Here is a 228,240-nt window from a genome sequence, read left to right as displayed (position 1 = left end):
GCGAAGCAGGCGCGGGCGGCGGCGTGCAGCTCCGGGTCGGTGAGCCCGTACCGCGCGGCGCGCCGCCACAGCGGGTTGCGCGGCGCGGGCGACGGCCCCGCCATGTCCCCCAGGGGCTTCAGCGTGCGGTAGACGCTCTCGGCGGCGGCCGGATCGTCGAACAGCGCCGTGGCCACCGCCGTCGGCACGATCCAGCCGTCGTCACCGGGCTGGGCGTCGATCATCCGCAGTTCCAGGTGCCCGCGCGGCCGCACGGGAGGGAACAGCGTCGTCAGGTGGTAGTCGAGATCCTCCACGGTGGGCGGCCGCGGACCGGCTCCGCGCAGCCAGGCGCGGAACGAGTAGCCGCAGTCCGGCGGGAGCTCCCACGGTTCGTCCGGTTCCGCCGCCCGGACGCACAGCACGGGGGCGTCCAGCGCGTAGGCGGTCCAGGCGGCGCGCGGGTCGCGGCCGGGCGCGGGGGCGAGGGTGCGGCCGTTGTCGATCGCCGCCCACACGGCCTGCCGGGTCGACCGCCAGCCGGTGCGCCGCCCCCGGTGCAGCGGAGAGTTGGCGAACGCGGCGACCAGAACGGCGCCCAGCAGGTGCGCCAGCAGCCAGCGGCGGGCGTAGCCGAGCGGTCCGGGCTCCTCCGTGCCCGCGTCCACGCACACCTGCACGGACGCCGAACTGCACATCATGGCCCGCCCGGCCGGTCCGGAGCGGTCGAAGTACGCCTCCATCGCGCGGTAGCGCGGTAGGTCCAGCAGGCGCCGGGACGGACGGTACGGATCGAGTCCGTGACCGACGAGGGCGAGGCCGTGCTCGCCCAGCCGCGCGCGTACGGCGGCCAGGTCCGTGTGGAGGGACCGGAGGCAGGAGGTGAGGGAGCCCGCGGGCAGCGAGCTGAGCTCGATCTGGCCGCCGGGCTCGACGGTGAGCGCGGAGCGCAGCGGCGTGGCGCGGAGAGCGGCGTAGGCGGCCTCGAACCGGGCCGGGTCGAGGGCGGTGCGGTCGAGCGGTGGGCGGTCGCCCTGCCGGCCGAGGGGCGGGCGGTCGAGCGGTGGGCGGGTGGGGGTCGTGGCGGCGCGCGGGTGCGGGCGTCGGGAGCCGGTGCGCCCCGGCGGAGGGGCGTGCAGGTCGTGCACCAGCCATTCGAGCTCCACGCCGAGACGGCGGGGCGGGCCGGTCTTGAAGCAGATGCCCCGGATGTGGGCCGCGGCCTCGTACTCGGTGAGCGGGCCTCCGCTCGGGACGGGATGCGCACGGGCCACGGAGGCTCCCCTCGCAGGTGAACGGTTCGCGGTGGCGTACGGCGTTCGTGGTGCGGGTCGCGGACGGTCACCGGCCGGCGCCCGTCCTCGGTCATCGTATGGCGGTTCCCCCTCGCCCGCGACGGCACACTTCCCGCCGCGCGGGACCACCGATTCCGGCCCCTCCCGGCCGCCCGCCCGCGCGTCCGGCGGGCCGGTCGGGCGGCGCGTTCCGCGGCGTGGACCGGGCCGGGCACGTCGGCCGGGAACCGGCGCTCCGCCTCGTTGCCGGGGCGGGGGACCGCGTGCGCGGGAGCGGGGAAGGGGAGGCATCCGTCCTTACACAGGGCAGCGCTCCGCTGTGGGGCACGGGACGCTCCGGGACGGCTCCTACCGCCCGGCGGCGTCAGCTCCGGGTGGCGGCCAGGCGGGTGACGGCCTCGGAGAGGATCTCCGGGGTCGTCCCGAAGTTGAGGCGGACGTGTCCGGCGCCCGAGGAGCCGAAGACGTGGCCCGGCACCACGGCGACCCGGCCCCGTCCCAGGAACGCCGCGGCCGGGTCGTCGCCGAGACCCAGTGCCGCGCAGTCCAGCCAGGCCAGGAACGTGCCTTCCGGCTCCCGCCACCGCACGTCCGGCAGTCGCTCTGCCAGCAGGTCCGCGAGCAGGGTGCGGTTCGCCGCCAGGCCGTCGAGCAGGGAGTCCAGCCAGGCTCCGCCGTCCCGCAGCGCGGCCACGTGCGCGAGCACGCCGAAGTGCGAGGCGCCGTTCTGCACCTCGGCGGGCATCCGGGCCAGGTCGTCGGCCGCCGCCTCGCCGGCCACAGCGACGGCGGCTTTGAGACCGGCCAGGTTCCACGCCTTGGACGCCGAGAACAGCGCGTAGCCGCGTTCCGCGCCCGGCACGGTCAGATAGGGGGTGAACGTCGCGCCCGCCGGGACCAGCGGGGCGTGGATCTCGTCCGCGATCACCCGCACTCCGTGCGTCTCGGCGAGCCGCGCCACGGCGGCCAGCTCGTCGGCCGTGTGCACCGTGCCGGTCGGGTTGTGCGGGCTGGACAGGAGGTACGCTGCGCGGCCCCCGCCCGTGACGGCCGTGCGGAACGCCGCATCCAGCACGTCGAGATCCAGCCGCCCGTCCGCGCCCAGCGGGGCCTCGACCAGCCGGCGCCCGAGCCGGGCCACGGTCTGGAAGAACGGCGTGTACACCGGCGGACTCAGGACCACCGCATCGCCCGGACGGGTGACCAGCCGCAGCAGCTCGGCCGCGCCCTGCATCACGTCCGGCACCAGCCGGATCCGGTCGGCCGGCACGCGCCATCCCCAGCGCTTCGCGGCGAAGCCGTCCAGAGCCGCCGCATAGGGGCCTGGTCCCTCCGCGTACCCGGTGTCGCCCAGGTCCACGGCCTCGCGCAACGCCTGCGCGATCGGCTCGGCGAGCGGCACGTCCATCTCGGCCACCCACAGGGGCAGCACGTCCGCGGGATGGGTGCGCCACTTCGTGCTCGTGCGGCGGCGCAGCTCCGTCAGGGAGCACTGCACCAGCGGGTCGGTCCGTATCGCCTCGGTGTCCGTCACGGGCCTCACGGTAAATCGGTTGGCCGCGTCGGGACAGACGGCCAGAATCGGCCGGATGGGACACGTCGAGGCGGCACATGTGGAGTACTTCCTTCCGGACGGGAGGATGCTGCTCGCCGACGCCTCGTTCCGCGTCGGCGAGGGCGCGTCGGTCGCGCTGGTCGGGGCGAACGGCGCCGGCAAGACGACCCTGCTGCGCCTGATCTCCGGCGAGCTGACTCCGCACGGCGGCACGGTCACCGTCTCCGGCGGACTCGGCGTGATGCCGCAGTTCGTCGGGTCGGTCAGGGACGACCGGACCGTGCGCGACCTGCTGGTCTCCGTCTCCCCGCCCCGCATCCGCACCGCCGCCCGCGCCGTGGACGAGGCGGAGCACGCGATCATGACCGTGGACGACGAGGCCGCCCAGATGGCGTACGCGCAGGCGCTCGCCGACTGGGCCGAGGCGCAGGGCTACGAGGCCGAGACGTTGTGGGACGTGTGCACCACCGCCGCCCTGGGCGTGCCGTACGAGAAGGCGCAGTGGCGCAAGGTGACCACGCTCTCCGGCGGAGAGCAGAAGCGCCTCGTCCTGGAGCTGCTGCTGCGCGGCACCGAGGAGGTGCTGCTGCTCGACGAGCCGGACAACTACCTCGACGTCCCCGGCAAGCGCTGGCTGGAGGAGCAGCTCCGGGAGACCCGCAAGACGGTGCTCTTCATCTCCCACGACCGGGAGCTGCTGGCCCGCGCCGCGGACAAGATCGTCAGCGTGGAGCCCAGCCCGGCCGGGAGTGACGTGTGGGTGCACGGCGGCGGCTTCGGCACGTATCACCAGGCGCGGCGCGAGCGGTTCGCCCGCTTCGAGGAGTTGCGCCGCCGCTGGGACGAGCAGCACGCCCAGCTCAAGCGGCTCGTGAACATGTACAAGCAGAAGGCGGCCTTCAACTCCGACATGGCCTCCCGTCTCCAGGCCGCCCGCACCCGGCTGCGGAAGTTCGAGGAGGCCGGCCCGCCGCAGGAGCCCCCGCGCGAGCAGGACATCCGAATGCGGCTGCGCGGCGGCCGCACCGGCGTACGCGCGGTCACCTGCGAGCAGCTGGAGCTGACCGGGCTGATGCAGCCGTTCGACCTGGAGGTCTTCTACGGCGAGCGGGTCGCCGTGCTCGGGTCGAACGGCTCCGGCAAGTCGCATTTCCTGCGGTTGCTCGCGGGGGACCCCGAGCACCCGGTCTCCCACACGGGGCGCTGGCGGCTGGGCGCCCGCGTCGTCCCGGGGCACTTCGCGCAGACTCACGCGCACCCGGAACTGGAGGGCCGCCGACTGCGGGACATCCTGTGGGAGGAGTACGCCCGCGACCGGGGCACGGCGATGAACGCGCTGCGCCGGTACGAGCTGACGGCGCAGGCCGAGCAACCCTTCGACAAGCTGTCCGGCGGGCAGCAGGCCCGCTTCCAGATCCTGCTGCTGGAGCTGGCGGGCACGACGGCGCTGCTGCTGGACGAGCCGACCGACAACCTGGACCTGGAGAGCGCGGAGGCCCTGCAGGAAGGGCTGGAACGCTACGAGGGAACGGTGCTGGCCGTCACGCACGACCGCTGGTTCGCCCGCTCCTTCGACCGCTTCCTGGTCTTCGGCTCCGACGGTCGCCTGCGGGAGGCGCCGGAGCCCGTCTGGGACGAGGGACGCGTCGCGCGGGTGCGGTAGGTCCGAGCCGCGAGGGCCGACGGGCGGCGTCGCAGCCCCTTCCGCACGCCGCCGCACGCCGAGAACCTGTCGTCGGCCGCGGCGGCCCCCGGCGGAAGCTCGGTGAACGAAGGGCGGAGGGGCGTGACGGCACGCGCGTGCGCCCGTGCGACGGGACCCGCCGTGGGCGGCAGCGCGGCGTACGCCGTCACCGTGTTTTGACCGGCGTTCGGCGGCCCGGTATTCTGCCAGTTCGTTGTGTGTATTGGCTTGCTCATTCTCACGTGAGGGGCCCTTACACCGGCCACACCGCCGGTCACCGGCGACCGCACTCCCGGACTGCGTCATCCGCGTGCGGTCGATGCTGTCGTGACCTGCACAGGTGGCCCTGTCAGGACCCGTCCCCACGGCCTAGCGGCCGGGGGAGACCACAGTTCACTGAAGAAGCGAAGGCCAATACCGTGCGTACGTACAGCCCCAAGCCCGGCGACGTTCAGCGCCAGTGGCACGTCATCGACGCCCAGGACGTCGTCCTGGGCCGGCTCGCCACTCAGGCCGCCACCCTTCTGAGGGGTAAGCACAAGCCGGTTTACGCGCCCCACGTCGACACTGGTGACTTCGTCATCGTCATCAACGCCGACAAGGTGCACCTGTCCGGCAACAAGCGGACCCAGAAGATGGCCTACCGCCACTCCGGCTACCCGGGCGGTCTGCGGTCCGTCCGCTACGACGAGCTGCTGGAGAAGAGCCCCGAGAAGGCCGTCGAGAAGGCCGTCAAGGGCATGCTCCCGAAGAACACCCTGGGCCGCCAGATGCTCTCGAAGCTGAAGGTCTACGCGGGTGACCAGCACCCGCACGCGGCCCAGCAGCCCGTTCCGTTCGAGATCAGCCAGGTCGCGCAGTAAGTCCGGCCACCCCTTACGACGAAGAGAATCTGAGGAGAATCGTGGCCGAGACCACCCCTGAGGCCCCTGTCGAGGACGTGCAGGAGTACACCACCGAGACCCCCGAGGCCCCGGCGGAGTACACCTCCGAATCCCTGGCGTCCAGCTTCGGCGAGCCGCAGCCGGCCGCCGGCACCGGTCGCCGCAAGAACGCCATCGCCCGCGTCCGGATCATCCCGGGCAGCGGCAAGTGGAAGATCAACGGTCGCACCCTCGAGGGCTACTTCCCCAACAAGGTGCACCAGCAGGAAGTCAACGAGCCCTTCAAGGTGCTCGAGCTCGACGACCGCTACGACGTCGTGGCCCGCATCGCGGGCGGCGGCATCTCCGGTCAGGCCGGTGCGCTGCGCCTCGGCGTGGCCCGTGCCCTCAACGAGGCGGACGTGGACAACAACCGCGGCCCGCTCAAGAAGGCCGGCTTCCTGACCCGTGACGCCCGCGCCGTCGAGCGCAAGAAGGCCGGTCTGAAGAAGGCCCGCAAGGGCACGCAGTACAGCAAGCGCTGACGCCCGCGCTGGCTGGAGCCGCCCTGCAGACGCCCCGTCGGCACCTCGGTGCCGACGGGGCGTCCGTCGTACGGGCGTACGGCCGGGGCGTGGGACGGAGGCGTACGGGGCGGACATCGGACATCGGTGGCGGAGCGGCGAGTCTCCGGCACCGCGAACGCGGAGGAACACACGTGGGACGACTCTTCGGTACGGACGGGGTGCGCGGCGTCGCCAACGAGGACCTGACGGCCGAGATGGCACTCGGCCTGTCGGTCGCGGCGGCGCACGTGCTCGCCGAGGCGGGGACGTTCGAGGGGCACCGCCCGGTGGCGGTGGTCGGACGGGACCCGCGCGCGTCCGGGGAGTTCCTGGAGGCCGCCGTGGTGGCCGGGCTGGCCAGCGCCGGCGTCGACGTGCTGCGGGTCGGCGTGCTGCCGACGCCCGCGGTCGCCTACCTCACCGGCTCGCTCGGCGCGGACCTCGGCGTGATGCTCTCCGCCAGCCACAATCCGATGCCGGACAACGGCGTCAAGTTCTTCGCGCGTGGCGGTCACAAGCTCGCGGACGAGCTCGAGGACCGTATCGAGACCAAGTACCGCGAGCACGCCTCCGGCGAGCCGTGGGACCGCCCCACCGGGGCCGGCGTCGGCCGCGTCCGCGACTACGACGAGGGCTTCGACAACTACGTCGCCCACCTCGTCGGCGTGCTCCCCAACCGCCTCGACGGCCTCAAGGTCGTCATCGACGGCGCGCACGGCGCGGCCGCCCGTGTCTCTCCCGAGGCGTTCGCCCGCGCCGGCGCGGAGGTCGTCGTCACGCTCGGCACCGAGCCCGACGGCCTCAACATCAACGACGAGTGCGGCTCCACGCACCTGGACGGCCTGCGCGCCGCGGTCGCCGCGCACGGCGCGGATCTGGGCGTCGCCCACGACGGCGACGCCGACCGCTGCCTGGCCGTCGACGCCGACGGCAACGAGATCGACGGCGACCAGATCCTCGCCGTCCTCGGCCTCGCCATGAAGGAGGCCGGCACGCTCCGCGGCGGGACCGTCGTCGCGACCGTCATGTCCAACCTCGGCTTCAAGCTGGCGATGAAGCGGGAGGGCGTCGAACTCGTCCAGACCGCCGTCGGCGACCGCTACGTGCTGGAGGAGATGAAGCGGAACGGCTTTACCCTCGGCGGCGAGCAGTCCGGCCACGTCATCGTCCTGGACCACGCCACCACCGGCGACGGTACGCTGACCGGCCTGTTGCTGGCCGCCCGCGTCGCGGCCACCGGTCGTACGCTGACCGACCTCGCGTCCGTCATGGAACGGCTCCCGCAGGTGCTGGTCAACGTGCGGGACGTGGACAAGGCCCGCGTCGGCACGTCGGCAGAGCTCGCGACGGCTGTCCAGGAGGCCGAGCGCGAGCTCGGCGAAACCGGGCGCGTGCTGCTGCGGTCCTCCGGCACGGAGCCGCTGGTGCGCGTCATGGTCGAGGCTCCCGAGCTGGACGTCGCCCGCGACGTCGCCGACCGTCTCGCCGACGCCGTCAAGCGCTCCCTCGGCTGACGTGTCCGGCTGACGCCTCCGCCTGGCGCCGGGCCCGCCGACGCCCCACGCGCGGAGCGCGGCGCATCGTCCCTCCGACACCCCCTTCCCGCTCGGCGGGACGGGGGTGTCGGTCGTGCTACGGGACGTCGGCGGGCCCTGCGCAAAGGTCGGGCAAATCCGGCTTCGATGAGAAATGTCAGTCGCAGGAGTCACAGTTGTGGAGAGTGGGTGCCACCCGGGCGCCCACGGACCACAAGGGACCACGCCATGAGTTACGCGATCCAGGCCGAGGGCCTGGCCAAGCGGTTCAAGGAGACGGAGGCGCTCGCCGGGGTGGACCTGGCGGCCCGCACCGGGACGGTGCTCGGCCTGCTGGGCCCCAACGGCGCCGGAAAGACGACCGCCGTCCGCATCTTCGCGACGCTGCTCCGCCCCGACGCCGGCCGGGCCACGGTCGCCGGCCACGACGTGGTGCGCGAGGCCGGCCTCGTCCGCTCGCTCGTCGGCCTCACCGGCCAGTACGCCGCGGTCGACGAGAACCTCACGGGCACGGAGAACCTCCTCCTCATCGGCCGCCTCCTCGGCATATCGCGGCGTGAGGCGAAGGCGCGGGCCGCCGAGCTGCTGGAGCGGTTCCAGTTGAGCGACGCGGCCGGCCGCGCCGTGAAGACGTTCTCCGGCGGCATGCGCAGGCGCCTCGACCTGGCGGCCAGCCTCGTCGGAAGGCCGCGGGTCCTCTTCCTCGACGAGCCGACCACCGGCCTCGACCCGCACAGCCGCGGAGAGCTGTGGGACATGCTGCGCGGCCTGGTGGCCGAGGGCGTCACCGCGCTGCTCACCACCCAGTACCTGGAGGAGGCCGACCGGCTCGCCGACGAGATCGTGGTCATCGACAAGGGCCGGGTCATCGCCGACGGCACGCCCGACGAGCTGAAGTCGGCCGTCGGCGGGCAGGTGCTCCAGTTGCGGCCGGTGCAGGCCTCCGACCTCGCCACCGCCGCCGCCCTGGTCGCCGAGGCGGCCGGTCCGCAGACCCAGATCGAGGGCGAGTTCATCACCGCGCCGGTGATGGAGCCGGAGCTGATGCCGGCCGTGGTCCGGCGGCTGGACCAGGAGGGGATCGCCGTCGGAGAGCTGGCGCTGCGCCGCTCCTCCCTGGACGAGGTGTTCCTGGCGCTCACCGGCCACCGGGCCGAGCCGGAAACGCAGAAGGACGAGGAAGCCGCCGCCGAGGAGTCCCTTGCCGAGCCCGTGGAGAGTGCGTCATGACCGCTGCGACGATCACCGCGCCGCTGACCAAGACCGGCCGGGTGCGTCCGGTGGCCGCGGTGCGGCAGACCGGCACCATGGCCTGGCGCAGCCTGGTCTCGGTGAAGCACAACCCGCTCGAACTGGTCGACTACAGCATCACGCCGATCATGTTCGTGTTCCTGTTCACCTACGTGTTCGGCGGCCAGATGGCCGGTTCGCCGGAGGAGTACCTCCAGTACGCGCTGCCCGGCATCATCGTGCAGAACACCTTGTTCATGTCGATGTACACGGCCATGTCCCTGAACAGCGACCTCACCAAGGGCGTCTTCGACCGGCTGCGCAGCCTGCCCATCGCGCGGTCCGCGCCGCTGTTCGGGCGGATCACCGCCGACCTGGCGAAGCAGCTGTGGGCGATGGTGCTGATGATCGGGCTCGGCGCGGCGCTCGGCTTCCGGATCACCACGGGTGTGGGCGGCTTCCTCGGCGCGGCACTGCTGCTGATGGTGTTCGCGGCCGCCGTGTCCTGGAGCGCGGTGCTGATCGGCATGCTCGCGGGCGACCCGGAGAAAGTACAGGTCTTCGCGTTCACGCTGATCTTCCCGATCACCTTCACCTCCAGCGCGTTCGTGCGGGTGGAGACCATGCCGGGCTGGCTCCAGGCATGGGTGGACATCAACCCGGTGACGCATCTCTCCGACGCGTTCCGCGGGTTGCTGGTCGGCGGTGAGGTCGGCCAGCCGGTGATGTGGTCGCTGGTGTGGGCGGCGGCGATCGCCGCGGTCTTCCTCCCCCTCGCCATGCGCGCCTACCGTTCGCAGGCGTGACGCGCCGACCGCGTGACGCTTCCCTCATTCACGCACGGGCGTGGGGAAAGGGTGTACGCACGCGCGGACTTCCACTACGTTTCCCTCACCCGCGACGCTCCCGGGGGGAGACATGCTCCACGTGCCCATCCCGCGCATGCGGCTGCGCCGCGGCCGTACGGACGTCGCCGGTCCGCCGCCCGGCCCGCACGGCCCCAGCGCGGTCTACGACGAGATCGCCGCCGAACTCCCCGACGAGGACCTGTCGGAGGATCTCGCCGACACCCTCGACCTCTACCGCAGCGGCAGCAAGCCACGCTGCGAGGAGGCCGAGTACCAGTACCTCATACAGGACGCCGTCGACCGGATGTCGCGCGAGGGGTGACCGGCGGGCGGTCCGCCGCAACGTAGGCTGCTGCGCATGTGCGGAATCGTCGGTTACGTGGGAGGGCAGTCCGCCCTCGATGTGGTCATCGCCGGCCTGCGCCGGCTGGAGTACCGGGGCTACGACTCGGCCGGAGTGGCGGTGCTCGCCGACGGCGGGATGGCTGCGGCGAAGAAGGCGGGCAAGCTCGCCAACCTGGAGAAGGAGCTGAGCGACCGGCCGCTGCCGAGCGGCCCTGCGGGCGTCGGTCATACGCGGTGGGCCACCCACGGCGGCCCCACCGACACCAACGCCCATCCGCACCTGGACAACGCCGGGCGCGTCGCCGTCGTGCACAACGGCATCATCGAGAACTTCGCCCTGCTCCGGGAGGAGCTGGCCGAGCGCGGCCACGAGCTGCTGTCCGAGACCGACACCGAGGTCGTCTCGCACCTGCTCGCCGAGTGCTTCTCCGCCAGTGGCGACCTCGCCGAAGCCATGCGGCAGGTGTGCCGTCGCCTGGAGGGGGCGTTCACGCTCGTCGCCGTCTCCGCCGACGACCCGGATGTCGTGGTCGGCGCCCGGCGCAACTCGCCGCTGGTCGTCGGCGTCGGCGACGGCGAGAACTTCCTCGCCTCCGACGTCGCCGCGTTCATCGCCCACACCCGCGAAGCCATCGAGCTGGGTCAGGACCAGGTCGTGGAGCTGCGCCGGGAGGGTGTGACGGTCACCGACTTCGACGGCGCCACCGCGGACGTGCGCCGCTACCACGTCGACTGGGACGCCTCCGCCGCCGAGAAGGGCGGCTACGACTACTTCATGCTGAAGGAGATCGCCGAGCAGCCCAAGGCGGTCGCCGACACCTTGCTCGGCCGCATCGACGCGGCTGGCGAACTGCGGCTGGACGAGGTCCGCATTCCCGACCCGGTGCTGCGCGAGATCGAGAAGGTCGTCATCGTCGCCTGTGGCACCGCGTTCCACGCCGGAATGATCGCCAAGTACGCGATCGAGCACTGGACCCGCATCCCCTGCGAGACCGAGCTGGCCAGCGAGTTCCGCTACCGAGACCCGATCATGGACTCGCGGACGCTGGTGATCGCCATCAGCCAGTCCGGTGAGACCATGGACACCCTGATGGCCCTGCGGCACGCCCGCGAGCAGGGCGCGAAGGTCCTCGCCATCTGCAACACCAACGGCTCGACCATCCCGCGCGAGTCCGACGCCGTGCTCTACACGCACGCCGGCCCCGAGGTAGCGGTCGCCTCCACCAAGGCCTTCCTCACCCAGCTCGTCGCCTGCTATCTGGTGGCCCTCTACCTGGGCCAGGTGCGCGGCACCAAGTGGGGCGACGAGGTCCTCGCCGTCATCAAGGAACTCTCCGCCATGGGCACCCATGTCGAGGAGGTCCTCACCACCATGGAGCCCGTGCGGGAGCTGGCGCGCGGCCTGGCCGACAAGAACACCGTGCTGTTCCTCGGCCGTCACGTCGGCTACCCCGTTGCCATGGAGGGCGCGCTCAAGCTCAAGGAGCTCGCCTACATGCATGCCGAGGGATTCGCCGCCGGCGAGCTGAAGCACGGGCCGATCGCCCTGATCGAGGAGGACCTGCCGGTCGTCGTGGTGGTCCCGTCTCCGCGCGGCCGTTCCGTCCTGCACGACAAGATCGTGTCCAACATCCAGGAGATCCGCGCCCGCGGCGCCCGCACGATCGTCATCGCCGAGGAGGGCGACGCGACGGTCCGCCCGTACGCCGACCACCTCATCGAGATCCCGCAGACGCCGACCCTGCTCCAGCCGCTGGTCGCCACCGTGCCGCTGCAGGTCTTTGCCTGCGAACTGGCCACCGCCCGCGGCAACGAGGTGGATCAGCCGCGCAATCTGGCGAAGTCCGTGACGGTGGAGTGACGGTCGGCGGGCAGGCATGATCATCGGGGTGGGCATCGACGTTGCGGAGATCGACCGGTTCGCGGCCGCGCTGAAACGCACGCCGCAGCTCGCGGACCGGCTCTTCGTCGACGCCGAACGGACGTTGCCGGACGGCGACCCGCGCGGCGTCGCCTCGCTGGCCGCGCGCTTCGCTGCCAAGGAGGCCCTGGCGAAGGCCCTCGGCGCACCGCGGGGTCTGCGCTGGACGGACGCGGAGGTCGTCGTCGCCGATTCCGGGCAGCCCTCCCTCGCGGTCCGCGGCACCGTCGCCGCCCGCGCCGCCGAACTCGGCGTCCGGCACTGGCACGTGTCCCTCAGCCACGATGCGGGCGTCGCCTCCGCCGTCGTCGTCGCCGAGGGCTGAGCCGGTCCCCGTCACGTCCCCCCGCCGGGCGGGTGGCTTCGAGGGTGCGTGCCGACGCGTCCCAGCGGTCACACTTGGACGCATGAGGACTGCGTACGACGTGGAGAGTGTGCGGGCGGCCGAGCGGGAGTTGATGGCTCAGCTGCCGGAGGGGGCGCTGATGCGGCGCGCGGCGGCCGGGCTGGCGGCGGCCTGCGCGGGCCTGCTGCACCGGACCTACGGTGCGCGCGTGGTGCTGCTCGTCGGCAGCGGTGACAACGGCGGCGACGCGTTGTACGCCGGCGCGCGGCTGGCGCGGCGCGGCGCCGGGGTGACGGCCGTACTCCTCGCACCGGACCGGGCGCACCCCGGCGGACTCGCCGCCCTCCGGGGCGCGGGCGGCCGTACGACGGGCCCGGACGCGGCCGGAACGGCCGTCGCGCGAGCCGACCTGGTCGTGGACGGCATCGTGGGCATCGGCGGCACGGGCGGCCTCCGTCCCGACGCGGAGGCGCTGGTGCGGCGCGTCGAGGAGGCCGGGGTGCCGGTGGTGGCGGTGGACCTGCCCAGCGGGGTGGACGCCGACAGTGGGGAGGTGTGCGGCGCGGCCGTACGGGCGGCTGCCACCGTGACGTTCGGCGCGTACAAGCCGGGCCTGCTGGTCGACCCGGCCGCCGGGCACGCGGGCGCGCTGCGGCTGGTGGACATCGGCCTCGGCCCGCACCTGCCGGAACGTCCCGAACTGGAGGCGCTCCAGCACCCCGACGTGGCCGCGTTGCTGCCGCGGCCGTCCGCGGAGAGCGACAAGTACCGGCGTGGCGTCGTCGGCCTGGTCGCAGGCTCCGCCCGTTACCCGGGGGCGGCGGTGCTGGCCGTCGCGGGCGCCCTGCACGGCGGCGCCGGTGCGGTGCGGTACGTCGGTCCGGCCGCCGACGACGTGGTCCGGCGGTTTCCGGAGGCGCTGGTGTCGGACGCGGCGCCCTCCAAGGCGGGCCGGGTGCAGGCGTGGGTGATCGGACCGGGCCTCGGCGACGGCTCGGGACCGCAGGGCGCGCTGGAGGACGTGCTGGAGTCGCCCGTCCCGGTCCTCGTGGACGCGGACGGGCTGCGACTGCTCGACCCCGCCGCGGTGCGGCGCCGCGAGGCGCCCACCCTGCTGCCCCCGCACGCCGGCGAGGCGGCGGCCCTGCTGGGCGAGACCCGCGAGGAGGTCGAGGCCGGGCGTCTGAAGGCCGTGCGCGCACTGGCGTCCCGGTTCGGCGTGACGGCCCTGCTGAAGGGCTCGACGACCCTGGTCGCCACACCGGACGGCGCCGACCCGGTGCGCGTCAACCCCACCGGCACGCCGCGACTCGCCACGGCGGGGACGGGCGACGTGCTGTCCGGTCTGATCGGCTCGCTGCTGGCGGCGGGCCTCGCTCCGCGTGACGCCGCGGCCTGCGGCGCCTATCTCCACGGACTCGCCGGCCGCCTCGCCCCCACCCCGCCGTCCGCCGGCGACGTCGCCGCCGCCCTCCCCCGGGCCTGGTCCGACGTCTCCTGACCCGCCCCGTGCCGCCCGCCGCGGTTGCTCCCGGCGGGGGAAAGGCGGGCCGCAGCGGGGTGAACGCGGGGAACTCCGTGCACGGCGGACGCGGGGTGCGGGAGGGGTGGGGCGTGCACTCGACGAACCCACGCAAGCGCCCACGTCTCCGCGCGGCCCTGCTGGCCGCCCTGACCGCCCTGCCCCTGGTCCTCGCCGGCGGCGCCGCGACCGCCGCACCCGGCGACGGCCCGATGCCCCGCGGCCACGTGCCCGAGGCCGACCTCGTTCCCGGCTACCCCCTGCCGGAGAAGCAGCCGTACCAGCGGGGCACGCCCGACCAGGGATCCTTCCCGCCGAGCACCGCCGGGGACGGTCCCGGCTCGGCCGCCCCGGAGGGCTCCACGCGGGCCCGTCCCACGCCCCGCACGCCGGGCGCCGAGTACGCCGTGCGGAGTTCGCTGATCGAGTACGTGCCGCCGGGTGAGCAGATCCGCGCGGACGAGCCGAAGCCGAAGCTGCCGCCGTGCACCGCGTCGACGGGCCCGTACCAGCTCTTCGTGGAGCGCTACCTGGGGCTGGAGGAGGACGGTGTGCAGTCGAAGGCCGACTGCAGGGCGATCCAGGAGTGGCAGACGAAGGTCGGCATCTACCCCAACAGCGGTTTCGCGGGGCCGGTGACCTGGAAGGTGATGACGCTCCGCTGGGCGCGCGCCCACCCCGAGAAGCTGCGCGGCTGTCCGCGCCGCGACGGCGTCGTGGCCTGCCTGGACCTGAGCCGGCAGATCATGTGGGTGCGGGACGGGGACCGGATGATCTACGACCCGGTCCCGATCCGCAGCGGCAAGCCGGGCTACGAGACCCGCACCGGCTGGCACGACGTCTACCTGCGGGTGCGCCACGAGCACTCGACGCTGTACGACTCGCCGATGCCGTTCAGCCAGTACTTCGACGGCGGGCAGGCGCTGCACGGCGTGTACGACGACCTCTACACCGGCCCCGGCTCGCACGGCTGCGTCAACCTCCGTTACGAGGACGCGGAGCGGCTGTGGCAGGTGCTGGGCAAGGGCGACCGGATCTACGTGTGGGGCGCCAAGCCCGAGCGCTGACGTCGCCGGGAGCCGTCGGGTGCGGCTCCTGAGAGACTGGGCGCGTGAACGACACGGACCTCACGCCGCTCCCGGCACCGTCCCCGCCGCCGGCGGGCACCAGGCGCGCCCGCGCCGAGATCGACCTCGGCGCGGTGCGCGCCAACGTGCGTGCGCTGCGCGGGTACGCGGCGGGCGGCGCCGGCCTGATGGCCGTGCTGAAGTCCGACGGGTACGGGCACGGCGCCGTGCCGTGTGCCCGGGCCGCACGGCAGGCGGGCGCGTCCTGGCTGGGCACGGCCACCCCCGAGGAGGCGCTGGCGCTGCGCGCGGCGGGTGACACTGGCCGCATCCTGTGCTGGCTGTGGACACCGGGCGGCCCGTGGCGGGAGGCGATCGAGGCCGACCTGGACGTGTCGGCGAGCGGCCGCTGGGCGCTGGAGGAGATCCGCGCCGCCGCCCGCGCCTCCGGCGTCACGGCGCGCGTGCAGCTCAAGGCCGACACCGGGCTGGGCCGCAACGGCTGCCAGCCCGCCGACTGGCCGGACCTGGTGTCCGCCGCCCGTGCCGCCGAGGTCGAGGGCACGGTGCGGGTCACCGGCGTCTGGTCGCACTTCGCCTGCGCCGACGAGCCCGGCCACCCCTCCATCGCTCTGCAACTCGCCGCCTTCCGGGAGGCGCTGGCGACCGCCGCCCGGGCCGGGCTGGACCCGGAGGTGCGGCACCTGGCCAATTCGCCGGCCACGCTGACGCTGCCCGCGTCGCACTTCGACCTCGTACGGTCCGGGGTCTCGGTGTACGGCCTGTCGCCGTCGCCGGAGGTGGGCGTCGCCGCGGACCTCGGGCTGCGCCCGGCGATGACGTTCAGCGCGTCGCTGGCGAACGTCAAGCGGGTGCCGGGCGGGCACGGCGTCTCGTACGGGCACACGTACACCACTCCGGGCGCCACGACGCTCGCGCTGGTCCCGGCCGGCTACGCCGACGGCGTGCCCCGGCACGCGTCGGGCACCGGTCCGGTGCTGGTCGCCGGGAAGCTGCGGACGGTGGCCGGGCGGGTGGCCATGGACCAGTTCGTCGTCGACCTCGGCGGGGACAGCGCGCAGGCGGGGGACGAGGCGGTGCTCTTCGGGCCCGGCGACCGGGGCGAGCCGACCGCCGAGGACTGGGCCCGTGCGGTGGGCACCATCGGGTACGAGATCGTCACCCGCATCGGCACCCGCGTGCCCCGCGTGCACGTGCACGCCCAGGCGCCGGAAGCCGGCGAGCCAGGCGCGACCGAGCCGGTCGGGGGCTGAGGGGGATGGCCGAGGGGGCGGGGGGCGCCGTCGTGCGCCCGGCGGGCTGGGCGCGCCGGGCCGGCATCGCGGGCGCGGTGGTCGGCGTGGTCGCCGCCGGGTTCGCGGCGGAGCGGCTGACGGTCAACCGGGCCGTACGCCGCCGCGCGCGGCTCGCCCTGGACGCCTCCGGTCCGTACGGCACGCTGCGGGGCACCCCCGGCACGGCGTGGACGGACGACGGCGTGGAGCTCCACTACGAGACCGACGAGCCGGACTCGCCGGTCCCGGGCGCCCCCACGGTGGTCTTCACCCATGGCTACTGCCTGGACCAGGACTCCTGGCACTTCCAGCGCGCCGCGCTCCGCGCCGCCGGCACGCACCGGTGCGTCTACTGGGACCAGCGCGGACACGGCCGGTCCGGCCGCGGCGCGGAAGGCCGCCCGGTGAGCATCGACCGGCTCGGCCACGACCTGCGGGCCGTCCTGGACGCGGCCGTTCCGGAAGGGCCCGTGGTGCTGGTCGGCCACTCCATGGGCGGCATGTCGGTCATGGCGCTGGCCGAGCACCACGCGGAATACGTCGCCGAGCGGGTGGCCGGCGTGGCGCTGCTCAGCACCTCGGCGGGCGAACTGGGCGAGGTCACCTACGGGCTGCCGGCCGCCGGGGTGCGCGCTGCGCGGCGGCTGGCGCCGGGGGTGCTGCGGGCGATGGCGGCGCAGAGCGCCCTGGTGGAACGCGGCCGGCAGGCGGCCTCCGACGTCTTCGCGTCCCTGGTGCGCCGCTACTCCTTCGGCAGTCCGGCGGACGCGGACCCGGCGGTGGCCCGGTTCGTGGAACGGATGATCGAGTCGGTGCCGGTCGATGTGGTCGCCGAGTTCTATCCCGCCTTCGCCGCTCACGAGAAGACGACGGCGCTTGCGGCCTTCGGGAACGTCCCGGCGCTGGTGCTGGCGGGCGACCGGGACGAGCTCACGCCGTTCCCGCACAGCGAGCGCATCGCCGCCGCGCTGCCCGCCGGGACGGCGGAGCTGGTGGCCGTCGAGGAGGCCGGGCACCTGGTTCCGCTGGAGCGGCCCGAGGTGGTCGACGCGCACCTCGCCGCGCTGCTGGCGCGTACCATCCGGAGCCATGGAAGCACCGCAGCACAGCGCCCCCCAGCCGCACGCCGTCCGGGCCGCGCACGCCGTCGAGATCGAGACCGCTGACCGGATGCGGGAGCTGGGCCGGCGGCTGGCGAAGCTGCTGCGGGCCGGCGATCTGGTGCTGCTGACCGGCGAACTGGGGGCGGGCAAGACCACGCTGGCGCGCGGCCTCGGCGAAGGACTGGGGGTACGCGGCGCGGTGACCTCGCCGACGTTCGTGATCGCTCGTGTCCACCCCTCGCTGTCCGACGGGCCGCCGCTGGTGCACGTGGACGCGTACCGGCTGGGCGGCGGCCTGGAGGAGATGGAGGACCTCGACCTGGACGTCTCGCTGCCGGAGTCGGTGGTGGTCGTGGAGTGGGGCGAGGGCAAGGTCGAGGAGCTGGCCGACGACCGGTTGCACGTCGTCATCGCACGCACGCTGGGCGCCGAGGCGGCCGAGGCGGCCGAGGCGGACGCCGGGGTGGACGACGTGCGCCGGGTCGTCGTCACCGCGGTGGGCGGGCGTTGGTCGGGGGAGGACCTGACCCTCCTTGGCTGAACGGGCGACGCGCACCCGGTGAAGGTTTCCGACAGCGCGTCGGAAAAAGGTTGCGCAGGTGGGCGCGCCCGTGGTCCCATGGAGGCCCAGAGCTGGTTAGGTCAGCCTAACTTCGGAGGTGTCCATGTCGGCAGAGGAGCGGGTCCGCCCCCGTGCGTGGCACCAGTCGCCGACCATGAGCGAGCTGCTCGCGTCGTGCGTCGCCGCCGACGCGGTCTCCCGGCCGCCGCGCACGCCGGACGCCCCTGCGGCGGAAGCCGAGCAGGAGGCGGGCACCGAGCGTCCTGCCGTGCCGCAGGTGCGTCGCGACGCGGCCTGAGCGTCGCCCGTACGGGTGGTTTCCGGCTGTCCCCGCGCACGTGCTCCCGGCGCCTGCGGTGCCGTGCCGCCGCCCGCGCCCGACCGTCAGGGGACGACGACCACCGGGGTGCCCGGGGTGGCGAATCGCCACATGGCCTCGCCGTCCGCGGTGCGTTCCCGGATGCCGCCGGTCTTCTTCGCCGGGTCCAGCTCCGGACGGGAGCCGTCCGCCGCGGCGCTGAAGCCCACGACCGTCCCGTCCGCGTACCCGAAGATCACCACGTTCTCGATCGGCACGCCGTCGGTGCCGGTGACCTGCGCCGTGCGCGAGGTCACCTCGTACGCGTCAGGCTCCGGGTCCACCGTGCCCGGCCAGACCTCGTACGTGCGGGAGACCCGTTCGTTGGCGCCCACCAGCCACACGCGGTCGCGCCGCAGCGAGTAGACGACGCGTTCCCCGGTGCCGGAGTCGGCGGGCAGGACGCGTTCGGACTCCTTGCGGTCCAGGGCGGACGCGCTGGGGGTGGGGGAGCCGTTCGCCCCGGTGCCCGCGCCGTTCGGGGCCGTGTGCCCGTCGTCCTGGGCGGCGGCCGCCTGGAAGGCGAGGAAGGACACCACGGCGAAGGCCAGCGCGGTGAGAACCGCGACGAAAGTCCCCGCGCTGCGGCCGCTTTTGCCTGTCACCGGCTGCCACCCTCCGTCTGCCTGCGTTCGCCAGCGGCCCGACGTTAGCAGTGCCCGGGGGCGGCGCGCCCCCGGGCGTGGCCGAGAGCCCGGGCCCCGGGGCGGGAGGGCTCCGTCCGGGCGCACTACCCGGCGCCGTTCGGGCCCGGTACGGCGGGACCCGCGCGCCGCCGAACCGGACCGGCCGCCTCCCGTGCCACAGTGGCGCGTCCCGTTCCGGTCGTCGCCCCGGGAGGGCGTGTCAGAGCCGGTGGGGGCAGGTGAGGGCCCGGCGGGGCCGGGGCGAGGAGGCGCAGCGTATGGCAGCCGGGTCCGGCACCCCTTCTCCGTCGCCCGGCCCCCGCCCGGGTTCCGGCGCCGCGACGGGAGCGGTCGGCGATCCTCTCGCCCTGGTGCGCAGCCGCCGCTACGCGGTGCTGCTGGTGGCGTCGGCCCTGCTCGGAGTGCCGGTCTGTGCGGCGGCGTTCGGGTTCCTCGCGCTGACGGAGAGCCTCCAGCACGTGTTGTGGAAGGACCTGCCGGAAGCCCTGGGCCTGGCCGCCACCCCGCTGTGGTGGCCGTTGCCGCTGCTCGCGGTCGGCGGCCTGTGCGCGGGTCTGGCCATCCGCTACCTGCCGGGGAACGGCGGTCACGAGCCCTCTGCCGGCTTCGCGCCCGGTGCCCCGCCGCGTGCCGTCGAGCTGCCGGGCATCGTGCTGGCCGCGCTGGCGTCGCTCTCCTTCGGCGCGGTGCTCGGGCCGGAGGCGCCACTGCTCGCCCTGGGCGCCGGACTGGCCGCGAACGCCGTACGCCTGGCCCGCCGCGATCCGGCGCCGCAAGCGAGCACCGTGCTCGGCGCGGCGGGGAGCTTCGCGGCCGTCAGCTCCCTGCTCGGCTCGCCGCTGCTGGGCGCGTTCCTGCTGATGGAGGCCTCCGGGCTGGCCGGGGCGATGCTGGGGCCGGTGCTGGTGCCCGGCCTCCTCGCGGCCGGAGTCGGATCGCTGCTCTTCGTCGGCCTCGGGTCCTGGACCGGGCTGGGCACCTACGCGCTGGAACTGACCGACGTGCCCCCGGCCCAGGACCCGACCGTTCCCGAGTTCGGCTACGCGGTCCTGACCGGGCTCGTCGCCGCCCTGGCCTGCGCGCTCGTCCGCAGGGGCGCCGTCCGGGTGCGCCGGTGGGTCGAGCCCCGGCGGGTTACCGGCACGGTCTGCCTCGGCCTGGCCGTCGGCGCCGTCGCGGTCGGCTATGCGGCGGGTACGGACCGGGAGGCGAGCGAGGTGCTCTACTCCGGGCAGTCCGCGCTCAGCCCGCTGCTGGCGGACGCCGCCGGCTACTCGGCGGCCACCCTGGCGCTGCTGCTGGTGTGCAAGACGGTCATGTACGCGCTGTGCCTCGCCGGTTTCCGGGGCGGCCCGGTGTTCCCCGCGATGTTCGTGGGAGCCACCGGTGGGCTGCTCCTCGCCCACCTGCCCGGGCTGTCCCCGCTGTCCGGCTTCGCCATCGGCATCGGCGCCATGGGAACCGCCATGCTCCGGTTGCCCCTGACCTCGGTCCTCCTGGCGACCCTGCTGCTCGGGAAGGCCGGGCTGACGGTGATGCCGCTGGTGATCGTCGCGGTGGTCACGGCCTACGTCGGCACCGCCGTGCTCAGCCCTCCCGGGACGGCGGGGGACACCGCGGACCGCTGAGTGCGCGACGGCGGCGCGTCGGCCTCCGACGGCGCACATCCGGTGCCGCGCGCCTTGCGGGGCGCCGTACGCAACGGTCCGGGTCAGCGCACGACCTCCCGTCCGGGCGCCGGACGCCTCGGCCCGCACGCGGCCCCGGAGGCCTGCACGCGCCTCGGCCCGCGCGCCGACGGGCCGGGCCCGAACGGGGGCGGGGCGGCGGCGCCTCCCCTGCGTCCGCCCCGTGCAGAGCCGACCGGTCCGCCCGCCGCGTCCACGGCCGTCGGCCGAGGTCGTTCGCGGGTGATCCACCACCATGCCTCCGTCCGGTTCCGGGTCTCGCTCCCGGAGCCCCGCACGTCGGGGGACGGACCGCCGGTGAGACGGACGTGCCGCCCCCGTGAGGCCGTCCCTCGCGGCGTTCCGCGGAGCCCTGACGGCGCACGTGCGCCGCGGAGACGTGGTTCGGGAGGCCGACCGATCGGCCGTAGGCTGGCACCGTGCTGCTGCTCGCTCTGGACACCGCCACGCCCGCCGTCACCGTCGCCGTGCACGACGGTGCGCAGGTACTCGCCCGCGCCGACCAGGTCGACGCCCGCCGCCACGGGGAGCTGCTGCTCCCCTCCGTGGACCGGGTGCTCCGTGAGGCGGAGCGCACCCTCGCCGACGTCACGCACGTCGTGGCCGGCGTCGGGCCCGGCCCGTACACCGGCCTCCGCGTCGGACTGGCCACCGCCGAGGCGTTCGGCGCGGCCCTCGGCGTGCCCCTGCACGGTCTGTGCACGCTGGACGGCATCGCCTACGCCACCGGTCTGGACACCCCGTTCGTGGTGGCGACCGACGCTCGCCGCAAAGAGGTGTACTGGGCGCACTACGCCGACTCCCGTACCCGGCGGGGTGAACCGTCCGTGGACCGCCCGGCGGACATCGCGGACGCCGTGGCGGGCGTGCCCGCCGCCGGAGCGGGCGCCCGCCTGTACGCCGACACCTTCACCGCCGTACGCGAGGACCTGCCCGAACACGTGTCGGCCGCGGCGCTGGCCGAACTGGCGGCGGAACTCCTGACCGCCGACCCCGGCGGCGGCACCGGGTTCCTGCCGACGCGCCCGCTGTACCTGCGGCGGCCGGACGCGCAGGTGCCCCGGAACTACAAGGTGGTCACTCCCCGGTGAGCATCCGGAACGCACGCCCCGCCGAGACCCGGAAGCCCCCGGGCGACGCCCCGACGTCCGGCACCGGCACCGGAACGACGCGGGGGCAGACGCCGGCGGAGACGGTCGCCCTGCGCGAGATGCGGTGGTGGGACATCGAGGCCGTGCTCGGGCTGGAACGGGCGCTCTTCCCGCAGGACGCCTGGTCGGCGGGCATGTTCTGGTCAGAGCTGGCGCACGCCCGCGGCCCGCACGCCACCCGCCGCTACCTGGTCGCCGCCGCACCCGGTGGCGGTCTCGTCGGCTACGGCGGGCTCGCCGCGGTCGACGGGGTCGGCGACATCCAGACCATCGGCGTGCTTCCCGCCCACGAGGGCACCGGGCTCGGCTCCCGGCTGCTCGCCGCACTGCTGGACGCCGCCGAGGGCGCGTTCGGCTGCCGCAGCGTCATGCTGGAGGTGCGCGTCGACAACCCGCGCGCCCAGCGCCTCTACGAGCGCTTCGGCTTCGAGACCATCGGCGTCCGCCGCGGCTACTACCAGCCCGGCAACGTCGACGCCTACGTGATGCGGCGCCACCGCGATCCCGCGCCGCGCGACGCGCACGACGAGACCCAAGGAAGCCGCCATGGCTGACGAGCCCCTAGTCCTCGGTATCGAGACCTCCTGCGACGAGACCGGTGTCGGCGTCGTCCGCGGGCACACGCTGCTCGCGGACGCCATCGCCTCCAGCGTGGACGAACACGCACGGTTCGGCGGCGTGGTGCCCGAGGTCGCCAGCCGCGCCCACCTGGAGGCGATGGTGCCGACCGTCGAGCGGGCGCTGAAGGAGGCCGGCGTGTCCGCCCGCGACCTCGACGGCGTCGCCGTCACCGCCGGTCCGGGCCTCGCCGGGGCCCTGCTCGTCGGCGTCTCGGCCGCCAAGGCGTACGCCTACGCGCTCGGCAAGCCGCTGTACGGGGTGAACCACCTTGCCTCGCACATCTGCGTCGACCAGCTGGAGCACGGCGCGCTGCCGGAGCCGACGATGGCGCTGCTGGTCTCCGGCGGCCACTCCTCGCTGCTGCTCGCCCCAGACATCACCTCCGACGTGCGGCCGCTGGGCTCGACCATCGACGACGCGGCCGGCGAGGCGTTCGACAAGATCGCTCGCATCCTGCACCTCGGCTTCCCCGGCGGGCCGATCATCGACCGGTACGCGCGCGAGGGCGACCCGCGGGCGATCGCGTTCCCGCGCGGGCTCACCGGCCCGCGCGACGCGCCGTACGACTTCTCCTTCTCGGGCCTGAAGACGGCCGTCGCCCGCTGGATCGAGGCGAAGCGCAACGCGGGCGAGGACGTGCCCGTCGCGGACGTGGCCGCGTCCTTCCAGGAGGCGGTCACCGACGTACTGACCCGCAAGGCGATCCGCGCCTGCAAGGACGAGGGCGTCGACCATCTGATGATCGGCGGCGGCGTCGCGGCCAACACCCGGCTGCGGGCGATGGCCGAGGAGCGCTGCGCGGACGCCGGCATCACGCTCCGCGTGCCACGGCCCAAGCTGTGCACGGACAACGGAGCGATGGTCGCCGCGCTCGGTGCGGAGATGGTCGCCCGGAACCGGGCGGCGTCCGACTGGGATCTGCCCGCCGACTCGTCCCTGCCGGTCACGGAACCGCACGTTCCGGGCCGGGAAGGGCAGGAGGACGGCCATGACCATGCTCTCGGTCACCGCCACGACCACGACCACGTGCACGAACTGAGCAGGAAGAACCTGTACGCATGACCGTCGCACTGATGTGGGAGGCCAAGGCCGTCGAGGGCCGCGGCGACGAGCTGCTCTCCTGGGCCCGTCACCAGGTGCTCTCTCCGGCGCCGCTGCGCCGCGAGACCTACCGCGCGCCCGGCGACCGGGTGCTCGTCATCGCCTGGTGGCACGCGGGCTACGACGCGGACCTCCCCGAAGTACCCGAACCGCCGGCCGAGCTGATCGCCCGCCCGGTGCACCGCTGGCGCTTCGAGCAGGTCCAGCCCGCCTGACGGCCCACCACCTCGGGGGTGGTGCGTCAGGCGGACCGCAGGACCGCTCTCGGCACCTGGTCGCTGACGTAGACCGGGTCGTCGGCCAACTGCCGTGCGAGGTAGGCGGATCGGGAGACCTGCCCTTGGCCTTCCCCGGCCAGGGCCGGGGCGGGGCCGGCGAGCACCAGGACGAGCGTGAGCAGGATCAGGCGTACGGCTCGTCTCACGGTGCCCCCCGGTGTCGCGTGTGGGCACCATCCCTGCCGGGCGACGCGCGCCCTGCGAACCCCCGGGGGGCCGAAGCGGCCTACGCGCTCGCCGGGCGGCCGAGCAGCATGGTGGGGGCGCCCGCGACGCGGGTGAGGAACACGGTGGCCGAGCCCGGGCCCCGGGGCTTCACCTTCCTCCGCAGCTCCTCGGGTTCGACGGCGGAGCCGCGCTTCTTCACCGTCAGCGTGCCGATCCGCCGCTCGCGGACCAGAGCGCGCAGTCGTTTGAGGTGGAACGGCAGCACGTCGGTGATCTCGTACGCGGTCGCGAACGGCGTGGGGGTGAGCGCGTCGGCGGTGACGTACGCGATCGTCGGGTCGATCAGCCGGCCGCCGACGGCCGCCGCTGCCTCCGCGACGAGATGGGCGCGGATCACCGCGCCGTCCGGCTCGTAGAGGTAGCGGCCGACGGGGCCCGGCTCCGGGTCGGGCAGCCCGGCGCCGTGCAGGGTCGCGCCCTGCGGCAGCAGCGTGGCCCGCACGCGCGGACCGTCTCCGCCCGCGGGCCCGCCGAACCAGAGCACGGCCTCCTTCACGTCCCCGGCGCAGGAGATCCACTCCGCCTCGGCCTCCTCCGGCACCACGTCGTGCGGGATCCCGGGCGCCACCTTGAGGGCGGCGTGCTGCGCGGCGCGTGCGGTGTCGATCGCCCAGCTCAGCGGCGGGGAGTACGCCTCCGGGTCGAAGATGCGGCCGCCCCGGCGCCCGCCGCGCCGGGCGGGGTCGACGAACACGGCGTCGCAGCCGGTGAGGTCCGCCGCGGCGACGTCGCCGCAGCGCACCTCGATCAGGCCGTCCAGCCCGAGTACCGCCGCGTTGGCGCGGGCGACGGCGCAGGTCAGCGGGTCGCGGTCGACCGCCCGGACGGACAGGCCGGCACGGGCCAGGGCGAGTGCGTCGCCTCCGACGCCGCAGCCCAGGTCGGCGACGCGGCCTGCCCCGCGCGCGGCGAACCGGGCGGCGCGGTGCTCCGCGACCGCCGTACGGGTGGCCTGCTCCAGCCCGTTCGGCGTGAAGTACATCCGGGCCGCGTCCGCCGCGCCGAACTTGGCGACGGCTCGCTGCCGCAGCCGGGCCTGCGCGACGGCCGCGGTCACCAGCGACGGCGGATGCGTCCGCCGCAGCCGGGTCACCACGGCCAGCTCGTCCGCGGGGTCGTGGTCGCGCAGCGCGTGCAGCAGCGTCGCGCCCTCGGGCGTCAGCAGCGCGGCGAACGCGGCGACGTCCTCGGGCACGTCGTCCGGTAGGGAGTCGGGTACGGCGCCCGGTGCGTCGTCCGGCGGGTCGGGGGGACCTGGCGTGTCGGGGGTGTCGGATACGGCCACACGGCTCATTCTCCCCGCCGCGCCGGAACGTCTGCGGGGTGTCCCCGGGAGCGGGTGGCACGATCCGGCGTCATGCGAGTAATGCGACAAAAGGTAAATATGACCGGACGAACGACCCGTCCCGTCCTGGCTTTCTCCGCCCTCGCGCTACTCGCCGCCCTCGCCCCCGGTGCGGGAACGGCCGACGAGCCGCCGCCCGCCTCGGCCGCCGGCGACCCGGTGCAGGCGGACGGGCCCGCCGCAGGGCGGGCGGGCCCCGGGGCCGCCACGGCGACCGACGCCGGAACCGCCAGACCCCGCGAGCACCGGGCGGCACCCGGGGAGCGGGAGGACACCTCGCAACAGGACGGCCGGACCGGGGCACGGCCCGCGACGCGTCACCGGGACGACGGCCGGCCCCCCGGCCACGGGGGCGGGGAACCGGCCGCCCGCCCGCGCGCCGCGGACCGCGTCGCCGCACCGGCACGCCGCCCGCTCGCGCTCTCCGTCGCGGTGGGCCCCGCCGCGCGCGCCCGGGCACTGACCACCGCCGACACCCTCGCCGCGCACGCCGCACGCATCCAGCGGCGGGTCGCCGCGTACCACCGCTGGGGGCTTCAGCCGCCGCCACCGCGCCCCGCGCCGCCCGTCGTCAAGCCACGCGTCCGAGGCGCCACGGTGGTGCGCCGGGTGCCCACGGACGACCGGGTCGTCTTCCTCACCATCGACGACGGCGCGCGGAAGAGCCCCGAGTTCCTGCGCATGGTGGACGACCTCGACATCCCCGTGACGTCCTTCCTCGCCGACGACGAGGCGGTGCTCCGCCCGGGATACGGGTACTTCCGCCGCCTGGAGGTCCTCGGCGGGACCGTCCAGAACCACACGCTCACCCACCCCTACCTGCCGGCACTCTCCTACCGGGAGCAGCGCCGCGAGATCTGCGGGCAACAGGACCGCATCCAGGAGGAGATGGGCGGTCCCCAGCCGCGCCTGTTCCGTCCGCCGTACGGCGCCTACGACCGGGACACCCTGCGCGCGGCCCGCGCCTGCGGCCTGGACGCCGTCGTGCTGTGGGGCATGGAGGCATGGGCGGACCGCATCGACTTCCAGGAGCCCGGCGCGGACCTCTACCCGGGCGCCGTGATCCTCACCCACTACCGCGGCCCGGCCTCCTGGGGCGACGGCGGCACCATGGCCGACATGCTGCGCGGAGTGCTGGAGGCCGCCGCCGAGCAGGGCTACGCCGTCGGCCGGCTGGAGGACTACCTGTGAGCGGCCCGTCGGCTCACCGCCCGTACAGCGTGGTGAGGTCGATCTCCATGGGGAACGGGACGACGACCGAGAGCGTGTCCCGGTGGATGCCGGTGGCCACGTAGGCGCCCGTGGTGTCGTCCCGTTCGTAGGCGTGCACGACCGTCCGGTCGTCCTCCTCCTCGACGCGCCAGAAGTGCCGGATGCCGGCGTGGGCGTACTTCAGCGGCTTCGTCTCGCGGTCCCGTGCGACGGACTCCGGCGAGACGATCTCGACGACGAGGACGACTTCGCCGGGCAAGTAGGAGGTGCGCTGCTTCTTCGGAGGCGCGTCCACGACCAGAATGTCCGGCTCCGGGCGCTGACGTTCACCCAGACGGATGGTCATCTCCACCTCGGTCAGCAGGTCGTGCGGGGCCGCGAGCTCTATGGCGTTGGCCAGCCGCCGCATCACCCGGCTGTGAAAAGAGGTCTGCGGCGACATCATGATGAGAGCTCCGTCGATCAGCTCCGTGCGCGGGGCGGACGGCGGAAGCCTGTCCAGGTCGTCGGCCGTCCAGCCGTCCGGGGGTGCCGGCCACAACCAGTCCGGCAGGGATTCCGCACTCACAGTCGGCACTCCTTCGCAGGGCGGGCACCTCGACGCGTCGATGCCGCTCAGCGTACCGCCGAGGCCCCGGGACACTCCGGTCGTTGGCACTCTGGTTGACGGAGTGCTAACCGCGGCATAATCTCGGTTCTGGCACTCTCCACCGGTGAGTGCCAAAGCGCGACGGGCAGATCCGGCACCCGCGACGACGGGTCTTCCAGGTCGCCACCCCAGACATTCATGACCCCGCTGAGAACTCCGAAGGGGGAGGTCGGATCGTGACGACCGCCACCAGCTCCAAGGTTGCCATCAAGCCGCTCGAGGACCGCATCGTGGTCCAGCCGCTCGACGCCGAGCAGACCACGGCCTCGGGCCTGGTCATCCCGGACACGGCGAAGGAGAAGCCCCAGGAGGGCACCGTCCTGGCCGTCGGCCCGGGCCGCTTCGAGGACGGCAACCGCCTGCCGCTCGACGTGTCCGTCGGCGACGTCGTGCTGTACAGCAAGTACGGCGGCACCGAGGTGAAGTACAACGGCGAGGAGTACCTCGTCCTCTCGGCTCGCGACGTCCTCGCGATCGTCGAGAAGTAAGCACCTCCAGCAAGCCGAGAAAGCCGAAGAGAAGCTTTCGATCCGCGCCCCGGTACCCGCCGTGCATGAGCTTCCGGGACCGGGGCGCGGTTCATTCGAGAGGACCCATAGCTCCCATGGCCAAGATCCTGAAGTTCGACGAGGACGCCCGTCGTGCCCTCGAGCGCGGCGTCAACAAGCTCGCCGACACCGTCAAGGTGACCATCGGCCCCAAGGGCCGCAACGTCGTCATCGACAAGAAGTTCGGCGCCCCGACCATCACCAACGACGGTGTCACCATCGCCCGCGAGGTCGAGGCCGAGGACCCCTACGAGAACCTCGGCGCCCAGCTGGTGAAGGAGGTGGCGACCAAGACCAACGACATCGCGGGCGACGGCACCACCACCGCCACCGTGCTGGCGCAGGCGCTGGTCCGCGAGGGCCTGCGCAACGTCGCCGCCGGCGCCTCCCCCGCCGCCCTGAAGAAGGGCATCGACGCCGCGGTCAAGGCCGTCTCCGACGACCTGGTCGGCACCGCCCGCCCGATCGACTCCAAGGAGGACATCGCCGCGGTCGCCGCGCTGTCCGCCCAGGACAAGCAGGTCGGCGAGCTGATCGCCGAGGCGATGGACAAGGTCGGCAAGGACGGTGTCATCACCGTCGAGGAGTCGCAGACCTTCGGCCTGGAGCTGGACTTCACCGAGGGCATGGCCTTCGACAAGGGCTACCTGTCGCCCTACATGGTCACTGACCAGGAGCGCATGGAGGCTGTCCTCGACGACCCGTACATCCTGATCCACCAGGGCAAGATCAGCTCCATTCAGGACCTGCTGCCGCTGCTCGAGAAGATCATGCAGGCCGGCAACAGCTCCAAGCCGCTGCTGATCATCGCCGAGGACGTCGAGGGCGAGGCGCTGTCCACCCTCGTCGTCAACAAGATCCGCGGCACCTTCAACGCCGTCGCCGTCAAGGCGCCCGGCTTCGGCGACCGCCGCAAGGCGATGCTCGGCGACATGGCCACCCTGACCGGCGGCACCGTCATCGCCGAGGAGGTCGGCCTCAAGCTCGACCAGGCCGGTCTGGACGTGCTGGGCACCGCCCGCCGCGTGACCGTCACCAAGGACGACACCACCATCGTCGACGGCGGCGGCAAGGCCGAGGACGTGCAGGGCCGCGTCGCCCAGATCAAGTCCGAGATTGAGACCACCGACTCCGACTGGGACCGCGAGAAGCTCCAGGAGCGCCTGGCCAAGCTGGCCGGCGGCGTCTGCGTGATCCGCGTGGGCGCGGCCACCGAGGTCGAGCTCAAGGAGAAGAAGCACCGCCTGGAGGACGCCATCTCCGCGACCCGCGCCGCGGTCGAGGAGGGCATCGTCTCCGGTGGCGGTTCCGCACTGGTGCACGCCGCCAAGGTGCTCGAGGGCTCGCTCGACAAGAAGGACGACGAGGCCACCGGTGTCGCCGTGGTCCGCCGCGCGCTCGTCGAGCCGCTGCGCTGGATCGCCGAGAACGCCGGCCTGGAGGGCTACGTCATCACCTCCAAGGTCGCCGAGCTCGACAAGGGCCAGGGCTTCAACGCCGCCACCGGCGAGTACGGCGACCTGGTGAAGGCCGGTGTCCTCGACCCGGTCAAGGTCACCCGTTCCGCGCTGGAGAACGCCGCGTCCATCGCGTCGCTGCTCCTCACGACCGAGACCCTGGTCGTCGAGAAGCCGGCCGAGGAGGACGAGGCCGCCGGCGGCGGTCACGGCCACGGCCACGCGCACTGAGCCTGCCCGCTCCGCGAGCCGGTGACGAGGCCCGGTGCACCCCGTGAGGGGTGCACCGGGCCTCGTCCGTTCCCGGAACCCGTTCCGTGAGGGGTGCCCGGGCGCCGTCAGGCGGATGCCTCGGCGCCGAGTTCGCGCATCAGCCGCGGGATGTCGTAGTGCCACCAGCTCTCGTGGATCTTCCCGTCCTGGAACCGGCACACGGTCGTGCCGGTCATGGTGCACTCCCGGCCGGTGGGCGCGATGCCCATGAAGTCGCCGCGGTGCCGGCCCCGCCACGTCCAGAGCGTCACCACGGTGTCCCCCTCGGCCACCTGCCGGTCGAGGGTGAAGTCGAAGTCGAACGCCTCCCGCCAGCGCGTGATGTCGGCCTTCAGCACGTCCCTGCCGACGGTCGTGTTCGCCTCCTTGGCCACGTCGTGGTCGATGTGGTCCGGGATGTACAGCTCGTCGATGACGTCGATGTTGCCGCCGACGGCGACCTCCTCGTAGAAGCGGCGCATGGTCTCCGCGTTGAAGGTCTCGTCCCGCACCACGTCGAGGTCGGTGAAGGTGGGCATGCCGTCGCAGAGCGCCACCATCTCCCGGAACACCCGGTCGGTCTCCGGGAGCTCGGAGTTGCGCATCGCCTCCTCGTACGACGGGAACTCGACGATCTCGACGAAGTGCGCGCCGTCCGAACGGTCCCGGCCCACCACCTCGTGCGTCGCCGTCCGCTTGCCCCGGGTCTGCTCGGCCCAGGTGTCCATGAGCCGGTTCATCTCCTCGAACCTGTCGGTCCGGCAGTCGATGAGCTGGAGGAAAGTCATGGCGCCTCCCGCGCTGGCGGAGGTCCCGTCAGCAGGCGGGGCCTCGCTGGTCGGAGGTCGTCCCGGTGCCGGGGAGGGGACCGACGGACGCCGGCGGCGGCCCTTTCCCTTCCAGCTTAGGCCGGTTCGCGGCAGGTCTCATGCGGTCACCTCGGTCCGTACTTCCGGCCCGTTCCGGTGCTCGCGCGGGCCAGCACGCCGCGTGGGGCGAGCCGCATGAGTCCCGCCAGCGCCTTGTACCGGGGGTCCGGGACGGACAGGGCGCGGCCCCGTGCCAGGTCGGCGAGCGCGGCGTCCACGACGCGCCCCGCGTCCAGCCACATCCATCCCGGCACGTTCCCGGCGTCCATGCCCGCCCGCTGGTGGAACTCGGTGCGCACGAAACCCGGGCACAGCGCCATCAGCCGTACCCCGGAACCCGCCAGGTCGGCCGCGACGCCCTGGGTGAACTGCGTGATCCAGGCCTTGGACGCGCCGTAGGTGCCGCGCGGCAGGAACGCGGCGACCGAGGCGACGTTGACCACGCCGCCGCGCCCGCGCTCCCGCATGGCCTCCGCGGCCGCCGCCGTGGAGCGCAGCACCGCCTCGCAGTGCACCCGCAGCATCGTCAGCTCGTCGGCCATCGGCACGTCGAGGAAGCGCCCCTTGTTGCCGAAGCCCGCGTTGTTCACCAGCAGGTCCACCGGGCGGTCGCGGTCGCCGACGCGCTCCTCCAGCGCGACGATGCCCTTCTCGGTGGCGAGGTCGGCCGTGAGGACGGAGACCTCGACGCCGTGCCGGTCGTGCAGGTCGGTGGCCCGCTCGTGCAGCCGTTCGGTGTCGCGGGCGAGCAGCACCAGGTGGTGCCCGTCCCGGGCGAGCCGTTCGGCGAACGCGGCGCCGAGGCCCGCGGTGGCCCCGGTGATCAGTGCAGTCGTCATGCGGGCACGGTATCGGCCGTCAGGAAGGCGCCGTCAGGAGGACGCCGTCCGGCGCATCGCCTTGCTCCGCGCCTCGGGGTGCAGGGCGTCGCCCGCGTCGAGCAGTTTCGGCAGCAGGTCGGGCTCGGTGGTGACCGCCCGGAACAGCTGGGAGACGGTGACGTCGTGGCCGGGCCGGTGCACGAGGTCGATCGGGTCCCCGGCGCGGATCTCGCCCGGTTCGATCACCCGCAGGTAGGCGCCTGGGACGGCGCGCTGCGTGAAGGTCTTCACCCAGCCCTTCTCCCCGAGCCAGCCGGCGAACGTGCGGCACGGGATGCGGGCGCTGCTGACCTCCAGCAGCAGGTCGGCGCCGATCCGCCAGCGTTCGCCGATCCGTGCGCCGTTCACGTCGACGCCCGAGGTGGTGAGGTTCTCGCCGAAGACGCCGCCGGTCAACTCGCGGCCCAGCTCGCGCGCCCAGACGTCGAGGTCCTCGCGCGCGTAGGCGTACACGGCCTGGTGGTCCCCGCCGTGGTGGCGCAGGTCGCCGATGGTGTCGCCGGTCAGCCCGCTGCCGCCGACCCCTTTGGCTCCCGGTGCCGTGACGGAGACGGGGCCGTCGGCCGGGCGCTTGTCGATACCGGTGACGTGGGAGGGCGAATCGGTGTAGTCCGCGGTGCGCGGCCGGGCGAGGTTCACGGACAGCAGCTGCATCATGGACGCACGCTAGCCCCGGGGCCGTCGCCGGGGCGACCGCACAGGTCCTGTTCCGCGCGAGGCGGGTCACCCCGGCCGCGCGGATGATGAATCGTTTCTGCTCAGCCGCCCGAGCCGGACGACGTCGCGATCAGGCGGTGGCGTGCCCGGCCCATCAGTTCCTCGCGCTCGTCCTCGGTCAGGCCGCCCCACACGCCGTACGGTTCGCGGACCGTGAGCGCGTGCGCCGCACACTCGGAGCGGACGGGGCAGCGCATGCAGACCTCTTTCGCGGATGCCTCACGCGCACTTCGGGCCGCTCCGCGCTCACCCTCGGGGTGAAAGAACAGGGAACTGTCGACGCCCCGGCAGGCGGCCAGCAGCTGCCAGTCCCACAGATCGGCGTTCGGGCCCGGGAGGCGGGAGAAATCTGCCATTGCGTGTCCCCTCAGTGGCGTAGTGCGACTGATGTGTCACTCATCGGTAAATATGATCCCTTGCCGAATCTAGCTATTACCCAACCGAAACGGAAGGAATCCCGACCAAACAGGGCATTCGTGAACGAGCAGCGCGGCTGCGTGATCTCACCCGACCGTGTCCGTACACTCACGTAGAGTGTCGGAGGCGGCCGCGGCAGCCCGTAACTCTTTTGGGTGACCGTCGTTGAGAGTGCGGAGGTGGTCGACGAGAACCGTCGGGAACCGCGGGTTCCCGGAGTCGTCGGCCGCACACAGGTGACGTTCTGCAACAGCCTGGAGGCTCAAGGTGATGCGCATCAGTGGTGGAGGGTGGTCATGACGTCCGTCCTCGTCTGCGACGACTCCCCGCTTGCCCGAGAGGCGCTCCGCCGCGCGGTCGCGACCGTGCCCGGCGTCGAGCGAGTGACGACGGCCGCCAACGGTGAGGAAGTCCTCCGCCGCTGGGGTGCCGACCGCTCCGACCTCATCCTCATGGATGTCCGGATGCCCGGCCTGGGAGGTGTGGAGACCGTCCGGCGGCTGCTGTCCGCCGACCCCGGCGCCCGCATCATCATGCTGACGGTGGCCGAGGACCTGGACGGCGTCGCCCTCGCGGTGGCCGCCGGTGCCCGCGGCTACCTGCACAAGGACGCCTCACGCGCCGAACTGCGGGCCACTGTCACGCAGGCCCTGGCCGACCCGACCTGGCGGCTCGCCCCGCGGCGGCTGCGGTCGGCGGAGATGGGCGCGGCTCCCACCCTCACCGCCCGGGAGATCCAGGTGCTGGAGGGCATGAGTCACGGCCGTTCGAACGCCGAGATCGGCCGCGAGCTGTTCCTCTCCGAGGACACGGTCAAGACCCACGCACGTCGGCTGTTCAAGAAGCTCGGCGCCTCCGACCGCGCGCACGCCGTCGCCCTCGGCTTCCGCTGGGGCCTCGTCCGCTAGGACACCACGCGCCCCAGCCCGGCAACTTCTCGCAGGTCGCGTACGTCGCCCGGTCTCCCCGACGGGTGCGGGAAGCCCTCCCGCACCCGTCGGCCCGGGGGCCGACCGGCGCCGGGCCGGGCCGGAACACTCGCGCGTGCCGCATGCTTGAGGTATGGAGTTCCTCGGAACCGGCCGGACAGGCGTGAGGGGAGGGCACGGGAAGTGACCGCGAGTGCGACCGCTCACAGTGCGCATAACGCTTCTGTGCAGAACCAGGGCCGCGATGCGGCGAAACGCAGGGGCCCGGTGCACCATGGACCGATGCGCGACGACGAGAACTCGCCGATCGGCGCCCTCGTCCAGCGCGCCGTCGAGGGGGACGACCAGGCCACGCACGACCTTCTCGCCCACGTGCACCCTCTCGCTCTGCGCTACTGCCGCACCCGGCTGACCCGGCTGCCCGGCGACGCCCGCCACTTCGTGGACGACCTGGCGCAGGAGGTGTGCCTGGCGGTGCTCTGCGCGCTGCCCCGCTACCGCGACACCGGCAAGCCCTTCGACGCCTTTGTGGTCGCCATCGCCCAGCACAAGGTCGCCGACCTTCAGCGGGCCGCCATGCGCCACCCCGGCAGCACGGCCTTCCCCTCCGACGAGATGCCCGAGCGGCCCGACGACTCGCTCGGCCCGGAGGAGCGCGCCCTGCTGAGCAGCGACGCCGAGTGGGCGAAGAAACTCCTCGCCAACCTCCCGGAGCACCAGCGCGAACTGGTGCTGCTCCGGGTCGCGGTGGGGCTCTCGGCCGAGGAGACCGGCCAGATGCTCGGCATGTCCCCGGGGGCCGTGCGCGTCGCCCAGCACCGGGCGCTCAGCAGACTGCGTGCGCTGGCCGAGCAGTAGGCTCGTCGCCGCCGTCGGCCCCGTGCCGGGTCCGGTGAGGATCACCCGTCCGGCCCGCTAGCATGGACGTCCGCGCCGCGCAAGCATTGGGAAGGTGTCATGACAGGCAACATCGACGGAGTGCCCGCCAAGTTCGCCATGCTCGGGCTGACCTACGACGATGTGCTCCTGCTGCCGGGCGAGTCGGACATGGCCCCGCAGGACATCGACACCTCCTCGCAGGTCTCCCGCAACGTCCGGGTCAACGTGCCGCTGCTGTCCGCCGCGATGGACAAGGTCACCGAGGACCGCATGGCCATCGCCATGGCCCGTCAGGGCGGCGTCGGCGTGCTGCACCGCAACCTGTCGATCGAGGACCAGGCCGCCCAGGTCGACCGGGTCAAGCGGTCGGAGTCGGGCATGGTCACCGACCCGATCACCATCGGGCCCGACGCGGACCTGCGGGAGGCGGACGCGCTGTGCGGCCGCTTCCGGATCAGCGGTGTGCCGGTGACCGACGGCACGGGCAAGCTGCTCGGCATCGTGACCAACCGCGACATGGCCTTCGAGCTGGACCGCAGCCGTCAGGTCCGTGAGGTCATGACGCCGATGCCGCTGGTCACCGGCAAGGTCGGCATCTCCCGCGGCGACGCCATGGAGCTGCTGCGCCGGCACAAGATCGAGAAGCTGCCGCTGGTCGACGGCGAGGGCGTGCTCAAGGGCCTCATCACCGTCAAGGACTTCGTCAAGGCGGAGAAGTACCCGGACGCCGCCAAGGACGCCGAGGGCCGTCTGCTCGTCGGCGCGGCGGTCGGCGTCGCCGGCGACGCGTACGACCGCGCGCAGGCCCTGATCGAGGCGGGCGTCGACTTCGTCGTCGTGGACACCGCGCACGGCCACTCCCGGCTGGTCGGCGACATGGTCGCCAAGATCAAGGCCGACTCGTCGGTCGACGTGGTCGGCGGCAACGTCGCCACCCGCGAGGGCGCGCAGGCCCTGATCGACGCGGGCGTCGACGGCATCAAGGTCGGCGTCGGGCCCGGCTCCATCTGCACCACCCGCGTGGTCGCCGGCATCGGCGTCCCGCAGGTCACCGCGATCTACGAGGCCTCGCTCGCCGCCAAGGAGGCCGGTGTCCCGGTCATCGGTGACGGCGGCCTGCAGTACAGCGGCGACATCGCCAAGGCGCTGGTCGCCGGCGCCGACACGGTGATGCTCGGCAGCCTGCTTGCCGGCTGCGAGGAGTCCCCGGGCGAACTGCTCTTCATCAACGGCAAGCAGTTCAAGTCCTACCGCGGCATGGGCTCGCTCGGCGCCATGCAGACCCGCGGCGACCAGCGTTCCTTCTCCAAGGACCGCTACTTCCAGGAGGATGTCGGCGCCGACGACAAGCTGATCCCCGAGGGCGTCGAGGGACAGGTGCCCTACCGCGGCCCGCTGGGCGCCGTCGTCCACCAGCTCGTCGGTGGCCTGAAGCAGTCCATGTTCTACGTCGGCGGCCGGACCGTGCCGGACATGAAGGAGCACGGTCGCTTCGTCCGCATCACCGCGGCGGGGCTCAAGGAGAGCCACCCGCACGACATCCAGATGACTACCGAGGCGCCGAACTACTCGCGGCGCTGAGCCGCCCGTACCGGCTCGTCCCAGCCCGCGGCCGTCCGGCCGCGGGCTGCGGCGCGTCGGGGATACTGGCACCGCACTCGCAGACGGAAGGGCCCACACGTGACTGAGATCGAGATCGGACGCGGGAAGCGCGGCCGCAAGGCGTACGCGTTCGACGACATCGCCGTCGTCCCGAGCCGGCGCACGCGCGACCCGAAGGAGGTCTCGATCGCCTGGCAGATCGACGCCTACCGCTTTGAGCTGCCCTTCCTGGCGGCCCCCATGGACTCCGTCGTCTCCCCGCGGGCCGCCATCCGCATCGGCGAACTCGGCGGCCTCGGCGTGCTCAACCTCGAGGGCCTGTGGACCCGTTACGAGGACCCCGAGCCGCTCCTCGCGGACATCGCGGAACTGGACGAGGCCGAAGCCAACCGCCGCATGCAGGAGATCTACGCCGAGCCGATCAAGGAGGAGCTGATCGGCCGCCGCATCAAGGAGGTGCGCGACGCGGGCGTCGTCACCGCCGCCGCGCTGTCGCCGCAGCGCACCGCGCAGTTCTCCAAGGCCGTGGTGGACGCCGGCGTCGACCTCTTCGTCATCCGCGGCACCACCGTCTCCGCCGAGCACGTGTCGGGCCGGGCCGAGCCGCTGAACCTCAAGCAGTTCATCTACGAGCTGGACGTCCCGGTGATCGTCGGCGGCTGCGCCACCTACACCGCGGCGCTGCACCTGATGCGGACCGGCGCGGCGGGCGTGCTCGTCGGCTTCGGCGGCGGTGCCGCGCACACCACGCGGAACGTGCTGGGCATCCAGGTGCCGATGGCCACGGCCGTCGCCGATGTCGCTGCCGCACGGCGCGACTACCTCGACGAGTCCGGCGGCCGGTACGTGCACGTGATCGCCGACGGGGGCGTCGGCTGGTCCGGCGACCTCCCGAAGGCGGTCGCCTGCGGCGCGGACGCGGTGATGATGGGCTCCCCGCTCGCGCGCGCCACGGACGCGCCCGGCCGCGGCCACCACTGGGGCATGGAGGCCGTCCACGAGGACGTGCCGCGCGGCAAGCGGATGGACCTGGGCACCGTCGGCACGACGGAGGAGATCCTCCTCGGGCCCTCCCACACGCCGGACGGGTCGATGAACTTCTTCGGAGCCCTGCGGCGTGCGATGGCGACGACCGGCTACTCCGACCTCAAGGAGTTCCAGCGCGTCGAGGTCACGGTCGCGCGCTCGCGCTGATCCTGGTGCCGTCGTCGCGGCTCAGAGCCGGTGCGCCGCGCCCGTCGGGCTGACGCCGCGGGTGTCCAGCAGGAGCTGGGACTTGGCCGCCAGACCCTGGAGGTCGTAGACGCGGTGGTTCTGCAGCAGCACCGTCAGGTCGGCCGCCCCCGCGGCCTCGTACAGCGAGTCGGCGCGGGGGACGGCGACCCCTCCCGCCTCCCAGCGCTGCACGTACGGGTCGTGGAAGCCGACCTCCGCGCCCAGGTCGCGCAGCCGGCTCGCGATCTCCTCGGCGGGCGAGCCGGCCCGGTCCGCCAGGTCGGCCTTGTAGGTGACGCCCAGCAGCAGCACTCGCGCGCCGCGCGCGGACTTGCCGTGTTCGTTGAGGAGCGCGGCGGCGCGCTGCGTCACGTAGCGCGGCATGCGGGCGTTCACCTCCTGTGCCAGTTCCACCATCCGCAGCGGGTAGCCGAGCGAACGGCTCGGGTATGACAGGTGGTTGGGGTCGATGGGCACGCTGTGGCCGCCCACTCCGGGCCCCGGCCGGAAGGCATGGAAGCCGAACGGCTTGGTCTCCGCGCAGCGGATCACGTCCCACAGGTCGACACCGATGTCGTGGCAGAAGACGGCCATCTCGTTGATCAGCGCGATGTTGATCTGCCGGTAGTTGGTCTCCAGCAGCGCGGCCGTCTCCGCCTCGCGCGGCCCGCGCGCGCGGACGACCTTCTCGGTGAGCCGGCCGTAGAAGGCCGCGGCGGCCTCCGTGCAGGCGGGGGTGAGGCCGCCGATCACCTGGGGGATGCGGGCGAGGTCGGCCCCCGCCCCGTCCCCCGGGTCGAGACGGTCGGGGGCGTAGGCGAGGTGGAAGTCGCGACCGGCGCCGAGCCCGGAGCCGTCCTCCAGCACGGTGCGCAGGAACTCCTCCGTGCTGCCGGGGTAGACGGTGGACTGGAGCACCACGGTGGTGCGCGGCCGCAGTACCGGTGCCAGCGTGCGGGCGGCCTCCCGGACCGGGCGCAGGTCGAGCGTGCGGTCGGCGCCGAGCGGGGTGTCGACGCAGATCACGACGGTGCGGACGCGGCCGAGGACGGCCGGGTCGCCGGTGGTGCGGAAGCCCTGGGAGAGCATCCGACGCAGTGCGGGCGCGGTGAGCGAGCCGTCGGCGGGCGCCCGGCCGGCGGCCAGGTCGGCGACGGTGCGCGGGTCCGGGTCGCAGCCGATGGTGCCGATACCTGCGGCGGTCGCGGCCCGGGCCAGCGGGAGACCCGAATGGCCCAGACCGAGTACGGCGAGATCTGCGCGCATGGTTGCGGGCATCCCCTTCCCCGGTGATCGGTGGCGACGCGTGCGGACCGGCGCTGACCGGCCCGGCGCGGAGCCGAGTGGCGAAGACAGCTCTGTCAGGTTAAGGGCCTATATGACAGATATGTGGTATTGCTCCGCGTGGCAGTCCCGGTGAACAGCCGAAGTGGCGCGAATGGGGGACCATCGACAGTGACGGGGAAGGGATACGACAGCGTCACCCGATGTGACGCGGGTAGCGACACCGAGACACCGCAACGACAGCGGCCGAGGACGACCGGACCGAACCCCGAGGAGGACGCGGTGAGGACAGCGACACTGGGACCGGAGCAGCGCACCGAGGCGCTGGCGAGGATGGCCGAGCGCGAGCTGGACGTGCTCGTCGTCGGCGCGGGCGTGGTCGGCGCGGGCACCGTTCTGGACGCGGCGACCCGCGGCCTGTCCACCGGCATCGTGGAGGCGCGGGACTGGGCCTCCGGTACGTCCAGCCGTTCCAGCAAGCTGATCCACGGCGGTCTGCGCTACCTGGAGATGCTGGACTTCGCGCTGGTCCGGGAGGCACTGAAGGAACGCGGGCTGCTGCTGGAGCGGATCGCGCCGCACCTGGTGAAGCCGGTGCCGTTTCTCTACCCGCTGCAGCACAAGGGCTGGGAGCGGTTCTACGCCGGTTCGGGCGTGGCGCTCTACGACGCGATGTCGCTGTCCTCCGGGCACGGACGCGGGCTGCCGATGCACCGTCACCTCTCCCGTCGGCGCGCGCTGCGCGTGGCCCCCTGCTTGAAGAAGGACGCTCTCGTCGGCGCTCTGCAGTACTACGACGCGCAGATGGACGACGCCCGTTACGTCGCCACGCTCGTCCGTACGGCCGCCCGCTACGGCGCGCACGCCGCCAACCGGGCCCGGGTGACCGGCTTCCTGCGCGAGGGTGAACGCGTCGTCGGCGCCCGCGTGCAGGACCTGGAGCAGGGCGGCGAGTACGAGGTCCGCGCCAAGCAGGTCGTCAACGCGACCGGCGTGTGGACGGACGACACGCAGGCGCTGATCGCCGAGCGCGGCAAGTTCCACGTCCGCGCGTCCAAGGGCATCCACCTGGTGGTGCCCAAGGACCGCATCAACTCCACCACCGGCCTGATCCTGCGGACCGAGAAGAGCGTCCTCTTCGTCATCCCGTGGGGCCGGCACTGGGTCGTCGGCACCACGGACACGGACTGGGACCTGGACAAGGCGCACCCCGCCGCATCGAGCGCGGACATCGACTACCTGCTCGAACACGTCAATTCGGTGCTCGCCACTCCGCTGACGCGGGACGACGTGGAGGGCGTGTACGCGGGCCTGCGGCCGCTGCTGGCCGGCGAGTCGGAGGCCACCAGCAAGCTCTCCCGGGAGCACACCGTCGCCCACCCCGTGCCGGGGATGGTCGTGGTCGCGGGCGGCAAGTACACGACGTACCGGGTGATGGCCAAGGACGCGGTGGACGAGGCGGTGCACGGGCTGGACCACCGGGTCGCGGACTGCTGCACTGAGGACGTGCGGCTGGTCGGCGCCGAGGGGTACCGCGCGATGTTCAACGCCCGCGCCCGCATCGCCGCCCGCACCGGCCTGCACGTGGCCCGGGTCGAGCACCTGCTGGGGCGTTACGGCTCGCTCACCGAGGAGGTGCTGGAGCTGATCGCCGGGGATCCGAAGCTGGGCGAACCGCTGCCCGCGGCCGACGACTATCTCAAGGCGGAGATCGTCTACGCCTGCACCCACGAGGGCGCCCGCCACCTGGACGACGTACTCACCCGTCGTACGCGGATCTCCATCGAGACCTTCGACCGCGGGACGCGCAGCGCCCACGAGTGCGCGGAGCTGATGGCTCCGGTGCTCGGCTGGGACGCCGAGCAGATCGACCGCGAGGTCCAGCACTACCGGAAGCGGGTGGAGGCCGAACGGGAGTCGCAGCGCCAGCCCGACGACCTCACCGCCGACGCCGCCCGCCTGGGCGCGCCGGACATCGTGCCGCTCTGACGCCGCCGCCCGGGCCCGCCGGCCCTCGGGTCCCGGGCCGCGTGCGGCCGGCCGGAGCGGCCGGCCGGGCGCACGCGGCCGCCGGTCAGTGCCCCTCGTGCTGCTTCGCCAGCGACGGGCCGTAGTTGGGGATGTTGGCACCCACGCCGACCGTCACGCTGCCGTTGTACGCGGTGCCCTGGTACGGGGCACCGCCGGCTGCGAACTGCCAGCCGCCGATCACGGCGCCGTGCACGTTGATGTAGCTGTCGCCGCTCAGCAGCGAGAAGTGCACGTGCGGGCCGCTGGACGCGCCGCCGCAGGAGACGTCGTTGCCGATGTGGCCGAGGGCGGTGCCGGCGCCCACCGAGGCGCCCTGCGGCGTGATGTTGTTGACCAGGTGGTAGTAGTCCGTGGACAGGCCGTTGTCGTGGTAGATCCGGATCCAGCCGCGGTAGCCGCCGGAGGCGCACATCGCGTACGCCACGCCCCCGCGGGCCGCGCGGGCGATGCCGTCGCCGCCGGAGAAGTCCAGGGAGCTCCACGCGCCGCCCGCCCCGACGCCGAACGGGTGCGGCCCGCCGGTCCAGGTCCAGGTCTGGCCCACCGCCCACGGCAGCGTCAGCCCGGTGTTGGCGAACCCGGCGGCGCCCTGCGGCTCACGGGTGCCGACCTTGCCGAGGACCGACCGTTCCTGCGCGGAGAGCAGCGTGCCGGGCGCGCGCTCGACCAGCGTGCGGAACTCCGCACTGCCCTCAAGCGCGACGTCCCACGCGCCGCCTTCGGCCCGCGCGACGTACAACCAGCCCTCCGGCGAGGCGTGCTTGTCCGGCGGCGCGGTCAGGACGGTCGAGCCGAAGGCCCACCGGCCGTCGCCGGCCCGCCGTTCGACGGCGACCTGGCTCTCGCGGGAGTCGGCTGCCAGCCGTGCCGTGGTGGCGTCGGCGCGGCCGAGCGTCGCCTCGGCGACGGAGCTGCGCAGTGTGCCCGAGGGCGGGGCCTCGGCGGGCTCCGCCCCGGCGGGGGCGGCGGTGCCGACGAGGACGGAGAGGGCCGCCGCCAGTGCGGCGACGCCGGCGCGGAGGCGGAACCGCCGTGCGCCGTCGCGCGGGGCGCGTCTCGGGCGGGGGGAAGGGGACGGTGCCATGTGGGGCTCGCTTTCACGAGAGTGTGGGGGGCGCGGTGCCGCATTGGGGTGATGTGGACATGCCACTTGTACACGTCGTGCGCCCCGAGCAGAAGGACGCGGGCGGAAGACGGCACGCGCCTCCCGCCCGCCCTGGTGCGGCAGCCGTCCCGCCCTTCAGGACGCCGCGCCGCACTCCCGTCACCGCGCCGGAGGCGCGGTCGGCGGTGTCCGTGCGCCTCGTCCAGCAGCGGCTCGAGGTGCTCGCCCACCCCGCGAGGATGCGGCTCGCCCGCTTCCTCGCCCGCGCGCCGTACACGACGGGGGAGTTGGCCGAGTCGATGGGCATCAGCGCGCCGGAGGTGTTTCGGCATCTGACGCAGATGCGCAAGGTGGGTCTGCTGACCACGCGCCGCCGCGGCCGGTACGTGCTGCACCAGCTCGACCTGCGGGTCGTGGTGCGCCTGGGCGCGGACTACCTGGAGGGCGTGCTGCGGTAGCCGCCCCGGTGCCCGCCGGGGGAGGGGACGACGGGACGGTCCTGTGCCCGCCGTGCGGGGGCCCGTTGGGCACCTGCCCGCGTGCACGCGGTCCCTTGAGGTAGGCCACAATGGGTATCCGCCGAGGAGTCGGCCGCTTGAGGGGAAGCAAGGGGTTTCATGGGCCAGGACGTTGAGGAGGGCCGCCTCGTCGGCGGCCGTTACCGGCTCGAGGGTGTGCTGGGCCGCGGCGGCATGGGAACGGTGTGGCGCGGCACGGACGAAACCCTGGGCCGCACGGTCGCGGTGAAGGAACTGCGGTTCCCGTCGAGCGTGGACGAGGACGAGAAGCAGCGCCTCATCACCCGCACCCGGCGCGAGGCGAAGGCCATCGCCCGCATCCGCAGCGGCAGCGCCGTCACCGTGTTCGACGTCGTGGACGAGGACGACCGCCCGTGGATCGTCATGGAGCTGGTCGAGGGCGGCTCGCTGGCCGACCGCATCCGCACGGAGGGCCCGCTGACGCCGCGCCGGGCCGCCGAGGTGGGTCTCGCGGTCCTCGACGTGCTGCGCGCCGCACACCGCGAGGGCATCCTGCACCGCGACGTGAAGCCGTCCAACGTGCTGATGGAGGAGGGCACCGACCGCGTCGTGCTCACCGACTTCGGCATCGCCAAGGTCGAGGGAGACCCCTCTATCACCTCGACCGGCATGCTCGTCGGCGCCCCCTCCTACATCTCGCCCGAACGCGCCCGCGGCAAGCCGCCGGGTCCGCCCGCCGACCTGTGGTCCCTGGGCGGACTGCTGTACGCGGCCGTCGAGGGGCGCCCGCCCTACGACAAGGGCTCTGCGCTCTCCACGCTGACCGCGGTGATGACCGAGCCGGTGCCGCCGCCGACGAAGGCCGGCGAACTCACCGACGTGCTCTACGGGTTGCTGGAGAAGGACCCCGAGAAGCGGCTGGACGTCGACGGCGCGTACACCCTGCTGGACGCCGTGGCGTCCGGCGCCGCCGCCGTGCCCGAGGTGCCCGACGCCACGCGCACGGTCATGCTGCCGCCCGCTCCCGAGGACGGGGACGCCGGCGACGGGAAGTCCGGTGAGGACGCGAAGGGCTCCGCCGCGTCGCCCTGGTCGCGCGGCACCACCAGCGGGCGCAACGCGACCCGCGGCGGCAGTACGCGTTCCGGCGAGCGGCTGCGCGGCGCCCTGAAGTCCGCACGCGCCGCCGCTGCGGCCGACGCGGCCTCGGGCTCCGCCTCGACGGGAGCGGCGGACGAGGGGGCGACCCCGGAGAAGAAGGACGGCGCGGAGGAGAAGTCCGGCGAAGGCGTCGTCGCGGCCCACGCCTCCGGCCCGGGCGACGCCCCCGGACCAGTCGCGAGCCAGGCCGGCGGCCCCGCTCCCGCACGCTCCGGGGGCGACCTGCTCGCCACGCTCAAGAGCCCCGGCGGCAAGCGGGCCCTGATCGTGGCCGGAGTCCTCGTGACCGTGCTGGTGATCATCGGCGCGGTGATCGCCAACGGTGACGACGACGGCGGCAGCGGCAGCGGTTCGGGCACCGGCGACGGCGGCAACAGCGCCGGCAAGGACCCCGGCAAGAAGGACGAGAACGCCGACAACGGCACCTCCGGCACGGGCGAGGGCGGCGAGAAGCCGGCGCCGGACCCCACACCGAGCAGTGACGACGAGCAGGACGACGGCGAGGGCGGCGACGACGGCGCGGGCCAGGACGGCGCCCGCCTCCCCGAGGGATACACCACGGTGGAGAACTCCCGCTTCCACTTCTCGCTGGCGATGCCCGAGGGCTTCGAGATGTACGGCGAGGCGGGTCGCGGTTCGGGCGCCAAGTACCGGCCGGCAGACGGCGGTTACCCGCGCATACAGGTCGACTACACGGGCCGCCCCGGTGACGACGCACTGGCGGCCTGGGAAGGGCTCGAGGGGGCGACCCGCAGTCAGAGCACCGACTACAAGCGCGTGAGCATGGAAGAGGCCGAGTGGCGCGACTACCCGACCGTCGCCGACTGGGTCTTCGAACGCACCGAGGACGGCCAACGGGTACGGGTGATCAACCGCGGCTTCAAGGTGGACGACGGCCAGGGCCACGCCATCCTGGTGACCTGCAAGGCCGACGCGTGGGACGGCGAGGCCTGCACCACTCTGCGCGAGACCGCCTTCGAGACCTTCCGGCCGCGCTGAGGTCCGTCCGGTCCGGGACAGACGTCACGATCCGTGCGCGGGCGGCGGCGTGACGCCGCGACAGCACGTATCGTGAGAGTTCGTGGACCGTACGCATCCGCAACATGACGGAAGCCGAACGGTTTCGACAGGCTCTGCTCGGCACGGTGGGGAGGCGCTGTGGACGACGACGTGGAGTACGCGGGACGGCTCCTCGCCGGACGCTACCGACTGCCGCACGTGGCCGACGACTTCGCCGAACCGGCCAGCACTCCGGCGTACGACACGGCCAGCGGCCAGGAGGTGCTGGCCCGCCGGGTCCTGCTGCCCGAAGTCGTCGAGGCCGAGTTCCTGGACGACGGGCCTCCCGGCCGGGCGGGTGCCAACGGGGGGAGCGCCGGGGCGACCCGGCAGCCCTCCGACCCGGCGGTGCGCCGCGCCGTCGAGGCGGCCCTCGCCGCGTCCCGCATACCCGACCATCCACGGCTGGACCAGGTCTTCGACGCCTTCGTGGAGGGCGACGCGCTGTGGGTGATCAGTGAACTCCTGCCCGCGCGGCCGCTGTCCGAGCTGATCGCCGCCCGTCCGCTCGCCGCTCACCGGGCGGCGGAGATCGCCGCCGACGTGCTGGCCGCGCTGCGCACGGTGCACGCCCACGGATGGGTGCACCGCAACGTCACCGCCCGCACGGTGCTGGTCTGCGACGACGGGCGTGCCGTCCTCACCGGCCTGGCCGCCGGGGCGGCGGAGGAGGCGCTGTGCGGCCACGACCCGCTCCCCGACCCTTCGCGCTCCACCGCCGAACCGCGCGGCGGGATACCGCCCGCCGCCCAGCCGGGCCGCCCGGCGCCGGCGGACACCGCCGCGCTCGCCCGCGCCGTGCCGGGTCTTCCCAGCGCGGCGCAGAGTCCCCTGCCCGCGGGCTTCCACCGCGACGCGCCGCACGCCCTCGCCGCGCGCCAGCACCAGCACCAGGACCAGGACCAGCACCGGGAGCAGCACCGGGAGCAGGACCGCGACCGGGACCAGCGAGGGCCGCTGCCCGCGACGTTCGCCGGCCCGGATGCGCCGGGCACGGCGGAGTTCGGCGACGGGACTGCGGACGCCGTGCCCGTGCCCGGCCGGGAGGGAATCTTCGGGTTCGAGGGCGCCGACTCCGGCGGCGGACCCGCCGCCCGTGCCGCCCGGCGCGGAGCCATCGCGGCCTACCGGGCCGGCGCGCAGGCGGCCACAGCCCGGGTCGCCGCCGAGGCGCAGCAGCGTCGGGGCGCCGACTGGTGGACCAAGGATTCCGGCCCCTCGGCGGACGATCCCGGCAGCGGACCGCATGACCCGTATGCCCCGTACGGACCGCACGGCAGCCCGTACGCCCCGGCAGACCGGGGCCCGGAGGCGCACGGTACGGACCCGCACGGTCCGGCCGCGCTGCCCGGCCCGCGCCGGGCCCCCGGCCGTTCCGTGCCGACACCGTGGGCGCCCGAGCAGCGGGACTCCGTGCCGGACGTCCCGGGCGACGAGGAGGCAGCCGCAGGGACGGAGCACGCCGAACGCCACCGCGGCCCCACCACCTCGCTCGCCGCCGAACGGGCCCGCCAGGCGCGGATGACGATGGTCGGTGCGACGACCGAACGCTGGGCGCCCGAACAGGCCGGACCGGTCCACGAAAACTGGCGCCTTGCGCCGCCCGTCGGCCCGTCGGCCGACCTGTGGGCCCTCGGCGTCCTCCTCTTCCGCGCCGTCCAGGGCCACGCGCCCTACCCGGAGGACGACGTCGCCGAACTGGTGCAGATGGTGTGCGCCGAACCGCCCGCGTTCGCCGAGGAGTGCGGCCCGCTGCGTCCGGTCGTTGAGTCCCTGATGCGCCAGGACCCCACCGAGCGGCCCGACTTCGAGGTGCTGCGCGGCTGGCTGCGGTCGCTGATCCGCTCCGCACCGGAGCCGGACGTCGGCCGCTACACGCTCACCGCGCCGCCGTCCCTGGAGGCCGGCCGCCCCGCCGACCCGCGCCGGCTGCCCGTCAAGCGCCGCCGCGGCGAACTGGTCCGCAGGAGGCGTACCGGCCGCGGACCGCGCGGCGGCGCGCGGCGTACGCAGCGCCACGCGCCGGCCGCCCCGCGCCCCGCTGCCCGGCGGGAACGCGCGGCGCGTCCCGAACCCGCGCCGCGGCAGCCGCAGGAGTCACGCCCGCCGCGCCCCGTCCGGGCGCCGAGGGCAGGCGGTACCGGCCGCAGCCCGAAGAGCCTGGGCCGGCTCCTCCTCGGGGGCGTGCTGCTGTTGCTCACTGCGGCCGTGCTGTACGCGATGTGGTTCATGCCGAAGCAGGACACCGTGGACGACGGCAGCCGCCGCAGCTCGCTGGAACAGCCCGAGGCGCCGCCCGCGTCCGGCGGGCCGGCGCCCGGGGAGACGGCGGGGCAGCCGGACGACGAGCGGGAGCCGTCGGGGGAGACCGCGCCGCAGACCTCCGAACCGGCCGCCCCCGCAGACGGCTTCCGCCTGCACGAGGATCCGACGGGCTTCCGCATCGCGGTGCCTGAGGGATGGGACCGCAATGCCCCGAACGGGCGCGGCCAGGTGCGGTTCGACAGCGGTGAGTTCGAGATGGTGGTCGTCAAGGGTCGTGATTCGACGGAGAAGTTCGGCAGCGACCCGATGGCGTACCAGAGCGACGGCGAGCGCGAGCTGGAGCCGTTCCGCACCTCTGACTGGTCGTCGGCCTCCGGGCTGCGGCGCATCGACGTGGGCGACACGGCGATGGCCGAGGGCACCTACACCTGGCAGGACGCCAGCGGGCGCGACGTCTACGTGCGGAACCGGGCGATGATCCTCGACGGCCGGTACCACCTGGTGCTGGTCATCGGCCCGGACGACGAGCGTGACGCGGTCGACCGCTGGTTCGAGGGCGCCGCCGACACCTACCGCGTCCTGCGGTAGCCCCTCCGGACCGCCGGGGTCGCGAGTCAGGGTCGCCCGTTCTTCCAGTCGGCTGTCCTCGTCCCGCGTCCGCCACTCCCGGTTTCCGTCGCCACGGCGTGCGGCCGGCCCGTCGGCGTCCGGGCCCGGGGCGGGGCGGCGCCCCCACTCTCCGGCCGCTCTCCGTCGCGGCGGGGAGACCGTGCCAGTGTCCACTGGCGTGATGGTAAAGCTCCGGTGAAGACGGTTACCGACGGGTATACACGTGGCACCCGCGACCGTACTCTGCGCGCATGACGGACTCGCAGGACACGGTCAGCCCGCCCCCCGCCGCCGACACCGCCCCGGCCGAACCGGACCGCGGTAATCCGGTCGCGGAGGCGCCGGACGGGGGCGCTGGCGGGCGGACTGCCGCCGACGTCGTCACGCCCGACGTCGTCGCACGCCTCACCCGCGCCGTCGTCGGCTCCCAGCGCACCGTGAACCACTGCCCGCTCACCGGCGAGGTGCTCGCTCGGCTGCCGGAGTCCACACCCGGCGACGTGCTCACCGCCTTCGAGCGGGCGCGTGCCGGCCAGACGGCGTGGGCGGCCCGTAGCGTACGGGAGCGCGCGGCCGTCCTGCTGCGCTTCCACGATCTCCTCCTCGCCCGCCAGGACGAGGTGCTGGACCTGATCCAGCTGGAGACCGGCAAGGTGCGGCTGCACGCGCACGAGGAGGTGCTCGCCGTCGCCGTAGCGGCCCGCCACTACGGCCGCAAGGCTCCGGCGTACCTGCGGTCGAAGGGCCACACCGGCGCCATCCCGGTGCTCACCAAGGTCACCGAGCACCGTCACCCGCGCGGCGTCGTCGGCCAGATCGCGCCGTGGAACTACCCGCTGGAACTGTCCGTCGGCGACGCCCTCCCGGCCCTCGTCTCCGGCAACGCGCTCGTCATGAAGCCGGACACCGAGACCGCGCTGACCGCCCTGTGGGCGCGGGAGCTGCTGGTCGAGGCGGGGCTGCCGCCCGAGGTGTGGCAGATGGTGATCGGTGACGGCCCGGTCGTCGGTCCGGTCGTCGTCGCGCAGGCCGACTACGTGTCGTTCACCGGCTCTACCCGCACCGGCCGCGAGGTCGCACAGAACGCGGCCGCCCGTCTGATCGGCTGCTCCCTCGAACTCGGCGGCAAGAACGCCATGCTGGTGCTGGAGGACGCCGACCTCGACAAGGCCGCGGAGGGCGCCGTCCGTGCCGCGTTCTCCTCCGCGGGCCAGCTGTGCATCTCCGTCGAACGGCTCTATGTCCACGAGTCCGTCGCGGACGCCTTCCTGGAGAAGTTCGTCGCCCGCACGAAGGCCGTACGGCTCGGCCGGCACCTCGCGTTCGGCGCCGAGATGGGCTCGCTGGTCTCACAGCGGCAGTTCGAGCTGGTCACCGAGCACGTCGGGGAGGCCGTCGCCAAGGGCGCCACCGTGCTGACCGGCGGCCGCGCCCGGCCCGACGTCGGCCCGCTCTTCTTCGAACCGACCGTCCTCGACGGGGTGGAGCCGTCGATGACGCTGTGCACCCAGGAGACCTTCGGCCCGGTGGTCTCCGTCTACCGCGTCTTTGACGAGGACGAGGCCGTCCGCCGCGCCAACGCCACCCCGTACGGCCTGAACTCCAGCGTGTGGAGCCGTGACGGGCGCCGCGCCCGCCGCGTGGCCGCCCGGCTGCGCACCGGCACCGTGAATGTCAACGAGGGCTACGCGCCCGCGTACGGCAGCGTGCAGGCGCCCATGGGCGGCATGGGGGAATCCGGCATCGGGCGGCGCCACGGCTCCGAGGGCATCCTCAAGTACACCGAGCCGCAGACCGTCGCCCACCAGCGCGTGCTGCCGATGGCGCCGTCGATGGGGATGAGCGACGCCTCGTACGCCGCGTTCATGAACGTGTCCCTGAAGGCCCTCAAACTGCTCCGCTTCCGCTGACCCGAAGGAGACGTGCTCAGTGTCAGCCCCCCAGCCAGCCCCCCAGCATGCGTACGACTACGACGTCCTCGTCGTCGGCTCCGGCTTCGGCGGTTCGGTCTCCGCGCTCCGGCTCACCGAGAAGGGCTACGCGGTGGGCGTCCTGGAGGCGGGCCGCCGCTTCACCCGGGAGAGCCTGCCAAAGAACTCCTGGGACGTGAAGAACTACCTGTGGGCCCCGGCCCTCGGCCTGTACGGGATCCAGCGCATCCACCTGATGGACAACGTCATGATCCTGGCCGGCGCCGGGGTCGGCGGCGGCTCCCTCAACTACGCCAACACCCTCTACGTGCCGCCGCCCGCGTTCTTCCAGGACCGCCAGTGGGGCGCGATCACCGACTGGCAGGAGGAGCTGAAGCCGCACTACGACCAGGCGCAGCGCATGCTCGGCGTCCGCCTCAACCCGACGATGACGCCGTCCGACGTCCACCTGAAGGCGGCGGCCGAGAAGATGGGCTGCGGCGACAGCTTCCACCTGGCGCCGGTCGGGGTCTTCTTCGGCGACGGCGAGGACGCCGACGGCTCCGTGCGTGCGGACGCCGGAACCGTGGTCTCGGACCCGTACTTCGGCGGCGCCGGACCCGACCGCCGCGCATGCAACGAGTGCGGCGAGTGCATGACTGGCTGCCGGCACGGCGCCAAGAACACCCTCAACGAGAACTACCTGCACCTCGCCGAGAAGGCCGGGGCCGTCATCCACCCGATGACCACCGTCACCGAACTGCGGGAGGACGGGAACGGCGGCTTCGAGGTGGGCACCGTGCCCACGGACCGGCGGAAGGCGAAGCCCACCGTGCTGCGCGCCCGCCGGGTGGTGGTCGCGGCCGGCACCTACGGCACGCAGACGCTGCTGCACCGCATGCGCGACACCGGAGCCCTGCCCCACCTGTCGCAGCGGCTCGGCGAGTTGACCCGCACCAACTCCGAAGCCCTCGTCGGCGCGCAGACCGCCGGCCGCCGCTACCGGAAGAAGTACGGCAAGGAGGCGAAGCTCGACTTCACCCGTGGCGTCGCCATCACCTCCTCCGTCCACCCGAACGAGAACACCCACATCGAGCCGGTCCGCTACGGCAAGGGCTCCAACGCGATGGGCGCCCTCACCACCCTCCAGGTGCGGCACGGCACCCGCCTGCCGCGCGCCCTCGCGCACGTGGTCACCCACCTGCGGCACCCGGTGCAGACGCTGCGCCTGCTGTCCAAGTGGAAGTGGTCCGAGCGCATCATCATCGGCCTGGTCATGCAGACCCTGGACAACTCGCTGACCACGTACCGGAAGACGAAGGGCCCGGGCAAGGGTCTGCTCACCGCCCGGCAGGGACACGGCGCGCCCAACCCGCTCTACATCCCGGAGGGCGCGGAGGCCGCCCGGCGGCTGGCCGACGAGATCAACGGCTTCCCCGGCAGCAACATCGGCGAGGTCATGGGAACCCCGCTCACCGCGCACTTCCTCGGCGGCTGCCCCATCGGCGCGGACGCCGACAGCGGCGTCATCGACCCGTACCACCGCCTGTACGGCCACCCCGGCATCTCCGTCGTCGACGGTGCCGCCGTCTCCGCGAACCTGGGCGTCAACCCGTCGCTGACCATCACGGCGCAGGCCGAGCGCGCCATGTCGCTCTGGCCGAACAACGGCGACGCCGACCCCCGCCCCGAACAGGGCACGGAGTACGTGCGGCTGGCGCCGGTGCAGCCGTCCGCCCCCGCCGTGCCCGAGGACGCCTTCGGCGCGCTGCGGCTGCCGCTGCTCCCGGTCCCCTCCGTTCCGCCGAAGTCCGCCCCCGCAGAAGGAACCTGACCGCTCGTCGGCCCTCAGGGCCGGCGGCGGGCGGCGAGACGGAGGGCGGCTGCCCCGAGGGCGACGGCCGTCAGGCTCGCCAGGGCGACCAGCGGGAGACCGGGTCCGGAGCCGGTCTCCGCCAGCGCGCCGTCCGGCAGGGCGGCCTCCGTGCCCGCGTCCGTACGGGTCGCCGGGCGCAGCACGGCCGGGGCACGGCCGCCCTGTGGACGTACGTCCGGGGCGGTGGCGGCCGCGTACGTGGAGGTGATCTCGAAGCGGTACCACTCGTCGTCCTGCCGGCAGAGCGGGCTGCCGGGTGGACCGTCCGCGACCCAGCGGGTGCTGAACGCCAGGGCGCCGGCCGCACCGGGAGGAGTGTCCGGCGCGAGCAGGAGGCGCAGCCGCATCTCGTAGGTGCGGCCGGCCTCGACGTCCGTGTACGCGTACACGCCGCCTCCGGACGAGGCGTCCTGCCAGGTGTCGGCGCCCCAGTCGAAGTACTGCACGACGACGTGGCGTTGGGCGGCGAGCCAGTCGCTCGCGTACAGACCGTCGCGGAAGGCGACGGCCAGGCCGAACTGCACCCGGGTCGCGTCGGCGCCCTCGGTGTTGTCGAGGGTCACCGTGAACGGCTCGGTGGTGGCGCCCGCGCGTACGACGGCGGGGAGCCCGGACACGCTCACGTCGAAGTCCGCCACGTCGCAGACCTCGCCGGGCAGGTCCTCGTCGGCGTCCGCGCCGGGGCTCCGGCTCGGTTCTCGGCTTCCGCTCGGCGAGGGGCTTCCGCTCGGCGAGGGGCTTCCGCTCGGGGTGGGGCTGCTGGGCGGAGGGCTCGAACTCGGGGGTGTGGGCGGCACGCTGGGCGTCGTCGTCGCGTCGGGGGAGGCCGGGGGCGTCGCCGTCGGGGTATCCGGCTCCGGCGCCGTGGTGCTAGGCGACGGAGTGGGTGTCGGGGATGTCGTGCGCGTGCCGGGCGGCCCGGCCGTGGCGGACCGGGTGGGCGAACCGTCCACCGTGGGTGTGGCGTCGGCCGTCGCGGACCCGGCCGGTGCTGTCACGGAGAGGCACGCGAGAACGCCGGTTGCGGCGGCGGACAGGAGCGCGCGGCGCAACTGCATGATGTTCTCGTCCCGTTCGTGGAAGGGAGTTGGGCGCGGCGCGAGGCGGCGCCCGGCTTGTCCCGGTGCGCAGTACGGTAAGGGCCACTGACGTCCCTGTCAGCCCGCGTGACGCACCCGGTCCGTCCTGCGCGTGAGCGGGCACCCGGCATTACGGGCGACTCGGGGCGGTTGCTCTCGATCCCGCCCATTCCCCTGTGATTCATGCCACGTCGCCGTCGTTCCCTTCGACGGGATGCGCCCCCACGTCGGCGCGTCGGCCGCCGGGTCCGGAGCTGCCAGGGCCCCGCGGCGGCGGCCGGGGGGTGGGGTGGCCGTGTCGCGGGGCCCTGGGGTGTGCGTCGGCGTCAGGGCGGCGCCGACGCCGGAGGCGGCGCCGGGGAGGGGGAGGCGCCGCCGGCTTGTCGGACCGGCGTGTGCGGAGCGTCGTCCGCGGAGCGGTCGGTCCAGGGCGTCCCCGGGACCGACCGCTGTACCCCTGCCGCAGCAGGGGATCGCGACCGGGCTGCTGTCCCCTGCTGTCCGGTCACGTCACCGGAGCGAGGTCCCACGACGCGCGTTCCCCTGCAGGGGTGCACGGGCGTCTCATCGCTCCGATGGCACCGCCCCTCTGCCGCCGGGCCCAGTCGGCACAAGGACACCCGGCCCAACGAAGCCCGCGCGGGCCGGTCACGCACCGTACGGGTGAGTCGCGGGGCGCGGTGTGTACGCCGGGCCGGGAGCGGATGGCGCGATCAGGCGCGTCCGCGGCTGAGTTCGAGCAGGGTCATCGCCATGGTCGTGCCGGGCCTGCCCAGTTCGTCGCGGTAGCGGGCGAGGATCTCCATCTCGCGGGCGAGGTGGACGCGGCGACCGCCGGAGGCGATGCGCGCGCGCTGGATGCCGGCCGAGACCGTCATCCGTTCGCGTACCAGGGCGATGATCTGTTCGTCCAGGGCGTCGATGCGGCCCCGGCCGTCGTCGATCTGCCCGGCGGGCGGCTCGGTTCCGTGCGCGGTGCCGGTCGCCCTGGTAGTGGTCGCCGTCGTGGCGGCGGTCGTGCTCATCCGAGATGGCTCCTCGCTCCGGGCCTGCGCCCGGATCGGTCGGGGGAGGAGCCCCGTCCCGCCACGCCCCGGGACGGGAAACGCGAGGCGCCCCGGGCCGTGGCCGGCCCGGGGCGCCTATAGGTTCGCGTATCAGCTCACGCGGCGACCATGGCAGCCGGACGGGCCGGTGCCATAGGTAAACCAGAAGGTCGTGTGCGTGTGCATGCGCCCCAGTGTGCCACCGCCCCGCGTCGTGTCCACCGGACGTCTCACCCTGCGGGACGCCCGGGCGGCGCCGGCAGGGTGCGTGCGAGCGGCGCCGGGGCCCGCACCGGGGCGGCCGGAGGCGTGTCCCCACCCCGCTAGACTGGGCCGCACACCCCCGCTCCACCGCCGAAAGGCCACCCGTGCGCGACACCGCCCAGACCGCCGCCCCGGAAACCGTGCTGGTCGTCGACTTCGGCGCGCAGTACGCCCAGCTCATCGCCCGCCGGGTGCGCGAGGCCCGGGTCTACAGCGAGGTCGTCCCGTCCACCATGCCGGTGGCGGAGATGCTCGCCAAGGACCCGAAGGCGATCATCCTCTCCGGCGGCCCCTCCTCCGTCTACGCCGAGGGCGCACCCTCCCTCGACCGCGCGCTCTTCGAGGCGGGCGTCCCCGTCTTCGGCATGTGCTACGGCTTCCAGCTGATGGCGCAGGCGCTCGGCGGCACCGTCGACAACACCGGCAGTCGCGAGTACGGGCGCACCGACCTGCACGTCTCCCGGTCCGGCTCGACCCTCTTCGAGGGCACCCCGGACGAGCAGCAGGTGTGGATGTCGCACGGCGACGCCTGCTCCGCCGCACCGGAGGGCTTCGCGGTCACCGCGTCCACCGACATGGTGCCGGTGGCCGCGTTCGAGAACGACGAGCGGCAGCTCTACGGCGTGCAGTACCACCCCGAGGTGATGCACTCCACGCACGGCCAGCAGGTGCTGGAGCACTTCCTCTACCGGGGCGCGGGCCTCACCCCGTCCTGGACGACCAGCAGCATCGTCGACGAGCAGGTCGAGGCCATCCGGACGCAGGTCGGCAGCAAGCGCGCCCTCTGCGGACTTTCCGGCGGCGTCGACTCCGCCGTCGCCGCGGCGCTCGTGCAGAAGGCCATCGGCTCCCAGCTCACCTGCGTCTACGTCGACCACGGCCTGATGCGTCAGGGTGAGACCGAGCAGGTGGAGAAGGACTTCGTCGCGGCCACCGGCGTCCAGCTCAAGGTCGTCGACGCCGCCGACCGCTTCCTCGGCGCGCTCGCCGGGGTCTCCGACCCGGAGCAGAAGCGGAAGATCATCGGCCGCGAGTTCATCCGCGTCTTCGAGCAGGCCCAGGCCGAGCTCGTCGCAGAGGCCGGCGCGCAGGGCGGGGCCGCGGGGGAGTACGCGTTCCTCGTCCAGGGCACGCTCTACCCGGACGTCGTCGAGTCCGGCGGCGGCACCGGCACGGCGAACATCAAGTCCCACCACAACGTGGGCGGGCTCCCCGAGGACCTGGAGTTCGAGCTGGTCGAGCCGCTGCGGAAGCTGTTCAAGGACGAGGTCCGGATGGTCGGCCAGGAGCTCGGGCTGCCGGAGGAGATCGTCCAGCGCCAGCCGTTCCCCGGCCCCGGCCTGGGCATCCGCATCGTCGGCGAGGTCACCCGCGAGCGCCTGGACGTCCTGCGCGCCGCCGACGCCATCGCCCGCGAGGAGCTGACCGCCGCCGGACTGGACCGCGAGATCTGGCAGTGCCCGGTCGTGCTGCTCGCCGACGTCCGCTCCGTCGGCGTCCAGGGCGACGGCCGCACCTACGGCCACCCGGTCGTGCTGCGGCCCGTCTCCTCCGAGGACGCGATGACCGCCGACTGGTCCCGCCTCCCGTACGACGTGCTGGGCCGCATCTCCACCCGCATCACGAACGAGGTCCGCGACGTCAACCGCGTCGTCCTCGACGTCACCAGCAAGCCCCCGGGCACCATCGAGTGGGAGTGACCGGGCCGCCGCCCACCCTCTCCCCGGTCAAACGCCCCCGCCACCGCTCACTCGTTCGAGCGGTGGCGCGGGCGTTTCCGCCGCTACTCTGAGGCGTACGGCCGAGAATCCCGTCCATGGGAGGAACCATGACCGCCGAACCGCTGCCTTCGTGGGCCTACCCGCCCCCTGGGGGGTTCACCGCGGACGACCTCGACCGAATCCCCGACCTCCCGCCGCACACCGAGCTGATCGACGGGAGCCTCGTCTTCGTGAGCCCGCAGAAGTACTTCCACACGCTCGCGATGTACCTGTTCGAGTCGGGCCTGCGCCGGACGGCCCCACCGGAACTCGCCTTCTGCCGCGAGATGTCCGTCGTGCTGGGCAGGCGCAACCGCCCGGAACCCGACATCACGGTCGTCCGCGCCGAGGCGGTCACCGCAGCGGCCGAGGAGACGGGACACGTGCCGGAGGACGTGGTGCTGGCGGTGGAGATCGTCTCTCCGGACTCCGAGGAGCGGGACCGCAAGCGGAAGCCGCAGTTGTACGCCGAGGCGGGCATCCCCCACTTCTGGCGGGTGGAGAAGGGCGAGGGGCGTCGCCCGGTGGTCTACGTCTACGAGCTGGATCCGGCGACCCGCGCGTATGTGCCGACCGGCATCCACCACGACCAGCTCAAGCTGTCGGTGCCGTTCACGATCGACATCGACCTCACGGAGATCGACCGCCTCTAGCCCTCCCCGGTCGGGCCGGCGTAGGCGCCTGCGCGGGCGGCCGCCGCGGCGGCTTCGGCGGCGCGGACGGCGGCGGCCTTCTCCACCGCGTCCCCGGGGGCGAGCATCCGGTAGCCGGATGGTCGCCGGAACCGGAGCACGCGGTGCTCCTCGGACGCGGCGAGCGAGAAGGAGGCGCCGTACCCGTACTTCCCCTACCGGCGGCAGGAGGCTTCGCCCGGCTCGACCCGCCGCTGGTGTCGGGGCCGGGGCGGTGCTCTAGGCGTGGCGCTCTAGACGTGTTCGGAGATGAGGACCGCGGTCGTGTCGGGTTCCAGGGCCTCGAAGAGGTGGGGGACGTCGCCCGGGTAGGCGGTGTAGTCGCCGGGTGCGAGTTCGTGGGGTTCGTCGGCGATGCCGACGAGGGCGCGTCCGGTGCTGAGGACGACGTGCTCGACCGTGCCGGGCATGTGCGGGTCGGAGGCGCGCGGCGCGCCGGGCTGGTGGCAGATCCGGTAGACGTCGCGGCGGGCGTGCGGGGGGCAGGAGGACAGCAGCGTGGCGACGTAGTCGGCCTGCTCGGAGGAGAGTGCGGGCCCCTCGCCGGCGCGGATGAGCTGGACGTTCGGGCGCGGCGGGTCGACCAGGCGGGCGAACGGCACGTTCAGGGTGACGCTCAGCGCCCACAGCGTCTCGATGCTGGGATTGCCGGTGGCGGACTCCAGCTGGGAGAGCGTGGACTTGGCGATACCGGCGCGGCGGGCGGTCTCGGCGAGGGAGAGCCCGGCGCGGCGGCGTTCCCGCTGCAGGGAGCCGGCGATGACGGCGAGCGGCGCGCCGCCGGTGGGCTGCTGGTCGTTCCGGGACATGGGTCGTTCGCTCCAGAGGTCGATCGTTCGGTTTGACGTACCGCCGTTCGTGTGTTCATTCTAGACGTCGTGCGTTCGATATGGCGGAACTCCCTGTCCGGTCTCGACCGGCAGCTGGCGCGCGACATCGGGTTGATCTGTGTCGCCGACGGCTTCGTCGGCCTGTCCTTCGGTGCCATCACGGTGAGCGCGGGGCTTCCCGTGTGGCTGCCGATGCTGCTGTCCCTGGTGGTGTTCGCGGGCGCGGCCCAGTTCCTGTTCGTAGGGCTGGTGGCCTCGGGCGGCAATCCGGTCGCCGCTGTGGTCGCCGGACTGCTGGTCAACGCCCGTCACGTGCCGTTCGGCTTCGCGATCGGCGACGTGCTGGGCGACGGGTGGCTGCGGCGCCTGGTCGGCAGCCACCTGATGATCGACGAGACGGTGGCGTTCGCGCTGGGGCAGAGGGAGCCCGAGCGGCGGCGGGCCGCGTACTGGACGTGTGGCGTAGGCCTGTTCGTCTCCTGGAACGTGGGCGTGCTGGGCGGGGCGTTCGGCGGCACGGTGGTCACGGACACCGACACCTTCGGGCTCGACGCCGCGTTCCCCGCGGTGCTGCTCGCGCTGGTGCTGCCCTCGCTGAAGGACCGGTCGACCCTGCGCGCGGTCCTGGTCGGTGTGGCGATCGCGCTGGCCACGGCGCCGTTCCTGCAGGCCGGACTGCCGGTGCTGCTGGCGCTGCTCGGGGTGCTCGTGTCCCTGCGCGGCGGCGCTCGGGGCGGCGGCGGCCCGAGTGACGAGGCCGACGAGGACGACGACGCGGCCGGGACGGCCCGGACCTCGAAGGAGACGGTGCGATGAGCGACACGTCCGTGACCCTGGTGGTCGCCGCTTTCGTACTCGGCGCGGGCACGTTCGCGTTCCGCCTCGCCGGGCCCGTGCTGCGCGCGCGGGTCGAGCTCTCGCCGCGGGTGGAGCGGCTCATGGGCACCTCGGCGGTGGTGCTGCTGGCCGCGCTGGTCGCGACGGCGGCCCTGCTGGAGGGACACGAGTTCGCGGGGTGGGCGCGGCCCGCGGGGGTGGCCGTCGGCGGCGTGCTGGCCTGGCGTCGGGCGCCGTTCCTGGTCGTGGTCCTCGCGGCCGCGGCCACGGCTGCGGGCCTGCGCCTGCTCGGCGTCCCCTGAACGCCGCCTGCCCGCCCGCCGCCTGCGGCGGCGCGCGGGCAGGATGCCGTGCGGGGTGCTACGCGGCGCGGCTGAGTATCACGGATAATCACCTTCCGTCGGGCCGTGGGTGGCGGCCGCCCTTCCCCGGCTCGCAGCCGGCGGGTCCCTCACGACGTCCCACCGGGCCGTGGAAGGGCGACCTGTGCCCCTCATTCGCCGCCGTCCCGGGGGCGGATTGGTCCTCGTTCGCGAACATCCCGCCGCCGCAGTTCACAGGGGCGAGAAGGGCGACGACCCGTGCCCGGTCCCGGACTCCCGGCCGGCCCCCGGGTTTCGGCTCCCCGCTTCCGGCCGCGGGCGTCAGCGGCGGTGCGGCCTGCGGGCGCCGTGGTCGAACGAGGCGGAGTCCGCGCCGCGCAACGGCGCGGCCTGGCGGCGGAGTTCGTGCAGCGACCGGTCCAGGTCGCCGGCCAGCAGGTCCGCCAGGTCGTGCGTCATGCCGTTCCGGATGACGAACCGCAGCGCCTGGATGTCCTCGCGGTTCTCCGGGAACGTGTACGCCGGCACCAGCCAGCCGCGTTCCCGCAGGTGGGCGGCGACGTCGAAGACCGAGTAGCCGGTGACTTCCGGCCGCAGCGTGCAGGCGAAGACGGGCAGTTGGTCGCCGCGCGTGATCAGTTCGAAGGGCCCCAGCGCGGCGATCCGGTCGGCCAGCCCCCGGGCGACCTCGCGGCAGTAGCCCTGGACCCGCCGGTAACCGTCGAAGCCCAACCGCAGGAACGTGTAGTACTGCGCGGCGACCTGGGCCCCCGGCCGGGAGAAGTTGAGCGCGAACGTCGGCATGTCGCCGCCCAGGTAGTTCACCCGGAACACCAGGTCCTCGGGGAGTCCGTCCCGGTCCCGCCAGACGACCCAGCCCACGCCCGGATAGACCAGCCCGTACTTGTGGCCGGAGGTGTTGACGGACGCGACGCGCGGCAGCCGGAAGTCCCACCGCAGGTCCGGGTCGCAGAACGGCGCGATCATCGCGCCAGAGGCGCCGTCCACGTGTACGGGGATGTCGAGCCCGTCCCGGTCCCGGAGCGCGTCCAGCGCGGCGCAGATGTCCGCGACGGGCTCGTACGAGCCGTCGTACGTCGAACCGAGCACGGCCACCACGCCGATGGTGTTCTCGTCGCACCGCTCCACGGCCCGGTCGGGCGTGAGGTGGTGGACGTCGCCCTCCATCGGCACCAGCCGCGCCTCCACGTCCCAGTAGGCCGCGAACTTCTCCCAGCACACCTGGACGTTCGAGCCCATCACCAGGTTGGGGCGGTCCGCGGGCAGCCCGGCCGCGCGACGGGCCTGCTGCCAGCGGCGCTTCAGCGCGAGCCCGGCCAGCATGCACGCCTCGCTCGACCCGGTCGTCGAACAGCCGGGCGCGTCCCCCGGCTCCGGCGCGTGCCACAGTTCGGCGAGCATCCGCACGCACCGCTGCTCCAGGGCGGCGGTGCGCGGGTACTCGTCCTTGTCGATCATGTTCTTGTCGAAGCAGTCCGCCATCAGCCGGTCGGCCTGCGGCTCCATCCACGTCGTCACGAACGTGGCGAGGTTGAGCCGCGCGTTCCCGTCCAGCATCAGCTCGTCCCGCACGATCCGGTACGCCAGCTCCGGGTCCATCTCCCCGGCCGGCATCGTCTCGCGCGGCACCTCGGGCGGCTCGGCGGCGAACATCGGGCTCACCGCGAGCACGTCCCGCCGGCCCTCCCGCGCAGACTCCCGTGACCCGCTCACCCCTCCACGCTAGGCGGGGCCGGCGAATCCGGCGCGTCGGGAGGGCCGCCACCCTGCGTGTGTCCATGGTGATCGACCGCCACACACTGTGAGGGTGATGTTGTTCTGGGTTGCCTCACTGCGCCTATAGTTCGGACGGGGGACGCGTGGACCGCGTGCTGGAACGCGTAGGCCTGAATGACGCTGGCGAGCGCCGAGTGAAGGGCTACTCCCAGGGCATGCGCCAGCGCCTCGCCCTCGCCACGGCACTCATGAAGCAGCCGGACCTGCTCGTCCTCGACGAACCGACGAACCGACGAACGGCCTCGACCCACAGGGCGTCCGACTCGTGCGCGCCGTCGTCGCCGAAGAGGCAGCTCGGGGTGTCGGCGTTCTCATCTCCAGCCACATGCTCGATGAGATCGCTCGGGTCCGCGACGAACTGGTGATGGTGTCCTCCGGCAAGGTTGTGGCGCGGGGGACGCTACAGGAGCTGGGTATCTCCAGTGACTCGGGCGTGGACCTCGAAGAGTGGTTCTTCTCTCTTCAGGAAGGGAAGGCGGAAGCCTCGGCGGGAGAGCACTCGTGACGGCCTTTGCGACACTGCTTCGGGCGGAGGCCATGCGCGTCCTTCGCAGTCCGCTGTCTCTCATGCTGATGGCGCTGCTGGCCGCCGGAGGCGTCTTCGGGGCATACGCCGAACAGGAGACCGCCGACAGCAATCTCGCGAACGTCCGGCACGGGCTGGCACGCCTGACGACGGGAGGGTGCAGGGAGGACGCCGAGAACGCTCCGTCCACAGTGGACCGTTCGACCTTCTTCGAGCAGTGTGTGGCGAGCTACCCCTGTACCGGGAGCGCTACCGCGAGACGGAGAAGCGCTTCGTCGCGGACGCCGAGTTCGCGGCGCTCGGCCAGCACCCACTGGGCGCGGTCGTCTGGGGCGTCGGGATGGTGGCCAGTGCTCCCGGGCTCATGGCACTCCTTCTTCGCCTGTGCTCCAACGGCTCACACGTCTGCTCGCCGCACGCGCGATCGCCCTGTTGTGCTGGGCGAGCGGCGCACTGGCGGTTGTCTCGCTCGCAGTCGGCATGCTCGGGCTGGTGTACACACGTGAGACCTACCCGCTCGACGGACAGGTTCCCGTGCGCGAGGTCGCGGCGATCGTCGGGAATCGCCTGGGGTCGGGAGTGGTGATCATCGCAGTGTTGATCGCACTGGTGATTGTGCTTGCTGCCCTCGTACGCCAACCGCTGCGCACCGTGCTGTGGGGAACGGTGGCTCTGGCTCTCTGCGCGTGGAGTGTGCTGCGGCGTCGGAGGTCTGGCCGTATCTGGTCGCGGTGGTGTCTGCGCTCTCGTGATCGGCAGCGTCCTACTTCGATCGGAACGCAGGTTGACGCCCGCCGAATAAGGCCGCGTCCGCGGAGCTCGCGAGACGGGCCGTCAGACCAGGCGGCGGGCGGTCGCCCAGCGGGTGAGTTCGTGGCGGTTGGAGAGCTGCAGCTTGCGCAGCACCGCGGAGACGTGCGACTCGACGGTCTTGACGGAGATGAAGAGCTGCTTGGCGATCTCCTTGTACGCGTAGCCGCGCGCGATCAGCCGCAGCACCTCGCGCTCGCGCTGGGTGAGCCGGTCCAGGTCCTCGTCGACCGGCGGCGCGTCGGTGGAGGCGAAGGCGTCCAGCACGAAGCCCGCCAGGCGCGGGGAGAAGACGGCGTCGCCGTCGGCGACCCGGAACACCGCGTCGACCAGGTCGGCGCCGGTGATGGTCTTGGTGACGTAGCCGCGTGCGCCGCCGCGGATGACGCCGATGACGTCCTCGGCGGCGTCGGAGACGGACAGCGCGAGGAACCGCACGGGCTGCTCGGCCGCGCCCATCAGCGAGGTGCTGCGCCGCAGCACCTCCACGCCGCCGCCGCCCGGCAGGTGCACATCCAGCAGGACGACGTCCGGCCGGGTGGCCTGGATGACCGTCATCGCCTGGTCGACGTCGCCGGCTTCGCCGACGACCTCCACCCCGGTCGCCTCGGTGCGGCCGATCTCCGCCTGCACGCCCGCCCGGAACATCCGGTGGTCGTCGACGAGCACGACGCGCGCGCGACGGCCCTCCGTCGTGGGTGCCGTGGTCTGGTGCTCGCTCATGCTTCCGCCCTCTCCATCTCCAGCTCCACCTCCGTGCCGCCGCCCGCGGCGGGGCGGATGCGGGCCGTGCCGCCGTTGCGCTCCATCCGGCCGATGATCGACTCGCGGACGCCCATCCGGTCGGCCGGCACCGCGTCCAGGTCGAAGCCCGGGCCGCGGTCGCGTACGGACACGAAGACCGTACGGCCCTCGACCTCCGCGAAGACCTGGACCGTGCCGCCCTCGCCACCGTACTTGGCGGCGTTGACCATCGCCTCGCGCGCCGCCTGGACCTGGGCGCCGAGCCGTTCGTCCAGTGCGCAGTCGCCGACGCAGACCACCTCGACCGGCACCCCGTGGTCGTCCTCGACCTCGGCGGCCGTGGCCTTCACCGCCTCGGCGACGGTGCCGGGCTCGTCGGACTCGTCCTTGCCGTTGCCCTGCGGCTTGTAGAGCCACACCCGCAACTCGCGCTCCTGCGCCCGCGCCAGGCGTGCGACCTCGCGCGGGTCGTCGGCGTTCCGCTGGATGAGGGTGAGGGTGTGCAGCACCGAGTCGTGGACGTGCGCGGCGACTTCGGCCCGTTCCTGGGCGCGGATGCGCATCAGCCGCTCCTCGGAGAGGTCCTGCATCATCCGCACCAGGTACGGGCCGGCGAGCAGTGCGATGCCCACCACCACGGCCAGCGACGCCTGGAGAACCTGGCCCAGATGCTCGACCGAGCCCTGGATCACGACGATGCCGGTGACGCCCGCCAGCACCAGCAGCACCCCGGCGGCGCTGCGCGCGAACGGCATCAGGCGGGTACGGCGGCTGACCTCCGCCCAGTGGGAGCGGCGGGCGTTGTCCGCCTGCCGCCACACCACCACCACGCCGACCGTGATGAGGATCAGCGGCCACAGATAGGCGTTGACCGGGCCGAACGGCAGCGGGTCGCCCACCACGACCACGGCGGCGAGCAGCACGCACAGTGCGAGGACGGGACCCTTGTCGATCTTCCGGACCAGGCGCGGGCGGGCCGCCTTGCGGGACGCCGCCTGGACGCCGCCCGTCCCCAGCGGCACCACCACCCAGAACGCCGCGTAGAGCACGACGCCCAGGCCGTTCACCGAACAGAGCACGACGAACGCGATGCGGACCCACGACACCGGCAGGGCCAGGTGGCCGGCCAGGCCGCGCGCGACGCCGCCCAGCATCCGTCCCTCCGCGGACCGGTAGAGCTTCCGCAGCGGCGGCTCGTCGTCGTCGCCGGGGGTGGGACGCGGCGGCGCCGGGGCGGAGGGGGCGGCGGAGGTCATGCCTCGATGGTCACACGCGGGGGCCGCCCGGACATCAGGGTCGGCCCTGAGGCGACCCGGAGGTCCGGGCCCTGCCCCGGCCGCCCGGCCGCCCGGGCCGGACCTCGGGGCCCCGGCCGATCTCAGGGTCGCCTCCGGGTCGGGCCCCGATGCCGCAGGGCGCGGCGGCGGGGGAGCATGGGGCGCATGAACGACGATCCGCAGCCGTCCTCCCCGCCGGGCCCGAGCCTGCGCAAGGAGGCGCCGGCGACGGACGGCACGGCGGCTCCGGACCGACTGGACGCTCCGCGGCGGCCGGACCGGCCCGATGCCCCCGACCGGCCGGGGCGGCTGCTGCGCAGCAGCCGCCACAAGGTGGTCGGCGGTGTCTGCGGCGGCCTCGGCCGGTACTTCGACCTCGACCCGGTCGTCTTCCGGGTGCCGGTCGCCGTACTGTCGCTGATCGGCGGCCTCGGTCTGGTCTTCTACGGCTTCGCCTGGCTCATCGTGCCCGCCGAGGGGGAGCGGGAGAACGAGCTGCGCCGCCTGCTGTCCGCCCGGGTGGACGGGGCGTCGCTGTCGGCGATCCTGGTCGCCCTGGTGGGCTGCGGCCTGTTCCTGGCCTCCCTGCGGACCGGCTACACCTCGTTCTCCCTGTTGGTGGCTGGCGCGGTGGGTGGCGCCGCGTACTGGTCGCAGCGGCGGCGCCGGGCGGAGGCGGCCGGCGCGGAGGGTGCGCCCGTGGATCCGGCCACGGCGCATGCCGTGGCGGACGCGCCCCCGGAGACGCAGGCCCCCCCGGTGCCGTCGACGCCCTCGTGGTGGCGCGAGCCGCTCACGAAGGACGGCACCCCCGCAAGGGAGAGCGGCTACCTGTGGGGCCCGGACACCGAGAGCCCGTACACCGCCGCCGACAAGGAGGCCTTCCGGCGACGGCAGCGGGAACGCCGGTCGTCCGGCGGGCCGGTCTTCGCCCTGGCCTCGGTCGTCGGCCTGACGGCCTTCGGCGTCGCCCTGGGCAGCGGCTGGCTCCTCGCGGACAGCCTGGTCATCGGCCTCTCCTGCGCGCTTCTGGTGTACGGCGTCGCGCTGGCCGTCACCGCCTTCACCGGGCGCGTCGGCGGCGGCACGCTCTTCATGGTCCTGGTCACCGGGCTCGCCCTCGCGGCGGCCTCCCTGCTGCCGCAGGACATCGCCGCCGATTGGGAGGACCGCCGCTGGGCGCCCGTCTCGGCGGCCGCCGTCGCCCCCTTCTATGAGCAGAGCACCGGTCGCGCGACGCTCGACCTGAGCCGGGTGCGTCCCGGCGAGGGCGAAGGCCTGTGGACGCGGGCCCGGCTCGGCGCGGGCGAACTGCGGGTGCTGGTGCCCGACGACGTCGTGGTTCGGGCGGACATCGAGGTCGGGGTCGGCGGCTACCGGCTGGAGCCGGCGTCCGCCGCCCCCGACCCGCCCGTCCCCGATCCCGGCGACCCGGACGGCGCGCCGCAGCCCGGCCGCCCCGGTGGGCCGGCCGACGCGACGGGCGGCGGCCTCGGCGTGACCGCCACACGTACGCTGCCGCCACCGGACGGCGCGGAGCCGCAGGGCACGCTGACACTCGACCTGGACGTCGGCGTCGGCGAGGTCGTCGTCGAGCGGACGGAGCGACCACGGACTGGGGAGGAGGGCGCGCGATGACCCGGCACCGTTTCGAGCCGGCACGGCTTGCCATGGGGCTCCTGCTGTGCGGAGCGGCCGTCGTGTACCTGCTGGACGGGCTCGGCGTGATCGACGTTCACCCCGCACCGCTCGCCCTCATGGTGCCCGCCACGCTGATGCTCGGCGCCGTGGTGGCGGTGACCACCGTCCTTCTCCGCCACGCCCGGACCCGCCGTGCCCGGACCCGCCGTCGCCGTGCCGGGGCGCCCGCCCCCGACTGATCACGCCCGTCGGGCGCGCACCGCGGGGCGTGGAGCCCGGCCGACGAGGCGGGCGTCAGCCGTAGAGGGCGCGGCCCCGGCGCCGGCGCCGGCCGGAGAGCGCGGAGTCCAGGGACAGCCGCCCCGCGCCCGCCAGCAGCAGTGGCGTCCAGGCCATCAGGTACGCCAGGTCGTTGCCGTAGTAGTACGGCTCCGTCGACCAGGTCACGGTCAGCCAGAAGGAGAGGGAGATCAGCGCGCCGCCGAGCGCCGCGAGGCGGGTGAGGAGGCCGACCAGGGCTCCGGCGCCCACGGCGATCTCGCCGAAGGCGATCGCGTAGCCGAAGCCCTCCGGGCTCTTCAGCGCGAGGTCGACCATCCACTGCGCCCCGGCCGTCTCCCGGACGCCCTCGAGCATGGCGGTCAGCGAGCCGGGTCCGGTGCCGGTGAGGAAGCCGGGGTCGGTGAGCTTGTCGAGGCCGGCGTAGACGAACGTGCCGCCGAGGAAGAGGCGCAGCGGCAGCAGTGCGGAGCGCGCGAGGGCGCCGCGTATACCGGTCGGGCCCTCGGCCCTTTCCAGGTCCGTCGTCATGGGCATCGCCATCCCGCCTTCCCGCCGCGCCGTGTTCCGGCCGGTGCCGGATACGGCTGTTGTGGTCATGCCCGCTGCTGCCGTCGGACTACCACCGCGGAGTACGTGAGGGGAAGGGGAGGCGTTCAGACGCGGGTGCCGGACCCAGGGCCGCCCGGGCGCCGCCCGTGCCCTCGACAGGGCGCCGACTGCGCCCCGACGGGGCGTCGTTAGGCTCCGGGGCCATGGAAACCCTGATCAACATATTCGTCGGGCTGCACATTCTGGGGATCGCCGCGCTGCTCGGCGGGTTCCTCGTCCAGATGAAGGCGATGGGCGCGGGCGAGGCCCGGGTGGTGCCCGCCATGCTGCACGGCGCCCTGCTGATGCTGGTCACCGGCATGGTGATGATCGGCCTCAGGCAGTGGGACGACATGACCGTCAACCATCCGAAGATCGCCCTCAAGCTGGCGCTGCTGGTGGTGATCCTCGGGCTCGTCTACGTCAAGCGGGACGAGGAGCGGCTCCCGGCACCGCTCTTCGGCGCCATCGGCGCCCTGACCACGGCGAACGTGTTCATCGCCGTGCTCTGGACGTAGCAGGCCGCGCGCCGCCCCGGGCCGTGGGAGCCGGGCTCCGGGACGTACTCCCGTTCAGACCGGGCGGACCGCGCTGTGGAAGGGCATGTAGTCGATCGACTCGTACTTGATGACGTCGCCCGGCTTCGGGGCGTGGATCATCTGGCCGTTCCCCACGTAGATGCCGACGTGGGTCACGTCCGCGTAGAAGAAGACGAGGTCGCCGGGCTGCATCTGCGACCGGGGCACGGTCGTGCCGACCTCGACCTGGTCGTAGGTGGTGCGCGGCAGGCTCACCCCGGCGGCAGCCCAGGCGTCCTGGGTGAGTCCGGAGCAGTCGTACGAGTTGGGCCCGGTGGCACCCCACACGTAGGGCTTGCCGAGCTGGGCCTTGGCGAAGGCGATCACCTTCGCCGTACCCGTCGCAGGGGTGTCGGCGCCGCCCGGGTCCCCGGCCTCCTCCTCGCGTTCCCGCTGCTCCTCGCGGCGCCGCTCCGCCTCCTCGGCCTTGCGGCGCGCCTCGGCCTCCCGCCGCCGTTCGGCGGCGGCGAGCCGTGCCTTCTCCTCGGCGGTCAGTTCCGACAGCAGGTCGCGCGCGTCGGAGAGCTTGCCCTGGACGTCCTTCTTGCTCTCCCGCAACCTGTCCTGCGACGTGGTGAGCGTGGAGAGTTCCCGCTGCGCCTCGCCGCGCTTGCGCGCGGCCTCCTGCTTGCGCTCCTCGAAGGTCTTCACGGCCTGCTGCTGCCGCGCGGTCATCCGCTTCATCACGTGCCTCTGCGTGAAGTACCCCTGGGGGTCCTCGGAGAGCAGCAGCGTCGCGGTCCCCGAGAGGCCGCCGGTGCGGTACTGCGCGGCCGCGTACTGCCCGAGCGCGCGACGGGCGTCGTTGACCTCGCCGGCCCGGCGGGCGACCTGGTCGAGGAGGCCGTCGACCTTGTCGCGCTGCGCGTCCGCCTTCTCCTTGGCCGCGTTGTAGCGCTGCGTCTCCGCGCCCGCCTGCTGATAGAGGGTGTCGACGCGCTGCCGCACCTCCTCCAGCGTCGGTTCGTCGTCCCGGGGGTCGGCGACGGCGCTCTGTGTGGAGAGCAGCGTGACGGAGGCCAGGGCCGCCGTGGTGACGGAGACCGCGCCGTTGCGCGACGCGGCGGTCTGGAGGATGCGGGTGCGCGGCTTGCGGTGGGACGCCAAGGCCACGGCTCCTTCCGGTCACCGGCGGAGGGGCCCGTCCGGCGGGGTGGGGGTGCCTGCTTGGCACGGCACGGTAGCGAAGTTGTGGGACCGGTGTGAAGGCGGTGACCGAAACGTCCGATATCTTTTCGTGACATCACAGAGGCGGATCCGACGTGTCGGTGGGGCGCTCTAGACTCCGTAGACGATGAGCAGCCTCTTCGACGACAGCTTCCTGGCCGACCTCGAGCCGACGGACCCGGCGGCCGGAGCGCCGGACGACGCGCCGCCGCCCCCGCCCGAGTCCGGTGGGCCCGCAGAGCCCGAGGAGGTCCCCGAGGGCCTCTTCACCGGGTCGTTCCAGGGGCGCGGCGGCGACGCGTACTTCCGGGACGGCGCGCACCGTCCGGTGATCGACCCGGAGCAGCTGCTGGAGGGGATGAACGAGCAGCAGCGCGCCGCTGTGCTGCACCACGGTTCGCCGCTGCTCATCGTCGCCGGGGCCGGCTCCGGCAAGACCCGGGTGCTGACGCACCGGATAGCGCACCTGCTGGCCGCGCGGCACGTGCACCCGGGGCAGATCCTCGCCATCACCTTCACCAACAAGGCGGCGGGCGAGATGAAGGAGCGCGTCGAGCAGTTGGTCGGGCCGCGCGCCGAGCGGATGTGGGTGTCCACCTTCCACAGCGCGTGCGTGCGCATCCTGCGCCGGGAGAGCAAGAAGCTCGGCTTCACCTCCAGCTTCTCCATCTACGACGCGGCCGACTCCAAGCGGCTGATGGCGCTGTGCTGCAAGGACCTCGACCTCGACCCGAAGCGGTACCCGCCGAAGGCGTTCAGCGCCAAGGTCTCGAACCTGAAGAACGAACTGGTCGACGAGGAGGACTTCGCGGCCAGGGCGAGCGAGGGCTATGAGAAGACCCTCGCCGAGGCGTACACGATGTACCAGGCCCGGCTTCGCGAGGCCAACGCCCTGGACTTCGACGACATCATCATGACCACCGTGCACCTGCTGCAGGCGTTCGGGGACGTCGCCGAGCACTACCGCCGCCGCTTCCGGCACGTGCTGGTCGACGAGTACCAGGACACCAACCACGCGCAGTACACGCTGGTGCGCGAGCTGGTCGGCACGGACCCGGAGCGGGGCCACGAGACCGACGACGGTGCGCACCCGAAGGCCGAGCTGTGCGTCGTCGGCGACGCAGACCAGTCCATCTACGCCTTCCGGGGCGCGACGATCCGCAACATCCTCCAGTTCGAGGAGGACTACCCGGACGCGACCACCGTCCTGCTCGAGCAGAACTACCGCTCGACGCAGACCATCCTGTCCGCGGCCAACGCCGTCATCGAGCGGAACGAGAACCGCCGCCCGAAGAACCTGTGGACGCAGGCAGGCAGCGGCACCCCCATCACCGGGTACGTCGCCGACACCGAGCACGACGAGGCGCAGTTCGTCGCCGAGGAGATCGACCGGCTGACCGACGCCGGGAAGGCGAAGGCGGGCGAGGTCGCGGTCTTCTACCGCACCAACGCCCAGTCCCGCGTCTTCGAGGAGATCTTCATCCGCGTCGGCCTGCCGTACAAGGTCGTCGGCGGTGTGCGGTTCTACGAGCGCCGGGAGGTCCGGGACATCCTCGCTTACCTGCGCGTGCTCGCGAACCCGGAGGACGCCGTCCCGCTGCGCCGCATCATGAACGTGCCCAAGCGGGGGATCGGCGACCGTGCGGAGGCGATGCTGGACGCGCTCGCCGCCCGCGAGAAGATCACCTTCCCGCAGGCCATGGCCCGGGTCGACGAGGCGTACGGCATGGCGGCGCGGTCGGCCAACGCGGTGCGCCGGTTCAACGCGCTGATGGAGGAGCTGCGCACGGTCGCCGAGTCCGGCGCGGGCCCGGCCACCGTCCTGGAGGCCGTGCTGGAACAGACCGGCTACCTCGCCGAGCTCCAGGCCTCCACGGACCCGCAGGACGAGACGCGGATCGAGAACCTCCAGGAGCTCGCGGCGGTGGCGCTGGAGTTCGAGCAGGAGCGGGACGAGGACGACCCGGGGACGCTGGCGGAATTCCTGGAGCAGGTCGCGCTGGTCGCCGACTCCGACCAGATCCCCGACGCGGAGGAGGGCGAGGACGCCCCTGGCGTCATCACCCTGATGACGCTGCACACCGCCAAGGGCCTGGAGTTCCCCACCGTCTTCCTCACCGGCATGGAGGACGGCGTCTTCCCGCACATGCGGGCACTCGGCCAGACCAAGGAGCTGGAGGAGGAGCGACGCCTGGCGTACGTGGGGATCACGCGCGCTCGTGAACGGCTCTACCTCACGCGGGCCACCCTGCGCAGCGCCTGGGGCCAGCCGCAGTACAACCCGCCGTCGCGCTTCCTGGAGGAGATCCCGCCGGCGTTCGTCGAGTGGCAGCGCACCGGACCCGCTGCGGCGCCCGGCAGCGGCTACGGCTCGAGCGGTGCCGGTGCCGGTGCCGGTGCGGGCGGCGGGCGCATGTCGCCGACGTCCGGCATCACCTCGGCCCTCGGGGCGGCCCGCCGTGCGGCGCCGACCGGGTTCGCGACGCGCAGGGCGAAGGAACGGCAGGTGGTGGCGCTGTCCGTGGGCGACCGCGTCACCCACGACACGTTCGGGCTGGGCACCGTCACGGCCGTGCGCGGCGGCGGGGACAACGCGGAGGCCACCATCGACTTCGGCGACGAGAAGCCGAAGCGGCTGCTGCTGCGGTACGCGCCGGTCGAGAAGCTCTGAGGCGCCGGCGGGGCGTCAGGGCCGCGGTGGCATCGGAACGATGCGTGGGGGCGCGCGGGTTCATCCCGCGCGCCCCCACGCCGTCGGCGTGGGGGCGTGTGCGCCGGTGTCCGCGCGTCAGTTGGGCTCGAGGCCGTGCGAGCGGAACCAGGAGAGCGGGTCGACGGCGGAACCCCCGCCCGGCCGCACCTCGAAGTGCAGGTGCGGGCCGGTGGAGTTGCCGGAGTTGCCCGTGTAGCCGATGACGTCCCCGGCCTGCACCGTTCCGGACCGGATGCGGGTGCTGCTGAGGTGGCAGTACCAGGTCTCGGTGCCGTCGGCGGCCGTGACGATCATCATGTTGCCGTAGGCCGGGTTCCACTGGGTGCTGACCGTGCCGTCGGTCGCCGCCTTGACCGGCGTGCCGTAGGAGGCGGGGAAGTCCAGGCCGGTGTGCACGGACATCCAGTTGATGCCCGCCTGGCCGAAGTAGGCGCTGACGCCGAACCCCTCCACAGGGAGGGCGAATTTGGGCCGCAGCGCCTCGCGCCGTGCGGCCTCGGCGGCCTTCCGCTTGCGCTCCGCCTCCTGGCGCTTCTTGAGGTCGATGCGCTCCTGGGTACGGCTCGCGCGGTCGGCGAAGTCGTCGCCGGCCTCGCGGAGTCCGGCGAGCTGCGTGTCGAGCTTGGTGTTCGCCGGTGAGACCTTCACCTCGGTGGTGTCCGGGGCGGCCTGCGCCGTCTCCTCGTCACCGGCGGGAATCACGGAGGCCGCCGCGATGCCCGCCACGCCGAGCACCGCGACCGACGGGGCGGCGACGGTGAGCAGCGCGGAGCGGCGCGGCTTGGGGGAACGGCGGCGGCCGCGGCCCTGGGGTCCGGCGATCACCGCCCCGGGTTCGGGCTCCGCCTCCGAGCCGACGGTGACGACGGGCTCGCCGTACGGGTCGGCCGGGTCGTACGGGGCCACGGGGTGGTACCCGTCCCCCGGGCCGTGGGCGTGCTCAGCGCCGGCCGGACCCGGGTGACCGGCCGGGGCCTCCTCGCCCTGCTGGTACGCGTCGAAGGCGGCGGTGGGCTGCTCGTGAAAGTCCACCACCGTGGCGGCCTGCGCGTCGGCGCCTTCCGCCGCGTGAGGTCCGGTCTCCTCACCCTGGTGGCCTGCGACGGTGGTGCCGTAGGCCGCGCCGTCGGTCCACCCGACGGAGTCGTAGGCACCGGTGCCGTAGGCGGTCCGGTCGTTCGCGGTCGGGGCGTACGCGGCCTGGGCGTTCTGGTCGTACGCGCCGGGGTGGCCGTGTTGGTCGTATCCGGCCAGGTCGTAGCCGGCCTCGAACCCCGAGCCGTCGGTGGCCTGGTGGCCGTAGGTGCTGCCGTCCCAGCCGGTGGCGGCGCCGTAGGCGGTGGGGTCCAGCACGGCGTTGTCGAGCCCGGTGGTGGCCGGAGCGGTCGACTCGAACGCGCTGACGTCCCACTGGACCGAGCCCTCGGTAGGGACCGACCAGCCGTATTCGGCCTGGTCCGGCCCCGGCTGGTGCGGGATGAAACCCGCGCCGGAGTGGTCCGTTCCGGAGCCGTCGGTCCAGGCGGTCGTGTCGTACGCGCCGGTGGCGTGACCGTGGCCGGCGGTGCCGTAGGCGTCGTACGCGGTGCCGTAGCCGTCCGTGCCGTGGAGTTCGTTGCCGGTCCCGTCGTAGGACGGGGCCGGACAGCCGCTCGCGTGGGGGGTGTCCGTGCCGGGGACGGGCCCGTAGAGGGGATCCCCGTAGTAACCCGCGTCCGGCGCGTAGCCGGTGCCGTGGGTGTCGTACGCGCCGGTGGACCAGGCGTCGTGCTGGGCGGCGGTGGCGTAGGCCGCGGTCCCGTAGGTGCCGTATGCCGACTGCTCGTAGTGCGCGGAGTCGTAGCCCGCGGACGAGTAATCGGCACCGGGGTCGGCCGGGAAGGAATCTCCGGCCGGGTGACGGTCGTTCACCACCAACTTCTCTTTCGCCTCGACAGCAAGGGGCGGAGCAAGTGCGGTGACTGTACCCGGCGGTATGCGGCGGCGACAATCTTCCACAGGTTTTGGGCGGGCGTGAAACGGGCATTCGCTCGCCTTTCGCCGCGCTGGGAGTCCGTACTCGGCGGGGCGTTCGAGAAGCGTACGGCCAGCGTACGGAGGGGTTCCGGGGCGTTGTGCGCCACCCCTGCCGCGAATCTCGCAAGTTCAGGGGATCGCCCGGCGGATCAGGCGTGCCGAAGTGCGGCGACCGGCCGTTCGTCACGGTGTGTGCGCGACGTCCCGCGGGTCCGGGGTCAGGCGGCCCCGGCGGCGGGCGTGTCGAGGTGCGTGGTGCCCGGTTCGGTGGAGCCCGGTTCGGCGGTGCTGGCCGGGGCGCCGCCCCCCTGGGTGGTGTCCGCCTCCGGGCCGTGGCCGTCGGCGAGTTCGTCCCGGATCCAGGCGGTGACTGTGCGGTCCACCGGGAGCATGAGGTGTCCGACGCCCCGTACCCGCACGTTGGTCACCGCGAGATCGGGGTGCTCCAGCCTGCCGCTTCGCGCCGGCACCACGAACAGGTCGTGGTCGCCCCACACACTCACGAAACGAGTGCGACTGCCGCCCGGCACCGGTGCGGCCAGCTCCTCCAGCAGCCCCGAACCCGGTACCATCTGGCGCGCCACCGGGTGCGGGGTGAGCGCCGCCGCGGTGTAGGTGCCCGCGTGCGGCGTGCCGAGGGTGACCAGGGTGCGGACGTGGGCGTCGCCGCCGTGCAGTTGCGCGTAGCAGCGGCCGATGAGGCCGCCCAGGCTGTGGCCCACGACGTCCACGCGCTCATGACCGGTGCGGCTGCAGATCTCCTTCACCCGTGTGTCCAGGGTCTCGACGGCCTCGTGGATGTCCCAGGTGAGCGGGGAGTGGTTCAGGCAGTACACGTGCGGCCAGCCGTTCCCCAGGAGCGACCGGCGAAGCATCACGAACGTGGAACGGTTGTCGCAGAAGCCGTGCAGCAGCAGCACGGGCGGGGCGGACACGCCCCGCGTGGAGAGGGTCGCGGTGGGTTGTGCTTCCTCGAGGTCGGGGTCCCGCTCGGGGCATATGCCGGTCGGGTAGAGGAGCAGGTGCCCGGTCAGTGCCAGCGCCTCGCGTGTCGCCGCGCGCAGGAACGGCATTCCCGCCATGGCCAACCACCTCCCGATCCGCGCCCTCGGGTTCGGCGCCGTATGGAGACGGCGAGTGCCCCGGATACGCGATCTTGTGCGGTCCTTGGTGTGATTTCCCCCTCCCTCAGTGCCGCGAAACTGCCAGGATGGGTGAGAGGGGCGATAACGTTCGTTCACCTGGGTGGGCCGGATGCCGTCCCGGGGCGCGTCGCGAGTATGGAGGCAGTGATGGGTGTGTCGGGTCCGATCCGCGTGGTGGTCGCCAAGCCGGGTCTCGACGGCCATGACCGGGGCGCGAAGGTCATCGCGCGAGCGCTGCGCGACGCGGGCATGGAGGTCATCTACACGGGCCTGCACCAGACGCCCGAGCAGATCGTCGACACGGCGATCCAGGAGGACGCCGACGCGATCGGTCTCTCCATCCTCTCCGGCGCGCACAACACGCTCTTCGCCAAGGTCCTTGAGCTGCTGCGGGAGCGCGACGCGCTGGACATCAAGGTGTTCGGCGGCGGGATCATCCCCGAGGACGACATCGCGCCGCTGAAGGAGCAGGGCGTCGCGGAGATCTTCACGCCCGGCGCCCCCACGGGTGACGTCGTCGCCTGGGTCCGCGGCAACGTCCGCGACCTCGCGGCGTAGCGCTTTCCCGAAGCCGGGCGCCCCTTCCGGCCGCACCGCTCGCCACGCGGAGACGAGCACCGCCCCCTGCTCGCCGACGTTCGCCCCGGGACGCCGGCCCACAGGTCGCTCGCGCCACCGGTGGCGCTTACCCCTCGGCCGCGCCGCGTCGGATCGCCGTCGGCCGGCGGCGATCCGGACCGCCGGAGTCCGGGACGCGTGGCGTGAGGGGCCCCGATCAGCGCGCGGGGCGGGCTTCCACCGGGCTGAGTTCGGCGAGCATCGTCGCGCGCATCCGCAGGGTCGCCACCAGCCGCTGGAACGCCTCCGCCCAGTAGCCGCCGGCGCCCGGGGAGCCGTCCCGCGGTTCGTCCGGTATCGCCGCGAGCGGAGCCAGCCGCTCCGCGTCGGCCGGGTCCAGGCACCGCTCCGCCAGCCCCAGCACACCGCTGAAGCTCCACGGGTAGCTGCCCGCGTCGCGCGCGATCTCCAGGGCGTCCATCACCGCTCTGCCCAGACCGCCCGACCACGGCACCGCGCACACGCCGAGTACCCGGAAGGCGTCGGAAAGTCCGTGCGCCGCGATGAAGCCGGCCGCCCAGGCCGCCCGCTCGTCGGCCGGCAGCACGGTGAGCAGCTTCGCCGGATCGCCCGGCCCCTGTGCGGGCGGCGCCGCGGGCGCCCCGACGAGGGCCCTGGCCCACGCGACGTCCCGCTGCCGCACCGCCGCACGGCACCAGGCGGCGTGCAGGTCCTCACGCCAGCCGTCGGCCACCGGCAGGGCGACGATCTCCGTCGCCGTGCGGCCGCCGAAGCGGTCCGTCCAGGTGCCCAGCGGGGTGGCCTCCACGACCTGACCGAGCCACCAGGCCCGCTCGCCCCGTCCGGACGGCGGTCTCGGCACGACACCGTCCCGCTGCATCGCCGCGTCGCATTCGTGCGGCGCCTCGACGGCGATCGTGCCGCCGACCGCCGCCGACCGGCCGTCCGCGTCCCGCGCCCGCGTGCGGTCGGGGGTGACGCACGAGCGGGCTCGCTCGGCCATCCGGGTGGCGAGCGCGGAGCCGGGCAGCCCGGAGAGCAGTTCCGCCGCCGTCGCCCGCACCGTCCGGCTCCGGTCGGTGAGGGCACGTTCGAGAAACGGTTCGTCCGCGGGCGACAGGCCGTCCCGGAGCGTGTCGAGGAACATCAGCCGGTCCTCGGCCCGCTCCGTCGTCCACGTGCTCTCCAGCAGCGCGAGCCCGGCCGCGGCGTCACGGCGGCGCAGGGAGCCGAGCAGGGCGACGCGCTCCGCGAAGAGGCCTTCCTCCCACAGCCGTCGGTCGGGCTGGGCGTCCTCCGCGACGCCGCCCGCGTTGCGGTGGGCGAACTTCCAGTCCTGGTTCAGCCTCGCCAGCCAGCGCGCCCGCGGGCCGCCGAAGGCGAGGGTCTGGGCGCGCAGGTCCGTGCGGGCGCGGGCGGCGTCCAGCAGCGCGGGCAGCAGGGCGTACGGCGCGCGGTAACCGTGCCGGTTGGCCACGGCCAGCCACTGCGGCAGCAGTTCGGCGACGTCGGGTGCGGTGCCGCGACGACCACCGCCCGGCCCGGCGACGCGGTGGGCGAGCAGCAGGGTCAGCCGGTCGGCCGCCGCCGCGGGGAGCGCGGGCCGCCCGTCCGGCGGCGCGGGGTCGAGGCGCTGCCCAGCCTGCGCGGGCCGCGCTCCGGCGCGGCGCCGGACGGTCGCCACAGCGGCGGCGTCCAGCAGCGCGACGGTGCTGCCGCCCGGTGGGGGCCTCCGCTCGGCGCCGAGCAGGGCGGCGCTCAGCAGTTCGCTCCAGGGGGTCGTCGGTGCGTCCATGCTCTCGTCCCTCCGTCCGGTGGCTTTCGGCTGCGGCGCCCGCGCCTGGCGGGCGGGCGCGGTCACAGCAGCACCGCCGTGGTCTCGCCGGAGCCGGGCGCCCATGCCGTGTGCGGGGCGAAGCCGCGGTGCCCGCACTCCCCGAACACCGTGACGGGACCGCCGCCGGAGAGGGCGACGAGCCGCCACAGCCGGGACTCCGGAACTGCGGGCGCGACCGGGAGCGCCGTGTCGCCCTCCGCGTCCGCCAGCTGCCACCCGCCGCGCTCCGCCGGGCGTACCGGCACCACGTCCCGCAGCACGACCGGCCACCCGTCGAGCCATGGGTCCTCGGCCAGCGCGGCGCCGTAGGCGGAGAGGGCGTCTTCCGTGCTGCCGCCGGGCGGGACGAAGCCCGCGGACGGCGCCGCCCACCGTTCGCCCAGGGCGGCCCGCAGCCGTGCGGCGCCCGGGTAGTAGGCCAGATCGGCGTCGAGCACGGTGCCGACGGGCAGCGTGATCTGCGGTGCGCGTCCGGCGGCCCCGAAGGCGAGCAGCAGGGCGGGCCGTCCCGAGGCGCGCCCGTGGAGCCATATCCGGCGGGCGGTCAGCCTGCCCTCCTCGGTGTCCCGTTGGGCGAGGACGAGCCACGCGTCGCGCCGCAGGTTCCCGCCTTCGCCTGCCGCGTCGGCGAGGACCGTGGCCGCGTCGACGTTCAGGCCCGCACGGGCCCGTACCGTCGCGGCGAGCGGCTCGGGCAGCCCACCGTCGTGCGCCGCGCGCCAGCCCCGGGCGAGCAGGTGCAGCAGCGCGCACTCCGCGAGCAGCCGGTCCGGCCAGCCGGGCCCGGAGGCGGCGACGGCGCCCAACTCCCGCACGCGCCCCGCCAGGCCGGGGGCCTGGGCGTCGACCATGCGGGCGGCCGTCTGCTCCCACTCGCCGTAGCCCGCGCCGTCCGCTCCCGCCAGGCCGCGGCTCAGCAGGTCCCCCAGGCGTTGCTCCAATTCCGTCGCCCCGGCGGTGATCGCGGCGGTGCGCCGTTCGGCGCGTCGCCGGGCGGCCTGTGGATCTCCTGCCCCTCGCCCGGCCGCGGCCCCGTCGCCGTCGGGCGAGCCGTTCCCACCGGTCGCGCCCGCGCCGGCGGCACGGGCGGAGGCCCGCGCGCGCCGCCCGCTGAGCCACTCCGCCGCCCACGGGGGCGGCTCGGCGCTCTCTCCCACGCACGGCTCCGCGCCCGCCCACAGCAGGAGCAGGCCCAGCGCGTGCTTGCAGGGGAACTTGCGGCTGGGGCAACTGCACCGGTATCCCGGTCCGTCGCCGCCCGCGAGGTCCACGACCGCCTGGTACGGCGTCCTGCCGCTGCCCTTGCACAGCCCCCACACCGCGTCGTCCCCGCTGCCGGCCTCCGACCACGGGCCGGGCGCCGCGAGCCGGCTGCCGCTCTTCCGCGACGACGCGTCGGGTGCCAGCGCGAGCACCTGTTCCGCTGTCCAGCGGACCCCCTGACCACTCATGTCACCGACGGTAGGACCCGCCACTGACAATCCGTCGGGACCACTCTCCGACCTGCGGTGACGCTCTGTCAGACGACCACTGTCAGTGCTGCCGGGCAAGGTGGGGACCACATCGATCCGTTGCACGCCGAGGGGGAGTTGTGACCGAGACGCATGCCCTGCGACCGCACGCCGAGGACGCCTTCGCCGACGAGCTGAAGGCGCTCGCGGCCGCCGACGACCGGCCGCGCCCCGAGCGCTGGCGGCTTTCACCGTGGGCCGTGGCGACCTACCTGCTCGGCGGCACCCTGGCCGACGGCACGGTCATCACCCCCAAGTACGTGGGCCCGCGCCGCATCGTCGAGGTCGCCGTCACCACCCTGGCCACCGACCGGGCGCTGCTGCTCCTCGGTGTGCCGGGCACCGCGAAGACCTGGGTGTCCGAGCACCTGGCCGCCGCCGTCAGCGGCGACTCCACCCTGCTGGTGCAGGGCACGGCCGGCACCCCGGAGGAGGCCGTCCGGTACGGGTGGAACTACGCCCAGCTCCTCGCGCACGGGCCGAGCCGGGACGCCCTGGTGCCCAGCCCGGTGATGCGGGCGATGGCGGACGGCATGACCGCCCGCGTCGAGGAGTTGACCCGCATGCCGGCCGACGTGCAGGACACGTTGATCACCATCCTGTCGGAGAAGACCCTCCCGATACCGGAACTCGGCGAGGAGGTGCAGGCGGTGCGCGGCTTCAACCTCATCGCCACGGCCAACGACCGCGACCGCGGCGTCAACGAGCTGTCCAGCGCCCTGCGCCGGCGGTTCAACACCGTGGTGCTGCCGCTCCCGGCCACCGCCGAGGCGGAGGTGGACATCGTCTCCCGCCGCGTCGACCAGCTCGGCCGGTCCCTGGATCTGCCGGCGCTGCCCGACGGCGTCGACGAGATCCGCCGCGTCGTCACCGTCTTCCGCGAACTGCGGGACGGCGTCACCGCCGACGGTCGCACGAAGGTCAAGTCGCCGTCCGGCACGCTCTCGACGGCCGAGGCGATCTCGGTGGTCACCGGAGGGCTCGCGCTGGCCGCGCACTTCGGCGACGGCGTGCTGCGCGCCGGCGACGTCGCGGCCGGCATCCTCGGTGCGGTCGTCCGCGACCCGGCGTCCGACCGTGTGGTGTGGCAGGAGTACCTGGAGGCCGTGGTGCGCGAGCGGGAGGGGTGGAAGGACTTCTACCGTGCCTGCCGCGAGGTGTCCGAGTGAACGGGCCGCTGCTGCTGGGCGTCCGCCACCACGGGCCGGGCTCCGCCCGCGCGGTACGGGCGGCCCTTGATGCCCGGGCGCCGAAGATCCTCCTCGTCGAAGGGCCGCCGGAGGCGGACGACGTCCTGCCGCTCGCCGCAGACCCGGGCATGCGGCCGCCGGTCGCGCTGCTGGCGCACGTCCCGGCCGAGCCGGGCCGGGCGGCGTTCTGGCCGCTGGCCGACTTCTCGCCGGAGTGGGTCGCCGTCCGGTGGGCGCTGGCCCGCGGGGTCCCGGTGAGGTTCATCGACCTGCCCGCCGCCCACACCCTCGCCCTCGGCGGCGGCGACGATCCGGACCCGGACCGGGACGCGGACCCGGAGGCAGAGCCGGAGCCCGCACAACCGGGCGACGAGGAGGACGCGACACCCCGCGCGCCCGGAGCCGCATCCGGTGCCCCCCGTCTCGACCCGGTCGCGGTCCTCGCCGCGACGGCCGGCTACGACGACCCGGAGCGGTGGTGGGAGGACGTCGTCGAGCACCGCGGCCGGTCCCGCGGCGACGGGACCGGAGGCCCGGATCCCTTCACGCCCTTCGCGGCGCTCGGCGAGGCGATGGCCGTGCTCCGCGCGGAGCACGGCGAGGACGGACACGAGAGGGATCTCGTCCGCGAGGCGCACATGCGTCTGCGGCTGCGCGAGGCCCGCCGCGCCTACGGGGACGAGCACGTCGCCGTCGTCTGCGGCGCCTGGCACGTCCCGGCGCTGGCCCGGTCCGTGAAGGTCGCGGATGACCGGGCGCTGCTGCGCGGACTCCCCAAGGCGCGCGTCGAGGTGACGTGGGTGCCCTGGACCCACCGCCGCCTCGCCCGGCAGAGCGGCTACGGCGCCGGCATCGACTCGCCGGGCTGGTACGGCCACCTCTTCACCGCGCCCGACCGGCCCGTGGAGCGCTGGATGACCCGGATCGCCCGGCTGCTGCGCGACGAGGACCTGCTCGTCTCCTCGGCCCACGTGATCGAGGCCGTCCGCCTCGCAGACACCCTCGCGGCGCTCCGCGGCCGCCCGCTGGCCGGACTGACCGAGACGATGGACGCGGCGCGCGCCGTGCTGTGCGAGGGCTCCGAGGTCCCGCTGCACCTCGTCCGCGACCGGCTGGTCGTCGGCGACGTACTCGGCGAGGTGCCCGACGACGCCCCGGCGGTCCCGCTGCACCGCGACCTGGCGCGGCAGCAGAAGTCGCTGCGCCTGCGGCCCGAGGCGTCCGACCGCGAACTCGACCTCGACCTGCGGAAGGACACCGACGTCGCACGCAGCCGCCTGCTGCACCGCCTGCGGCTGCTCGGCGTGCACTGGGGCAGCCCCGCGGTCTCGCGCTCCGCCCACACCGGCACCTTCCGGGAGAGCTGGCGGCTGCGCTGGGAGCCCGAACTCGCCGTCCGCACGGCAGAGGCAGGAGTCTGGGGTACGACCGTCCTGGCCGCGGCGACGGCCAAGGCCCGCTCGGCGGCCGTCGCAGCGCCTGCCCTGGCCGACGTCACCACCCTCGCGGAACGGTGCCTGCTGGCGGATCTGCCGGACGCGCTGCCGGTCGTGATGCGGACCCTCGCCGACCGGGCGGCGCTGGACGCCGACATCGGCCATCTGGTGCAGGCGCTGCCCGCATTGGTGCGGACCGTCCGGTACGGGGACGTGCGCGGTGCGGACGCCGTGGCCCCCGCGCAGGTCGCCGTGGGCCTCGCCGAACGGGTCGGCGTCGGCCTGCCGCCAGCCTGCGCAGGACTCGACGCGGACGGGGCCGCGCAGATGAGGGAGCACCTCGACACCGCGCACCACGCGATCACACTGCTCGCACAGCAGGAGGGGGTGCCCGGCGCCGGGGAACTCCCGGACCGCTGGCGGCGCGTGCTCCGCACCCTGGCCGACCGGGAGCGCGTCCCGGGGCTGCTGCGCGGCCGGTGCGTGCGGCTGCTCCTCGACGACGGGAGGCTCGCCGACGGCGAGGCGGCCCGGCTGCTGGGGCTGGCCCTCTCTCCGGGGACGCCCCCGCTGGAGGCGGCGGCGTGGATCGAGGGCTTCCTCGCCGGGGGCGGCATGCTCCTCGCACACGACGAACGGCTGCTCGGTCTCGTGGACCGCTGGCTGATCTCAGTCGCCCCGGACGCCTTCACGGAGGTGTTGCCGCTGCTGCGCCGGACGTTCGCGGAGTACGAGGCGGGCGTACGGCGGACGTTGGGGGAGTTGCTGCGCCGCGGTCCCGCGGCGGCGGGCGGCGCCCGGGGAGCGGGGTCCGGGGCCCTCCCCGGGTTCGGCCCCGGTGCCGACGCGGAGCGCGCGGATGCGGTACTGCCCACGTTGCGGCTGCTGCTGGCCGCGCCGTGAAGGGGCCGACAGGGAGGCGGGCTGCTGCCCCGGGCGGGTCGCCCGCAGCGCCGCCGGCGACGGGACACCGGGGCGGCGCGGAGTGAGCGGCAGGGTTCGGGACGAGGGGAGAGAGCGATGACGCGGACAGGGAGCGGGGCAGTGGGGGAGGACGTGGCAGAGGAGCAGTTCCGCGCCGGGGGCGAGGAACGGATGCGGCGGTGGCGGCTGGTGCTGGGGGGTGGCGACGGCTCGGACACCGACGGGACCGGTTACGCGCTCGGCGGCGCGGACGCCGCGATGGACCGCACCCTCGCGGCCCTCTACGGCGCCGCCGCCGACGGCCCCGGGCAGGGGAGCCGCCCCACCGACCGGCCCGGCGGCCTGGGGGCCTCGGCTCCGCGCGTGGCGCGCTGGCTCGGTGACATCCGAACGTACTTTCCGGCCTCGGTCGTCCAGGTGATGCAGCGGGACGCCGTCGACCGGCTGGGCCTGTCCTCGCTGCTCCTCGAGCCGGAGATGCTGGAGGCCGTGGAGCCGGACGTGCACCTGGTCGGCACATTGCTCTCCCTGAACAGGGCGATGCCCGAATCGAGCCGCGAGACGGCCCGTGCCGTGGTCCGCGCCGTGGTGGAGCAGCTGGAGCGGAAGCTGGCGACCCGTACCCGTGCGACGCTCACCGGGGCTCTGGACCGGTCCGCGCGCGTCGCGCGCCCGCGTCACCGGGACATCGACTGGGATCGCACTATCCGCGCGAACCTGAAGAACTACCTGCCGTCCCACGGCACCGTCGTCCCCGAACGGCTGGTCGGCTACGCGCGCGCCGCGCAGGCGGTCAAGAAGGACGTTGTGCTGTGCATCGACCAGTCGGGGTCGATGGCGTCGTCCGTCGTGTACGCGTCCGTTTTCGGCGCGGTGCTGGCGTCCATGCGGTCACTCGACACCCGTCTGGTCGTCTTCGACACCAACGTCGTCGACCTGACCGACGAGCTGGACGACCCGGTGGACGTGCTGTTCGGCACCCAGCTCGGCGGCGGTACGGACATCAACCGGGCGCTCGCCTACTGCCAGTCACGGATCACCCGCCCCGCCGAGACCGTGGTGGTGCTGATCAGCGACCTGTACGAGGGCGGCATACGGGACGAGATGCTCAAACGGGTCGCCGCGATGAAGGCCGCGGGAGTCCAGTTCGTCACACTGCTCGCGCTGTCCGACGAGGGCGCACCAGCGTACGACCGGGCGCACGCGGCCGCGCTGGCAGCCCTGGGGGCGCCCGCCTTCGCCTGCACCCCGGACCTGTTCCCCGAGGTCATGGCCGCCGCGATCGAGAAGCGGCCGCTGCCCGTGCCGCACGACGACTGAGGTCCGGGCCCCGCGGGAGGCGGCGGGCGGGCCGGAGGGGGCGCGCTCGAGCTGTGACAGGTGTCACCGCGCCGGTGTGAGCTGGAATTTATGGAGCACTCACCGACAGAGCTACCCTGCAAGGCGGACATGCCGCGCGCCATCGGTGACGCCGCGGCCACGCGGCACGCCCACGCTGACAACGACCGCGATACCACTGATTAAGGGGACGTACGCGCGTGGACCTGTTCGAGTACCAGGCGAGGGACATCTTCGCCAAGCATGACGTACCGGTGCTGGCCGGTGAAGTCATCGACACGCCCGAAGCGGCGCGCGAGGTGACTGAGCGACTCGGCGGTCGCGCGGTCGTCAAGGCGCAGGTGAAGACCGGCGGCCGCGGCAAGGCGGGCGGCGTGAAGCTGGCCTCCGACGCCGACGACGCTGTAGAGAAGGCCCGGGCCATCCTGGGGATGGACATCAAGGGCCACACGGTCCACAAGGTGATGCTGGCGCAGACCGCCGACATCGCCGAGGAGTACTACGTCTCCTTCCTCCTCGACCGCACCAACCGCACCTTCCTGGCCATGGCCTCCGTCGAGGGCGGTGTCGAGATCGAGGAGGTCGCGGCGACCAAGCCCGAGGCCCTCGCCAAGATCCCGGTGGACGCGATCGAGGGCGTGACCGAGGCCAAGGCCCGCGAGATCGTCGAGGCCGCGAAGTTCCCGGTCGAGCTGCACGACCAGGTGGTGAACGTCCTGCGGAAGCTGTGGGACGTCTTCATCAAGGAGGACGCCCTCCTGGTCGAGGTGAACCCGCTGGTCAAGACCGGTGACGGCAAGGTCATCGCGCTGGACGGCAAGGTGTCGCTGGACGAGAACGCCGAGTTCCGGCAGCCCGACCACGCCGCGCTCGAGGACAAGGCCGCGGCCAACCCGCTCGAGGCCGCCGCCAAGGCCAAGGGCCTGAACTACGTCAAGCTCGAGGGCCAGGTCGGCATCATCGGCAACGGCGCGGGCCTGGTCATGTCCACCCTCGACGTCGTCGCGTACGCGGGCGAGGCCCACGGCAACGTGAAGCCGGCCAACTTCCTGGACATCGGCGGCGGCGCCTCCGCCGAGGTGATGGCGAACGGCCTGGAGATCATCCTCGGCGACCCGGACGTCCGGTCCGTGTTCGTCAACGTCTTCGGCGGCATCACCGCCTGCGACGCGGTCGCCAACGGCATCGTTCAGGCCCTGGAACTCCTCAAGTCCAAGGGCGAGGACGTGAACAAGCCGCTGGTCGTGCGTCTGGACGGCAACAACGCCGAGCTGGGCCGCAAGATCCTGACCGATGCCGCCCACCCGCTGGTGCAGCAGGTCGACACGATGGACGGAGCGGCCGACAAGGCCGCCGAGCTGGCCGCCAAGTAAGGGACGAGGACGCACAAGAACATGGCTATCTTCCTCACCAAGGAAAGCAAGGTCATCGTCCAGGGGATGACCGGCTCCGAAGGCCAGAAGCACACCAAGCGCATGCTGGCGTCGGGCACCCACATCGTCGGCGGCGTCAACCCGCGCAAGGCGGGCACCACCGTCGACTTCGACGGCACCGAGGTCCCGGTGTTCGGTGGCGTCAAGGAGGCCATGGAGGCCACCGGCGCGGACGTCACCGTCATCTTCGTGCCGGAGAAGTTCACCAAGAGCGCGGTCGTCGAGGCCATCGACGCCGAGATCCCGCTCGCCGTGGTGATCACCGAGGGCATCGCGGTGCACGACTCCGCGAGCTTCTGGGCCTACGCGACGCAGAAGGGCAACAAGACCCGCATCGTGGGTCCGAACTGCCCGGGTCTGATCACTCCCGGGCAGTCGAACGCCGGCATCATCCCGGCCGACATCACCAAGCCGGGCCGCATCGGGCTGGTCTCGAAGTCCGGCACGCTGACGTACCAGATGATGTACGAGCTGCGGGACATCGGCTTCTCCACCTGCGTCGGCATCGGTGGCGACCCGGTCATCGGCACCACCCACATCGACGCCCTGCAGGCGTTCGAGGCCGACGCCGACACCGACCTGATCGTCATGATCGGTGAGATCGGCGGCGACGCCGAGGAGCGCGCGGCGGACTTCATCAAGGAGAACGTCTCCAAGCCGGTCGTCGGCTACGTCGCGGGCTTCACCGCTCCCGAGGGCAAGACGATGGGCCACGCCGGTGCGATCGTGTCCGGTTCCTCCGGCACCGCGCAGGCGAAGAAGGAGGCCCTGGAGGCCGCGGGCGTGAAGGTCGGCAAGACCCCGTCCGAGACCGCGCGCCTGGCGCGCGAGCTGCTGAACGGCTGACCACCGGCCGTCGCACGCGTGAACGGGCCCGCACCCTCGGGGTGCGGGCCCGTCAGCTTTTCGCCGGACCGGCCTTCTTCGCCGGGCCGGTGGGACTCGCCTGCGGCTGGACGGTCGCCCACCCGTCCCGCTCGACCAGGTGCACCCGGTAGTTCCCCGACCGCACCTCCGGCAGATACGCCGCCCCGGGCACGACGCCCGGCGCGGGTCCCGGGGCCGACATGGTGGGGGAGGGCGACGCCGTGGGCGCGACCCCGCCGTTGCGGGCGTCCTCCGTCGGCCCCGGCTCGGCGCCTCCCTGCTCCGGCGCGGCCAGCGCCACCGTCACGGCGGCGGCCACCACGGCGATCAGCCCCCATGCTGCTCCCGTGCGCTGCCGGCTGGTCCGCTCACAGTCTTCGCGCACGTGAGCGGCAGGGAGCGGAGTGCGGACGTGCGGGGCGGCCAGCAGCAGCCCCAGCCGGTGGGCGAGCAGAGGCACGCGGCGCTCGGCGCGGGCGTCACCCAGTTCCGGCACGCGCGCCGCGAGCATCTCCCGCGCATGGGCGAGGCGCCCACGGGTCGCCGCGGTGCTCGCCTCCGTCTCGGCGGCGGTGGCGGCCAGGTCCAGCCCCAGACCGTCGTGCAGCAGCAGGCATCGCCGGTACGGGCGGGGCAGAGCGAGGAGCCCGGCCAGCAGGGCGCGGTCCGCGGGCGGGCCGGGATGCGCCGGGAGGGTGCGGCGTCCGGGTACGAGCCCGTGCCACGGCGACAGCGCGTAGTCGTAGGCCACGAGCCGCACCCAACCGGCCGGGTCGCGGTCCCCGGCGACCTCCGGCCAGTGTTCCCAGGCGGTGCGGAAGGCGTGGGTGACGGCGCGTTCTGCGATCCCGGGATGGCCGCACAGCAGGTAGGCCTGGCGGGTGAACGGCGTGGCGTGGCGCAGGTGGAGCAGGTCGAAGGCGGCCTGTGCCTGCCCGGCGGGGCGCGCGCGGCAGGGGCGCCTCCGGTCGGTCCCCCACGCCTGTCGCACCGTCATAGGTACCTCTTCACACAGCGGTTGGTCGCTCTCGGGTCCCACCTCCGGGATCATCAGACATACTGTGTGAAAAGAGTTCTCTCCGCATGAGATGCGACACCACGACGAAGCATGCCATCCGTCGTGAAAACGGCACGTCTTGGCAGCATGGCGCCGTGAGTCACCAGATCCAGCGGCCCTCCCCGCCCCACCCGGACGGACCAGCCGACGGCACAGCCCCTCAAGCGGCACCCCGCGCGCGTGCGCCGCGCCGGGCGGCCCCTCCCGAGGGCTCGCGGCGGGGCTGGCGGCCGCATGCCGCACGGCTGCTGGGCGGGCTGATCGCCGCCGCGCTGGGCCTCGGGCTGCTGGCCGTCGTCGTCCTGCTGCTCTGGATCGCCTCTCCCGCACCGCAGGGCGGGCCGGAGGCTGCTCTGCACGTCGCCGCCGGGCTGTGGCTGGCCGCTCACGGCGCCGGCCTCGTCCGGACCAGCACCGTCACCGGCGAAGCCGTCCCGGTGGACCTGACACCGCTGCTGGCGGCTGCGCTGCCGCTCTGGCTGATCAGCCGTGCCGTGCGCAACGCCCTCGCGGACGCCTTCCCCGCCCGCGCGGACGCGTCCTTCGACCGGACCAACACGTCCCCCGACCGGGCCGGGGCCGTACGGATCGCCGCCACGGTGGTCGCCGGCTACCTGCTCGCCGGGACCGCCGTCGCCCTCTACGCCCACGACGGACCGCTCCGGGCCGATCCGCTCGGCGCGGTGGTGTGGTCGGCGGGCACCGCGTCCGCCGTCGCGACGGTCGTGGTCTGGGTGTTTCTGGGCCGCCCCGGACCGGCCCTCCGCGGCGCGACGGAGGCCTGCGCCGGTCCGGCCCTGCGCGCGGCCGGACTGAGCGTCGCGCTGCTCCTCGGCGGCGGCCTGGTGCTGACGCTGCTGGTCCTCGGCCTGCACGGCGAGGAGGTATGGGCGGCCGTGGAACGCCTCAGCGGGAACGGGCCGGGCCGGACGGCGGTGGTGCTGCTGGCCCTCGCCCTGCTGCCGAACGCCGTGATCTGGGCCGCGTCGTACGGGCTCGGTCCCGGGTTCGCGCTCGGCGCGGCGGGCATGGTGGGCCCGTTCGCGACGTCAGCCGACGGCGGTGCGCTGCCGGTGTCCTTCCCGCTGTTCGCGGCGCTGCCGACGGGCATCCCTGGCACGCCGCTGACCTGGGCCGCCGTGGCGCTTCCGGTGGCCGCCGGGCTCGCGGCCGGGGTGTGCGCGGGCCGGGACGCCGCCCCGGTGGCCGCCCCGCTGCCCCGGGGATACGGGGTCGAGGACACCCTCGACGCGCGCGAGACGGCGCTCACGGTGTGCGCCGCCGCAGTGCTCTGCGGGGCGGTGCTGGCGGCGCTGGCCGCGCTCGCCTCGGGTGCTCTCGGCAAGGGGGCGCTGGCGCACGTCGGGCCGACCTGGTGGGCGACCGGTGCCGCGGCAGCGGCGTGGACGGCGGTGTTCGGCGTGCCGACGGCGCTGGGCCTGCGGGCGTGGCGCCTGCGCGCACGCGGCGCGTTCGCCGAGAACGTTCGCCGGCGGATGCGGATGCGGATGCGGATGCGGCTGCGCCGCGGCGACGTGCCCGGGGTCGACGATCCGGCCTGGCACGACACGGGCGCGCGCCGGTCCCGGTGGGCGGCGCTGAAAGCCGCGTCCGGCGGCCTGATGAACGACTTCTCGCCCCGTGGACGGGACGGAGACCGGGAACGGGGCGACTGACCCGCCCCGGGCGCTACTGCCCGGAGGGCTGCTCGCCCAGCCAGAACGGCACCTGGTCGTCCGGCAGGTCCTCGCACTGCTCACGCGCCGCCTGCGTCAGCGCGTCCTGCCGGCAGGTGTAGTACTCCTCGTACACCATCCGCTGGGTGAAGCCGCCGACGACGCTCAGCAGCGCCAGCCCGCCCGCGACCAGGCCGCTGATCGCAGCCGCCCGCCGGGCCTTCGCGGCCTGCGCAGGGGTGACGGTGAGCTCCGTGCCCGCCGGGCGGGAAGCACCGCCCCCGCCACCCGTGCGGTCCGTGCCCGCCACATCCTCCGCGGTGGCGTGAGCCGACGCTGCGGACCGCACGCTCGACGGGCCGCGCAGCGCGCTCACGCCCCAGTACACCGACAGGGCACCGAGCAGCAGTCCGATCTCGAACTGGCCGAGCACTGCGAAGAACAGGCCCCAGATGCCGCCGTGCAGGGCATAGCGCGCGTGCCGCTGCTTGGGGTCGGTGGGGTCCCAGCGCATGCCGGGAGTCTTCCGGCCGCCGTCGCCGCCCTGGTCCGGGCGGCGCGGCCCGCCGAAGCCGCCGTCCTGGCGACCGGGCTGCTGCGTGCTCCAGCGCCCGCCCCACGGCGACCCCTGAGAACCCTGCGACCCGTGCGGCCCCGAAGACCCCGGCCCTTCGCCGGGCCCGGCGCCGGTGTCCCCGCCCGGCCCGCCGTCTCCCCGGCCTTCCCGGTCGTCGTCGCCCTTGGGCCGGCGCGGCTGCCAGGGCCGGTCGGGACGGCCCTCGGGCGGAGCGGCGAAGGGGTTGTCCTCGCGCGAGGGGTCGGTGTCGGCGTGGGCCGTGCGGCGGCGTCGGTCGGTCATGTGGTGTGTGTCTTCCCCTGCTTCTCTCCGTGCCGGGCGGGCCCTACCCGCCCGACGCTACCTGCCCCACGCGCCCCCGTCCCGCGAGGGTCCGGAAGGGTGCCGGTATCGTTGCCGACGGTCGACCGGTTCGTAGAGTTCCCCGGAAACCGGTGCCCCATGTACTTGTGGGTCCCTACGAAGCGTCTCGCCGACTCGAACCTCCTTTTCCGCCTCGCCAGAAAGTGCACCGCCGTGGCAGCGCACCGGAACCGTCCCGCCCGTCTCGTCGTGCTCGTCTCCGGTTCCGGCACCAATCTCCAGGCGCTGCTGGACGAGGTCGCGGCGCACGGCGTCGACGCGTACGGCGCCGAGGTGGTGGCCGTGGGAGCCGACCGGGGCGGGATCGCCGCACTGGACCGCGCCGAGCGTGCCGGCCTGCCAACCTTCGTCTGCCGCGTCCGCGACCACGCCGACCGCGACGCCTGGGACCGGGCGCTGGCCGAGGCGACCGCCGCCCACGAGCCGGACCTGGTGGTATCGGCGGGCTTCATGAAGATCGTGGGACCGGCCTTCCTGGCGCGGTTCGGCGGTCGGTTCGTCAACACGCACCCCGCACTGCTCCCCAGCTTCCCCGGTGCGCACGGCGTGCGCGACGCCCTGGAGTACGGCGTCAAGGTCACCGGCTGCACCGTCCACTTCGTCGACGACGGCGTCGACACGGGCCCGATCATCGCCCAGGGCGTGGTCGAGGTCACCGAGGAGGACCACGCCGACGGGGGAGCCGCGCTGCACGAACGGATCAAGGAAGTCGAGCGACGGCTGCTCGTCGAGGTCGTCGGGCGTCTGGCCCGTGACGGCTACCGCATCCAGGGACGAAAGGTACTGATCCCGTGACCGCCACCGCCACCGCCACTGACAACGCCTCCGGTGCCGCCGACGACAGCACCCGGCGCCCGATCCGCCGCGCGCTGGTCAGCGTCTACGACAAGACCGGACTGGAGGAGCTGGCCCGCGGCCTGCACGGGGCCGGCGTCCAGATCGTCTCCACCGGCTCCACCGCCCGCCGCATCGCCGACGCGGGGGTGCCGGTCACCGGCGTCGAGGAGCTGACCGGCTTCCCCGAGTGCCTGGCCGGCCGCGTCAAGACGCTGCACCCCCGCGTCCACGCCGGCATCCTGGCCGACCAGCGCCTGGAGGAGCACCGCAGCCAGCTCGCCGAGCTGGGCGTGGAGCCGTTCGAGCTGGTCGTCGTGAACCTCTACCCGTTCCGCGAGACGGTCGCCTCCGGCGCCACCCCGGACGAGTGCGTCGAGCAGATCGACATCGGCGGCCCGTCGATGGTCCGCGCCGCCGCCAAGAACCACCCGTCGGTGTCCGTGGTCGTCAACCCGGGCCGCTACGGGGCCGTGCTCGCGGCCGTGGGGGACGGCGGCTTCACCCTGCACCAGCGCAAGCGGCTGGCCGCCGAGGCGTTCCAGCACACGGCTGCGTACGACGTGGCCGTCGCCACCTGGTTCGCCGCCGGCTACGCGGCGGGCGGCTCCAGCGAGAACGAGCCCGGCGAACCGACCGCGTTCCCCGAGTTCTTCGGCGCCACCTACGAGCGCACCTCCGTGCTCCGTTACGGCGAGAACCCGCACCAGCCGGCGGCGCTCTACGCCACCGGCAACGGTGGTCTGGCACAGGCCGAGCAGCTGCACGGCAAGGAGATGTCCTACAACAACTACGTGGACACCGAGGCCGCCCGCCGTGCCGCCCACGACCACGCCGAGCCGTGCGTCGCGATCATCAAGCACGCCAATCCCTGCGGCATCGCGACCGGGTCGGACGTCGCCGAGGCGCACCGCAAGGCCCACGCCTGCGACCCGCTGTCCGCGTACGGCGGGGTCATCGCCGTCAACCGGCCCGTGTCGAAGGAGATGGCGGAGCAGGTCGCCGGGATCTTCACCGAGGTCGTCGTCGCGCCCGGCTACGCGGAGGGCGCGGTCGAGGCGCTGACGCGGAAGAAGAACATCCGGGTGCTGCGCTGTGCGGAGGCCCCCTCCGACCCGGTCGAGATGAAGCCGATCGACGGCGGCGTGCTGCTCCAGGCCGCGGACCGGCTCCAGGCGTCCGGCGACGACCCGGCGCGGTGGACGCTGGCCACCGGCGAGGCGCTGCCGGAGGACGAGCTGGCCGAACTCGCCTTCGCCTGGCGGGCCTGCCGTGCGGTGAAGTCCAACGCCATCCTGCTCGCCAAGGACCGCGCCACGGTCGGCGTCGGCATGGGGCAGGTCAACCGTGTCGACTCGGCGAAGCTCGCCGTGCAGCGGGCGGGGGAGGAGCGGGCCACCGGCGCGTACGCGGCGTCCGACGCGTTCTTCCCGTTCCCGGACGGCCTTCAGGTGCTGACGGCGGCCGGTGTCCGCGCCGTCGTGCAGCCCGGCGGTTCGGTCCGCGACGACGCGGTGATCGAGGCCGCGCAGGCGGCCGGCGTCACCATGTACTTCACGGGCACCCGCCACTTCTTCCACTGACGGCCGCCGCCGTCGGCCGCCGCGTGCCGCGACGGTGCCGCACGTGAAGAGGCCGCCCCGGACCGTACGGTCCGGGGCGGCCTCTTCACGCGGCCACGCGCGGGTCAGTACCGGGGGCGGTTGAACCAGGCCCCGGTCGGACCCATGGCCAGGAAGATCACGGTCACCACGGCGGTGGCCGTCCAGAGGATGGAGATGACCACGCCCGCGGCGTTGCCGTCCGACGCCCCGCCCAGCAATGCGAGCAGCGCGACGATGGAGTTCAGCGACGACGCGATGATGCCGGTGACCCGCGCGCCCGTGCCGCCCTTGCCGAACATCGAGGCCGGCACGATGTGCAGCGCCGCCAGACCGCCGAACAGCAGGAAGAGCAGCAGGCCGACGCCGACCGCCTCACCGCTGTCGGCGACGTCCATCTCCTCCAGCATCGACTGCGCGGCGAGCGAGCCGATCAGCATCAGCAGACCCATCAGCGCCCACAGCGATCCCGCGACGAAGAGCAGCACACGGGCGGTGACCGCTTGCGCGGGCATGCCCTGCTGGGGACCCCCGCCCGGCATGCCGGGCGCCGCCGGGTACGGCTGCTGCTGGGGGTAGCCGTAGCCCGGTGCCGTCGGCTGCTGCGGGTAGCCGTAGCCCGGTGCCGGCTGCTGCTTCTGACCGTAATAGTCGCCCGAAGGGGCGGCCCCGTACGGGTTGTTGGGATCGGGCGGATAGCTCATGGCCGAGACTTTACCTCCGTGGGACGCCCGCCATGGGCGTCGAATGGGCTCAGTGGCGCGGGCGGTCGAACCAGGCCTTGCCGTCGGCCTTCGAGACGAACACGATGACCAGGATCGCCATGACCACGAAGACCAGGCTGACGATGGAGGCGATGTTCAGGAGCCCGACCAGGGCCACCAGCGCGCTGTAGACGATGGCGCCGATGCGCACGCCGTTGCCGCCCTTGGCGAACTTCGCGGCCAGCAGGATGCCCGCGACGGCGAAGGCGAGGTAGAGGACGCCCATTCCGGCGAGCAGGCCGGTGCCCAGGTCGTTGAGCATCTCGAGGTTGGCGTCGCCCTGCAGCTCCGGGTCGTCGGCGATGCTGCCGATGGCCGCTGCGGCGATGAACATCAGGACCGCGCCGACGACGCTGAGGCCGCCCGTCACGTACAGCATGATCCGGGAGGTCTTCACCGGGCTGGGCATCGTCGTGGGGACGCCGACGGCACCGTAGGCCGGGTCCGCGCCACCGCCGTACGAGGGCAGGCCGACGTCCTGCTGGGGGGAGCCGTAGCCGGGCTGGCCCTGGGGCTGCTGGGCGTACGGGTTGTTCGGGTCCTGGCCCGGCTGGGAGGGGTAACTCATGGTGGCAGTTCCTTTTTTGAGGGGATTCCAGGTCGTCCCGGCGGTCAGTACCGGGGCCGGTCGTACCAGGCCTTCGCTTCGGCCTTGCACATGAAGACGATGATGAGGATGCCCAGTGCGATGTTCACCACACCGGTCAGCAGGCTGAAGACTCCGCCGAGGATGGAGGGGGAGCCCAGCACGATGGTGGCGATGCGCCAACCGGGGCCGCCCGTCTTGGCCAGGGCGGCCTGTCGGCGTACGGCGGCCCGGCCGAGGTCGGGTCCTGACCCGGCTGGGGTGGGTAGCTCACGAGCGGTGTCCTCCGAAGGTGCAGACGGCGCGGCGGTGCCGAGGGCTCCGGGGAGCCACCGGCACGCGTCCCGCCCCGCAGCGGACTGCGTGAGGCGTGAGCGGTGCGAGTGGTGCGCGCTGCGCACGACGATCTCCCCCGATACGACCGGCGCCTGACCGTGGGGACGGCGGCGCCGATCCTCCATCGTGGTGGGCGCGCAAGAGGCTGTCCAGTCAAGATCGGCAAATGTGGCGAATCTGAGACGCGGCCCGCCTGCGTTGTCCCCTTTCGGGTGCACCCGGCGCGCCGGGTGCACCCGAGGCGCGGCGCGAGTGGAGCCGACGGTCGCCGATCCGGGAGAATGGACGTCATGAGCGCCCAGATTCTCGATGGCAAGGCCACCGCGTCCGCGATCAAGTCCGAACTCGCCACCCGGGTCGACACCCTCAGGTCCCGCGGCGTGACGCCCGGTCTGGGCACGCTGCTCGTCGGGGAGGACGTCGGCAGCCAGAAGTACGTCGCGGGCAAGCACCGCGACTGCGGGCAGGTCGGCATCGCCTCCATCCAGCGCACCCTGCCCGCCACCGCCACCCAGCAGGAGATCGAGGCGGTGGTGCGCGAGCTGAACGAGGACCCGGCCTGCACCGGGTACATCGTGCAGCTGCCGCTCCCCCGTGGCATCGACGTGAACCGCGTCCTGGCGCTCATGGACCCGGCCAAGGACGCCGACGGCCTGCACCCCACCAACCTCGGCCGCTTGGTGCTGAACGAGCCGGCGCCGCTGCCCTGCACACCCAACGGCATCCTGTCGCTGCTGCGGAGGCACGAGGTGCAGGTCGACGGCGCCGACGTGGTCGTCGTCGGCCGCGGCATCACCGTCGGCCGTTCGCTGCCGCTGCTGCTCACCCGCCGCTCGGAGAACGCGACGGTGACGCAGTGCCACACCGGCACCCGCGACATGCCCGCGCAGCTCCGCCGCGCCGACATCGTGGTGGCCGCTGCCGGCGTGCCGCACCTGATCAAGCCCGAGGACGTCAAGCCGGGCGCGGCCGTGCTGGACGTCGGTGTGAGCCGGGACGAGAACGGCAAGATCGTCGGAGACGTGCACCCCGGGGTGGCCGAGGTCGCGGGCTGGCTGTCGCCGAACCCCGGCGGCGTCGGCCCGATGACGCGGGCGCTGCTGCTCCAGAACGTCGTCGAGGCCGCGGAGCGGCAGGCCGCCGTCGCGGCCTGAGCACTCCCTGCGGCGCGAGAGGAACGAGGAGAAGAGGTGACGAGGCACATGGGGACCGACGACAGGACGTCCGCGTCGGAGTCGGCCGGCGAGGCGCCCTCCGCGACGGGGCCGGAGCCGCAGCGGTCGCGCCGGTTCCCGGTCTTCACCCGGGACACCGCGCGCCCCGAGGGCGGCGGGCGCGCAGCGCCGGGCGACGCCCCGGCGCCGGCCCGGCAGTGGCCGATGCTGGCCGTCGCGACGGGCGTGCTGGTCGGTCTGCTGGTCTCCCTCGGCTCGTTCCGCGGGGGCGCCCTCACGATCGGCCTGACCGTGCTCGGCGCGGGGCTGCTTCGCTGGTGGCTGCCGTCGGTCGGCATGCTGGCGGTGCGGTCCCGGTTCACCGACGTGGCCACGTACGGCGTGCTGGGCGTCGGCATCACGCTGCTGGCGATGATGGCTCAGCCCGACCCGTGGCTGAACATCCCGATCCTGGACGACATCGTCCACTTCGTCATCGACTGAGGTGCGCCCGTCGTCGTACGGGCCCCGACGCACCCGGAAGTGACGTTCGTCACCCTGTGCGACGTTTCCGCGAAGTCGCACGCATGGTCCCCCGGAGTCCGGGCAGGCGAACATGCAACCCCCCACGGGTGTGCCACACCCGGCAGCCGCCCGCCGCTCCCCCTCCTGAGCGGGCGGCTGCCTCGTGTGCAGGGAGGGCGTCGGATAGCCTGACGCCGGGTCTCTCTACGTCGAGAGACCCGCCAGTAAGGGCAGGGAGCCTCCTCCAAGTGCTGCGCTGAAGGGGAGACCCGACGCCACCATCAGTACTACGGAGACCGCCACATGACCCGCACTCCCGTCAATGTCACCGTCACCGGCGCTGCCGGGCAGATCGGTTACGCGCTGCTCTTCCGCATCGCCTCCGGCCACCTGCTCGGCCCCAACGTGCCGGTCAGGCTGCGCCTCCTGGAGATCCCGCCGGCCGTGAAGGCCGCCGAGGGCACCGCGATGGAGCTGGACGACTGCGCCTTCCCGCTGCTGGACGGCATCGACATCACCGACGACGCGAACGTCGCCTTCGACGGCGCGAACGTGGCTCTGCTCGTCGGCGCCCGCCCGCGTACGAAGGGCATGGAGCGCGGCGACCTGCTGGAGGCCAACGGCGGCATCTTCAAGCCGCAGGGCAAGGCCATCAACGATCACGCGGCGGACGACGTCAAGGTGCTCGTCGTGGGCAACCCGGCCAACACCAACGCGCTCATCGCCCAGGCCGCCGCGCCGGACGTGCCGGCCGAGCGTTTCACCGCCATGACGCGCCTGGACCACAACCGCGCCCTCTCGCAGCTGGCGAAGAAGACCGGCGCGCCGGTCTCGGAGATCCGGAAGCTCACCATCTGGGGCAACCACTCCGCGACCCAGTACCCGGACATCTTCCACGCCGAGGTCGCGGGCAAGAACGCCGCCGAGGCCGTGGGCGACGAGAAGTGGCTGGCCGACGACTTCATCCCGACGGTCGCCAAGCGCGGCGCAGCCATCATCGACGCCCGCGGCGCCTCCTCCGCCGCCTCGGCCGCCAACGCGGCCATCGACCACGTCCACACCTGGGTCAACGGCACCCCGGACGGCGACTGGACCTCCATGGGCATCCCGTCCGACGGCTCCTACGGGGTGCCCGAGGGGCTCATCTCGTCCTTCCCGGTCACCTGCTCCGGCGGGACCTACGAGATCGTGCAGGGCCTGGAGGTCAACGACTTCTCGCGGGCCCGGATCGACGCCTCCGTCCAGGAGCTGGCGGACGAGCGCGAGGCCGTCCGCGGCCTCGGCCTGCTCTGAGCCCCGCCTGTTCTGAGCCCGGCCTGTTCTGCCTCACGGCCCCCGGCATCCCGCCGGGGGCCGTCGGCGTACCCGCCGAGACCCGGCCACAGGGCCACGTGCACCCGTAACCTCCGGTTACGGGTGAGGAACCCCACTTCTCGCACGCCCGCAGACATGAGAACGGAGGAACGGGGCAGGGTTCGAGGTTGGCCGCACGCCCCCGGCGCACGCCTCCCTGCGCGTGCACGTCCGGCGGGCGGCCAGGCACATCTCGCACAGGGGAAGGCAGTACACACGGTGTCCGTAACCGACAGCATCCATGTCGACGGCGAGTGGCGCAGCGCCGCAGCCGGAGGCACGAGGGAGATCCTCGACCCCGCGGACGCCACCGTCCTCGCCGTCGTCGCCGACGGTGACGCAGCCGACACGGACGCCGCAGTCGCGGCCGCCCGCCGCGCCTTCGACGCCGGCCCCTGGCCGCACTCCCCGGTCGCCGAGCGGGCGGCGCTGCTGCGCCGGGTCGCCGAGCTGCTCCAGCGCGACCGGGAGGAGATCGCCCTTCTGGAGTCCCGCGACGCGGGCAAGACCCTGGAGGAGGGCCGGGTCGACGTCGACGACGTCACCTCCGCCTTCCGTTACTTCGCGGACCTGGTGTCGAACTCTGCCGGCCGGGTGGTCGACGCGGGCAGCCCCGACGTGCACAGCGTCGTCGTGCACGAACCGGTCGGCGTCTGCGCCATGATCACCCCCTGGAACTTCCCGCTGCTCCAGGCGAGCTGGAAGATCGCCCCTGCGCTGGCCGCGGGCAACACCTTCGTGCTCAAACCCAGCGAGATCACCCCCCTGAGCACCCTCCACATGGTGAAGCTGCTCGTCGAGGCCGGGCTGCCGTCCGGCGTCGCCAACCTCGTGACCGGCCCCGGAGACCCGGTCGGCGCCCGGCTCTCCGCACACCCCGACGTCGACCTGGTGTCCTTCACCGGGGGGCTGGTCTCCGGAGTCAAGGTCGCCCAGGCCGCCGCCCCCACCGTGAAGAAGGTCGCGCTCGAACTCGGCGGCAAGAACCCGAACGTGGTCTTCGCCGACGCCTGCGCCACCGAGCAGGGCTTCGACACGGCCGTCGACCAGGCCCTGAACGCCGCGTTCATCCACAGCGGCCAGGTCTGCTCGGCCGGTGCCCGGCTGATCGTCGAGGAGTCCGTCCGCGACCGTTTCGTCGCCGAACTCGCCGCCCGCGCACAGAGGATCCGACTCGGCCGCGGGACCGAGAAGGGTGTCGAGTGCGGCCCGCTGGTCTCCGCCCAGCAGCTCGCCAAGACCGAGGCGTACGTGGCCTCCGCGCTGGACGAGGGCGCTGTGCTGCGCTGCGGCGGCGAACGGCCCGAGCCGTCCGGCGTCCGTCCCGCCGACGGGTACTTCTACGCCCCGACGGTGCTGGACCACTGCCACCGCGGCATGAAGGTCGTCCGCGAGGAGACCTTCGGCCCGATCCTCACCGTGGAGACCTTCGCCGACGAGGACGAGGCCGTGGCGCTCGCCAACGACACCGAGTACGGCCTGGCCGGCGCGGTGTTCTCGGCCGACACCGCCCGCGCCCGCCGGGTCGCCTCCCGGCTGCGGCACGGCACCGTCTGGATCAACGACTTCCACCCCTACCTCCCACAGGCGGAATGGGGCGGCTTCGGCAGGTCCGGGACGGGCCGCGAACTCGGCCCGCACGGACTCGCCGAGTACCAGGAGACCAAGCACGTCTACGAGAACCTGCGGCCGGAACCGGTGCGCTGGTTCGCGGGCTGACCCCGGGCCCGTGACCCGTCAGGCCCGAGCACAGGACTCACCCCCGAGGAGCACAACCCCACATGCCCACCTATGACTACGTCATAGTCGGCGGCGGTACGGCCGGTTCCGTGATCGCCTCCCGGCTCACCGAGGACCCGGCGGTCCGGGTCGCCGTGATCGAGGGCGGACCGTCCGACATCGACCGGCCGGAGGTGCTCACCCTGCGCCGCTGGCTCGGTCTGCTCGGCGGTGAACTCGACTACGACTACCCGACGACCGAGCAGCCGCGCGGCAACTCGCACATCCGGCACAGCCGCGCCCGCGTCCTCGGCGGCTGCTCCTCCCACAACACGCTGATCTCCTTCAAGCCGCTGCCTTCCGACTGGGACGAGTGGGAGCAGGCCGGCGCGGCCGGCTGGAACGCCGCAGCGATGGACCCGTACTTCGGGAAGCTGAAGAACAACATCGTCGCCGTCGACGAGCGGGACCGGAACGCCATCGCCCGGGACTTCGTCGAGTCGGCCACCGCCGCGCTGGACGTGCCGCGCGTCGAGGGCTTCAACAAGGGCCCCTTCCACGAGGGCGCCGGTTTCTTCGACCTGGCCTACCACCCGGAGGACAACAAGCGCTCCTCCGCCTCCGTGGCCTACCTCCACCCGCACATCCGGTCCGGCGACCGCCCCAACCTGGACATCCTGTTGGAGACCTGGGCGTACCGGCTGGAACTCGACGGTGACCGCGTCACCGGCGTGCACGTTCGCGGCCGGGACGGCGTGGAGCAGTTCGTGAGCGCTGCCCGCGAGGTGCTGGTGTGCGCCGGCGCCGTGGACACGCCGCGACTGCTGCTGCACTCGGGCATCGGGCCCGCGAAGGACCTCAAGGCGCTGGGCATCGCGGCCCGGCACGATCTGCCGGGCGTCGGGGAGAACCTGCTGGACCATCCGGAGTCGGTGGTCGTCTGGGAGACCGACGGACCCATCCCGGAGAACTCCGCGATGGACTCGGACGCGGGTCTGTTCGTCAGACGTGACCCGGAATCCACCGGCCCGGACCTGATGTTCCACTTCTACCAGATCCCGTTCACCGACAATCCCGAGCGCATCGGCTACGCCAAGCCGGAGCACGGGGTGTCGATGACCCCGAACATCCCCAAGCCGCGCAGTCGCGGCCGGCTCTACCTGACCTCCGCCGACCCCGAGGCCAAACCGGCCCTGGATTTCCGCTACTTCACCGACGAGGACGACTACGACGCCCGCACCCTCGTCGACGGCGTCAAGCTGGCCCGCGAGGTGGCGAAGACCGCGCCGCTGGCGAACTGGCTCACGCGCGAGGTGTGCCCCGGCCCCGAGGTCGTCTCGGACGAGGAGATCAGCGCGTACGCCCGCAGCGTCGCGCACACCGTCTACCACCCGGCCGGCACCTGTCGCATGGGCGCGGCCGGCGACTCCCTGGCAGTCGTCGACCCCGAACTGCGCGTCCGCGGGCTGCACGGCGTCCGCATCGCCGACGCCTCGGTCTTCCCGACCATGCCGGCGGTCAACCCGATGATCGGCGTCCTCATGGTCGGCGAGAAGGCCGCCGACCTGATCCGAGCCGCGCACGAAACCGCGACCGACAACGCACCGGGAGGTGTTGCGTGATGTCCGAAACCGCTGAGGCCACGACCAAGACCGGCCCGGTCTTCTCCGTACGCAACCTGTGGAAGGTCTTCGGCCCACGGGCCGGCAAGATCCCCGGCAACACGGACCTGGCTGGCCTGAGCGCCGGCGAACTGCGTGTCCGCACCGGCTGCACCGCCGCCGTCCGCGACGTCTCCTTCGACGTCCAGCAGGGCGAGGTCTTCGTCGTCATGGGACTGTCCGGCTCGGGCAAGTCCACCCTGGTGCGCTGCCTGACCCGGCTGATCGAGCCGACCGCCGGTGAACTCGTCATGGACGGCGAGGACGTCCGCGCCATGGACCGCACCCGGTTGCGCGAACTGCGCCGGCACCGCGCCTCCATGGTCTTCCAGCACTTCGGCCTGCTCCCGCACCGCAGCGTGATCGACAACGTCGCCTACGGCCTGGAGATCCAGGGCATGGGCAAGGCCGAACGCCGCGCCAAGGCGGCCGAGATGGTGTCCAAGGTCGGCCTGGACGGTTTGGGGGAGCGCCGCCCCGGCCAGCTCTCCGGCGGTCAGCAGCAGCGCGTCGGCCTGGCCCGCGCCCTGGCCGTCGACCCCGAGGTGCTGCTGTTCGACGAGCCGTTCAGCGCGCTGGACCCGCTGATCCGCCGCGACATGCAGGAGGAGGTCGTCCGGCTGCACCGCGAGGAGGGCCGCACGATGGTCTTCATCACCCACGACCTCTCCGAGGCGCTGCGCCTGGGAGACCGCATCGCCCTGATGCGGGACGGCGAGATCGTGCAGCTCGGCACCCCGGAGGAGATCGTCACCCGGCCCGCCGACGCCTACGTACGCGACTTCGTCCGCGACGTGCCGCGCGAGCAGGTCGTCACCGTGCGCAGCGCGATGCGTCCCGCAGGCGGCGCGGACTCCGCCGGCTCCGGCGCGGCCGTCGGCCCCGACACCCTTGTCTCCGACGCCATCGAGGCCGTCGCCCGCACCGGCGAACCGGTCCGGGTGATGCACGGCACGAAGCTGCTCGGCGTCGTCGGCCACGAGGAACTGCTTTCCGTCGTCGCCCGGCTGGACGACGCCGGGGAGGGCCGGAACGACGCCCGGGAGGTGGCCCCGGCATGAGCGCCCCCGCCGTGGAGCGGCCGGACCCCCCGAAGACCGCTCCCACACCGAAGCCGCCGACCGGCCGCGACGAGAACGGCAGCCCGCCGGGCGGTGCCGCGAGGCTCCTCGGCAACCCACGGTTCACCGCCGTCGCCGCCGCCCTGCTGGTGGCCGTCCTCAGCGCGCTGGTTCTCGGCGAGGGCACCTGGCCGAAGGCGTGGACGTTCGACGTCGAGGCGCCGCTGCGGGACGTCGACAGCTGGCTCGTCGACAAGCGCGACTCGCACTGGGTCTTCGTCTACTTCCTGCTGCACATCAGCAACAACGCCACCGCCGCGGTCGATGCGATCGAGTCGCTGCTGCTCTCCCTCGGCTGGATCGGGGTCACCGGTGTCGGCACCCTGGCCGCCTGGGCCGCAGGCGGGGCGGACCTCGGCCGCCGGTCCCTGAAGACCGCGGGCACCGCCCTCGGTGCGTTCGCGGTCTGCGGCGTGCTGGACATGTGGGAACCCACCATGGAGACGCTGGCCCTGATGACGGTCTGCGTCTTCGCCGCCGCCGTCCTCGGCGTGTTCCTCGGCCTCGCGGCAGGCCTCTCCGATCGCTGCGAGCGGATGCTGCGCCCGGTGTTCGACACCATGCAGGTGATGCCGGCGTTCGCCTACCTGATCCCGTTCCTGCTGATCTTCGGCATCGGCGTGCCGTCCGCCGCCGTCGCCACCGTGATCTACGCGGCCCCGCCGATGGCCCGGCTGACGTCCCTCGGCCTGCGCGGCGCCGACCCCGCGGCGATGGAGGCCTCCGCCTCGCTCGGTGCGAGCCCCTGGCAGCGACTGCGCACCGCGCGGCTGCCGCTCGCGCGCAAGGAGATGATGCTGGGGCTGAACCAGGCGATCATGATGTGCCTGTCGATGGTCGTGCTGGCCTCGCTCATCGGGTCCGGCGGGCTCGGCAACGAGATCTACCAGGCGCTGGCGAGCCTGGCCATGGGTGACGCGCTCGTCGCCGGCATCGCCGTCGTCCTGCTGGCCGTCCTGCTGGACCGCACCACCGCGGCGGCCGGTGAGCGGATCGACGAGGACGCCGCCCCCGGCTCCGGCTGGGCGGACCGGCTGCGCGGCGGCCCGCTGTGGGCCGCGCTCGCCGTCCTCACCGCCGTGCTGGCCACGGTCGGCGCCCGGCTCTGGGAGCGCGAGTGGCCGCAGGCGTGGACGGTCGACATCGCCGATCCGCTGCAGACGGCGACCGAGTGGTTCACCGCGCACGCCGGTTCCGGCGTTCCCCTCATCGGCGGCACCCTCACCTGGTCCGACGCCTTCACCAACGTCGTGCTCAACCCGCTGCGCGACGGGCTCCTGGCCACCCCGTGGTGGGCCGTGCTGCTGCTCGCGGCCGCCCTCGGCTGGGCGGTCGCCTCCTGGCGCGCCGCGCTCAGCGGCGTCCTCGCGCTCGGTCTCATCGGGGTGATGGGGCTGTGGAACCGCTCCCTGGACACGCTGTCGCAGGTGCTCGCCGGCCTGGCCATCACGCTGCTGTTCGGTTTCCTGCTCGGCGTCCTCACCGCGCGTGTGGGCCGGGTGGAACGCATGCTGCGACCTGTCCTCGACACCATGCAGACCATGCCGCAGTTCGTCTACCTCATCCCGGTTCTCGCCCTCTTCGGTCTCGGCCGCACGGCCGGCATCGCGGCGGCCGTGGTCTACGCGCTCCCCGCCGTCGTCCGCATCACCGCGCAGGGCGTCGCGAAGGTCGACCCCGCCGCCCTGGAGGCTGCCCGTTCGCTGGGTGCGACCGGACGGCAGCAGCTCTTCGGCGTCCAGCTCCCGCTGGCGCGCCGGGCGTTGCTCGTCGCCACCAACCAGGGCGTGGTGCTGGTGCTGTCGATGGTCGTCATCGGCGGCATGGTCGGCGGCGGTGCGCTGGGCATCGACGTCGTCACCGGTCTCGCGAAGAGCAACCTGGCGCTCGGCATGTCGGCCGGCATCGCCATCGTCTGCCTGGGCGTCCTGCTGGACCGCGTCACCCAGCCCGTCGAGCGCGCCCGCGGGCGGCGCTAGGCCCCGGATTGTTTCCCGTACACAACAGAGAAGAAGGAATTCCATGAAAAACAGCAAGCGGATACGCACCACCGTCCTGGCCGGCACCGCAGTGGTGGGCATGCTCGGCATGAGCGCCTGCGCGGCGAAGACCGACACGAGCGGAGGCGGCGGCGAAAGCGTCACACTCGCACAGCCCTCCTGGGTCGGCGCGCAGGCCAACGTCGCCGTCGCGGCCAAGCTGCTCGAGGACGAGATGGGCTACGACGTCGAGGTCAAGCAGCTCGACGAGCCGGCCGCGTTCGACGCGCTGCACAGCGGCAACGTCGACGCCCTCCTGGAGGACTGGGGCGGCGTTCCGAAGAAGGAGAAGCTGTACGTCGAGGAGAAGAAGACCGTCGTCAACGGCGGCGACCTCGGCGTCGAGGGACACATCGGCTGGTTCGTGCCCAAGTACTACGCGGACAAGCACCCTGAGGTGAAGAACTGGAAGGGCCTGAAGAAGCTCTGGCAGGACTTCAAGACCTCCGAGAGCGGCGGCAAGGGCCAGTTCCTGGGCGCCGCCCCGTCGTACACCACGCACGACAAGGAACTGATCAACAGCCTCGACCTCAACTTCAAGATCGTTCCGACTGGCAGCGAGGCCGCCGAACTCAAGGAGATCAAGCGGCTCTACGACGCCAAGAAGCCGTTCGTCGGCTACTGGTGGCAGCCGCAGTGGATGAACGCCGAGATCGAGATGGTCGAGGTCGAGCTTCCGCCGTACGAGGACGGCTGCCTCGAGGCGAAGCCGATCAAGTGCGGCTACGACACCCTCATGCTGCAGAAGTACTTCAACGCCGACTTCGAGAAGGACGGCGGCGAGGCCGCGCAGTTCCTCAAGAACTTCGCGTGGGAGACCGAGGACCAGAACAAGGTCGCCCAGATGATCGCCGGTGAGGGCATGGACCAGGAGGACGCGGCAGCCGAGTGGATCAAGAGCAACAAGTCCACCTGGGAGCAGTGGATCCCCAAGAAGTGACACACCGCGCGCGGCCCTGAGGGGCCGTCGCCGTTGAGCCCCGCCGACCGGACCCGGTCGGCGGGGCTCAACGGCGTCCGGGACGCGACGCACGCCGGGGAGCGGCACGGCCGGGAGGTGTCGTGCGTAGGGCATGTATGGGTGGTCGGCCGATCGGCCCGTTCGGTGAGCGCCTGCGAGTAGGCTTCGTCGATCTCCCGACATTGCCCTTTTCGGCCGGAATTCTCTGTGTGTCATCCGGGACTCGGCCGCTTGACACGAGGATGTGACGATGGCTGAGCTGGTGGAGCTGGGGGACGGCGCTCTGAAGGTCTACACGCAGAGCGCTGTCGAAATGGAGTACATCTACAACGAGATATTCCGGCAGGAATGCTACGGCGGCCTGGACCTGCCGGAGCACCCCTTCGTGCTCGACGCCGGCGGAAACGTCGGCATGTTCGTCCTGTATCTCAAGTCGCACCATCCGGACGCCGAAGTGGTTTCCTTCGAGCCGATGCCGGCATCGCGGGAACTCTTCGAGAAGAACATGGCACTGCACGGCATCGACGGCGTGACACTGCACCCGTGCGCGCTCGGGAGCACGACGGAGCGGGACGTGACGTTCTCCTTCTATCCGCTTCTCCCGGCGAATTCCACCCGGCACCCGGAGATCAAGGAACTGCCCAAGGACCAGATGGCGGAGAAGGTGGACCGCGAAACGGTCGAGCACTACTACCACGCCGAGGAGGTCACCGCGGACGTCGAACGTCTCGCCGCGTTCATTCCCGAGGACCGCATCGTCGATCTTCTCAAGATCGACGTGGAGGGTGCCGAGGCGGACGTCCTGCGCGGCGTCGACGAGAGTCAGTGGCCGAGGGTGAAGCGGGTCGTCGCCGAGGTCGTCGACATGGACGGCCGCCTGGACGCCATCTGCGGGATTCTGCGGGAGGCGGGCTTCGAGGTCGACGCGCAGCAGGCGCCGATGACTGAGGCGGAGGACCGGTACTCCATGGTGCGCGCCGTGCGTGCCTGACACGCGCGCCGACGCGGCGCACGCGCCCGACGCGGTCGCCGTGCGCCGCCCCGGCGATCCGCGGGTCGCCGGGGCGGGCGGGGTTCAGCCCGCGAGGACCGAGCGGAGCTGGTCCAGGCCCCAGTCCAGGTCCTCCTTGGTGATGACCAGCGGCGGCGCGATCCGGATGGTCGAGCCGTGGGTGTCCTTCACCAGCACGCCCTGAGCCATCAGCTGCTCGGAGATCTGCCGTCCGGTGCCGTGCGCCGGGTCGATGTCCACACCGGCCCACAGGCCGCGTCCGCGCACCTCGCGCACCGCGCCGTCGCCGGCCAGCACGCCCAGTTCGTGGTGCAGGTGCTCGCCCAGCTCCTTCGCGCGCTGCTGGTACTCGCCGGTCTCCAGCATCCGTACGACCTCCAGGCCCACCGCGCAGGCCAGCGGGTTGCCGCCGAACGTCGAGCCGTGCTCGCCGGGCTTGAACACGCCCAGCACGTCGCGGTTCGCGACCACCGCGGAGACCGGAACCACGCCGCCGCCGAGCGCCTTGCCCAGCAGGTACGCGTCCGGCACCACGCCCTCGTGCTCGCACGCGAAGGTGGCTCCCGTCCGTCCGAGGCCGGACTGGATCTCGTCCGCGATGAACAGCACGTTCCGCGCACGGGTCAGCTCGCGCACCCCCGGCAGGTAGCCCGCCGGCGGCACCAGCACGCCCGCCTCGCCCTGGATCGGCTCCAGCATCACGGCGACGGTGTTCTCGTCGACCGCGGCCTCCAGTGCCGCGAGGTCGCCGTACGGCACCACCTCGAAGCCCGGCGTGTAGGGCCCGTAGTCGGCCCGCGCCTCCTCGTCGGTGGAGAAGGACACGATGGTCGTCGTACGGCCGTGGAAGTTGTTCTCCGCGACGACGATCTTGGCCTTGCCCTGCGGGACGCCCTTGACCTGGTAGCCCCACTTGCGGGCGGTCTTCACCGCGGTCTCGACCGCCTCGGCGCCGGTGTTCATCGGCAGCACCGCGTCCTTGCCGCACAGCCGGGCCAGCTCCTGGCAGAACTCGGCGAACCGGTCGTGGTGGAAGGCGCGGGAGGTCAGCGTGACGCGGTCGAGCTGGGCCTTGGCGGCGTCGATCAGGCGGCGGTGGCCGTGACCGAAGTTCAGCGCGGAGTACCCGGCGAGCATGTCCAGGTAGCGCCGCCCCTCGACATCCGTCATCCACGCGCCGTCGGCGGAGGCGACGACGACGGGGAGCGGGTGGTAGTTGTGCGCGCTGTACGCGTCCGAGGCGGCGATCAGCTCGGAAGAAGCGACCATGGGTGGGTCCTCTCGAATTTCGTCTTCGTACCTGGGTAGGGCAGGTGGCCGGCTGCGCCGGGTGTGGCACCGGCCCTCTCTATCGTCGGTCCCCGGAGCCGCTCCGTGAACCCGCGGAGGTGATCCTTGGCAGGTCGTCACCCTGCGAAACCGCGCCGCCACCGGACCGACTCCCGGGCCCGCACCGCCGGACGGCGTACCGGGGGTGTGATTCCCGTCCGAGTCGCGCCCCGTGGGCCCGCCGGGGCCGCCCGCTCTGAGAGAATGCCGGTATGGCCAATGATCGTCGTCCTCGCGTGCTGTCCGGCATCCAGCCCACCTCGGGCTCGTTCCACCTCGGTAACTACCTCGGTGCCGTGCGTCAGTGGGTGGACCTCCAGGAGGGCCACGACGCGTTCTACATGGTCGTCGATCTGCACGCCATCACCGTCCCGCAGGACCCGGCCGAACTGCGCAAGAGCACCCGCCTCGCGGCCGCCCAGCTGCTCGCCGCCGGGCTGGACCCGCAGCGCTGCACGCTCTTCGTGCAGAGCCACGTCCCCGAGCACGCGCAGCTCGCGTGGGTCATGAACTGCCTGACCGGCTTCGGTGAGGCGTCGCGCATGACCCAGTTCAAGGACAAGTCCGCCAAGCAGGGCGCCGAGGGCACCACGGTCGGTCTGTTCACCTACCCGATCCTCCAGATCGCCGACATCCTGCTGTACCAGGCCGACCGCGTCCCGGTCGGCGAGGACCAGCGGCAGCACGTCGAGATCACCCGGGACGTCGCCGAGCGCTTCAACAGCCGCTACGGCCGGACTTTCACCATCCCGCAGCCGTACATCCTCAAGGAGACGGCGAAGATCTACGACCTCCAGGAACCGTCGATCAAGATGAGCAAGTCGGCCTCGTCGCCGAAGGGCATCATCAACCTGCTCGACGAGCCGAAGGTCTCCGCGAAGAAGATCAAGAGCGCGGTCACCGACACCGAAACGGAGATCCGTTTCGACGTGGTCGACAAGCCGGGTGTGAGCAACCTGCTCACCATTCTCTCCACTCTTACTGGTGCCTCCGTGCCGGAACTGGAGAACCGGTACGCCGGAAAGGGCTACGGTGCGCTCAAGACGGACCTCGCCGAGGTCGTCGCGGGATGGGCAGAGCCGTTCCGCGCCCGCACCCGGGAGTACATGGAGGACCCGGAGACGCTGGACTCCCTCCTCGCCGAAGGGGCGGACAAGGCGCGTTCCGTCGCCGCGGAGACCCTGGCGGAGGCGTACGACAAGGTGGGTTTCGTCCCCGCCAAGCACTGACACCGGCCGAACCGGCCCGGGAGACCGGCCGCAGCACCGCAGGAGTGAGAAGGGAGAGCGACGTGGGGACCGTCACGCTGGGCGTATCGATCGCCGTCCCGGAGCCGTACGGCAGCCTGCTGCAGGACTGCCGTACGGGCTTCGGCGACACCGCCGCACACGGCATCCCCACGCACGTGACCCTGCTCCCGCCGACGCAGGTCGACGCGGACGCCCGCCCCGCCATCGAGGAGCACCTGGCCTCGGTGGCGACGTCAGGCCGGGCCTTCCCGATGCGGCTGTCCGGCACTGACACCTTCCGCCCGCTGTCGCCGGTGGTGTTCGTGCAGGTCGTTGAGGGCGGCTCCGCCTGCGGCTGGCTCCAGGAACGGGTGCGGGACGCGGACGGCCCGCTCGGCGCCCGCGAGCTGACCTTCCCGTACCACCCGCACGTCACCGTCGCGCACGGTATCGATGAGGAGGCGATGGACCGGGCGTACGAGGAGCTCGCGGACTTCGAGGCGTCCTGGACGGTCACCGGTTTCGCCCTCTACGAGCAGGGCGAGGACGGTGTCTGGCGGCTCCAGCGCCACTTCCTCTTCACCGACCAGCGCCCCCGCACGCCGCTGCCGCAGCAGGGCCACGAGCACGCCCCGGCCGCGCCCGCGCCGCTGCCGCCGACCGTCTCGGCGCTCGACACGCCGCCGGTGGCCGGGCTGACCGGCTCCCCGGCCGTCGGCGTGCCGGGCCGGCCGCTGGCTGCGCCCCCGCTCGGTCCCGGCACGCCGCCGGCCGCCGGTGCGCTGCGCCACGGCTGACCGCACCCACGGTGTGTGACGCGCGCTCGCCCGGGGCAGACGCGACAGGGCGGGAGGAGGCGCACGCGTCGCGCACCCCGCGGTGCGTTCCGTAGCGAACAGGCGGTGATCATGGACTGGCTGACCCGACTCCCCGTGGTCGGACCGGCGGCCGCCTGGCTGTTCCGCACCCGCCTCTGGCACACCTACGAGCACCTGGACGCCCGGCACTGGACGCGCCTGGCGGCCGCCGTCACCGTCACCAGCTTCCTGGCGCTGTTCCCGATGCTGGCGGTGGCCGCCGCCGTCGGCGCCGCGTTCCTCTCACCCGACCGGATGAGCGCTCTCCAGGACTGGATGGCCGCGCAGATCCCCGGCATCGCCGATCAGCTCGACCTCCACACCCTGGTCGACAACGCGGGCACCGTCGGCGTCGTCGGCGGCGCGCTGCTGCTGGTCACCGGCGTCGGCTGGGCGAGCACCCTGCGGGAGACGCTGCGGGCGGTGTGGGACCTGGAGGAGGACCCGGGCAACCCGGTGCTCCTCAAGGTCAAGGACCTCGGGGTGCTGGCCGGCCTCGGTCTGGTCGGACTGCTGTCGGTCGCCGGCTCGGCGTTCGCGGTGGCCGCGGTGGGCTGGGTCGCCGAACGCGCCGGTCTCGTCGAGGGCGGAGTCGGCACCGTGCTGCTCCGGGCGTGCGGCTACGGGGCGGCGATCGCCACGGACTTCCTGCTGCTCTGGTACGTGCTGAAGTGGCTGCCGCGCGTCGAGCCGCCGCGCGGCTCCCTGATCGCCGCCTGCCTGATGGGCGCGGTGGGTTTCGAGCTGCTCAAGGCACTGCTCGGCGGCTACCTCCAGGGTGTGGCGGCGAAGAGCATGTACGGCGCCTTCGGCGTGCCCATCGCCCTGCTGCTGTGGATCAGCCTGATGGCGAAGCTGCTGTTCCTCTGCGCCGGCTGGACGGCCACCGCGTCCCGCCCGATCCGCGGCAAGGAGGGCGCCGACACCGTGCCGGCGGACGCGGACGCAGACGGGTCGGGCGCCGACGACGACGAGGCGCCCGCCCCGGGCGGGGCGGACGCCTCGAAGGAGCGCGGGAGGCCCGGCGGGAGGATCAGCCCTCCCGCTCCGATTTCCCCGGACCGCGCCGCAGCCGGGACACGTCGGGAAGCGCCATCGGCCAGCGGCGGTGCACCACGTACGCGATCAGAGCCAGAAGCACCAGGCTCCCGCCCGTGAGGCCCAGGGCGATCTTCATGCCCCCGCCGGAGCCCGCCTGCTCGTCGTCGGCTTCGACCAGGGACGCCTCGTCCGGGTCCTGACTGCCCCCCGGGCTGCCCTCGTTGCCGCCGGCCTCGCCGTCCGCGCCGGGCTTGGCGTCCGTCTCGGGGGTCGCCGGCGGCGCCAGTTCTCCGACCGGCCGCACCGCGTCCGCGGCGGCGAAGCCCCAGTCGAACAGCTTGGTGGTCTCCTCGTAGACCTTCAGGTGGCCGTCCTCCGGGTGCATCACGGTGACCAGCAGCACGCGGCCGTCCTGCTCCGCGACGGCGGTGAGCGTGTTGCCGGCGTTCGAGGTGTAGCCGTTCTTCACCCCGGCGATGCCGGGGTAGGCCTCGATGCCGTTGCCGGTCAGCAGCCGGTTGGTGTTCTGGATCTCGAAGTGCTTCCGCTTCTTCTCCCCGTCCTTGCCTTTCTTCTTCTTCCACTCACCGGGGAACTGGGCGCGGACCGTGGAGACGTACTCGCGGAAATCGGCCTTCTGCATGCCCGACCGCGCGATGAGGGTGAGGTCGTAGGCGGAGGAGACCTGCCCGGGCATGTCGTAGCCGTCCGGGCTGACCGCGTGGGTGTCCAGCGCGCGCAGCTCCTTCGCGTGCGCGTTCATCTGCTTCACGGTCCGGCCGATCCCGCCGTTCATGGCCGAGAGCACGTGCACCGCGTCGTTGCCCGAGCGCAGGAACACGCCGAGCCACAAATCCTCCACCGTGTAGGTGTGGTCCTCCTTGACCCCGACCAGGCTGCTGCCCTCGCCGACGTCGGCGAGGTCGGCGGGGGTGACCTCGTACTCCATCTCCTTGGGGAACTTCGGCAGCAGCGTGTCGGCGAAGAGCATCTTCAGGGTGCTGGCCGGTGCGAGTTTCCAGTGCGCGTTGTGTGCGCCGAGCACGTGCCCGGTCTCGGCGTCGGCCACGATCCAGGAGCGGGCCGTCAGCTTCTTCGGCACCTTGGGGGCGTCGGCCCCCGGCCGGGGATCGACCTGGGTTCCCGGCTCGCCGAGCCGTGCCCCGCCGATGGTCGACATCTGAGCCGGGGGCTTCTTTTTGTCCCTTTCCTCCCCGGTGGGGGCCGCATATGCTGTCGGGACGGGCAAACTGGCCGTCAGGAGCGTGGCAGCGGCGAGCGCGAGGAGGCGCGCGCGGCGGAGACCGCGCGGGCGCGAAGCAGTTGAGGTCGTCGGCACACACATGAACGTACAGGCACATTCATCCCCTGGGGACCTTGCGGGGCCCGTTACCCGGCACTGTCGCCCCGAACGGCGACGGTATTAGGCCGATAGCCATACTTGACCCATGTGCCAGCCCCGCGTCATGACCCGCCGCGTCTCCTGGTTCCTGCTCGCCTTCGGCGTCTGGTCCTGGTTCATCTGGATCACCTTCGTCCGCAATCTCGTGCAGGACGCGAGCGGCCTGGCATTCGAGGACGGCGACCCGACGGCGTACTTCTGGGTGCACCTGACGCTCGCCGTCGCCTCCTTCCTGCTGGGCACGGCGATCGGCGTACTCGGACTGCGGGGGCTGCTCGGCCTGCGAGGGCCGCGCGGACGGCGGGAGCCGGACGCGGGCACCGGCACCGGAGCGGAGCGCTGACATGGCCCTCGCTCTGCTGATCGGCGTCTCCGTCCTCACCGTCCTGGTCGCCGTCCACTGGTACCTGTGGAGACGGCTGGTCAAGGACGTCTCCCGCAAGGGCGGCCCGTGGCGCCGCACCGGCACCGTGCTGGTGTGGCTGCTCCCCGCCACCACCGTCGCCACGCTGACCGTCGGCCGTTCAGGGGCGCCGTTCGCGGTCGAACGCGTCCTCGCGTGGCCCGGCTACCTGTGGCTCGCCCTCCTCCTCTACCTCACCCTCGCCCTGCTCCTCGGCGAACTCGTCCGTCCCCTGCTCCTCCGCGCCCTGGCCCGCCGACCGACTCCCGTCGAAGCCCCTGCGCTCCAGGGCGCCGAGCGACGCCCGGTCCGTGGCACCGGGGGCGAAGCCCCCGACGGCGCACCGGAGGCTTCGGGGGCCGCCGCCCCCGAAGCGGCCCGGACGGACCGGTCCCAGGACGCCTCCCGCCGCCTGTTCGTCGCCCGCTCCGTCGCGATCGGCGCCGCCACTCTCGCCGCCGGCACCGTCACCGCCGGCACCGTCGGCGTCCTCAACGGCCCGACCACCAAGCGCGTCACCGTAACCCTGCCCAGGCTGCCGCGCCGCGCCCACGGCTATCGCATCGCCGTCGTCAGCGACGTGCACCTCGGCCCGATCCTGGGACGCGCCCACACCCGGCGCATCGTGGAGGCGATCAACGCTACCCAGCCGGACCTGGTCGCCATCGTCGGCGACCTGGTCGACGGCACCGTGGCGGACCTCGGCCCGGCGGCGGAACCGCTGACGCAGCTCCGCTCCCGGCACGGCTCCTTCTTCGTCACCGGCAACCACGAGTACTTCGGCGACGCCCGGTCCTGGATCGACCACCTGCGCGACCTCGGCATCCACCCACTGGAGAACCAGCGGCGCGAGCTGCCCGGCTTCGACCTCGCCGGGGTCAACGACGTCGAGGGGGAGCGGGCCGGCGAAGGGCCCGACTTCCGGGCCGCCCTCGGCGACCGGGACCCGGCCCGCGCCTCCGTGCTGCTGGCGCACCAGCCGGTGCAGATCCACGACGCTGTCGAGTGGGACGTCGGCCTCCAGCTCTCCGGCCACACCCACGGCGGCCAGCTCTGGCCGGGCCCATATCTGGCCGAACTGCCCAACCCCACGGTCGCCGGGCTGGAGCGCTACGGCGACACGCAGCTGTACGTCACCCGCGGCGCGGGTACGTGGGGCCCGCCGGTCCGAGTCGGGGCCGAGTCCGACATCACCGTCGTCACCCTCTCCTCACCCGACGCCTGAACCCCGCCGCCTCTCCGCCGTACTGTCATCACTCCCGCACCAGCTTCAGCACCTCGGGCCAGGCGTCCGCCTTCGCCGCCGCATTCGCGGCACGCGTGCCGCCGTACCGCCATCCGGGCTTCGCCTCCGGCAGGTACGGCGGCCCGGACACGAAGTGTCCCGCCTTCTCGTAGGTCAGCAGCCGGTGCCTCTTCGCGAGAGGTTCGGAGAGATAAGTCCGTGTCCTATGTGGTGAGGCGTCGTCGAGCTGGGCATGGGGCGGGCTAGGTGGAGATGGATTGTTCCGGACGGGCTGTGGGAGATCGCGAAGCCGCTGATCCCTCCCTCGCGGGTCCGGCCGCAGGGCGGCGGGGCGCAGGACACGCCTGATGAGACGGTGTTCGCCGCCATCATCTACGTCCTGGTCAGCGGATGTGCCTGGCGGACACTGCCGCCCTGCTTCGGCATATCGAAGTCCACCGCCCACCGGCGGTTCCTCATCTGGTCGCGGGCCGGAGTATGGGGCCGACCATGGGCTCAGTGTGCCGGGGGACACGGCGCTCCGCGAGATCACGGGCTGGTGGTGAGGGTCCGGCCTCCCGTGGAGGCCGGACCACCGCCGCCGGGGGAGGTCAGCTCGCCTGGGCGGTCTCGTAGAGGTTCTCCGCGTCGGCTCCGAAGTACGGGCCGAACATGTAGTTCGGCAGGAAGGTGTACTTGAAGCTGTTCACGGACGACTGCAGGCCGGTCCCCGTCGCCTCGTCGAACTGTGTGAACCAGGGGCCGCCACTGGAGCCGCCGGTCATGTCGCAGTTCATGCCGTGGTCGCTGGAGAGCAGGAAGTCCCGGATCGTCGTCCCGCTGCAGTGGACGAACGTCTCGCCGTCGTACGGGTCGGCGGCCGGGAAGCCGAAGGCGTACATGTCGAGGTCGTAGCCGGTGTTGAACGCCAGGCCCTGGCCGCCGACGACGTCGGTGAGCAGCTGCCCGCCCAGCGGCTCCACGACCGCCGCGCCGATGTCGTAGTTGATGTCCTCGCTGGCCACCCACTGCGGCGTGGCCAGCAGTTCGGACGCGGACCAGCGGCCGTACGGCGACTGCCCGTCGTGGTAGGCCGGGACGAACACCCAGTCGGTGTGCCAGGCGCCCTCGAGTTTCACGCAGTGGCCGGCCGTCATCACGGTGGACTTGTTGTCGCTGGTGACGGCGTTGCCGGAGCAGGAGGCGGTGCGGCCGCCGTAGGTGAAGAACACCCGGCCGGCGGTGGTGACGACGTCGCCGCCACCGGTCCACGGGCCGCCGCCCTCGGGGAACGCCCGGGTCCCGATCGGCCCGCCGTCCGGGGCGGGCGTCGGAGCGACGGTGCGCTTCTCGCCGCGCGTCACGGCCTCGCCGGACACGTCGCCGGGCGCGACGTCGAGCAGGTCGAGCGGTTGTGCGTTCCGCATCCTTTCGGCGGTCCAGAAGCCCTCGGCGCTGTGCCGGGCGTCGTGCACGGTGGCCGGCGGCCCGTCCGCGGGCGCGGCCGTGGCGGTGAAGGCGGTGGTGAGGAGGGCGGCTGCGGCGAGCAGGGCTCCGGCCGTGCCGCGCAGGCTGGTTCGGGTGCGTCTCACGCGTACTCCTTCTGCGATGGGGGGAGTTCGGAGGCGGTCGGGCCTCCGGGCAGACGAGTGGTGCGACTGGACGTCCACGTACTTCGAAGTAGCGTGCCACTGATCATGACAAACGTCATGGGCGCGACAACGACCTGGGCCGAAGTTGGCCGGAAAACGCCCGCTGCCCGCCCCTCGCGAGGGGCGGGCAGCGGGCGTGCAGCAAGGTCGGCTCGGCGGAGCCGGAGAGGGTCAGAAGCGGCGCGTGATGAGCGCCCGCTTCACCTCCTGGATCGCCTTGGTGACCTGGATGCCACGCGGACAGGCGTCCGTGCAGTTGAACGTGGTGCGGCAACGCCACACGCCGTCCTTGTCGTTGAGGATCTCCAGGCGCTGCTCGCCCGCCTCGTCACGGCTGTCGAAGATGAACCGGTGCGCGTTGACGATCGCCGCCGGGCCGAAGTACTGGCCGTCGTTCCAGAACACCGGGCACGAGGACGTGCACGCGGCGCACAGGATGCACTTGGTGGTGTCGTCGAACCGCTCGCGGTCCTCCGCCGTCTGCAAACGCTCGCGCGTCGGCTCGTTCCCCTCGGTCACCAGGAACGGCATGACGTCCCGGTAGGCCTGGAAGAACGGCTCCATGTCGACCACCAGGTCCTTGAGGACGGTGAGGCCCTTTATCGCCTCGACGGTGATCGGCTTGGCCGGGTTGAGGTCCTTGATCAGAGTCTTGCACGCCAGCCGGTTGCGGCCGTTGATCCGCATCGCGTCGGATCCGCAGATGCCGTGCGCGCAGGAACGGCGGAACGTCAGGGTCCCGTCCATCTCCCACTTGATCTTGTGGAGGGCGTCCAGGACGCGCTCCTTGGGGTCGATCTCGACGGTGAAGTCCTCCCACACCGCCTCGGCCGACACCTCGGGGTTGAACCGTCGGATGCGGAAGGTCGCCGTGATCAGGTGTGAGGCGGTCGCCTCTTCGCCCTCCGTCTTCTCCATCACGGGAGTGCTCATCAGTACTTACGCTCCATCGGCTGGTAGCGGGTCTGGACGACCGGCTTGTAGTCCAGCCGGATCGACTCGGTGCCGTCGTCGCCCACCTCGCGGTACGCCATCGTGTGGCGCATGAAGTTGACGTCGTCGCGGTTCGGGTAGTCCTCGCGGTAATGGCCGCCGCGGGACTCCTTGCGGGCCAGCGCGGAGACCGCCGTGACCTCGGCCAGGTCGAGCAGGTTGCCCAGCTCGATGGCCTCCAGCAGGTCGGTGTTGAACCGCTTGCCCTTGTCCTGGACGCTGACGTGCCGGTAGCGCTCGCGCAGCGCGCCGATCGTCTCGACGGCCTCCTTGAGCGTCTGCTCGGTGCGGAACACCATGACGTTGCGGTCCATGGTGTCCTGGAGCGCCTTGCGGATCTCGGTGACCCGTTCGGTGCCGGCCGAGTCGCGCAGCTCCTCGACCATGCCGACGACCTTGGCCTCCGGTGCCTCCGGCAGCTCGACGAAGTCGGCCGTGGAGGCGTACTCCGCCGCGGCGATGCCGGCACGGCGGCCGAACACGTTGATGTCCAGCAGCGAGTTGGTGCCCAGCCGGTTCGCACCGTGCACGGACACGCAGGCGACCTCGCCGGCCGCGTACAGACCCGGGACCGGGGTGTCGTTGTCGGCGAGCACCTGGCCGCGGACGTTCGTCGGGATGCCGCCCATCGCGTAGTGCGCGGTCGGCTGGATCGGGATCGGGTCGGTGTACGGCTCGATGCCCAGATAGGTCCGCGCGAACTCGGTGATGTCCGGCAGCTTGGCGTCCAGCTGCTCCGGCGGCAGGTGGGTGAGGTCCAGGAAGACGTGGTCCTTGTCGGCGCCGCAGCCGCGGCCCTCGCGGATCTCGGTGTAGATCGCGCGGGAGACGACGTCGCGGGAGGCCAGGTCCTTCATGACGGGCGCGTACTTCTCCATGAAGCGCTCGCCGCCGGAGTTACGCAGGATGCCGCCCTCGCCGCGGGCGCCCTCCGTCAGCAGGATGCCCATCTTCCAGATGCCGGTCGGGTGGAACTGGAAGAACTCCATGTCCTCCAGCGGCAGACCGCGCCGGTACGCGGCCGCCTGGCCGTCGCCGGTGAGGGTGTGGGCGTTGGAGGAGACCTTGAAGAACTTGCCGTTGCCGCCGGAGGCGAAGACGACGGCCTTCGCCTGGAAGACGTGGATCTCGCCGGTGGCCAGCTCGTACGCCACGACGCCGGCGGTCCGCTTCACGCCGTCGGTCTCGCGCAGCAGCAGGTCCAGGACGTAGAACTCGTTGAAGAACTCCACGCCCTCCTTGACGCAGTTCTGGTACAGCGTCTGGAGGATCATGTGACCGGTGCGGTCCGCCGCGTAGCAGGACCGGCGGACCGGCGCCTCGCCGTGGTTGCGGCTGTGGCCGCCGAAGCGGCGCTGGTCGATGGTGCCGTTCGGGGTGCGGTTGAACGGCAGGCCCATCTTCTCCAGGTCGAGGACGGAGTCGATGGCCTCCTTCGCCAGGATCTCGGCGGCGTCCTGGTCGACCAGGTAGTCGCCGCCCTTGATCGTGTCGAAGGTGTGCCACTCCCAGTTGTCCTCCTCGACGTTCGCGAGGGCGGCGGCCATGCCGCCCTGGGCGGCGCCGGTGTGGGAGCGGGTCGGGTACAGCTTGGTGAGCACCGCGGTGCGGCTGCGCTTCGTCGACTCGATGGCGGCGCGCATGCCCGCGCCGCCGGCGCCGACGATGACGGTGTCGTACTTGTGGATCTTCATGGCGATACCTGTTACCTCAGCCTCAGCCCGGTCTTCAGCGGATGTTCGGGTCGAAGGTGAAGATCACCAGCGTGCCCAGCAGGACGGTGAACACCGTCGCGGTGTACAGCAGCATCTTCAGCCAGAACCGGGTGTTCTCCCGCTCGGCGTAGTCGTTGATCACCGTGCGCAGGCCGTTGCCGCCGTGCAGCATCGCCAGCCACAGCATGATCAGGTCCCATGCCTGCCAGAACGGGGAGGCCCAGCGGCCGGCGACGAAGGCGAAGCTGATGCGCGACACGCCGCCGTCCACCACCAGCTGGATGACCAGGTGGCCGAGCACCAGGACGGTGAGGAGGATGCCGGACAGCCGCATGAAGATCCAGCCGTACAGCTCGAAGTTCGTGCGGGTCGACTTCGGGGTGCGCGCGGTGCGGGCGCGCGGCGCCTCGATCACGGGCGCGGGGTTGTCCGGGCCGTAGGGCTCGCCGGAGCCGGCGGCGCTGCTGCCGGTCATCTCGATGTCAGTGGCCATGGACGATCAGCTCCCGAACAGCTCGCGCAGCGTGTGCTCCAGTACCGGGTAGAAGGCCCCGGCCATCACCACGGCCCAGACCACCATCACGGTCCACAGCATCTGCTTCTGGTACTTCGCGCCCTTGGACCAGAAGTCCACGGCGATGACCCGCAGACCGTTCAGCGCGTGGAAGAGGACGGCGGCGACGAGGCCGTACTCCATCACGTTGACGATCGGGTTCTTGTACAGCTCGATCGTCGAGTCGTACGCCTCGGGGGAGACGCGCACGAGCGCGGTGTCCAGGACGTGCACGAACAGGAAGAAGAAAATGAGGACACCGGTGACTCGGTGAGCCACCCACGACCACATTCCTTCCCGGCCGCGGTACAGCGTTCCAGCCGGCACGGAAATTTACCCTCCGGGAGCGGGATCGGGGCCTGCCGGCCTTGTGTGTCGGTCGGGCCCGGCCGGATACGGTCCACCCGGCCATCGGCCATCGTAGCGACGGTTGGTTTCTACACCGGTACGGGGGCTGCCGGGTGTGCGGTATCCAACACCCCGGTGAGACGTGGCTCACCTGCCGCAACGTACCCGGGTGGGCCGGTCAGGGGCGGGCGGCGCCGGCCCGCGGGGCGGTCAGGAGGCGGGCCAGCCGGGCCCGCGCGAGCCGCCGCAACTCCTCCCCGGCGACCGCCCGCTCCTCGTCGGCGTCGTTCGCCAGACGTGTCCGGATGCCGGCGAGTGCCTGGTCAAGACGCTCTTCCGGCCCGAAGTCGTCGAGGTGGACGATGAACGCGTGGCCGAAACGGTCCGCGTAGGCGGCGTGCCCGGCGCGCAGCGCGGTGGTCGCCGCCGGCGCGCCGGGGCCGTCGGTCGGCGGGTGGTAGGCGGACTCGGCCCTCAGTGCTTCGGTCAGGTCGGCGTGAGTCATGTCATAGCCCGCCTCGTCGGCGGCGGCCAGCAGCGCGTCAATGTCCGGGTACGGCCGGTGGACGGCCAGCCGGTGCGCCCACCGGCGGCTGCCGCAGCAGGCGAGCAGCATGCTCAACGCGGCCGCCGGGGCGGCCGCGTTGAAGCGGTGCAACGGCGACGAGGCGCCTCGCGCCGGACCGGGATGCGGCGTAGCGGGGCGGCCGTGGTCGGCGCCGCTGCGGGGGAAGGGGAGGCGCATGACTCCTCGGTGGGCGGGGGATATGGGCAGGGACGGCAGACGTGCGACAGCGGGGACGGTGCGGTCGCACGCAGTCGTGCGGTGCAGACCGGGCACCGGGCGCAGCCCGGTGGTGGACGCCCTCACCGTAACGGTGGGTGAGCGCTGTCTTCCGACGCGTGCGCGAATTTCACCCGTACGGGAGAGGTCGCGTTCGTACAGCTGACGCGATTCGATGGGAAAGGGTCAATACCGTAGGCGTATGGGACGTACGTGGCCGAAAATCCTGCTGATCTGCGCCGTGGCGCTCGGCGCGTGCGCCGTCGCAGCCCTCATCATCCTGGCCGTGACCGGCGACGACGGGGGTGACGGCTCCGAGGAGACCCGCCCCGCCACGCGGCAACCGACCACCGCGCCGCCGGACCGGCTGGGGCCCGCGCCCGCGTCCGTCCCCTCCGTGCGGGAATGGGACCCCGTGCGCGGCCCCGGATGGCAGCCGACCGACGACAGCCGCGTCGTCGCCCCCGAGAACTCCCCGCTGGCCGATGAGGCACGGCTGCTCGCCCGCGAACTGGACCTCGCCTACGCCTCCGGCACCGCCGGCCCCTCCGACGTCCTCCTCGCCCTCGACCCGGACGGCGGCATCCCCCGCGAGGGCTACGAGCTGCGCAGCCGCGACGGTCTCGTGCGCATCACGGGTTCCACGGACGCCGGCGTCTTCTACGGCACCCGCACCCTGCTCCAGACGGTCCGCGACGAGGGCCGCATGGCCGACGGCACGATCCGCGACGAGCCCGCCCGCGCCCAGCGGGGCTTCATGCTCGACATCGCCCGCAAGCACTACAGCGCGGAGTGGATCAAGGACCGCGTCCGGGAGATGGGCGATCTCAAACTCAACCAGCTCCAATTGCACCTCTCCGACGACCAGGCGTTCCGTATCGAGTCCGACCGGCACCCGGAGATCGTCTCCGACCCGCATCTGACCAAGGCCCAGGTACGCGAGATCATCGACCTGGCCGCGTCCCGCCACATCACCGTCATCCCGGAGATCGACTCGCCCGGCCACCTGGGCGCGGTGCTGGAGGCGGAGCCGGGGTTCCAGCTCCGCGACGCCGCCGGTGAGCCCGTCCCGGGTGCGATCGACATCTCCGACCGTGCCGCCGGCCGGTACGTCGACGACCTCCTCGACGAGTACGCCGACCTCTTCCCCGGGCCCTGGTTCCACCTGGGCGGCGACGAGTACGCGGCCCTCTTCGAGGCGGACCCGGAAGCCGCCTTCCCCGGACTCGCCTCCGCGGCTCGCTCCCGCTTCGGCCCCGGCGCCGACGTGGAGGACCTGGCCACTGCCTGGCTCAACGCGCGCGCCAAGACCGTCCGCGCCCACGACAAGACCGCGCAGGTGTGGAACGACGGCATGCACGAGGGCGGCGCCGTCCAGCCGTCCCGCCCGCGCGAGGTCACGTACTGGACGGGCAAGGAGATCGGTGCCCGCCCGCCGGCGGACTACCTGCGCGAGGACTGGGAGGTCGTCAACATGAACGACGAGTACCTCTACTACGTCCTCGGCGAACCCAACGAGTTCACCTACCCGACCGGCGAGCGCATCTACGAGGAGTGGACGCCGGCCGTGGTGCGCGGCACGGACCCGCTGCCGGACGCCCTCTCCGGGCCGGACCGCATCCTCGGCGGCCGTTTCGCGGTCTGGGGCGACATCGCGGACGCACAGACCACCGCCCAGGTCGCGGACGGCATCCGCCTCCCCCTCGCCGCCACCGCCCAGAAGCTCTGGAACCCCACCCGCCCCGACCTCACCTGGCAGCAGTTCACCTCCCTCGTCGACCGCGTCGACGCCCGCCCCTGACCTGCTGACCTCCCGGCCCCCTGGCCGGACTCGACGTGGCCGGCTCCTGCATAGCGCCCGTGTCCTCACCCCCTGCGCCCGCGTCCTTAGAAGCGTCGGCCGCCGAATCCCTCGCCCTGCTCGGCGAGGCGGGTGGCCCGCTACACCGGCGCACCCGTTCCGCCGCGCCCCGAGAATCGGGAGGAGGCTCTGCACCTCCTCTTCGACCTCGCGGCGGACCGCCCCCTGCCCGTGGTCCTCGACGAGTCCCCCTACCTCGTCCGGAACGCCCCCGCCCTGCCGTCGCAGCTCCAGGCCGCCATCGGAGTCCGCGGCGGCCGGCACCTCACACGTCACCCGCGCATCCTGCTCTGCGGCAGCGCATGTCCTTCGTGGGCGGGCTGCTGACGGGCACCTCGCCGCTCTACGGGCGGGCGAGTCTCGACCTGGTCGTGCACTCCCTCGGGTACCGGGAGGCCGCCGAGTTCTGGAGCATCGAGGACCCTCGTCTGGCCGTCCTCATGCACGCGATCGTGGGCGGAACTCCTGCCTACCGGCGCGAGTTCGTGGACGACGACGCCCCCGACGGCCCTGACGACTTCGACGCGTGGGTGTGCCGAGCGGTCCTCAACCCCGCCCGTCCGGTACACAGCGAGGCGCCGTTCCTGCTCGCCTCCGAACCGGATCTACGGGACCGTTCCCGCTATCACTCCGTTCTCGCGGCCGTCGCGGCTGGGAACCACACCAGCGGCGGCATCGCAAGCGCCGTCGGCCGCAAGGCGACCGACCTCCCGCGGTCGCTGACGGCACTGCGGAACTGCGGTTTGTTGACCGCCGAACCGGACGCGTTCCGCCGAAACCGCACCGCCTACCGGATCGCCGAGCCGCTGATCACCTTTCACCACGCCGTCGTCCGACCGCACTTCGAACGCCCGTGCCCGCGAGTGGGTCGAGTGGCACGCCGAGCCCGCGACCTTCGGTGGCATGCCGATCCAGGTCGCGACCGGTACGGTCGCGGACCCGGAGGCGCGTACGCGTCACGAACTGGACGTCTTCGTGCACGGTGCCATCGGCCAGGACCAGGGAATCCTGCTGTCCGTAGGCGAGGCCAAGTGGCAGAAACGGGTGGGTGTGGAGCACCTCGCACGCCTGCGGCGCGTGCTCCGACTGCGCGAAGCCAGAGGAATCGACACCGCCCGGGCGCGTACCGCCTGCTGCAGCGGCGCCGCGTTCACCTCCGACCTCCACGTCGCCGAGGCCCGCGGGAAGGTCGTTCTCGTCGACCTGGAACGGCTCTACACATGCTCGTGACGCGGGGTCAGGTCTCGCTCGCCGCAGGCCCACTCCCGACCCGGGGTCGCTTCTGACGGGGTGCCGCCCGGTTGCGATCCCGCAACGGCGGCCGGCGGCGGGGCCGGGTCGCTTGACTTCACGGGGTGAGTGGTGGTCATCATGCGGCGCTGGCGTGAAGGAAACGTGAAGTGCCCAGGTGGTCGCGTGCAGCCGGGAGCGGGAGGAGCGGGTGATGGCGGTACAGGGGGACGGCGGGAAGGTGCAGCCGGGGCAGTCGCAGCCGTATCCGGCCCAGCGGCTCCCCGGACATCCGGGCGGGCGGACGGCACAGCACGGGCCGTGGGCGGTTCCGCCCGCCGTTCCGCCGGCGCCGCCCCATCCGGTCACGGGGCTGGGCAACTGGACCGCCGGGCTACTGGCCGGAGCCGCCGGCCTGCACGTGGTCGGCGGCCTGCTGATGTTGCTGGACGCCGGGCCGGCCGCGGTCGTCGTGCTCGGTCTGACGTCGCTGTGGCTGGTGCCCTGCGCCGTGCTGGTCATCGTGTGGCTGTACCGGGTACGTGCCAACGTCGATCACCTGGACCCGTACCGGTGGGCCGGTCCCCGGCGGCTGGCGAAGGGGTGGGCGATCGGGTCGTGGTTCGTCCCCGTCGGCTTTCTGTGGCTGCCGCTCCAGGTCGTCCTGGACGTGTGGTGGGGCACGGCCGAGCCGCGCCGTGAGCGGCGCGGGCGTACGCCGGTGCTGATCGTCGCCTGGTGGGCCTGCTGGCTGCTCTCCTGGTTCACCGGCTTCCGTCTCACCCACACGGTCAAGGAGTTCGGCGGCAATACGTTCGAGTCGCACTCGGTGAACGTGTTCCCCGGAAACTCCCTGCTCAGCGCCCCGTTCGCCGCGGCTGCCGCCGTCCTCCTCCTGCTCCTCGTCAGGCGGGTGACCACCCGTCAGGCCACCCGCCTGGTGGGCTGATCCCGCAGGGCCCGCGGCGTCAGGCGCCGACGTAGTCGGCGAGGTGTTGGCCGGTGAGGGTGGAGCGGGCGGCGACCAGGTCGGTGGGGGTGCCCTCGAAGACGACCCGGCCGCCGTCGTGCCCGGCGCCGGGACCGAGGTCGATGATCCAGTCGGCGTGCGCCATGACCGCCTGGTGGTGCTCGACCACGATCACCGACTTGCCGGAGTCGACCAACCGGTCCAGGAGCCCGAGGAGCTGCTCGACGTCCGCGAGGTGCAGGCCGGCCGTCGGCTCGTCGAGGACGTACACGCCGCCCTTGTCGCCCATGTGGGTCGCCAGCTTTAGGCGCTGCCGTTCCCCGCCGGAGAGGGTGGTGAGCGGCTGGCCGAGCGTGAGGTAGCCGAGTCCGACGTCGGAGAGCCGGGTCAGTACGCGGTGCGCGGCGGGGGTGCGGGCCTCGCCGTCGCCGAAGAACTCCGCGGCCCGGTCCACCGACATCTCCAGCACCTCACTGATGTCACGGCCGCCCAGGTGGTGGTCCAGCACCGACGAGGCGAACCGCCGGCCGTCGCACTCCTCGCAGGTGGTGGCGACGCCGGCCATCATTGCCAGGTCGGTGAAGATGACGCCCGCGCCGTTGCAGTTCGGGCAGGCGCCTTCGGAGTTGGCGCTGAACAGGCCCGGCTTTACCCCGTTGGCCTTGGCGAACGCCTTGCGGATCGGGTCGAGGAGCCCGGTGTACGTCGCCGGGTTGCTGCGGCGGGAGCCCTTGATGGGGCTCTGGTCGACGGAGACGACGCCTTCGCCTGCCGGGATCGAGCCGTGGACGAGGGAGCTCTTGCCGGAGCCGGCTACGCCGGTGACGACGGTGAGCACGCCGAGTGGGATGTCCACGTCGACCTTGCGCAGGTTGTGCGCGTCGGCGCCGCGGATCTCCAGTACGCCGGAGGGCTCGCGCACCGTCTCCTTGAGCGAGGTGCGGTCCGCGAGGTGGCGGCCGGTGACGGTGTCGCCCGCGCGCAGCCCGTCGACCGTGCCCTCGAAGCAGACCGTGCCGCCCGCCGTACCGGCGCCCGGGCCGAGGTCGACGACGTGGTCGGCGATCGCGATGGTGCTGGGCTTGTGCTCGACGACGAGGACGGTGTTGCCCTTGTCCCGCAGCCGCAGCAGCAGGTCGTTCATCCGCTGGATGTCGTGCGGGTGCAGGCCGATGGTGGGCTCGTCGAACACGTAGGTGACGTCCGTGAGCGAGGAGCCGAGATGGCGGATCATCTTGACGCGCTGCGCCTCGCCGCCGGAGAGCGTGCCGGAGGGGCGTTCCAGCGAGAGGTAGCCCAGCCCGATCTCCACGAACGAGTCGAGGGTGTGCTGCAGCGCGGTGAGCAGCGGGGCCACGGAGGGCTCCCTCAGTCCGCGCACCCACGCGGCGAGGTCGTTGATCTGCATCGCGCAGGCGTCGGCGATGCTCACCTTGCCGATCTTCGACGACCGGGCCGCCTCGCTGAGCCGGGTGCCGCCGCACTCGGGGCAGTCGGTGAAGGTCACCGCCCGGTCCACGAACGCCCGGATGTGCGGCTGCATCGACTCGCGGTCCTTGGACAGGAACGACTTCTGGATCTTGGGAATCAGGCCCTCGTAGGTGAGGTTGACGCCCTCGACCTTGACCTTGGTCGGCTCGTGGTACAGGAAGTCCTGCATCTCCTTCTTGGTGAAGCGGCGGATCGGCTTGTGCGGGTCGAGGAAGCCGGATTCGGCGTAGATCCGCACCGTCCACCAGCTGTCCGACTTCCAGCCGGGGATGGTGAACGCGCCCTCCGCGATCGACTTGGAGTCGTCGTAGAGCTGGGCGAGGTCGATGTCGGAGACCGAGCCCCGGCCCTCGCAGCGCGGGCACATGCCGCCGGTGATGCTGAAGTCGCGCCGCTCCTTCACCTTCTTCCCGCCGCGCTCGAAGGTGACGGCGCCCGCGCCGCTGAGGGAGGCGACGTTGAACGAGAACGCCTGCGGCGAGCCGATGTGGGGCTTGCCGAGCCGACTGAAGAGGATGCGCAGCATGGCGTTCGCGTCGGTGGCGGTGCCGACCGTGGAGCGGGGGTCGGAGCCCATCCGCTGCTGGTCGACGGTGATCGCGGTCGTCAGCCCGTCGAGCACGTCGACCTCGGGCCGCGCGAGCGTTGGCATGAAGCCCTGCACGAACGCGCTGTAGGTCTCGTTGATCAGCCGCTGCGACTCGGCGGCGATGGTGTCGAAGACCAGGGAGCTCTTGCCCGAGCCGGAGACGCCGGTGAACACCGTGAGGCGGCGCTTCGGGATCTCGATGCTGACGTCCTTGAGGTTGTTCCCGCGCGCTCCGTGGACGCGGATCATGCCGTGGCTGTCGGCGACGTGCGGCACGGACGACTGCGACCGCTGCGTGGTGGCCTTGCTCATCGTGTCTCCCTCGATCCAGCCTGCTTCGAGCAGTATGTCCGGGTCGAGCTGCCTGCGGCAGCCCGGCGTGCAGAGGGCTTTCGCCGTGCCCGGTCAGGCTAGGCGCGGCCGTTTCGTCGCCGCTTCTCGATTCCTGACCGGTCTCTGCCGGGCCGCCGGCGGTCCGGCGGCCGCCTCGGGGCGGCTCCCGGGGCGGACAGGGGCACTGTGGGACACTGAGCAGGTGAAACGGCTGGGCCTCGACGACCTCGTCCGGTTGCGCCGGGTCCGCGACCGGATGGACCGCGACTACGCGGAGCCGCTCGACGTCCCGTCGCTCGCGCGGGACGCCCTGATGTCCCCCGGCCACTTCTCGCGCTGTTTCCGCGCGGCCTTCGGCGAGACGCCGTACAGCTACCTGATGACCCGCCGCATCGAGCGGGCCAAGGCGCTGCTGCGGCGCGGCGACCTCTCGGTGACGGAGGTCTGCTTCGAGGTCGGCTGTACGTCGCTGGGATCGTTCAGCACGCGCTTCACCGAGTTGGTGGGGGAGAGCCCGAGCGCCTACCGGGCCCGGAGCCACGACGACGGCTCCGTTATCCCGGCGTGCATGGCGAAGATCCACACGCGACCGGTCAGGAACGGAGAAGCGCGCCGCTCCGCCCAGCCGTAGCGTGAACGGCATGGACATCAAGCTTTCGCAGTGCTTCATCGCCGTCGACGACCACGACGCGGCGATCGCCTTCTACCGCGACGTGCTCGGACTCGAAGTGCGCAACGACGTGGGCTTCGAGGGGATGCGCTGGGTGACCGTCGGGTCGCCCTCGCAGCCGGACGTGAACATCGTCCTGGAGCCGCCCGTCGCCCACCCGAACGCGTCCGAGACCGACAAGCTGGCCATGGCGGAGCTGATGGCCAAGGGTCTGCTGCACGGCGTCATCTTCTCGACGGACGATGTGGACGCCACCTTCGAGCGCGTCAGCGCGGCGGGGGCGGACGTACTCCAGGAGCCGATGGACCAGCCGTACGGCGTCCGCGACTGCGGGTTCCGGGACCCGGCCGGCAACCTGCTGCGCTTCACCCAGCCTTTGAAGCGGTGACTCCCGGGCTGCGCTCCCGGCGGCCGGGGCGCGGCACGGTCACTGCTCGGACTCGCGCTTGCCCCAGATGAGCGCGTTGCCGACGGCGATCGCGACGGCGACGGTGATGCTGTCGGCCCAGACCTGACGGGTGAGACCGTCGCCCTCGGCGAACGCGGCGAGGAGCAGCGGGGTGACGAGGGGGAGGACAAGCAAGAACCAGAGCACTCTGCTGCGCGTCATGGCCTCTCCTGCCGTGTGGGGGTCCGGGGGTCGGAAGAGCGCTTCTGCCCAGCCTCGCCGGACGTAAACCCGTTGTTTTCAGACCGGCCCGCCCCATCCGAACACGGGGAAGGCGGCGATGTCTTGGGGTACGGCGGAACGCGCACGCACCGTCAGCATGCGTGTGCTGCCGGTGGCGCATCCGGGTGAGCAGACGGGACGATACGCGGAGAAAGCTCAGGTGGACCTGTGAAAGGGGACCGGGGATGACGGGTGGGACGGGAGGCGGGGCCGCTGAGCCCGTGGGGAACGGCGAGCCTGGCGGGGTCGGACAGCCTGCGGGCGTTCGGCGAGGTAAGCACGGCTTGAGCGGTGAGGCCGTCTGGGCGCAGGACCTGGCCCGCATCGCCGCGCTGCTGGTGTGGAACGCGCTGCTGCTCGTCGCCGCGCGCCGCGTCTTCACGTGGGAGCCCCGGACATGACGGGGGCGACCGCGTGGGAGCGCCCCGAGGGCGCGCTGCTCGTGTACGACGGCGACTGCGGCTTCTGCACCACGGCGGTCGGCTTCGTGCAGCGGCGGCTGCGTCCCCGCTGCACGGCCGTTCCCTGGCAGTTCTCCGACCTCGACGCGCTCGGCGTCACGGAGGAACGTGTCCAGCACGAGGTGCTGTGGGTGACCCCCGTAGGCACGGTGTGGGGCGGCGCGGAGGCCGTGGGCAAGATCCTGCTCAACGCGCGCGGTGCGTGGCCCGTGGTCGGCGGCGTGCTGATGCTCCCGCCGCTGCGCCGTGCCCTCAGCGGTCTCTACCGTCTTGTCGCCGCCAACCGCCACCGGCTCCCCGGCGGCACCCCCGCGTGTGCGATCCGTCCGCCAGCCGGGGACGGCCCTGCTCCCGACGGCCCCGCCACGGGGCCGGGTCGGCCGCCGGGATAGGTCACACGTATCGACCAGCAGGTAGAGCGGGATGCCCGTGGCCGGATAGTCGTGCATCTTCTCCACGTAGTTCGTGGGGTGGTTCGACGGGGAGACGATCTCGCCGACGAGCAGGAGGTCGCGCGGGTGGAACGGAGCCATTGCCGCCTCGGGGAAGACCACGTCCGGCACCACGATCAGGTCGGGGCGTCGGAGCCTGCCGAGCGACGGGTCCTCCACCTCGCCGCCCGTGCGGGCGACGGGGCCGGCCGGCAGCTGCCGGCCGAGCTGCTGACGCACCCGCAGAGCGGCGTACTCGTACGGGCGTGGCGGATACCTCCTCATGACGATCTCGTCCCCGCTGATCTCGTAGTCGCGAGACGCGTCCGGCGCGTGCCGCGCCCATTCGGCGGCGTAGGCGCGGATCCGTTCGTAGTCCACGATGGCCGCTTACCAGGCTTCGCCTTTTCGCGCCGGACCAGCCTAGCGAGGAGGCCCGGCGGGGGTGGACAACCGGCGCCTCGTCGTGGTCCGGTCACGGAGGTCCCTGCCCTCGGCGTGCGGCTGAGGGGGCCGCGGAGTGAGGGAGTGCGATGGGCATCGACGTGGCAGCGGTCCGGGAGGACTTTCCCGCGCTGGCGGACGGGACGGCGTTCTTCGACGGGCCGGGCGGTACGCAGACGCCGCGGCAGGTCGCCGGGGCCGTCGCCGACGCGATGTGCTCCGGCGTCTCCAACCGGGGCACCGTCACCGCCGCCGAGCACCGCGCGGAGGCGGCGGTGCGGGACGGGCGGCAGGCCATGGCGGACCTGCTGGGCTGCGACCCGCGCGGCGTGGTCTTCGCCCGGTCCGCGACCCAGGCCACCTACGACGTGTCGCGTGCGCTGGCCAAGGAGTGGGCGCCGGGGGACGAGGTCGTCGTGACGCGGCTCGACCACGACTCCAACATCCGCCCGTGGGTCCAGGCCGCGGAGGCCGCAGGGGCCGCCGTGCGGTGGGCCGGCTTCGACCCGGAGAGCGGCGAGCTGACCGTCGACCACGTCCGCGCCGCGCTGGGCCCCCGTACCCGGCTGGTCGCCGTGACCGGCGCCTCGAACGTCCTCGGCACCCGCCCCGACCTGCCCGCGCTCGCCGAAGCCGTGCATGAGGCCGGCGCACTGCTGTACGTGGACGGCGTGCACCTCACCCCGCACGCGCCGGTCGATCTCGCCGCGCTGGGCGCCGACTTCTTCATGTGCTCGCCGTACAAGTTCCTCGGTCCGCACCACGGCGTGCTCGCCGCCTCGCCCGCGCTGCTGGAACCGCTGAGCCCGGACAAGCTGCTGCCGTCCGCCGACGAGGTGCCCGAGCGGTTCGAACTGGGCACGCTGCCGTACGAGTTGCTCGCCGGCACCACGGCCGCCGTGGACTACCTGGCGTCCCTGGCCTCCATCGCACCGGACCGCCGCACGCGGGTCCTGGAGTCGATGCGGGCGCTGGAGCGGCACGAGGCCGCACTCTTCGCCCGGCTGCTGGACGGCCTCGCCCGCATCGAGGGCCTGCGCCTGTACGGCGCCCCCGAGCGGCGCACTCCGACGGCGTACTTCACCGTCGGCGGGGTGCCGGGGCGTGCGGTGCACGAACAGCTCGCCCGCCGAGGGGTGAACGCTCCCGCGAGCCACTTCTACGCGCTGGAGGCGTCCCGCCACCTCGGCCTCGGAGACGCGGGAGCCGTCCGTGCGGGGCTGGCGCCGTACACGAACGCCGACGACGTGGACCGGCTGCTCGACGGCCTCGCCGAAATCGCGGCGGCTGCCCAGCGCTGAGGCGTGCCGCGGGCCCCGGCGGACGTCAGCCCGGGCGGCCGAGCCGGGCCTCGATGCCATCCAGGGCGCGCTGGAGGCCGTAGGCGAAGTCTTCTTCCTCGGCGGCCGGTTCGACGTCGGTGGAGGCGGCGAACACCCCGGCCTCGATCGCCGTCCGGAGGGCGGGGAGGCGGCCGTCGCCGGTGACGCGGCGCAGGAAGGACTCGTACGCGGCCCACCGTCGTCCGCTGGCGGGGTCGTCGCGGAGGGAGGCTTCCACGGTGGCCTGGCTGCGGACCAGGCCGCTGATCATCAGTGAGGTGCCGACCTTCTCGCCCTCTGTGAGTCCGGTCCCGTCGAGCACAGCCAACGACTGGTCGAGCCAGGCGAGTTGGTGAGGAGTGGCGGGTGGCCCGAGAGCGGTCACCACCCGCAGCGTCCAGGGGTGGGCCAGCAGCGCGTCCCGCACGTGCGCCGTCCGTGCCGGGCCTGCACCGCGTGGGCGTCGGCCGTCACCAGCGCGATGCGGCGCAGCCCGTACGGCTCCAGGTGCCCCGTACGGCGGCCACCAGCGCCGAACCGATGCCCCGCCCCCGCGCGGCGCGGTCCACGTAGACGTCGCACAGCCAGGCGAACGTCGCGCCGTCGGTGATCAGGCGGGCGTAGCTGATCTGCCCGGGACGTCGCCGGAAGCGGAACCGGTGGAGTAGGCGCCGAAGTTGCTCATCCCGGCAGCATCCCATGCCCCTCCGCGCCCACCGGGCAGACGGGAACCGGTCGTTCTTCCCCGACGGAACCCGCAGACATGAAGGCGGCCGGGGTCGCCACCGCGAGAGCACGCTGCTGCGCCTCTGACCACACTCCCTCACGGAACGTGAACAGACCCGTTGGATCTGGTGGTCGGGCACTGCCGTCATGACGCGCTGACCGTGTTGGGCGTCTGTCGGGCCCGCGAGGGTACTCGCGAACCTTGCAAACCCGCGAGCAGGAGGGACGGCGATCATGAAGGCTGCGGTGTGGCACGGGAAGCGTGATGTGCGAGTCGAAGAGGTCCCGGACCCGACGATCAAGGAAGCCACCGACGCGGTCATCCGCGTCACCTCCACCGGCCTGTGCGGCTCCGACCTGCATCTCTACGAGGTGCTGGGTCCCTTGATGGAGCCCGGGGACATCCTCGGGCACGAGCCGATGGGCGTGGTGGAGGAGGTCGGGTCCGGCGTGCCGGGTTTGGCGCCTGGTGACCGTGTCGTCGTGCCGTTCCAGATCGCGTGCGGCGCGTGCTGGATGTGCGAGCGGGGGCTGATGACGCAGTGCGAGACCACCCAGGTGCGCGAGCAGGGCATGGGTGCAGCGCTGTTCGGCTACACCAAGCTGTACGGCCAGGTGCCGGGCGGGCAGGCAGAGTACCTGCGCGTCCCGCAGGCTCACTTCGGGCCGGTCAAGGTCGAGAGCGAAGCGGCGGACGACCGGTTCCTGTTCCTCTCGGACGTGCTGCCGACCGCGTGGCAGGCGGTCTCCTACGCGGACATCCCACCGGGCGGGTCGGTTGTCGTGCTGGGGCTGGGCCCGATCGGCGACATGGCCTGCCGCATCGCCCTGCACCGGGGCGCGGGCACCGTGATCGGGGTGGATCTGGTGCCCGAGAGGCTGGAGCGGGTACGCGCGCGCGGGGCAGAGGTGCTCGACCTGCGCGAGCACGACGACCTGGCCGCTGCGGTGAAGGAGCGCACCGGCGGGCGTGGAGCGGATTCCGTCATCGACGCGGTCGGCGCCGAGGCGCACGGCAGTCCCGTGAACAAGATGCTGCAGACGGTAGCGGGTCTGCTGCCGGGCAAGCTGGCCGAACGAGCGATGCAGACGGCCGGCGTGGATCGGCTCGCCGCTCTGTACACCGCGATCGACGTGGTACGCCGCGGGGGCACGATCTCCCTGTCCGGTGTCTACGGCGGGGCCGCCGACCCGATGCCCATGCTGACACTCTTCGACAAGCAGGTCACTCTGCGCATGGGCCAAGCCAACGTGCGCCGCTGGGTGCCCGACATTCTGCCGCTGCTGAGCGACCAGGATCCGCTCGGCGTCGACGACTTCGCCACCCACCACGTGTCGTTGGCCGAGGCGCCGGAAGCGTATGCCATGTTCCAGGCCAAGCGGGACGGTGCGGTGAAGGTCGTCTTCCGGCCCTGAAGTCGCCGTTCGCACGCCGACATCTCCACGACCGATGAACATGGGCGGCCACTGCTGGGAGGGCGGGCCGGGATCGTGGCTGTCGTCGGCAACGAGGACGGCGCGCACAAGGTCGTCGCTGACGTGGTGCAAGGGCTGAACGACTGCGGGTTCTCCTTCGCACCGCAGGCCGCGACCTTCTGGGTCGGTGAGGCCATGAGCGGAACCGACTACAAGGATTCTCGAGAACACCCCTGACAACGTCGCCTCGACCACCCGGGCGCTTGCGGTGAGCACCGCTCACCTCGCCCGCGTCCTCCGCGAACCGCCCTACCCTGCCCTCTGATCCGCTGAACGAGGACCGGCTCCCAGGCGGCACTACGGGCGCGGCACGCAGATCGGCCGCAACGTACTGCCGCCGCCCGCAGACCCCGGCCGTGAGGGCCCTGAGCGCAGCGTGAAGCCGTGCCGGGCCGATTGGCCGCCCGGCACGGGGGAACTCCGCGCCCGTTCACGTCTCCCTGGTGGACACGGTGCTCGACCGGTCCGTGGTCCTCGGCTACGGAAAGCCCGGCCTGTACGTCGCCGCAGCCCCGGCTACGAGGCGAGCATCCGGCTCGGCGAAGCGGTGGCTGGCGGCTTGCAGTACCGGGCTCGGCGCGCGGCCGGCGAGGTCACTGAGCTCTGCCTGCTGCCGTTGGCACCGGTGCGCGGGGTGGTGATGGGTCGCGGACCGGAGGGCCGACACCGCCGAGGCGGAACAGCGGGCGTCGGCCGCCGTCCACATGCGCGTCCGAGTCCTGAACGACATACTGGAGGCGGGCGAGATCAGCCTGCACGAGTTCGAGCAGGAAGAGGAACGGCTACTCGATCTCCTCGAACCGCCGGCTCCTCCGGCTCCAGCCGGGCGGGCCGACGCCACCCCTCTGCCGGGGAGGCACGGATGACACAGAACAGCAAGCTGCTCGCGGCGAGCCTGGTGGGCGGCTACCTCCTGGGCCGCACCAGGAAGGCCAAGCTGGCGCTCGCCCTCGCCTCCTGGGTGCTGGGGCGGCGCAAGGGCCTCAACCCGCAACGGCTGCTCACCGAGGGTCTGAAACGGCTGACCGGGTCACCCGAATTCTCCCAGCTGAACGACCAGTTGCGCGGCGAACTGATGGCCGCGGGCCGTTCCCTGGTGACGGCGGCCGCCAACCGCCGGCTGGACTCCCTCTCCGACGCACTGCGTGACCGTACGGACTCCCTCTCCGGTCTCGGCGGTGCAGCCGGAGGCGTGGCGGGCCGGGAGCAGGCCGAGGACTCCGAGGAGGGTGAGGAACCCGAGGAGACGGCAGAGAAGCGTCCGGCCCGTGAGGCGTCGGCGAAGAAGGCCGCCCCGCCGAAGAAGACGGCCGCAAAGAAGGCCCCGGCGAAGAAGACCGGAGCGGCCGCGAAGAAGACGACGGGGAAGAAGACGGCCGTGAAAAAGACCGCTGCTCGGAAGGCGGCTTCTCCCTCCACCCGACGGCCCCGAGGGAGGTAGTCGTCATGTCATCCACCGACAAGGCCGGAGACACGGCTGACACCGGCCTCGACCGGCTGCGTGAGGAGATCACCGCGTATCTGACGGCGCAGGCGGGGCATCTGGCCGACTCGCTCGGCAACCGCATGTCGAGCCTCACCGACGACCTGAACAACGCGGCCGTGAACGGTGGCACTCTCGGGTCGGTCGCCTCCCGTGTGATGGGCGGCGGGGACTCGCCGGTCAAGGCGCTCGTCGCGGAGAAGGCGAAGGACGCGAAGGACAAGACGGTGGGCAAAGTGAAGGACCTGGTCGGCGCGGGTGGCGGCGAGGGCGGGAGCAAGAGCGACACCAAGGTCACGAACATCGTCGAGGTGCTCGACATCGGTGTGCCCCTGCGCACCGCGTACGACAACTGGTGCGAGTTCGAGGAGTTCGGCACCTACATGAAGGGTGTACGTAACGTCTCCCGCAAGGAGGACACCACCTCCGACTGGAAGGTGAAGGTCGGCCCGTCGACACGCGGCTGGGAGGCCACCGTCGAGGAGCAGATACCCGACGACCGCATCGTCTGGTCCTCGCAGGGCTCCAAAGGCAGCACCCGTGGCGCGGTCTCCTTCCACGAGCTGGGCCCGACGCTGACCCGCATCGTGGTGGTGGTCGAGTACACGCCTTCGGGCTTCTTCGAGAAGACCGGCAACCTCTGGCGCGCACAGGGCCGCCGCCTGCGCCTGGACCTCAAGCACTTCCAGCGGTACGTGACACTCAACGCCGACGAGGACGTCGAGGGCTGGCGCGGCGAGATCCGTGACAGCGAGGTGGTCCTCAGCCACGAGGACGCCCTGGAGCAGGAGGAACAGGAGTCCGGAGACGAAGGCGAAGAGGACGAGTACGACGAGGAAGACGCCTACGACGAGGACGAGGAAGAAGAGGAAGAGGAAGAGGAGGACTGACCGGCATGCGGCTCCCGGTCACCCGGCCCGACACCACGACCCCCTGCGGCTACGGTCCCGCCCCGCCAACCTCCCCGACAACTGCGCGAGCAGCACGGCATCGCTCCGGAGGACTGAACCCCGCCCTCGGGCTGCTGGGAGCGCTCCTCCCTCGCGAGTGAACCGATGCCGCCTCAGGCGGACGACCGACGCCCGTCACGACGCCTGTTGAGCGGCGGAGGCACGCATGAAGGCGGCCGGGGGCCGCTACGTCTGGCCGGATTGAGCGTGCTGGGCGCTTGACCTGGAGGTATGCCTCATCTGTGACCCTCCCAGGTCCCCAGAGCCACCCCTCACGTCCGAAGGCTCCGGGGAAGGCCCGGGAACGGTAACCCCGGATGCGCGTTTAGGCCGTGCCGTGCCCGGAACCCGGGCGAGGCTGTCCGTACGTTCCGCATCTGAGGAGTTCCCATGGCCCTGGTCGCCGACTTCGTCGTCGAACGCCTGCGGGAGTGGGGTGTCAACCGCGCGTACGGCTACCCGGGGGATGGCATCAACGCCCTGGTCGGGGCGTTCGACCGTGCTGACGACGATCCGAAGTTCGTCCAGGCACGGCACGAGGAGATGGCTGCCTTCATGGCCGGCGGGCACGCGAAGTTCACCGGGGAGGTGGGCTGCTGCGTGGCCACCTCGGGCCCGGGCGCGGTGCACCTGCTGAACGGCCTGTACGACGCCAAGATGGACCACCAGCCCGTTGTCGCGGTGGTCGGTCAGCAGAAGACACTGTGCCTGGGTTCGCACTACCAGCAGGAGATCGCGCTGGAGAACCTGTTCGCAGACGTCTCCGAGTTCTGTCAGATGATCGTGAACCCGGCACAGGCCCGGCACGTGATCGACCGCGCGTTCAAGACCGCGCTCACTACCCGCAGCGTCGCGACGATCATCCTGCCCGAAGACGTCTCCCAGTCGGAGGCCGTCCCCTCGCCGCCCAGGTCGCACGGCGCGGTCTACTCCAGCGTGGGCTGGTCCCAGCCACGCGTGCTCCCCGACGAGAACGAACTGCGGAAAGCCGCCAGGATCCTCAACGAAGGAGAGAAGGTGGCGATCCTTGTTGGCCAGGGCGCCGCGAACGCCGAGGACGAGGTGGTGGAGACCGCCGAACTGCTCGGCGCGGGTGTGGCGAAGGCCCTTCTGGGCCGGGAGGCGCTGCCGGACGACCTGCCGTTCGTCACCGGCCCGATCGGCCTGCTGGGTTCGAAACCCAGCGACCAGATGATCAAGGGCTGCGACACCCTTTTCATGATCGGCTCCAGCTTCCCGTACGCGGAGTGGCTGCCCGCCGAGGGAACGGTCAAGGGGGTGGAGATCGACATCGACGGGCGGATGATCGGCATCCGCTACCCGATGGACGCCCACGTGGTCGGCGACGCCAAGGAGACCCTGACCGCACTCCTGCCGCTGCTGCGGCGCAAAGAGGACCGCAGCTGGCGCGAGAAGATCGAGAAGAGCGTCCGCGAGTGGAACACGGTGCTCGGCAAGCGTGCCGCGCAGCACTTCGACGGAAAGATCAATCCGCAGTCCGTCGCCCAGGAGCTGTCCGAACGGCTGCCGGACCGGGCGCTGGTGACCGCCGACTCCGGTTCCGGTACCAACTGGTGGGCCCGTCACCTGAAGCTGCGCCGCGGCATGCAGGCCTCGCTGTCCGGCACGCTGGCGACGATGGGACCGGGCGTCCCGTACGCGATCGCCGCGCGCTTCGCCCATCCGGACCGGCCGGTGGTCGCCTTCGTCGGTGACGGCGCGTTCCAGATGAACGGCATGAACGAGATGATCACTGTCAAACGGTACGCGCAGGAGCTGGCAGGCGAGGCGCCGTTCGTCTTCTGCGTCTTCAACAACCAGGATCTGAACCAGGTCACCTGGGAGCAACGAGCGATGGCGGGTGATCCGAAGTTCGAGGGCTCGCAGCACCTCCCCGACTTCCCCTATGCGAAGTACGCGGAGCTGGTCGGCCTCAGGGGCATCTACTGCGACGACCCGAAGAAGGTCGGCGAGGCGTGGGAGGAGGCGCTGGCGAGCGACCGGCCGGTGGTGCTGGAGTTCGTGGTCGACCCGGACATCGCTCCGATCCCCCCGCACATCAAGGCGGAGCAGGGCAAGAAGGCAGCGAAGGCGATGGTCAGCGACCCGGACAACCTGGGCATTGCCAAGCGTGGAGTGCGGCAGAAGCTCAGCGAATACGCAGAGCACCTGCCGGGCCGGGGGCGGTGAACCCTCGGGCCTTGGGCAGGGGAGCGAACGCCGCGTCGAGGTGCCGGTGCCGGTGCCGTGGCCCGCGGCACCGGCACCTGCCACGGCAGCGGCGTCCCGTCGGCCATCTGTGCGGGGCCTCGGCCGGCCCCTGTCGTAACGCCTGTTGAGTGGGGGAGGCAACACGAAGACGGCCGAGGTCGCCACCCCCCACAGGAGAGACCCCGGCCGTCGTCGTGTTCACGGACGCACCTACCAGCAGCGGCCCGCACTCCACTCAGCGCCGCCCCGCCGGAATGTGTTACGCCCCACTCTTCCGCTCACTCCTGCGGACTACTCCCGGGTCCGGCATGGACGCGGGCACTGACTTGGCCGTAGCGTGCATCCATCGCGTCGGCCCAGGTCGGTGCGGAGTGCGTGAGAACCGGTACGACGGCGCCCGGCCAGGGGTGTCGGGCAGACGCATCGCGACGTCGCGGAGTGGACGAGGACTTAGGGCGTGCAGGGGGACGACGCAGAGCTGACGGCTGCGGTGCGCGCGGCGCAGGAGGGCGACGAATGCGCCTTCCGCACGGTGTACCGGACAGTCCAGCCACGCCTGCTCGGGTACGTGCGCACCCTGGTTCCGGACGCCGACGCCGAGGACATCGCTTCGGAGGCGTGGCTGCAAATCGCCCGTGACATCAGCAACTTCTCCGGTGATGCCGACCGATTCCGGGGCTGGACGGCACGGATCGCCCGCAACCGGGCACTCGACCACATCCGGATGCGCGGCCGGCGCCCGGCCGTCGGCGGCGACGAGAGCGAACTCGTCGCGATGGCCGGCGGCGCCGACACCGCCGACGAGGCGATGGAGTCGCTGGGCACCGGACACACCATGCGGATCATCTCCCGGCTGCCGCGGGACCAGGCCGAGGCGGTGGTTCTACGCGTGGTGATGGGTCTGGACGCCAAGAGCGCCGCGGAGGTGCTCGGTAAGCGTCCGGGAGCCGTGCGCACCGCCGCCCACCGCGGGCTGCGCCGGCTCGCCGAACTCCTGGAGGCCGACGGTATGAACGGCGCGACGCCCGCCGGCGGGCCCGGAGACGAGGGCGGCCCGGGCGGTGCCGGGGATGAGCCGAACGGGCGGGGCGTACCACCTGCTCCCCGCCGTCCGCCGGAGCGCGAGACGGCACGCGGTGTGACGCCCGAGGCCGCGCGAACGCTGAGGGAAACGTGATGCCCGACGACCGGTACCAGTGGCTGGACGAGGAGGCCGCGGAGCGACTGCTGCGCGGTCTGCCGGCCGACGGGCGCGACGGAACGCCCGGTTCCGCGGCGGGTGAAGCGCGCGCGGAGAACGGTGAGACCACCGCGACCGAGCTCGCCGACGCCCTGAGGGCACTGAGTGCCGAGTCGGCCGGAGCAGCCGCCCGCACCGCCCCCGGTGAGTCGCTGAGCGGCGAGGACGCCGCCGTGGCGGCCTTCCGCGCCGCCCAGACCGGCGTGCTGCGCAGCGGCTCCGTCGGCGGAAGCGCCGCCGGACGCGGCGGCCGGGTGCGCACCTTCCTGTCCGCTGTGACCGGGCGCCCGGTCAGTGCCGGACTCGCCGCCGTGCTCGCCGCCTGCGCGCTCGGCGGAGTGGCCGTCGCGGCGGGTACGGGCGTCCTGCCCACGCCGTTCGGTGCGGGCGGCGGCGGCTCGCCGTCACCTTCAGTGAGCACCTCGCCCACCGGCACCGCCGGAGAAGGCCACGGCGGTGCCACCGGAGGCCACGGTTCGCGGAGCCCTGGCCCCGGGCCGTCCGGTGACGCCTCGCCGAGCGGTCCGGGCGGAACCGGCGGCCGGGACGGCGACGGCGGCCCGTCCGCCACCGGAGGCCCCACCGACCTGGACGGGATGTTCGGGGACGGCGGACTCACCGGCGCGGAGAAGAAGACGATCGCGCTTGCACTGTGCGATCTCTACGAGCGGGGAGCCCTCGACGCCGCAGACCGGCGGACGCTGGAGGAGGCGGCGGGCGGCGCCCAGCAGGTGCGCGCCCTGTGCGACAGCCTCGGCGGCGGAGCGACGGACGACGGCGTCGTCGGTGAAGGCGGCGACGGCGACGGGGTCGTGGGCGGCGTCGGCGACGGTGGCACCGAGGGCGGCGACGGCGGCGAGGGCGGCGAGGGCGGCGAGGGCGAGCCCGGCAGCGGTGGCACGCCCGGCACGGGAGACCCCGGAGACATTGGTGGCACCGACGGCGGCGACGGCGGTGAAGGCGGCGACGGTGGTGAAGGCGGCGACGGCGGTGAAGGCGGTGACGGTGGCGACGGTGGTGAAGGTGGCGACGGCGGTGAAGGCGGCGAGGTCACCGGTGGCGCTGGCTCACCCACGCCCAGCCCCTCGCTCGACCCCACGCCCCCGGCCGTCTCCACGCCCTCGGCCGCTTCGTAGCGACCGCTCGCCTCTCGGCCTCACGACTCCACGACCGTCGCGGTCGGCCCCCGGACACACCGCCGCGTGCGCGCGGTCCACGCGCCCGCTCGTGCGCCGGTGCAGGACCCCTCGGACGTGCGTCGACACGAACTTTCACGCCCCCGGCGAGGGGGTGTGACACTTTTCCGGGCCGCGGCGCAGTAGGGAGTGAGCCGACTGGTCATCGGCGGCGCGTCACCCCGAGGTTCCCCCCGTACCTCCGGGATCGCGCATCGGCGCGGGTGGGGCACGTTCCCCCGGCCCCACCCGCGCCCTCTCTTTTCGGGCGGTCGCCCGGGATCACCTCCCGGGCGACCGCCCCTCTCTTCGGCCCCGACCCCATCCGCCCGCTCGCCGCGAACGGCGTTCAGCGGGCATGCTGTGAGAAAGCCCCGGCCCCTGGTTCCCTCACCGTCGGCGCGACCGCCGCTACAGTCCGTGTCCTCGCTCTTTCCTGGCGCGACGTACTCCGGAGGCAGTCCATGGCACGCCACTCTGAGTCCGGCCGGCCCATCGAAACGGTGTACGGCCCGGATGCGCTGCGGGACTGGGGCGCCGCCGAGAAGCTGGGGGAGCCCGGCGCGTACCCGTTCACCCGAGGCGTCTACCCGTCGATGTACACGGGGCGTCCGTGGACGATGCGGCAGTACGCCGGGTTCGGCACCGCGACCGAGTCGAACGCGCGCTACAAGCAGCTCATCGAGCACGGCACGACGGGCCTGTCCGTGGCCTTCGACCTGCCGACGCAGATGGGCCACGACTCCGACGCGCCGATCGCCCACGGCGAGGTCGGCAAGGTCGGCGTGGCCATCGACTCGGTCGACGACATGCGCGTCCTCTTCGACGGCATCCCGCTGGGCGAGGTGTCCACGTCGATGACCATCAACGCCCCGGCCGCCCTCCTGCTGCTGCTCTACCAGCTGGTCGCGGAGGAGCAGGGCGTCGATCCCGCCCGGCTGACCGGCACCATCCAGAACGACGTGCTCAAGGAGTACATCGCCCGCGGCACGTACATCTTCCCGCCGAAGCCGAGCCTCCGGCTGATCGCGGACATCTTCCGCTACTGCAGGGCCGAGCTCCCGCGGTGGAACACCATCTCGATCTCCGGCTACCACATGGCGGAGGCCGGCGCGACGCCCGCGCAGGAGATCGCGTTCACGCTCGCCGACGGCATCCAGTACGTGCGCACCGCCGTCGCCGCCGGGATGGACGTGGACGACTTCGCGCCGCGCCTGTCGTTCTTCTTCGTCGCGCGGACGACGATCCTCGAGGAGGTCGCCAAGTTCCGCGCCGCGCGCCGGATCTGGGCGCGGGTGATGAAGGAGGAGTTCGGCGCCAGGAACCCGAAGTCGCTGATGCTCCGCTTCCACACCCAGACCGCGGGCGTGCAGCTCACCGCGCAGCAGCCGGAGGTGAACCTCGCGCGGGTCACCGTGCAGGGTCTGGCAGCGGTGCTCGGCGGCACCCAGTCGCTGCACACCAACGCCTTCGACGAGGCCATCGCGCTGCCCACCGACAAGTCCGCCCGGCTGGCGCTGCGCACCCAGCAGGTGCTCGCCTACGAGACGGACGTGACCGCCACCGTCGACCCGTTCGCCGGCTCCTACGCCGTGGAGTCGATGACCGACGACGTGGAGGCCGCGGCGCTGGAGCTGATGGAGCAGGTCGAGCAGCGCGGCGGCGCGGTCGAGGCCATCGAGCAGGGCTTCCAGAAGAACCAGATCGAGCGCAGCGCGTACGCCGTGGCGCAGGAGCAGGAGTCCGGCGCGCGCGTCGTCGTCGGCGTCAACCGCTTCGCCGGTGCTCAGGAGGAGCCGTACGAGCCTCTGCGGGTGGACCCGGCGATCGAGCGGCAGCAGGCGGACCGGTTGTCCAGGCTGCGCGCCGAACGCGACCAGCGCGGCGTCGACGCGGCGCTCGACGGGCTGCGGAAGGCCGCCGAGGGCGGCGACAACGTGCTGTACCCGATGAAGGACGCCCTGCGCGCGCGGGCCACCGTCGGCGAGGTCTGCAACCTGCTGCGCGAGGTGTGGGGCGCCTACGTGCCCAGCGACGTCTTCTGATCACGGGAGGCACTTCGCGGGGTGGGGCGATGCTGTGGCGGGGGCGGCCGGAGCGGTCCCCTCCTGATCCGTTCCGGCCGTCCCCGGCGCTGTGGCGGCCCGAGCGGGAGCTCGCAGGACATCCCGCTCGGACCGCCGTCGTGACGGTCGGTCAGGTGATGGTGGGGATGGCCGCCGTGCGCCGCGGCTCACCACCTGACCGGCCGGGCATCAATCCGCGACCGGCCCGTCCCGTTCGTCCCCGGCGGTCGCGTGGTTGTGCTCGCGTCCCATGCCGGGGAGCTTGACGTGTGCGCGATCATCCGGTCAACGACGTGGACACTCTGTTAAATAAGAACCTGTGTGAACGGCGCATGACACCGCGAGAGGCGCGGTGGGCGAGGATGTCAGGTCCTAAACTGTTCACGGGACGAGGCGGGCCGCAGGTCCCGGGCGCACCCGGCGGTAACATGCGGGCCACCCCCCACACGCCTCACGTCCGATGGAGGCAACGCAGTGCTCCCCACCGACGAGACCGCGAAACCCGGGGCACCCGGTGCCTCCGGACCGGGGCGACCGGGCCGGACGGAGCCCCCCGGACAGCAGGGTGGGTCGGGGCAGCCCGGCCGCCCGAACGGCGCCCTGCACGCCGCGCTGCGTGACGGGCCCTTCGAGAGCGCTCTGGACACCGCCATCCGCGCCAGCGGACTGAGTATGGAACGCATCCAGCGCCGTCTTGCCGACCGCGGTGTCGAGGTCAGCATCACCGCCCTCAGCTACTGGCGGCGCGGCCGCAGCCGCCCCGAGCGTCCGCAGTCCCGGCGGGCCGTCCGACTCCTGGAGGAACTCCTCGCGCTCCCGACCGACTCCCTGGTCGCCCTCCTCGGCCCGCAGCGTCCCCGAGGCCGCTGGACGGGCCGCGCGGACACCAGCCTCGCCCCCACGCGGCTGTGGCAGGGGTACCAGTCGCTGTCCGGCCTGCTGCACGACGTGGGCAACACCGACGACGGGCTCTCCCGCGTCGCCGTGCACGAGCGCTTCGAGATCGACGCTCAGGGCGCCGAGTCCCGCTGGACGGCCTGTCTGGTGCTGCGTGCGGAACGGGACGACGTGGACCGCTGCGTCGTGATCAGCCGCGGAGACGAGCCGGGCCGCCCGCTCCCCGACCTGGTGGACGTGCGCAACGCCCGCCCCGGCCGGGTGCGGAGCGACCCGGACGTGCCGATCACCGTCACCGAGTTGCTCCTCGACCGCGTGCTGTCCAAGGGGGAGACCGCAGTCGTCGAGTACACCACGGCGTACCCGACCAGCGGGCGCGCCACCGACGAGTGCGGGCGCGGCTTCCGCACCCCCGCGGCGCTCTACACCCTCGAGGTCACCTTCCACCCGGACCGGGTGCCGGTCCGCTGCTACCGCTGTGCCGGGACCGCCGCCACCGGTTCGCTTCCGGTCGTCGGCCCGGTCTGGATCAGTCCCCGCGGCCGGGCCCACATGGTCGTCCAGGACGCGGCGCCCGGCTTCCACTCGCTGCGCTGGGAGTGGGACTGACACTGGGCCCGCGCCGCGGCTGGCGTGCCCCCGGAGCTCTTTCGTATGACTTTTCTTCGCGACCCCTTGAATAAGTAGTACCTAGCGCGTAACTTCCCGTTCCGGTCTTCGCCAGGGAGTTCGAAGTACGGAGTTTCGTCATGGAAGCAATCGAGCCGGTCTACGGCACGGCGACGCTGCTGCTCATCGCGGCGGGCGCGGTCGCTCTGCTGCTGTTCCTGATCATGAAGGTGAAGCTGCACGCCTTCGTCGCCCTCGTCGGCGTCAGCGTCGTCACCGCCCTCGCCGTCGGCTTCCCGATGGCCGACATCCCCGACGTGCTGATGTTCGGCTTCGCCGACACCATCGGCTCGGTGGCGATCCTCGTCGCCTTCGGCGTGATGCTCGGACGGCTGCTCGAGGTCACCGGCGGCGCCCAAGTGCTCGCCGACACCCTCATCAACCGCTTCGGGGAGAAGCGCGCGCCGCTCGCACTGGGTGTCGCCGCGCTGCTGTTCGGCTTCCCGATCTTCTTCGACGCCGGACTGGTCGTGTTCCTGCCGATCATCCTCACCGTCGCGCGCCGCTTCGGCGGCTCGCTGCTGTTCTACGCGCTCCCCGCCGCCGGCGCCTTCGCCGCGATGCACGCCATCGTGCCGCCGCACCCCGGCCCGGTTGCCGCGACCGAGCAGCTGCGCGGCGACATCGGCGTCACGCTGCTCGTCGGCATCCCGGTCGCCGTCGTCGCCTGGTACGTGGGCGTCTACCTGGTCTCCCGCTGGCTCGGCAAGCGCGTCTACGTCTCCGTCTCCGACGTGGTCTTCGGCCAGGCCCGCGACGCGCACGGCCGTACCGCCGAACAGCGCGCGGAAGCCGGTGAGAACGAGGGCAAGGGCGCGGGCGCGGGCACGTCCAAGAGCGACGGCGCCGACGCCCCGGCGCTCGGCCACCGGCCGCCGGCCTTCGGCACCGTGCTGCTCCTGCTGCTCATCCCGCTGGTGCTGATCTCCTTCGACACCGTGCTGGACACCCTGGGCGCGGCAGGCGTGCTGGACGCGGACTCCGGCCTCCCGGCGTTCCTCAGCCTGCTCGGCAACACCACGGTCGCGCTGCTGATCACCGTGGTCGCCGCGATCCTCATGCTCGGCCGCCCCCGCACCTCGATGGCCGGTGTGCGCGGCATTGTCGACGAGGCGCTCGGCCCGATCTGCGCGATCATCCTGATCACCGGCGCGGGCGGCATGTTCGGAGGCGTCCTGGAACTCAGCGGCATCGGCGACGCGCTCAGCAACTCGCTGTCGGACCTGGGCATCTCCCTGATCCTCCAGGCGTTCATCATCGCCACACTGCTGCGCGTCGCACAGGGCTCGGCCACCGTCGCCCTCACCACCACCGGCGGCCTCATCGCGAGCGCGGTGAACGACGCCAACCTGGGCGACTTCCAGATCGCGCTGCTCGTCGTCGCGATCGCGGCCGGCGCAACCGTCCTCTCACACGTCAACGACTCCGGCTTCTGGCTGGTCAGCCGCTTCTTCGGGATGGACGAGAAGACCACCCTGAAGACGTGGACGGTCATGGAGACGACGCTCGGTCTGTCGGCGTTCGTCATCGCGCTCGGCCTGTGGGCCGTGTTCTGACGGCACCGCCCCGCCAGGCACCCGGGCCGACCCGACCCCTCCCGGGACGGCCCGGGTCCCGCCGTTTCCGCGGTGGGACCTCCGGAGCGGCCTACGGCGCGAGCACGTCCAGCTCGGCCATCGCGCCGACGGTGATCTCCTTGGTGAGCTGCTCCGCACGCTCCGGATCCCGGGTCCGCACCGCCTCCGCGACCTGCACGTGCAGCGTGACGGCCGCCGGGTCCGGATCGGTGAACATGACGTCGTGCTCGGTCCGGCCGGTCAGCACCGCCGCCACCACGTCGCCCAGCCGGGCGAACATCTCGTTCCGCGACGCCCGCAGCACCACCCGGTGGAAGGCGATGTCGTGCACCAGATACCCGTCGAGCTGCTGGCCTCGGGAGGTGGCGACCATTCCCATCGCCTGCTCGGTCAGCTCCGCGCACTCCTCCGGCGTCGCGTACTGCGCCGCGAGCCGCGCGGCGGCCGGTTCCACGGCACAGCGCAGGATGGTCAGCGAACGTAGCTGCCGCCCCCGGTCCGCGCCCTGGAGACGCCAGGTGATCACCTGCGGGTCGAACACGTCCCAGGACTCGGTGGGGAGTACGGTGACGCCGACCCTGCGGCGCGACTGCACCAGATGCATGGACTCCAGGACCCGTATCGCCTCGCGCATCACCGTCCGGGAGACCTCGAACCGCTGCTCCAGCTCGTCGGTGCGCAGCACGCTGCCGGGCGGGTAGTCACCTCCGGTGATGGCCGGCCCCAAGCTGGCCAACACCTTTGCATGCAGACCCTGCCGCTGATTCTCCATGCCCCTCAGGTTACGGTGCCCGCTTCCGAAATATGTATGACTTTTAAGCCGCATGGCCTTGAATACGTAGCACTTTTCGACTTGGCTGTACGCGGTACCGAGAAGAGCGAGGTTGTACAGATGTCCGCACCCCGGGTCGTGGTCGTCATGGGCGTGTCCGGCACCGGCAAGTCCACCGTCGGCGCCCTGCTCGCCCAGGAGATCGGCGTCCCGTACGCCGAGGCCGACGACTTCCACCCGCCGGCGAACATCCAGAAGATGTCGGCCGGAACCCCCCTCGACGACGCCGACCGGGCGCCCTGGCTCGACGCCATCGGCGCCTGGGCGCGCACCCGCACCGGTCACGGCCCGGGCCTGCAGGGCGTCGTCAGCTGCTCGGCCCTCAAACGCAACTACCGCGACCGGCTGCGCGCCGCCGCCGACGGCCTCTACTTCCTCCACCTCGACGGCGACCGCGAACTGATCGCCGGCCGTCTCTCCGGCCGTCACGGCCACTTCATGCCCGGCGCCCTGCTGGACTCCCAGTACGCCGCCCTGGAACCGCTGGAACCGGCCGAGGACGGCATCCGCCTCGACGTCACGGCCACGCCGGAGGAACTGGTCGCCGCGACCGTGCGGGCGCTGCGCGCCACCCAGGCCGAGACCGGCTGAACCCTGCCCCGGCCCCCTGCCCCGCCGGCTCCGCCCGCCGCGCATCGCGCCGGCGGCGCGCGTCAGCCGAGGCGCCGCCGCACGCGCCGGGCGACCCGCCGCACCGCGGCGTTCCGCGGGAGGAACGCCAGGGGTGCCGGGACCGCCCCCGGCAGGGCGAGCGACGTCAGCCGCCGCCGCTTGAAGTACCGCCACGTCCCCGCGTCCAGCCGCGTCGCCAGATAGCGCTCCGCCTCCGGCCGCAGCGCAGGGTGGATCTGCGCCTGCATGCAGAACCCCACAGCCCGGACCAGCGCCGCGACCGCCTCGCCCTCACCGGGGCCCGGTGCACGCCAGGCGCGCACCGCCTCCGCGTCGGCCAGGTCCGGCAGCAGCGCGTCCACCAGCGTCACCGGCACCCGGTTGCTGTTCTGGTACGGCGCCAGCCGGTCCAGCAGCACGTCGGTACCCGTCCGGGCCACCGGCAGCCCGTACACGGTCGCCGCCGTCAGCAGCGCCGTGGAGAAGCAGCCGACGACGAGCGCCGGACGCAGCCGCTCGTACAGCACCTCCGCGAGCACCGGCTCGTCCCGTACGCGCAGCTGCACGCCCAGCTCCCCGGCCTCCTTCTCCAGCGTGCGCGAGTAGCGGGCGGGTGCGACCGGGTGCGGCTTGAACACCACGCTGCGGTGACCGAGCCCGGCCGCGCCGCGCAGCATCCGCACGTGCAGCCGCTCCTCCTCCTCGTCGGTGAGGATGCCCAGCGCCGCCAGGTACTGGCCGAGCAGCAGCGCCGGGGCGCCCTCCGGCGGCTCCCCTGGGGCCGGGTCGTCGTCCGGCAGCTCCCGCAGCACCGACCGGAACGCGTCCGTCGGCACGACCTCCGGCTCCACCCCGAACTCCGTGAGCAGCAGCGGCCGCAGCCCCGGCACCAGATCCAGATGCAGCAGCCGCCGCACCCGCGAACCGACCAGCGGGTCGAGCTTGTTGCGGGTGGGGCCGTAGCTCATCAGGCCGTCGGCGTAGACGTCGATCGGCGCGTCCGGGAAGAGCTGCGCCACGGCCAGCGCCGGATGCACCTGGATCGACTCCAGCACGAGTTCCACGGCGTCCTGCCGCTGGTCCTCGCCCAACCCCCACAGCATGCGCAGATGCCGCTCCCACAGCGGCGCGTCGTCCGGGCGGGGCGTCCAGCCGCCGGGGTGGAACGGGCGGATCGCGTCGTTCCACGACACCACGCGGTCGAACCGGCCGCGCAGCCGCGCGAAGCCCGTCATCCGGTCAGGCGACGGCGCCGTCTCCGGATTCGGCGCGTTGTTGCTGACCAGCAGCAGCCGCCGGTCCGCCGGCCCGAAGCACCCCGCGTCCAGCGCGGCGGCCAGCGTCGCCGCGCCGTACAGCGTCGAGACGAAGAAGATCTGTGTACGCGTGGGGGCCGTCATCGGGCCGCCACCTCCCGGGAGTCGACCGGCCTGCGCCGGAGCCTGCGCAGGCGCGTCGCGCGCTGCACGTCCATCGAGTCCAGCGCCTCGTCCAGCACGTCGGCGGGCATCCGGCGCAGCGCGGCCGCGCTCTTCCGCCGCAGCGTGCGGGCGACGTGCGGCTCGAACCGTCCGCTGGTCAGGTGGTGGGAGATGATCGCGCAGTACGTGCGCACCGCCTTGGGCAGCAGCACGTCCGCGTCCCGGTCCCGCGCGGTCTCCTCGACGACCTGGTCGAAGGCGCGCAGGAAGTCCAGCTGCCGCACGTCGCCGATCTGCGTCAGCGACGAGGCGACACCGCGCCGGTAGAAGACGCCCAGCAGCCCCACCACCGCGAACGAGGCCGCCTCCCGATGCAGCCGCCAGATCCACGGGCGGTCCTCGGCCGTCCGTAGCCCGTCGGTGAAGTGCAGCAGCCCGTCGTCCAGCAGCCGGCGGTGGTAGATCCCCGCCCAGGCGTACGCGTAGTCGACGGACGTGGAACGTTCGGCCGGCAGTATCGCCGCGCGCGGGTCGGTCACCACGCCGCGACGGCCGTGCGGCACACGCGCGAGCGTACGGGCGCGCGCCGTGCACTGCACGTGGTCGGTCCGCAGGAAGTCGCAGCCCAGCGTGCTGATCGCGTCGACCAGCTCGCGGTAGTAGCCGGGCGCCAGCCAGTCGTCGCCGTCCAGGAACGTGACGTAGCGGCCCGTGGCCGCGTCCAGGCCGGTGTTGCGCGCGGTCGCCAGGCCGCCGTTCTTCTCGTGCCGGATCAGGACGGTGCCGGGAATTTCTCTTTCCGCGCGTTCCAGAATCTCCGGAGTGGCGTCGGTGGAACAGTCGTCGACCAGAATGAACTCGTAATCAGCCCGCGCGTTGTCGCGCAGACTTCTCAGAGTGTCCGGGGCGTACGACTGCACGTTGAAGAACGGCACGATGACGGAAAGCTCAACCACTCTCGAGACGCTATGCGGCCACCCCGGCATTCGTCGTGACCTGCACCGTACGTCAAGGTGAACTCCGGGCGGCGGAATGGTGAACCACGGGCCCGGGCGCGCCGGTTGGCCATTCGGCGGCCCGCTGTTCACCGGGTGTTGGCCATGCGTTGGGCCGTGAATCGAAACGGCTTCCTAGCGTCGTTCACGTGCCATCCCGAATTCCTTCCCACCCGCTGTCGGCCGGGCGCGTCGCCGTACTCGCCGATTCGGACACCCGCTGGAAATGGGGCGCGCTGACCGCGCGGCGCCTCGCCCCGGACGCCCGGATCGACGGTCTGCTGCTGCGCGGCCGCGCGACCCCGACCCCGCGTCAGCTCGCGGAGGTCGGCGTCGCGACCGACACGCTCCGCGAGGTGACCGGCGCGCAGTTCGTACGCGCCGCCCTGCGCGGGGACGAGCCGTACGACGTGGTGGTCCTCGCCTGCGTGGGTGGAGCCGTGCAGGCGATGCTGCACGGGCTGGCGCGCGCCGCCGCCGAACCGGTCGGGTCTCCGGCCGCGCGCCGGCCCGTGCTGGTCACGGGATACGTCGGCATCGTCTACGAGAAGCTCGCCGACGGCCTGCTGCTCCGCCACGGCGCCGACCTGGTGCTGGCCAACTCCCGCCACGACGCAGAACGGTTCCGTGACGTCTACCGGGGCGTCGGCGCCGACGCGGGCGGCGTCGTCGAGTGCGCGCTCCCCTTCCTCGCGGGCACGCCCGGCGACAGCGCCACCTCCGACACGGCGGGCGCCACCGGCCCGCCCGCCGGAGGCCGACCCTTCACCGTCACCTTCGCCGTGCAGCCGTCCGTGCCCGACAACCGGGCCGACCGCGCGTACCTGCTGCGCCGGGCCGCCGAACACGCCCGCGCCCACCCCGCACGCGAGGTCCTGATCAAGCTCCGCAGCAGGCCCGGCGAGCACACCACGCACATCGAGGAGCAGCCGTACCAGAAGCTCGCCGCCCGCGTGCCCGGCGGCCTGCCCGCCAACTGCCGCCTCGTCTACGGCCACATGGGCGACGTGCTGGACCGTACGGACCTCCTCGTCACCGTCAGCTCCACGGCCGCGCTGGAGTCCCTGCACCGCTGTGTCCCCACCGCGGTCCTCACCGACCTCGGCGTGCGTGAAGCCCTCGGCAACCACCACTTCCTCGGCTCCGGCTGCCTCGCCTCCTGGGACGAACTCGACGCCGGCCACCTGCCCGAGTCCGATCCGGAGTGGACCGCCCGCCAGGGCGTCCGCCCCGACGGCGGCTACGACGCCGCGTTCGACGCCGCCCGCGCCCGCGTCGCCGAACTCGCCTCCGCACCCGAACTCCCGCTGCCCGCGCCGTACTACACGCCCGTCACCGCGCCCGGCTACCTGCCGCGCATCCTCGCCCGCTACGGCTTCCGTCCCGACGGCACTCCGCGCCCCGGCGCCGACCTCGGCGCCTCCGGCGCCGCGAACGGCCTCCGCGCCGCGCTGCGCACCGCCGTCCGCGAGGCCGCCCGCGGCGCGTACCGGCACGGCGTGCAGCGCGTCGCCCCCGTCATCCGCCGCATGGGGGACCTGTGACCGGCACCCACGCCACCACCCCGCACGTCCGGACCGCCGGGCACGTCCAGGCCCCACCGCACGACCAGGCCGCACCGGCCGCGAAGGGAACCACCACCATGGCCGTACCGCAGCCGCACGGCGGCGCCGCCACCGCACCGCGCGTGCTCGCCGTCATCCCCGCCCGCGGCGGCTCCAAGGGCGTGCCCGCGAAGAACCTCGCCGAGGTCGGCGGCCTGCCGCTCGTCGCTCGCGCCGTCCGCGCCTGCCTCGACGCCCCGCTGGTCACCGACGTGGCCGTCTCCACCGACGACCCCGGCATCGCCGCCGCCGCGTCCGCCGCCGGCGCCGAGATCGTCGAGCGCCCCGCCGACCTCGCCGGCGACCTCGCCACCAGCGAAGCCGCCGTCCTGCACGCCCTGGACACCCACGAGGCCCGCAACGGCCGCGCCGTCGACGTCGTGCTCCTCGTCCAGTGCACCAGCCCCTTCGTCACCGCCGACGACGTCCACGGCGTCGCCGCCGCCGTCACCGAGCGCGGCGCCGACAGCGCCCTCACCGTCGCCGCCTTCCACGGCTTCGTCTGGCGCGAGACCGTTGCCGACGACGTGGCGGCGGCCGACGGCCAGGGCGTCAACCACGACAAGGCGCACCGCCCCCGGCGCCAGGACCGCCCCCAGGACCACCTGGAGACCGGCGCCGCCTACGCCATGGACGTGGCCGGCTTCCGCAAGGCAGGCCACCGCTTCTTCGGCCGCACCGCGCTCGTGCACACCGACCCGGCCCGCGTGCTGGAGATCGACGACCCGCACGACCTCGCCCGCGCCCGCGCCCTCGCCCCGCTCCTCGACGGCGAGGCCGTTGCCGCGACGGGCGCGCCGGCCCCCACCGCGCAAGCCGTACCGCGTCGCGACGACGTCGACGCGGTCGTACTGGACTTCGACGGCACCCAGACCGACGACAGGGTGCTCGTCGACTCCGACGGACGGGAGTTCGTCGCCGTGCACCGCGGCGACGGCCTCGGCATCGCCGCGCTCCGCCGCGACGCGCTGAAGCTCCTCATCCTGTCCACGGAGGAGAACCCGGTCGTCGCCGCACGCGCCCGCAAGCTGCGGGTCCCCGTGCTGCACGGAATCGACCGGAAGGACCTCGCCCTCAAGCAGTGGTGCGAGGAACAGGGCGTCGCGCCGGAGCGCGTGCTCTACGTCGGAAACGACGTCAACGACCTGGGCTGCTTCGGCCTCGTCGGCTGGCCCGTCGCGGTCGGCAGCGCCCACGACGTCGTACGCGGTGCCGCCCGGGCGGTCACCACCGCGCCGGGAGGCGCGGGCGCGATCCGCGAGATCGCCTCGTGGATCCTCGGCCCCTCCCTGAACAACTGATCCCTTCCTCAACAGAAAGACCTCTGCCATGACTTCGCAGAACCGCCTCCGGACCCTCGGCGACAAGACCGTCGGCCCGGGCCGCCCCGTCTACGTCACCGGCGAGATCGGGATCAACCACAACGGCGACCTCGAGAACGCCTTCGCCCTCATCGACGCCGCCGTCGAAGCCGGCTGCGACGCGGTGAAGTTCCAGAAGCGCACCCCGGAGATCTGCACCCCGCGCGACCAGTGGGACATCGAGCGCGACACCCCGTGGGGCCGGATGACGTACATCGACTACCGGCACCGCGTCGAGTTCGACGAGGACGGCTACCGCGCCATCGACGCGTACTGCACCCAGCGCGGCATCCACTGGTTCGCCTCCCCGTGGGACACCGAGGCCGTCGCCTTCCTCGAGAAGTTCGACGTCCCCGCCCACAAGGTGGCGTCCGCCTCCCTCACCGACGACGAGCTGCTGCGCGCCCTGCGCGCCACCGGCCGCACCGTCATCCTCTCCACCGGCATGTCCACCCCGAAGCAGATCCGGCACGCCGTCGAGGTGCTCGGCAGCGACAACATCGTGCTCTGCCACGCCACCTCCACCTACCCGGCCAAGGCCGACGAGCTCAACCTGCGGATGATCCACACTCTGCAGGCCGAGTTCCCCAACGTCCCCATCGGCTACAGCGGCCACGAGACCGGCCTCCAGACCACCCTCGCCGCCGTCGCCCTCGGCGCCGACTTCGTCGAACGGCACATCACCCTCGACCGCGCGATGTGGGGCAGCGACCAGGCCGCCTCCGTCGAACCCGGTGGCCTCCAGCGCCTGGTGCGCGACATCCGCACCATCGAGGACTCCCTCGGCGACGGCGTCAAGAAGGTCTACGACAGCGAACTCGCCCCGATGAAGAAGCTCCGCCGCGTCAAGGGCGTCGTCGCCGAGGCCGAGGAGCAGAACGCGGACCGCGAGCCCGCCTCCGTCTGAACGGCCCCTCCCGACGTGAGAGAACGCACCGAACCCCCCGAGCCGGACCCGGCGCACGCCGTCGGGCCGGCCGGGGGGCCCGCCCCCCGGACCGATGGCACCCTCGCCTTCGTCGAGAGCCCGGTCCAGCTCCTCAACGTCCTCGAATGGGACCACGCCCACGCCCACGCCTCCCGTACGACCGGCCCCCACGCGCACACCCGTACGGCTCCCGCCGGCCCCGAACCGCTCCGCATCGTGGTCCTCCCGCCCCACGACCCCATGACCCGCGGCCAGCTCCGCCGCATGGCCGAACTCGCCCGCGACGAGGGCCACCGGGTGGACTGGACCGAGGCCCGCGGCGGCACCGGCCCGCTCAAGACCGTCGCCGCCCTCTCCCGCCCGCTGCGCCGCGCCTCCCGCGTCGTGCTCGGCGACCCCTTCTCCCGCTACGTGCAGCTCCTGCTCGCACTCACCACCGCGCCGCGCATCGTCGTGGTCGACGACGGCACCGCCACCATGGAGTTCGTTGCCCAGCTCGCCCGCGGCGACCGGCTCACCCGCTGGCACCGCACCGGGGGCGGCGGCCCGGCGGCCACCCTCTTCGCCCCGGTCTCCCGACGCGCCCGCACGCGCCTGGTGCCGTCCGCCGCCCGCCGCGTGGACCTCTTCACCGCCATGCCCGTCTCCGACGCCGCGGCCACCCTCGGCATCACCGTCCTGACGCACGACTTCGCCTGGACCCGCGCCCGCTTCGGCCCGCCCCGCCTCACCAGGGGCACCGACCTGATCGGGACCTCACTCGTCGAGACCGGCGTCGTCGACCTCGACCGCTACCTTGCCGCCGTCCGCGACCTCGCCCGCGCCCACGGCGCCACCCGCTACTTCGCCCACCGTCGCGAGAGCGCCGACAAGCTGCACCGCGTCACCGCCGAGACCGGCCTGGAGATCGTCCGCCCCGACCTCCCCCTCGAACTCGTGGCCCGCCGCGGCCCCGTCGGCCGTACCGTCCTCAGCTTCCCCTCCACCGTCGTCCACACCCTCCCCCTCGCCCTCGCCGGCACCGACGTCCGCGTCACCACCTGCGACATCGACCCCGCCTGGCTCACCCCCGGCGCCTCCCCCCGCGCCCACACCTTCCTCACCACCATCACCACCACCGCCCCCACCCCCCGCCTCCCCACCGGCCCGTGAGCGCGGGGGAGACAGCGCGAGGAGTAACAGGCGGACCCCGAGCCGTGCGCCGGGCACGTCCCCTTACTCGGTTCGGGCCATTGATCAGGCAGAACGTCAGCTTCGACTGGTGAAGACGACGTCCACCACAGTTTCGAAGGATCAAAACGCGGCGGGGAAGGAACAGGCAGCCTGGGAGCATGCACAGGCCAGTGGCGTCAGCCGCCGCCACTACGTCAGAGACCAGCGGATTCTCCTCGTCGATGACGTGTGCACCACCGGGTTTCAGCTCAACTACGTCGCCTCGCAGTTGCGCAGACAGGGCGCCGCTGACGTGCAGGGATTAGTCTTGGGTCGCTTCGCATGGGACACCCCGTAGCGCACCTGTTCCGGTGGGGTTGCATCGCCATCCTGCTCTCCGCAAGCCGCACGCTTTCGCCGCCAACCTGAGCCCGGACCAGAATGGTCCCATACCCGCGGGAGCGGAGAGCAGATCGCCTGCGTGGCCTTGGCGCCGCCTCCGCCGGGACCATCCCCACACGTGCGGGGAGCAGTCTTCGAAGGAGCCGCGCATCTTCTCGGTGATGAGGCCATCCCCGCGGGTGCCGGGGCAGACTGAGCGTTTGCCAACCTCAGTTGAGCGGGTCAAGTGCAGGGTGAGGACGGCCCGAACGAGTCTGGTGATGCGGGTGGTTGAGCATCGGAGCTTGCGCAGGAGGCGCCAGGTCTTGAGGGTGGCTATGGCCTGCTCGACGAGGGCGCGGATCTTCGCGTGCGAGTGGTTGATGGCCTTCTGACCTGCGGACAGCGCCTCCCGGCGCCCCCAGTAGGGCACCCGGATGGTGCTGCCCGAGCCCCGGTATGCCTTGTCTGCCCAGAACCCCACGCCGGCTTCGTCCAGGGCATCGATGATGCCGTGGGTTCGCGCGGCCTGGATGTCGTGGACTGCTCCGGGCAGCGCGGGCGAGGCCCACAGCAGCCGCCCCGCCGGATCGGCGATGACCGCATGAAGTTCCCCCGCTGAGCTGGACAGCCTGATACTGGGACCGATGGTCTCGGAGGAAGCAGTGCCAGGCAGTGAGCAAGAGCAACATGAGTAAGCGGTACTCCGCTGAGTTCAAGCGGGACGCGGTCGCGCTGGTCCGCTCCTCGGGCCGGAACGTGACCGTGGTGGCCCGGGAGCTCGGTGTGAGCCCGGGTGATGGAGGCTCGATTCCCTGAGAGGATCGAGTCATGACCCGTCCGTCCCCCTACCCTCCCGAGTCGTGAGCGTGCGGTCCGCATGGTCGCGGAGGTCCGCCCGAACTACCCGACCGAGTAGGCCGCGATGAGCGGTCGCCGCAAAGCTCGGAATCGGTGCGGCGGAGACCGTGCGGACCTGGGTCCGGAAAGCCCAGGTCGACGCCGGCCAGCGGCCGGGGGTCACTTCTGAAGAATCCGCCGAGATCAAGCGCCTCAAGGCCGAGAACGCCGAGCTGAAGAGGGCGAACGAGATTCTCAACATCCCGCCCGCCGAATGCGAAGCCACCTACTACGCTCAGCACCAGCCGAAAACGGCGGCTGGAGTCAGTCTATAGAGCCTCAACCCACCCCGGAACGGTTCACTCCGGGTGCAGGAGCACGAGCGCCAGCAGCTCCCCCTGCAGGCGGGAACGCAGCTGTGGCAGCAGTGACGGCGAAATCTTCAGTGGGCGCATCTTATCCTGCGCCCACTGAAGACGACATTCAGTCATGCTCTTCTGTGGAGGGTGACCGTCGGCGTGGTGGCGCGGGAGGCCGACCAGGGTCGAGCGCGGTACCACTACTGAGGGGCCGTGTGCGGGGTACTCGGGGAAAAACGAGAGGTATACCCAACCCAGAGTGGCCGTAACCGCCTCGCAGCGTAGTTTTCGGTCGCTGGCGGGGATGAAATTTTGGTGATCAACTGTCAGTCGCCCCATGGATGGGCCTACGCTCCGGACATGAACCAACTCCTGTCCCCGGAGCCGGCGGCAGCGGCCGTCGGCATGTCCGCACTGCCCGGAACGCTGCCGGAGTCCCTCCGTGAGGAGCTCGTCGCCTTCCGCCGCGACCTTCACATGCACCCCGAGCTCGGGCATCAGGAGTTCCGCACGACCGCCGCGATCAAGGCGCGGCTGGAGGAGGCGGGGCTGGAGCCCCGGACGCTGTCCATCGGTACGGGGCTGATCTGCGACATCGGGGGAGAGGTCGGCGGGGACGCCCTCGCGATCCGGGCGGACATCGACGCGCTGCCCATCCCGGACACCAAGGACGTGCCGTACCGGTCCACGATCGCCGACCGGGCGCACGCCTGCGGCCACGACGTGCACACCACCGTCGTGCTCGGCGCCGGGCTGGTGCTGGCGGAGCTGGCGAAGCGGGACCTGCTGCCGCGGCCCGTGCGGCTGATCTTCCAGCCGGCCGAGGAGGTGCTGCCGGGCGGCGCCACGGACGCCATGGAGTGCGGCGTGCTGGACGGCGTCGGCCGGATCATCGCCGTGCACTGCGACCCCCGTGTGGACGCCGGGAAGATCGGCCTGCGCACCGGCCCGATCACCTCCGCCTGCGACCGCCTGGAGGTGTCGCTGACCGGTCCGGGCGGCCACACCGCCAGACCGCACCTGACGACGGACCTGGTCACCGCCGCCGCGAAGCTGGTCACCGAGGTGCCCGCGCTGCTGGGCCGCCGGGTCGACGCGCGCTCCGGACTGTCCCTGACCTGGGGGCGCATCGAGTCCGGGCACGCCTGCAACGTCATCCCGCAGCGGGCGGAGCTCTCGGCGACCGTGCGCTGCCTGGACCTGCCCGCCTGGCGCGAGGCGCCCGACCTGGTGCACGCGGCGATCGACGAGGTCGCGACGCTGCACCGGGCCAAGTCGACGGTCGACTACGTGCGCGGCGTCCCGCCCGTCGTCAACGAGGTCAGGAGCACCGAGCTGCTGCGTGACGCGATGGTCGCGCGCGGCGGCGAGTACGCGGTCGAGACGACGGAGCAGAGCCTCGGCGGCGAGGACTTCTCCTGGTACCTGGAGCAGGTGCCGGGCGCCATGGCGCGGCTCGGGGTGCGGACCCCGGGGGACCGGGCCAGGCGGGACCTGCACCAGGGCGACTTCGACGCCGACGAGAAGGCGATCACCGTGGGTGTGGAGCTGTTCACCGCTGCGGCGCTGCTCAGTGCCGGACGCCTGCCGTAGCCACTCTGACCTGCACGGACGCAGAGCCCCGCCGGGGCCGTGGGAGGGGTGTCCGACCAGCGGCGCACACCCGCTAGACACCGATCCGATAACGGCCGTCGGACGGGGCTTTACCCCAGTTCTACGCGCGTTAATCTGACCCGGAACAGCCAGCGCCGGGAAGAGGCGCTTCCGAGAGACGAAGGGAACGTCCTCTTGCGTCGGGTATCCAAGCTTGCAGCCGCGGTCAGCGCCACCGCGGTCCTCGCGCTGACCGCCACCGCGTGTGGCGAGAGCTCCACCGAGTCGGGCAACGGCGAGAAGGACAAGGGCATCGGCCTGGCCTTCGACGTCGGCGGTGCCGACGACCACTCCTTCAACCAGTCCGCCAACCGCGGTGCGGAGAAGGCCTCGAAGGAGTTCGACATCCCTCTCGAGACCGTCACGGCCGGCAACAACGAGACCGAGTCGCAGCGCGAGCAGCGCCTCACCCAGCTGGCCTCGGCCGGCTACAACCCGGTCATCGGCGTCGGCTTCGCCTACGGCAAGTCGATCGAGAAGGTCTCCAAGGAATTCCCGAAGACCACCTTCGGCGTCGTCGACTCCGTGGTCGAGGGCGAGGAGAAGAACGTCGACAGCATGGTGTTCTCCGAGCACGAGGGCTCCTACCTCGCCGGTGTCGCCGCCGCGCTGAAGACCAAGACCGACAAGGTCGGCTTCATCGGCGGCGTGGACAACGCGCTGATCCAGAAGTTCGAGGCGGGCTTCGCGCAGGGCGTGAAGGACACGGGCAAGGACGTCCAGGTCGTCACCGAGTACCTGTACCCGAACAACCCGAAGGGCTTCAACGACCCCGCCGCCGCCAAGGAGAAGGCGAAGGGGATGCTCTCCCGGGACATCGACGTCGTCTACAGCGCCGCGGGCCAGTCCGGCGCGGGCTCGATCGAGGCCATCCACGACGAGGGCGACGGCGCCTGGGCGATCGGTGTCGACTCCGACCAGTACCAGCAGCCGGGCCTGGCGGAGTACAAGGACGTCATCCTCACCTCCGTGGTGAAGAACGTCGACGTCGCGGTCTACGACCTGATCAAGAGCGTGCACGAGGGCGACCCGATCACCGGTGTGAACTCGTACACCCTCAAGGAGGACGGCGTCTCGCTCGCCACCTCCGGCGGCTTCATCGACGACATCATGCCGAAGATCGAAGAGGCCAAGACGAAGATCACCAGCGGCGAGGTCAAGGTCAGCGACACCCCCGAGAAGTGACGGGTCCGCTCGACCGGGTCACCTGACCCGCGCGGCGTGGGCCCGGTGCGGAGGGCGCAGCACCGCCCTCCGCACCGGGCCCGCTTTCTCGGCGGAACGCTACGCGCGTAGCGTGCCTCACACGCCACCACGCGCGATACCGTCACTCCCGCCCCACACGACACGCGTCACCCGCCCAGCCCACACACCTCACTCCTTCGCCCGGTCCCTCCGAGGAGAGTGCGTCATCAAAGCGTCCAGCAGCAGCCCCACGGCAGCCGGCCCACCGGCAGACAGCGCACCTGCCGTCGAGCTCCACGGCATCACCAAGCGGTTCCCCGGCGTCGTGGCCAACCACGACATCGACATCACCGTCCGGCGCGGCACCGTGCACGCCCTCGTCGGGGAGAACGGCGCAGGCAAGTCGACCCTGATGAAGATCCTCTACGGCATGCAGGCGCCGGACGAGGGCACCATCACGGTCGCCGGCGAGAAGGTCTCCTTCCGTACGCCCGCCGACGCCATCGCCCGCGGCATCGGCATGGTGCACCAGCACTTCATGCTCGCCGACAACCTCACGGTGCAGGAGAACGTCGTCCTCGGCGCCGAGAAGCTGCACGGCATCGGCTCCGGCGCGCGCCGGAAGATCAAGGAACTGTCCGACGCGTACGGCCTGGCGATCCGCCCGGACGTGCTCGTCGAGGAGCTCGGCGTCGCCGACCGGCAGCGCGTGGAGATCCTCAAGGTCCTCTACCGCGGCGCCCGCACGCTCATCCTCGACGAGCCCACGGCCGTGCTCGTGCCGCAGGAGGTCGACGCACTGTTCGACAACCTGCGCGAGCTCAAGGCCGAGGGCCTCACCGTCATCTTCATCTCGCACAAACTGGGCGAGGTGCTGACCGTCGCGGACGACATCACCGTCATCCGGCGCGGCACCACGGTCGCCTCCCTGCACCCGTCCGAGACCACCCCCAAGCAGCTCGCCGAGCTGATGGTCGGCAGCGAACTCCCGTCCCCGGAGACCCGCGAGTCGACCGTCACCGACGTCGAGATGCTGAAGGTCGACGGGCTGCACCTGTCCGCCACCGACCCGGACGGCAGCGTCCGCGCGGTCCTGGACGGCATCACCTTCACCATCCGCAAGGGCGAGGTGCTCGGCGTCGCCGGCGTCGAGGGCAACGGACAGGCCGAACTGGTCGAGGCCGTCATGGGTCTGCGCGACCCCGACGGCGGCAGCGTCACCCTCGACGGCCAGGACATCTCCCACCGCCCCACCCGCACCCGCCGCGAGGCGGGCATCGGCTACATCCCCGAGGACCGGCACCGGCACGGCCTGCTGCTGGAGGCCCCGCTGTGGGAGAACCGCATGCTGGGCCACGTCACCGAGGCGCCCAACAGCCGCGGCGCACTCCTCGACATCAAGGCCGCCCGCACCGACACCGCGCGCATCGTCACCGACTACGACGTCCGTACGCCCGGCATCGAGGTCACCGCGGCCAGCCTCTCCGGCGGCAACCAGCAGAAGCTGATCGTCGGCCGCGAGATGAGCCACCACCCCAAGCTGCTGATCGCCGCCCACCCCACCCGCGGCGTGGACGTCGGCGCGCAGGCGCAGATCTGGGACCAGATCCGCGAGGCGCGCCGCGAAGGACTGGCGGTCCTGCTGATCTCCGCCGACCTGGACGAGCTGATCGGGCTCTCCGACACCCTGCGGGTGATGTACCGCGGCCGCCTGGTCGCGGACGCCGACCCCGCCACCATCACCCCTGAGGAGTTGGGCTCCGCCATGACCGGCGCCGCCAGCGGCCACCTCGAAGCGTCCGAGAGCGGCTCCGCCGCAGGCGTCGAGGACGAGACGGGCGAGGGAGGGAAGCGGCTGTGAAGTCGTTCAAGCTCGACAAGAACCGCCTGATCCTCGGCCTTGCCGCCCCCCTGCTGGCCCTCGTGGCCGCCGTCGTCATCACCTCGATCGTCCTGCTGGCCACCGGCAAGGACCCGCTCTACGCCTACTCGGTGATGCTCGACTACGGCTCCAAGAGCGACAGCCAGGTCTGGATCATCAACAAGGCGATCCCGTACTACCTGTCCGCGCTGGCCGTCGCCATCGGCTTCCGGATGAACCTCTTCAACATCGGCGTGGACGGCCAGTACCGCATCGCCGCGTTCTTCGCGGCCGTCGTCGGCGGCGCGCTGACGCTCCCCGGACTGGTGCAGATCCCGCTGATCATCCTGGTCGCGGTCGTCGTCGGCGCGATCTGGTCCGGCATCGCGGGCTTCCTGAAGGTGACCCGCGGCGTCAGCGAGGTCATCACCACGATCATGCTGAACTTCATCGCCGCCTCCTTCATCGGCTACTTCCTCCAGGAAGGCCGACTGGCGGTCAAGGACGGCAACCTGTTCCACACGCCGAACATCCCCGAGTCCAGCCACTTCTTCTTCCTGCCGACCAGCCCCGACCCGATCAACGGCTTCGTGTTCCTCGCCGCCGCCGTCGGCCTCGGCTACTGGTTCATGCTCAACCGCACCCGCTTCGGCTTCGACCTGCGGTCCGTGGGCCGCTCCGAGTCGGCCGCCCAGGCCAGCGGCGTCAGCGTGAAGAAGATGGTCGTCACCTCGATGGTGCTCTCGGGCGCGGCCGCCGGCCTGGTCGGCATGCCGATCCTGCTCGGCGAGGTCCACAACTACGGCAACGACTTCCCCGCCGGCATCGGCTTCACCGGCATCGCGCTCGCGCTGCTGGGCCGCAACAACGCGGTCGGCATGGCGTTCGCCGCCCTGCTGTGGGGCTTCCTCGACCGCACCGGCGGCCGGCTGGAGATCGAGGACTACGCGTCGGAGACCGTCGAGGTCATGAAGGGCGTCATCGTCCTCTGCGTGGTCATCGCCTATGAACTCGTCCGCCGCTACGGCCTCCGCCGCCAGCAGCGCACGGTCGGCGAGCAGCTCGCCAAGCAGGCCCGGAAGAACGACAAGGCGGAGGTGTCCGCGTGAGCACGAACCTCTCCGCCAAGGTCTCGGAGTCCCTCTCCTCGAAGGGGAAGGACAGCAAGCCGCGCCGCAGGCTGTCCTGGCCGTGGATCCTGCTCATCATCGCCGGCGCGCTGCTGCTGCTGTCCACACTCCGCGAGATCACCGGCGTCGGCGGCCTCACCGGCTTCGGCACCTACTCCACCGCACTGAGCTGGTCGGTCCCCATCGGCCTGGCCGGCCTCGGCGGGCTCTGGTCCGAACGCGCCGGCGTCATCAACATCGGCCTCGAAGGCATGATGATCATCGGCACGTTCACCGCCGGCTGGATCGGCTGGCAGTACGGGCCGTGGGCCGCGGTCGTCGCCGGCATGGCCGGCGGCGCGCTCGGCGGCCTCGTGCACGCCATGGCCACCGTCACCTTCGGCGTCGACCACATCGTCTCCGGTGTGGCCGTGAACATCCTGGCGCTCGGCTCCACCCAGTTCCTCGCCAAGCAGTTCTTCGGCACCCCCGGCAGCGAAGCGGCCATGGCCGGCGGCAACGACCGGCAGTCCCCGCCCATCGAGGACATGTCGGAGTTCTCCGTACCCCTGCTGGCCGACTGGCTCGCCTCACTGGAGGAACAGGGCTGGTTCTTCGTCTCCGACACCGCCGGCATCGCCCGCGCCGCAGTCGACAGCGTCTCCTGGGTGACGCTGCTCGCCGCCGGACTCTTCGTGATGACCTTCTTCGTGCTGTGGCGCTCGTCCTTCGGCCTCCGGCTCCGCTCCTGCGGCGAGAACCCGGTCGCCGCCGAGTCGCTGGGCGTCAACGTCTACAAGTACAAGTACGCGGCCATCACCATGTCCGGCGCGCTCGCCGGCCTCGGCGGCGCGTTCCTGGCCCTCTACGTGCACCACTACCAGGAGGACCAGACCGGCGGCCGCGGCTACATCGGCCTCGCCACCATGATCTTCGGCAACTGGCGTCCCGGCGGCGTCGCCATGGGCGCCGGTATCTTCGGCTTCATGGACGGCACCCAGCTCCGCGGCGGCGGCACCACCATCCACGCGCTGCTGCTCGTCTTCGCGGTGCTGCTCGTCGGCTACGGCCTGTGGAAGCTGTACAAGGGCTCGCGGACCGGCGGCATGGTCGCCGTCGCGTCCGGCATCCTCGTCGCACTCTGGTACGCCGCCACCGACACCGTGCCGCGCGAGATCGTCGAGGCGAGCCCGTACATCACCACCCTGCTCGTGCTGTGTCTGGCGACCCAGCGGCTACGGGTGCCGAAGACCATCGGCAAGCCGTACCGGAAGGGCCAGGGCACGTGAGCGTGCACGCTCCGGACACCGACTGGGAGGCCCTGCGGGAGCAGGCCCGGGATGCCATGTCCCGGGCCTACGCCCCCTACTCGGGCTTCCCGGTCGGCGCCGCCGCCCTCGTCGACGACGGCCGCACGGTCTCCGGCTGCAACGTGGAGAACGCGGCGTACGGCGTCGCGCTGTGCGCCGAGTGCGGCCTCGTCTCCGAGCTGGTGGCGACCGGCGGCGGCCGGCTCACCGCCTTCACCTGCTGCGACCGCAACGGCGCCCGCCTCATGCCGTGCGGGCGCTGCCGCCAGCTGCTGTGGGAGCACGGCGGCCCCGAACTGCTGCTGGACACCGCGCGCGGCGTGCGTCCGCTGTCCGAGCTGCTGCCGGACGCGTTCGGGCCCGACGACCTCGCCCGCTGACCGCCCGCCTCCACGAACCCTCCCCGGCTTAAGGAACTCATGGACGCCATCTCCGTCATCCGCGCCAAGCGCGACGGGCACCCGCTGAGCGACGAGCAGATCGACTGGGTCATCGACGCGTACACCCGCGGCGCCGTCGCCGACGAGCAGATGTCCGCCCTCGCCATGGCGATCCTCCTCAACGGCATGACGCGGGCGGAGATCGCTCGCTGGACGGCCGCGATGATCGCCTCCGGCGAGCGGATGGACTTCTCCTCCCTCGCCCGCCCCACCGCCGACAAGCACTCCACCGGCGGCGTCGGCGACAAGATCACCCTGCCGCTCGCCCCGCTCGTCGCCGCCTGCGGCGCGGCCGTCCCGCAGCTCTCCGGCCGCGGCCTCGGCCACACCGGCGGCACCCTCGACAAGCTGGAGTCGATTCCCGGCTGGCGGGCCTCGCTGAGCAACGCCGAGATGCTGGGCATCCTCGACTCCGCCGGCGCGGTGGTCTGCGCGGCCGGAGACGGCCTCGCGCCCGCCGACAAGAAGCTCTACGCGCTGCGCGACGTGACCGGCACGGTCGAGGCCATCCCGCTGATCGCCAGCTCCATCATGAGCAAGAAGATCGCCGAGGGCACCGGTTCGCTGGTGCTGGACGTGAAGGTCGGCTCCGGCGCCTTCATGAAGACCGTCGAGGACGCGCGCGAACTGGCCTCCACCATGGTCGGTCTCGGCACCGACCACGGGGTGCGGACCGTCGCCCTGCTCACCGACATGTCCACGCCGCTCGGCCGCACCGCCGGCAACGCCCTCGAGGTGCGCGAGTCGGTCGAGGTCCTGGCGGGCGGGGGACCGGCGGACGTGGTCGAGCTGACCCTCGCGCTGGCGCGCGAGATGCTCGCCGCGGCCGGACTGCCGGACGCCGACCCCGCGAAGGCGCTCGCCGACGGCTCCGCGATGGACGTGTGGCGCCGCATGATCGCCGCCCAGGGCGGCGACCCCGACGCGGACCTGCCCGTCGCCCGCGAGCAGCACGTGGTCACCGCCCCGACGAGCGGCGTTCTCACCTCGCTGGACGCGTACGCCGTCGGCGTCGCCGCCTGGCGCCTCGGCGCGGGCCGCGCCCGCAAGGAGGACCCGGTCCAGGCCGGTGCGGGCGTCGAGCTGCACGCCAAGCAGGGGGAGCGGGTGGAGGCGGGCGCCCCGCTGATGACGCTGCACACCGACACCCCGGAGAAGTTCGACTACGCGCTCGCCGCGCTCGACGACGCCTTCGCCCTCGGCGACACGGCGGTCGACGTCCCGGCGTCCGTGGTGTTGGAACGTATCGCCTGACCTGTGACGCTCTCGTTCGGGTGAACGGGCCGGTGGACCCCACCGGCCCGTTCGGCATGATGGCATCGGTGACGCATCGATAGGGGAGACCGCCATGTCCGCACTCCCCGTCGACCACCAGGGGTGAAGATCATCGAGGGGATCACCGAGGCACCACCGCCAGCCAACGCGTACAACGTCACCGCCGAACTCGTTCAGCGCCTGCTCTACTCAAACCGCGTACCGGCGGAGGCTGCGCAGCTCGTCGTGGAGATCTTCGCGGGGCAACGCGAACCACGACTGGATCACGGGCCCGACGGACACGACGACGGGCGTACCGCTCAGGCCGCGAGCAACGCCGTGCGGCGGGCGCGGCGCGTGGCGTAGAGGGTGACGCCGGCCGCCCCGACCAGCGCGAGGAGCGAGAACGCGACCGTCGCCGGCCAGCCCCCGCCGTGGTACGCCAGCGCGCCGACCGTGCCGCCGACGGAACTGCCCAGGTAGTACGCCATCTGGTAGAGCGCCGACGCCTGCGCCCGCCCCTCGGTGGCCGTGCGGCTCACCGAGCCGGACGCCACGGCGTGCCCCGCGAAGAAGCCCGCCGTGATGAGCACCAGGCCGCCCGCGACGGCGAGCAGGCTGTCTGCGAGGGACAGCAGCAGCCCGGTCGTCGTCGTCATGATCGCTACGTACAGCGCGCCGCGCCGGCCCAGACGTCCGTGCAGGCGGCCCGACGTCGCGGACGACACCGTGCCCACCAGGTAGATGGCGAAGATCGAGCCCGCCAGCCCCTGCGACAGCCCGAACGGCTCGCCGACCAGGCGGTAGCCGATCACGGTGTAGACCGCACCGAAGACGGTCATGAACAGCAGCCCGATGACGTACAGCCGGACCAGCAGCGGGTTCGCCAGGTGCGTGCGCACGGTCCGCGCCAGCGCGCGCGGGCTCACCCGCGACGGGGTGAAGTGGCGTGCCCTCGGGGCCAGCACGGCGTACGCCACGGCGCACAGTAGCGTCGCCACGCCCAGCGCGGCCAGCGCGGCGCGCCAGCCCCACATCTGGGTGACCCAGCCGGTGAGGATGCGTCCGGACATGCCGCCGATGCTGTTGCCCGCGACGAACAGGCCGACCGCGCCGACCAGCGCCCGGGCCCGCACCTCCTCGGAGAGGAACGCCATGGCCGACGCGGGAACTCCCGCGATCGCGACGCCCTGGGCCACGCGCAGCGCGGTCAGCGCATCAAGCGACGGAGCCAGCGGCATCACCAGCGCGAGCGCCACCGCCACCGCCAGCGAGACGGTCATCGTCCGGCGGCGACCGAACCGTTCGGACAGGGCGCTCAGCGGCAGCACGGCGACGGCCAGGCCGATCGTCGCGCCGGACACCGTCCAGCTCGCCCGGCCCGCGGTGACGCCGAGGTCCGCCGAGATCGCCGGCAGCAGCGCCTGCGTGGAGTAGAGAAGGCCGAACGCGACCAGGCCGGCGGCGAAGAGCGCCAGGCTCAGCCGACGGTATCCGGGGTCGCCCGGCCGGTACTTGGTGGACTCGGGGTCGTCGGACCGGGCACCGGCGCGCGGGGGTACGGCGCCCACTCCCCCGGTGGACGCCCTGGTATCAGCAGAAGGCATGCCCCGAACGTACGACCGTCCCCGCTCATGCGTCCAATGCACGAAACTGCGAGAATCGTTCCACCAGCGCATCAATCGAGGTGAGGGCCACCCGTGTCACCGACCCGAAACGACGAAGACATTTCCGTGACATCCCCGACATCGGACACCGGGCACGACTGGGGACTGGAGCTGACGCCCCGGCTCGCCCACTTCGCCGCCGTCGCGCGCCACGAGCACGTCACCCGCGCCGCCCAGGAGCTGGGTGTCCCGCAGTCCACGCTCAGCCGGGCGCTGGCCCGGCTGGAGGACGACCTGGGCGTCGCCCTCTTCGCCCGCCGCGGCCGGACGGTCTCCCTCACCCCCGCCGGACACACCTTCCGCGTCGCCGCCGAACGGGCGCTCGCCGCCGTGGAGCAGGCCGCCGAGTCCGTGCGCTCCGACGCCGATCCCGCGACGGGCAAGGTCGCGTTCGGCTTCCTGCACACCCTTGGCTGGGAGACGGTGCCCGGCCTGATCCGCGCCTTCCGCGCCGAGCACCCCGGTGTGCGGTTCGCGCTGGTGCAGAACTACGGCGAGGCCATGCTGGAACGGCTCGCCGCCGGGGGCCTGGACCTGTGCCTCACCTCGCCCATCCCGGACACCGCCGAACTCGCCGCGCGCGGGCTGGTGGCACGGCGGTTGGACGAACAGCGGCTGCGGCTCGTCGTGCCCGACGACCACCGGCTTGCCGCCCGCAAACGCGTCCGGCTCGCGGAGGCCGCCGAGGAGCCGTTCGTCACCCTGGAACCGGGCTACGGGATGCGGCGCATCCTGGAGGCGCTGTGCGCGCAGGCCGGGTTCCAGCCGCGCATCGCCTTCGAGGGCGAGGAGGCGGAGACCATCCGCGGGCTCGTGGCGGCAGGGCTGGGCGTCGCCCTGCTGCCCCCGCCGGCGGTACCCCGGCCGGGGGTGCGGGAACTGGCGGTGACCGCGCCGCGGGCGGTGCGGGAGATCGGGCTCGCGTGGATCGACGGCCGTGACCCCGAGCCCCCGCCGGTCGCGGCGTTCCGCCGCTTCCTGCTCGCCCGCCGCGGCACGCTGCTGGGCTGACGCCCGGCCTGCTTGCCCGCTCCCGTCCCCCTCGCCGTCGCCGAAGGCGCGGGGAATTCCGGCGGGAACACGCCGCCGGTGCAGGCTCCCCGGACCAAGCCGGGACCGCCCTGCAGCGTCGGAGCCATGGGCCCTCACGGGCCCGCCAGGGCCGTGGGGAGCATGGCGAGGCGGACGGACGCCCCCCGTACCCGTTCGCCCCCGGATACGCGACGACCGCGCCCACCCCTCCGGCAGGGAGGTACCCCGGCCCGACTGGCTGCGGGGGAGGGGCGCCGTAGCGTGCGCGGCGGGGCTCGGGCGATCCGCCGGGGCGGTCCCCAGCTAGCGGCGCAGCGAGCGGCCGAAGCCCGTGGCCAGCGGCATCCGCAGGCCCAGCGGCGGCGGAGCCGCCATCGCGTCCGTGAGCGGCCGGCAGAAGTCACGTTCGCACAAGGTGCCCAGCACGAAGTCCTCGGCCAGCGCCGCGACTTCCTGCCGGTGCTGGAACAGTGCATGCCCGTCGGTGTGCACCTCGAACCGGCACACGTCCGCGTTCACCTTCTTCGCCCGCGCGGCCAGCCGGAACGACGTCTCCGGGTGGCTGTGCGCGTCGTCGGTGCCGTGCACCATCAGCACGTTGCGGCCCGCGAGTTGCCTCACCGGCTCCTCCTCCCGGCCGTCGGGCAGCCAGGGCGCCAGGGCGAGGACGGAGGCGACCGCCGGGTGCCCGGCGGCGCGCAGCGCGGCCCGCGCGCCGACGTCGGTGCCGGCCAGGCACACCGGCACGTCGCCGTAGCGGCGCACCACCTCGTCGACCGCCCACTCCGCGTCGCCCGCCGTGTGCGCCTCGGCGCCGTTCCAGCCCCGGTACCGATAGCGCACGACGTGCACCGCCAGGTCCGCCTCCCGTCCGGTGCGGGCGAACCTCCGGGCCAGCGGCAGCATCGCCGCGGTGGCGCGCGCCGAGGGACGCCGCACGCTGTGCGCAGTGCCGCCCGGCAGCAGCAGGACCACGCCGCACACCGCACGGTCGCCGCCCCGGGGTCTGCCCAACCTCGCTTCCCTGACCGGCACTCGGTCCGGCAACGCCTGCTGAGTCATGGGCGCCACGATGGCAGACGCCGCGCCGCTGCGGGACGCCCCGTACAGCACCTTCACGACCCGTCGGGGCCCGCGCAGGCGACCGTGGCGGTCTACGCGCGTAGGCGCTACAGTACGAAAATGACGAGCGAGACACCCCTCACCATTCCGACACCGGAGCAGATTCGTCGCGCCCCTAAGGTGCTGCTGCACGACCACCTCGACGGCGGGCTGCGCCCGGCCACCATCATCGAACTGGCCCGCGAGGTGGGCTACGAGGGGCTGCCGGAGTCCGAGGACGCCGAGCGGCTCGACTCCTGGTTCCGGGAGTCCGCGGACTCCGGCTCCCTGGAGCGGTACCTGGAGACGTTCTCGCACACCTGCGCCGTGATGCAGACGCGCGACGCGCTGGTTCGGGTCGCCGCCGAGTGCGCCGAGGACCTCGCCGCCGACGGCGTGGTCTACGCCGAGGTGCGCTACGCCCCCGAGCAGCACCTGGAGGCGGGTCTCACCCTGGAGCAGGTCGTGGAGGCGGTCAACGAGGGCTTCCGCGAGGGCGAGCGCCGGGCGCGCGAGGCGGGCCGCCGCATCCGCGTCGGCGCGCTGCTCACCGCGATGCGGCACGCGGCCCGGGCGCTGGAGATCGCCGAGCTGGCGAATCGTTACCGCGACCTCGGCGTCGTCGGCTTCGACATCGCGGGCGCCGAGGCCGGCCACCCGCCCACCCGCCACCTCGACGCGTTCGAGTACCTCAAGCGGGAGAACAACCACTTCACCATCCACGCCGGTGAGGCGTTCGGCCTCCCGTCGATCTGGCAGGCGCTCCAGTGGTGCGGCGCCGACCGGCTCGGACACGGCGTCCGCATCATCGACGACATCCAGGTCGCCGACGACGGGCAGGTCAAGCTGGGCCGGCTGGCGTCGTACGTGCGGGACAAGCGGGTGCCACTGGAGCTGTGCCCGTCGTCGAACCTCCAGACCGGTGCGGCCGCCTCGTACGCGGAACACCCCATCGGGCTGCTGCGCCGGCTCCACTTCCGCGCCACGGTCAACACCGACAACCGGCTGATGAGCGGCACCAGCATGAGCGGCGAGTTCCAGCACCTGGTGGACACCTTCCGCTACACGCTGGACGACATGCAGTGGTTCACCGTCAACGCGATGAAGTCCGCGTTCATCCCTTTCGATGAACGTCTCGCCATGATCAACGAGGTCGTCAAGCCGGGCTACGCCAAGCTGAAGTCCGAGTGGCTGTTCCACGACCCGGTCCCGGGCGCGGCTCCGACCAGCGGTTCCGCGGACTCGGCAGGCTGATCCGGACCTGTGGGCGAGGCGGTCGGGGAGCACGGCGACACGCCCCTCCCCGGCCGCCTCCACCTGTTTGCGGGTGATCCACGGGCCTGGCTACGTTCGCCGGAACCGCCCGAAGATCCCCCACGACAGGACGTGTCACCCATGAAGCACGGAACGATCAAGGCCCTCGGCGTCACCGCGCTCGGCGCCGCCTTCGCGGCCTCCGGTGCCGGCGCCGCCTCCGCCGCCGACCTCGGCGAGACGGTGGAGACCACGGGCCGCCAGCTGGTGTCCGCCCCGCCGGTGCAGGACGCGATGGCCGGTGGCGACTCCGTCGCCCGGATGCCCACCGCCTCCGACGACGTGGTCGCCTCCACCCTGCCGGCCGACGTGGCGAAGGCCGAGGGCGGCGAGGGCACGGAGGGCGGCGAAGGCGGTCCGGGCAAGATGCTCGGTGGCCTGCCCCTCGCCGGTCAGCTCGCCGGCAACAGCGGCCCCACCGAGACGGTCACCGACACCCTCGGCGGCGGTCTGCCCACGGACGGCCTGCCGCTCACCAGCGGCTCCCTCGGCGGTGGCGGTCTGCCGCTGGGCTGACCGTCCGGCGCGGTGATCTCCCGCCGGTCCCGGTCCTCACCCGGTCGGCTGCCGCTGGGCGTTGGGCAGGAAGATCCACAGTGCCAGGTAGATCAGGAACTGCGGCCCGGGAAGCAGGCACGAGACGAGGAAGATCACGCGCATCGTTCCCGGCTTCATGCCGAACCGGCGGGCGAGTCCCGCGCACACCCCGGCGATCATCCGGTTGTCGTGCGGGCGTACGAGTGCGGCCATGACGGCGGCTCCCATCTGTGTGCTTTCGAAGCGTTGCACCGGTCCCGGCGGTTCCCGGACCGTGTGATCCACCGTAGGGGGGCAACAGGGCGGAGAGCGTCCCGCTACGGGGCGATCCCGACCCTGGAACCTCTCGGGGTACGTCCCCGAGTACCCTCCTCCGCGAGGCCGACCCGGGGCCGGTCGTCCCGGTCCCGGGTGAACGGGCCCGCGGGAAGGCGCAGCAGCCGCTGGCGCAGCGACGGGTACAGCAGCAGGTGCGCGAGGGCCACGCCGGCGGCGTTGAGCATCATCGCGTCCACCGTCACCGGGCGGCTGGGTGCGCCGCTGCGCAGCACGGCCACGCCCAGCGCGAGGAACACCCCCATCAGCACCGTGCGCAGGGCCGTCGCCACCCGGGGCCCGTACAGCCGCCCGGCGGCGAGCGGGAGCAGTACGCCCACGGGGGTCAGGAGCAGGAGTTCACCGCCGATACCGATCAGCGCCGCCTGCGGCCCGGCCGCCAGGTCGGCCTGGATGGTCACGAAGGGCTGGAGGTTCGACGGCGGCACCCACGGGACGGTGCGGGGGCGCAGCATGAGCCAGCCGACCGTCAGGAGGTGGGCGCCGAGCAGGAGGGCGGCCGCCACCCGGATACGGGACGATGTGGCGCGCCCGGGGACATGACCGTGCACAACGAGGGAGACGCGGGCTTCCTCGCCCGCGGTTCCGGGCACCGCCCCCACGCTTCCGGGCACCCCCACAACCGGCCCTCGCGACCGGCCCCCGCCTCGCGATCGCATGTCGGCTCACGACCCGACTGGCGTGCCGGCCCTGTCCGCCGCGTCGGGGCTGTTGCGCAGTTCGGTGGTGCAGGCGATGCGCCGTGGCGGCTCCGGCACGGGGGCGTCCGCCGGCCCTGCCAGGACCACGGTGCCCTCCTGCGGCGCCCCGGCCTCCGTCTCGGCGAAGGTGCACACGATCTGCGCGAGGGCGAAAGGCGGCAGTCCGGACGGGGCGGTGCTGAGCCGCAGGGTGCCCGGCGGATCGGTCCGTGTGCCAGGCCCCACCTCCAGCTCAGGCGGTACCTGGCTGGCGAACCCGGCCGCACGCTCCCGGGGCCCGGGCTCGTCGGACAGCGTCTCCAGCAGCGCCCCGGCGACGTCCGCCCGTCCTGCGGGCAGTCGCACGGACCGCTGCACCGGGCTCACACGCGAGCCGCACACCAGGTAGACCCGTACCACGGTGTGCCGCGGCGCGGGGGTCCTCGGTCCGTCGTCGGGCAGCACACAGGCCACCCGCGAGGGCGCGGCCCCCGCGTCCACCGGTACCGAAGTCGGCTGGATACCGCAGCCGGCGACCGCCAGCAGCGGGAGCGCCGCGAGGGTCCCGGCGAGCGCGGCGCGCGAACGCCGCGGAGCGGCCGGAGCCGCGGGACGCGGTGGTGCGGTCCGGATCATGCCTCGTTCTCCCTGCCGGCGTCGTCGTCCCAGGGCGCGTCCCCGTGTCCCTCACCGTCCGCGTCCCGTCCGCCGTCGCGGCCGCGGTCCGGGTGCCGCCCGCGCGGCCGACGCCCGGCCGCGGCGTCCCCTTCCGGCTCGGCCAGCTCGCTCGCATCCCGCGGCAGGAGGAGGGTGAACACCGCGCCCTCGTCGGGCGTCTCGCCGTTCCGTGCGCGGATGGTGCCGCCGTGGATGTGCGCGTTCTCCATGGCGATGGACAGCCCGAGGCCGCTGCCCTCCGACCGCGGCCGGGACGCGCTCGCCTTGTAGAACCGGTCGAAGACGTGCGGCAGCACGTCCTCCGGGATGCCCGGCCCGTGGTCCGTCACCGCGATCACCAGCGCGTCGTCCCCCGACGGCGCCGCGCCCGGACGGACCCGCACCGACACCCGTACCGGAGAGCCGCCGTGCTTCAGCGCGTTGCCGATCAGGTTCGCCAGGATCACGTCCAGCCGCCGCGGGTCGAGTCGGGCCGTGATGCCGCGGTCCGCGTCGAGTTCCACCGCGTCCAGCCAGGCGCGGGCGTCGATGCACGCCGTCACCATGTCCGCCACGTCCACGTCGTCCAGCACCAGGCGTGCGGTGCCGGCGTCGAAGCGGGTGACCTCCATGAGGTTCTCCACCAGGTCGGCCAGCCGCCGCGTCTCGCTGACCACCAGGCCCACGGCCGGGGCGATCATCGGATCGAGGTTGTCCTGCTCCTCCTCCAGCACCTCCGTCACCGCGGAGATCGCGGTGAGCGGCGTCCGCAGTTCGTGCGACATGTCGGCGACGAACCTGCGCGAGGACGCCTCCCGGGCGCTCAACTCCGCCACCCGCTTCTCCAGCGAGGCGGCCGTGGCGTTGAACGTCCGGGACAGCTGCGCCAGTTCGTCCGTGCCGGAGACCTTCAGCCGGGTGTCGAGTTTCCCCTCGCCGAGCCGCCGGGCCGCGTCGCCCAGCCGCCGCACCGGCCGCAGCACGGTCGTCGCCGCCGCCTGCGCCAGCAGCATCGCGCCGATCAGGGCGAGCGCCGTCGCGATGCCGAGCGACCACGCCAGCGACGACAGGTCGTCCCGCTCGGCCGCCAGCGACTTCAGCATGTAGCCGCTGGGAGAGGGTTGCCGGCCGATCAGTTTCGCTCCGCCCACCAGGTAGGGGTCCTCCTCGCGGACCACGCGCTGCCAGTAGAGGTGGTAAGGGAAACGGTTCGCGTCGTCGACCTCGCGGCGCCGGTCGACGGCGCTCCGCAGGCTCTCCGGCACATCCGAGGACGTGAAGAAGCCCGGCGCCGAGGCGGCCCGGCAGGCGCTGCCGTTCCGGTCCTCGCCGAGCAGCACCACTTCGTACCCCTGGGTGCTGTTCGCCATCCGGCCCGCCGCGTCGCGCAGTTGTGCGCAGTCGTACTGCCGGGGCAGTTGGCCGACGTGGTCCTCCATCGCCTTGCGGAAGTCCTTCAGCGCCGCGTCCTGCGCGCGGGTCAGCACCGCGTCCCGGTTGAGCCAGTAGGCGATCCCGGACGCCGACACCGCGGCCGCCAGCGCCACCAGGGCGAACACCACCACCAGCCGCAGCCGCAACGTCGGCAGCAGGCCCGCCAGCCGGCTCCGAAAGCGCGTCAGAGCACCTCTCACGACGCCGCGTCCCTCCCCGGAACCGGCCGGACCGGCGCGGCGGCGGCCGTCACTGCGGGGCGTCCAGCCGGTACCCGACCCCGCGCACGGTGCGGATCAGCGTGGGGGAGGACGGCACGTCCTCCACCTTGGCGCGCAGCCGCTGCACACACGCGTCGACCAGGCGCGAGTCGCCCAGGTAGTCGTGTTCCCACACCAGCCGCAGCAGTTGCTGCCGGGAGAGCGCCTGACCCGGACGGCGGCTCAGCTCCAGCAGCAACCGCAGCTCGGTCGGCGTCAGTTGCAGATCCTCGCCGTTCTTGGTGACGGTCATCGCGGCCCGGTCGATCACCAGCGAGCCGAACGTCGCCGAGTCGCTGGCCTCCCGCTCGCCGCGCCGCATCACCGCGCGGATGCGCGCGTCCAGCACCCGCCCCTGCACCGGCTTGACGACGTAGTCGTCGGCGCCCGACTCCAGGCCCACCACCACATCGATGTCGTCGCTGCGTGCGGTCAGCAGGATGATCGGCAGCTGATCGGTCCGGCGGATGCGGCGGCACACCTCGAAACCGTCGATGCCCGGCAGCATCACGTCCAGCACGATCAGGTCCGGACGCTGCTCGCGCAGCATCTTCAGTCCGTCCTCGCCCGACGCCGCCGTCACCACTCGGTGACCCTGCCGCGACAGGCTCATCTCCAGGGCCGTACGGACCGCGTCGTCGTCCTCGATCAGCAACAGGAAAGCCACACGCGCCATTCTGTCCCATGCGCCCCGCACACTTCGACCGCACGGCGCTCCCGGCATCCCTTCGGACGACCCGGTCACGGTCCCGCGGCGCCTTGTGACAGGCCTGTGACAGTCGGGGGACCCCCTGATGAAACTGGCGCGGCAGTGTAGTCATCAGCAAGCAGGCGAACGGGCCGGCACCGGAAGAGGGAGGCGCGGGATGAGCACTCTGCACAGCACGAGGAGCAATGCAGCAGTCATCCAGACGCGTCTGCACACCACGACGGTTCCGCAGGCCCGCGTCGCGGAGAAGCCCGGCACGGTGAGCGGGCGGGGGTGCGCTCGCCGTGCCGGTCACAGCCGTCCGCCGCACATCGCAGCGGTGGAGGGCACCCGGGGGAACGCCGGCACCGGGGAGGTCGCGCGGGAGCCGCGCAGCGCCTCCTCGGAGGTTGAGTTCACGGATTACGTCCGCGAGCGCCGCGCCTCCCTCTACGCCACGGCCTACCATCTCACCGGCGACCGGTTCGAGGCCGAGGACCTGCTTCAGAGCGCGCTGTTCTCGACCTACCGGGCCTGGGACCGGATCACCGACAAGGCGGCCGTCGGCGGCTATCTGCGGCGCACCATGACGAACCTTCACATCAGCGCCTGGCGCCGCCGCAAGCTCAACGAGTACCCGACGGAGGAGCTGCCCGAGTCGCCCTCCGCCGACCACGACGCGATGCGCGGCACCGAACTGCGCGCCGTGCTCTGGCAGGCGCTCGCCCGGCTGCCCGAGACGCAGCGCACCATGCTGGTGCTCCGCTACTACGAGGGCCGCACAGACCTCGAGATCGCCGACATCCTGGACATCAGCGTGGGCACGGTGAAGAGCAGCATCTGGCGCTCGCTGCGCCGGCTGCGCGACGACGAGGTGCTGAGCCTCGGCCGGGACCAGGAGGAATGCTTCGGAGAGCTGGTCGCCTGACGCGACGGGCCCCGAGGGGGGAACGGGGGACACGGGGGACGACGGGTGCGGCCGGACGGGGGGTCCGGCCGCACCCGCCTTCGTTCGTCCGCCGAACGCCGCGCCCGCGCCGAACGCCGCGCCCGCGCAGGGGTCTTTCCTCCTACGCGTGGACCGAGCCGCGCTCCGTCACCCGGAGACCGGAGATCCTGCGGAACGCCTCGTCCCGCGCGCACGCGTGGGCACCCAGCCCGCGGTGCCGCGCCACGATCGCGCCCTCGGCCCGCATCAGGGCCCAGCCCCGGCGCACCAGGAACGGAACGGACTTGCGTCCCTCCCGCACGTCGCGCAGGAGCCTGCGGCGGAAGGTGGTGAAAGGCCGTCCGCGCAGGCAGATCGCGTCCGCGAGCACGTCCGCGGCAGCGCAACGGGCGGCGATGTCCGCCGCGAAGATGCCCTCGGCGACGAACAGCGGGGCGCCGTGCAGCGCGAACTGAGCCGCGCCGGTACGGGAACTCGTCGCGATGTCGTACACCGGCACGGTCGTACGGCCGTGCGCGCACAGGTCCGTCAACGCGGCGAACGCGGCGTCCGCGTCCCAGGAGCCGGGTGCGTCCCAGTCGGTGGCACCGTCGGGCAGCCGGGGCAGTGAAGGGTCGCCGGTCTCCTTGTAGAAGTCGTCGAGGCGCAGCACCGGGAGTCCGGTACGGGCGGCGAGTCGTGACTTCCCGGCCCCCGAGGGGCCGGTCAGCAGAATCACGCGGGCGGGGACGTCGTTCGCGGGGCGGGCGCTGGAGGTCACGAGACACCATTGTCGCTCATCCGTGCGGCATCGACGCCCCCGCGTCCGGAGATTCCCGTCCGGGTGAATCACGGGCGGAACCGCGGGTTCGCCCACCCCTGCGTACTACGCTGTGTGCTGATCTCGTCACACGTACGTCAGGCAGGTGGATCGTGACTTCTCGCCCGCGGCACGCTCGGAGGAAGGAATCGCGGCGCGCGCAGGCAGTCCTGCGCGTCGGGCTGACCGTGACAGCGGCCGGAGCCGCCCTCGCCGGAGCCGGAGGGCTGGCGCACGCGGCGGAGCCCAGCACCGTCGAGACGCCGGTCGGCGAGCTCGACACCTCGGTGGTGCACGAGCCGCAGGAGACGCTGCAGTACGCGCTGGAGCACAGCGCCGGCGGCGCGCTGCGGCCGGTGGCCGACCTGCCGATCAACCCGATGGCCGGCACGGGCTCCGACCCGCTGGACAACGGCATCGGCACCCAGGTCGCCGACTTCAAACCCATCGGCACCGAGACGGTGACGGGTCCGCTGGCCGACGGCGCCTCGCTGGACGAACTCCCCGTCGTGCAGGCCCTCGGCGGCATGCTGCGCGACTGAACGCCCGCCCACGTACACGCACGGCGCGTGTCCCGGCCGCCTCCGCAGCCCGGGCACGCGCCGTGCGACGTGCGACGTGCGACGTGCTCAGACACCCATCGGGTGCCACACCGTCTTCGTCTCCAGGAAGGCGGTCATCCGCTCGGTGCCGGGCTCGGCGAACCAGTCGGTTCCCGTCCCCGGCCGCAGCACCCGCTTGACCGTGTCCGCCGCCGCGACCTCCAGGTCCTTCGCCAGACCGGCGTCCGCGCCCGCGAGGTCCACAGCGTTGACATCCTGGTGCGCGGCCAGCGAGGGGGCGATCTCCGCGGCGTTGCCGGTCAGCACGTTCACCACGCCACCCGGCACGTCCGACGTCGCCAGCACCTCGGCCAGCGACAGCGCGGGCAGCGGCGCGTCCTCCGCGGCGACCAGCACGGCCGTGTTCCCGCTGACGATCACCGGAGCCAGCACCGACACCAGGCCCAGCAGCGACGACTTCCGCGGAGCCACCACGGCGACCACGCCCGTCGGTTCGGGGGAGGACAGGTTGAAGTACGGCCCCGCGACCGGGTTCGCGCCGCCCACGACCTGGGCGATCTTGTCCGACCAGCCCGCGTACCAGACCCAGCGGTCGATCGCCGCGTCCACCTGCGCCGCGGCCTTGGTCTTCGACAGCCCGTCCGCCGCGCCCACCTCGGCGGCGAACTGGTCGCGCCGGCCCTCCAGCATCTCGGCGACCCGGTAGAGCACCTGCCCCCGGTTGTACGCCGTCGCTCCGGACCAGCCGCCGAACGCCTTCCGCGCCGCGGCGACCGCGTCGCGGGCGTCCTTCCGCGACGCCTGCGGGGCGTTGGCCAGCCACTGGCCCTTGGAGTCGGTCACCTCGTACACCCGTCCGCTCTCCGAGCGGGGGAACTTCCCTCCGACGAAGAGCTTGTACGTCTTGAGAACACCCAGCCGTGCGTCAGACATCGAGGTAGGCCTCCAGACCGTGGCGGCCGCCCTCGCGGCCGAACCCCGACTCCTTGTAGCCGCCGAACGGCGAGGTCGGGTCGAACTTGTTGAACGTGTTGGACCAGACGACGCCCGCGCGCAGCTTCGACGCCATCTTCAGGATGCGCGAGCCCTTCTCCGTCCAGATGCCCGCCGACAGGCCGTACGGCGTGTTGTTCGCCTTGGCCACCGCCTCGTCCGGGGTGCGGAAGGTCAGCACGGACAGCACCGGGCCGAAGATCTCCTCCCTCGCGATCCGGTGGGCCTGCGACACGCCGGTGAACAGCGTCGGGGCGAACCAGTAGCCCGAGGAGGGCAGTTCGCACGCCGGGGACCAGCGGTCCGCGCCCTCCGCCTCGCCGGCCTCGGCGAGCGCGGTGATCCGGGCCAGCTGCTCGGCGGAGTTGATCGCGCCGATGTCGGTGTTCTTGTCCAGCGGGTCGCCCACGCGCAGCGTGCCGAGGCGGCGCTTGAGCGACTCCAGCAGCTCGTCGGCCACCGACTCCTGCACGAGCAGCCGGGACCCGGCGCAGCACACCTGGCCCTGGTTGAAGAAGATGCCGTTGACGACGCCCTCGACGGTCTGGTCGATCGGCGCGTCGTCGAAGACGATGTTGGCGCCCTTGCCGCCCAGCTCCAGTGTCAGCTTCTTGCGCGTGCCCGCGACTGTGCGGGCGATCTCCTTGCCCACGGCCGTCGAGCCGGTGAAGGCGACCTTGTTCACGTCCTCGTGGGCCACCAGTTCGGCGCCGACCGGGCCGTCGCCGGTGATGATGTTGACGACGCCCCGGGGCAGCCCGGCCTGGCGGCAGATGTCGGCGAAGAACAGCGCCGACAGTGGCGTGGTCTCGGCCGGCTTGAGTACTACCGTGTTGCCGGTGGCCAGCGCCGGGGCGATCTTCCAGGCCAGCATCAGCAGCGGGAAGTTCCACGGGATGACCTGTGCGGCCACGCCCAGCGGCTTCGGGTCCGGCCCGTACCCGGCGTGGCCGAGCTTGTCCGCCCACCCCGCGTAGTAGAAGAAGTGCGCGGCGACCAGCGGCAGGTCGGCGTCCCGGGTCTCCCGGATCGGCTTGCCGTTGTCCAGCGTCTCCAGCACGGCCAGCTCGCGCGACCGCTCCTGGATGATCCGCGCGATGCGGAACAGGTACTTGGCGCGCTCGGCGCCCGGCAGCGCCGACCACTTCTCGAACGCACGCCGTGCGGCCTTCACTGCCGCCTGCACGTCCTCGGAGCCCGCCTGCGCGACCTCCGACAGCACCTCCTCGGTCGAGGGGGACACCGTCTTGAAGACCTTGCCGTCGGCGGACTCGCGGAACTCGCCGTCGATGAACAGCCCGTAGCTCGGGGCAATGTCCACCACCGAGGCGGACTGGGGAGCGGGTGCGTACTCGAATGCAGACATCAGTCCACCGTCACGTAGTCGGGACCGGAGTAGCGGCCGGTGCTGAGCTTCTGACGCTGCATCAGCAGGTCGTTGAGCAGGCTGGAGGCGCCGAAGCGGAACCAGTCGGGGTGCAGCCAGTCCTCGCCGGCCGTCTCGTTCACCGTCACCAGGTACTTGATGGCGTCCTTGCTGGTGCGGATGCCGCCGGCCGGCTTCACGCCCACCTGCGTGCCGGTCGCCGCGCGGAAGTCGCGCACCGCCTCCAGCATCAGCAGCGTGTTCGGCAGCGTCGCGTTCACCGCGACCTTGCCCGTCGAGGTCTTGATGAAGTCCGCGCCGGCGAGCATGGCCAGCCAGGAGGCACGGCGGATGTTGTCGTACGTCGACAGCTCGCCGTTCTCGAAGATCACCTTCAGGTGCGCGGTGCCGCACGCCTCCTTCACGGCAAGGATCTCCTCGAAGACCTTGCCGTACCGGCCGGCGAGGAAGGCACCCCGGTCGATGACCATGTCGATCTCGTCGGCTCCCGCGGCGACCGCGTCGCGGGTGTCCGCGAGCTTCACGTCCAGTGCCGCGCGGCCCGCCGGGAAGGCGGTCGCGACCGACGCGACGTGGATGCCCGACCCGGCCAGCGCCTCCTTGGCGGTGGTCACCATGTCCGGGTAGACGCAGATCGCGGCGACCTTGGGCGTCGTACGGTCCGACGGGTCCGGGTTGGCGCCCTTGGCGCACAGCGACCGCACCTTGCCGGGGGTGTCGGCACCCTCCAGCGTGGTCAGGTCGATCATGGAGATCGCCAGGTCGATGGCGTGGGCCTTGGAGGCGTTCTTGATGGAGCGCGTGCCGAGCATCGCGGCACGCGCCTCCAGCCCCACGGCGTCGACGCCGGGGAGGCCGTGCAGATACCGGCGCAGCGAGGTCTCGGACGCGGTCACGTCCGCCAGGGGGCTTCCCCCTGGAGGGGCACCGGGGGCGGTAGCGGTGGGCGCAGAAGACATGGTCACCACACGAGCATATCTACACGCGTAGCGTCCCACGACGGGGCGCCCCCGGATCGATGCCGGACCGCAATATCCGCCATGCGGACGGTCGGGCACAATCACACCCATGACTTCGCAGAACCCGCCGGTGGCCGACCGCTGCTACCGGTCGCCGACCGCACTCGCCGCAGGCGTGGCGCTCCTGGCCATCGCTCTCTGGCTCGGATCCGACGCGCTGATCCGCGGCTCCGGACGCCAGCAGATCACCGTCGGCGCCGGCCTCCTGTGCTTCGTCCCGCTGGTCGTCGCCTTCACCCTGCGCCCCGCCGTCTTCGCCGGTCGCGAGCGCCTCCGGGTCCGCAACCCGTTCCGCACGATCAGCATCTCCTGGCAGTCGGTGGACTCCCTGCGCTCCGGCTACACCAGCGAAGTCGTCGCCGACGGCACCACCTACCAGCTGTGGTCCGTCCCCGTCTCCCTCCGCGCCCGGAAGGCGGCCATCCGGCACAACGCCCGCGTCGACGCCGGCCACAAGCCGTCCCGCGGCCTCTTCGGAGTGGGCCTCAGCGAATCCGTCACCGGCGAGGGCGAGGGCGGTGGCCGGAAGCAGGCCACGTCCGACAGCGTCATCCACGAACTGCGGGACCTCGCCGCGAAGCACGGCGAGGACGGACCGGCCCCGGCCCCGGCCCGTCCGGTCACCGTGCGCTGGGCGTACGAGGTCCTGGCCCCGCTCCTGGTCGGCGCCGTCGGCCTCGCCTACGTCCTGGCGACCTGACCCCGCGTCCGGCCCCTCACAGGCCGGCGGCCTCGGAGAGATCGGCGGCGAGCCCGTCCAGCACCTCGCGGGCCCGCTGACGCGCCCGCTCCAGCCCGGAGGCGTCCGCCACCGGCACGACCGCCTCCAGGTAGCACTTCAGTTTCGGCTCGGTGCCGCTCGGACGGACCACCACACGGGCCTCGCCGTCGCCCAGCCGGTACCGCAGGCCGTCCGTCGGCGGCAGCCCGCCCACGCCCTCACGCAAATCCTCCGCCGCCGTCACCCGCAGCCCGGCGAGCCGCTTCGGCGGCGCCGCCCGCAGCCGGCCCATCACCTCGTCGATCAGCGACAGGTCCTCCACCCGCACGGAGAGCTGGTCCGTCGCATGCAGGCCGTACTCCACGGCGATGTCGTCCAGCAGGTCCGCCGGCGTGCGGTCCTGCGCCTTCAGCTCCGCGGCCAGCTCCGCCATCAGCAGCGCGGCCGTGATGCCGTCCTTGTCGCGCACCCCGTCCGGGTCGACGCAGTAGCCCAGCGCCTCCTCGTACCCGAAGCGCAGCCCCGGCACCCGGGACAGCCACTTGAAGCCCGTCAGCGTCTCCTCGTACGCCAGACCCGCGCGCTCCGCGATACGGCCCAGCAGCGACGACGACACGATGGTCGTCGCGAACGTGCCGCGGGCTCCCTTGCGCACCAGGTGGGTGGCGAGCAGCGCGCCCACCTCGTCGCCGCGGAGCATCCGCCAGCCGTCGGGCGCCTCCTCGTCCGGCACCGCGACCGCGCACCGGTCGGCGTCCGGGTCGTTGGCGATCACCAGATCCGGTCGCACGGCACGCGCCGCGCCGAACGCCAGGTCCATCGCGCCCGGCTCCTCCGGGTTCGGGAAGGCGACCGTGGGGAAGTCCGGGTCCGGCTCGGCCTGCTCGGCGACCGCGACCGGTGGGGTGAAGCCGGCCCGGACGAACGCCTCCCGCAGCGTGTCGGCACCGACGCCGTGCAGCGCCGTGTGCACCACCTTGAGCGGCCCGGGGCCGCTCGACCCGGCGGCCCCGTCGCCCCCGGCGGTGGGCAGTGCGGCGCCGCCGTTCAGCACGGTCGCGCTGCGGTCCAGATACGCCTCGACGACCTCCTCGTCGAGCACCTGCCAGCCCGTCTCCGGCAGCGGCACGTCGGCGAGCGCGCCGACCGCGTCGATCGCGGCGGCGATCTCCGCGTCCGCGGGCGGCACGATCTGGGAGCCGTCTCCCAGGTAGACCTTGTAGCCGTTGTCCCGCGGCGGGTTGTGGCTCGCGGTCACGGTCACGCCCGCGACGGCGCCCAGATGACGCACGGCGAACGCCAGCACGGGGGTCGGCAGGGGCCGGGGGAGGAGCGCCGCGCGCAGGCCGGCGCCCGTGACGACGGCAGCGGTGTCGCGGGCGAACTGCGCGCTCTTGTGGCGTGCGTCGTAGCCGATCACGACCAGCCCCGGCTCGCGCCTTCCGGCTGCGCCGGGTGCGTGTCCGACCGCGTCTTCGGTGGTGGCGGTTGTGCCGAGTGCCTCCGCCTCGCCGGTGTGGCCCTGCGCGCGCAGGTACGCGGCGAGCCCCGCGGCGGCGCGGATCACGACGGCCCGGTTCATCCGCATCGGGCCCGCGCCCAGCTCGCCGCGGAGGCCGGCGGTGCCGAACTGGAGAGTCCCGGCGAAGCGGGCGGTGAGCGCGTCGACGTCCTCCGCCTCGAGCAGTTTGGCCAGCTCCTCGCGGGTCTCCGGGTCCGGGTCCTCGGCGAGCCAGGCTTGCGCCTGGGCGATGACGTTCTCCACGACGGTTCCTGTCTGTCGACGGTGCGCCGCTTCGCGGCGGGGTGGGCGGTGGGCTCGGTGTGGGCGCGATGCGGTTGCCGGGTGCGGGTCGGGGGCGTGGGCTCCGCTCCGGGCCGAAGACCCGGACACCCATGATTTACGGGCCGCGTTCTCGGCGACGGTAGAGGTTGGATCTCTACTTCGCGGCCCACACATCACGGGCAAGTGCTTCCGGGCGCATCGACCCGGCCCTCCGCCCACGCCCCCTCACGTCCCGGTCCCCTCGGCCCACCCCCGTGCCTTGAGGGAGGGTGGGCCATTCGGAGCGGGACCGGCGAACTCGGGCGGCTCGAAGGTCCGACGGCGCGCTGCACCCATGGACATGGCGCCCTGATCAGACGGTCAGACGCGCTGGAGGACCTGGGCGAGGAGGGAGCCCATGTGGCTGGCGGAGTCGCGACCCGCCTGGAGGACTTCCTCGTGGTTGAGCGGCTCACCGGTGATGCCCGCGGCCAGGTTGGTGACCAGCGAGATACCCAGCACCTCGGCGCCCGCCTCGCGGGCGGCGATCGCCTCCAGCACCGTGGACATGCCGACCAGGTCGCCACCGAGCACCCGGACCATGCTGATCTCGGCCGGCGTCTCGTAGTGCGGCCCGGGGAACTGCACGTACACGCCCTCTTCGAGGGTGGCGTCGATCTCCTGGCACATCGCGCGAAGGCGCGGCGAGTACAGGTCGGTGAGGTCGGTGAAGTTCGCGCCGACGATGGGAGAGGCGGCCGTGAGGTTGATGTGGTCGCTGATCAGCACCGGCTGACCGACCCGCATCCCGTCGCGCAGCCCGCCACAGCCGTTGGTGAGCACGATCGTCTTGCAGCCGGCGGCGACTGCCGTACGGATGCCGTGGACGACCGAGGCGACGCCGCGGCCCTCGTAGTAGTGGGTGCGCCCGAGGAAGACAAGGGCCTGCTTCTCGCCGACCTTGTAGGAACGGATCTTCCCCGCGTGTCCCTCCACCGCAGGTGGGGGGAAGCCCGGCAGGTCCGTGACGGCCAACTCGTGCTCGGGTGCGCCGAGGGCGTCGGCGGCGGGAACCCAGCCGGACCCCATGACCAGCGCGACGTCGTGGGTGTCCACCCCGGTGATCTCGCGCAGCCGCTTCGCGGCTGCCGCTGCGTGGTCGTGCGGGGACTCGTCGATAGGCGCAGATACGTTCACGCGAAGCAGGGTAGCCTGATTCCGCCTACGCGCGTAGAGCCCCCTGGCGATCCCACCCCGATTGGGTGCGACCCGTCCGCCCTCCGACGACTTCCGGAACCTGGCACAACGGCACGATCCTGCGCCGGGCACCCCTGGCACGTCCCTCCCCCAGGGGCGCGGGCCCGGACCGGAGCCCACACCGAGCCCACCGCCCACCCGCCGCGAAGCGGCGGAACGCCGCTCAGCAGGGCCGCTTCCGCAGCTCCATCACATAGTCGTGCGGCGCCCCCGCCGACTCCGCGGCGTCGGCGATCTCCCCCAGGTAGCGGGCCGAGGGCAGCCCGCCCTCGTATCCGTTCAGCACGTAGCACCAGGCCGCCGCGTCGCCGTCCAGGGTGTGCACCCGAACCCGCATGCGCCGGTAGATGTCGAGGCCGACGCCCTCCCAGCGGTCCATCGCCTCCTCGTCCATCGGCGCGATGTCGTAGAGCGCGACGAAGACCTGGGAGCGCGGCGCCTCCACCACCGTGGCCAGCGCGCCTTCCCAGCCCATGTGCTCGCCGCCGAAGGTGAGGCGCCAGCCGTCGAGCCAGCCGGTGCCGCGCAGCGGGGAGTGCGGTGCGCGGCGGGACATCAGCCGCGCGTCGAGGTTGCCGGCGAAGGCGGCGTAGAGCGACATGGCACGAGGGTACGGGAGCGGCACCCGCTCGACACGGCACCGTTGTGAGGGTCACGGTGCGGCCTCCCGCGCCCTTGGCATCCCGCCCCCGCGCCCCGTCGCACACGCCGCGCGGACCGTACACGCCCCCCACCCCGCCGTGAGGCGGGAACGTGCGGGACACTGGAAGGCGTGACTCGGATCGTGATCATCGGTGGCGGACCTGGCGGCTACGAGGCGGCGCTGGTTGCCGCCGAGCTCGGGGCGGAGGTGACCGTCGTCGACAGCGACGGTCTCGGCGGGGCGTCGGTACTGACCGACTGCGTGCCGTCGAAGACGCTCATCGCGACCGCCGAGGTGATGACGAACTTCGACTCCTCGCACGAGGAGCTCGGCATACGCATTGAGGACGACACACCTCCGCTCGAGCAGTCGGCGCGGGTGGTGGGCGTCGACATGGAGAAGGTGAACCGCCGTGTGAAGCGGCTCGCCCTCGCGCAGTCGCACGACATCACCGCATCGGTGACGCGTGCGGGCGGCCGGGTGCTGCACGGCCGCGGCCGGTTGGAGCCGGAGCGGGCGGCGGACGGCACCCGCACCGTCGTGGTGACGACGGCCGAGGGCGACGAGGAGCGGCTGAGTGCGGACGCGGTGCTGATCGCCACCGGCGGTCATCCGCGCGAGATCCCGGATGCCCGGCCGGACGGCGAGCGGATCCTGAACTGGACGCAGCTGTACGACCTGGAGGAGTTGCCGGAACGGCTGATCGTGGTCGGTTCCGGTGTGACCGGTGCCGAGTTCGCGGGCGCCTACCAGGCGCTGGGCTCGCAGGTCACGCTGGTGTCGTCGCGGGACCGGGTGCTGCCCGGGGAGGACCCGGACGCGGCGGCCGTGCTGGAGGACGTGTTCCGTCGGCGTGGGATGGACGTGATGTCGCGGTCCCGCGCCGCGTCCGCGAAGCGCGTGGGCGACGGGGTCGAGGTGACGCTCAGTGACGGCCGTACGGTCTCCGGCTCGCACTGCCTGGTGGCGGTGGGCGCGGTGCCCAACACCCGCGGGATCGGCCTGGAGGAGGCCGGTGTGCGGTTGAAGGACTCAGGGCATGTGTGGACGGACAAGGTGTCCCGCACGTCGGCGCCGGGCGTGTACGCCGCGGGCGACTGCACCGGGGTGTTCGCGCTGGCTTCCGTGGCGGCGATGCAGGGCCGGATCGCGATGTACCACTTCCTGGGCGAATCGGTGGTGCCGTTGAACCTGAAGGCGGTGTCGGCGAACATCTTCACCGATCCGGAGATCGCGACGGTCGGCTTCTCCCAGGCGGACGTGGAAGAGGGCCGGATCAGCGCGAACGTGGTGAAGCTGCCGCTGGTGCGGAACCCGCGGGCGAAGATGCAGGGCATCCGCGACGGCTTCGTGAAGCTGTTCTGCCGCCCCGGCACGGGCATCGTGGTGGGCGGCGTCGTCGTGGCCCCCCGTGCGAGTGAACTGATCCACCCGATCTCGATCGCCGTGGACACGAATCTGACCGTCGAGCAGATCGCGAAGGCGTTCACCGTCTACCCGTCGCTGACCGGGTCGATCGCGGAGGTCGCGCGGCAGCTGCACACCCGCAAGGAGGGCGACGGCGGCTGACGGCATACCACGTTCCGGTCGTGGAGACGCACAACTTTCGATAATCGGCGCAAACTGCTGAAACCAGACGGTCGACGGCATTACTGTCGGTTCCGTGTTCGCTGCAGAACGTCGCCAACTGATCCTCGAAATGGTGCGGGCCAATGGAGCGGTGTCGCTCCGGGAGCTCGCCCGCGTCGTCCAGACCTCCGAAGTGACCGTCCGGCGTGACGTACGGGCCCTGGAGGCAGAAGGACTGCTCGACCGCCGGCACGGAGGTGCGGTGCTGCCGGGCGGTTTCAGCCGCGAGTCCGGCTTCCCCCAGAAGTCGCTGTCCGCGACCGCGGAGAAGACGGCCGTCGCCGATCTCGCCGCGGGTCTCGTGGAGGAGGGCGAGGCCGTCGTCGTCGGCGCCGGTACGACCACGCAGGAGCTGGCCCGTCGGCTGGCCAGAGTGCCGGGCCTGACCGTGGTGACCAACTCGCTGCTGGTCGCGCAGGCGCTGGCGCATGCCAACCGTGTCGAGGTGGTGATGACCGGCGGCACGCTGCGCGGCTCCAACTACGCGCTGGTGGGGAGTGGTGCGGAGCAGTCGCTCCAGGGGCTGCGGGTGACGCGGGCCTTCCTGTCCGGCAGCGGGCTCACCGCGGAGCGGGGGCTGTCCACGTCCAACATGCTGTCGGCGAGCGTCGACCGGGCGCTGGTGCAGTCCGCGGCGGAGGTGGTGGTGCTGGCGGACCACACCAAGCTGGGCACCGACACGATGTTCCAGACGGTACCGACGGACGTGATGACCCGTCTGGTGACGGACGAGCCGCCGCCGCACGACGACCGGGCTGCGACGGAGCTCCAGGCGCTGGCGGACCAGGGCGTGCAGATCGCCGTGGCGGGGGCGCAGGGGCGGCCGGCTCCGGCGGGGCGGCGCGAGGCGCCGCTTCCGGGCCAGCGCCGTACGCATCCGGTGCAGTCTCCGGGCCCGCAGCTCCGCGTGGCGGATCTGGGCCGGCACTGACCGTCGGCGCGGACGGGTGACGCGAGGTCGCCGGGCGGGCCGGAAGCGGCACGCCCGGCGACGGGACGCGTCAGTCCTTGATCTCGCAGATGACCGTGCCGGCGGAGAGGGACGCGCCGACCTCGGCGGTGAGGCCCTTGACGGTGCCGGCGCGGTGGGCGTTCAGCGGCTGCTCCATCTTCATCGCCTCCAGGACGACGACCAGTTCGCCCTCGGCGACCTGCTGGCCCTCCTCGACGGCGACCTTCACGATCGTGCCCTGCATGGGCGAGGCGAGGGCGTCGCCGGACGCGGCCGAGCCGGACTTCTTCGTAGCCTTGCGCTTCGGCTTCTTCGTTCCGGCGGTCGCTGCGGCGGGGGCGACGCCGAGCGAGGCGGGCAGGGACACCTCGAGCCGCTTGCCGCCGACCTCGACGACGACGGTCTCGCGCGTGCCCTCGACCTCGTCGTCGTCCTCTGCGCCGGGTGCCGCGAAGGGCGTGATCTCGTTGACGAACTCGGTCTCGATCCACCGGGTGTGGACGTCGAACGGGTGGCCCTGGCGTCCGTGGACCTCCGGCCCGAACGCGGCGTCGCGGACGACGACGCGATGGAAGGAGAGGGCCGTGGCCATGCCCTCGACGCGGAACTCGTCCAGCGCGCGGGCGGCGCGCTGGAGGGCCTGCTGGCGGGAGGCGCCGGTGACGATCAGCTTGGCGAGCAGCGAGTCCCAGGCCGGGCCGATGACGGAGCCGCTCTCCACACCGGCGTCCAGGCGGACGCCCGGACCGGCCGGCGGGTCGAACAGCGTGACCGTGCCCGGGGCGGGCAGGAAGTTGCGGCCCGGGTCCTCGCCGTTGATGCGGAACTCGAAGGAGTGGCCGCGCACCGCGGGGTCGTCGTAGCCCAGTTCCTCGCCGTCGGCGATGCGGAACATCTCGCGTACCAGGTCGATGCCGGTGACCTCCTCGGTCACCGGGTGCTCGACCTGGAGGCGGGTGTTGACCTCGAGGAAGGAGATGGTGCCGTCCTGGCCGACGAGGAACTCGCAGGTTCCCGCGCCCTCGTAGCCGGCCTCCTTGAGGATGGCCTTGGACGCGCGGTACAGCTCGGCGTTCTGCTCGTCGCTCAGGAAGGGCGCGGGCGCCTCCTCGACGAGCTTCTGGTGCCGGCGCTGGAGGGAGCAGTCGCGGGTGGAGACGACGACCACGTTGCCGTGCTTGTCGGCCAGGCACTGGGTCTCGACGTGCCGCGGACGGTCCAGGTAGCGCTCGACGAAGCACTCGCCGCGCCCGAAGGCGGCGACGGCCTCGCGCACGGCGGACTCGTACAGCTCGGGGACCTCGTCGAGGGTGCGGGCGACCTTCAGGCCGCGGCCGCCGCCGCCGAAGGCGGCCTTGATGGCGATGGGCAGGCCGTGCTCCTCGGCGAAGGTCACGACCTCCTCCGCGCCGGAGACGGGGTCGGGGGTGCCGGCGACGAGGGGGGCGCCGGCGCGCTGCGCGATGTGACGGGCCGCCACCTTGTCGCCCAGGTCGCGGATCGCCTGCGGCGGCGGGCCGATCCAGGTGAGGCCGGCGTCGAGCACGGCCTGTGCGAAGTCGGCGTTCTCGGAGAGGAAGCCGTAGCCGGGGTGGATCGCGTCCGCACCGGAGTCCGCGGCGGCCTTCAGCACCTTCGCGACGTCCAGGTAGCTCGCCGCCGGGGTGTCGCCGCCGAGTGCGAAGGCTTCGTCGGCCACCCGCACATGGAGCGCGTCGCGGTCCGGGTCGGCGTAGACGGCGACACTCGCGATACCGGCGTCCCGGCACGCTCGAGCAACCCGGACAGCGATCTCGCCGCGGTTGGCGATGAGCACCTTGCGCACGATGACTCCCTACTTGGCGCTGCGCCGCAAACAGAAGTGAACGGCGCGATTTTAGCTAGTGGTGACACCCCACGCCGAGTCGCCCACAGGGGTGAGCTTGCCCACACGGAGTGTGATCCGAGGGCAGTCCACCCCCGTGTTGCCTTGTCATCCCACGGTACGCCCGCTTCCAGGCACCGACCGACGAACGGCGGTGTGGGCAAGGTCTCTGTGTGACCGCGCGTGCTCAACTCCTGTTTCTTTGTGGGGTTCCTACTAAGTTCGGCGGTGAGATGGAGTAAATCCCCGCAACTGCTCCCGGCTCTTGCCACCGGGTGTACCCGCCAGTAGCGTGCGGGAGCCATTGTTCGTACCCGGAGTAACGACGAAGTGGGCAGGTGGGGTGGGTGACCCGCAGACCGGTGGCCGCGATCGCCGCGGTCGTACTGACGTGCGAGGCCGTGGGGTTCGTGCTGCTCCAGGTGTTCATGGGGATGGTCGTGGACAAGCAGCAGATGTCCCTGGCCGGCCTCGACCCCGACATGATGAGCACGGGTTCCGTCGTCGGCGGGGCGCTGCTCGGTGCCTACCTCCTGTTCTGCGCCGGTGTGCTGGTGGTGATGGCCGTACGGGACCGCGCGCCCGGCAAGGTACCCCGGCTGCTCCTCATCAGCGCCGCCGTGCTGCACGCTGTACTCGGGGCGTTGACGATCGGCCTGGTGGGATGGTCGGCGTTCGGCTTCATGATGCTGGTGCTGGCCCTGCTGGTCTGGACGCTGGTGTCGTACTCCCGGCTGCCCAAGCACCGCCGCACGGACGGCGGTTCGGCGCCGCAGCCTAGCGCGGAGCCCACAGCCGGGTGATCGACACGCCGAGGTCGGCGAGCATGCTCCGGAGCATGGGCAGCGACAGCCCGATGACGTTGCCGGGGTCGCCGTCCACCCCGTCGACGAACGGCGCGGAGAGACCGTCCAGAGTGAACGCGCCCGCCACGTGCAGCGGTTCGCCGGAGGCGACGTAGGCGGCGATCTCCTCGTCCGACGGGGTGCCGAAACGGACCGTGGTCGAAGCGGTCCCGCTCGTCCTCCGGCCGCCGCGCCGGTCGATCACGCAGTGCCCCGTCCGCAGCACGCCGGAACGGCCGCGCATGGACTTCCAGCGTGCGGTGGCGTCCTCCGCGTCCTCCGGCTTGCCCAGGGCCTGCCCGTCGAGTTCGAGCACCGAGTCGCAGCCGATCACCAGCGCGTCGGCGGTCTCCGACCGGGCGGCGACCGCCTCGGCCTTGGCCTCCGCGAGTATCCGGGCGAGTTCCGCGGGAGTGCCGGCGCTGAGCGCGTCCTCGTTCACACCGCTGACGATCACCTCGGGGTCGAGTCCGGCCTGGCGCAGCAGCCCGAGCCGAGCGGGGGAGGCGGAGGCGAGGACGAGGCGGCGTGCGGGACCGTGCTGCTGGGCGTTCATGCGGCTCATCGTAGCGACGGCCGGTCCTCAGCGGGCCTGCACGGCGAGGGCTGCGGCGACCATCGCGGCGACGGCGAGGACCCAGGCCATCCGCCGCAGCATCGCCTGGGCGGCGCGCAGCTCGGCGGGCGGCTTGTTCTCGGGGTCGGACCACAGCATCCCCCGATCATGCGACGCCGCCCGGCCGGAGCGCCTGAGTACGGATACTCATCACGGCGCCCCGGCCGGGACGCGATCGTGGCCGGGATGCCGTGAGGAAGCCGGGTGCTCAGGCCGGCCAGAAGGTGGTGCGCCAGGCCTTGGGACCCGGGTGCGGCAGTAGCCGGCGGGGCACCGTACGCGCCGGGTCGGACCACTCGGCCCCCCGGTGTGCCGCCTCGCCCGCGGCGGCGGAGGCGGCCGACCGGGCCTGGACCACCGCCAGTGCGGCGGCCAGCTCCTCGGGCGTCGGGTTGCCCCGTATCACCTTGATCATGGGCTCCACGTCCCTTCCTACAGCGGGATGTTGCCGTGCTTCTTCGGGGGCAGCTGCTCGCGCTTGGTGCGCAGCGTGCGCAGGCCGCGGACGATGTGGCGTCGGGTCTCGGCGGGAAGGATGACGGCGTCCACATACCCGCGTTCGGCCGCGACATACGGGTTCAGCAGCGCGTCCTCGTACTCCTGCGTCAGCTCGGTGCGCAGCTCCTCACGCTCCTCGTCGCCCTCGACGGCCGCGAGGCGGCGGCGGTGCAGGATGTTCACGGCGCCCTGGGCGCCCATCACGGCGATCTGCGCGGTGGGCCAGGCGAAGTTGAGGTCCGCGCCCAGGTGCTTGGAGCCCATGACGTCGTAGGCACCGCCGAACGCCTTGCGCGTGATGACGGTGATCAGCGGGACGGTCGCCTCCGCGTAGGCGTAGATCAGCTTGGCGCCGCGCCGGATGATGCCGTCGTACTCCTGGTCCGTGCCGGGCAGGAAGCCGGGCACGTCCACGAACGTCAGCACCGGGATGTTGTACGCGTCGCAGGTGCGGACGAAGCGGGCCGCCTTCTCGCTGGCGTCGATGTCCAGGCAGCCGGCGAACTGCATCGGCTGGTTGGCCACGATGCCGACCGACTGCCCCTCGACCCGGCCGAAGCCGGTGATGATGTTGGGTGCGAAGAGCGCCTGGGTCTCCAGGAACTCGCTGTCGTCCAGCACGTGCTCGATGGCGCTGTGCATGTCGTACGGCTGGTTCGCCGAGTCAGGGATGAGCGTGTCCAGCTCGCGGTCCTCGTCCGAGGTCTCCAGGTCGGCCTCCTCGGGGAAGACCGGCGGGTCGGTGAGGTTGTTGCTCGGCAGGTAGGACAGCAGCGCCTTGACGTACTCGACCGCGTCCTTCTCGTCGCCCGCCATGTGGTGCGCCACGCCGGAGGTCGCGTTGTGCGTCCGGGCGCCGCCGAGTGCCTCGAAGCCGACGTCCTCACCGGTGACCGTCTTGATCACGTCCGGGCCCGTGATGAACATGTGTGAGGTCTTGTCGACCATCACGGTGAAGTCGGTGATTGCCGGGGAGTACACCGCGCCGCCCGCGCAGGGCCCCATGATGAGGCTGATCTGCGGGACCACGCCGGAGGCGTGCACGTTGCGGCGGAAGATCTCCGCGAACAGGCCGAGGGCGGTGACGCCCTCCTGGATACGGGCGCCCCCGCCGTCGTTGATGCCGACGACCGGGCAGCCGGTCTTCATCGCGAAGTCCATCACCTTGACGATCTTCTCGCCGTACACCTCGCCGAGCGAGCCGCCGAAGATGGTGAAGTCCTGCGAGTACACGCAGACGGGGCGGCCGTCCACGGTGCCGTAGCCGGTGACGACCCCGTCGCCGTACGGCCGGTTCTTCTCGATGCCGAACGCCGTGGAGCGATGGCGCGCGAACTCGTCGAGTTCGGTGAACGACCCCTCGTCGAGCAGCAGTTCCACGCGCTCCCGCGCGGTCAGCTTGCCCTTGGCGTGCTGCTTCTCGATGGCCCGCTCGGACCCCGCGTGCGTCGCCTCGTGGGCGCGCTGCCGGAAATCCGCGATCTTGCCCGCGGTCGTATGGATGTCGGGGCTGGTCTCCTGCTCGGACACGGCCTGCGGCTCCTCGCTCCTGCGTTTCGCTCCTGCGTCGGCTACTCATTCGTAGGCTATCCGTGCGCGGCGGCTCCGACGCTGCGGCGTTGGCCACACTTCCCGCTGTGTGCGCCGGGGGCTCCCGGGCCGCCCGCGGCGCGAGGACCGGCGTGCGCCGCGGGCCTAGGGTGACCGTATGAGCTCCGAGAACCCCGGCGACCGGGGAAGCCGCTGGTCCGACCTCGACCGTCCGCCGCTCAACGCCACAGCCCTCCGGGACGCCCTCGTCCGCCCGGACACCCTGTGGACGTCCCTCGACGTCCTGGACAGCGTCGGCTCCACGAACACCGCCCTCGTGGAGCGAGTACGGGCCGGCGAGGCGGGCGAGGGCGCCGTGCTGGTGGCCGAGGAGCAGACCGCCGGCCGCGGCCGGCTGGAGCGCGGCTGGAGCGCCCCGGCCCGTTCCGGGATCTTCCTCTCGGTCGCTCTGGAACCCGCTCCGCCGGTGGAGCGCTGGGGCTGGCTGCCCCTCCTCACCGGGGTGGCGGCCGCGGCGGCGCTCGCCCGCGCGGGGGGTGTGGACATGCTCCTCAAGTGGCCCAACGACCTCCTCACGGAGATCGGCGACGAGGAGCGCAAGATCGGCGGCATCCTCGCCGAGCGGGCCGGGGAGCGCATGGTCGTCGTCGGACTGGGCCTGAACGTCTCGCTGCGCGAGGAGGAGCTGCCGGTGCCGCAGGCCGGGTCGCTCGCCCTGGCCGGGGCGCCGGGACGGGACCGGGACCCGCTGCTGCGGGCCCTGCTGCGCTCCCTGGAGACCTGGTACGGCCGTTGGCGTGACGCGGACGGCGACCCCGCGGCCTGCGGGCTGCTGGAGGCGTACGCAGCGGGCTGCTGCACGCTCGGGCGCGAGGTGCGCGCGGAGCTGCCGGGCGGCGAGTCCGTCACCGGCGAGGCCGTCGCGGTGGACGGAGACGGGCGTCTGGTGCTGGCCACCCAGCAGGGTCTGCAGCGGCCGGTCGGCGCAGGTGACATCGTTCATCTGCGCCCCGCCCGAGGAGAGTGAGCGGGGGCACACCTGACGTATTGTGGTCATTCGGCGGACCCGGGAGAGATCGGAAGGGCAGTGCACAGGGGCGACGGGACCTGGCAGGGCCGACAGGGAGCGGGCAGTGGCCGTGGATGAGCCGGACGAGCCGGACACCCCCGACGACCCGTCGACCGCGCCCGCGCCCGCGCCCGTGGCCGCGGAGGCCGGTGCGGAGGCGGGCGGGGACGCCCGTCCGAAGGACGACTCGGGGCCCTTGAGCGACGATCCCAGCGCGCTGAGCATCGAGGAGCTGATCCTCGGCGCCGGGCGGCAGTACACCCCCTTCCAAGCGGCCCGTGCGGCGGGCGTGCCGATGGAGCTGGCGTCCCGTTTCTGGCGGGCCATGGGGTTCGCCGACGTGGGGCAGGCCCGCGCGCTGACCGAGGCGGACGTGCTGGCGCTGCGGCGTCTGTCCGGTCTGGTCGAGGCGGGGCTGCTGAGTGAGCCGATGGCGATCCAGGTGGCGCGTTCCACCGGGCAGACCACGGCCCGGCTCGCCGACTGGCAGATGGACTCCTTCCTGGAGGATCTGACCGAGCCGCCCGAGCCCGGCATGACCCGCAACGAGGTCACCTACCCGCTGGTCCAGCTGCTGCTGCCGGAGCTGGAGGAGTTCCTCGTGTACGTGTGGCGGCGGCAGCTCGCGGCGGCCACCGGCCGAGTGGTGCAGGCGCAGGACGACGCTGACACCGTCGCCCGCAGGCAGGCCATCGGCTTCGCCGACCTCGTGGGCTTCACCCGGCTGACGCGTCGGCTGGAGGAGGACGAGCTCGGTGAGCTGGTCGAGGCGTTCGAGACGACGGCCGCGGACCTGGTGGCGGCGCACGGCGGGCGGCTGATCAAGGCCCTGGGAGACGAGGTGCTGTACGTCGCGGAGGAGGCGGGGACGGCGGCGGAGATCGGGCTGCGGCTGATCGAGACGCTCAGTAACGACGCGACGATGCCCGAGCTGCGGGTGGGGATCGCGTTCGGGACGATGACGAGCCGGATGGGCGACGTCTTCGGCAACACCGTGAACCTGGCGAGCCGGCTCACGTCGATAGCACCGAAGGACACGGTGCTGGTGGACGGGGCGCTGCGGTCTGAGCTGACGGGGGCGGGGCATGCACCGGAGTCGGAGAAGGAGACCGAGGACCTTTCCGGGTTCCGGTTCGCGCTGCAGCCGCTGTATCAGCGGCCGGTGCGAGGGCTCGGTGTGGTCGAGCCGTGGTTGCTGACGCGGCGTCCGTGACGGGCGGGCGCGGTGCGGGGGCCGCGACCGACCGGGTGTGGGGCGGGGGCGTTCCGGCCTCGCTGCCGGCGGCGCGGGTTTGGGTGCAGTGAGGTGGCGCCCTGCTCCTTTGCCGCCGTTCGGGCTGAGGGCTGCCGCGGGTACGCTCGCGCGGAAACGAGCGTTCACAAGGGAGGCGGCTGTGAGGACGACCAGGTACGGCGAGTTCGTCGAGGTGCGGGTGGACGAGGCCACGCATGTGGCGGAGCTCGTGCTGGACCGGCCGAAGGCGATGAACGCCGTGTCGACGGGGATGGCGCGGTCCGTCGCCGAGGCGTGCGAGGCGGTGGCGGGGGATGCCGGGGCGAGGGTGGTCGTGCTCACGTCGACGCATGAGCGGGCGTTCTGCGTGGGTGCGGACCTGAAGGAGCGGAACTCCTTCACGGACGCCGAGTTGGGACGGCAGCGGCCGCACGCGCGGGCGGCGTACACCGGGGTGCTGGAGCTGCCGCAGCCGACGGTGGCCGCGGTGCACGGGTATGCGCTGGGCGGCGGGTTCGAGCTGGCGCTGTCGTGCGACGTGATCGTCGCGGACACGACGGCGGTCGTCGGCCTGCCGGAGGTGTCGGTGGGCGTCATCCCGGGCGGCGGCGGGACGCAGCTGTTGCCGCGCCGGGTGGGTGCGGCGCGGGCGGCGGAGCTGATCTTCACGGCGCGGCGGGTGGAGGCCGCGGAGGCGCGGGAGCTGGGACTGGTGGACCTCCTGGCGGCCGAGGGCGCGGACCGCCAGGAGGCCCTGGAGCTGGCCGGGAGGATGGCCGGGAACTCGCCGGTGGGGCTGCGGGCGGCCAAGCGGGCGCTGCGCACCGGGTGGGGGATGGACCTGCGGGCCGGGTTGGAGGTCGAGGACGCCGCGTGGCGGACGGTCGCCTTCTCCGGGGACCGTGCGGAAGGCGTCGCGGCGTTCAACGAGAAGCGCAGCCCGGAGTGGCCCGGAGAGTGACGCCCCCTGCCGGAAATGGCGTGCTCTGCTCTGTTTCAACGGAAAACTTCTAGTGTGGACACATGGCAGAGGACGGGCGGCTGCGGGCGGTCGTGGAGCTGGCGCAGGCCATGGCGGCCGCGCACACCTCGGTCGAGGTCGCGCACGCGGCCGCCGCGGGGGCGCTGCACGCCATAGGAGGTTCCTTCGCGGCGGTGTCCCAGTGGGAGCGGGAGCACGGCCGGCTGCGCGTGCTGGTGAACGTGGGGGAGCTGGTCGGCGGGGAGGAGGAGTTCCCCGCCGACGAGTCCTACCCGGTGTACGACTTCCCGGAGATCACCGAGGCGCTGCACGAGCGCTGGGTGGCGGGCGGCGAGCCGCACGCGTGGATCGAGACGGCGGACGGGCCTCCTACGGGGAGGGTGGCCGTGCTGCGGCGGCGGGGGAGGTCGTCCTGTGTGGTGGCGCCCATCGTGCTGCACGGCCGGGCCTGGGGGGAGCTGTACGTGGCGCGGGGCGCCGAGGCGGCGGCTTTCGGCCGGGTGGACACGGATTTCGCGACGGTGCTGGCCGCGATCATCGCGGCCGGCGTCGCGCAGAACGAGCGGCTGGAGGAGGTGCGCAGGCTCGCGTTCACCGATCCGCTGACCGGGCTGGCGAACCGGAGGGCGGTGGACGTGCGGCTGGACGAGGCGCTGGAGCGGCACCGCCTGGAGGGGGAGGTGGTCAGCCTCGCGGTCTGCGACGTCAACGGGCTGAAACGGGTCAACGACGTGCACGGGCACGAGGCGGGGGACCGGTTGCTGGCCCGCTTCGGTGCGGTGCTGTCGTACTGCGGGGCGCTGCTGCCGGGGGCGTTGGCGGCGCGGCTGGGGGGTGACGAGTTCTGCCTGCTGTCGGTGGGTCCGACCGCGGACGAGGTGGTGCGGGCGGCGGAGGAGCTGTGCCGCCGGGCGGGTGAGCTGGAGCTGGGCGACGGGGTGTCGGTGGGCATCGCCTCCACGGGCGATCCGATCGGGCAGGTGCGCTCGGCGCGGCGGCTGTTCCGTCTCGCGGACGCGGCGCAGTACCGGGCGAAAGCGGCGCGGGCGCGGAAGCCGGTGGTGGCGGGGCGGGACGGCGGGGTGGACGACCCGGTGGTGCGGATGGCCGATGCTCCGGCCCGTCCCGGCCGGGAGCGGCGGCGGTTCCGGGGAGCGTGAAGAATCGTTTGGCCGCCGTGACAGATCTGAATTCAGTCTTTAGGGTGACTGAATATGAGTATGCACACCGTCGTGGTCGAGACGTCCGGACTCCGCGCCGAGGACGTCGTCGCCGTTGCCCGTGACGCCGCCCGGGTCGAGCTCTCGAAGGACGCCCTGAACGCCGTCGCCGCCGCGCGACGGCACATCGACGAGCTGGCGGCCAAGCCCGACCCCGTCTACGGCGTCTCCACCGGCTTCGGTGCCCTCGCCGTCCGCCACATCAGCCCCGAGCTGCGCGCGCAGCTCCAGCGCAACATCGTCCGCTCGCACGCGGCCGGGACCGGCCCGGCGGTGGAGCGCGAGGTCGTCCGCGCGCTGATGTTCCTGCGGTTGAAGACCGTCGCCTCGGGCCGCACGGGTGTGCGTCCCGAGGTCGTGCAGACCATGGCCGACGTGCTGAACGCGGGCATCACCCCCGTCGTGCACGAGTACGGCTCGCTGGGGTGCTCCGGTGACCTGGCTCCGCTGTCGCACTGCGCGCTGACCCTGATGGGGGAGGGCGACGCGGAGGGGCCGGACGGGACCGTGCGGCCCGCGGGGGAGCTGATGGCCGAGCACGGCATCGCGCCCGTGGAGCTGCGGGAGAAGGAAGGGCTGGCCCTCCTCAACGGCACCGACGGCATGCTCGGCATGCTCGTCATGGCCTGCGCCGACCTGGGGCGGCTGCACACCTCCGCCGACATCACGGCCGCGCTGTCGCTGGAGGCACTGCTGGGCACCGACCGGGTTCTGGCGCCGGAGCTGCACGCGATCCGCCCGCACCCGGGGCAGGCCGCCTCGGCCGCCAACATGCTCAGGGTGCTCGAGGGCTCCGGCCTCACCGGCCACCACCAGGACGACGCGCCACGGGTGCAGGATGCGTACTCGGTGCGCTGCGCCCCGCAGGTCGCGGGTGCGGGCCGGGACACGCTGAGCCACGCCCGTGCGGTCGCCGAGCGCGAGCTGGCCGCGGCGGTGGACAACCCGGTGGTGCTCCCGGACGGCCGCGTCGAGTCGAACGGCAACTTCCACGGGGCCCCGGTGGCCTACGTGTTGGACTTTCTCGCGATCGCGGCCGCCGACCTGGCCTCCATCGCCGAGCGCCGCACGGACCGGCTGCTGGACAAGAACCGCTCGCACGGTCTGCCGCCCTTCCTCGCGCACGACGCGGGTGTCGACTCCGGGCTGATGATCGCGCAGTACACGCAGGCGGCGCTGGTGAGCGAACTGAAGCGACTGGCCGTGCCGGCCTCGGCGGACTCGATCCCGTCCTCCGCCATGCAGGAGGACCACGTCTCCATGGGCTGGTCGGCGGCGCGGAAGCTGCGCACCGCGGTCGACAATCTGACGCGCGTCGTGGCCATCGAGCTGTACGCCGCCGCGCGTGCGGTGGAGCTGCGCGAGGCGGACGGAGGCACGGCGTCGCCCGCGAGTCGTGCGGTGCTGGCGGCCGCCCGGGAGGCCGGCGTCGGCGGGCCGGGCGAGGACCGCTTCCTGTCGCCGGACATGGCGGCCGCCGAGGTGTTCGTGCGGGGCGGCCATCTGGTGGCGGCGGCGGAGTCGGTCACGGGGCCGCTGGCCTGAGCCCGCGGGGCCGGCTCGCGTGATCTGCGTCGCACGCCGGGCGCACGTGAGCGTTCAGCGGCGCGCGCGGACGGCGCGGGCGCGGGCGGCCAGCAGTCCGCCCGCACCCGCGAGGCCGACGGCGCCGAGCACGTACGGGGTGGTGTCCGACCCGGAATCCGGGTGCAGTCGGGGACCGGCCACGGCACCGGGGTCGGCGGCGGCCCGGACCTCCGCGGCGGCGGTACGCATCTCGTTGCCCGCCGGCGGTTCGGGGGAGGCCTGCGCGGACGGTACGAAGCCGAGCGCGAAGAGCAGACCGGCTGCGGCGGCTGCCGTCGCAAGTGGCCGCCGGTGCGCAGACATAGTGGGCAAAACGGGCATGAAGCCCCCTCGGTGCATCGCCCTCGCGAGGCGGGGGACGCGGGTGGTGCGGACGGTGCGGCGGCTCATGCTAGTGATCATCATCCTCACGCGGAAGACCCGTTGGCGCGTCGGGGGGTGTAGCTCTCGCGAGGCGGGGCAGGCGCCCGGAACGGCCCGGGCTGACCTGGGCGGCTGGACAGGGCGGCCTCCGGGGCCGAAGACTCTCCCGGGGTGCGGGTGCGCAAGTACCGCGCCATGCACGGCAGGGCGAGAGGCATCACGCGGGACATCACGATCAGGTGTCGTGCCCCACAGTTTCCTCCGAGGTGGAACGGATCACAGACAGATTGCGTTTTCTTCCGTAGAGCTGGGAGATGCCTTGCCCGTTTTGCCGGTAAGGCCCCGCAGCTGGTCTGGTCGGGGAGTCCAGGGACTCAGCAAGCAGATGGAGAAGGTGTGATGACGGTGGGGAATCACCGCAGGGGCATAGCGGCGGCGGCTGCGCTGCTGAGCGGTGTTCTGACGCTGACCGCCTGCGGCGGCGGTGACGCCTCCGGCGAGGAGGGCGGCGAGAAGAAGACCGACTCGCAGAGCAAGGTCGACCAGGCCGCCGCGGAGGACGCCTCGGCGGCGCGAATAGCCATCTCTCCCAAGGACGGCAGCGACGACGCGAGCATCAACAGTGCCGGCAAGGTCACCGTCGCCGACGGCAAGCTCGTCGAGGTGACCATGACCGCGTCGGCGACCGGCGCGGAGGTGGCCGGCACGCTCTCCGGCGACGGCAAGTCCTGGAAGCCGGACGGCCAGCTGGAGCGGGCCACCCGGTACGAGATCCGAGCGGTGGCCAAGGACTCGGAGGGCCGCGAGGCCCACGAGGCCTCGTCGTTCACGACGGTCTCCCCGGAGAACAGCTTCATCGGCTACTTCACTCCGGACGACGGCACCACGGTCGGCGTCGGCATGCCGGTCTCCGTCAACTTCGACAAGCCGGTCGAGAACAAGGCCGAGGTGCAGAAGGCGATCGACGTCAACCCCTCCAGCGGTCAGGAAGTCGTCGGCCACTGGTTCAGCGACACCCGGATCGACTTCCGTCCCGAGGACTACTGGCAGGCCGGTTCCGAGGTCACCCTCGACCTCGACCTCGACGGCGTGGAGGCGTCCAGCGGCGTGTCCGGCGTTCAGGACAAGACGGTCACCTTCCAGGTCGGCCGCTCGCAGGTGAGCACGGTCGACGTGAAGGCCAAGAAGATGACGGTGATGCGGGACGGCAAGACCGTCAAGACCTTCCCCATCTCCGCGGGCAGCGCCGAGAACCCGACCTGGAACGGCGAGATGGTGATCTCCGAGAAGTTCGAGGAGACCCGGATGAACGGCGCCACTGTCGGCTTCACGGACGACGACGGCGAGGGCGAGTACGACATCAAGGACGTTCCGCACGCCATGCGGCTGTCCACGTCCGGCACCTTCATCCACGGCAACTACTGGGCCGCCGACAGCATCTTCGGCTCCGCCAACACCAGCCACGGCTGCGTCGGCCTCAACGACGTGAAGGGCGCGGACGACCCGGCGCAGGACGGCGCCTGGTTCTTCGAGAACTCGCTCATCGGCGACGTCGTCGTGGTGAAGGGCTCGCCGGACAAGGAGATCGAGCCTTCCAACGGCCTCAACGGATGGAACATGTCCTGGGCCGACTGGCAGGCCGGCTCCGCAATCTGATCCGCGCCACGGGCCGCAGCCGGCACGGCACGCGAAGCGCCCCCGAACACCGCGGTGTTCGGGGGCGCTTCGCGTGCCGGTCACCCGCTCGCGCCACTCGCCTTCGCGAACTCCTCCAGGAACGCCGCCTCGAACGCCTTCAGGTCGTCCGGCCTTCGGCTGGTCACCAGCGTGTTCGGGCCGTCGGCACACACCCGCACCTGCTCGTCCACCCACGTCGCCCCGGCGTTCCGCAGGTCCGTCGCCAGGCTGGGGAACGAGGTGAGGGTGCGGCCCCGTACCACGTCGGCCTCGATCAGCGTCCACGCCGCGTGGCAGATCGAGGCGACCGGTTTGCCCGCGCTGAAGAAGCCCTTCACGAAGGCCACCGCGTCGGGGTCCATCCGCAGCAGGTCGGGATTCGCCACACCGCCGGGCAGCACCAGCCCGTCGTAGTCGGCCGCCGTCACGTCGTCGACCTTGCGGTCCACGGGGAAGGTGTCGGCCTTGTCCAGGTGGTGGAAGGCCTGCACGCGGCCGTCCGTCGTGGACACCAGCTCGGGTGTGCCGCCCTCGTCGGTGACCGCCCGCCAGGGGTCGGTCAGTTCCATCTGCTCCGCGCCCGCGGGAGCCACGAGAAATGCCACCTTCACGCTCGTCACGTCCTCTCCTGCACATCGGTGTTCCGGCCGCAGGGGCGCCGGAACCGCTGCGGCGGTCACGGCCCGGGTGTCCGCACCGGAGCGGTTCATGCGGGCCCGGTGACGAGTTGCAGGACCCCGGGGTCCTCCCTAGCGTGAGAACGCAGCCGGTCACCATGTGGCTACGGAAAGTGCTGCCTCCCCGGACTCCCGTCCCCGGAGTCCCTGTCCCCTGGAGAACACATGCTTCACTCCACCATCAGCAAGCTGGCGGTCGTCGTCGCCGGCGGTGCCGTCACCGCGCTCGCCGCCGTCGGCCCCGCGGCTGCCGCCCCGGCCGTCCCCGAGGGCGGTGGCAAGGTCCACAAGGGCTGGACGAAGACCTGGACCTGGGTCCACGAGCGCCCGAGCCACAGTTCGGACAAGATCGACAAGCTGCGCCCGCACACCAAGGTCTACATCAAGTGCAAGGTCCGCAACGAGGGCGAGACCTGGTACAAGCTGGCCAAGCACCACGGCTGGGTGGACGCGGACAAGGTCAAGACCCACGACTGGATCCCGCGCTGCCGCTACACCGGCTGGAACGACATGTCCGAGTCGGGCCCGCTGTCGGACTACCAGTCCGCGCCGGCCGCCGACTTCGGCGGTGAGCCGCTCGGCTGACCGCCGCGCGCCACACCCCGCGCGGGGCTCTGACCGCGGGCGGGGAGAGGCGGAGGCCGGGTGCACTCCACCCGAGGCCGCCGCCCCTCCCCGCCCCGCGGCGCGTCCGGACGACGGGTCCGGGCGCTCCGGCGTGTGCGGGCGCCGGAGCCGGTGCGACTGCTCACCTCTCACGTTCCAGGCGGATCGCCCGGCGCAGGTCCTCCCCGGCCGTGTTCCCCTCGCCCTCGTAGTGTTCGAGCATCGCCTCCGCGATGGCGTCCAGCTTCGAATCAGCCAGGGCACCGGCACCGCGCGAAGTGGACATGACGACGCCGGCGATCATCAGGATGCAGGCCGCGAAGAACAGCGGCGAGCTCGTCACGTTCGACACGCGCGCGGAGAACCACTCGAAGACGCCGCGTTCGCCGCCGCCACGCTGGGCCGGATGCTGCAGTGTCATGCTCACCGGATTCCCCGGGGCCGGGCGCCGACCCCGACCCGAGCCCGGCCGGGTGACCCGAACGGCGCAGCGGGGCCGCACGATCCTCGGATCGTGCGGCCCCGCCCGCGCGTGAGGGCCGTGCCCGTCAGATGCCCGCGGCCCCGGCTCCCGTGCTGCTCACCACGACCGCGATGATGATCGCCTCGGCCTGGTCGATCGCCCGGCGCACCGCGGGCTGCACCCACTGGCCCTTCGCGATCTCCTCCATGCGGGAGTCGACCTTGCGGCGGTCCTCGCCGGGGAAGGCCAGCTTGCCGAGCTTGGCGCCGCGGATCAGGGCCACCAGCGACGCCGTACGCTCGTCCGGGTCGTCGCCGCGCAGCACCACCGCGCCCAGCCGCGCGCGCAGTTCCTCCTCCGGCGCGCCGTCCGCCTCCGGATAGCGGGTCACGGGGAAGAGGCCGAGCACCTTCTTCTTCTCCTCGCGCACCAGCCCCCGCGCGATCAGCGACTCGGTGGTGCCTTCGCGCACGCACTTCGCCCGCTCCATCGCCTTCTTGACCTTCAGCTCCGGCCCCTTCTCCACGATCGCGGCCAGTGCCGTGTCGAGGTGCGGCACGCCCAGCGGCGACGCGTCCACGACCTTGGCCCTGTCGTCCTCGACCTCGACCCGTCCGGCGAGGACGAGCTCGACCAGCGCCCCGCCGGCGAGCGCCCAGTGCGTACCGTCCTTCGCCTTGGCGGCACCGCTGTCGTCGTCGAGGGAGAGGAGCATGACCTCTTCGGCCAGTGTGAGTCGCGTCATGCCACGCCGCCTGCCCGGCCGCTATCCGGGCAAACACCCGCCGCGCCGGTGCAGGGCGGTTCCTCAGTGGCTGCCGGACGAGGCAACCGCGCCGGGCGTGCGCGCGTCCTCTACTCGCCCACCCTGCCGTCGATCCGTTCCCGCAGCAGGTCCGCGTGGCCGTTGTGGCGGGCGTACTCCTCGATCATGTGCACCAGCACCTCGCGCAGCGAGAGTGGCTGCCCGTCGTGCTCGACGGTGAGGTCCATGCTCGGGGCGTCGGCGGCGAACCTCTCCGCGAACGCGACCTCCTGCCGCCAGACGCGCCACGCCTCCTCGACCGCCTCCACGTCGCCCACGGCGCCGTCGAAGTCCCAGTCCCGTTCGTCGGGCCTGCGGAACGGCCGCTGCCCCTGCTCGCCGGCCAGAACCTTGCGGAACCAGGCGTGTTCCACTCCCGCGAGGTGCCGGACCAGGCCCAGCAGCGACATGTTCGACGGCGGCACCGAACGCCGTGCCATCCGTTCCGCGTCGAGCCCCGCGCACTTCATCTCCAGTGTGAGCCGCTGGTCCCGCAAATAGCCGGTGAGCGTGGCGCGTTCGCCCTCGTACGGGTCCTGCGACCGCGGGTCGTCGTCAGGGTGCACGAACATGTCCTCCCACGCGAAGGTGCGCGTGGGCGTCTGCTCCGGGTCTGTGGTGTCTGCCATCCCCGGAGCATCCGTCGTCGCGGCACGCGGCGCCACACGATTTCCGCCCGGCGGCCGTGCTTCCGGGCGCGCGGTGACACGGCTGCGACCGCGAGTTCAGCCGTCGGTGCGGGCGACGCCGACCGGGCAGGAGACGCCCGTGCCGCCGATCCCGCAATAGCCGCCCGGGTTCTTGTCCAGGTACTGCTGGTGGTAGGCCTCGGCGGGATGGAACGGCCGGTCGGCGGCGGGGAGCACGGTGGTGGTGATCTCCCCGTGCCCGGCGTCGGCGAGGACCTTCCGGTACGCCTCGCGGGACGCCTCGGCCGTCGCCTGCTGGGCGGGGGAGTGGGTGTAGACGGCGGAGCGGTACTGGGTGCCGACGTCGTTGCCCTGGCGGTTGCCCTGGGTCGGGTCGTGCGCCTCCCAGAAGACCCGCAGCAGCTCCTCGTAGGAGAGCTGCGCCGGGTCGAACACGACCCGGACGACCTCGGCGTGGCCGGTCATGCCGGAGCACACCTCGTCGTAGGTGGGGTTCGGGGTGTGGCCGCCCTGGTAGCCGACCAGAGTGGTCCACACGCCGTCGGTCTGCCAGAACTTCCGCTCCGCGCCCCAGAAGCAGCCGAGAGCGAAGTCGGCGACCTCCAGGCCCTCCGGGTAGGGGCCGGCCAGCGGGTTGCCCAGCACGGTGTGCCGGTCCGGCACACCGAAGGCGGGCTCGTCGCGGCCGGGCAGTGCCTCCTCGGCGGTGGGCAGCGTGTTCTTGTGTCGGCCGAAGAGCATGGTGTCTCCCTACGGGGGCGGGGCGAAGGGCCGGGGACGGGCGTCAGGCGTGCCGGGTGCCGCCGCCCGCCTTCTTCGCGGTGTCGGTCGCGGACTCGGAGGCCGGGGCCTCCTCGAAGTCGACTCGCTTCATGTGCCTGTTCATGGACTTCATCAGCATCCACACCGCCAGGCCGATGACGGCGAAGACGAGGAAGCCGAGGACGCCGGGGCTCACCTTGCTCTCGTCCAGTTCCTTCGCGAGCGGCAGGAGCTGGGCGAGGCTGGTCTGTGTCGCACTCATGGGGTCAATTCTCCCGGATGCCGGAGAAGAGGTCGTCCTCGGGGAGGGAGGTGTCCACGAGTGACTTCGCGAGCTCGTACTCCTCCGTCGGCCAGACCTCCCGCTGGATCTCCAGCGGGACGCGGAACCAGCCGCCGTCGGGGTCGATCTGGGTGGCGTGCGCGATGAGGGCCTTGTCGCGGATCTCGAAGAAGTCCCCGCAGGGCACGAACGTGGTCAGCTCGCGCTCCTTGCGCTGGAACTCCTTGAACCGCTCCAGCCACTCGCCGTACGGCGACTCCAGGCCGCGCTCCAGCAGCGCCTCGTGCAGCGCGCGGGTGCGCTGCGGGTTGAAGCCCTGGTTGTAGTAGATCTTCTGCGGCTGCCAGGCCGGGCCGGCGTCCGGATACCGCGTGGCGTCGCCGGCGGCCTCGAAGGCGGCCATGGAAACCTTGTGGGTCATGATGTGGTCGGGGTGCGGGTAGCCGCCGTTCTCGTCGTACGTGGTCATCACGTGCGGACGGAAGGAACGGATCAGCCGTACCAGCGGCTCGGCCGCCGTCTCGACGTCCTGGAGGGCGAAGCAGCCGTCGGGCAGCGGCGGCAGCGGGTCGCCCTCGGGGAGGCCGGAGTCGACGAAGCCGAGCCACGCCTGCTCGACGCCGAGGATCTCGCGGGCCTCGTCCATCTCCTTGCGGCGCACCTCGTGGATGTTCGCCTCGATGTAGGCGTCGCCCTGGAGCTTGGGGTTGAGGATGGAGCCGCGTTCACCGCCCGTGCAGGTCGCGACCAGCACGTCCACCCCCTCGGACACGTACTTCGCCATGGTCGCGGCGCCCTTGCTCGACTCGTCGTCGGGGTGCGCGTGCACGGCCATCAGTCGGAGCTGCTCAGTCAAGGCTCGATCCTCGTTGTCTCGTCACGTCAGACGGCTTCTATAGTGACCGAACGAGCCCCCCGCCGTATTCCCGCCCCATCCGAGTAGGACCTGCCATGGCCGACACCCGTGCCCGCCCGCCCGAGGGCCGCTACGGCCGCTCCGGCGCGGCAGCCGCCGGTCGCGACTCCGACCGGGGCCTCCGCACGGTCGGTGCCGTGCTGGGGGTGGCGCTGCTCGCCCTGGTCGGCTGGTTCGGCTGGTCCTACGTCGCCGGTGCGGAGGTGAGCGGCTCGGTCATCACTTTCCGCAAGGTGTCGGACGAGTCGGTCGAGGCGCGGCTGGAGATCCACAAGGACGCCGGTGTGACGGGCGTGTGCACCCTGCGTGTGCTGGGTACCGAGGGCGGTGTGGTCGGAAGGAAGGACGTGCGTGTCTCCGGCGGCGCCGAACGCGTCGACCCGGTGGTGACCGTGCGGACGACGGGCCCGGCGGCCCGTATGCAGCTCGTCGGCTGTCACGCGGCGGCGGACGGCTGAGCGGCCCCGGTCGCGCGGTCCCGCGGCGTGCGGGGAGCGCGACGTCACGCGAACGGAGGGACACCGTCCGTCCGCACTTCTTCCCTTTTCCGCCGGAATTGTTAGGCTCGTAGTTTCCGCCCGCCCGTCTCGGCGCAGCCTTACGGGCAGGGCGTTGTTTTGTGTACCCGGTACCGACGAGGAGCGACCGTGACCCAGACCAGCGACAACGTCACCTGGCTGACCCAGGAGGCGTACAGCCAGCTCAAGGCGGAGCTGGAGTACCTGTCGGGTCCTGCACGCACGGAGATCGCCAAGAAGATCGAGGCGGCGCGTGAGGAGGGAGACCTCCGCGAGAACGGCGGCTACCACGCGGCCAAGGAGGAGCAGGGCAAGCAGGAGCTGCGCGTGCGGCAGCTGACGCAGCTGCTCGAGACGGCCAAGGTGGGCGAGGCCCCGGCGGACACGGGTGTGGTCGCCCCCGGCATGGTGGTGACGATCGCGTTCGACGGCGACGAGGACGACACGCTGACGTTCCTGCTCGCCTCCCGTGAGTACGCCAGCGCCGACGTGGAGACGTACTCCCCGCAGTCCCCGCTGGGGAACGGCGTGAACGGCAAGAAGGTCGGCGAGGACGCCGAGTACGAGCTGCCGAACGGGAAGATGGCGTCGGTGCGCATCCTGGAGGCCAAGCCCTACCAGGGCTGAGTGCCGCCACCACGGACATGGCGAGGGGCCCGGACGCCGCACGCGGCGTCCGGGCCCCTCGCGCGTACCTCGGCCCGGTCAGCCGGAGGCGGACTTGTACTTCCGCACCGCCAGCGTCCGGAACACCGCGATGATCAGAACCGACCAGATGAGCGAGGCCCACGCCGGGTGCTGCATCGGCCAGGCGTCCGGCACCGGATAGCCGGGCGCGACGTTGCCGAACAGCTCGCGGGCCGCCTGCACGGTGGCGCTGAACGGATTCCACTCGGCGATGTGCTGGAGTACGGTCGGCATGTTCTGCGACGGCACGAACGCGATGGAGATGAACGTCAGCGGGAACAGCCAGATCAGGCCGCCGGAGGTGGCGGCCTCGGGCGTGCGCACGCTGAGGCCGATGAGGGCCCCGATCCAGGTGAACGCGTAGCCCAGGAGGAGCAGCAGGCCGAAGCCGGCGAGCACCTTCAGGGCGTTCTCGTGCGTGCGCCAGCCGACGATGAGTGCGACCAGCGCCAGCACCACCAGGGTGAGGGCGGTCTGCACCAGGTCGGCGAGCGTACGCCCGGTGAGGACGGCGCCGCGGGCCATCGGCAGCGACCGGAAGCGGTCGATCAGGCCCTTGTGCATGTCCTCGGCGATGCCCGCGCCGGCGCCCGCTGTGGCGAACGTGACGGTTTGGGCGAAGATGCCCGCCATCAGGAACTCGCGGTAGGCGCCGGGGTCCAGACCGGCTCCGGGCACGTTGATCGACCCGCCGAAGACGTAGGAGAAGAGCACCACGAACATCACGGGCTGGATCAGTCCGAAGATGACCATCTCCGGGATACGCTTCATGCGGATCAGGTTGCGCTTGGCGACGATCAGCGAGTCGGTCACCGACTGGCTCAGGCCGCCCTTGGCCACCGGCGCCGGCTGCGCCGCGATCTTGCTCTCGGTGACGCTCACCGGGATGCCTCCTTCGTGGTCCCGGCCTGGCCGGTGGTGCTCGTGTCGTCGGCGGCCGCGGCGTCGGGGCCCGGCCGGCCGTTCTCCCGCTCCTCGGCGGCGTGGCCGGTGAGGGAGATGAAGACGTCGTCGAGGGTCGGGCGGCGCAGGCCGATGTCGTCGATCTCCACGCCGCGGGTGTCGAGTTCGCGGATGACCTCGGCGAGCAGCTTCGCTCCGCCGGTCACCGGCACGGTGAGCTTGCGGGTGTGCTCCTCGATGACCGTGTCCCCCTTGCCGAGGCCGCGCAGCACGGTGTCGGCGGTGGGGAGGTCGTCGCGGTCGTGCACGACGACCTCGACGCGTTCGCCGCCGGTCCTGGCCTTGAGCTGGTCGGACGTGCCGCGGGCGATGACCTTGCCGTGGTCGACGACGGCGATGTCGTGCGCCAGGCGGTCGGCCTCCTCCAGGTACTGGGTGGTGAGGAGGAGCGTGGTGCCGCCGGCGACCAGTTCCTCGATGACCTCCCAGAGCTGCTGGCGGTTCCGCGGGTCGAGTCCGGTCGTCGGCTCGTCCATGAACATCACGGGCGGGCTGACGACGAGCGCCGCGGCGAGGTCGAGCCGGCGGCGCATGCCGCCGGAGTAGGTCTTGGCAGTGCGGTCGGCGGCGTCGGCGAGGTTGAACCGCTCCAGCAGCTCGCCCGCACGCCGCTTCGCGTCGCGGGCGGACATCTGGTAGAGCTGCCCGACCATCTGGAGGTTCTCCCGGCCGGTCAGGTACTCGTCGACCGCGGCGAACTGGCCGGACAGGCCGATGTTGCGGCGCACTTCGGTGGGACGGCTGAGCACGTCGATCCCGGCGACGACGGCTGTGCCGCTGTCCGGTCGCAGCAGGGTGGTCAGGACGCGGACGGCGGTGGTCTTGCCGGCGCCGTTCGGGCCGAGCAGACCGAGCACGGTCCCCTCGGGCACGTCGAGGTCGACGCCGTCCAGAGCCTTTACGTCGCCGAAGGTCTTGACGAGACCTTCGGCGTGAATGGCGCCTGGCATGTGGCACTCCTGGTGAAGGGTCGGAGGACTTCGGAAAGGTACGGGCCGCGCGGGGCGCGGCGTGGGTGCGCGGTCCCGGCCGGGGGCCGGCCCGGGAGTCGGCATGGTGGCGGAAGGGCAGGGGTGCCGGGCGGTGCGGCGGCGGACGACCACTCTCCCCCATGCGATATATCGCGTCAACCGAAATACGAGACAGTCGCGAGTGCTCTAGGTCGGTGAGTGCGACGGGTGGCGGTGGGGCGCGAGGTGTCGGCGGAGGTGCCGTCGTCGGGCGGGGCCGCCGCTTCCGCGTCGCGGTGGACCCCTCCGGCGGACGGGCGGCGTCCGCGGACGTCAGCTCACGACCGTGTAGCCCGCCGAGCGCAGGGTCGCCGACAGCTCGATGCAGTGCTCGGGTCCCTTGGTCTCCAGATGCAGCTCCACCTCCACCTCGTCGAGCCCCAGCCGCGGTTCGGTCCGGACATGACTCACGTCGAGGACGTTAGCGTCGGCCACTGACAACTCCCCCAGGAGCGCCGCCAGCGCACCCGGCCGGTCCGACAGCCGAAGCCGCAGCGACAGGTAGCGCCCGGCGGCCGCCATGCCGTGCCGCAGCGTCCGCTGCAGCACCAGCGGATCCACGTTCCCCCCGGAGAGAACCGCGACGAGCGGGCCCTCGAAGGCGCCCGGGTCGGACATCACCGCCGCCACGGAACTCGCCCCCGCAGGCTCCACGACCAGCTTCGCCCGCTCCAGGCAGAGCAGCAGTGCGCTGGACAACGCGTCCTCGGAAACCGTACGGACCTCGTCCACGAGAGCGCCAACGATTTCGAACGGCACGTCTCCCGGCCGCCCCACCTTGATGCCGTCCGCCATGGTCGACATCGCGTCCAGCGCCACCGGCCTACCCGCCGCCAGCGACGGCGGGTAGGCCGCCGCCCCCTCCGCCTGTACCCCGACGATCCGCACGTCCGGACGGAACCGCTTCACCGCCACCGCGATCCCGGCCGCCAGCCCGCCTCCGCCGACGCCCACCACGATGGTGCGCACCTCCGGGCACTGCTCCAGGATCTCCAGCCCCAGCGTCCCCTGCCCGGCCACCACATCCGGGTGGTCGAACGGATGGATCAGCACACCGCCGGTCTCCGCGGCGTACTCCTCGGCGGCCCGCAGGGACTCGTCCACCACCTGCCCCTGCAGGACCACCTGCGCCCCGTAGTCCCGCGTCGCCGCCACCTTCGGCAGTGGCGCCCCGACCGGCATGAACACGGTCGAGTGGACGCCGAGCAGCGCCGCCGCCAGCGCCACGCCCTGGGCGTGGTTCCCGGCGCTCGCCGCCACCACCCCGCGGGCCCGGTCCTCCGGGGACAGCCCCGCTATGCGCACGTACGCCCCCCGCAGCTTGAAGGATCCGGTGCGCTGGAGGTTCTCGCATTTGAGGTGCACCGGCGAGCCGACCAGCCTGGTCAGGTAGCGGCTCCCCTCCAGGGCGGTCGTACGGGCCACGCCCTCGAGGGTCTTCTGCGCGGCCCGGACGTCGTCAACGGTGACGGCGAAGGCGGACGGGACGGCGTCGCCGGGCGGAGTGGAGGGGGTCATCGGGGCGGCGGCCCCTTCAGGGCTGGCGGAGTACGCGGCGCCCGCACCGGAGGTCCCGGTGCGGGGCTCGTCGGGGCGGGCGGCCATGCGGTCAGTCTGGCACCAGCCGCGCAGTCCGGCCCTTCCGGTGCTGAACCGTTTCGCCTCCCCGCCCCCTCCGCCCGTCAGGCGCACGGGGCCCGAACCCCCGCTCCCCGAAGGCCAACCGCCGCCGTCGCAGCGGTACGCCACCGGGGCCGTTGCGCGTACTGTGGTCCACACACTCTCCCCGCCGTCCACCCCCTGCATCCACCTAAGAAGCGAGCATCCCGGCCATGCCCACGCACCCGGAACTGACGACCCAGAACCCCGACACCCCCGAGGCGTCCGGCCGCGCATCCGCGCCCGCCGCCGACGGCCTCCTGCCGCCCGACGGCTCCGCGGCGGACGGCGACGCCGCGGCATACGGCGGCGACAGCGCGGATGACGCCATGGCATGCGTCTTCGACGCCATGCAGCACCAGGTGGCCGTTTTCGCGCGCCGCGCAGAGCAGACCCGGCTCGGGGGTGTGGGGCAGGCCCGCAACTCCATGGACCGTGCCGCCTACCTGCTGCTCCACCGCCTGGACCGGGAGGGCCCGATGGGAGTAAAGGCCCTTGCCGCCGGCATGGGCATCGACTCCTCAACCGTGACCCGGCAGGTCGCCCCGCTCGTCGACTCCGGCCTGGTCAAACGCACCTCCCACCCCGAGGACGGCCGCGCCGTCGTCCTCCAGCTCTCGCCGCGCGGCTCCACCCGGCTGGAACAGGTCCGGTCCTCCCGTCGCGCCCTCATGGAACGGCTGACCGACGGCTGGAGCGAGAGCGAACGCGCCACCTTCTGCTCGCTCCTCACCCGCTTCAACACCGCCCTCTCGACCGCCGGGCTCCTGCCCCGGTAGCCGGCGGCACCCGAGACATCTCCCGCACCCCCGAGGGCGCTCCCGCGCCCCGGGGGAGACGGGACGGCTCCCGCCGCGGCCCCACGAGCGGCCTCCCGCACCCGTCCGTCCCACGCGCATCCGTGTGATCCCGGCCCGACCGTCCTCTTGATTCGATCACCGTTCCTGCCTTCCCATGAAGAGAACGGGAGGCGAACATCGGTGGAGACGCGTCAGGTGTCGCAGGAACGTCGCCGCGCCCAGGAGTTCGAAGCGTTCGTCGCGGGGGCCGGCGGGCGGCTTCTCCATGCCGCCAGGCTGCTCACGGCCGAGCCGGCGGAGGAGTCCCCGCTCGCCGAGGACCTCCTGGTCGGCGCCCTCGCCCGCACCTACGCCGACTGGGGACGGCTGCGCGGCGACGACCCGTACGACCATGCGCGGCTGGAGCTCGCCGGCCGCTTCGCCCACAACGCCTGGCGCTACCGCAGGCCCCGAGGCGGCCTTCTCGGCCGCCTCGCCCCCCAGGAGCGGCTCGTCCTGGTGCTGCGGCTGTACGAAGGGGTCGCCGAGGAACAGGTGGCCGCCGCGCTCGCGCTGCCCGTCGAGCGGGTCCGCACGCTCTGCACGCGCGCGACCACGACCCTGCGGTCCCGCCCCCCGGCCGTGCCCGAGGGCACTTCGCGAGGGAACCCGCCGACCGCCCAGTCCGGCCCGGCACGGGAGAAGGTGGCGCCGTGAGCGCGTTCGACCGCAAGGAGAGCGAGGTCCGGCGCATGCTGGACGCCGCCCACACCCCCGTCCCCGCCGACCTGGCTGCCCGGGCGAGCGCCCGCGGCGCCCGCCTCCTGCGCCGCCGCCACGGCCTGCACGTGACGCTGTGGACGCTGGCCGCCGTCGCGGCCGTGCTCTTCGCCGCCTGGGCGGCGACCACCCAGCCCTGGGCCGTGCCGCACACCCAGCCGCCACCCGTCTTCACCTGGTGACACGCCGACGCCGGGCGTCCCCTGCGCAGGGGACGCCCGGCGTCGGCGTGTCCGGTGACGTGACGGTCAGGCGGCCGACCGGTCAGACGGCGTACGGTCAGGCCAGCGCCTGCGACAGGTCCGCCACCAGGTCCTCCGCCGACTCGATGCCCACCGACAGCCGCACCAGGTCCGCCGGGACCTCCAGCGCCGATCCCGCCACCGAGGCGTGCGTCATCCGGCCCGGGTGCTCGATCAGCGACTCCACACCGCCCAGCGACTCGCCCAGCGTGAACAGCTTCGCCCGGTCGCACACGCGCACCGCGGCCTCCTCGCCACCCCGCACCCGGAACGACACCATGCCGCCGAAGCCGCGCATCTGCTTCGCCGCCACCTCGTGACCCGGGTGCGACGGCAGACCCGGGTAGTACACCTCGGTCACCGCGGCGTGCTCGGTCAGCAGGTCCACGATCCGCGCCGCGTTCGCGCCGTGCCGGTCCATCCGCACCGCGAGTGTCTTGATGCCGCGCATCACCAGCCAGGCGTCGAACGGGCCGGCAACCGCGCCCATCGCGTTCTGGTGGAAGGCCAGCTCCTCGCCCAGCGCGTCGTCGTTCACCACCAGCGCACCGCCGACCACGTCGGAGTGGCCGCCCATGTACTTGGTGGTCGAGTGCACCACCACGTCCGCACCGAGCGCCAGCGGCTGCTGCAGGTACGGGCTGGCGAAGGTGTTGTCCACCACCAGCTTCGCGCCGACGGTAAGGGCCACGTCGGCCAGCGCCGCGATGTCGCTGATGCCCAGCAGTGGGTTCGACGGCGTCTCCACCCAGATCACCTTGGTGTGCTCGGTGACCGCCGCACGCACCGCCGCCGGGTCGGAGGTGTCCGCCACCGACCACGTCACGCCCCAGGCCTCCACGACCTTCGCGAACAGCCGGAACGTGCCGCCGTACGCGTCGTTCGGGATCACCACGTGGTCGCCGGGGCGGAGCAGGGCGCGCAGCAGGCAGTCCTCCGCCGCCAGGCCCGACGCGAACGCCAGGCCGCGGCGGCCGCCCTCCAGCGCGGCCAGGTTCTCCTCCAGCGCGGTACGCGTCGGGTTCGCCGAGCGGCTGTACTCGTAGCCGCCGCGCAGGCCGCCCACGCCGTCCTGCTTGTACGTGGACACCTGGTAGATGGGCGGCACGACCGCACCGGTCGCGGGGTCCGCCGCCTGCCCGGCATGGATGGCCAAGGTCTCGAAGCTCTGAGGGTTCCGGTCGTTCATGGGGCCCACGGTAGCGGGCCGTACCGTGGAGGCAGACACGCTCGGCCGAACCCCGGTCGAATCCCTCCACCCGCCGGAGAACGCCGTCATGGAAGCGCTGTTCCTGCTGATTGTCCTCGCCGCTCTGTTCGGCGTGCTCGTGGTGCCCGCGATGCGGCGCCGCCGGCTCGCCCGCGAGGCCGCCGGCGGGCACCTCACCGCGATCTCGCCCGAGGCCGCGTACGGCTTCGCGGCCCCCGCGGAGCTGGACGTACGGCTGCCCGGCCCCGACCCGCAGCTCGTGGACGCCCTCGACGAGGCCCGCACCCGGCAGGACTGGGAGCAGATCGCCCGGCTCTTCGCCCTCACCGGCGACGAGTGGGAGCTGCGCTGGCAGCGCGTGCAGTCCGCCGCCGGCGCCGCAGCCAAGGAACTCGCCGAGGCCCGCGCCGCCTCGCCGGCACCGGAACCGGACGCCGCGCCCACCGCCGACGCCGTGTCCTTCCGCAAGGACCCGGTGCCGGCCGCCGCCGTCCCGGACGCGAGTTGGCTGCGTCAGTGGCGCGCCGAACGGCCCCAGGACCCCTCCGCCGCTCAGGTCTACGCCCAGTTCCTGGTCTGGCAGGGCCTCGCCGAGCCGCCCGGCACCGACTCCCACCGCATCATCCTGGAGGAGGCCCGCACCGTCTGCCGCGAGGCCGCCGCCCTCGCCGACGCCGACCCTACCCCGTACCTCACCGAACTGGTGGTCGCCCGCGCCCTCGGCGACCGCACCGCCGACTTCGAGGCGCTGTGGTCCGAGGTCACTCGCCGCGCCCCCCACCACATGGGCGCCCACCTCGCCGCCCTCCAGTACTGGGCCGAGAGCGGCCGCGGCTCCAAGCAGCAGGCCGACGCCTTCGCGCAGACCGCGGCCGCGCACGCCCCCGAGGGCACCCTGCTCCCGGCCCTCCCGCTCTTCGCCCTCTACGAGCACCTTCCGGAGGTCAACGTCGTCCGCGGCCTCTACCAGAGCGCAGACGTCGAACGGGCCATCGAGGCCGCGGAGTTCGCCGTCGACCAGGTCGAGGACGACCACCCGGTCCGCCCGCACGTCCTGCACCTGCTGGTCTGCCTCCTGGTCCGCGCCGAGCGCTACGAGGAGGCGCTGGAGGCACTGCGCGTCGTCGACGGCTACGTCGGCGCCCTCCCCTGGGCCGCCGCCCCCGACCCCGTCGCCGCCTACGTCGCCTACCGCGCGCTCGCCGTCGCCGGCCACCACTCCTCCGCGGCCCCCCGCTCCCCCCGCCTCTGACGCCGTCGGCCTCGGCGTCCGGCCTCCGAACGGTGGCCGGGGGGCTCCGCCGTGGCGGGCGGGGCCAGTCTGTCCCACGGGTCGTGCGGGTCGGGGTCGTGCACGAACCCGCCCCGCACGGGTCGGCGCCTGCCCAGTCCCGGTGCGGAAGAAGGCGTCTGCGCGGGCTGGACTCAGGTGCGGGGCAGGCTCTCCACGGCGAGGAATTCGTCGGCAGGGAACGGACCGCCGTTCCGGGCGGGTCGGGGGACGTTGCGCTCGACCGTGATCGCCGTGGCGACGAGGCCGTCGCTCGTGGCCCACCGCCCGTGGAATCCGGTCAGGGGCCGCCCGAGCAGGTGTGGACCCAGGGTGTGGAGCCGGGCCGTGAACGTGCCGTCCGGCACGATCACGATCGTCGCCTGCCGGAACCCCAGCCATCTGCGGGCCACGGGGAACCAGGCCTTGTAGACCGATTCCTTCGCGCTGAAGAGGAGGCGGTCCCAGGCGACCCCTCCCGCATCCGGCAGTCCCGCCAGCATGTCGAGCTCCTCGGGGCGTGCGACGGCCCTCAGCACCTTCTCGGGAAGGGCCTCGTGGGGCTCGGCGTCGATCCCGAGCGTGACCACGTCGGCGCTGCGGGCCACGGCGGCGGCACGGTACCCCGGGCAGTGCGTCATGCTGCCGACCACGTGGTCCGGCCAGCTGGGCGCGCCGTACTCACCGGGCACCAGGGGGACGGGGGCGTGCCCCAGGGCCGCGAGGGCGTCCCGTGCGCAGGCGCGGACGGTGGTGAACTCGGCCTTCCGGCGGGCGACCGCGCCGGCGACGACGACCTCTTCCTCGGGGAAGAGCGCGACGTCGAGCCGGTCCGTGGAGGACTGCGATCCGCACACGGCCGGAGGCAGGATGCTCTCCAGCACGTCTCAACCGGCGAGTGAGTCTTCGATCCTGCGGAGTTCCTGAGCGACCTCCATGAGGTCGTCCGCGCAGGCCGAGAGCAACTCCGCGACAGTGGTGCGGCCATGCATCGGAATGGCCGGGGCGAGCCGCTTCCAGTCCTCCGTGCTGCACAGCTGCGTACGGAGCTGGTGCAGCACGAACCTCCCGTTCTCGCTGAGCCGGAGCGACGGATCCTTGCGGAGCCTGTTGAACATCTCGATCCGCTGCGCGGGGTCGGAGACGGCCTCGACGACCTGAGGCTCGACCACCACCGGGATGCTATCGGAGGTGTTTAGCCCCTTTCGCTGTCTCTCCGGGACCGGCTCCTGGCCGCTCGCCAGGCGTCGCCGGACGTCCCGGACGGTTCCCACGGAGATGCCGGCTTGTCGGGAGATCTCCCGCAGCGAGGCGGATGGATTCTGCCGGATCATCTCCGCCGCGGCGACACGTCCGGCCGCCGTGCTCGACGGGCGGGCCCGGCCGTCACAGCCGATGCGCACGTCGGCCCGTGCGCCTTCCTGGCCCGTCTGCCGACGGATCGTCCCAACACTCCGGGCGCTCAGGCCACTTGTCTTGGCGATGGCCCGGTCGGACCAGTCGGGGTGATAGCGGAGTATGCGCAGCGCCGCCTGCTTCCGCTCCTCGCGTGACAGCGGGAGACCGTGCTGCGCGTTGGACTCCACGGCGACCATGAACGCCGCGCACTCATCACCCTCGAACCACTCGGCGGCGAGAGTGTGTTGACCGCGCAGTTTCACCGCGTGCACCCGGTGCATGCCATCCACCACCCGCATCGTCTCCCGATGCACCAGGATCGGCTGGAAAACGGCTTCACTCTCCGCCAGCCGTCGTACGTGCTCGAGATTGATGCCGAAGCGCGGGGAGTCGGCCTGGCGCAGGGATCTCACTGCGATCTGGAAGCTGCCTTCCGGGCGGTAGCCTGGTTTTTCCGACATTGATTCCTTCTCCTGGGGACGAACGACTGAGGAGTGCGGAGCTACGCGTGCGAATAGCTGGGCCGCATCGCGCGCAGGCTCACCACCGACAGCAGGAGTGCCACGACGGAAGCGCAAATGATGGCCGTCGGCACTGACAGATGGGATGTGGCAACGGCGATGTAGGCACCCGACAGCGGCAGGCCGAGCAGGGAGAGAATCATCGTGATCGAAATGGTCAGTGCGTAATTCTCGGACGGCATGGCTGCGTTGCGGACTACTCGCGCATGCACCGAGAAGGCCACCAGGGGTCCTGCCACCAGACAGAACGACAGGGCGAGGACCGGCACACCGGTGGAGAAGGCGAGCAGGAGGGGACTGGCCGGAATAATCAGAGCCGCGGCGACACCCAGCGGTTCGACCAGTTCCTTCTCCGCGATCTTTGAACTCGAAAGGAAGTACACGAACGATACGAGGGCCGCGAGGCCGTACACGCTCCCGAGGTACACCTCGGACTGCCCCTCGATGTGCAGAACCAGATCGGGAAGGGCCGTGTACATGAGCCCGAAGGCGAAGTTCGTCGACATCATGAGAATGCCGAGCCAGCGCAGCGTGACGCTGGTGCCGACGAACCTGAACGCGTTCTTGATCGCCTTGAAGGTGTTGCCCACGGACACCTGGCTGCGGTGCTCGTCGTGAGGCATAGCCCTGGCGAGCAGCAGGAGCAGCAGATAGCTCACTGCCGAGATGAGGAAGAGCAGGTGAGGGGCGACATGCACGACGATCCACGCGCCGCAGATCGGCACGATCACCTGCATCGACTGTTGGTTGAACTGGAAGAAGGAGAACGCCTTCGCCACTTCGTCCTTGCTCTCCAGGACGGTGATGTGCTTCTCGAAAGCGACATAGGCGAACAGATTGAACAGCGAGAGAATGCCGCCCACGATGATGTACGCCGCAGCGCTCTCGGAGCCCATGAGGATTCCGAAGAAGAGAAAGCACACGGCCAGTCGGATCGCGTTCGATCCCAGGAAAACGTTCCGTACGCCGTACCGGTCGACGACGATGCCCGTGAGTGGCAGCATCATAATGGTCGGCAACCACTCGACCAGGAATGAGATTCCCGAGGACTGCACACTGCCGGTGGCGCGGTACACCATCAGGGGAATGGCGAAGAGGAGAAACCGCTCAACGAAAGTCTGAAAAAGCAGATAAACCCTGAGCGACAAGAATCCTCCCCCGTGACGCGCCAGGAGGGTTCCTCCGTCGACGTCGACGCACAACAATACGGTTGAGCGACCTGTGGGCTGACTCAACCTGGCTGATCCTGGCCGAGCTCACAGAGGGTTGTCAACAGTGTGATCCTGAACCAAGGGGGTTTCCCTGCACAGGGCGTGATGACCCGTCAGCGCCGATGGGGCGCGCTGTACGGGACGCAGTCGGACTCGTCGCGCCTCCCTCTCCTCGGTGTGGTGTGTGCGCCTCGGCCCGCCCGCGCCGGCCCGAACGTCCCCGGCCGCCAGGCGGCTCGACTGCCCCCGGCGAGGTGCGTGCACCTCGCCGGGGGCAGGGCCACGGCGGCCTCGTCACACACCCGCTTCGCACCGGGAGGAGAGAATCCGGAACGCCTCGCTGACCGTCTCGACGACCTCGTTCGGCAGGGCGCCGCCGTCCGGCAGCTCCTTGCCCCCCGAGACCCAGATCGTGGACATGCCCAGAGCGGCGGCGGATGCGATGTCGTCCGAGAGGGAGTCACCGACCATCCACCCGCCTTCGAGTGACGTGGCGGCGCGCCGCTCGACGATCCGGAAGGCCTCCGGGTCGGGCTTGCTGACGCCCTCGTCGTGGGCGAAGCAGAGCACGTCGAAGAGGTCGCCCAGGTCGTCCCGCATCTTCGGGCGTTGCTGATCCTCCCGGCCGTTGGTCAACAGCGCCGTGCGCCAGCCCTGCCCACGCAGCGCCCGTAGGTTCTCCGGCACCCCCTCGACCGGGCGGACGAGGCGCGGCCAGCGCTCCCAGAACAGCTGCCGGAGTTCGGACGGGCTCTCGGAGAAGCCGAAACGGTCGACGATGGCGCGGAACGTCTCCGCGGGAGACACCGGCCGTTGCTGCTCCTCCCGCAGGAAGGCCAGCCCGTCCGGCCCGAGTGCCCGCTGCTCGGTCAGCTCCACGAACCAGCGGTCGATCCCGCCGATGCTGTCCACCAGTGTGTCGTCGAGATCGAATATGACGAACTTCTTCACCCGTGATCACTCTTTCTTGGGGGACGACAGCGAGAACAACGGTGCGAGCCCCGCACCGCAGCGGGGGCGGTGCGGCGGCAGGGGCAGTCACGTCGGTGCGAGGACGGTGGCGGAACGGCCGACCCCCGGCGGGCGGTCGGCCGTCCGGTCGCGCCGGTTCACCTCACATCAGGCGACGTGCTTCGCGATGACGCGGGCGCACTCGACGGATTCGGTGTGGCTGGTGTCGACCTCGACGTCGTAGACGACGTCCTTGTGCACCTTTTCCGCCTGCGAGGCGGCCATTCCGGGTACTCGGTCACCGCGGGCGATCTCCCGACCGGCAGCGACCTCCGGGTCGCACCGCACGCCGACCCAGAGCACGTCGAGCCCCTCGAGGCGCTCGCGGAGCCGGTCCTGCGACTCCTTTCCACCGAGGAAGACGTCATCGATGATGATCCGACCTCCGGCCCGCGCCATCGCCGCGATGCCCGCGGTCCAGGCGGACTCGGCCTCGCGGAAATCGGAGCCGACCTCGACCTCCCCGTCCTTACCGAGTTCGACGCCCCCGTCCGACTGCATCATCCTCGCGGGCAGCGCCTCGATGAGGTCGTCCACACCGAGGCTGATCCACGGCTGGGGGAGAACGGACTGCAGGCAGCGGGTGATTCCGGTCTTGCCGGAGCTGGATCCGCCGTTGACAACGATGATCTGAGTCACTTGATCGGCATGCCTTCCAGGGTGATGCGTTCCATCTTGCGGACGTGTGGTGCGTAGTCGGAGACCGCGTAGTGCTGGGTCGCGAGGTTGTCCCAGATCGCGACGTCGCCCTCTTCCCAGCGGAAGCGGCACTGGAACTCCGGCCGCCAGGCCAGGCGGTGGACCAGGTCGAGGATACGGCGGCTCTCCTCGTCGCCGACCCCTTCGATGCGGACGCCGGAGACCTTGTTGGAGAACAGCACCTTCTCCCCCGTCAACGGGTGGGTCATGACCAGGGGGTGCGACTGGGCGGGGAGCTTTTCCTGCATCTCGCGGAGCATGTCCTCCCTGCCCTTGAAGGCACGGCGGTAGATCTGCACCCAGTCGTGCACGACCCGCAGTTCAGCGAGTTCCGACTTCACCGAGTCGCTCAGCGAGTCGTACGCCTTGCCCATGTTCGCCCAGCAGGTGTCCCCGCCCGTGGGCGGTATCCGCACGGCCCGAAGGACCGAGGCGAAGGGCGGCTCCTCCCGCCAGTTGAGGTCGCTGTGCCAGGAGTTCAGGTTCCCCGTGGTCTTCTCGTCGTGGTAGAGACCGGTGATCTCGGGGTACTCGGGGTACGGCTGGAACGGTGAGATGCCGGTGATCACCTCGCTCTCACCCGCCGTGCGGAAGGGGTGCACCTCCTTGTTGCCCAGCGCCCCCACCATCTGCGTGAAGGTGGCCGGACTGAAGTGCTGGCTCTTGAAGAACACCACCTTGTGCTGCAGCAGCAGCTCCATCACGAAGTCCCGGAACCCCGGATCGGCCGCATCCATCCGGTAGTCGTCGACGACCACCCCGATGTGTGTGCCCAGCCTGGTGCGTGCCATCGCTAGTCTCCCGCCTTCGTGGTGAGTGTGTACGTGTCGACGATCCGGGCCATGCTCTGCTCCACCGAGGCCGTGGACGGGCCGCCGACCAGGAACCTGCCGCCGGTGCGCCAGACGTTGCCGCGCCCGTTCAGCACGTCGCCCACTGCGGGAACCTCGGCGCTCAGGACCGCCTCCGGCAGCTCCTCCAGCCCGGTGACGCCGAGCACGTGGACGGAGCCCTGGGCCCCCAGCGGCATGTACAGCCATCCGGAAGCGCCCGGGTCCGGCGTGTCCAGCATGGTCTTCGGGGTGAGCACCTCCGACGGCCTGCCCGTGCAGGCGAGCACCGCCTCCTTGGCGAGATCGACGCCGAAGACCGTGCGCTGGTGCCACGAGATGCCGGCGCCGCCGAAGCGGTTGCCGATCTCCAGGAAGACCAGTTCGTCGTCGGGGGTGTGGAACAGCTCCATGTGGAAAGTGCTGTCCGTCAGGCCCAGCGTGTCGAGTACCCGCGCGGTGAACTCTTGCATGCGCTCGGTGAGTTCGGGACTGTCCGAGGTCACTGCGGCGAGTGGCTGATCGCCGTGCTGGAAGTTGAAGCAGGTGTCGAGGTAGCGGGAGGTGCAGAACCAGCGCATCTCGCCGGCGCGGACGACTCCGTCGATGTGGTAGATGGGGCCCTGCACGAACTCCTCGACCTCGTGCCCCTCCTCCAGGCCGCCCTCGGCAGCGAGGACGAGGAGTGCGTCGGCGTCGTCCAGGATGCGCACTCCGATGCTCGCGCCCTGACTGCGCGGCTTGAGCACGATCGGCCCCGGCGGCATTGGTGCCAGGAAGTCCTCCAGCTCGGACCTGCCGGTTTCCGGGCCGACCGGCAGGAAGCGCGGCACGGGAACGCCCGCCGCCGCCAGTGTCTCCTTCATCGGCACCTTGTCCCGGCACAGCAAGGCGGTCCGGACATTTGTGCCGGGGAGCCCGAAGCGCTCGCGCAGCCGTGCGGCGGGAAGCGTCGTGTGCTCGTACAGCGCCACGATCGCGTCCGGTGCTCCGAACTCGGCGGAGAGTTCGTCGACGAGGTCGCACATGTGGTCGTAGGCGCGGTCGTAGGTGTCCAGATCCGCCGAGTCCGGCAGGTCCAGGAGAGCGATCCGGGCGAACCGCGACGCCAGCTCCCCGGGGAGCCGGGTGAGGCTCCCGCGAGCCATCACCGCCGTCACATGGTCGGCGTCGAAGTCGACCGTGTGCGCCTCCGAGGCGTGGAACCCGATATGGACGACGTGCTGCTTCCCGGCGGTCACGGACGCACCTCGATCGTCTCGTGCAGGTACAGCCGCTTGGACGTGCCCCCGCGCTCCTTCACGTACGCCACCAGCTTGTCGCTGTCGATCATCGCCGGGTGCTTCTCGTCGTACTCGACGCACATCACGGCGCCGAGCCAGGGCTCCTGCCCCATCGCGTACACGTAGACCGCGTCCGCCTGGAGTGTGTCGACGATCGCCGCGCCCTGCTCGAAGTTGCTGCCCTTGAGACGACGGCCCGCGTCGATCCTGCGTTCCAGCTTCTCCGGGAAGAGCGGCCCGTACAGCCAGCTGACCGGGGCGCCCACGCTCTCCATCCCGATGAACACCGTATCCACCCGGCCCACGCTCGCGGTGATCTGCGCGTACAGCTGCGGCGAGATATTGGTGGAGTCGGCGGCGAACAGTACGCGGGTGCCGTCCAAGTCGAGGAGCCAGCCGCACTTGGTGCGGATCCTGATGTCGCCGTGCTCGCCGAGGAACGGCAGCGCGGTGATGCTGCCGCCGGGCGTGGCGAGTGATTCGAGGTCGTCGAGCTCCACCACGTCGTGGAAGCCGAGACTCCGCAGAATCCGCTTGAGGTCGGGGTCCACCAGACTGGAGTTGGCGGACTTCGCGATGACGACCCTGTCCACCCGGTGCCGGATCTTCAGCAGGGTCTCCAGGAGCATGTGGTCCTGGTGGTTGTGCGTGATCATCACGTAGTCGATGCGTTCGGGCAGGTCGTCGAAGGTGAACCTGCCGTCGCTCTCCTGCGAGTAGCCGCTGTAGCTGATCACCGGGTCGACCAGGAACGTGGTGCCCCGGTTCCGGACGAACACGCACGCGTGGCCGACGTACTCGATGACGTCCGGTGCGTCCTGCGCGTCGACCGTCGGTTCGGCAGTCTCCTCGAAGAAGTTCTTGAAGGTGGCCGCGCGCTCACCGTCGAGGCCGAATTCCGCCGTGATGCGTTCCAGGTCCTTCGGGTCGAGGCCCCCGGCGAAGATCTCGTCGAGCAGGGGAGAGTCCAGCGGAACGGTGACCAGGACCTGTTCGGGCGTGTACTCCAGGACGGGCGTGGTGAGGGCGAACTGCCGGGCGTCCTGGTCGATCGTGGAGAACCGGACCTGCTGCAGCCCCGGGTCGAAGTAGGGGGAGGCGTAGAGCAGCGGCTCGATGAACCGGTAGTCGGGCGTGCGGTTGTCGCGGTTGTAGAAGAGCTCAACCCGCCCCGCCAGCGGCTCGGGCAGTCCGCGGTACACCGGTTCCATGGATGCGCCGCTCAGTTCGGGCAGGATCTTCTGTTCCAGCTCGTCGATGGAGTCGGCGAGGTCGAGGAGCGGGGCGAGCTGCTCGCGGGAGGCCGCGTACCACTCCTTGATCTTCTCGTACGAACCCTCCTGCTCGTGCACGAAGGGCCCGCCCTGGAAGCGGGCCTGCTTCAGCGCGGTGCGGTGGGCCTCGGGCTTGTCCAGGAAGGACTCGACGACGTTCCGGTAGTGACCCTTCAGGTACTTCGCCAGCGTCTGCGGGGGCAGCAGGTACGACCAGGCGTACCATCCGGCGACGGCCGGCTCCGCGATCACGTTCTTCTTCAACGACAGGGTCACATCAGCCTCCGAGTTCGCAGACGTAGTACTGGAAAACGCAGTCGTCCTGCCGCGCGGTGGTCTGCAGTACCCGCAGCCCCGCGCCCACGAGGTCGATGGCATCGAGCAGGACCGGGCTGTGGCCGAGCAGCACCATCGACCCACCGGGACGCAGAGTGGTGACGAGCCGCGGCAGGATCTCCCGTGCCCGGGCCGTCGAGACGACCTCGGAGTTGAGGAAGCGGCTGAAGACGATCTCGGCGCTTCCCGGCTCCGGCTCGGGGTGCATCGCGTCGCCGTGGTGCACCCGGTCCAGACGCCTCTTGGCGTACTCGGTCATCTCCCGGCTCAAGTCCTGGCCGACGGTCCTGATCCGTTCCGGGTTGAGCGTCGCGAACTCGGACAGGAACCGGCCGGTCGAGCAGGCCGGGTCGTAGGCGAGGACGTCCTCGGTGAGGGCACGGAACCGCGGTCCGAACAGTTCCTTGGTGTAGCGGCGTATGTGCTCCTCGCCCATGCTCAGGTAGGCGTCTCGCTCGTCGCTGACCAGCCATCCGTCGGGTGGGCTCGTCTTCTCGCTGCCCTGCTCCCGCTGCTTGGTGAAGGGGTGGACGATCTCGGTGAGGGGCGTGATCGCGTCGAACGCCGCACGGCGCTCCGTCTCCGCGAGGGGGCGGAAGGCGACCCGCGCGTCGGCCGCCGAAGTGCGGAAGGACTCCAACTCCCCGACGACGTTGTACCAGTACACCCGGCTGCAGAACATGCCAGGCATGTCCCGCTCCAGTACGTACCCGGAGATCGTCTTGTACCCCGCGTACCAGCGCTCGCCGACCCGGAACACGAAGAGCCGCTCGGGCTTCCCGGTCAGCTCCTCGCGCAGGGAGTGGCCGCCGGCATGCCTCCAGCGGGAGAAGTCCCCTTCCTGGAGCTCCTTCCGGGCCCCGATCTCCTCCTCGAGGACCGCCGGGTCGAGGGGCTCCCCCCGGTGCCAACCCTTCTCGGTGTCCATATCGCTACGCTCCCAGGTAGGTCTGCCGGAGTTCCCGGATGATCTGCCGGTCCGTCGCGCCGACCGATGTGGCCCACCCGGCTGCCGCGCCCAGCTGCTGCCGGAGGGCTGCCAGGATGCGGACGTCAGCGGCGCCGGATTCCGTGACGGTGCTGAGCCACTCCTCGGGGCTGACCAACGAGTCGGTGTCGAGGCCGAGTTCGGTGAGCAGTTGGTGGCGGTCGTAGGTGCGGTACACCAGGACGGAACGGGTGCCGGCGCTGTCCGAGCCGGCCGCGGCGAGTAGGTCGTCCACCACATCGGAGACGTGGCAGACCGGGACGAGGCCCTCGAGCCGGGGCGCCGCGCCGTGCCGCAGCGAAAGCCGCAGGAGTTGCGCGAAGACATCCCGGTCCAGGAACTCGCCCTCGCGGGCGTTGTGCCCGTACACCAGCCCGGCACGCAGCACGTCGACGCCGCAGTGCTCGCTCTCCAGCGCGCCGACGTAGGCCTCGGCGACGAACTTCGACTGCGAGTAGGGGTCGCCCACCGCAGCCAGCGCATCCTCGGTCAACGGTACGAAACGTGGGCCGGCCGAGGCGGCGGAGAGGAACACGAAACGGGAGGCGTCCCGTGCGGCCGCTGCGCGGACCAGCGTGCCGGTTGTGGCCACACTGCCGCTCAACTGGCGCTCCAGCGGCAGCAGATGGTTGACCTCGTAGCCGCAGTGGATGACGGCGCCCCATCGGCCGGAACCGGTCCCGGAGCCGCCCCGGGCGATCGCCTCCAGGTCGTCGTAGCCGAGGAACTCGATGCCGGCCAGGTCTTCGGGCGTTCGTTCGAAGCGTGCGCAGTGCCGCGTCACCAGCTGCCGCGGGTCGCTCGTCGTGACCACGGTGACGCGCCGGCCGTCGTCGAGAAGCCGGTCGAGGACGTGCCCGCCGATGAAGCCGCCGGCTCCGGTCACGGTGAACGCGTCGGGGCGGGCCGTTCCGGTCGGCCGTGCCGGGCGCAGCGCGGCGAGGGCCGCCGGCAGCCCGGCAAGCTCCGTGGCGACGGTGTCGAGCACCTGCCGCTCGGGGGAGCTCTCCGCTCCCGGTCGGCCACGCAGACCGGTGAGGAAGCCCTCGATGGTGAAGTCGTAGTTGAGCAGGTCGAAGACGGCCTGGACGGGGTCCTCGCCGTAGATCTCGCTGAGCTCCACCTGGATGCGCACCAGCGCGAGCGAGTCCGCCCCTGCGTCGAAGATGGAGACGGTGGGCTCGATCTCGGTGCCCAGGACGTTCTTCACGACCGTGCGGACGACCTCCCCGTCGTCGCCCGGCTCCGGGGCGTCGCTCGGGCCACCGGCCCCCTCCTCCTGGGCGCGTCGTGCCAGCGCCCTCAGCGCCGCCTTGTCCGCCTTGCCGCTGTCGGTGACGGGGAGTTCCGTCAGCCCGAGCAGCACGTCCGGCATCTCCCACGCCGGGAGCAGTTCACGCAGCCACGACCTCAGCTCTTCCTCGGACCGGTCCGTCGCGGTGTGCGCCATGACCAGCGACGTGCCGTCCGCGACCAGGGCGACCGAGGCGCCCGTCAACTGCGCCAGCCACCCGCCCAGTTCGGTCATCCCGATGCGGTGGCCCAGGCGTTTGACCTGTTCGTCCAGCCGCCCCAGGTAGTACACCTCACCGTCGCGCAGTTCGACTTCGTCACCCGTGTGATAGGCGGGCGTGCCCTCGACCGTGGTGAAGGGGCCCGGCCCGTCCCCGGAGACGCCCTCGTAGCCGAGTGCCACCCCGGCGCCCAGCAGGACGAGTTCGCCCCGGCCCGCCTCGCTGTAGGTGTTGCTGCCGGGGTCGTGGATCCGCGCCGAACAGCCGTCGATGGGCCGGCCGATCGAGGCCGTGAAGCGTGAGGGCTCGGCGACGCTGAAACAGACCGTTCCTTCGGTGGGACCGTAGGCGTTCAGGACACGGCTGTAGCGGGCGGCCGCGCGGAACTCCACCTCGGACAGGGCCTCACCGGCGAAGACGACGGTGCCGATTGCCTTGCGAGCCTCGTCGTCGAAGCGCGCGTACACCGACGGGGGCACCGTCATGATGTCGCAGGCGTTGGCCTGGAGATGGCGACCGACCGCGCTGAGCCACGAACCGCCGTCCCAGGCGGGAACGACCAACCGCGCGCCGGCGTGGACCGCGACCAGGATCTCGGCGACGGAGGCGTCGAACGACAGCGAGGAGAACTGGAGCATCCGGTGGCCGGGCTTGACGCCGAACAGCCGGGTCTGGGCACGGCAGAGGTTCTCGATCCCGGCGTGGCCGACGTTCACCAGCTTGGGCCGGCCGGTCGAGCCGGACGTGAAGATGGAGTACGCGATCTCCTGCGCCGGCCACACGAGGGGCACGGCGTCCGCCGCGTCAGCTGCCGGGGCCGCCGCCGCAGCCCGTGCGACGTCGTCGGTTCCCAGCACGCACGTGGCAGCGCCGCCCTCGCGGAGGGCGTCCAGCGAGTCCTGCGTGCAGCAGATCACGGCGTCGGGTGCGGCCAGCCGCACCGCTTCGCACATGCGCTCCGCAGGCAGGCCGGGGTTGAGCGGGGTGTAGACGAGCCCCGACCGCATCACGGCCAGCGCCCACACGAGCGCGTCGGCTGTGTGCTCGCCCACCACGACGACCCGTCCGCCGTCGGGGGAGAGCCGACGCAGCTGCGTCGCGCGGTCCCGGGTGGCCTCGTCGAGGTCGGCGTACGACCACGTTCGCGCGCCGGACTCCAGGGCCGTCATGGCGCCGTGCCGCGTGAGGTGGTGTGCGACGAGCTCAGGTAGATCCACGGGGAACACGTCCTTCTTCGACTTGCTGAACCAGTTGAACCCGCCGTGGCGGAACAACACGGCGGAAGAGCACCTGACGGGAGGGGCTGCGGACGACTACGGTGGCCCGCTCACCCGGCGTGCCCGTGTGGTCCGCCGCCGGTCCCGACGCGCTCGTCGAGCCGGCCCAGGATGTCCGTGACGACCTCCGGCGGCAGGAATCTGTTCTTGTACTGCAGCCGCAGCAGCGGGGGCCCCGGCATCGACCGGTCGGCCAGGAACTTCAGGTCATCGAAGATTCGGTGGGTGCGTACTGGGATCCATTGCCAGAGGTCCGGTTCGGGGCGCATGAGCGTCGTGTCCGACACGACGATGCGTGGCATCCGTGCGCGGGCCAGGGCGGCGCCGAACGAGGGGAGGTCGGACAGGGAGAAGCGACCGAGGGAGTCGTAGAAGTCCCGGGTCTGCCGGAAGTACTCCGGCGTGTAGTCCGCGGCCGATTCGCCGCGCACCACCAGAGGTTTGATCTCGACGAAGTATCCGCCCTTCCGTGCGAATTCCCAGCGCGAGACCGGATACTGCAGCACCAGGCCCCCACCGATCGTCCGGAGCACGATGTCGGTGACGGTGCTGAGGAGATCGTCGAAGGAGATGCCTCTGCGCAACGGCAGCCACTGCTCGCTGGATTCGGAGATCACCGGAATTCCCCTGCGCCCCGGTTCGGGCACGGCGCCGAGCGCCTTCTCCACCACGTCGGGGTCGGCCGGAGGGAGCGCGGCGTACCTGGCCACCAGCGCCGCGTGGTCGCGGTAGCGGGCGCCGACGCGGCGGGGCGCAGTACCCCGTAGATGGGCCCGAACCGCCTTGAGTACGGCCACCGCGTCTCCCAGGTCGACGACCAGGTGGTTCAGCTTGACGAAGACCACGTGCTCGCCGTCCGAGCGGGGCCAGCAGGCGATGAGGGCCGCCTCGTCGAGTCGCAGCGGGCGGCCGTTGTGGTAGTCCGACATCGGCTCGGCGAGCTGGTCCGTGCCGCCGTCCATGGGTGTTTCGTGGACGACGCAGGTCGCGGTCACCTCGGACTCGTCGATGCCGAGGAGATGCGCCAGCGCACCGGTGAGGCCGAATGCGCGGAGCAATTCCACCACGCCGGCCGGATCGTCCGCGCGCTCCGGGTCCAGCGCACCGATCCAGGCGGCGCACGGGTTGATGTCGCAGTCCAGGTCGAGATCGCGGAGGAAGCTGAAGAGGCCCCGCACGCTGAGCGCGTCGGGACGCAGAGAAAGGCCGGGCATCAGCGCTCAGTTCCTTCTAAGGGGCGTGCGGCAGGACTCGGTGTGCTCACGAAGTCGGTTGGCAGCTTGGAGTTTGTCGATCCGTGCGGGATTTCTCAAGGGCGTACAGACGCAGGCGGACGCGGGGTGCGGAACGTCCCGTACAACTGCGGAACATCTCACTTGAACGGGCGTCCGTCCGGCCGGGAAGGGCGCGGCGAACGGACGGCCGCGGGGAGCGGGCGCACCGTGGTCGCGGACGCCTCGCAACCCCGTCCCTGGCCCCAGGAGGTCACGACGGGTGGCGACGCAGGTACGCCGCGCCGGAGCGCACCCCCCAGTGGTAGGTGAGCACCCCGCACACAGCCACGGCGACGGTGTCCCACGGAGCGGGGACGATCCCCGCGCCACCGAACGTGCCGAGGCCGGAGAGGACCAGTTGCCAGGACATGAACGCGAGCAGCCACAGCCCGGTCCGCAGCTCGGTCATGATGTCGAGTTCGCGGCGGCGCAGTGCGACGAAGAGGAGGACTGCGGCCATCATCGCCGGCAGCGCCGTGCGCAGCGTCTCCCACGAGGCCCAGTAGACCAGCTCCGAGCCGACGACGAAGCCGGCCGGAGCGATCCAGCCCAGCCCGCGGACCCAGCCCGCGAGACGCTCGGGTGCCGCGACGCGGAAGGTGCCCGCGGCCACGGTGCACAGCGAGTAGGTGAGCAGCGCGAGCACGCCCACCATGCCGATGATCTCCTGCCAGCCCTCGGCGGGGAGCAGGCACACCATGCTGAGCACGAAGTTCAGCGCCAGCGCGTTCCTCGGCACCCCGGTCCGGTCCTGCACGGCGGCGAACCGCCGCGGCAGCCCGCGGTTCTTGGCCACCCCGTACGTCTCGCGGCTGCCGGCCGCGACCATCACGTACGTCGAGCCCGACGGCGAGAACACGGCGTCGGCGTAGATGAGAGTGGCGAGCCAGCCCAGGTTCAGGAGCAGGGCGAGTTCGCCGAACGGCGAGGAGAAGCTCAGCCCCGTCCAGCCCGAGCCGAGGCTGGCCTCCGGCACGGCGAGGACGAAGGCGAGCTGCAGGACGACGTTCAGCGCGACGGAGAGCACGATGGCGGTCAGCACCGCGCGGGGGATGTCCCGGCGCGGGTTGCGTGCCTCGCCCGACAGCTCGATCGGCGTGGCGAAGCCGTTGAGGGCGTAGATGATCCCCGCCCCGGCGATCGCGGTCAGTGAGGCCGACCAGCCGTAGGGCGCGAACCCGCCGCCGGCGGAGACGTTGCCGGGGTGAAAGCTCGACACGAGCAGCGCCACCACGGTGACGACCGGTATCAGGACCTTGATCACGGTGGCGACGAGGTTCAGGCGTGCGAACAGCTTGACCCCGAACCAGTTCAGCACGACGAGCACGAGCAGCAGCGCGGCGCCGACGGCCTTGCCCGACGCGGACAGGGAGCCGTCGACGAACAGCCCGGGCAGGTACCGGTCCGCGTACTGCACGATCGCGGACGCCTGGGCCGCCATCGAGTTGGCGACGGCGAGCAGCACGGCCCAGCCGACGAGGGTGCCGGCGAGCGGCCCGTTGGCGATGAAGGGCCAGCGCACCAAGCCGCCGGACTCCGGGGTCCCCGAGCCCAGTTCGACGAGGACCAGTGCGATCAACGTGAGCGCCGCACCCGCGATGACCCATGACAGCACGGCCGCAGGGCCCGCGGCGGCGGCACCGTAGAAGGCGCCGAACAGCCAGCCGGAGCCGATGATCGCGCCGAACGCGATCCCCGTGAGGCTCCAGAATCCGAGCTCGCGGCGCAGCTTGTGGTCCTGGCCGGGCTTCGAAGGCGTCGGGGGTTCAGCCGTCATCGTCACGCGATCACCTCATGGGCCGTGGTCCGGGCAACGGGCACGGCCGGTCGCAGAGTCGTCGGTTCCATCTCCTGGGCTCCTTGTGCCGCTCGGGCGGTGATGTCAGGTGCGGTCGGCGATGAGCGCGGCGAGGCGCTCGATCCCGAGAGCGATCTGTCGGTGCGTCAGCACGCTGTACGACAGGCGTATCTGGTGAAACCCGCCGTTACCCGCGTAGAAGTGGTGAAGGGGGGTCCACAGCACACCGAAGTGGCTGGCGGAGTACTCGAGCATGGCGTCGTCCGCGCGGAAGGGGAGCGTGACCACTGCGAACATGCCGCCCTTGGGGGCGTTCCAGGACACTCCGGCGGCGCTCATGGGCCCGCCTGCGCCGAACCACTCCTCCAGGCCGGTGAGTACGGCCCGCAGATCCCGCGGTAGACCTCGGCCTCCCGCGCGGAGGCGCGCTCCACGCTGCAGCCGTTCTCCAGCAGGAATCCGCCGATGATTGCCTGGGCGACCGTCGACGTGTTGAGGGTGAGCATGCTCTTGAGCTTGGCCAGCTCGTCCGCGAACAGGGAGCCTCCGACGACGGACTGGTCCGCCACCACATACCCCACCCGCGCTCCGGCGAAGGCGGTCTTGGCGAACGACCCGAAGTAGACCACGCGTCGCTCCGCGTCCAGGGACTTGAGCGTGGGCAGCCGTTCACCGCCCGAGTGGAACATCGAGTACGGGTTGTCCTCGAGAACGAGGACGTCCTCGCGTGCGGCCAGGTCGAGTAGACCGCGCCGGTCCGCCAACGGCATGCTGGCACCGCTGGGGTTGGCGAAGTCGGGTACCACGTAGACGGCGCGGGGGCGCAGCCCTTCGGCCCGGGCTCGGCGGATCTTTTCCTCCAGGTCGGCCACGTCGATGCCGTCCGGGCCCTCGCGCACGGATCTCACGGGCATGTCGACGAGGCGTGTCGCGCCGAGGAACCCGACATACGACGGGTACGCGGCGAAGACGACGTCGCGGGTGTCAGTCCGCAGCGCCCGGAGCACCAGGACCGTCGCTTCCTGCACGCCGGTGGTGACGACCACCGACTCGGGCTCGACATCGAGCCCTTCGTCGTTCCGCAGGTGCCGGGCGATCAGGTGGTGGATGAAACCCTTGGTGCGCCCGTACTGGAAGAACGTGCGCCGTGTGGCCTCGGGGCTCAGACCGAGCGCGTCCGTGAGGTGGTTCTCGAAGGCGCTCATGTAGCGGCCGAGGTCGGCGACGTCGTAGAAGCCCTCGTACGGGCGCCCGGCCGCGAAGGACACGGCGTCGGGGAACCGTCCCGCGATCTCGTTGAGCAAGGTCATGGAAGTGAGCGCGGGGTCGCTCACCGACGCGTGGAGCGGGCCGGTGGACAAACGCGTCTCCAGGGGCACGTCGGCCAGGTCGGCGGGACCACCGCTCAGACCCTCGGACATACGCGTCATGGGACGTGGGTCCTGTTCTCGTCGTGGGATCGGCTCCGGGTCAGTCGGTCAGGGCACGGGCGCGCAGTTCGACCAGGCGCTCCGGGGCCGCGAGGTCGGCCAGCACCTGTTCCTGGTCCTCACCCACGGCCACGACGTGCGCGTAGCGGGTCAGGAAGGCCTCCGGCGGGGGCGCGAGGCGCCCGCCGGGGCGCGCGGTGACGCGCGTCTCGTGGATCGTCGGACCGAACCGCTCCTCGTGCACGACGACCTCGACGACCTCGCAGGTGCGCTCGGGCGGCAGGAAGCGGATGCCGGCGAACCGGCGGAACTCCGGGGTGGTGTCGGGCTTCCGGCCGGCGGCGACGTG

Annotated in this window: 207 protein-coding genes and 10 pseudogenes (2 of these 217 cut by a window edge); 123 read left to right on the top strand and 94 right to left on the bottom strand. The window is 72.4% G+C overall.

Annotation, left to right across the window (positions count from 1 at the left end; all coding sequences use genetic code 11):
* A protein-coding gene (gene egtA / locus E4198_RS09635) for an ergothioneine biosynthesis glutamate--cysteine ligase EgtA (protein ID WP_136182806.1) crosses the window boundary here: on the bottom strand, positions 1-1,253 show its 5' portion. It extends 232 nt beyond the left edge of the window; the window shows 1,253 of its 1,485 coding nt (coding positions 1-1,253); the start codon lies at positions 1,251-1,253; its stop codon lies off the left edge, out of view.
* A 385-nt stretch (positions 1,254-1,638) separates the two neighbouring features.
* Complete coding sequence (locus E4198_RS09630; RefSeq protein WP_168711407.1) at positions 1,639-2,808, bottom strand: MalY/PatB family protein; 1,170 nt, start codon at positions 2,806-2,808, stop codon at positions 1,639-1,641.
* 55 nt (positions 2,809-2,863) lie between these two features.
* On the opposite strand from E4198_RS09630, the gene E4198_RS09625 reads away from it, so the two are divergent.
* The 15 genes from E4198_RS09625 (at position 2,864) to E4198_RS09555 (ending at position 18,014) form a co-directional block, all read left to right on the top strand.
* Entirely contained in the window at positions 2,864-4,492 is a 1,629-nt protein-coding gene (locus E4198_RS09625) for an ATP-binding cassette domain-containing protein (protein WP_136182805.1), read from the top strand.
* 440 nt (positions 4,493-4,932) lie between these two features.
* On the top strand, positions 4,933-5,376 hold the full coding sequence (rplM, locus tag E4198_RS09620; protein WP_027763362.1) for a 50S ribosomal protein L13: 444 nt from the start codon (positions 4,933-4,935) through the stop codon (positions 5,374-5,376).
* 41 nt (positions 5,377-5,417) lie between these two features.
* Positions 5,418-5,921 carry a 30S ribosomal protein S9 gene (rpsI, locus tag E4198_RS09615; RefSeq protein WP_027763361.1) on the top strand — a complete coding sequence of 168 codons (504 nt, stop codon included), beginning with the start codon at positions 5,418-5,420 and terminating at the stop codon, positions 5,919-5,921.
* A 173-nt stretch (positions 5,922-6,094) separates the two neighbouring features.
* Positions 6,095-7,456 carry a phosphoglucosamine mutase gene (gene glmM, locus E4198_RS09610; protein WP_136182804.1) on the top strand — a complete coding sequence of 454 codons (1,362 nt, stop codon included), beginning with the start codon at positions 6,095-6,097 and terminating at the stop codon, positions 7,454-7,456.
* A gap of 249 nt (positions 7,457-7,705) precedes the next feature.
* Positions 7,706-8,707 (top strand): ATP-binding cassette domain-containing protein, encoded by a 1,002-nt coding sequence (locus E4198_RS09605; protein WP_136182803.1) that lies wholly within the window; start codon positions 7,706-7,708, stop codon positions 8,705-8,707.
* Entirely contained in the window at positions 8,704-9,513 is an 810-nt protein-coding gene (locus E4198_RS09600; protein ID WP_136182802.1) for an ABC transporter permease, read from the top strand. The genes E4198_RS09605 and E4198_RS09600 overlap by 4 nt, the downstream gene beginning before the upstream one ends.
* Before the next feature lie 112 nt (positions 9,514-9,625).
* Positions 9,626-9,877 (top strand): hypothetical protein, encoded by a 252-nt coding sequence (locus E4198_RS09595; RefSeq protein ID WP_247597614.1) that lies wholly within the window; start codon positions 9,626-9,628, stop codon positions 9,875-9,877.
* Positions 9,878-9,913: 36 nt separating this feature from the next.
* Positions 9,914-11,761 carry a glutamine--fructose-6-phosphate transaminase (isomerizing) gene (glmS, locus tag E4198_RS09590; RefSeq protein ID WP_136182801.1) on the top strand — a complete coding sequence of 616 codons (1,848 nt, stop codon included), beginning with the start codon at positions 9,914-9,916 and terminating at the stop codon, positions 11,759-11,761.
* A gap of 16 nt (positions 11,762-11,777) precedes the next feature.
* Complete coding sequence (locus E4198_RS09585) at positions 11,778-12,146, top strand: holo-ACP synthase (RefSeq protein ID WP_136182800.1); 369 nt, start codon at positions 11,778-11,780, stop codon at positions 12,144-12,146.
* A gap of 82 nt (positions 12,147-12,228) precedes the next feature.
* The gene (locus E4198_RS09580) at positions 12,229-13,668 is read left to right on the top strand and encodes an NAD(P)H-hydrate dehydratase (RefSeq protein ID WP_136182799.1); all 1,440 of its coding nucleotides are present in this window, start codon (positions 12,229-12,231) and stop codon (positions 13,666-13,668) included.
* A 113-nt stretch (positions 13,669-13,781) separates the two neighbouring features.
* On the top strand, positions 13,782-14,756 hold the full coding sequence (locus E4198_RS09575) for a L,D-transpeptidase (RefSeq protein ID WP_247597613.1): 975 nt from the start codon (positions 13,782-13,784) through the stop codon (positions 14,754-14,756).
* Between the two features lie 44 nt (positions 14,757-14,800).
* A complete protein-coding gene (alr, locus tag E4198_RS09570) occupies positions 14,801-16,030 on the top strand; it encodes an alanine racemase (protein ID WP_136182798.1) in 1,230 nt (409 codons plus the stop codon).
* 5 nt (positions 16,031-16,035) lie between these two features.
* Positions 16,036-17,217: an alpha/beta hydrolase gene (locus tag E4198_RS09565; RefSeq protein WP_136182797.1), complete on the top strand. Its 1,182-nt coding sequence runs from the start codon at positions 16,036-16,038 to the stop codon at positions 17,215-17,217.
* Positions 17,141-17,695, top strand: a complete 555-nt coding sequence (gene tsaE, locus E4198_RS09560; RefSeq protein WP_136182796.1) for a tRNA (adenosine(37)-N6)-threonylcarbamoyltransferase complex ATPase subunit type 1 TsaE — start codon at positions 17,141-17,143, stop codon at positions 17,693-17,695. Before E4198_RS09565 ends, tsaE begins: the two co-directional genes overlap by 77 nt.
* Before the next feature lie 124 nt (positions 17,696-17,819).
* Positions 17,820-18,014 (top strand): hypothetical protein, encoded by a 195-nt coding sequence (locus E4198_RS09555; RefSeq protein ID WP_136182795.1) that lies wholly within the window; start codon positions 17,820-17,822, stop codon positions 18,012-18,014.
* 86 nt (positions 18,015-18,100) lie between these two features.
* Here E4198_RS09555 and E4198_RS09550 read toward each other — a convergent pair whose 3' ends face one another.
* On the bottom strand, positions 18,101-18,679 hold the full coding sequence (locus E4198_RS09550; RefSeq protein WP_136182794.1) for a hypothetical protein: 579 nt from the start codon (positions 18,677-18,679) through the stop codon (positions 18,101-18,103).
* 299 nt (positions 18,680-18,978) lie between these two features.
* Here E4198_RS09550 and E4198_RS09545 point away from each other — a divergent pair, with 299 nt between their 5' ends.
* From E4198_RS09545 to E4198_RS09525, 5 genes are all read left to right on the top strand, one after another.
* Complete coding sequence (locus E4198_RS09545; RefSeq protein ID WP_136182793.1) at positions 18,979-20,349, top strand: chloride channel protein; 1,371 nt, start codon at positions 18,979-18,981, stop codon at positions 20,347-20,349.
* A 479-nt stretch (positions 20,350-20,828) separates the two neighbouring features.
* On the top strand, positions 20,829-21,500 hold the full coding sequence (gene tsaB / locus E4198_RS09540; RefSeq protein ID WP_136182792.1) for a tRNA (adenosine(37)-N6)-threonylcarbamoyltransferase complex dimerization subunit type 1 TsaB: 672 nt from the start codon (positions 20,829-20,831) through the stop codon (positions 21,498-21,500).
* A 119-nt stretch (positions 21,501-21,619) separates the two neighbouring features.
* Positions 21,620-22,114: a ribosomal protein S18-alanine N-acetyltransferase gene (rimI, locus tag E4198_RS09535; RefSeq protein WP_136185287.1), complete on the top strand. Its 495-nt coding sequence runs from the start codon at positions 21,620-21,622 to the stop codon at positions 22,112-22,114.
* Positions 22,107-23,243 (top strand): tRNA (adenosine(37)-N6)-threonylcarbamoyltransferase complex transferase subunit TsaD, encoded by a 1,137-nt coding sequence (tsaD, locus tag E4198_RS09530; RefSeq protein ID WP_136182791.1) that lies wholly within the window; start codon positions 22,107-22,109, stop codon positions 23,241-23,243. The genes rimI and tsaD overlap by 8 nt, the downstream gene beginning before the upstream one ends.
* The gene (locus tag E4198_RS09525) at positions 23,240-23,497 is read left to right on the top strand and encodes a hypothetical protein (RefSeq protein WP_136182790.1); all 258 of its coding nucleotides are present in this window, start codon (positions 23,240-23,242) and stop codon (positions 23,495-23,497) included. Before tsaD ends, E4198_RS09525 begins: the two co-directional genes overlap by 4 nt.
* Before the next feature lie 26 nt (positions 23,498-23,523).
* Here E4198_RS09525 and E4198_RS09520 read toward each other — a convergent pair whose 3' ends face one another.
* Positions 23,524-23,706 (bottom strand): hypothetical protein, encoded by a 183-nt coding sequence (locus tag E4198_RS09520; protein ID WP_136182789.1) that lies wholly within the window; start codon positions 23,704-23,706, stop codon positions 23,524-23,526.
* Between the two features lie 80 nt (positions 23,707-23,786).
* Positions 23,787-24,983, bottom strand: coding sequence for a class I SAM-dependent methyltransferase (locus E4198_RS09515; protein ID WP_247597892.1), 1,197 nt, complete (start codon positions 24,981-24,983; stop codon positions 23,787-23,789).
* Between the two features lie 189 nt (positions 24,984-25,172).
* Here E4198_RS09515 and E4198_RS09510 point away from each other — a divergent pair, with 189 nt between their 5' ends.
* A complete protein-coding gene (locus tag E4198_RS09510; protein WP_168711406.1) occupies positions 25,173-26,324 on the top strand; it encodes a polysaccharide deacetylase family protein in 1,152 nt (383 codons plus the stop codon).
* A gap of 13 nt (positions 26,325-26,337) precedes the next feature.
* On the opposite strand, the gene E4198_RS09505 is transcribed toward E4198_RS09510, so the two are convergent.
* Positions 26,338-26,913 carry a Uma2 family endonuclease gene (locus tag E4198_RS09505; protein WP_136182786.1) on the bottom strand — a complete coding sequence of 192 codons (576 nt, stop codon included), beginning with the start codon at positions 26,911-26,913 and terminating at the stop codon, positions 26,338-26,340.
* Positions 26,914-27,170: 257 nt separating this feature from the next.
* On the opposite strand from E4198_RS09505, the gene groES reads away from it, so the two are divergent.
* Together groES and groL are read left to right on the top strand one after the other, a co-directional pair.
* Complete coding sequence (groES, locus tag E4198_RS09500) at positions 27,171-27,482, top strand: co-chaperone GroES (protein WP_027763338.1); 312 nt, start codon at positions 27,171-27,173, stop codon at positions 27,480-27,482.
* A 116-nt stretch (positions 27,483-27,598) separates the two neighbouring features.
* Complete coding sequence (gene groL / locus E4198_RS09495) at positions 27,599-29,230, top strand: chaperonin GroEL (protein WP_136182785.1); 1,632 nt, start codon at positions 27,599-27,601, stop codon at positions 29,228-29,230.
* Positions 29,231-29,337: 107 nt separating this feature from the next.
* Here the strand turns inward: groL and E4198_RS09490 are convergent, their stop codons facing one another.
* The 4 genes from E4198_RS09490 to E4198_RS09475 all read right to left on the bottom strand — a co-directional run bounded on the left by E4198_RS09490 (position 29,338) and on the right by E4198_RS09475 (position 32,074).
* Positions 29,338-30,039, bottom strand: coding sequence for an ester cyclase (locus tag E4198_RS09490; protein WP_136182784.1), 702 nt, complete (start codon positions 30,037-30,039; stop codon positions 29,338-29,340).
* 146 nt (positions 30,040-30,185) lie between these two features.
* Complete coding sequence (locus E4198_RS09485) at positions 30,186-30,959, bottom strand: SDR family oxidoreductase (RefSeq protein ID WP_136182783.1); 774 nt, start codon at positions 30,957-30,959, stop codon at positions 30,186-30,188.
* 33 nt (positions 30,960-30,992) lie between these two features.
* On the bottom strand, positions 30,993-31,655 hold the full coding sequence (locus E4198_RS09480; RefSeq protein ID WP_136185286.1) for an MOSC domain-containing protein: 663 nt from the start codon (positions 31,653-31,655) through the stop codon (positions 30,993-30,995).
* A gap of 104 nt (positions 31,656-31,759) precedes the next feature.
* Positions 31,760-32,074, bottom strand: a complete 315-nt coding sequence (locus tag E4198_RS09475) for a WhiB family transcriptional regulator (protein ID WP_027763333.1) — start codon at positions 32,072-32,074, stop codon at positions 31,760-31,762.
* A 357-nt stretch (positions 32,075-32,431) separates the two neighbouring features.
* Here E4198_RS09475 and E4198_RS09470 point away from each other — a divergent pair, with 357 nt between their 5' ends.
* The 4 genes from E4198_RS09470 to E4198_RS09455 all read left to right on the top strand — a co-directional run bounded on the left by E4198_RS09470 (position 32,432) and on the right by E4198_RS09455 (position 36,739).
* Complete coding sequence (locus E4198_RS09470; protein ID WP_003948568.1) at positions 32,432-33,043, top strand: response regulator transcription factor; 612 nt, start codon at positions 32,432-32,434, stop codon at positions 33,041-33,043.
* Between the two features lie 303 nt (positions 33,044-33,346).
* The gene (locus E4198_RS09465; RefSeq protein ID WP_027763332.1) at positions 33,347-33,922 is read left to right on the top strand and encodes a sigma-70 family RNA polymerase sigma factor; all 576 of its coding nucleotides are present in this window, start codon (positions 33,347-33,349) and stop codon (positions 33,920-33,922) included.
* A 99-nt stretch (positions 33,923-34,021) separates the two neighbouring features.
* A complete protein-coding gene (gene guaB / locus E4198_RS09460; protein WP_136182782.1) occupies positions 34,022-35,524 on the top strand; it encodes an IMP dehydrogenase in 1,503 nt (500 codons plus the stop codon).
* Between the two features lie 99 nt (positions 35,525-35,623).
* Positions 35,624-36,739: a GuaB3 family IMP dehydrogenase-related protein gene (locus tag E4198_RS09455; protein ID WP_136182781.1), complete on the top strand. Its 1,116-nt coding sequence runs from the start codon at positions 35,624-35,626 to the stop codon at positions 36,737-36,739.
* Between the two features lie 21 nt (positions 36,740-36,760).
* Here E4198_RS09455 and E4198_RS09450 read toward each other — a convergent pair whose 3' ends face one another.
* On the bottom strand, positions 36,761-38,026 hold the full coding sequence (locus E4198_RS09450; protein WP_136182780.1) for a nucleotide sugar dehydrogenase: 1,266 nt from the start codon (positions 38,024-38,026) through the stop codon (positions 36,761-36,763).
* Positions 38,027-38,326: 300 nt separating this feature from the next.
* On the opposite strand from E4198_RS09450, the gene E4198_RS09445 reads away from it, so the two are divergent.
* Positions 38,327-40,033: a glycerol-3-phosphate dehydrogenase/oxidase gene (locus tag E4198_RS09445; RefSeq protein WP_136182779.1), complete on the top strand. Its 1,707-nt coding sequence runs from the start codon at positions 38,327-38,329 to the stop codon at positions 40,031-40,033.
* An 85-nt stretch (positions 40,034-40,118) separates the two neighbouring features.
* On the opposite strand, the gene E4198_RS09440 is transcribed toward E4198_RS09445, so the two are convergent.
* The gene (locus E4198_RS09440) at positions 40,119-41,159 is read right to left on the bottom strand and encodes a M23 family metallopeptidase (protein ID WP_136182778.1); all 1,041 of its coding nucleotides are present in this window, start codon (positions 41,157-41,159) and stop codon (positions 40,119-40,121) included.
* Positions 41,160-41,368: 209 nt separating this feature from the next.
* Here E4198_RS09440 and E4198_RS25385 point away from each other — a divergent pair.
* The 5 genes and pseudogenes from E4198_RS25385 to E4198_RS09415 form a co-directional block, all read left to right on the top strand.
* A pseudogene (locus E4198_RS25385) lies at positions 41,369-41,638 on the top strand (metalloregulator ArsR/SmtB family transcription factor); the annotation flags it as partial.
* 159 nt (positions 41,639-41,797) lie between these two features.
* Complete coding sequence (locus E4198_RS09430) at positions 41,798-43,819, top strand: serine/threonine-protein kinase (RefSeq protein WP_136182776.1); 2,022 nt, start codon at positions 41,798-41,800, stop codon at positions 43,817-43,819.
* A gap of 159 nt (positions 43,820-43,978) precedes the next feature.
* Positions 43,979-46,732, top strand: a complete 2,754-nt coding sequence (locus E4198_RS09425) for a protein kinase (RefSeq protein ID WP_136182775.1) — start codon at positions 43,979-43,981, stop codon at positions 46,730-46,732.
* A gap of 272 nt (positions 46,733-47,004) precedes the next feature.
* Positions 47,005-48,663: a succinic semialdehyde dehydrogenase gene (locus E4198_RS09420; protein WP_136182774.1), complete on the top strand. Its 1,659-nt coding sequence runs from the start codon at positions 47,005-47,007 to the stop codon at positions 48,661-48,663.
* Between the two features lie 19 nt (positions 48,664-48,682).
* Positions 48,683-50,497: a GMC family oxidoreductase gene (locus E4198_RS09415; protein ID WP_136182773.1), complete on the top strand. Its 1,815-nt coding sequence runs from the start codon at positions 48,683-48,685 to the stop codon at positions 50,495-50,497.
* Between the two features lie 14 nt (positions 50,498-50,511).
* On the opposite strand, the gene E4198_RS09410 is transcribed toward E4198_RS09415, so the two are convergent.
* Together E4198_RS09410 and E4198_RS09405 are read right to left on the bottom strand one after the other, a co-directional pair.
* A complete protein-coding gene (locus E4198_RS09410) occupies positions 50,512-51,177 on the bottom strand; it encodes a hypothetical protein (RefSeq protein WP_136182772.1) in 666 nt (221 codons plus the stop codon).
* A gap of 1,154 nt (positions 51,178-52,331) precedes the next feature.
* Positions 52,332-52,643, bottom strand: coding sequence for a chorismate mutase (locus tag E4198_RS09405; RefSeq protein ID WP_136182771.1), 312 nt, complete (start codon positions 52,641-52,643; stop codon positions 52,332-52,334).
* 389 nt (positions 52,644-53,032) lie between these two features.
* On the opposite strand from E4198_RS09405, the gene guaA reads away from it, so the two are divergent.
* Both guaA and E4198_RS09395 read left to right on the top strand, forming a co-directional pair.
* Positions 53,033-54,628, top strand: a complete 1,596-nt coding sequence (gene guaA, locus E4198_RS09400) for a glutamine-hydrolyzing GMP synthase (RefSeq protein ID WP_136182770.1) — start codon at positions 53,033-53,035, stop codon at positions 54,626-54,628.
* Between the two features lie 128 nt (positions 54,629-54,756).
* Positions 54,757-55,341 (top strand): Uma2 family endonuclease, encoded by a 585-nt coding sequence (locus E4198_RS09395; protein WP_136185285.1) that lies wholly within the window; start codon positions 54,757-54,759, stop codon positions 55,339-55,341.
* On the opposite strand, the gene E4198_RS09390 is transcribed toward E4198_RS09395, so the two are convergent.
* Together E4198_RS09390 and E4198_RS09385 are read right to left on the bottom strand one after the other, a co-directional pair.
* On the bottom strand, positions 55,338-55,481 hold the full coding sequence (locus tag E4198_RS09390; RefSeq protein WP_281727975.1) for a hypothetical protein: 144 nt from the start codon (positions 55,479-55,481) through the stop codon (positions 55,338-55,340). The two genes, E4198_RS09395 and E4198_RS09390, sit on opposite strands and share 4 nt — an antisense overlap.
* Before the next feature lie 132 nt (positions 55,482-55,613).
* On the bottom strand, positions 55,614-56,189 hold the full coding sequence (locus E4198_RS09385; protein WP_027763317.1) for an XRE family transcriptional regulator: 576 nt from the start codon (positions 56,187-56,189) through the stop codon (positions 55,614-55,616).
* A 69-nt stretch (positions 56,190-56,258) separates the two neighbouring features.
* Between E4198_RS09385 and E4198_RS09380 the strand changes: the two genes are divergently transcribed.
* Positions 56,259-57,026 (top strand): AzlC family ABC transporter permease, encoded by a 768-nt coding sequence (locus tag E4198_RS09380; protein WP_136182769.1) that lies wholly within the window; start codon positions 56,259-56,261, stop codon positions 57,024-57,026.
* Positions 57,023-57,349: an AzlD domain-containing protein gene (locus E4198_RS09375; protein ID WP_136182768.1), complete on the top strand. Its 327-nt coding sequence runs from the start codon at positions 57,023-57,025 to the stop codon at positions 57,347-57,349. The genes E4198_RS09380 and E4198_RS09375 overlap by 4 nt, the downstream gene beginning before the upstream one ends.
* A 342-nt stretch (positions 57,350-57,691) precedes the next feature.
* Here the strand turns inward: E4198_RS09375 and E4198_RS09370 are convergent, their stop codons facing one another.
* A complete protein-coding gene (locus tag E4198_RS09370; protein ID WP_136185284.1) occupies positions 57,692-59,044 on the bottom strand; it encodes a glutamate decarboxylase in 1,353 nt (450 codons plus the stop codon).
* Positions 59,045-59,432: 388 nt separating this feature from the next.
* Between E4198_RS09370 and E4198_RS09360 the strand changes: the two genes are divergently transcribed.
* Positions 59,433-59,672: a hypothetical protein gene (locus E4198_RS09360; RefSeq protein WP_168711333.1), complete on the top strand. Its 240-nt coding sequence runs from the start codon at positions 59,433-59,435 to the stop codon at positions 59,670-59,672.
* 855 nt (positions 59,673-60,527) lie between these two features.
* Here E4198_RS09360 and E4198_RS09355 read toward each other — a convergent pair.
* Both E4198_RS09355 and E4198_RS09350 read right to left on the bottom strand, forming a co-directional pair.
* Positions 60,528-61,226 (bottom strand): response regulator transcription factor, encoded by a 699-nt coding sequence (locus tag E4198_RS09355; protein WP_136182765.1) that lies wholly within the window; start codon positions 61,224-61,226, stop codon positions 60,528-60,530.
* Positions 61,223-62,503 (bottom strand): ATP-binding protein, encoded by a 1,281-nt coding sequence (locus tag E4198_RS09350; protein ID WP_136182764.1) that lies wholly within the window; start codon positions 62,501-62,503, stop codon positions 61,223-61,225. Before E4198_RS09350 ends, E4198_RS09355 begins: the two co-directional genes overlap by 4 nt.
* Positions 62,504-62,689: 186 nt before the next feature.
* On the opposite strand from E4198_RS09350, the gene E4198_RS09345 reads away from it, so the two are divergent.
* Together E4198_RS09345 and E4198_RS09340 are read left to right on the top strand one after the other, a co-directional pair.
* Positions 62,690-64,162 carry a PspC domain-containing protein gene (locus E4198_RS09345; protein WP_136182763.1) on the top strand — a complete coding sequence of 491 codons (1,473 nt, stop codon included), beginning with the start codon at positions 62,690-62,692 and terminating at the stop codon, positions 64,160-64,162.
* Positions 64,159-64,404, top strand: coding sequence for a hypothetical protein (locus E4198_RS09340; protein ID WP_136182762.1), 246 nt, complete (start codon positions 64,159-64,161; stop codon positions 64,402-64,404). The genes E4198_RS09345 and E4198_RS09340 overlap by 4 nt, the downstream gene beginning before the upstream one ends.
* A 55-nt stretch (positions 64,405-64,459) precedes the next feature.
* Here the strand turns inward: E4198_RS09340 and E4198_RS09335 are convergent, their stop codons facing one another.
* Positions 64,460-64,975 (bottom strand): DoxX family protein, encoded by a 516-nt coding sequence (locus tag E4198_RS09335; RefSeq protein ID WP_247597891.1) that lies wholly within the window; start codon positions 64,973-64,975, stop codon positions 64,460-64,462.
* Positions 64,976-65,199: 224 nt separating this feature from the next.
* Between E4198_RS09335 and E4198_RS09330 the strand changes: the two genes are divergently transcribed.
* The gene (locus tag E4198_RS09330) at positions 65,200-65,553 is read left to right on the top strand and encodes a hypothetical protein (RefSeq protein WP_136182761.1); all 354 of its coding nucleotides are present in this window, start codon (positions 65,200-65,202) and stop codon (positions 65,551-65,553) included.
* A 54-nt stretch (positions 65,554-65,607) separates the two neighbouring features.
* Here E4198_RS09330 and E4198_RS09325 read toward each other — a convergent pair whose 3' ends face one another.
* The gene (locus E4198_RS09325) at positions 65,608-66,720 is read right to left on the bottom strand and encodes a C40 family peptidase (RefSeq protein WP_136182760.1); all 1,113 of its coding nucleotides are present in this window, start codon (positions 66,718-66,720) and stop codon (positions 65,608-65,610) included.
* Between the two features lie 187 nt (positions 66,721-66,907).
* Between E4198_RS09325 and pcrA the strand changes: the two genes are divergently transcribed.
* Positions 66,908-69,451, top strand: coding sequence for a DNA helicase PcrA (gene pcrA, locus E4198_RS09320; protein WP_136182759.1), 2,544 nt, complete (start codon positions 66,908-66,910; stop codon positions 69,449-69,451).
* 117 nt (positions 69,452-69,568) lie between these two features.
* Here the strand turns inward: pcrA and E4198_RS09315 are convergent, their stop codons facing one another.
* Positions 69,569-71,404: a M23 family metallopeptidase gene (locus tag E4198_RS09315; RefSeq protein ID WP_247597612.1), complete on the bottom strand. Its 1,836-nt coding sequence runs from the start codon at positions 71,402-71,404 to the stop codon at positions 69,569-69,571.
* 323 nt (positions 71,405-71,727) lie between these two features.
* On the bottom strand, positions 71,728-72,591 hold the full coding sequence (locus E4198_RS09310; protein ID WP_136182758.1) for an alpha/beta fold hydrolase: 864 nt from the start codon (positions 72,589-72,591) through the stop codon (positions 71,728-71,730).
* Between the two features lie 210 nt (positions 72,592-72,801).
* On the opposite strand from E4198_RS09310, the gene E4198_RS09305 reads away from it, so the two are divergent.
* Complete coding sequence (locus E4198_RS09305) at positions 72,802-73,212, top strand: cobalamin B12-binding domain-containing protein (RefSeq protein ID WP_027763304.1); 411 nt, start codon at positions 72,802-72,804, stop codon at positions 73,210-73,212.
* Positions 73,213-73,429: 217 nt separating this feature from the next.
* Here E4198_RS09305 and E4198_RS09300 read toward each other — a convergent pair whose 3' ends face one another.
* A complete protein-coding gene (locus E4198_RS09300) occupies positions 73,430-75,028 on the bottom strand; it encodes a DUF5691 domain-containing protein (RefSeq protein ID WP_136182757.1) in 1,599 nt (532 codons plus the stop codon).
* Positions 75,029-75,090: 62 nt separating this feature from the next.
* Complete coding sequence (locus E4198_RS09295; RefSeq protein WP_136182756.1) at positions 75,091-76,521, bottom strand: SWIM zinc finger family protein; 1,431 nt, start codon at positions 76,519-76,521, stop codon at positions 75,091-75,093.
* Positions 76,522-76,661: 140 nt separating this feature from the next.
* Here E4198_RS09295 and E4198_RS09290 point away from each other — a divergent pair, with 140 nt between their 5' ends.
* The 5 genes from E4198_RS09290 to sucD all read left to right on the top strand — a co-directional run bounded on the left by E4198_RS09290 (position 76,662) and on the right by sucD (position 83,748).
* On the top strand, positions 76,662-77,750 hold the full coding sequence (locus tag E4198_RS09290; protein ID WP_136182755.1) for an AAA family ATPase: 1,089 nt from the start codon (positions 76,662-76,664) through the stop codon (positions 77,748-77,750).
* Positions 77,747-80,110, top strand: coding sequence for a DUF5682 family protein (locus tag E4198_RS09285; protein ID WP_136182754.1), 2,364 nt, complete (start codon positions 77,747-77,749; stop codon positions 80,108-80,110). The genes E4198_RS09290 and E4198_RS09285 overlap by 4 nt, the downstream gene beginning before the upstream one ends.
* Positions 80,111-80,302: 192 nt before the next feature.
* Entirely contained in the window at positions 80,303-81,451 is a 1,149-nt protein-coding gene (locus tag E4198_RS09280; RefSeq protein ID WP_247597890.1) for a VWA domain-containing protein, read from the top strand.
* Positions 81,452-81,669: 218 nt separating this feature from the next.
* Positions 81,670-82,842, top strand: coding sequence for an ADP-forming succinate--CoA ligase subunit beta (sucC, locus tag E4198_RS09275; RefSeq protein ID WP_136182752.1), 1,173 nt, complete (start codon positions 81,670-81,672; stop codon positions 82,840-82,842).
* A 21-nt stretch (positions 82,843-82,863) separates the two neighbouring features.
* The gene (gene sucD, locus E4198_RS09270) at positions 82,864-83,748 is read left to right on the top strand and encodes a succinate--CoA ligase subunit alpha (RefSeq protein WP_136182751.1); all 885 of its coding nucleotides are present in this window, start codon (positions 82,864-82,866) and stop codon (positions 83,746-83,748) included.
* Positions 83,749-83,800: 52 nt separating this feature from the next.
* Here the strand turns inward: sucD and E4198_RS09265 are convergent, their stop codons facing one another.
* Positions 83,801-84,766: a hypothetical protein gene (locus E4198_RS09265; RefSeq protein ID WP_136182750.1), complete on the bottom strand. Its 966-nt coding sequence runs from the start codon at positions 84,764-84,766 to the stop codon at positions 83,801-83,803.
* 155 nt (positions 84,767-84,921) lie between these two features.
* Here E4198_RS09265 and E4198_RS09260 point away from each other — a divergent pair, with 155 nt between their 5' ends.
* Positions 84,922-86,502, top strand: coding sequence for a DUF6350 family protein (locus E4198_RS09260; protein WP_247597611.1), 1,581 nt, complete (start codon positions 84,922-84,924; stop codon positions 86,500-86,502).
* A 13-nt stretch (positions 86,503-86,515) separates the two neighbouring features.
* Here the strand turns inward: E4198_RS09260 and E4198_RS09255 are convergent, their stop codons facing one another.
* On the bottom strand, positions 86,516-87,361 hold the full coding sequence (locus E4198_RS09255) for a hypothetical protein (RefSeq protein ID WP_136182749.1): 846 nt from the start codon (positions 87,359-87,361) through the stop codon (positions 86,516-86,518).
* 99 nt (positions 87,362-87,460) lie between these two features.
* Here E4198_RS09255 and purN point away from each other — a divergent pair, with 99 nt between their 5' ends.
* Both purN and purH read left to right on the top strand, forming a co-directional pair.
* Positions 87,461-88,237 (top strand): phosphoribosylglycinamide formyltransferase, encoded by a 777-nt coding sequence (purN, locus tag E4198_RS09250; protein WP_247597610.1) that lies wholly within the window; start codon positions 87,461-87,463, stop codon positions 88,235-88,237.
* Positions 88,234-89,859 (top strand): bifunctional phosphoribosylaminoimidazolecarboxamide formyltransferase/IMP cyclohydrolase, encoded by a 1,626-nt coding sequence (gene purH, locus E4198_RS09245; RefSeq protein WP_136182747.1) that lies wholly within the window; start codon positions 88,234-88,236, stop codon positions 89,857-89,859. Before purN ends, purH begins: the two co-directional genes overlap by 4 nt.
* 104 nt (positions 89,860-89,963) lie before the next feature.
* On the opposite strand, the gene E4198_RS09240 is transcribed toward purH, so the two are convergent.
* From E4198_RS09240 to E4198_RS09230, 3 genes are read right to left on the bottom strand one after another with little or no spacing between them, the layout of a single operon-like run.
* Complete coding sequence (locus E4198_RS09240; RefSeq protein WP_136182746.1) at positions 89,964-90,581, bottom strand: hypothetical protein; 618 nt, start codon at positions 90,579-90,581, stop codon at positions 89,964-89,966.
* 49 nt (positions 90,582-90,630) lie between these two features.
* Positions 90,631-91,209: a hypothetical protein gene (locus tag E4198_RS09235; protein WP_136182745.1), complete on the bottom strand. Its 579-nt coding sequence runs from the start codon at positions 91,207-91,209 to the stop codon at positions 90,631-90,633.
* Between the two features lie 44 nt (positions 91,210-91,253).
* Entirely contained in the window at positions 91,254-91,628 is a 375-nt protein-coding gene (locus E4198_RS09230) for a hypothetical protein (RefSeq protein ID WP_136182744.1), read from the bottom strand.
* A 225-nt stretch (positions 91,629-91,853) separates the two neighbouring features.
* Here E4198_RS09230 and E4198_RS09225 point away from each other — a divergent pair, with 225 nt between their 5' ends.
* From E4198_RS09225 to E4198_RS09185, 9 genes are all read left to right on the top strand, one after another.
* Positions 91,854-92,717: a bifunctional methylenetetrahydrofolate dehydrogenase/methenyltetrahydrofolate cyclohydrolase gene (locus tag E4198_RS09225; RefSeq protein ID WP_136182743.1), complete on the top strand. Its 864-nt coding sequence runs from the start codon at positions 91,854-91,856 to the stop codon at positions 92,715-92,717.
* A gap of 48 nt (positions 92,718-92,765) precedes the next feature.
* Positions 92,766-93,221, top strand: coding sequence for a DUF3017 domain-containing protein (locus E4198_RS09220; protein ID WP_136182742.1), 456 nt, complete (start codon positions 92,766-92,768; stop codon positions 93,219-93,221).
* Positions 93,222-93,545: 324 nt separating this feature from the next.
* Complete coding sequence (locus E4198_RS09215) at positions 93,546-94,535, top strand: malate dehydrogenase (protein ID WP_136182741.1); 990 nt, start codon at positions 93,546-93,548, stop codon at positions 94,533-94,535.
* A 279-nt stretch (positions 94,536-94,814) separates the two neighbouring features.
* A complete protein-coding gene (locus E4198_RS09210; protein ID WP_136182740.1) occupies positions 94,815-96,314 on the top strand; it encodes an aldehyde dehydrogenase family protein in 1,500 nt (499 codons plus the stop codon).
* 62 nt (positions 96,315-96,376) lie between these two features.
* Positions 96,377-97,936, top strand: coding sequence for a GMC oxidoreductase (locus E4198_RS09205; protein ID WP_136182739.1), 1,560 nt, complete (start codon positions 96,377-96,379; stop codon positions 97,934-97,936).
* A complete protein-coding gene (locus E4198_RS09200) occupies positions 97,936-99,036 on the top strand; it encodes a glycine betaine/L-proline ABC transporter ATP-binding protein (RefSeq protein WP_136182738.1) in 1,101 nt (366 codons plus the stop codon). The genes E4198_RS09205 and E4198_RS09200 overlap by 1 nt, the downstream gene beginning before the upstream one ends.
* Complete coding sequence (locus E4198_RS09195) at positions 99,033-101,075, top strand: ABC transporter permease subunit (protein ID WP_136182737.1); 2,043 nt, start codon at positions 99,033-99,035, stop codon at positions 101,073-101,075. The genes E4198_RS09200 and E4198_RS09195 overlap by 4 nt, the downstream gene beginning before the upstream one ends.
* Positions 101,076-101,118: 43 nt before the next feature.
* Entirely contained in the window at positions 101,119-102,075 is a 957-nt protein-coding gene (locus E4198_RS09190) for an ABC transporter substrate-binding protein (protein WP_136182736.1), read from the top strand.
* A 271-nt stretch (positions 102,076-102,346) separates the two neighbouring features.
* On the top strand, positions 102,347-103,087 hold the full coding sequence (locus E4198_RS09185) for an FkbM family methyltransferase (protein WP_136182735.1): 741 nt from the start codon (positions 102,347-102,349) through the stop codon (positions 103,085-103,087).
* A gap of 84 nt (positions 103,088-103,171) precedes the next feature.
* Here the strand turns inward: E4198_RS09185 and rocD are convergent, their stop codons facing one another.
* The gene (gene rocD, locus E4198_RS09180; protein WP_136182734.1) at positions 103,172-104,377 is read right to left on the bottom strand and encodes an ornithine--oxo-acid transaminase; all 1,206 of its coding nucleotides are present in this window, start codon (positions 104,375-104,377) and stop codon (positions 103,172-103,174) included.
* Positions 104,378-104,649: 272 nt separating this feature from the next.
* On the opposite strand from rocD, the gene trpS reads away from it, so the two are divergent.
* The 3 genes and pseudogenes from trpS to E4198_RS09165 all read left to right on the top strand — a co-directional run.
* Positions 104,650-105,666 carry a tryptophan--tRNA ligase gene (gene trpS, locus E4198_RS09175; protein ID WP_136182733.1) on the top strand — a complete coding sequence of 339 codons (1,017 nt, stop codon included), beginning with the start codon at positions 104,650-104,652 and terminating at the stop codon, positions 105,664-105,666.
* A gap of 62 nt (positions 105,667-105,728) precedes the next feature.
* A pseudogene (locus tag E4198_RS09170) lies at positions 105,729-106,226 on the top strand (2'-5' RNA ligase family protein); the annotation flags it as partial.
* A 348-nt stretch (positions 106,227-106,574) separates the two neighbouring features.
* Positions 106,575-107,432, top strand: a pseudogene (locus E4198_RS09165) (YihY/virulence factor BrkB family protein); the annotation flags it as partial.
* 124 nt (positions 107,433-107,556) lie between these two features.
* On the opposite strand, the gene E4198_RS09160 reads toward E4198_RS09165, so the two are convergent.
* On the bottom strand, positions 107,557-108,909 hold the full coding sequence (locus E4198_RS09160; protein ID WP_136182731.1) for a D-alanyl-D-alanine carboxypeptidase: 1,353 nt from the start codon (positions 108,907-108,909) through the stop codon (positions 107,557-107,559).
* Positions 108,910-109,030: 121 nt separating this feature from the next.
* Here E4198_RS09160 and E4198_RS09155 point away from each other — a divergent pair, with 121 nt between their 5' ends.
* Both E4198_RS09155 and E4198_RS09150 read left to right on the top strand, forming a co-directional pair.
* Positions 109,031-109,309, top strand: coding sequence for a hypothetical protein (locus E4198_RS09155; protein WP_136185281.1), 279 nt, complete (start codon positions 109,031-109,033; stop codon positions 109,307-109,309).
* Position 109,310: 1 nt separating this feature from the next.
* Positions 109,311-110,594 carry a metallophosphoesterase gene (locus E4198_RS09150; RefSeq protein WP_136182730.1) on the top strand — a complete coding sequence of 428 codons (1,284 nt, stop codon included), beginning with the start codon at positions 109,311-109,313 and terminating at the stop codon, positions 110,592-110,594.
* 28 nt (positions 110,595-110,622) lie between these two features.
* On the opposite strand, the gene E4198_RS24840 is transcribed toward E4198_RS09150, so the two are convergent.
* Positions 110,623-110,772: an acyl-CoA thioester hydrolase/BAAT C-terminal domain-containing protein gene (locus E4198_RS24840; RefSeq protein WP_281728005.1), complete on the bottom strand. Its 150-nt coding sequence runs from the start codon at positions 110,770-110,772 to the stop codon at positions 110,623-110,625.
* 75 nt (positions 110,773-110,847) lie between these two features.
* On the opposite strand from E4198_RS24840, the pseudogene E4198_RS24835 reads away from it, so the two are divergent.
* Positions 110,848-111,102, top strand: a pseudogene (locus E4198_RS24835) (transposase); the annotation flags it as partial.
* A gap of 103 nt (positions 111,103-111,205) precedes the next feature.
* On the opposite strand, the gene E4198_RS09140 reads toward E4198_RS24835, so the two are convergent.
* From E4198_RS09140 to E4198_RS09115, 6 genes are all read right to left on the bottom strand, one after another.
* Positions 111,206-112,186: a peptidase gene (locus tag E4198_RS09140; RefSeq protein ID WP_247597609.1), complete on the bottom strand. Its 981-nt coding sequence runs from the start codon at positions 112,184-112,186 to the stop codon at positions 111,206-111,208.
* A gap of 231 nt (positions 112,187-112,417) precedes the next feature.
* Positions 112,418-113,179, bottom strand: coding sequence for a succinate dehydrogenase iron-sulfur subunit (locus tag E4198_RS09135; RefSeq protein WP_136182728.1), 762 nt, complete (start codon positions 113,177-113,179; stop codon positions 112,418-112,420).
* Complete coding sequence (gene sdhA / locus E4198_RS09130) at positions 113,179-114,933, bottom strand: succinate dehydrogenase flavoprotein subunit (protein ID WP_136182727.1); 1,755 nt, start codon at positions 114,931-114,933, stop codon at positions 113,179-113,181. Before sdhA ends, E4198_RS09135 begins: the two co-directional genes overlap by 1 nt.
* A 34-nt stretch (positions 114,934-114,967) precedes the next feature.
* On the bottom strand, positions 114,968-115,429 hold the full coding sequence (locus E4198_RS09125) for a succinate dehydrogenase hydrophobic membrane anchor subunit (RefSeq protein ID WP_247597889.1): 462 nt from the start codon (positions 115,427-115,429) through the stop codon (positions 114,968-114,970).
* 24 nt (positions 115,430-115,453) lie between these two features.
* Positions 115,454-115,834: a succinate dehydrogenase, cytochrome b556 subunit gene (gene sdhC, locus E4198_RS09120; RefSeq protein ID WP_078528775.1), complete on the bottom strand. Its 381-nt coding sequence runs from the start codon at positions 115,832-115,834 to the stop codon at positions 115,454-115,456.
* 199 nt (positions 115,835-116,033) lie between these two features.
* Entirely contained in the window at positions 116,034-116,600 is a 567-nt protein-coding gene (locus tag E4198_RS09115; protein WP_136182726.1) for a 2-oxo-4-hydroxy-4-carboxy-5-ureidoimidazoline decarboxylase, read from the bottom strand.
* Positions 116,601-116,841: 241 nt separating this feature from the next.
* On the opposite strand from E4198_RS09115, the gene E4198_RS09110 reads away from it, so the two are divergent.
* From E4198_RS09110 to E4198_RS09095, 4 genes are all read left to right on the top strand, one after another.
* A complete protein-coding gene (locus E4198_RS09110; protein ID WP_136182725.1) occupies positions 116,842-118,440 on the top strand; it encodes a glycoside hydrolase family 20 protein in 1,599 nt (532 codons plus the stop codon).
* Positions 118,441-118,572: 132 nt separating this feature from the next.
* Entirely contained in the window at positions 118,573-118,827 is a 255-nt protein-coding gene (locus tag E4198_RS09105) for a hypothetical protein (protein WP_136182724.1), read from the top strand.
* Between the two features lie 576 nt (positions 118,828-119,403).
* Positions 119,404-119,730, top strand: a complete 327-nt coding sequence (locus tag E4198_RS09100; RefSeq protein ID WP_136182723.1) for a hypothetical protein — start codon at positions 119,404-119,406, stop codon at positions 119,728-119,730.
* A gap of 214 nt (positions 119,731-119,944) precedes the next feature.
* On the top strand, positions 119,945-120,679 hold the full coding sequence (locus E4198_RS09095) for a DUF4328 domain-containing protein (protein WP_136182722.1): 735 nt from the start codon (positions 119,945-119,947) through the stop codon (positions 120,677-120,679).
* Positions 120,680-120,698: 19 nt separating this feature from the next.
* On the opposite strand, the gene E4198_RS09090 is transcribed toward E4198_RS09095, so the two are convergent.
* On the bottom strand, positions 120,699-123,092 hold the full coding sequence (locus E4198_RS09090) for an excinuclease ABC subunit UvrA (protein WP_136182721.1): 2,394 nt from the start codon (positions 123,090-123,092) through the stop codon (positions 120,699-120,701).
* A 232-nt stretch (positions 123,093-123,324) separates the two neighbouring features.
* Between E4198_RS09090 and E4198_RS09085 the strand changes: the two genes are divergently transcribed.
* Positions 123,325-123,744, top strand: a complete 420-nt coding sequence (locus tag E4198_RS09085) for a helix-turn-helix transcriptional regulator (RefSeq protein ID WP_136185279.1) — start codon at positions 123,325-123,327, stop codon at positions 123,742-123,744.
* Between the two features lie 10 nt (positions 123,745-123,754).
* Positions 123,755-124,171 carry a VOC family protein gene (locus E4198_RS09080; RefSeq protein ID WP_027763268.1) on the top strand — a complete coding sequence of 139 codons (417 nt, stop codon included), beginning with the start codon at positions 123,755-123,757 and terminating at the stop codon, positions 124,169-124,171.
* A gap of 39 nt (positions 124,172-124,210) precedes the next feature.
* On the opposite strand, the gene E4198_RS09075 is transcribed toward E4198_RS09080, so the two are convergent.
* A complete protein-coding gene (locus E4198_RS09075; RefSeq protein ID WP_136182720.1) occupies positions 124,211-124,393 on the bottom strand; it encodes a hypothetical protein in 183 nt (60 codons plus the stop codon).
* A 457-nt stretch (positions 124,394-124,850) separates the two neighbouring features.
* Between E4198_RS09075 and E4198_RS09070 the strand changes: the two genes are divergently transcribed.
* A complete protein-coding gene (locus E4198_RS09070) occupies positions 124,851-125,306 on the top strand; it encodes a DUF393 domain-containing protein (protein ID WP_136182719.1) in 456 nt (151 codons plus the stop codon).
* A gap of 18 nt (positions 125,307-125,324) precedes the next feature.
* Here the strand turns inward: E4198_RS09070 and E4198_RS09065 are convergent.
* Positions 125,325-125,726 (bottom strand): annotated as a pseudogene (locus E4198_RS09065) (Uma2 family endonuclease); the annotation flags it as partial.
* Positions 125,727-125,878: 152 nt separating this feature from the next.
* Between E4198_RS09065 and E4198_RS09060 the strand changes: the two are divergent.
* Positions 125,879-127,090, top strand: a complete 1,212-nt coding sequence (locus tag E4198_RS09060; RefSeq protein WP_136182718.1) for a cysteine desulfurase-like protein — start codon at positions 125,879-125,881, stop codon at positions 127,088-127,090.
* 25 nt (positions 127,091-127,115) lie between these two features.
* On the opposite strand, the gene E4198_RS09055 is transcribed toward E4198_RS09060, so the two are convergent.
* Positions 127,116-127,538 (bottom strand): TetR/AcrR family transcriptional regulator C-terminal domain-containing protein, encoded by a 423-nt coding sequence (locus E4198_RS09055; protein WP_136182717.1) that lies wholly within the window; start codon positions 127,536-127,538, stop codon positions 127,116-127,118.
* Positions 127,493-127,743 (bottom strand): annotated as a pseudogene (locus tag E4198_RS09050) (GNAT family N-acetyltransferase); the annotation flags it as partial. The pseudogene E4198_RS09050 and the gene E4198_RS09055, both read right to left, overlap by 46 nt.
* A gap of 328 nt (positions 127,744-128,071) precedes the next feature.
* On the opposite strand from E4198_RS09050, the gene E4198_RS09045 reads away from it, so the two are divergent.
* The 11 genes and pseudogenes from E4198_RS09045 to E4198_RS08995 all read left to right on the top strand — a co-directional run bounded on the left by E4198_RS09045 (position 128,072) and on the right by E4198_RS08995 (position 141,560).
* Positions 128,072-129,253 carry a zinc-dependent alcohol dehydrogenase gene (locus tag E4198_RS09045; RefSeq protein ID WP_136182716.1) on the top strand — a complete coding sequence of 394 codons (1,182 nt, stop codon included), beginning with the start codon at positions 128,072-128,074 and terminating at the stop codon, positions 129,251-129,253.
* Between the two features lie 6 nt (positions 129,254-129,259).
* Positions 129,260-129,578, top strand: a pseudogene (locus E4198_RS09040) (NADPH-dependent oxidoreductase); the annotation flags it as partial.
* A gap of 436 nt (positions 129,579-130,014) precedes the next feature.
* A pseudogene (locus tag E4198_RS25380) lies at positions 130,015-130,179 on the top strand (gas vesicle protein); the annotation flags it as partial.
* Positions 130,176-130,754 carry a hypothetical protein gene (locus E4198_RS09030; protein WP_136182715.1) on the top strand — a complete coding sequence of 193 codons (579 nt, stop codon included), beginning with the start codon at positions 130,176-130,178 and terminating at the stop codon, positions 130,752-130,754. The pseudogene E4198_RS25380 and the gene E4198_RS09030, both read left to right, overlap by 4 nt.
* Before the next feature lie 5 nt (positions 130,755-130,759).
* A complete protein-coding gene (locus E4198_RS09025) occupies positions 130,760-131,686 on the top strand; it encodes an SRPBCC family protein (protein WP_136182714.1) in 927 nt (308 codons plus the stop codon).
* A 450-nt stretch (positions 131,687-132,136) separates the two neighbouring features.
* Positions 132,137-133,936 (top strand): thiamine pyrophosphate-requiring protein, encoded by a 1,800-nt coding sequence (locus E4198_RS09020; protein ID WP_136182713.1) that lies wholly within the window; start codon positions 132,137-132,139, stop codon positions 133,934-133,936.
* Positions 133,937-134,414: 478 nt separating this feature from the next.
* On the top strand, positions 134,415-135,134 hold the full coding sequence (locus E4198_RS09015; protein WP_136182712.1) for an RNA polymerase sigma factor: 720 nt from the start codon (positions 134,415-134,417) through the stop codon (positions 135,132-135,134).
* Positions 135,134-136,333 (top strand): hypothetical protein, encoded by a 1,200-nt coding sequence (locus tag E4198_RS09010; RefSeq protein ID WP_136182711.1) that lies wholly within the window; start codon positions 135,134-135,136, stop codon positions 136,331-136,333. Before E4198_RS09015 ends, E4198_RS09010 begins: the two co-directional genes overlap by 1 nt.
* A 503-nt stretch (positions 136,334-136,836) precedes the next feature.
* Positions 136,837-138,417 (top strand): methylmalonyl-CoA mutase family protein, encoded by a 1,581-nt coding sequence (locus tag E4198_RS09005; protein ID WP_136182710.1) that lies wholly within the window; start codon positions 136,837-136,839, stop codon positions 138,415-138,417.
* 495 nt (positions 138,418-138,912) lie between these two features.
* Positions 138,913-139,944 carry a hypothetical protein gene (locus E4198_RS09000; protein ID WP_136182709.1) on the top strand — a complete coding sequence of 344 codons (1,032 nt, stop codon included), beginning with the start codon at positions 138,913-138,915 and terminating at the stop codon, positions 139,942-139,944.
* A gap of 140 nt (positions 139,945-140,084) precedes the next feature.
* Entirely contained in the window at positions 140,085-141,560 is a 1,476-nt protein-coding gene (locus E4198_RS08995) for a GntP family permease (RefSeq protein WP_136182708.1), read from the top strand.
* Between the two features lie 91 nt (positions 141,561-141,651).
* Here the strand turns inward: E4198_RS08995 and E4198_RS08990 are convergent, their stop codons facing one another.
* On the bottom strand, positions 141,652-142,353 hold the full coding sequence (locus E4198_RS08990; RefSeq protein ID WP_136182707.1) for an FCD domain-containing protein: 702 nt from the start codon (positions 142,351-142,353) through the stop codon (positions 141,652-141,654).
* 120 nt (positions 142,354-142,473) lie between these two features.
* Between E4198_RS08990 and E4198_RS08985 the strand changes: the two genes are divergently transcribed.
* Positions 142,474-143,004, top strand: a complete 531-nt coding sequence (locus E4198_RS08985) for a gluconokinase (RefSeq protein WP_136182706.1) — start codon at positions 142,474-142,476, stop codon at positions 143,002-143,004.
* A gap of 62 nt (positions 143,005-143,066) precedes the next feature.
* Here the strand turns inward: E4198_RS08985 and E4198_RS08980 are convergent, their stop codons facing one another.
* Together E4198_RS08980 and E4198_RS08975 are read right to left on the bottom strand one after the other, a co-directional pair.
* Positions 143,067-144,425, bottom strand: coding sequence for a polysialyltransferase family glycosyltransferase (locus tag E4198_RS08980; protein WP_136182705.1), 1,359 nt, complete (start codon positions 144,423-144,425; stop codon positions 143,067-143,069).
* On the bottom strand, positions 144,422-145,402 hold the full coding sequence (locus tag E4198_RS08975; RefSeq protein ID WP_136182704.1) for a glycosyltransferase family 2 protein: 981 nt from the start codon (positions 145,400-145,402) through the stop codon (positions 144,422-144,424). Before E4198_RS08975 ends, E4198_RS08980 begins: the two co-directional genes overlap by 4 nt.
* 188 nt (positions 145,403-145,590) lie before the next feature.
* Between E4198_RS08975 and E4198_RS08970 the strand changes: the two genes are divergently transcribed.
* The 5 genes from E4198_RS08970 (at position 145,591) to E4198_RS08950 (ending at position 150,844) form a co-directional block, all read left to right on the top strand.
* Positions 145,591-146,985: a DUF6716 putative glycosyltransferase gene (locus E4198_RS08970; protein ID WP_247597607.1), complete on the top strand. Its 1,395-nt coding sequence runs from the start codon at positions 145,591-145,593 to the stop codon at positions 146,983-146,985.
* A gap of 98 nt (positions 146,986-147,083) precedes the next feature.
* Positions 147,084-148,346, top strand: coding sequence for an acylneuraminate cytidylyltransferase (locus E4198_RS08965; RefSeq protein WP_136185277.1), 1,263 nt, complete (start codon positions 147,084-147,086; stop codon positions 148,344-148,346).
* Positions 148,347-148,374: 28 nt separating this feature from the next.
* Complete coding sequence (locus E4198_RS08960; protein ID WP_136182703.1) at positions 148,375-149,313, top strand: N-acetylneuraminate synthase family protein; 939 nt, start codon at positions 148,375-148,377, stop codon at positions 149,311-149,313.
* A 15-nt stretch (positions 149,314-149,328) separates the two neighbouring features.
* Complete coding sequence (locus E4198_RS08955) at positions 149,329-150,486, top strand: hypothetical protein (protein WP_136182702.1); 1,158 nt, start codon at positions 149,329-149,331, stop codon at positions 150,484-150,486.
* Between the two features lie 109 nt (positions 150,487-150,595).
* Positions 150,596-150,844, top strand: coding sequence for a phosphoribosyltransferase (locus E4198_RS08950; RefSeq protein WP_168711403.1), 249 nt, complete (start codon positions 150,596-150,598; stop codon positions 150,842-150,844).
* A gap of 267 nt (positions 150,845-151,111) precedes the next feature.
* On the opposite strand, the pseudogene E4198_RS08945 reads toward E4198_RS08950, so the two are convergent.
* Positions 151,112-151,468 (bottom strand): annotated as a pseudogene (locus E4198_RS08945) (transposase family protein); the annotation flags it as partial.
* 74 nt (positions 151,469-151,542) lie between these two features.
* Here E4198_RS08945 and E4198_RS08940 point away from each other — a divergent pair.
* From E4198_RS08940 to E4198_RS08890, 10 genes and pseudogenes are all read left to right on the top strand, one after another.
* Complete coding sequence (locus tag E4198_RS08940) at positions 151,543-151,686, top strand: transposase (protein WP_168711402.1); 144 nt, start codon at positions 151,543-151,545, stop codon at positions 151,684-151,686.
* Positions 151,687-151,698: 12 nt separating this feature from the next.
* Positions 151,699-151,964, top strand: a pseudogene (locus E4198_RS08935) (transposase); the annotation flags it as partial.
* Positions 151,965-152,426: 462 nt separating this feature from the next.
* On the top strand, positions 152,427-153,659 hold the full coding sequence (locus E4198_RS08925) for a M20 family metallopeptidase (RefSeq protein WP_136182701.1): 1,233 nt from the start codon (positions 152,427-152,429) through the stop codon (positions 153,657-153,659).
* 195 nt (positions 153,660-153,854) lie between these two features.
* Positions 153,855-154,904 carry a BMP family ABC transporter substrate-binding protein gene (locus E4198_RS08920; RefSeq protein WP_136182700.1) on the top strand — a complete coding sequence of 350 codons (1,050 nt, stop codon included), beginning with the start codon at positions 153,855-153,857 and terminating at the stop codon, positions 154,902-154,904.
* A 226-nt stretch (positions 154,905-155,130) separates the two neighbouring features.
* Positions 155,131-156,765, top strand: a complete 1,635-nt coding sequence (locus E4198_RS08915; RefSeq protein ID WP_136185274.1) for an ABC transporter ATP-binding protein — start codon at positions 155,131-155,133, stop codon at positions 156,763-156,765.
* The gene (locus E4198_RS08910) at positions 156,762-157,874 is read left to right on the top strand and encodes an ABC transporter permease (RefSeq protein WP_136182699.1); all 1,113 of its coding nucleotides are present in this window, start codon (positions 156,762-156,764) and stop codon (positions 157,872-157,874) included. The genes E4198_RS08915 and E4198_RS08910 overlap by 4 nt, the downstream gene beginning before the upstream one ends.
* A complete protein-coding gene (locus E4198_RS25375) occupies positions 157,871-159,163 on the top strand; it encodes an ABC transporter permease (protein WP_136182698.1) in 1,293 nt (430 codons plus the stop codon). Before E4198_RS08910 ends, E4198_RS25375 begins: the two co-directional genes overlap by 4 nt.
* Entirely contained in the window at positions 159,160-159,564 is a 405-nt protein-coding gene (locus E4198_RS25370) for a cytidine deaminase (RefSeq protein WP_281727974.1), read from the top strand. Before E4198_RS25375 ends, E4198_RS25370 begins: the two co-directional genes overlap by 4 nt.
* 39 nt (positions 159,565-159,603) lie before the next feature.
* Positions 159,604-160,878, top strand: coding sequence for a thymidine phosphorylase (locus tag E4198_RS08895; RefSeq protein ID WP_136182697.1), 1,275 nt, complete (start codon positions 159,604-159,606; stop codon positions 160,876-160,878).
* A 123-nt stretch (positions 160,879-161,001) separates the two neighbouring features.
* Positions 161,002-161,244: a hypothetical protein gene (locus E4198_RS08890; protein WP_136182696.1), complete on the top strand. Its 243-nt coding sequence runs from the start codon at positions 161,002-161,004 to the stop codon at positions 161,242-161,244.
* Here E4198_RS08890 and E4198_RS08885 read toward each other — a convergent pair.
* A complete protein-coding gene (locus E4198_RS08885) occupies positions 161,199-162,485 on the bottom strand; it encodes an MFS transporter (protein WP_136182695.1) in 1,287 nt (428 codons plus the stop codon). The genes E4198_RS08890 and E4198_RS08885 overlap by 46 nt on opposite strands.
* 120 nt (positions 162,486-162,605) lie before the next feature.
* On the opposite strand from E4198_RS08885, the gene E4198_RS08880 reads away from it, so the two are divergent.
* Entirely contained in the window at positions 162,606-163,556 is a 951-nt protein-coding gene (locus E4198_RS08880; RefSeq protein ID WP_136185272.1) for a LysR family transcriptional regulator, read from the top strand.
* Between the two features lie 324 nt (positions 163,557-163,880).
* On the opposite strand, the gene E4198_RS08875 is transcribed toward E4198_RS08880, so the two are convergent.
* Positions 163,881-164,639, bottom strand: coding sequence for an alpha/beta hydrolase (locus tag E4198_RS08875; RefSeq protein WP_136182694.1), 759 nt, complete (start codon positions 164,637-164,639; stop codon positions 163,881-163,883).
* A 120-nt stretch (positions 164,640-164,759) separates the two neighbouring features.
* On the opposite strand from E4198_RS08875, the gene E4198_RS08870 reads away from it, so the two are divergent.
* Complete coding sequence (locus E4198_RS08870; RefSeq protein WP_136182693.1) at positions 164,760-165,932, top strand: adenosine deaminase; 1,173 nt, start codon at positions 164,760-164,762, stop codon at positions 165,930-165,932.
* A gap of 141 nt (positions 165,933-166,073) precedes the next feature.
* On the top strand, positions 166,074-166,508 hold the full coding sequence (locus E4198_RS08865) for a hypothetical protein (RefSeq protein ID WP_027765107.1): 435 nt from the start codon (positions 166,074-166,076) through the stop codon (positions 166,506-166,508).
* 36 nt (positions 166,509-166,544) lie between these two features.
* Here E4198_RS08865 and E4198_RS08860 read toward each other — a convergent pair whose 3' ends face one another.
* The 5 genes from E4198_RS08860 to E4198_RS08840 form a co-directional block, all read right to left on the bottom strand.
* Complete coding sequence (locus E4198_RS08860; protein WP_136182692.1) at positions 166,545-166,742, bottom strand: PspC domain-containing protein; 198 nt, start codon at positions 166,740-166,742, stop codon at positions 166,545-166,547.
* A gap of 104 nt (positions 166,743-166,846) precedes the next feature.
* Positions 166,847-167,458 (bottom strand): VanZ family protein, encoded by a 612-nt coding sequence (locus E4198_RS08855; protein WP_247597605.1) that lies wholly within the window; start codon positions 167,456-167,458, stop codon positions 166,847-166,849.
* Between the two features lie 72 nt (positions 167,459-167,530).
* The gene (locus E4198_RS08850; RefSeq protein WP_210732797.1) at positions 167,531-168,181 is read right to left on the bottom strand and encodes a hypothetical protein; all 651 of its coding nucleotides are present in this window, start codon (positions 168,179-168,181) and stop codon (positions 167,531-167,533) included.
* Positions 168,178-169,836, bottom strand: coding sequence for a HAMP domain-containing sensor histidine kinase (locus tag E4198_RS08845; protein WP_136182690.1), 1,659 nt, complete (start codon positions 169,834-169,836; stop codon positions 168,178-168,180). The genes E4198_RS08850 and E4198_RS08845 overlap by 4 nt, the downstream gene beginning before the upstream one ends.
* Before the next feature lie 49 nt (positions 169,837-169,885).
* A complete protein-coding gene (locus tag E4198_RS08840) occupies positions 169,886-170,563 on the bottom strand; it encodes a response regulator transcription factor (protein WP_027765104.1) in 678 nt (225 codons plus the stop codon).
* Positions 170,564-170,762: 199 nt separating this feature from the next.
* Between E4198_RS08840 and E4198_RS08835 the strand changes: the two genes are divergently transcribed.
* Positions 170,763-171,512: a SigE family RNA polymerase sigma factor gene (locus E4198_RS08835; RefSeq protein WP_136182689.1), complete on the top strand. Its 750-nt coding sequence runs from the start codon at positions 170,763-170,765 to the stop codon at positions 171,510-171,512.
* A 142-nt stretch (positions 171,513-171,654) separates the two neighbouring features.
* On the opposite strand, the gene E4198_RS08830 is transcribed toward E4198_RS08835, so the two are convergent.
* Complete coding sequence (locus tag E4198_RS08830; RefSeq protein WP_136182688.1) at positions 171,655-172,293, bottom strand: hypothetical protein; 639 nt, start codon at positions 172,291-172,293, stop codon at positions 171,655-171,657.
* A gap of 152 nt (positions 172,294-172,445) precedes the next feature.
* Between E4198_RS08830 and E4198_RS08825 the strand changes: the two genes are divergently transcribed.
* On the top strand, positions 172,446-172,874 hold the full coding sequence (locus E4198_RS08825) for a hypothetical protein (RefSeq protein ID WP_136182687.1): 429 nt from the start codon (positions 172,446-172,448) through the stop codon (positions 172,872-172,874).
* 87 nt (positions 172,875-172,961) lie between these two features.
* Here E4198_RS08825 and E4198_RS08820 read toward each other — a convergent pair whose 3' ends face one another.
* Genes E4198_RS08820 through deoC form a run of 3 tightly spaced genes read right to left on the bottom strand, consistent with a single transcriptional unit; the run spans position 172,962 to position 176,234 of the window.
* Positions 172,962-173,828, bottom strand: coding sequence for an aldehyde dehydrogenase family protein (locus tag E4198_RS08820; RefSeq protein WP_136182686.1), 867 nt, complete (start codon positions 173,826-173,828; stop codon positions 172,962-172,964).
* Positions 173,821-175,257 (bottom strand): aldehyde dehydrogenase family protein, encoded by a 1,437-nt coding sequence (locus E4198_RS08815; RefSeq protein ID WP_136185270.1) that lies wholly within the window; start codon positions 175,255-175,257, stop codon positions 173,821-173,823. Before E4198_RS08815 ends, E4198_RS08820 begins: the two co-directional genes overlap by 8 nt.
* On the bottom strand, positions 175,254-176,234 hold the full coding sequence (deoC, locus tag E4198_RS08810; protein WP_136185269.1) for a deoxyribose-phosphate aldolase: 981 nt from the start codon (positions 176,232-176,234) through the stop codon (positions 175,254-175,256). Before deoC ends, E4198_RS08815 begins: the two co-directional genes overlap by 4 nt.
* 109 nt (positions 176,235-176,343) lie before the next feature.
* Between deoC and E4198_RS08805 the strand changes: the two genes are divergently transcribed.
* A complete protein-coding gene (locus E4198_RS08805; RefSeq protein WP_136182685.1) occupies positions 176,344-176,994 on the top strand; it encodes a PH domain-containing protein in 651 nt (216 codons plus the stop codon).
* A gap of 16 nt (positions 176,995-177,010) precedes the next feature.
* Here E4198_RS08805 and E4198_RS08800 read toward each other — a convergent pair whose 3' ends face one another.
* The 3 genes from E4198_RS08800 to E4198_RS08790 all read right to left on the bottom strand — a co-directional run bounded on the left by E4198_RS08800 (position 177,011) and on the right by E4198_RS08790 (position 180,638).
* Positions 177,011-178,780 carry a phospho-sugar mutase gene (locus tag E4198_RS08800; protein ID WP_247597604.1) on the bottom strand — a complete coding sequence of 590 codons (1,770 nt, stop codon included), beginning with the start codon at positions 178,778-178,780 and terminating at the stop codon, positions 177,011-177,013.
* 381 nt (positions 178,781-179,161) lie between these two features.
* Positions 179,162-179,977 (bottom strand): purine-nucleoside phosphorylase, encoded by an 816-nt coding sequence (locus E4198_RS08795; protein ID WP_136182683.1) that lies wholly within the window; start codon positions 179,975-179,977, stop codon positions 179,162-179,164.
* Between the two features lie 223 nt (positions 179,978-180,200).
* A complete protein-coding gene (locus E4198_RS08790; RefSeq protein ID WP_027764359.1) occupies positions 180,201-180,638 on the bottom strand; it encodes a gamma-glutamylcyclotransferase in 438 nt (145 codons plus the stop codon).
* A gap of 162 nt (positions 180,639-180,800) precedes the next feature.
* On the opposite strand from E4198_RS08790, the gene E4198_RS08785 reads away from it, so the two are divergent.
* Both E4198_RS08785 and E4198_RS08780 read left to right on the top strand, forming a co-directional pair.
* Positions 180,801-182,249 (top strand): NAD(P)H-quinone dehydrogenase, encoded by a 1,449-nt coding sequence (locus E4198_RS08785; RefSeq protein ID WP_136182682.1) that lies wholly within the window; start codon positions 180,801-180,803, stop codon positions 182,247-182,249.
* 94 nt (positions 182,250-182,343) lie between these two features.
* Positions 182,344-183,240, top strand: coding sequence for a DeoR/GlpR family DNA-binding transcription regulator (locus E4198_RS08780; RefSeq protein ID WP_136182681.1), 897 nt, complete (start codon positions 182,344-182,346; stop codon positions 183,238-183,240).
* A gap of 70 nt (positions 183,241-183,310) precedes the next feature.
* Here the strand turns inward: E4198_RS08780 and E4198_RS08775 are convergent, their stop codons facing one another.
* The gene (locus E4198_RS08775) at positions 183,311-185,086 is read right to left on the bottom strand and encodes a biotin carboxylase N-terminal domain-containing protein (protein ID WP_136182680.1); all 1,776 of its coding nucleotides are present in this window, start codon (positions 185,084-185,086) and stop codon (positions 183,311-183,313) included.
* 386 nt (positions 185,087-185,472) lie between these two features.
* Between E4198_RS08775 and E4198_RS08770 the strand changes: the two genes are divergently transcribed.
* A complete protein-coding gene (locus E4198_RS08770; RefSeq protein ID WP_037790455.1) occupies positions 185,473-185,928 on the top strand; it encodes a membrane protein in 456 nt (151 codons plus the stop codon).
* Here the strand turns inward: E4198_RS08770 and E4198_RS08765 are convergent.
* The 4 genes from E4198_RS08765 to E4198_RS08755 form a co-directional block, all read right to left on the bottom strand.
* Positions 185,903-186,535, bottom strand: coding sequence for a nucleoside triphosphate pyrophosphatase (locus tag E4198_RS08765; protein ID WP_136182679.1), 633 nt, complete (start codon positions 186,533-186,535; stop codon positions 185,903-185,905). The two genes, E4198_RS08770 and E4198_RS08765, sit on opposite strands and share 26 nt — an antisense overlap.
* An 18-nt stretch (positions 186,536-186,553) precedes the next feature.
* Complete coding sequence (locus tag E4198_RS25685; protein ID WP_281727973.1) at positions 186,554-186,685, bottom strand: hypothetical protein; 132 nt, start codon at positions 186,683-186,685, stop codon at positions 186,554-186,556.
* A gap of 109 nt (positions 186,686-186,794) precedes the next feature.
* Positions 186,795-187,001, bottom strand: coding sequence for an acyl-CoA carboxylase epsilon subunit (locus tag E4198_RS08760; RefSeq protein ID WP_136185268.1), 207 nt, complete (start codon positions 186,999-187,001; stop codon positions 186,795-186,797).
* Between the two features lie 17 nt (positions 187,002-187,018).
* The gene (locus tag E4198_RS08755; RefSeq protein ID WP_136182678.1) at positions 187,019-188,614 is read right to left on the bottom strand and encodes an acyl-CoA carboxylase subunit beta; all 1,596 of its coding nucleotides are present in this window, start codon (positions 188,612-188,614) and stop codon (positions 187,019-187,021) included.
* A gap of 178 nt (positions 188,615-188,792) precedes the next feature.
* Between E4198_RS08755 and E4198_RS08750 the strand changes: the two genes are divergently transcribed.
* The 5 genes from E4198_RS08750 (at position 188,793) to hutH (ending at position 194,685) form a co-directional block, all read left to right on the top strand.
* The gene (locus E4198_RS08750; RefSeq protein ID WP_136182677.1) at positions 188,793-189,662 is read left to right on the top strand and encodes a biotin--[acetyl-CoA-carboxylase] ligase; all 870 of its coding nucleotides are present in this window, start codon (positions 188,793-188,795) and stop codon (positions 189,660-189,662) included.
* Positions 189,663-189,900: 238 nt separating this feature from the next.
* On the top strand, positions 189,901-190,917 hold the full coding sequence (locus tag E4198_RS08745) for an adenylate/guanylate cyclase domain-containing protein (RefSeq protein WP_136185267.1): 1,017 nt from the start codon (positions 189,901-189,903) through the stop codon (positions 190,915-190,917).
* Positions 190,918-191,098: 181 nt separating this feature from the next.
* Positions 191,099-191,899: an enoyl-CoA hydratase-related protein gene (locus E4198_RS08740; protein ID WP_136182676.1), complete on the top strand. Its 801-nt coding sequence runs from the start codon at positions 191,099-191,101 to the stop codon at positions 191,897-191,899.
* Between the two features lie 62 nt (positions 191,900-191,961).
* A complete protein-coding gene (locus tag E4198_RS08735; RefSeq protein WP_136182675.1) occupies positions 191,962-193,080 on the top strand; it encodes a sensor domain-containing diguanylate cyclase in 1,119 nt (372 codons plus the stop codon).
* A 60-nt stretch (positions 193,081-193,140) separates the two neighbouring features.
* Complete coding sequence (hutH, locus tag E4198_RS08730) at positions 193,141-194,685, top strand: histidine ammonia-lyase (RefSeq protein ID WP_136185266.1); 1,545 nt, start codon at positions 193,141-193,143, stop codon at positions 194,683-194,685.
* 54 nt (positions 194,686-194,739) lie between these two features.
* On the opposite strand, the gene E4198_RS08725 is transcribed toward hutH, so the two are convergent.
* A complete protein-coding gene (locus E4198_RS08725) occupies positions 194,740-195,117 on the bottom strand; it encodes a hypothetical protein (protein WP_247597603.1) in 378 nt (125 codons plus the stop codon).
* A gap of 372 nt (positions 195,118-195,489) precedes the next feature.
* On the opposite strand from E4198_RS08725, the gene E4198_RS08720 reads away from it, so the two are divergent.
* Positions 195,490-196,746: an Ig-like domain-containing protein gene (locus E4198_RS08720; RefSeq protein ID WP_136182674.1), complete on the top strand. Its 1,257-nt coding sequence runs from the start codon at positions 195,490-195,492 to the stop codon at positions 196,744-196,746.
* A gap of 80 nt (positions 196,747-196,826) precedes the next feature.
* Here the strand turns inward: E4198_RS08720 and E4198_RS08715 are convergent, their stop codons facing one another.
* Positions 196,827-197,378: a type 1 glutamine amidotransferase domain-containing protein gene (locus tag E4198_RS08715; protein WP_136185264.1), complete on the bottom strand. Its 552-nt coding sequence runs from the start codon at positions 197,376-197,378 to the stop codon at positions 196,827-196,829.
* Between the two features lie 231 nt (positions 197,379-197,609).
* Here E4198_RS08715 and E4198_RS08710 point away from each other — a divergent pair, with 231 nt between their 5' ends.
* Positions 197,610-198,029: a hypothetical protein gene (locus tag E4198_RS08710; protein ID WP_136182673.1), complete on the top strand. Its 420-nt coding sequence runs from the start codon at positions 197,610-197,612 to the stop codon at positions 198,027-198,029.
* A gap of 163 nt (positions 198,030-198,192) precedes the next feature.
* Here E4198_RS08710 and E4198_RS08705 read toward each other — a convergent pair whose 3' ends face one another.
* From E4198_RS08705 to mca, 6 genes are all read right to left on the bottom strand, one after another.
* Entirely contained in the window at positions 198,193-198,471 is a 279-nt protein-coding gene (locus tag E4198_RS08705) for a hypothetical protein (RefSeq protein ID WP_136182672.1), read from the bottom strand.
* Positions 198,472-198,598: 127 nt separating this feature from the next.
* Entirely contained in the window at positions 198,599-199,258 is a 660-nt protein-coding gene (locus E4198_RS08700) for a GPP34 family phosphoprotein (protein ID WP_136182671.1), read from the bottom strand.
* Positions 199,259-199,368: 110 nt separating this feature from the next.
* Positions 199,369-199,947, bottom strand: a complete 579-nt coding sequence (locus E4198_RS08695; RefSeq protein WP_247597602.1) for a DinB family protein — start codon at positions 199,945-199,947, stop codon at positions 199,369-199,371.
* Between the two features lie 96 nt (positions 199,948-200,043).
* Entirely contained in the window at positions 200,044-200,709 is a 666-nt protein-coding gene (msrA, locus tag E4198_RS08690) for a peptide-methionine (S)-S-oxide reductase MsrA (protein ID WP_136182670.1), read from the bottom strand.
* Positions 200,710-200,752: 43 nt separating this feature from the next.
* Positions 200,753-200,992 (bottom strand): hypothetical protein, encoded by a 240-nt coding sequence (locus E4198_RS08685; protein ID WP_136182669.1) that lies wholly within the window; start codon positions 200,990-200,992, stop codon positions 200,753-200,755.
* A gap of 4 nt (positions 200,993-200,996) precedes the next feature.
* Entirely contained in the window at positions 200,997-201,869 is an 873-nt protein-coding gene (mca, locus tag E4198_RS08680; RefSeq protein WP_136182668.1) for a mycothiol conjugate amidase Mca, read from the bottom strand.
* Positions 201,870-201,964: 95 nt separating this feature from the next.
* Here mca and E4198_RS08675 point away from each other — a divergent pair, with 95 nt between their 5' ends.
* Together E4198_RS08675 and greA are read left to right on the top strand one after the other, a co-directional pair.
* Positions 201,965-202,387 (top strand): DUF4307 domain-containing protein, encoded by a 423-nt coding sequence (locus tag E4198_RS08675; RefSeq protein WP_136182667.1) that lies wholly within the window; start codon positions 201,965-201,967, stop codon positions 202,385-202,387.
* A 189-nt stretch (positions 202,388-202,576) separates the two neighbouring features.
* Positions 202,577-203,074, top strand: a complete 498-nt coding sequence (greA, locus tag E4198_RS08670; RefSeq protein ID WP_027764335.1) for a transcription elongation factor GreA — start codon at positions 202,577-202,579, stop codon at positions 203,072-203,074.
* Between the two features lie 78 nt (positions 203,075-203,152).
* On the opposite strand, the gene E4198_RS08665 is transcribed toward greA, so the two are convergent.
* The 3 genes from E4198_RS08665 to ilvA form a co-directional block, all read right to left on the bottom strand.
* Positions 203,153-204,016 (bottom strand): ABC transporter permease, encoded by an 864-nt coding sequence (locus E4198_RS08665; RefSeq protein WP_247597601.1) that lies wholly within the window; start codon positions 204,014-204,016, stop codon positions 203,153-203,155.
* Positions 204,013-205,047, bottom strand: coding sequence for an ATP-binding cassette domain-containing protein (locus E4198_RS08660; RefSeq protein ID WP_136182666.1), 1,035 nt, complete (start codon positions 205,045-205,047; stop codon positions 204,013-204,015). The genes E4198_RS08665 and E4198_RS08660 overlap by 4 nt, the downstream gene beginning before the upstream one ends.
* 333 nt (positions 205,048-205,380) lie before the next feature.
* Positions 205,381-206,625 (bottom strand): threonine ammonia-lyase, encoded by a 1,245-nt coding sequence (gene ilvA, locus E4198_RS08655; protein WP_136185261.1) that lies wholly within the window; start codon positions 206,623-206,625, stop codon positions 205,381-205,383.
* Between the two features lie 470 nt (positions 206,626-207,095).
* Here ilvA and E4198_RS08650 point away from each other — a divergent pair, with 470 nt between their 5' ends.
* The 3 genes from E4198_RS08650 to E4198_RS25165 all read left to right on the top strand — a co-directional run bounded on the left by E4198_RS08650 (position 207,096) and on the right by E4198_RS25165 (position 208,507).
* On the top strand, positions 207,096-207,545 hold the full coding sequence (locus tag E4198_RS08650; RefSeq protein ID WP_027764333.1) for a MarR family transcriptional regulator: 450 nt from the start codon (positions 207,096-207,098) through the stop codon (positions 207,543-207,545).
* A gap of 201 nt (positions 207,546-207,746) precedes the next feature.
* Positions 207,747-208,262, top strand: coding sequence for a sigma factor-like helix-turn-helix DNA-binding protein (locus E4198_RS08645; RefSeq protein ID WP_210732795.1), 516 nt, complete (start codon positions 207,747-207,749; stop codon positions 208,260-208,262).
* Positions 208,259-208,507: a hypothetical protein gene (locus E4198_RS25165; protein WP_210732794.1), complete on the top strand. Its 249-nt coding sequence runs from the start codon at positions 208,259-208,261 to the stop codon at positions 208,505-208,507. The genes E4198_RS08645 and E4198_RS25165 overlap by 4 nt, the downstream gene beginning before the upstream one ends.
* Before the next feature lie 97 nt (positions 208,508-208,604).
* On the opposite strand, the gene E4198_RS08640 is transcribed toward E4198_RS25165, so the two are convergent.
* Positions 208,605-209,756, bottom strand: a complete 1,152-nt coding sequence (locus tag E4198_RS08640; protein ID WP_136182665.1) for a cystathionine gamma-synthase — start codon at positions 209,754-209,756, stop codon at positions 208,605-208,607.
* Positions 209,757-209,844: 88 nt separating this feature from the next.
* Here E4198_RS08640 and E4198_RS08635 point away from each other — a divergent pair, with 88 nt between their 5' ends.
* The gene (locus E4198_RS08635; protein WP_136182664.1) at positions 209,845-211,029 is read left to right on the top strand and encodes a hypothetical protein; all 1,185 of its coding nucleotides are present in this window, start codon (positions 209,845-209,847) and stop codon (positions 211,027-211,029) included.
* 173 nt (positions 211,030-211,202) lie between these two features.
* Here E4198_RS08635 and E4198_RS08630 read toward each other — a convergent pair whose 3' ends face one another.
* From E4198_RS08630 to E4198_RS08570, 15 genes are all read right to left on the bottom strand, one after another.
* A complete protein-coding gene (locus E4198_RS08630; RefSeq protein WP_136182663.1) occupies positions 211,203-211,931 on the bottom strand; it encodes a 4'-phosphopantetheinyl transferase superfamily protein in 729 nt (242 codons plus the stop codon).
* A 3-nt stretch (positions 211,932-211,934) separates the two neighbouring features.
* Entirely contained in the window at positions 211,935-212,906 is a 972-nt protein-coding gene (locus E4198_RS08625; protein WP_136182662.1) for a ParB/RepB/Spo0J family partition protein, read from the bottom strand.
* A gap of 41 nt (positions 212,907-212,947) precedes the next feature.
* A complete protein-coding gene (locus E4198_RS08620) occupies positions 212,948-214,201 on the bottom strand; it encodes an MFS transporter (protein ID WP_136182661.1) in 1,254 nt (417 codons plus the stop codon).
* Between the two features lie 270 nt (positions 214,202-214,471).
* On the bottom strand, positions 214,472-215,128 hold the full coding sequence (locus E4198_RS08615) for an HAD family hydrolase (protein ID WP_136182660.1): 657 nt from the start codon (positions 215,126-215,128) through the stop codon (positions 214,472-214,474).
* Between the two features lie 168 nt (positions 215,129-215,296).
* Positions 215,297-215,818: a chloramphenicol phosphotransferase CPT gene (cpt, locus tag E4198_RS08610; protein WP_136185260.1), complete on the bottom strand. Its 522-nt coding sequence runs from the start codon at positions 215,816-215,818 to the stop codon at positions 215,297-215,299.
* 5 nt (positions 215,819-215,823) lie between these two features.
* Positions 215,824-216,678, bottom strand: coding sequence for a TauD/TfdA family dioxygenase (locus E4198_RS08605; RefSeq protein WP_168711401.1), 855 nt, complete (start codon positions 216,676-216,678; stop codon positions 215,824-215,826).
* Between the two features lie 2 nt (positions 216,679-216,680).
* Positions 216,681-217,958, bottom strand: coding sequence for a hypothetical protein (locus E4198_RS24830; RefSeq protein WP_168711400.1), 1,278 nt, complete (start codon positions 217,956-217,958; stop codon positions 216,681-216,683).
* Positions 217,955-219,550, bottom strand: coding sequence for an MBL fold metallo-hydrolase (locus E4198_RS08600; RefSeq protein ID WP_136182658.1), 1,596 nt, complete (start codon positions 219,548-219,550; stop codon positions 217,955-217,957). Before E4198_RS08600 ends, E4198_RS24830 begins: the two co-directional genes overlap by 4 nt.
* Before the next feature lies 1 nt (position 219,551).
* A complete protein-coding gene (locus tag E4198_RS08595; protein WP_168711399.1) occupies positions 219,552-220,538 on the bottom strand; it encodes a class I SAM-dependent methyltransferase in 987 nt (328 codons plus the stop codon).
* A gap of 4 nt (positions 220,539-220,542) precedes the next feature.
* A complete protein-coding gene (locus E4198_RS08590) occupies positions 220,543-223,389 on the bottom strand; it encodes an AMP-binding protein (protein ID WP_136182656.1) in 2,847 nt (948 codons plus the stop codon).
* 50 nt (positions 223,390-223,439) lie between these two features.
* Positions 223,440-224,603 (bottom strand): hypothetical protein, encoded by a 1,164-nt coding sequence (locus E4198_RS08585; RefSeq protein WP_136182655.1) that lies wholly within the window; start codon positions 224,601-224,603, stop codon positions 223,440-223,442.
* A 271-nt stretch (positions 224,604-224,874) separates the two neighbouring features.
* Positions 224,875-226,440 carry an APC family permease gene (locus E4198_RS08580; protein WP_136182654.1) on the bottom strand — a complete coding sequence of 522 codons (1,566 nt, stop codon included), beginning with the start codon at positions 226,438-226,440 and terminating at the stop codon, positions 224,875-224,877.
* 105 nt (positions 226,441-226,545) lie between these two features.
* Positions 226,546-226,800: a hypothetical protein gene (locus E4198_RS25790; protein ID WP_348771295.1), complete on the bottom strand. Its 255-nt coding sequence runs from the start codon at positions 226,798-226,800 to the stop codon at positions 226,546-226,548.
* The gene (locus E4198_RS08575; protein WP_348771294.1) at positions 226,797-227,891 is read right to left on the bottom strand and encodes a PLP-dependent aminotransferase family protein; all 1,095 of its coding nucleotides are present in this window, start codon (positions 227,889-227,891) and stop codon (positions 226,797-226,799) included. The genes E4198_RS25790 and E4198_RS08575 overlap by 4 nt, the downstream gene beginning before the upstream one ends.
* Before the next feature lie 40 nt (positions 227,892-227,931).
* Positions 227,932-228,240: the 3' portion of an ATP-grasp domain-containing protein gene (locus E4198_RS08570; RefSeq protein ID WP_136182653.1), read on the bottom strand. Its footprint extends 963 nt past the window's final position; 309 of the gene's 1,272 nt are visible here — the last part of the coding sequence; the start codon falls outside the window, past its right edge; it ends in the stop codon at positions 227,932-227,934.

It is taken from the genome of Streptomyces sp. RKND-216 (assembly GCF_004795255.1).
Taxonomy (GTDB): domain Bacteria; phylum Actinomycetota; class Actinomycetes; order Streptomycetales; family Streptomycetaceae; genus Streptomyces; species Streptomyces hazeniae.
This window is presented reverse-complemented; position numbering and strand designations above follow the sequence as displayed.

What these genes read in the sequence shown, in the direction of transcription:
- pcrA (WP_136182759.1), top strand. Translation starts at nt 66,908, where the DNA reads ATGAGCAGCCTCTTCGACGACAGCTTCCTGGCCGACCTCGAGCCGACG.
- E4198_RS08860 (WP_136182692.1), bottom strand. Translation starts at nt 166,742, where the DNA reads ATGGCCGCACTCGTACGCCCGCACGACAACCGGATGATCGCCGGGGTG.
- E4198_RS09340 (WP_136182762.1), top strand. Translation starts at nt 64,159, where the DNA reads ATGACCCGGCACCGTTTCGAGCCGGCACGGCTTGCCATGGGGCTCCTG.
- E4198_RS09305 (WP_027763304.1), top strand. Translation starts at nt 72,802, where the DNA reads ATGGGTGTGTCGGGTCCGATCCGCGTGGTGGTCGCCAAGCCGGGTCTC.
- E4198_RS09200 (WP_136182738.1), top strand. Translation starts at nt 97,936, where the DNA reads ATGTCCGAAACCGCTGAGGCCACGACCAAGACCGGCCCGGTCTTCTCC.
- E4198_RS09075 (WP_136182720.1), bottom strand. Translation starts at nt 124,393, where the DNA reads ATGACGCGCAGCAGAGTGCTCTGGTTCTTGCTTGTCCTCCCCCTCGTC.
- E4198_RS09355 (WP_136182765.1), bottom strand. Translation starts at nt 61,226, where the DNA reads ATGAGCGAGCACCAGACCACGGCACCCACGACGGAGGGCCGTCGCGCG.
- E4198_RS09625 (WP_136182805.1), top strand. Translation starts at nt 2,864, where the DNA reads ATGGGACACGTCGAGGCGGCACATGTGGAGTACTTCCTTCCGGACGGG.
- E4198_RS09395 (WP_136185285.1), top strand. Translation starts at nt 54,757, where the DNA reads ATGACCGCCGAACCGCTGCCTTCGTGGGCCTACCCGCCCCCTGGGGGG.
- E4198_RS08885 (WP_136182695.1), bottom strand. Translation starts at nt 162,485, where the DNA reads ATGCCTTCTGCTGATACCAGGGCGTCCACCGGGGGAGTGGGCGCCGTA.
- E4198_RS09225 (WP_136182743.1), top strand. Translation starts at nt 91,854, where the DNA reads ATGAGCGCCCAGATTCTCGATGGCAAGGCCACCGCGTCCGCGATCAAG.
- E4198_RS08625 (WP_136182662.1), bottom strand. Translation starts at nt 212,906, where the DNA reads ATGTCGGAAAAACCAGGCTACCGCCCGGAAGGCAGCTTCCAGATCGCA.
- E4198_RS09480 (WP_136185286.1), bottom strand. Translation starts at nt 31,655, where the DNA reads ATGCAGCTGCTGTCCGTGAACCTCGCCCGGCCGCGCACCGCGGACTAC.
- E4198_RS09420 (WP_136182774.1), top strand. Translation starts at nt 47,005, where the DNA reads ATGACGGACTCGCAGGACACGGTCAGCCCGCCCCCCGCCGCCGACACC.
- msrA (WP_136182670.1), bottom strand. Translation starts at nt 200,709, where the DNA reads ATGCTCTTCGGCCGACACAAGAACACGCTGCCCACCGCCGAGGAGGCA.
- E4198_RS08960 (WP_136182703.1), top strand. Translation starts at nt 148,375, where the DNA reads ATGACTTCGCAGAACCGCCTCCGGACCCTCGGCGACAAGACCGTCGGC.
- E4198_RS25790 (WP_348771295.1), bottom strand. Translation starts at nt 226,800, where the DNA reads ATGAGCGCCGCCGGAGTGTCCTGGAACGCCCCCAAGGGCGGCATGTTC.
- E4198_RS08635 (WP_136182664.1), top strand. Translation starts at nt 209,845, where the DNA reads ATGGAAGCGCTGTTCCTGCTGATTGTCCTCGCCGCTCTGTTCGGCGTG.
- trpS (WP_136182733.1), top strand. Translation starts at nt 104,650, where the DNA reads ATGGCCAATGATCGTCGTCCTCGCGTGCTGTCCGGCATCCAGCCCACC.
- tsaD (WP_136182791.1), top strand. Translation starts at nt 22,107, where the DNA reads ATGGCTGACGAGCCCCTAGTCCTCGGTATCGAGACCTCCTGCGACGAG.
- groL (WP_136182785.1), top strand. Translation starts at nt 27,599, where the DNA reads ATGGCCAAGATCCTGAAGTTCGACGAGGACGCCCGTCGTGCCCTCGAG.
- E4198_RS09100 (WP_136182723.1), top strand. Translation starts at nt 119,404, where the DNA reads ATGCCGATCCAGGTCGCGACCGGTACGGTCGCGGACCCGGAGGCGCGT.
- E4198_RS08580 (WP_136182654.1), bottom strand. Translation starts at nt 226,440, where the DNA reads ATGACGGCTGAACCCCCGACGCCTTCGAAGCCCGGCCAGGACCACAAG.
- E4198_RS09150 (WP_136182730.1), top strand. Translation starts at nt 109,311, where the DNA reads ATGGCCCTCGCTCTGCTGATCGGCGTCTCCGTCCTCACCGTCCTGGTC.
- E4198_RS09060 (WP_136182718.1), top strand. Translation starts at nt 125,879, where the DNA reads ATGGGCATCGACGTGGCAGCGGTCCGGGAGGACTTTCCCGCGCTGGCG.
- E4198_RS09235 (WP_136182745.1), bottom strand. Translation starts at nt 91,209, where the DNA reads ATGAGTTACCCCTCCCAGCCGGGCCAGGACCCGAACAACCCGTACGCC.
- E4198_RS09010 (WP_136182711.1), top strand. Translation starts at nt 135,134, where the DNA reads ATGCCCGACGACCGGTACCAGTGGCTGGACGAGGAGGCCGCGGAGCGA.
- E4198_RS09440 (WP_136182778.1), bottom strand. Translation starts at nt 41,159, where the DNA reads ATGGCACCGTCCCCTTCCCCCCGCCCGAGACGCGCCCCGCGCGACGGC.
- E4198_RS08585 (WP_136182655.1), bottom strand. Translation starts at nt 224,603, where the DNA reads ATGCCCGGCCTTTCTCTGCGTCCCGACGCGCTCAGCGTGCGGGGCCTC.
- sdhA (WP_136182727.1), bottom strand. Translation starts at nt 114,933, where the DNA reads ATGAAGATCCACAAGTACGACACCGTCATCGTCGGCGCCGGCGGCGCG.
- glmS (WP_136182801.1), top strand. Translation starts at nt 9,914, where the DNA reads ATGTGCGGAATCGTCGGTTACGTGGGAGGGCAGTCCGCCCTCGATGTG.
- E4198_RS09470 (WP_003948568.1), top strand. Translation starts at nt 32,432, where the DNA reads ATGACGTCCGTCCTCGTCTGCGACGACTCCCCGCTTGCCCGAGAGGCG.
- E4198_RS09190 (WP_136182736.1), top strand. Translation starts at nt 101,119, where the DNA reads ATGAAAAACAGCAAGCGGATACGCACCACCGTCCTGGCCGGCACCGCA.
- E4198_RS09485 (WP_136182783.1), bottom strand. Translation starts at nt 30,959, where the DNA reads ATGACGACTGCACTGATCACCGGGGCCACCGCGGGCCTCGGCGCCGCG.
- E4198_RS09195 (WP_136182737.1), top strand. Translation starts at nt 99,033, where the DNA reads ATGAGCGCCCCCGCCGTGGAGCGGCCGGACCCCCCGAAGACCGCTCCC.
- E4198_RS09295 (WP_136182756.1), bottom strand. Translation starts at nt 76,521, where the DNA reads ATGAGTGGTCAGGGGGTCCGCTGGACAGCGGAACAGGTGCTCGCGCTG.
- E4198_RS08575 (WP_348771294.1), bottom strand. Translation starts at nt 227,891, where the DNA reads ATGACGCGTATGTCCGAGGGTCTGAGCGGTGGTCCCGCCGACCTGGCC.
- E4198_RS08760 (WP_136185268.1), bottom strand. Translation starts at nt 187,001, where the DNA reads ATGATCAAGGTGATACGGGGCAACCCGACGCCCGAGGAGCTGGCCGCC.
- E4198_RS09465 (WP_027763332.1), top strand. Translation starts at nt 33,347, where the DNA reads ATGCGCGACGACGAGAACTCGCCGATCGGCGCCCTCGTCCAGCGCGCC.
- E4198_RS09375 (WP_136182768.1), top strand. Translation starts at nt 57,023, where the DNA reads ATGAGCGACACGTCCGTGACCCTGGTGGTCGCCGCTTTCGTACTCGGC.
- E4198_RS08870 (WP_136182693.1), top strand. Translation starts at nt 164,760, where the DNA reads ATGACGAGCGAGACACCCCTCACCATTCCGACACCGGAGCAGATTCGT.
- E4198_RS08695 (WP_247597602.1), bottom strand. Translation starts at nt 199,947, where the DNA reads ATGGCAGACACCACAGACCCGGAGCAGACGCCCACGCGCACCTTCGCG.
- E4198_RS08820 (WP_136182686.1), bottom strand. Translation starts at nt 173,828, where the DNA reads ATGTCTGACGCACGGCTGGGTGTTCTCAAGACGTACAAGCTCTTCGTC.
- E4198_RS09115 (WP_136182726.1), bottom strand. Translation starts at nt 116,600, where the DNA reads ATGCGCCTCCCCTTCCCCCGCAGCGGCGCCGACCACGGCCGCCCCGCT.
- E4198_RS09600 (WP_136182802.1), top strand. Translation starts at nt 8,704, where the DNA reads ATGACCGCTGCGACGATCACCGCGCCGCTGACCAAGACCGGCCGGGTG.
- E4198_RS08685 (WP_136182669.1), bottom strand. Translation starts at nt 200,992, where the DNA reads ATGAGTGCGACACAGACCAGCCTCGCCCAGCTCCTGCCGCTCGCGAAG.
- E4198_RS09565 (WP_136182797.1), top strand. Translation starts at nt 16,036, where the DNA reads ATGGCCGAGGGGGCGGGGGGCGCCGTCGTGCGCCCGGCGGGCTGGGCG.
- E4198_RS08710 (WP_136182673.1), top strand. Translation starts at nt 197,610, where the DNA reads ATGCTTCACTCCACCATCAGCAAGCTGGCGGTCGTCGTCGCCGGCGGT.
- deoC (WP_136185269.1), bottom strand. Translation starts at nt 176,234, where the DNA reads ATGTCTTCTGCGCCCACCGCTACCGCCCCCGGTGCCCCTCCAGGGGGA.
- hutH (WP_136185266.1), top strand. Translation starts at nt 193,141, where the DNA reads ATGCACACCGTCGTGGTCGAGACGTCCGGACTCCGCGCCGAGGACGTC.
- E4198_RS08640 (WP_136182665.1), bottom strand. Translation starts at nt 209,756, where the DNA reads ATGAACGACCGGAACCCTCAGAGCTTCGAGACCTTGGCCATCCATGCC.
- rocD (WP_136182734.1), bottom strand. Translation starts at nt 104,377, where the DNA reads ATGGTCGCTTCTTCCGAGCTGATCGCCGCCTCGGACGCGTACAGCGCG.
- E4198_RS09020 (WP_136182713.1), top strand. Translation starts at nt 132,137, where the DNA reads ATGGCCCTGGTCGCCGACTTCGTCGTCGAACGCCTGCGGGAGTGGGGT.
- E4198_RS09110 (WP_136182725.1), top strand. Translation starts at nt 116,842, where the DNA reads ATGGGACGTACGTGGCCGAAAATCCTGCTGATCTGCGCCGTGGCGCTC.
- E4198_RS08725 (WP_247597603.1), bottom strand. Translation starts at nt 195,117, where the DNA reads ATGAGCCGCCGCACCGTCCGCACCACCCGCGTCCCCCGCCTCGCGAGG.
- E4198_RS09555 (WP_136182795.1), top strand. Translation starts at nt 17,820, where the DNA reads ATGTCGGCAGAGGAGCGGGTCCGCCCCCGTGCGTGGCACCAGTCGCCG.
- E4198_RS08895 (WP_136182697.1), top strand. Translation starts at nt 159,604, where the DNA reads ATGGACGCCATCTCCGTCATCCGCGCCAAGCGCGACGGGCACCCGCTG.
- E4198_RS08865 (WP_027765107.1), top strand. Translation starts at nt 166,074, where the DNA reads ATGAAGCACGGAACGATCAAGGCCCTCGGCGTCACCGCGCTCGGCGCC.
- E4198_RS09475 (WP_027763333.1), bottom strand. Translation starts at nt 32,074, where the DNA reads ATGGCAGATTTCTCCCGCCTCCCGGGCCCGAACGCCGATCTGTGGGAC.
- E4198_RS09430 (WP_136182776.1), top strand. Translation starts at nt 41,798, where the DNA reads ATGGGCCAGGACGTTGAGGAGGGCCGCCTCGTCGGCGGCCGTTACCGG.
- E4198_RS09595 (WP_247597614.1), top strand. Translation starts at nt 9,626, where the DNA reads ATGCTCCACGTGCCCATCCCGCGCATGCGGCTGCGCCGCGGCCGTACG.
- E4198_RS09265 (WP_136182750.1), bottom strand. Translation starts at nt 84,766, where the DNA reads ATGACGGTGCGACAGGCGTGGGGGACCGACCGGAGGCGCCCCTGCCGC.
- E4198_RS09545 (WP_136182793.1), top strand. Translation starts at nt 18,979, where the DNA reads ATGGCAGCCGGGTCCGGCACCCCTTCTCCGTCGCCCGGCCCCCGCCCG.
- E4198_RS09090 (WP_136182721.1), bottom strand. Translation starts at nt 123,092, where the DNA reads ATGAGCAAGGCCACCACGCAGCGGTCGCAGTCGTCCGTGCCGCACGTC.
- E4198_RS08660 (WP_136182666.1), bottom strand. Translation starts at nt 205,047, where the DNA reads ATGCCAGGCGCCATTCACGCCGAAGGTCTCGTCAAGACCTTCGGCGAC.
- E4198_RS09185 (WP_136182735.1), top strand. Translation starts at nt 102,347, where the DNA reads ATGGCTGAGCTGGTGGAGCTGGGGGACGGCGCTCTGAAGGTCTACACG.
- E4198_RS09335 (WP_247597891.1), bottom strand. Translation starts at nt 64,975, where the DNA reads ATGACGACGGACCTGGAAAGGGCCGAGGGCCCGACCGGTATACGCGGC.
- E4198_RS08805 (WP_136182685.1), top strand. Translation starts at nt 176,344, where the DNA reads ATGACTTCGCAGAACCCGCCGGTGGCCGACCGCTGCTACCGGTCGCCG.
- sucD (WP_136182751.1), top strand. Translation starts at nt 82,864, where the DNA reads ATGGCTATCTTCCTCACCAAGGAAAGCAAGGTCATCGTCCAGGGGATG.
- E4198_RS08650 (WP_027764333.1), top strand. Translation starts at nt 207,096, where the DNA reads ATGGCATGCGTCTTCGACGCCATGCAGCACCAGGTGGCCGTTTTCGCG.
- E4198_RS09510 (WP_168711406.1), top strand. Translation starts at nt 25,173, where the DNA reads ATGACCGGACGAACGACCCGTCCCGTCCTGGCTTTCTCCGCCCTCGCG.
- E4198_RS08980 (WP_136182705.1), bottom strand. Translation starts at nt 144,425, where the DNA reads ATGACGGCCCCCACGCGTACACAGATCTTCTTCGTCTCGACGCTGTAC.
- E4198_RS09525 (WP_136182790.1), top strand. Translation starts at nt 23,240, where the DNA reads ATGACCGTCGCACTGATGTGGGAGGCCAAGGCCGTCGAGGGCCGCGGC.
- E4198_RS09125 (WP_247597889.1), bottom strand. Translation starts at nt 115,429, where the DNA reads ATGACCGGCAGCAGCGCCGCCGGCTCCGGCGAGCCCTACGGCCCGGAC.
- E4198_RS09135 (WP_136182728.1), bottom strand. Translation starts at nt 113,179, where the DNA reads ATGAGCACTCCCGTGATGGAGAAGACGGAGGGCGAAGAGGCGACCGCC.
- rimI (WP_136185287.1), top strand. Translation starts at nt 21,620, where the DNA reads ATGCGGTGGTGGGACATCGAGGCCGTGCTCGGGCTGGAACGGGCGCTC.
- E4198_RS09300 (WP_136182757.1), bottom strand. Translation starts at nt 75,028, where the DNA reads ATGGACGCACCGACGACCCCCTGGAGCGAACTGCTGAGCGCCGCCCTG.
- tsaE (WP_136182796.1), top strand. Translation starts at nt 17,141, where the DNA reads ATGGAAGCACCGCAGCACAGCGCCCCCCAGCCGCACGCCGTCCGGGCC.
- E4198_RS08850 (WP_210732797.1), bottom strand. Translation starts at nt 168,181, where the DNA reads ATGATCCGGACCGCACCACCGCGTCCCGCGGCTCCGGCCGCTCCGCGG.
- E4198_RS08965 (WP_136185277.1), top strand. Translation starts at nt 147,084, where the DNA reads ATGGCCGTACCGCAGCCGCACGGCGGCGCCGCCACCGCACCGCGCGTG.
- E4198_RS08595 (WP_168711399.1), bottom strand. Translation starts at nt 220,538, where the DNA reads ATGGACACCGAGAAGGGTTGGCACCGGGGGGAGCCCCTCGACCCGGCG.
- E4198_RS08700 (WP_136182671.1), bottom strand. Translation starts at nt 199,258, where the DNA reads ATGACGCGACTCACACTGGCCGAAGAGGTCATGCTCCTCTCCCTCGAC.
- E4198_RS09005 (WP_136182710.1), top strand. Translation starts at nt 136,837, where the DNA reads ATGGCACGCCACTCTGAGTCCGGCCGGCCCATCGAAACGGTGTACGGC.
- E4198_RS25685 (WP_281727973.1), bottom strand. Translation starts at nt 186,685, where the DNA reads ATGCTGTGGTCCGACCCCGAGAACAAGCCGCCCGCCGAGCTGCGCGCC.
- E4198_RS09385 (WP_027763317.1), bottom strand. Translation starts at nt 56,189, where the DNA reads ATGTCCCGGAACGACCAGCAGCCCACCGGCGGCGCGCCGCTCGCCGTC.
- E4198_RS09080 (WP_027763268.1), top strand. Translation starts at nt 123,755, where the DNA reads ATGGACATCAAGCTTTCGCAGTGCTTCATCGCCGTCGACGACCACGAC.
- E4198_RS09585 (WP_136182800.1), top strand. Translation starts at nt 11,778, where the DNA reads ATGATCATCGGGGTGGGCATCGACGTTGCGGAGATCGACCGGTTCGCG.
- E4198_RS09215 (WP_136182741.1), top strand. Translation starts at nt 93,546, where the DNA reads ATGACCCGCACTCCCGTCAATGTCACCGTCACCGGCGCTGCCGGGCAG.
- E4198_RS08985 (WP_136182706.1), top strand. Translation starts at nt 142,474, where the DNA reads ATGTCCGCACCCCGGGTCGTGGTCGTCATGGGCGTGTCCGGCACCGGC.
- E4198_RS09070 (WP_136182719.1), top strand. Translation starts at nt 124,851, where the DNA reads ATGACGGGGGCGACCGCGTGGGAGCGCCCCGAGGGCGCGCTGCTCGTG.
- E4198_RS09205 (WP_136182739.1), top strand. Translation starts at nt 96,377, where the DNA reads ATGCCCACCTATGACTACGTCATAGTCGGCGGCGGTACGGCCGGTTCC.
- E4198_RS09490 (WP_136182784.1), bottom strand. Translation starts at nt 30,039, where the DNA reads ATGACTTTCCTCCAGCTCATCGACTGCCGGACCGACAGGTTCGAGGAG.
- E4198_RS08735 (WP_136182675.1), top strand. Translation starts at nt 191,962, where the DNA reads ATGGCAGAGGACGGGCGGCTGCGGGCGGTCGTGGAGCTGGCGCAGGCC.
- E4198_RS08720 (WP_136182674.1), top strand. Translation starts at nt 195,490, where the DNA reads ATGACGGTGGGGAATCACCGCAGGGGCATAGCGGCGGCGGCTGCGCTG.
- E4198_RS09030 (WP_136182715.1), top strand. Translation starts at nt 130,176, where the DNA reads ATGACACAGAACAGCAAGCTGCTCGCGGCGAGCCTGGTGGGCGGCTAC.
- E4198_RS08835 (WP_136182689.1), top strand. Translation starts at nt 170,763, where the DNA reads ATGAGCACTCTGCACAGCACGAGGAGCAATGCAGCAGTCATCCAGACG.
- E4198_RS08765 (WP_136182679.1), bottom strand. Translation starts at nt 186,535, where the DNA reads ATGAGCCGCATGAACGCCCAGCAGCACGGTCCCGCACGCCGCCTCGTC.
- E4198_RS09255 (WP_136182749.1), bottom strand. Translation starts at nt 87,361, where the DNA reads ATGACCGACCGACGCCGCCGCACGGCCCACGCCGACACCGACCCCTCG.
- E4198_RS09280 (WP_247597890.1), top strand. Translation starts at nt 80,303, where the DNA reads ATGCGGCGGTGGCGGCTGGTGCTGGGGGGTGGCGACGGCTCGGACACC.
- E4198_RS09330 (WP_136182761.1), top strand. Translation starts at nt 65,200, where the DNA reads ATGGAAACCCTGATCAACATATTCGTCGGGCTGCACATTCTGGGGATC.
- E4198_RS09405 (WP_136182771.1), bottom strand. Translation starts at nt 52,643, where the DNA reads ATGAGCACGACCGCCGCCACGACGGCGACCACTACCAGGGCGACCGGC.
- E4198_RS09345 (WP_136182763.1), top strand. Translation starts at nt 62,690, where the DNA reads ATGAACGACGATCCGCAGCCGTCCTCCCCGCCGGGCCCGAGCCTGCGC.
- E4198_RS09025 (WP_136182714.1), top strand. Translation starts at nt 130,760, where the DNA reads ATGTCATCCACCGACAAGGCCGGAGACACGGCTGACACCGGCCTCGAC.
- E4198_RS08705 (WP_136182672.1), bottom strand. Translation starts at nt 198,471, where the DNA reads ATGACACTGCAGCATCCGGCCCAGCGTGGCGGCGGCGAACGCGGCGTC.
- E4198_RS09160 (WP_136182731.1), bottom strand. Translation starts at nt 108,909, where the DNA reads ATGTGTGTGCCGACGACCTCAACTGCTTCGCGCCCGCGCGGTCTCCGC.
- E4198_RS08675 (WP_136182667.1), top strand. Translation starts at nt 201,965, where the DNA reads ATGGCCGACACCCGTGCCCGCCCGCCCGAGGGCCGCTACGGCCGCTCC.
- E4198_RS09310 (WP_136182758.1), bottom strand. Translation starts at nt 72,591, where the DNA reads ATGGCGGGAATGCCGTTCCTGCGCGCGGCGACACGCGAGGCGCTGGCA.
- guaB (WP_136182782.1), top strand. Translation starts at nt 34,022, where the DNA reads ATGACAGGCAACATCGACGGAGTGCCCGCCAAGTTCGCCATGCTCGGG.
- E4198_RS09045 (WP_136182716.1), top strand. Translation starts at nt 128,072, where the DNA reads ATGAAGGCTGCGGTGTGGCACGGGAAGCGTGATGTGCGAGTCGAAGAG.
- E4198_RS08605 (WP_168711401.1), bottom strand. Translation starts at nt 216,678, where the DNA reads ATGGCACGCACCAGGCTGGGCACACACATCGGGGTGGTCGTCGACGAC.
- E4198_RS09240 (WP_136182746.1), bottom strand. Translation starts at nt 90,581, where the DNA reads ATGAGCTATCCGCCCGATCCCAACAACCCGTACGGGGCCGCCCCTTCG.
- E4198_RS09095 (WP_136182722.1), top strand. Translation starts at nt 119,945, where the DNA reads ATGGCGGTACAGGGGGACGGCGGGAAGGTGCAGCCGGGGCAGTCGCAG.
- E4198_RS09605 (WP_136182803.1), top strand. Translation starts at nt 7,706, where the DNA reads ATGAGTTACGCGATCCAGGCCGAGGGCCTGGCCAAGCGGTTCAAGGAG.
- E4198_RS09155 (WP_136185281.1), top strand. Translation starts at nt 109,031, where the DNA reads ATGACCCGCCGCGTCTCCTGGTTCCTGCTCGCCTTCGGCGTCTGGTCC.
- E4198_RS08925 (WP_136182701.1), top strand. Translation starts at nt 152,427, where the DNA reads ATGAACCAACTCCTGTCCCCGGAGCCGGCGGCAGCGGCCGTCGGCATG.
- E4198_RS08990 (WP_136182707.1), bottom strand. Translation starts at nt 142,353, where the DNA reads ATGGAGAATCAGCGGCAGGGTCTGCATGCAAAGGTGTTGGCCAGCTTG.
- E4198_RS09220 (WP_136182742.1), top strand. Translation starts at nt 92,766, where the DNA reads ATGGGGACCGACGACAGGACGTCCGCGTCGGAGTCGGCCGGCGAGGCG.
- E4198_RS09350 (WP_136182764.1), bottom strand. Translation starts at nt 62,503, where the DNA reads ATGACCTCCGCCGCCCCCTCCGCCCCGGCGCCGCCGCGTCCCACCCCC.
- E4198_RS09370 (WP_136185284.1), bottom strand. Translation starts at nt 59,044, where the DNA reads ATGTTCGCCGCCGAGCCGCCCGAGGTGCCGCGCGAGACGATGCCGGCC.
- ilvA (WP_136185261.1), bottom strand. Translation starts at nt 206,625, where the DNA reads ATGACCCCCTCCACTCCGCCCGGCGACGCCGTCCCGTCCGCCTTCGCC.
- E4198_RS08875 (WP_136182694.1), bottom strand. Translation starts at nt 164,639, where the DNA reads ATGACTCAGCAGGCGTTGCCGGACCGAGTGCCGGTCAGGGAAGCGAGG.
- E4198_RS08750 (WP_136182677.1), top strand. Translation starts at nt 188,793, where the DNA reads ATGAGCTCCGAGAACCCCGGCGACCGGGGAAGCCGCTGGTCCGACCTC.
- E4198_RS08790 (WP_027764359.1), bottom strand. Translation starts at nt 180,638, where the DNA reads ATGTCGCTCTACGCCGCCTTCGCCGGCAACCTCGACGCGCGGCTGATG.
- E4198_RS09580 (WP_136182799.1), top strand. Translation starts at nt 12,229, where the DNA reads ATGAGGACTGCGTACGACGTGGAGAGTGTGCGGGCGGCCGAGCGGGAG.
- E4198_RS08995 (WP_136182708.1), top strand. Translation starts at nt 140,085, where the DNA reads ATGGAAGCAATCGAGCCGGTCTACGGCACGGCGACGCTGCTGCTCATC.
- E4198_RS09450 (WP_136182780.1), bottom strand. Translation starts at nt 38,026, where the DNA reads ATGCGCGCAGATCTCGCCGTACTCGGTCTGGGCCATTCGGGTCTCCCG.